The sequence below is a fragment of the Streptomyces sp. NPDC046925 genome, assembly GCF_040644915.1.
Classification (GTDB): domain Bacteria; phylum Actinomycetota; class Actinomycetes; order Streptomycetales; family Streptomycetaceae; genus Streptomyces.
In genome coordinates this window covers 1-222849 of sequence record NZ_JBEYWZ010000014.1, presented here as the reverse complement: position 1 = coordinate 222849, position 222849 = coordinate 1, and the positions used below count along the sequence as shown (strand labels likewise).

Sequence of the window (222849 nt, the reverse complement as noted above, 5' to 3'; positions counted from 1 at the left end):
ATCCCGACGGCGGTCGCCTACGCCCTGTACTTCGCGGGTGCGGCGGTCATCCGGTCCGCGACCGTCTCCGTGATCACGCTCCTCGAGCCGTTGAGCGCGGCGGTTATCGCCGTGCTGTTGCTGGGGGAGGTGCTGACTGCGTCGACCGTGGTGGGCACCTTGCTGATGCTGGCGGCGGTTGCTGGCCTTGCGGCCTCGGAGGTCGTACTTGCCGGGCGGGGTGCGGTGCGCGTGCCGTCCTGAGGCTGCGGGTGTGTGGGGGCTGGTCGCGCAGTTCCCCGCGCCCCTTACGGGGCCTGGCGGCGGCGTAGTTGGTTGGCGTGGGCCGAGGTGTCGCGGGGGCCTTTGCGGTGGGTCAGGCCCGCTGCGATCTGGTCCTGGATCTCCTGTGGCTTGTGGTTGGCGTACTTGAACTTGGCTCGTACGTCTGTCACTTCGAGGCTCAGGGCGCGGATGCCGGAGAGCATGCGGCCGAACGGGGGCTCGCCCGGTGCCGCGGGGGCCGAGCCGCCGTCCGGCTGGAAGTGGGCGACCTGGCGGTTGAGGAGCTCGGCTTTCTCCGCCGGGTCGTCCACGATGCGGGCGGTGCAGCGCAGTTGGACGGCGGCGTAGAAGCTGGTCGGCACGCCGTGCTCGGGCGGGGTGTCCGGGGGCGCCTGCCAGGGGCCCGGCACGTACACATAGTCGTCTACCACGCTGAGCAGCACTTCGGGATCTGCTTCGAGCGCGGGCCACAGCGGGTTGGGGCGCGCCAGGTGGGTGATCACCCGGCCGTGCGCGCCGTGGCCCGGCTCGTAGGCGAAGTGGGCGGGTTGTACGTGCGGGGGCTCGCCGGGCAGGCCGTTGACCGCGAGCTGCCCGAAGTCGTGTGTCGCGAGCCACTGCTGCCACTCGGCGTCGGAGTGCGGGGCGTCCCAGGGGTGGATCAGCATCAGAGTTCGACGAGGTAGTCGGGGGTCTCGATGCCCGGGGCCAGGTCGGCGGACGGGACGAGGGGATCGTGGCCCTTGCGCAGCGGGACGACGCCGGCCCAGTGGGGCAGGTCGAGGTCCTCGGGGTCGTCGTTCGGACCGCCGGTGCGCACCTTGGCGGAGACCGCGGCGAGGTCGAGGCTCAGTACGGCGGTGGCCGCGAGCTCCTTCGCGTTCGCGGGGCGGGAGTCGGCGGAGCGGCCCGGCACGACATGGTCCACGAGCGCGTCGAGGGCCGTGCGCTTCTCCTCGGGGTCCGTGACCTGGTGGGCCGTGCCGTGGATGACCACGGAGCGGTAGTTGATCGAGTGGTGGAAGGCCGACCTGGCCAGGACGAGGCCGTCGACGTGCGTGACGGTCAGACAGACCGCGAGGCCGGGGTCCTCCTCCTGCTGACGGGCGTCACCGGCCATCCGCAGTGGCCGGGAACCCGTCGAGCCGTGCACGTACAGACGCTCGCCCACCCGGCCGTACAGCGTCGGCAGGACGACGGGCGCTCCGTCGCGCACGAAGCCGAGGTGGCAGACGTAGGCCTCGTCGAGTATCGCGTGCACCAACTCCTGGTCGTACGCAACCCTGTCCCGCCCGCGTGTGGGGACGGTGAGGTCGGTCGGCGCGTACGCGGCGGTGTCGGCGGCGGTCTCGATGCCGGACTCGGATGCGACGCTCATTGCCTTCTCCATTGCACTAGTGCATAATCTGGTTTGTGCTAGGAGAGTATCGGATCGAAGGCCGGCGCGCAGCCGAGATCGCCGCCAGCGTGGAGTGCGCGGTGGGGGACGGTGACCTGGAGCCGGGCCAACTTCTTCCGCCCATGCGGGAGTTGGCCGTACAGCTCGGAGTGAATCCCAATACGGTGGCCGCCGCCTATCGCACGCTGCGGGAACGCGGAGTCATCGAGACCTCGGGGCGGCGCGGCAGTCGCGTACGCCCCAAGCCCGCCACGACGGCGCGCGAGCAGATCCGGGTGGACGTGCCCGCCGGTGTGCGGGACGTGTCGAACGGCAATCCGGACACGGCGCTGCTCCCCGCGCTCGCCGGGGCGTTCGCGGCGGCGGCCGCGGAGGGCGACCGGCATCCCGTGCTGTACGGGGAAGAGGCCGTCGACCCCGAAATGACCCGCCACGCGCGCGTGGCCCTCGACGAGGACGGCGTGCCGGACGGCCCGGTCGCCGTCACCTCCGGGTCCCTCGACGCCATCGAGCGGGTCCTGGCCGCGCATCTCAAGCCCGGCGACGCGGTGGCGGTGGAGGACCCCGGCTGGGGCAGCCTGCTCGCCCTGATGCCGGTGCTCGGACTGCGTACGGTGCCCGTGGGGGTCGACGACGACGGGCCGCTGCCCGCCGACGTCGAGCGGGCGCTGAGCGGCGGTGTCCGGGCGCTCGTCGTCACCGACCGCGCCCAGAACCCGACCGGCGCCGCGATCAGCGCCCCACGCGCGCGTGCCCTGCGCAAGGTGCTCTCCGCGCACAAGGACGTGCTGCTCGTCGAGGACGACCACGGCCACGCCATCGTCGATCTGCCGCTGCATCCCCTGGCCGGCGTGACCCGCAGCTGGGCCTTCGTCCGCTCCACGGCCAAGGCGTACGGCCCCGACCTGCGGCTCGCCCTGCTCACCGGGGACGCCGTGACCGTCGACCGCGTCCAGGGGCGTCAGCGGCTCGGCCCCGGCTGGGTGAGCCATCTGTCGCAGCGTGCCGTGGTGCGACTGTGGAAGGACGGCGCGGTCGACCCGGCCGAGGTGGCGGCGTCGTACGGCAAGCGGCGTGACGCCCTGATCGCGGCGCTCGCCGAGCGGGGCATCACCGCCCACGGGCGCAGCGGCATGAACGTATGGGTGCCGGTGCCGGACGAGACCGGCGCGGTCGCCAGGCTGCTGCACGCCGGGTGGGCGGTGGCTCCGGGTGCGCGTTTCCGGATCAGCGCGCGGCCGGGGGTGCGGATCACGGTGTCGACGCTGGGGGCCGGTGACATCGAGGCGGTGGCGGACGCCGTCGCCTCCGCCACCGGGCCCGCTCCGGCGCGGCGCTACGAGTGAGCGGGGCGTCCGCGGTCGCGTGGCCGGGACTGGGTGAGGGCCGCGCCCGCCAGGACGATCACCGCGCCGACCGGTGTCGACCAGCTCAGGGACTCGCCGAGCATGGCGACGCCCGCGGCGGTGGCGATGACCGGGACGAAGTAGGTGACCATCTGGGCCGTCGTCGGTCCGACCTCGGCGACGAGACCGTACTGGATGAGGAAGGCGAGCCCGGTGCCGACGGCACCCAGTGCCACGATCGCGAGGAGCGGCACGACCGGGAAGTGCGTGGGGAGGGAGGTGAACAGCGGGGTGACCACGGCCAGTTCGGCGGTCGCGACCAGCAGCTGGGCGCCGGTCAGCGAGAGGTTCGAGTGGCCCGAGCCGGCCAGAGTACGGCGTACGTAGATCCAGCCGATCGGGTAGCTCAGCGAGGCGAGGAGCGCAAGCGCCGTGCCGCCGAGGTCCACGCCGTTGAAGCCCTGCCAGGCGCCGAGCACCGTGAGCACTCCGATGAAGCCGATGCCGAGCCCCGCGACCCTGCGCCGCGTCGGCCGGTCCTCGGAGAGCGCGACCACGGAGAGCGCCATGCCCCACAGGGGCGAGGCCGCGTTGCAGATGCCGGCCAGCGTGGAGGGGATCGTCAGCTCCGCGTACGCGAACAGCGAGAACGGCAGGGCGTTGAGGAACAGCGCCGCGACCGCGAGATGCGCCCACGTCCGTGCCCCGCGCGGCAGCCGCTCGCGCTTGACCACGAGGACGGCCGCGACGACCGCGGTGCCGAACACCAGGCGGCCCAGGGTGACCTGGAACGGTGCGTAGCCCTCCGTGCCCACCTTGATCAGCAGGAAGCTGAAGCCCCAGATCAGCGAGAGGACGCCGAAGCGCAGACGCCAGCCGAGAGCGCGGCGCCCCTTCGGGTCGGCGGGGGCGGGCGAGGGTGCGTTCGCGGGTGCGGGCGAAGGGGCGGCGAGGGAGCCCTGAGGGGTGCGGGTGACGCTCATGTACGTCACCTTGGAGCAGAGCAACGTCGTAGAACAAGCAAATTAAACTGCCCAGTATCGCGTAGCATTGCTTACATGTTGAACCTGGAGCGGCTGCGCACCCTCGACGCACTGGCCCGGCACGGCTCGGTCAGCGGCGCGGCCGCCGGGCTGCACGTCACGACGTCGGCGGTCTCCCAGCAGATGACCAAGCTGGAGCGCGAGGTGGGCCAGCAGCTCCTCGCCAAGAACGGCAGGGGAGTGCGCCTCACCGATGCCGGACGGCTGCTCGCCGAGCACGCCGCGCGCATCCTCTCCCAGGTGGAGCTCGCGCAGTCGGACCTGGAGGAGCAGCGCGGCAAGGCTGTCGGCGAGCTGCGGATCTCCGCGTTCCCCACGGCGATGCGCGGCCTGCTGCCCGCCACGCTCGGCGCCCTGCGGACCGGGCACCCCGGACTGCGCGTCCGCTCCCAGGAGCTCGAGCCGCAGTCGGCGGTGGCCGCCGTGCTGCGCGGCGATCTCGACATGGCGGTCGTCCTCGACTGGTACAACAAGCCGCTGCCGATGCCCGAAGGACTCGTGAAAGCGCCCCTCCTCGACGACCCCGCCGACGTCGCCATGCCCGCGGCGCACCCCCTCGCCGACCGCGCCGAGGTGGACCTGGAGGAGTTCGCCGACGACGAGTGGATCACCTGGGCGGAGGGGGAGTTCTGCCACGAGTGGCTGATGTTCACGCTGCGCGCCAAGGGCATCGAGCCGCGGATCGCGCACCGCGCGGAGGAGCACCATACCCAGCTCGCCCTCGTGGCCGCGGGGCTCGGGGTGTGCGTGGCGCCCCAGTTGGGGCGTGATCCGATGCCGGCCGGGGTGCGGACGGTTCCGGTGCGGCATCGGGTGCACCGTCATGTGTACGTGGTGTGGCGCGCGGACGCGGACCGCCGGCCCTCGATCAGGGCGGTGGTCGAAGCGCTTCAGGAGGCGGGGGCGGGGCCGCGCCAGCTTTCGGGGAGCGGCCTGTGACTCGGGGTGCGTCTTCGGTTCAGGGGCGCGACTGCAGGTCCGCCAGCTTCCGGAAGTCCCAGGACGCGATCGCGTCGGGCGTGAGCCGGATCCACGCGTGCTTCCCGTCGTAGGGCATCGTGTCCATCCCGAAGTACTTCTGGGCGAAAAGCCGCTCAGGGGCTTCGAGTTCGGGGAAGGGCTCGCCCACGCGCGGCGACTCGGCGACGAACTCCGCCGTCCCGGACAGCTCCACGCCCCGCAGCTCGGTGTACTCGACGCCGGAGTCGATCACCACGGCCACCCGCTGGTCCTTCCGGAGGTCCGCCCAGCGCCTGCTGCGGGTGATCGAGAACAGCCACAGAGACGTGCCGTCCCAGGCGAACCAGAGGGCGCTGACGTGCGGGGCGCCGTCGCCGGACACGGTCGCGACCCGGCAGGTGCGCTCCGTGGCGAGGAACGCGTCGAGCTCGTCCGGCGACATCATGATCTTGCGGCCCCGGCGCTGTGTGACGGCCATCGGTCCTCCCGCGACATGTGGAAAAGATGGGCGCGCGCACTGATCTGACTAAGCGTCAGATCAGTGCGTCAGGAAAGCATGCGGTCTCTTCCGCCCTGACGCAATGGCCGCTAACCTCCGCGCATCCCGACTCGGACAGGGGGAGCCATGCCGTCGCACGAACAGCTCAGGGAACTCCTCGATCCCGCCACCACCGTACTGATGACCGTCGAGTGCCAGCAGGGCGTGGTGGGCACGGAGAGCGCGCTGCCCGAACTCGCCGACGTGGCACGCTCTTCGGGCTGCCTCGCCAATGTCGCGCGGCTCGTCTCCGCCGCCCACCAGGCCGGGGTGCAGGTCCTGCACGCCGTCGCCGAACGGCGGCCCGACGGGCGCGGCGCCAACCGCAACGCCCGCCTCTTCCGCGCCGCGGGCAAGCTGCCCGTGCAGCAGCTCTCCGGCACCAAGGCGGTGCGGATCGCGCCGCCCATCGAGGTGGCCGACGAGGACTTCGTCGTACGGCGGCTGCACGGGCTCTCGCCCCTCGCGGGCACCGACGTCGATCCGCTGCTGCGCAACTTCGGGTGCCGCACCCTGATCGTGACCGGTGTGTCGGCGAACGTGGCGATACCGAACGCCGTCTTCGACGCCGTGAACCTCGGCTACACCGCCGTCGTGCCGACGGACGCCATCGCGGGAGTCCCCTCCGACTATGCACCCGCGATGATCCGCAACACGCTCGCCCTGGTGGCCACCATCGCCACCACCGAGGACATCCTCGGCGGCTGGAAGCGCCCCCGGCCCATGTGAGCTAGGCCAGTTTGATCGAGTCCCCGTCCACGGTGATCTCGGCGGCGGGCAGCGGTTTCGGAGCCGGTGACGCCTTCACGCTCCCGTCGGCGATGGCGAACTTGCTGCCGTGACACGGGCAGTTGATGGTGCCGCCCTCGACGCTGGTCACCGGACACTGCTTATGGGTGCAGCGGTTCGAGAAGGCCTTGAACTCGCCCTCCGTCGGCTGCGTCACCACCACCCCCGCATCCTTGAAGATCTTGCCGCCGCCCACCGGGATCTCGGACGTCTTGGCGAGCACGGCCCCGGCGGCACCACCGCCTGCCTCCTCGGAGCCGCCGGTGTCGTCGGGCTTCTTCTGGTCCGCGGCCGGGTCGGAGCCGTAACCGTCGTCGCTCTCGCCGCCGCAGGCCACCAGGGCGGCGGCCAGACTGACGACGCCCGCCGCCGCGACGACCGAACGGCGGGACGGCGCGGGCAGATGTTCCTTCGAAATGGTCATGTCTGGTGGTACGAGGCCGCGCGCCGCTGTGTTCAAATGCTCAAGCACTTCTTGCGCGAGCCCCGTTCGCACCGGCATTAACCTGGGGCAATGCTCACCGAAGTCACCGCGGTCCGCTACGTCACGCCCTTGCGCGAGGGCGGATCGCTCCCCGGCCTCGTCGAGGCCGTCGACGGCCGGGGAACGTACGCGCCGTACGTCATGAAGTTCACCGGGGCCGGACAGGGCCGCAAGACGCTGGTGGCGGAGGTGATCTGCGGGCAGCTTGCGCGCGCCCTCGGATTCCGGATGCCGGGCCTGACGACGGTCGGGCTCGATCCTGTGCTCGGCCTCGGCGAGCCCGATCAGCAGGTGCAGGAACTGCTCAAGTCCAGCGGCGGGACCAATCTCGGCATGGAGTACCTCTCCGGGGCGCTCGGCTTCGACTCGCTCGCGTTCGACGTCGATCCGGCCGAGGCGGGCCGCATCGTGTGGTTCGACGCGCTGATCAACAACGTGGACCGCTCCTGGCGCAACCCGAACATGCTCGTCGCGGGCGGCGAGCTGTGGCTCATCGACCACGGCGCGAGCATGATCTGGCACCACAACTGGCGCACCGCCGAGACCGCCGCCGCCAAGCCGTACGACGCCTCCGACCACGCCCTCGCCCCGTTCGGCCCCGATGTCGCGTCGGCAGCCGCCGAGCTCGCCCCGCTCGTCACCGAGGATCTGCTCGCCGCCGCCGCGGCAGACGTGGCCGACGCGTGGCTCGTGGACGAACCGGGCTTCGAGAGCCCCGACGCCGTGCGCCGCGCCTATGTGGCGGCACTGCTGCCGCGGGCCAAGACCATCCATGAACGGATCCAGCTGCCCGAGCCGCAGCGGAAGGGCGCCGCCTCGTGACCGGGCAGTCGATCCAGCGGGACGTCTTCGAGTACGCCTTGGTGCGCGTCGTGCCGCGGGTGGAGCGCGGGGAGCAGTTCAACGCGGGCGTGGTGGTCTACTGCCGGGCCAAGTCCTTCGTGGCCGCGCGTACGCATCTGGACGTAGCCAAGCTGCGCGCGCTGGACCCCGAAGCCGACCTCGGGGGCATCAGGGCCGCGCTCGGCGCCGTCGAGCGGATCTGCGCGGGCGGCGAAGCCGCCGGTCAGGCCGAGCGGGACGATGCCGGGCGGCGCTTCCGGTGGCTGATCGCGCCGCGCTCGACCGTCGTACAGCCGGGGCCGGTGCATACGGGCCTCACAGCGGATCCTGCCGCAGAGGTGGACCGACTCCTCGACCTCCTGGTGAGGTAAAGAATCACAGCCCCCTGTACGCCGTTGACACCGGGTGCCAGGGCTTCTAGCGTCTCGTTCAGCTGAAGGTACTAAGCGGTCGCTCACCATCGGGGCGTACCGTAGAGCCGCATCCCAAGGGCGAGGAGAACCAGCATGTCCACCACTGAGCAGCGCGTCGCGGTCGTGACCGGAGCAGCGCGAGGCATCGGCGCGGCGACCGCCGTACGTCTGGCCGCCGAAGGCCGCGCCGTCGCGGTGATCGACCTCGACGAGGCCGCCTGCAAGGACACCGTCGCGCAGATCACCGCTGCCGGTGGCAAGGCGATCGCCGTCGGCTGCGACGTGTCCGACGAGGCTCAGGTCGAGGCGGCCATCGCCCGGATCGCCGATGAGCTCGGCGCGCCCACGATCCTCGTGAACAACGCCGGTGTGCTCCGCGACAACCTCCTCTTCAAGATGAGCGCGAGCGACTGGGACACGGTCATGAACGTCCACCTGCGCGGTGCGTTCCTGATGTCCCGCGCGATCCAGAAGCACATGGTGGACGCCAAGTTCGGCCGGATCGTCAACCTCTCCTCGTCCTCCGCGCTCGGCAACCGCGGCCAGGTCAACTACGCGGCGGCCAAGGCGGGCCTCCAGGGCTTCACCAAAACCCTGGCCAAGGAGCTCGGCAAGTTCGGCGTCACCGCCAACTCCGTGGCCCCCGGCTTCATCGTCACGGAGATGACCAAGGCCACCGCCGACCGCGTCGGCATGGGCTTCGAGGACTTCCAGGCCGCTGCCGCCACGCAGATCCCGGTGCAGCGGGTCGGACGCCCCGAGGACATCGCCAACGCCATCGCCTTCTTCACGGGCGACGCCGCGGGCTTCGTGTCCGGCCAGGTCATGTACGTGGCCGGCGGCCCGCTCAACTAGTTCTGTTCCCGGAGGGATGCGGAGATGACTGTGCAGGACAGCGGAAAGGCCGCGCTCGTCACGGGCGCGAGCCGGGGCATCGGCTACGGCGTCGCGGAGGCGCTCGTCGCCCGCGGTGACCGTGTGTGCATCACGGGACGCAACGAGGACGCGCTCAAGGAGGCCGTGGAGAAGCTCGGCTCCGACCGCGTCATCGGCGTCGCGGGCAAGGCCCACGACGAGGCCCACCAGGCGATCGCCGTCGAGCGCGCCATGGAGGCGTTCGGACGGGTCGACTTCTTGATCAACAATGCCGGCACGAACCCGGTGTTCGGGCCGATGGCGGAGCTCGACCTCAATGTGGCGCGCAAGGTCTTCGAGACGAACGTGATCTCGGCGCTCGGCTTCGCCCAGCAGACCTGGAAGGCCTGGCAGAGCGAGAACGGCGGTGCGATCGTGAACATCGCGTCCGTCGCGGGCGTCTCTCCCTCGCCGTTCATCGGCGCGTACGGCATGAGCAAGGCCGCCATGGTCAACCTCAGCCTGCAGCTCGCACACGAGTTCGCGCCCAAGGTGCGGGTCAACTCGATCGCCCCCGCCGTGGTCAAGACCCAGTTCGCCAAGGCGCTGTACGAGGGCCGCGAGGAGGAGGCCGCCGCCGCGTACCCCCTGGGGCGGCTCGGTGTGCCCGAGGACATCGGGGGCGCGGCCGCGTTCCTCACCTCCAGCCAGTCCGACTGGGTCACGGGCCAGACACTCGTGGTCGATGGCGGCATCTTCCTCAATGCGGGCGTCGGCTGACGAAGGCCCGGCAATCGCCAGGTACGCCCCTCAAAAGGGACGTACACCCGCATGAAGTGCCCCGTCGGCGCCGCAAGTTGGCTCGGCGGGGCATTGCGGTAGGGTCTGCCGACCCATGGCATGGCCGATCGAGGAGCGTGCGCGTGTTCAGTGAAGTTCGACTGGTGGCGGCGGCGGGTCTGCGTGGCCTGGCCGGGCTGCCCCGCCGGGGCCTGCGGCCGGCCGCGGCGCTGGTGTCGATTTCCCTCATCTCGGGATGTGGCGTCCTTTCGTCGGACGATTCCGACGAGGAGCAGCAGATCACCGTCGGCACGATGAGTGCTCCCAGTACTCTCGATCCGGCGGCCGCCTGGGACAGCTCCTGGGAGCTGTACCGCAACGTCTTCCAGACGCTCCTGAGCTTCCCCAGCGGGGCGGCCGAGCCGGAGCCCGACGCGGCCGAGTCCTGCAAGTTCACCGACGGGTCGAACCAGGTCTTCACCTGTGAGCTGCGCGAGGACCTGAAGTTCTCCGACGGCCACGAGATGAACGCGCAGGCGGTCAAGTACACCTTCGACCGGATGCGGCGCATCGACGTGAAGGGCGGTCCCGCGGGGCTGCTCGGATCGCTCGACTCGGTCGAGACCAAGGGCGACCGGACGGTTACGTTCCGCCTGAAGAAGCCGGACGCCACCTTCCCGTTCGTGCTCTCCACGCCCGCCATGTCGATCGTCGATCCCGGTGAGTACCCCGCGGACAAGCTCCGCGAGGGCTCCACGATCGCGGGCTCGGGGCCCTACGCCCTGAAGTCGTACCAGGCCGGCGAGCGGGCGGAGCTGGTCAAGAACACCAACTACAAGGGCGCGGCCGAGCGCAAGAACGACGCCGTCACCATCCGTTACTTCAAGAAGTCGACCGCCATGGTGGAGGCTCTGCGGGACAAGCAGATCGATGTCACCTTCCGCGGGCTCGCCTCCCAGGACGTCGTCGACATGCAGGCCAACAAGAACGCGCGCGAGGGCATCCAGCTCGTCGAAGGCGCGGGCACCGAGATCCGCTACCTGGTGTTCAACCCCGATGACCCCTGGGCCAGGAAGAAGCCGGTCCGCCAGGCGTTCGCCCAGGTCATCGACCGCCCCGCCATCGCGCACAAGATCTACCAGGACACGGTGGAACCGCTGTACTCGATGGTCCCCCAGGGGCTCACCGGGCACGGCACCGGCTTCTTCGACGACTACGGAAACCCCAGCGACTCCAAGGCCGCGGACATCCTGAAGCGCGCGGGCATCAACGAGCCGGTGCCGCTCACCCTCTGGTACACGACCGACCGCTACGGCTCGGCGACCGAGGGAGAGTTCAAGGAGATCAGGCGGCAGCTCGAGGCCTCGGGACTCTTCAAGATCACGATCAAGGGCCGTCCCTGGACCGAGTTCGACGCGGGCACCAAGAAGCGCGAGTACCCGGTCTTCGGCCGCGGCTGGTTCCCCGACTTCCCCGACGCGGAGAACTTCATCGCACCGTTCATCGGCGAGAAGAACGTGCTCAACACGCCTTACCCGTCGCGGGAGATCACCGACGAGGTGCTGCCGCGCTCGCGCCGTGAGGCCGACCGCGGAGCGGTGGCCGACGACTTCGAGCAGGCCCAGAAGGTCCTCGTCGACGACGCCAGGCTGCTGCCGCTGTGGCAGGGCAAGCAGTACATCATGGCGAGCGAGGAGATCGCGGGCGGCGAACGCGCCCTCGACCCGTCGGCGATCATGATGATGTGGGAGCTGGAGCGCAAGACCAGCTGGTAGCGGGAGACCGCGGGCAGCGGGGCTGATTGTCAGTGGCCGCCGGTAGGTTCAGTGGTGAGAAGTGACCGCACACCGGAGGTTGTTGACGTGACGGACCCCTTGAACGCAGCCATGCTGCCCGCGTCCTGGCGCGGAGTCCTCGGCGAGGAGCTGCAGAAGCCCTATTTCAAGGAGCTCACCGAGTTCGTCGAGGAAGAGCGGGAGAAGGGCCCCGTCTACCCTCCGCGTGACGAAGTGTTCGCCGCGCTCGACGCGACTCCGTACGACCAGGTCAAGGTCCTCGTCCTCGGCCAGGATCCGTACCACGGCGAGGGACAGGGCCACGGCCTGTGCTTCTCCGTGCGGCCCGGTGTGAAGACCCCGCCCTCCTTGCGCAACATCTACAAGGAGATGAAGGAGGAGCTCGGCCACCCCGTGCCGGACAACGGCTATCTGATGCCGTGGGCCCGGCAGGGCGTCCTGCTCCTGAACGCGGTGCTCACCGTCCGCGCCGGAGAGGCCAATTCCCACAAGGCCAAGGGCTGGGAGAAGTTCACGGACGCCGTGATCCGCGCCGTTGCCGACCGCCCTGACCCCGCCGTCTTCGTCCTGTGGGGCAATTACGCCCAGAAGAAGCTTCCGCTGATCGACGAGGAGCGGCACGCGGTCGTGAAGGGCGCGCACCCCTCGCCGCTCTCCGCGAAGAAGTTCTTCGGCTCGCGCCCCTTCACACAGATCGACGAAGCGGTGGCGGCGCAGGGGCACGAGCCGATCGACTGGCGCATCCCGGACCTCGGCTGAGCTCGGCCGGACGCGCCGCCGCGGTCCTCCGTGACGGCTGAGCCGTGCGGGCCGGCCCGGACTGTCACCGGGCTGGCCCAGCGGCGCGCGCGGGCGCCTCGCGGCCGATCGCGCCTGACTGTGATTGTCGGTGGGTGCGGCTAGCGTCGAGAGCGGTGGGCACGTTGGGCACGTTGGGCTTACGAGTGTGGAGGACCCGTGGCGGAGCAGCAGGAGCAGGCGGCGTCAGACGCCGTGATGACCCGGATCGGGCAGGCGGTCATGCTGCACCACGGGGGCGACCGCGAGGAGGCGCAGGGGCGCTTCCTCGGCCTGTGGTCGGAGATCGGCCAGGAGGGCGACCCGCTGCACCGCTGCACGCTCGCGCACTACATGGCGGACACCCAGGAGGATCCCTCGGACGAACTGGCCTGGGATCTGCGGGCGTTGTCGGCGGCGGACGAGCTCACGGACGAGCGCCTGCACGAACACCACGACTCGATCGCCGTCCGCGGCTTCTACCCCTCCCTGCACCTCAACCTCGCCGCGGACTACGCCAAGCTGAACCGCCCCGAGGCGGCCCGCAACCACCTCAGGCGGGCGCGTGAGGTGGTCGGGGCATTGGGCGACGACGGGTACGGCGACGGTATCCGGGCGGCCATCGCGCGGCTTGAGCTGCGGCTGGGGGAGGGCAGCGAGGTGGAGTGAGAGTGGAGTGAGAGTGGAGTGAGACGGGGGTCGGGGGGTCGGTCGGTCCGGGGGCGGCCGGCTCAGTGCCCGTAGGCGTTGTCGCAGATGACGGACTCGGGGCTGCCGGGCTGCCAGCCGCCGTACTGCTTGCCGAGGGCGCAGAGGTCCGCGTTCGTGGGCGCGGCGGTGGGGAGCGCGGGTGGTTCGGCGGCCACGGGCCGCTGACCGTGGCGGTGCGGGGGCGGGGTGGAGCGCTGCGGGGGTCTCGCCGTGCGGGACGGCACGGCGGAGATGCTCGGCGCGGTGCCGGTGGCGCGGGGGGCCGGGTCGCGGGGCGGTCCGATCAGTTCGAGCGCCTCGCGGGCGGGGGCTTCCACGACGCGCGGGCGGGAACTGCCGTCGGGGCGGGGTGCCGGGGGCGGGGCGCTCGCTGCGGACGGTCCCGGCGCGGGGTGCCGCTCGACGCTCACACAGCCGGAGAGGGCGGAGACCGCCACGGAGGCCAGGAGTGTGGCGGCGGTGGTCGTGGTTCGGTGCATTCGCGCAACTCTGAGGCCAGGAGGGTGCTTTCGGCGAGGGAACGGGAGGAAGTTGGTCCGCATGAGTGAGGGCGCCTCTGGCCGGCGGGGGAGCGGGGGGCTTGCTGTGCCGCCGTTTCGCGGCGGATTTTTCCCGCCCCTCCAGCGGACCTTTCCCGCCCACCCACCCGATCGCCCCGCGTTCACGTCTCGTCCAGCATCCCCCGCAGCAGTTCCCGGACTCCGGACCGCAGAGCCTTCTGGTCCGGGGGGCGTGTGTGGTGGGAGCCTGCCGCGCACGTGAACAGGAGGCCCTCGCACCATGCCACCAGGGACAGTGCGTGCCGTTCGGGTTCCGGTGAGCCCATGGCGTGCATCAGGGCCACCAGCGGCTCCCTGAACCGGGCTCCCGCCGCGTCGTAGACGGCGCGCAGCTCGGGCCTGCGGGTTGCCTCAAGGGCCAGTTCGTAGCGGGAGACCAGGAGCAGGCGGTGGTCGCCCGTGAGGTAGCGGTGCAGGGCCAGGGCGAGCGCGGTGATCACGGGCTCGCGGTTCTCCGGGCCTGCGGCCGGGAGGCCGCGCAGCTCGGCGGGGGCAAGCACCGCGCCCTCGCGCTCCGCCAGCCTGCTCACCGCCGCCTCCAGGAGGGCGAGCCGGGTACGCGCGTGGTTCGACGTAGAGCCCTGCGGGAGCCCCGCGGCCTCGTCCACGGCCCGGTGCGTCAGCCCCCGCATCCCGCGCTCGGCGAGCAGGGAGAGCGCCGCGTCGGCGATCAGTTCGCTGCGGGTCGGACCCGCGCTGAGTCTGCGTACGGACATGAGGGCCACCCTACCGCCATTCACTACAGGTGTAGTACGGTCGGCATGTCGCACTCACTACAGGTGTAGTGAACGAGCTCTAGGAGGAGTCATGGCGCACCCCCGCCAGGAGCACCGGCCGCAACAGGGCCCGGGCAGCCGAAAGCCCCGCGCCATCGTCATCGGCGGCGGCATCGGCGGGCTCACTTCCGCCATCGCCCTGCACCTCTCCGGCTGGCGGGTCACCGTCCTGGAGCGGGCCGCCACCCTGGAGCCCGTCGGCTCCGGCATCGGACTCGCCCCCAACTCCCAGCGCGCACTGGACGTCCTGGGCCTGGGCGACCGGGTCCGTTCGCTCGCGGCCTGGGAGGGCGACGGCGGTATGCGCGCCCAGAACGGACGCTGGCTCGTCCGGATGAGCGCGTCGGCGGCCGCGGCGGAGTTCGGCGGCTCGCTCGTGCTCCTGCACCGCGCGAACCTCGTCGACCTGCTCGTCTCCGCCCTGCCCGCCGACGCCCTGCGCACCGGCGTACGCGCCGAACTCGCCGATCCGGGAGCGGCCGACCGCAGGGCAGTGGTCCGTACCGACGACGGGGACATCGAGGCGGACCTCGTGGTCGGCGCCGACGGCATCAACTCGGCCGTGCGCTCGGCCCTGTTCCCCGCGCACCCGCAGCCGGCGTACACGGGATTCACGGCCTGGCGCCTGATCGTCCCGGCGCCCGACCGTCCCTTCGAACCCCACGAGACCTGGGGACGCGGCGGAGTCTGGGGCACCCATCCGCTCAAGGACGGCAGGATCTACGCGTACGCCACCGCCACCGTCCCCGCGGGCGGCCACAGCCCCGACGGGGAGAAGACCGAGCTTGAGCGCCGCTTCGCCGACTGGCACGACCCCATCCCCGCGATCATCGCCGCCGCACGCCCCGAGGACATCCTGCGCAACGACGTGCGCCACATGAGCACGCCGCTCACGCACTACCACCGGGGGCGGGTGGCACTCGTCGGTGATGCCGCGCACGCCATGGCGCCCACCCTGGCCCAGGGCGGCAACCAGGCCATCGAGGACGCCGTCGTCCTCGCCCACCACGCGGACCCGGCAGCCGATCTCGCCGCGGGCCTGGCCGGCTACAGCGCGGCGCGGGTGCCGCGCACGACGGCGATCGTCAGGCAGGCGGCGCGCGCGGCCCGCATGAACCACCTGACGAACGCCCCCCTCATCGCCGTACGCAACGAACTCATCGCGGCGGCGGCACGCCTCGGCCCGAACCTGATCCTGCGGAGCTTCGCCTCCATCGCCGACTGGCGCCCCCCGCAGCAGCCGTATGCTGCGGGAACAGAACTCGCTCGGCGGTAGAACACAGGAGACAGGGGACAGTGGTGAAGGTCGGCTGCATCGGACTCGGTGACATCGCACAGAAGGCGTATCTGCCCGTGCTCACCACCCTGCCGGGGGTCGAGCTGCACCTGCAGACGCGCACGCCCGCGACCCTCGCCCGCGTCGCGGGCGTCCACCACATCCCCGAGGAGCGCTGCCACACCGACCTGGAGGCGCTGCTCGCGCAGGGGATCGACGCGGCCTTCGTGCACGCCTCGACCTCCGCCCACCCGGAGATCGTGACGCGGCTGCTCGAAGCGGGTGTCGCCACCTACGTCGACAAGCCCCTGGCGTACGAACTCGCCGACTCCCAGCGGCTCGTGCGCCTCGCCGAGGAGCGCGCGACGAGCCTCGCCGTCGGCTTCAACCGCCGCTTCGCGCCCGGCTACGCCCAGTGCGCGGACCACCCGCGCGAACTGATCCTGATGCAGAAGAACCGCGTCGGTCTGCCCGAGGACGTGCGCACGCTCGTTCTCGACGACTTCATCCACGTCGTGGACACGCTGCGGTTCCTGGCGCCGGGACCGATCGACCACGTCAGCGTGCGATCCCGCATCCAGGACGGGCTCATGGAGCACGTCGTGCTCCAGCTCGGCGGTGACGGGTTCACCGCGCTCGGCATGATGAACCGGCTGAGCGGCTCCACCGAGGAGATCCTGGAGGTCTCCGGTCAGGACACCAAGCGGCAGGTGATCAACCTCGCCGAGGTCGTCGACCACAAGGGCCAGCCCAGCGTGCGGCGGCGCGGCGACTGGGTGCCGGTGGCCAGGCAGCGCGGCATCGAACAGGTGGTGCTCGCCTTCCTCGATGCCGTGCGCGCGGGCAAGGTGCTCAGCGCCCGCGATGCGCTGGCGACCCATGAGCTGTGCGAGCAGGTGGTCCGGGCCGCTCAGGAGCAGGACGCCTGAACCGCCCCTTCGCGGGTCCCCGCAGGGCACGCACGCCCTCTGCCGCGCACAGCACCGCCAGCACGGCGAGGGCCGCGTGCACGGGCCAGTCGCCGAGCCTGACGTACGGCGTGACGCCCTCGGCCAGCGGGATGTCGTACGTCGCCGTCGTGCTCGCCGAGGTGCCCAGCGGCGCCCCGACCCGCTCGCCGTCCGGGCCGTACACCGCGGAGACGCCGGTGAGCGTGGCGTGCACCATGGGGCGGCCCGTCTCGGCGGCCCGCACCGCCGCGAGCGAGGCGTGCTGCTCGGGCGCCCAACTCGACTGGAACGTCGAGGTGGACGACTGCGCGAGCAGCAACTGCGCTCCCTCGCGCGTCAGATGACGGCTCATGTCGGGGAACGCCGATTCGAAGCACACCAGCGGTCCGACCTTCAGGCCGTTGTCGACGTCCATGACGACCGGCCGCTCGCCGCGCCTGCGGTCCTCGCCCGCCGCCTTGCCCACGGATGTCGCCCAGCCGAGGAGCGAGCGGGCGGGGACGTACTCGCCGAAGGGGACGAGCCGCATCTTGTCGTAGCGGTCGCCGGTCGGGCCCTTCGGACCCACCAGGACCGAGCTCTTGAATATGCCCGGCTTATCGGAGCGGCGCGCGTCCACGTTCACCAGGATGTCGGCGCCGACCTCACGGGACAGCGCGGCGATCCGCCGCGCGACCTCAGGGCGCTCCGCGAGGTCGTAGCCGACGCTGCTCTCGCCCCAGACGACCAGGTCCAGGTCCCGCCCGGCCAGGCCGCGGGTCAGCGCCTCCTCGCGCGCGAACCGCTTCCCGGCACCGCCGACCCCGTCTATGACACCGGGCTGCACGACGGCCACGCGCATCCGGCCCGCCGGTTCGGGGCGCGGCGCCCACGCCCAGGCGGAGGCGGTCACGGCGGCCACCGCCACGAGCCCGGCGGTGGCGGGGACGAGCAGGGCGGCGGGCGGGCGTGAGAGTCTCGCGGGGCGGGCGGCCAGGGCGAGGACGAGTACCGCGATGCCGGTGTTCAGGACGACGATCAGGGCGCTGAGCAGCCACACCCCGCCGATCGACGCGACGCGCAGGGCGGGCCCCACCTGCCACTGACTGGACCCGAGCAGCCCCCAGGGGCCGCCGAGACCCTCCCAGGACCTGACCAGTTCGACCATCAGCCAGCCGGAGGGCAGCACGACCAGGGCGGCAGCGGTCTTCCGGGGCGACGCGACACCGCCCATCAGGCGCCGCACGAGCCAGCCCCACGGCGCCCACAGCAGGCCGAGCAGGGCGGCTATCAGGAGCGTGAACACATGCAGGCTCGGCAGCAGCCAGTGGTGCACCGCCACCATGAACCCGAGGCCGCCGAGCCAGCCGTCGAGCGCCGCCCTGCGCCCGGTGTCCGCCGAGCGCGCGAGCAGGATCCAGGGCACCAGGGCGACGTAGGCGAACCACCACAGCGACGGGGCGGGGAAGGCGAGGGCGGGCAGTGCTCCGGCGGCGACCGCCAGGACGGCACGCCATCGGGGCGAGGCGAGCAGCTTCCTCCCCTGCGCCGAGGCGGCCGCGAGGTGTGGCCGTCGCCGCCCCCGGTCGTCGCTGAGTTGATCCATGCAGCGCCTCCCTCGGCCCCGACGCCCGGTTGTTCGTCCAGTGTGCGCGCCGTGGACGATCTAGGACAGTGCGCCTGCCGTGCCTTTCTCAGCCGGGCTCGTGGTCCCTGGACCGCTCCTGCATCCGGCGCCACTTCTCCTGCACGGTCACCTGCCGCAGCCGCCAGCCCTGGTCCGTACGCAGCGCCGTGAAGGCGTAGCGGCCGCCGCAGACGAAGTCCGGAGCCGTCGATTCCGCCCCCGCGCCCGCCCCCGCGCCTGCGCCCGCCCCTGTGCTGCTTTCGGGTGACGTGAAGCGCATCGGATTCACGTAGTCGGCCTGCACCTGTGCGACGTCGCCGATGTCCTGGTCGAGCGTCCCGAACCGCAGCCTCCTGTTGACGATCAGATGCTGGCGCATCGGGAAGAGCTCCATCGTCCCGGCGAGCCAGCCGGCCACCTCGGCGGCGCTCGCTTCGATGCCGCCCGCCGAGCTGTAGTCGGCGCGTCCGTCCGGGGTGAAGAGCCGCTGGTAGGCGTCCCAGTCGCCGTCGTCGACGGTCACTGCGTACTCGGTGATCAGGGAGTCGATGGCCAACCGGTCCATCACTGCGGCGAGTTCCACGCGCTGCGTCATCGGGTCAGTGTTGGGCACGAGGGGTGCCGAGCCAAGAGGCATGCAGGAACGTGCCGGACAAGGATGCGGGCACGCGGCGCGCGAATTGCGGTCGGCTCGGGTCGCATCACGGCGAACTTCCATACGATACGGGGGAGTTGAGCCGTCATGCGACCGTTCACAGGAGCGGGCGCATCCCCGAGCTGGAGGCCCGGTGAAGAACGAGCAGCGCATCGCGGCATACGAACGGCAGGGCAACCGCAGGGAACTGACGGGACGGCAGAAGCGCCGCCTGGCGAAGAAGGCCCATCAGGGCAAGGGCTGACACCGCGGAGATCCGTCAGAAGGGCCTAGGCCGCCCGCACGATCTCTTCGCGCACGGCGGCGGCCCATTCCGTCACCAGTTTTTCGTACTCACGGCGCTGTTCGGCCGAGAGGCGGCCTCCCGTGCGCATCCACAGGCCGCGGATCCGCTCGTTCAGTTCTGCGGCGGACCGCGCGGAACCAGGGGTCTGAGGGTTTAAGGGCATGCGGTCAAGCCTAGGGGATGGCTACGACAATCGGAACTGTCAGCTACTGTGCGGATCCTCCAAGTGAGGATTCGCACAGCGACGGGCCCCCGCATGCGCCCGTCACGCCCGTCACCCGGACGGCCCATCATCGCGCCGTACCGGGCCGGGGCTCCTGATATCCAGGGTGGAGGGACGCGCCGGAAGCCGCGCGCCGTGGGGGATTCGCCGCCCTGACGCCGCACCGGCGCCCGGGGCCCATCGAGTGGAGGACCACTCATGTCCCAGCAGTACACAAGTCTCTCCGTGGACTTCACCCAGGGCCTCAACGACGCCTGGTCGAAGGTCGCCACGTTCGTGCCGAAACTCATCGGCTTCCTGGTCGTCCTGGTCATCGGCTGGTTCGTGTCGAAGATGATCGCCAAGGTCCTCGACCGGGTCCTGCGCAAGGTCGGCTCCGAGAAGCTCGCCGAGCGGGCGGGCGCCTCCCGGATGCTGGCGAACTCCAAGTACGACATGACGGGGATCGTCTGCAAGGTCGTGTACTACGCCCTGCTCCTGATCACCCTGCAGCTCGGCTTCGGTGTGTTCGGCAGCAACCCGGTCTCCAGCATGCTCGACAGCATCGTGGGCTGGATCCCGCGCGGCATCGTCGCCATCGTCCTGATGGTCGTCGCGATGGCGGTGGCCAACGTCGTACGCGACATCGTCACCAGCGCCCTCTCCTCGATGTCGTACGGCAAGACCCTCGGCACGATCGCCTGGAGCTTCATCGTCGCGCTCGGCGTGATCGCGGCCCTCGGCCAGGCGGGCATCGCCACGACGGTCACCCAGCCCGTCCTGTACGCGGCCCTCGCGGCCGGTGCGGGCATCCTCATCGTCGGTGTGGGCGGCGGTCTCATCGGCCCGATGCGCCAGCGCTGGGAGCGCTGGCTGGACACGGCCGAGCAGGAGACGGCCAAGGCCCGCGGCAGCGTCAGCGCCTACCAGGCGGGTCGTGCGGACGCGATGACCAACCAGCCCGTGCAGGAGCGTACGCGCGGCGCGATGGGCGGCACCGGCAGCCATATGCGCGACGACGACACGGGCGACGACATGCGGGGCGGCGGTATGCGCGACGGCATGTGACCCCGCAAGTCCCGGGACTCCGAAGGTCTCAGGACTCCGCGGACTCCGGCACCAGGTCGTGCCGCCTCACCAGCCAGGAGATGGCGGTGAGGCGGCACACCGCGTAGTCGTGGCCGACCGGCTCCCGCCACCCGTTCTCGGACAGGCCGTCCAGGAACCCCAGGGCGTAGTCCGCGAGGAGCTCCGGGTCCGGAGCCGGCGGCACGAGCCCGGCGCCGCACATCTCCAGACGCTCCCGCACCTCGGCGACGTGCTGGTCCACGGCAGCCGTGAATCCCGGTTCGAAGGCGAACTCGGCGAAGCGCGGCGCGTACGAGGCGCTGATGCGGGCGAGGGGCGACATCCCAACACCGTAGGCCGGGCCAAACCCCCTGAAGAGGGTCTTTCGGCATGCCTTTGGTCACAAGGGGCGGCCGGGGGCCGGGCCTCAGCCCGCCGACTCACCCGCGTGCGGGCTGAGCGCGCCCGCTCCCACCAGGGCGAACAGGACGATGCCGAGCAGGATGCGGTAGTACACGAACGGCATGAAGCTCTTGGTGGTGATGAACTTCATGAACCACGCGATGACCGCATATCCGACGACGAAGGCGATGATCGTCGCGAAGATCGTCGGCCCCCAGGACACATGCCCCTCGCCCGCGTCCTTGAGCTCGAAGGCGCCGGACGCGAGGACGGCCGGGATCGCGAGCAGGAACGAATAGCGGGCCGCCGCCTCGCGGGTGTACCCCATGAGCAGACCGCCGCTGATCGTGGCGCCGGAGCGGGAGACGCCGGGGATCAGGGCCATCGCCTGGCAGAAGCCGAAGATCAGGCCGTCGCGCACGCCCAGTTCCTTCAGGCTCTTGCGCTCCCTGATGGCGCGGTGCTTGCCGCCCGTCTCGTCGCGGGCCGCGAGGCGGTCGGCGATGCCGAGGACGATGCCCATCACGATCAGCGTCGTGGCGATGAGCCGCAGATCGCGGAACGGGCCCTCGATCTGGTCCTTGAACGTGACGCCGAGCACGCCGATCGGGATCGAGCCGACGATGACGAGCCAGCCCATCTGCGCGTCGTGGTCCGAGCGCGGCACCTTGCCGAAGAGGGAGCCGAACCAGGCGGAGATGATCCGCGCGATGTCCTTGCGGAAGTAGATCAGCACGGCGGCCTCGGTGCCGATCTGGGTGATCGCGGTGAACGCGGCCCCCGGATCGTGCCAGCCCGCGAACGCCGCGGTCAGCCGCAGATGCGCGCTGGACGAGATCGGGAGGAACTCGGTCAGTCCCTGGACGAGCCCGAGGATGAAGGATTCAAGCCAAGACATGGAAGCTGCGCCGTCCAAGTACGGATCATGGGCTGCGGGTGCGGTCATGTGAGGGGAGCACGGAAGATATGCGCGAGGGGTGATCACTCCCCTGCCGTGGGGCAGCGTAGCGCCACAAAGTTACGAGACCGCCCCTGGGCCGCGGCCCGCGAGCGGCGAACCGTCAGCGGCCCCGCATGTGGTGCCGCTTGCACCACGCGACCACCGCGCCCGCAAGACCCGTCACCGCGATGAAGCCCATGGCGACGAGGAAAGCGGGGGACGTCGGTGTCGAGGCGCGGGCGCCCGCGATGACGTACGCGGCGGTGTTCGGGATCGACCCGAGGCCGGTGGCGAGCAGGAACGGCAGCCACCCCATCCGGGACACCGCGGCGCAGTAGTTGGCCGCCGCGAACGGCACCCCCGGAAACAGCCGCGCCGCCAGCATCGACCGGAAGCCGTGCCTGCTCAGCTGCCCGTCGGCCGCCTTGAGCCAGCGACCGCGCAGCAGCGGGCGCAGCGCGTCCTGCCCCAGCATCCGCCCGAGACCGAAGGCTATTCCGGCGCCGAGGACCGTGCCCGCGAGCGCGGCGGCGAGCCCCGCCTGCGAGCCGAACAAAGCGCCCGCCGCGAGATTCAGCAGCGGGCGCGGCACGAACGCCGTGGTGCACAGGCCGTAGGCGACGGCGAACACCGTCACGGCGGCGGCACCGCCGAGTTGGCGAAGACCCCCGTCGGACAACAGCCGCTGCGGCTCGAAGAGCAGCACGCACGTTCCGGCGGCCGCGAGCAGCACGAGCAGCAGAGAAAGCCGCGACCACGGCGAGAGAAGCGCCCTGGTGCAGCGCACGGCGAAGCCCTGCGGACGGGCGGCGGCGGTGTCGAGCATCCGGGGAGACTAACCGACAAATGTGTGTGATCGCCGTATGGTGCGTCTCATGAGCGTCACAGTCCCGCGCAGCGACTTGGCGGACATCGTCATGGAACGCCTCACCACGGCCTACCCGCGGGCGGCCGATCCGGAGCGGGCCGCGCAGGCCCGGGCGTACATGAAGAACGTCGCTCCCTTCCTGGGCCTGCCCTCGCCGCTGCGCCGCCAGTTGTCCCGCGAAGTCCTCGCGGACACCCCGCGCCCGGACGAGGCCGACTGCACGGCGATCGCGCTCCGCTGCTGGCAGCTGCCGCAACGCGAGTACGCCTACTTCGCCGTCGACTATCTGCGCCGGCACCTGAAGCACTGCTCGTCCGGCTTCCTGCCGGTCGCCCGCCATCTCGTCACGACGGTCCCCTGGTGGGACACCGTCGACGCCCTCGCCTCGCACGTCGTGGGCGGCCTGGTCGCCGCCGACCCGAAGCTCAGGACAGAGATGGATGCCTGGATCGGCGACGAGGACCTGTGGGTGGCCCGCACCGCCCTCCTCCACCAGCTCCGCCACAAGGACGCCACCGACACCGAGCGCCTCTTCGCCTACTGCCTGCGCCAGTCGGCGCACCCGGACTTCTTCATCCGCAAGGCCATCGGCTGGTGTTTGCGCGAGTACGCCAAGACCGATCCCAAAGCCGTACGCGACTTCGTCGAGCGGGAGCGCGGGCGCCTTTCGCCCCTCTCCGTGCGCGAGGCCCTGAAGAACCTCTGAGCACACCGGACTTCACCGGCCACTCCCGTCCGGCACCCGGCGAAATTCATTCGACGTACCCCAGCCCGTCGGCAATGATCTGCGACATGTTCCGGTACGCCTTCCACGCAGCAACGCCCGCGGTCGCGGGCGCTGCGAAGGCTGCCGTCTTCCTCTGCGCCGCATTCCCCGTCGACGGCGCCCGACGCTGACCCTCCCCGGACACTCCGGCGGACCCCATAGGGGGAGGGTCGGTTCGGCCCCGGGGTCCCCGTCCCGAGCGCGCACGCGAGCCGTGCGCCAGGGACTTCAGCTTCGAGTTCCAAAGAAGGAACCGCCATGTCCAAGACGGCGTACATCCGTACCAAGCCGCACCTCAACATCGGCACGATGGGCCACGTCGACCACGGCAAGACCACCCTGACCGCCGCCATCACCAAAGTCCTCAGCGAGCGCGGCAGCGGCACGTTCGTGCCCTTCGACCGCATCGACCGCGCCCCCGAGGAGGCCCAGCGCGGCATCACCATCAACATCGCGCACGTCGAGTACGAGACCGACACCCGGCACTACGCCCACGTCGACATGCCGGGCCACGCCGACTACGTCAAGAACATGGTCACCGGCGCCGCGCAGCTCGACGGGGCGATCCTCGTCGTCTCCGCGCTGGAGGGGATCATGCCGCAGACCGCCGAGCACGTCCTGCTCGCCCGGCAGGTCGGCGTCGACCACATCGTCGTCGCGCTCAACAAGGCCGACGCGGGCGACGAGGAGCTCACCGACCTCGTCGAGCTGGAGGTGCGTGAGCTGCTCTCCGTGCACGGGTACGGGGGCGACACCGTCCCGGTCGTACGGGTCTCGGGGCTGAAGGCGCTGGAGGGCGACCCGCGGTGGGCCGCCGCCATCGAGGCGCTGCTCGACGCCGTGGACACCTATGTGCCCATGCCCGAGCGGTATGTCGACGCGCCCTTTCTGCTTCCGGTGGAGAACGTGCTCACCATCACCGGGCGCGGAACCGTCGTCACCGGGGCCGTCGAGCGCGGCACGGTGCGGGTCGGGGACCGGGTGGAGGTGCTCGGCGCCGAGACGGAGACCGTCGTCACCGGGCTCGAGACCTTCGGCAAGCCCATGGAGTCCGCGCAGGCGGGCGACAACGTGGCGCTGCTCCTGCGCGGGGTGCCACGCGACGCCGTACGACGCGGGCATGTCGTCGCGGAGCCGGGGAGCGTCAGTCCGAGCCGCCGCTTCACCGCGCAGGTGTACGTCCTCTCCACCAAGGAGGGCGGCAGGTCCACGCCGATCGCCACCGGCTACCGGCCGCAGTTCTACCTCCGCACCGCGGACGTCGTCGGCGACGTCGACCTCGGTGCGGCCGCCGTCGCCCGGCCCGGCGACACCGTCACCATGACGGTCGAGCTCGGCCGTGACATGCCCCTGGAGACGGGCCTCGGCTTCGCGATCCGCGAGGGCGGGCGCACCGTCGGCGCGGGCACGGTGACCGAGGTCGGCTGACGCCCGACGCCCGTCTCTCCCGGGGGATCCGCCCCGGGGGAGACGGGCACAATGGAGCGGTGACTGAGGAAGAACGCGCGGACGAGGCCATGGCGGTCATCCGAGACGTGGATCACGGCACCGCCAAGCTGATGCCGGACGTGGACCGGGCGCGCGCCTGGCTGCTCACGGTCGACGGGGCGCCGCAGTCGTACGTCGACCTGGACGCGCCCACGCACCTGGAGTTCGAGTACGCCCAGCGGCTCGCCCACGTCATCGACACCACCGACGACCCCGACCGCCCGCTGGACGTGATCCACCTTGGCGGCGGCGCGCTCACCCTGCCCCGCTATGTCGCGGCCACCCGGCCCGGCTCCCGGCAGGACGTGGTGGAGGCGGACCGCGGGCTCCTCGAACTGGTCGCCGAGCGGCTGCCGCTGCCCGCGGATTCCGGGATCACCGTGCACGGCGCGGACGCCCGGCAGTGGCTCGAAGCGGCGGCGCCCGACAGCGCCGATGTCCTGGTCGCCGACGTGTTCGGCGGCTCGCGGGTGCCCGCCCATCTGACGTCGGTGGCCTACGCGCGCGCCGCGGAGCGGGTCCTGCGGGCGGGCGGGATCTACGCGGCGAACCTCGCCGACGGGGCGCCGTTCGACTTCCTGCGCTCCCAGCTCGCCACCTTCGCCGAGGTGTTCGGGCAGGTCGCGCTGATAGCCGAACCGACCGTGCTGCGCGGCAGGCGCTTCGGCAACGCGGTGCTCGTCGCCTCGCACGAGGCGATCGAGGTCGATGCGCTCGCCCGGCGGGCGGCGGGCGACGTCTTCCCGGCGCGCGTCGAGTACGGGGCGGCGCTGCGCCTGTTCACCGGGGACGCGCGGCCGGTGCGGGACGAGGACGCGGTCGCGTCACCCGAGCCGCCCGACGGAGCCTTCGGCATCGGCTGAGGCCGAAGGCACGACCGAAGGTCCCACCGGGGGAGTGCCCGCCCCGGCGATGTCCTTGGCGACCTCCGTCGAGTCCGTGCGCCGCGTCAGATTGCGTACGTCGGGGACGAGCAGCACGAGCGCCGTCACCACGACCACCAGCGCCGCGCAGCCCCACAGCGAGGCCGAACGCCCGAAGGCGAGCTCCGCGGGGCCCGCGAGTGCCGTGGCGAGCGGAACCATCGCGATCGAGCCGAACCAGTCGTACGCGGCGACCCGCGACAGCTTCTCCTCGGGTATCTCCTGATGCATCGCCGTCATCCAGGAGACGCCGAACACCTCGATGGCGACGCCGCTGACGAACATCACCGCCGCCAGACCCCACACCGGCAACGGCACCGCGAGCGCCGCCGAGGGCGCGGCGAGCGGGAAGACGCACAGGGTGCCCGCGAGCAGCAGGCGCCGCGGCTTCCACCGCATCATGAGGAACGCGCCGCCGACCGTGCCCGCGCCGAACGCGCCGAGCGCCAGGCCCCAGGGCCCCGCGCCCCCCAGTTCGTCCCGCGCGACCAGGGGCCCGAAGACGGCCTCGGCCGCGCCGACCACCGCGACCACCACCGAGAACTGCGCGACGATCGACCACAGCCACGGGCGGCCGATGAACTCACGCCAGCCGTCCCGCAGATCGGAGACCAGCCCGCCGCCGGGCTTTCGTGCCGGTATGTGACTTACGTCCAGGAACGAGCGCAAGGCTCCGGCGGCCGCGAACGCCGCCGCGTCCACGGCGAGCACCCAGCCGGGGCCGATCGCGGCGACGAGCAGACCGCCCAGCGCCGCGCCGCCTAGCCCCGCGCCCTGCATCGCCATGCGGTACAGCGCGAAGGCGCGCCCCGCCTGTTCACCGCTGACGGTCGAAAGGAGCATGCCTTCGGCGGCCGGGCCGAAGAACGCCTGGCCGGTGCCGCCGAGCGCGGTGAGCAGCATCATCGACCACAGCGGGGGCGTGCCGGAGATGACGAGCACCGCGAAGACGGCCTGCGAGGCGCAGTTGAGCGCGTTGGCCGCGACCATCACGTGGTGGCGCGGAAGGCGGTCGGCGACGGCGCCGCCGATGAGCAGGAACAGCACGAGCGGCAGCGTGCGCGCCGCGGCCACCAGGCCCACGTCCCCGCCGTCGCCGCCGGAGTCGAGCACGGCGAACGCCGCCGCGATCAGGGCGCCGGCGCTGCCCAGATTGGTCACGACCGCGGCGGCGGTCAGCAGGCTGTAGTTACGCCCGGCCCAGGAGGGACGGCGCGCGGCGGCGGGAGTGGTCACCAGGGGACTATCGCCGCCGCGACACCGACTTGCCAAACCGATTCTTCGTGGGGCAGGGGCCCCGTCGGCGGCTCAGGAATCCTCGGGGTCGCCGTGCAGTCGTACGGTGCTGAGGATCTTCTTCACGGTCGCGTCGGGGATCTCGTCCTTGACGCCCTTGGCGCCGTAGAGCGACCAGGCGACGTACTCACCGTCGGCGTTCTTGAACGAGAAGGTCGTGGCCTTGCCGTCCGAGTCGCACTTGTCCTCCTTGGCGACACCGGAGGTCGTGGAGGTCGCGACGCTGCCCTTGACGCCCGACGCGGTGGTGTACGACTCCACCTTGCCGATCTTGATCTTCTTCTTGTCGGCCTTCTTCTGGCCCGTGTATCCGCCGAAGACCCACCACGCGGAGTCGTTGCGCGCGACGTCCTTGGTGTTCTTGGCGCCGTTCTGGCCCTTGGTGCCGACGGCGCCGAGGGCGGTGTCGTCCTTCGTGCCGTCCTTGTCGTCGTCGGAGGAGCACCACTTGGACTTGTAGTACGCGGGCGCGGACATGCCGATGAGCGCGCTGCCGTCACCCTTCTCGTTGTCCTCGAAGCCGATGAAGGTGTCGGCGGTCTGCACCTCCCAGTCGGCCGGGACGTCGAAGGCGGTGCCCCACTTGGGGTTCACGACGACCTGCCAGCCCTTGACCGTCGCCTTGGGCCCCTTGCCCGTGCCGCGCGCGCTGCCGCCGTCGTCGGACTTGGTGGGGCTCGGCTTCTGGGAGGCGGTCTTGGCCGGGGACTTCCCCGGCTTGTCGTTCGCCTCGTCGTCCTTGTCGCCGCCGAGCACCAGGAAGCCCGTGACACCGGCGGCCACCAGGACGGCGAGCGCCGCGACGATCGCGGTGATCTTCGTCTTGTTTCCGTCGCCTCCCTGACTGCCCTGACCGCCCTGCTGGGGCGGCATCGGCGGCGGAGTCGGCGCGGCCCACTGCGGCTGCTCCGGCTGCGAGTAGGCGCCCGACTGCGGCTGCTGCTGGTATCCCGGCTGCTGATACGGGTTCGGCTGCTGGTACCCCGGCTGCTGGTACGGATTGGGATTCTGGTCCTGCGGGTTCTGCTCGCCCCCGGGCGGCTGCTGTCCTGGCCACATGAGCAGTAACCATAGAGGGGCTTGTGGCCTGATGTCATCGCTGCCCCCGCGGGGACGGCGGCACATCGGGTCACAAGCCCCACCGGTGCAGGAAAGGTGTCAGGACTCCGTCGGGTCCCCGTGCAGACGCACCGTATTGAGGATCTTCATGACGGTGGCCTCCGGGATCTCGTCCTTGACGCCCTTGGCGCCGTAGAGGCTCCAGGCCACGTACTCGCCGTCGGAGTTCTTGAAGCCGAACGTGATCGCCTTGCCGTCCGAGTCGCACTTGCCGCTCTGCGGAGTGTTCGTCGAGTGGGCGCGCGCGATGCTGCCCTTGACGCCGGTCTTCGTGGTGAACGGCTCCGCCTTCTTGGTGAAGGTCAGGCTCTTCTTGTCCGGCTGCGTGTACCCGCCGAACACCCACCACGGCACCTGGTTGACCGCGACCTCGTCGGTGCTCTTCGCGCCGTTCGCGCCCTTGGTGCCGACGGCGCCGAGGGAGGTGTCGTCCTTGGTGCCGTCCTTGTCGTCGTCGGACGAGCACCACTTCGACTTGTAGATCGCCGGTGCCGACATGCCGATGAGGGTGGAGCCGTCACCCTTCTTGTTGTCCTCGAAGCCGATGAACGTGTCGGCGGTCTGCACCTCCCAGTCGGCCGGGACGTCGAACGCGGTGCCCCACTTGGGATTGACCACGACCTGCCAGCCCTTGACCACCGGCTTGGGCCCCTTGCCCGTGCCGCGCTCGGTGCCGCCGCCGTCGGTCGCCGCGTCCGAATCCGGCTTCTTGGACGCCGACTTGGCGGGGGACTTCGAAGGCTTCGCGTCCGCCTCGTCGTCCTTGTCGCCGCCGAGCACCAGGAATCCCGTGACACCGGCGGCCACCACGACCGCCGCCGCCGCGACGATGGCGACGATCTTGGTCTTGTTGCCGTTGCCGCCGCCCCCGTCACCACCGGGCTGCTGCGTCACGCCCATCGGGGCGGTCGGCGCGCTCCACTGTCCCTGCGGCTGGCCCGGCTGCCCCGGCCCCTGCTGCTGATAGGGGTTGGGCTGTTGGTATCCCGGCTGCTGGTACGGGTTCGGCTGCTGGTACCCCGGCTGCTGGTACGGATTGGGATTCTGGTCCTGCGGGTTCTGCTCGCCCCCGGGCGGCTGCTGTCCTGGCCACATGGCGCGAACGATACGGGGTCAGTACACCGGGTCGGCGCGGCAACCCCTGGTCGCGGGGCCTGCGGTGGGGGCGGTTGCTCAGGATTCGGAACCGTTGTCGTATTCGCGCACCGTGCTGAGCATCTTCTTGACCGTCGCGTCCGGAACCTCGCCGTCCACGCCCTTGGCCCCGAAGAACGACCACGACACGAACTTGCCCTTGGAGTCCTTGAATCCGAACGTGGTCGCCTTGCCGTCCGTCCGGCACTTGTCCGTCTTCTCGGCGCCGGAGGACGAGGACGTGGCCACGCTTCCCCGGATGCCGGACTCGGTGGTGTACGACTCGACGGGGCTGGTCGTGATGTTCTTCCGGTCGGGCTGGGTGTACTGGCCGTACACCCACGTCGAAGAGTTCTCCCTGGCGATCTCCTCGGTGCTCTTCGCGCCGCGGTTGCCCTTGCTGCCTGCCTCGGCGAGCGGCGTGTGGTCCTTGACGCCGTCCCGGTCCGGGTCGCTCGTGCACCACTGCTTCTTGAACACGGCGGGTGCCACCATCGCGATCAGGATGCTGTCCTCGTCGTCGGCCTCTCCGACGGCGTCCACCCAGTCGCGCGACTTGAGTTCCCACTGAGGGGGCGCGTCGAAGGCGATGCCGCGCTCGACGTTCACGACGGTCTTCCAGCCCGCGATCGTCGGCTTCGGCCCGCCGCCGACACCGCGTTCGGTGCCCGCGGACGTGGTCGGCTCAGGGGAGGCCGAGGACCGCGCGGGGTCCGGCTTCGCCTCGTCGTCCTTGTCGCCGCCCAGGATCAGGAAGCCGGTGACACCGGCGGCGGCCACGACCGCCACCGCGGCGACGACGGCGACGAGCCTGGTCCGGTTGCCGCCGCCGCTGCCCTGCGGATCCGGGGCCGCGCCGCCCGGCACGGTCGGGGCGTTCCACGGCGCGGGCTGCTGGTAGCCCGGCTGGTGGTACGGATTCGGCTGCTGGTCGGGCCCGCCCCCGGGCTGCTGCTCTCCTGGCCACATGGGCAGCAACCATAAGCGATCGCGATCCAGGCCCCGGGGCTCCTGGCCAAAGAACGCTACCCGTGGGTAACATCGCGCCATGAGCGCTGACCAGATGTCGATCGGCGAGATGCTCGCCGCCACCGTGCCGATGGCCCGGACCCTGAAACTCGAGTTCCGCGAGACCACGCCCGAGAAGGCCGTGGTCGCCCTGCCCGACCAGGCCGAGTACCACAACCACGTCGGCGGGCCGCACGCCGGAGCCATGTTCACGCTGGGGGAGTCGGCGAGCGGGGCGATCGTGCTCGCCGCGTTCGGGGACCAGCTCTCGCGGGCCGTGCCCCTCGCCGTCAGCGCCGACATCGCGTACAAGAAGCTCGCCATGGGCCAGGTGACCGCCACCGCGACCCTGGGCCGCCCGGCCGCCGAGGTCGTCGCCGAGCTGGACGCGGGGCAGCGGCCCGAGTTCCCGGTGGCGATCGCGATCCAGCGCGAGGACGGCGCCGTGACCGGCGAGATGACCGTCGTCTGGACGCTGCGCCCCAATAACTGAGTCGCGTGCGGGCGTTCGCTTCCGTACGTTCTTTGAACACGGCGGCGTCACGCCGGCCGGGCCACGGGGGGCCCGACCGGCGGGGCGCCGCTCTTTCGTTCAACTCATTGACACGAGTCAGTGACGGTCATAGTTTTCCCGCGGCCAGGGGTCGACGTCATCCGAGGAGTCGCCGTATGAGTCGCAGGAGAACCACGACAAGAACGCGGCGCACCGCGTCCGCCTTGGTCGTCATGGCCGCCGCCGCGGCCCTGCTCGCCCCGCACCCCGCCCAAGCCGCCCCCGGCAAGGGCACGCTCGTCCGTACGGACGCGGGCTGGGTGCGCGGTGAATCCACCGCCGAGGGGCGGCAGTTCCTCGGCATCCCCTACGCGCGGCAGCCCGTCGGCGACCTCCGCTGGAAGGAACCGCGGCCCGCCGAGCCGTGGCAGGGCGTGCGCGCCGCGACCTCCTTCGGCAACCGGTGCGTGCAGGGCGCCAGTTGGGATCCGGGGTACGAGAACCCCAGCCACACGGAGGACTGCCTCGATCTCAACGTCTACACACCCGGCGGGCAGCGCGAGCAGCGCCCCGTCCTGGTCTGGCTGCACGGCGGCGGGCTCACCGCGGGCGCGGGGGAGGACGTCGTGCCCGACGCCTTCGCCCGGCGCACCGGCACCGTGGTCGTGACCGTCAACTACCGCCTGGGAGCCATGGGTTTCCTCGCCGGGGACGGGCTCGACGGCGAGGCGTCCGACGGCGTCTCGGGCAACTACGGCATGCTCGACCAGCAGGCGGCCCTGCGCTGGGTGCGCGCCAACATCGGCTCGTTCGGCGGCGACCGGCGGCGCGTGACCATCGCGGGCGAGTCCGCGGGCGGCAGGTCCGTCTGTATGCAGCTCGCCTCGCCCGCCGCCAAGGGCCTCTACCGCGCGGGCATCGTGCAGAGCGGCGCCTACGGCGACTGCGCCGCCCGCGAGCGCAAGGACGCGCTCGGCCAGGGAGCGGCCTTCGCGAAGAAGGCGGGCTGTCCCGACCCGGCCACCGCCCTCGCCTGCCTGCGCGGGAAACCCGCCGAGGAGATCCTCGCCGCGCAGGGCGGGTTCGACTGGGGCCCGGTGGCGGGCGGCGCCTTCCTGCCGGTCCAGCCGGACGAGGCGTACAGGAACGGGAGCGCCTCGCGCGTGCCGGTCCTCAACGGCGCGAACAGCGACGAGGGACGGCTCTTCGCCTACGGGCAGTTCGACGGGCAGGGCAAGCCGCTCACCGCCGAGCAGTACCCCGCCGCGCTCACACAGGCATACGGCACCGAGCTCGGCGCCGAGGTCCTGAAGCGCTACCCGCTGTCCGGGCACGCCACGCCCACGCACGCGTACGCCGCCGCCCAGGGCGACCGGCTCTTCGCCTGCACGGCGCTGCGCATGGACAGGGCACTTGCGGGCCGCGGCCCCGTCTACGCCTACGAGTTCGCCGACCGCACCTCGCCGCCCTTCGCCTCGATCCGCGAGGCGGGCAGGACGTTCGACTTCGGGGCGACCCATGTCAACGAAGTGCAGTACCTGTTCAAGCACTTCGGGCTCCCGACGCCGCTCGACGCCGAACAGAAGGCCCTGGCGCGGCAGATGGTCCAGTACTGGGGCTCCTTCGTGCACGGCGGTGCGCCGCGCGCCGACGGCCAGCCCATCGCCCCCGACCAGCGGACACACCCCGGCCGCGTGCTCTCGCTGCGCACCGCGTCCGCGGGCGGGAACGAGCTGAGCACCGCTGTGGCCCGTGAGCACCGGTGCGACCTGTGGGACCGCGAGGACTCCGCCCCGGCCGACGCCGGGTGAGCGGGTAGGCTGCCCGGCGTGCGCGCTCCGGGGGGATCGCGCACGCCGGGTACACGCACATCAGCACAGGAGGAACCGGCGTTGCACGTCCAGGAATGGCTGGAGACCGTACCGGCCGTCAGTATCTACGCGCTGGTGGGCGTGGTCATCGGTCTGGAGAGCCTGGGCATTCCGCTGCCGGGTGAGATCGTCCTCGTCTCCGCCGCGCTGCTCTCCTCGCAGCACGGCGAGCTCAACCCCGTCATCCTGGGGATCTGCGCCACCGCGGGCGCCATCATCGGCGACTCCATCGGGTACGCGATCGGACGCAAGGGCGGCCGGCCGCTCCTTGCCTGGCTGGAACGGAAGTTCCCCAAGCACTTCAGCGCCGCGAACGTCGGCAGCGCCGAGCAGTCGTTCCAGAAGTGGGGCATGTGGGCGGTCTTCTTCGGCCGCTTCGTCGCCCTGCTGCGGATCTTCGCGGGCCCGCTCGCGGGCGTCCTGCGCATGCCGTACTGGAAGTTCCTCATCGCCAACGTCCTGGGCGGCATCGTCTGGGCGGGCGGCACGACCGCCGTCATCTACTACATCGGTGTGGTCGCCGAGGACTGGCTCAAGCGGTTCTCGTACTTCGGCCTCGCCATCGCCGTCCTGATCGGCGTCGGCTCCATGCTGCTGGTCAAGCGCCGCGCCAAGAAGGCGGCGGCCGCCCGCGAAGCCGAGAAGGGCGCGGAGCCGGCGGCCGAGCCGGTGCCCGTTACGGCCGCCGACTGAACCTCACCCGGCGTGGGCGTCCCGGTGGGCCTTGGCCAGTTCGACGTACATCGTGCCGTTGAGCGTGACGCCCGCGCGCTCCTCGTCGGTGAGCGGCCTGCGCACCTTGGCCGGTACGCCCGCGACGAGCGATCCGGGCGGCACGATCATTCCCTGCGGCACGAGGGCCTGCGCCGCGACCAGCGAACCGGCGCCGATCACCGCGCCGTTGAGGACCGTCGCCCCCATGCCGATCAGGCAGTCGTCCTCGACGGTGCAGCCGTGCAGGACGGCGTTGTGGCCCACCGAGACCCGCTCTCCGATCCTCATCGGGAAGCCGAGGTCGACGTGGAGACTGCAGTTGTCCTGGATGTTGCTGTCGGCGCCCACGACGATCGGCCCGCCGTCGGCGCGAAGCACGGCCCCGTACCAGGTGCTCGCACCGGCGTGCAGCGTCACCTCGCCGATGATGACCGAGGTGGGCGCGGTGAAGGCGTCCTGGTCGATCTTCGGGTTCTTGCCGCCGAACCCGGTGACGAGTGCCTCGTGGCCCATCGGATTTCTCCATTCGTACGTGTCTCGCGCCTGGCGGAACCGTACGGGACGCGGGCGGACGTGCGGCCCTGTGGGGTGAAGATCACAGGGGTCCGAGGGCACCGGGCCGCGCCGGGCTGAGTAACGTGAGCCCGTGCCGAAGAACAGGAACACGTTCTCATCCGCGGTCGTCGCCTTGCGGCGCCGCGCGACCCAGCGCGCCGTCCACGCGGGCTGGGCGTGGGTGCAGCGCACGGGTGCCGTCACCGCGCAGCGGCCGGGCCGGCTGCGGTTCGGCGCGCTCGGCGAGGGCACGAAGCTCGCCTTCCCGCAGGGGACCGTCTTCGGTGAGCCGTGGATCCGCATCGGCGACCACTGCATCATCGGCGAGCAGGTCACCCTCACCGCCGGGATGATGCCCGACCTCGACCTCGGTCCCGACCCGATCCTGCGCATCGGCAACGGCGTCGTGCTCGGCCGCGGCAGCCATGTCATCGCCGACACGACGGTGACGATCGGCGACGACTGCTACTTCGGGCCCACGGTGTACGTGACGTCCACGAACCACTCGTACGACGATCCGCATGTGCCCATCGGCAAGCAGTGGCCGCGGATGGAGCCCGTCGAGATCGGTCCCGGCTGCTGGATCGGCACCAACGCGGTGATTCTGCCGGGGGCGCGGATCGGGCGGAATGTCGTGGTGGCCGCGGGGGCGGTTGTGCGGGGTGACGTTCCTGACCATGCCGTGGTGGCCGGGGCGCCTGCCCGTGTCGTGCGGACGTGGGATGCGGAGGCCGGGTGGCAGCCGCCTTTGCGGACGCCCGCGCCTGTGCCTATTCCTGACGGGGTCACGCCGGAGCAGCTTCTTGCGCTGGGGGAGTTGGAGGGGTAGGGCGCCTCTTCCCTCGGCTGCGGGTTCGCGGGGGCTGGTCGCGCCCACGCGGCGGAGCCGCACATGTCACAGCCCCGCGCCCCTGGCGGGGCGCTTGTCTCAGCTCGCCAGTAGCACCGTGCCCACCAGCGCCAGGCCCGCCCCCGCCGCCTGGACCCCCCGCAGGCGTTCCTTCAGTACCGCTCGTGCTGCCAGTGCCGTGATCACCGGGTACGTCGAGGAGAGCACCGCGGCCAGGGTGATCGGGCCGTTCTGGGCCGCCACCGAATACGTGCCGTTGGCCGCGACGTCCGCCAGGCCCACGAAGGCGAGCGCCGGGAGTGCCGTCCAGAGCAGGCGCATGCCCGTGCCCTCGGGGAGTGCGACGCCGCCCCGCTTCACCGAGACGAGCAGCGCGGTACCGCCCGCGGCCACGTTTGTCACGCGCTGCACGAACAGGGCGAGGAACAGGCCGGTGAGGTTGCTCGACGCCTCGGAGATCAGGGCGAGGACCGCGCCGAAACCGAAGGCCGCGAGCAGGGTCAGGAGGATCGCCTGTCGCTGCACGGGAGCGCCGCGCAGTTCGGGGCCGCCCGCGAGCACGATGCCCACGATGGCGACGGTGAGCCCGGCGAACTGCGGGACGCCGGGGCGCTCGCCCAGGAAGAGACCGACGGCCACCGGGACGACGACGCCCACGGAGGCGAGCGGTGAGGCGACGCTCATCGGGCCGATGGCCAGGGCCTTGTAGAAGGCGAGCATCGCCACCGGTCCGAGCAGCCCCGCGGCCACCGCGAACCACAGCTGCGGGCCCCATTCGCTCCAGCCGCCCGTGGCGACCACGATCGCGCCGAGGACGACCACGGCGATGGTCTGTGAGGCGACGACCACGGTGAGGGCGGGGATACGCCGGGTCAGCAGTCCGCCGCCGAAGTCGGCCAGGCCGTACATCAGGCTGGTGGCCAGGGCGAACAGTGCTGTCATCGGGATTCCTCGCAGTACAGTGTTTTGAACCTTTAGGTGCACCACACCGTAGTTCAATATCTTTGACCTTGTCATCCAAAATAATGGACGGAATGTGTCGGACCTCGATCAACTCACCCAGTCGCTCGCCCGCAACCTCAAACGCTGGCGCTCGGAACGGGGCTTCACGCTCGACGCGCTCGCGGCCCGCGCGGGCGTCAGCCGCGGCATGATCATCCAGATCGAGCAGGCAAGGACCAACCCCAGCGTCGGCATCACGGTGAAGCTCGCCGACGCCCTGGGCGTCAGCATCACCACGCTCCTCGACTACGAACAGGGCTCGCACGTCCGCCTCGTGCCGCCGGAGCAGGCGGTGCGCATGTGGTCCACGGAGGCGGGCAGCAGCACGACGCTCCTGGTCGGGACCGAGGCGCGCGGCCCCTTCGAGCTGTGGGCGTGGAAGCTGATGCCCGGCGACGGCAGCGACTCCGACGCCCACCCGCCGGGGACCATGGAGCTGCTGCACGTCGCGGCGGGCGAGCTGACGCTCCTCGTGGACGGCGTGGAGCATCAGGTGCCCGCCGGGTCGGCGGCCTCGTTCGAGGCGAACGTGCCGCACGGCTATCACAACAAGGGTGCCGAGCCGGTCGAGATGACCATGTCGGTGTCCGTACCGCCGGCGCACGCCTCGTCGTACTGAGGTCTCAGGTCAGAGGTCCGGGCGCTGTGTCCCGGCGGGTTTGTTAGCGTGCGGCCATGCGTGCACCCATGGGAAATTTCGACGTCGTCCGCGCCGCGCCCGAGGCCCTCGATCTCCTGGTGGCGCCCGTCGCCGACGCCCTGCGCGGCTGGAGCGGAAGCGTCCCCGCCGAGCAGGTCCTCCACGTGGACACCGACCCGCAGTGGGCCGACACCGCCACCTTCGTGGAGCACTACGGCCGGGACATCCTGGAGCAGTCCGCGAACTGCGTGGTCGTCGCGGGCAAGCGCGGCGGCGAGACGTCGTTCGCCGGGTGCCTGGTCCTGTCCACGACCCGCGTCGACGTGAACGGCGTCGTGCGTCGCCAACTCGGCGCGCGCAAGGCCTCGTTCGCGCCGATGGACACGGCGACCGGCGAGAGCGGCATGGAGTACGGCGGCATCACCCCGATCGGCCTGCCCGCCGACTGGCCGCTGCTCGTGGACGCCGCCGTCGTCGACCTGCCCCACGTCCTGATCGGCAGCGGAAGCCGCCGGGGCAAGCTGATCGTGCCGGGCAAGGCGTTCGCCGAGCTGCCGAACGCCGTGGTGCTCGAAGGGCTCGGCGTCGCCTGACACGGGCAGGGTCTCTCCGGGGCGGGCGGGGATCAGGTCCCGCTCATCCGCAAATCCCCTCCTCGCGCAGCCGGTTGATGTCCTCCGGGTCCCGCCCCAGCTCCCGCAGGATCCGCTCGGTGTGCTCGCCCGCGGCCGGTACGGCATCCATCCGCGGGTCCACGCCGCTCAGATTCGCGGGCGGCAGCAGCGCCTGCACGGGCGATGAGCTGCCCGGAATCGCGACCTCCCGCCAGCGTTCCCGCTCGGTGAGCGCGGGGTGGCCCAGGAACTCGGCCACCGAATTGACGCCCGCGTTCGCGATGTTGGCCCGGTCGAGCAGGTCCATCGCCTCCTCGCTGCCGAGTTCGGCGAACCGCGCGGAGATGATCGCGTCGAGCTCGTCACGGTGCGCGACCCGGTCCGATCCCGTGGCGAACCGCGGGTCGGCGGTCAGCTCGGGCCGCCCGATGACCCGCTCGCACAGGGCGGCCCACTCGGGCTCGTTCTGCACGGAGAGCAGGACGTCCTTGCCGTCGGACGCGGTGAACGGGCCGTACGGCGCGACGGTCGCGTGCCGGGCGCCGACGCGCGGCGGCTGCGTGCCGCCGTAACGCGTGTAGTACGCGGGCTGGCTCATCCATTCGGCGAGCGCGTCAAAGAGGGACACGTCGACGGTCGGTGCGCGCCCTGTGGTCGCGCGGGTGAACAGGGCGGTGAGGACGCCGGTGTAGGCGTACATCCCGCCCGCGATGTCCGCGACCGAGATGCCGGCCCGCACCGCCTCGTCGGGGGTGCCGGTCAGCGAGAGCAGCCCGGTCTGGCACTGCACGAGCAGGTCGTACGCCTTGCGGTCCGCCCAGGAGCCGCTGATGCCGTAACCGCTGAGGGTGCAGGGGATCAACGAGGGGTAGCGGGCCTGGAGCGCGGCCGCGCCGAGGCCGAGGCGGTCGGCGGCGCCGGGCGCGAGGTTCTGCACGAACACGTCGGCGCCCGCGAGGAGTTCGTGCAAAATCCGCACGCCTTCATCGGACTTGAGGTCCAGCGTCAGGGACTCCTTGGAACGGTTGAGCCAGACGAAGTAGCTGGCCTGTCCGTGCACGGTGGTGTCGTAACGGCGGGCGAAATCGCCGCCGCCGGGCCGCTCGACCTTGATCACGCGCGCGCCGAGATCGGCGAGCTGCCGGGTGGCGAACGGCGCGGCGACGGCCTGTTCGAGGCTGACGACGGTGATGCCCTCCAGGGGGAGCCGGCCGGCCGGTTCGTGCTGCGGCGCCATGACTGCCTTTCGTTCGCGGGTGGTGTCCGGGTCGTTCAAGAATTTCCCACCAACGACTTGGACACGAGCCGCCCGTCGGCGAAGCAGAGGCGATAGCCGTCGCCCGACAGGAAACGCGTGCTGTAGTACGCGCAGTCCTGGCCGCGCGGCGTCGCGGGCGCGCCGTCCGGCGGGCCGTCCCTGGTGAAGTGCGGCAGCCGGGACTCCACTTCGTCACGCGGCTGCCCGGTGGTCAGGCCGTCGTACACCTCCCGGTCGAGGACCGAGAAGACGGAGCTGATCATGCTGAGGGGGAGCATGAGGAGCAGGATTCCGGCGAGGACCGCGACGGGGGCCAGGACCGCCTGGGTGAGCCGCCTTCTGATCTGCCGCCTGGCCTGTTCCAGTTCGCGGGCGGAGGTGGTCGGCCGGGGCGGCTCCACGGCACGCGGGGCGGCGCCCGCCGCGGGCAGCTCGGCGGTCACCTCGAAGCCGCCGTCGTCCGTGGGGTCCGCGCGCAGCGTGCCGCCCGCCAGGCGCACCCGCTCGTCGAGGCCGACGAGACCGCTGCCGCCCGATGCCACCCCGGCAAGGCGTCCCGCCGGGGCCGGGTCGTTCGCCACCGTCAGGCGCAGTGTGCCGCCGTCCCGCACGATCCGGACCCGGACCCTCGCGCCCGCCGCGTGCTTGGCGGCGTTCGTCAACGACTCCTGGAGCACGCGCTGCACGGCGAGAGCGACCATCGGCGGCAGGTCCCCCGTGGCCCCCGACCGTTCGAGCGTCACCTCGACCCCGGACGCCCGCGCGCGCTCGACCACGGTGTCGGGCCCCTCGTCCGACGGGGCCCGCGGCGGCACCTCGTCGTCGGCCCGCAGCACGCCGATGATCTCCCGCAGCCGTTCGGTCGCCGCTCCCGCCGCCTCGCGCAACTCGCCGACCGCCGCCTGCTGACGGGCGTCGAGCGTGGGGTCGACCTCCAGGACGCCCGCCTGGACCGCGATGAGCGTCAGGTCGTGGCCGAGCGAGTCGTGCATGTCACCCGCGATCCTGGCCCGTTCGCGGATCCGCGTACGGTCGGCGACCGCCTGCTGTTCGCGCTCCATGCGCTCGGCGAGCCGCCAGCCGGTGGACATCAGGTCCGCGTACTGGCGGCGGTAGCGGCCGAGCAGCCAGGGCAGCACCACGGCGATCAGCATCGTCAGGAGCATCGTGGGCCAGCCCCACAGATCGCTCGACACGGCCGTGCACAGCACGAGTCCGACCGCGGCGACCGCCCCGAAGAACCACAGCGCGGGGCGCACCGCCACCGTGCGGCTGCCGGCGAGGTACCCGAAGACGGCGAGCGCCGCCCAGTACGCGGGCGTCAGCATCTCCGGGTCGGTCATGAGGCTCAGCCCGACCGGCACGGCGAGGGCGGCGAGCGGCCACCGCCTGCCGCACGCAACGGCGCCCCCGAGCAGCGGGACGCCCGCGGCGGCCACGACGGCGTCGCGCCCGTCGAGACCGAAGACGCCCGAGACCGGTGGTGCGCACACCACGAGCCACAGCCCGATGTCGAGGAGCCGGGAGAACCAGCCGGGTACGCCGCGCATCCGCACAGCATCGCCGATCACGCCTGCCCGGCGCGCCCGACTAAAGTAGGGAATCGCTCACGTGCGCCCCGGGCCGTTCACTCCGCTCCGACGAGCCCCGCCTCGTACGCGAGGATCGCCGCCTGCACCCGGTTCTTGAAGCCGAGGCGGGCCAGGACCTGACTGACGTACGCCTTCACCGTGCCCTCGACGACATGCAGGCGCCCGGCGATCTCCGCGTTGGACAGACCGGCGCCGACCAGCGCGAGCACCTCGCGCTCGCGTGCCGTCAGTTCCCCGACGCGGGCCCGCGCGGTGGTCTGCTTTCCGAGCTGTCCCGCGCCGAGGTGCGAGATGACCCGCCGTGCGATCGACGGGGAGAGATACGCGCCGCCCTCGGCGACGGCCTGCACCCCGGCGATCAGCTCGCGCGGATTGCCTGACTTGAGGAGGAAACCGGCGGCGCCCGAGCCGAGCGCGCTCGCGATGTACTCGTCCTCGGAGAACGTGGTGAGCATCGCCACGGCCGTTTCGGGCGCGACCCGGCTCAGTTCGGCCGCCGCCCGGAGGCCGTCGAGGCGGGGCATCCGGATGTCGAGGAGGCAGACGTCGGGGCGGTGCGCGAGGGCGAGATCGATCGCCTCGCGTCCGTCGCCCGCCTCGGCGACGACCTCGATGCCGTCGGCGGCGCCGAGGATCGCCCGCACCCCGGCCCGGATCATCGCCTCGTCGTCGGCAAGCAGCACTCGGATCATGCGAGCACGCTACCCGGCCGCCCGTGAGCCGCGGCCCGTGACCTTACGAAAGTCCAGGGCTGGTGCTGACCAACGTCCCCTGCCCCGCGCCCCGAAGCTTCGTAGCGTCCCTGTCATCACCGCCCGCGCAGCCGAAAACGCGGGCACCGAGAAGGACTTGGGGAACGATGCTCACCCTGCGGAGTCTGACCAAGAGATACGGCGAGAAGACCGCCGTCGACGCGCTGTCCCTGGAGGTGGCGCCCGGGAAGATCACCGGCTTCCTCGGTCCGAACGGCGCGGGCAAGTCCACCACCATGCGCATGATCCTGGGCCTTGACCACCCCACGTCGGGCACCGCCCTCATCAAGGGCAGGCGGTACGCCGACCACACGCATCCCCTGCGGGAGGTCGGCGCGCTCCTGGACGCCAGAGCCGTGCACCCCCGGCGCAGCGCGTACAAGCACCTCCTGGCCATGGCCCGCAGCCACGGCATTCCCGCGCGTCGCGTGGACGAGGTGCTCGACGCCACCGGGCTCGCCGACGTGGCGGGAAAGCAGGCGGGCTCCTTCTCGCTGGGCATGGGGCAGCGCCTCGGCATCGCGGGGGCGCTGCTCGGCGACCCCGAGATCCTGATGCTCGACGAGCCGGTCAACGGGCTCGACCCCGACGGCGTGCTCTGGATCCGCGGCTTTCTGCGCTCGCTCGCCGCGCAGGGCAGGACGGTGTTCGTCTCCAGCCACTTGATGAGCGAGATGGAACTCACCGCCGACCGGCTGATCGTGATCGGCAGGGGACGGCTCATCGCGGACGCGCCGGTGGCGGACATCCTCGCGCGCAGTTCCCGCAACGCGGTCCGGGTGCGCGGGCCCGAGGCGCAGGGCCTGCACGCCCTGGCCGGACGGCTCGCGACGGAGGCGCACGACGTCCGGCGGGTGTCGGCGGGCGAACTCCTCGTGACGGGTCTGACGCCGGAGCGCGTCGGCGATCTGGCCCACGAGAGCCACGTACGACTGCACGAGCTGCGCGCCGTCGAGGCGTCACTGGAAGAGGCATACATGGAACTGACCGCAGGCAGCGTCGAATTCGGGGAGGCCCGGCTGTGAGCACGCAGATCTCCGAGCGGCAGCGCAGGGCGCAGGGCGCCCGCGGCGGGCTCCGCGGGGCCGTGGCCGCCGAGTGGACCAAGCTGTTCTCGCTCCGCTCGACCTGGTACTTCCTGCTCACCGCGGCCGCCGTGATGGGGGTGACGGCCGCGTGCGTCGGCGCGGTCACCCACGACGCGGGAGCGTCGCCCGCCGACCCCGCCACGCTCGCCACCGTCTACGGCGTCGAGTTCGTCGTCGCCGGTCTCGCCATGCTCTGCGTCACCGGCGAGTACGCCACCGGCAGCATCACCAACACCCTCCAGTGCGTGCCGGACCGCGTGCGCATGCTGATCTCCAAGAGCGTCGTGACGGCGGCGGTCGCGTTCGCCGCCGGGATCGCGCTCGCCGTGATCGGGACCGTGGCGGGCGCGGCGGCCATGGACGAGTCGGCATCCGACGTCGCTCAGGTGGCGGGCCAGGTGTTCGCCGTCGCCGTTCACCTGATGCTCATGAGTGTCCTGACCGTCGGCCTCGCGGTCATCGTGCGGAGTTCAGCCGGGACCATCACCGTGCTGTTCGTGCTGCTGCTCGTCGTGCCGACGATCCTCCAATCGACTCCCCTCGACTTCCTCACGAACCTGGCGCGGTTCCTGCCCCAGGCGGCGGGCACGCAGTTCCTCACGGGCGACGCGGATCTCTACGGTCCCGCCGCCGGACTCCTGCTCCTGGCCGCCTGGACGGCCGCCTCCCTGACCCTGGCCACGGCGATCCTCAGGCGTCGCGACGCCTGAGCCACCTCCGCGGCCCGGGCCGACCTCCCCGAACGGAGACCGGACCTGCCATGCCCTCGACATCCACCGCAGCCACCGCAGCCACCCCGGCCGCACCCGCTGCCCCCGCCGCATCCAGCCCCTACGTCACCTCCATCGCCGACTCCGAAGAGCAGATCCGGGCCGCGCAGCGACTGCGCCACCGCGTCTTCGGCGAGGAGATGGGCGCCAGGCTCCACACCTCCCTGCCCGGCCACGACATCGACCCCTACGACGAACTCGCCGACCACCTGATCGTCACCGAGACCGCCACCGGCGAGGTCGTCGGGACCTACCGCCTGCTCCCGCCGGGCCGGGCCGAACGGGGCTACTCGGACGGCGAGTTCGACCTGCTCGCACTGGAGGGGCTGCGCTCCTCCACGATCGAGGCGGGCCGCTCCTGCGTGCACCCCGACCACCGCTCCGGGGCCGTGATCAACCTGATGTGGTCGGCGCTCGCCCGCTACGTCCTGCTCTCCGGGCACCGCTATCTGGCGGGCTGCGCCTCGGTCCCGCTCGCCGACGGCGGCAAGGCGGCGTCCAGCGCCTGGCTCCTCGGCACGTCGAGGCACGCGTCGCCGCCCGACCTGCGCGTGCACCCGCGCCGCCCCTGGATGCCCGCCGAGCCGACGGTGGAGCGGCCCGCCTACACGGACCTGCCGCCGCTCCTGAGGGGCTACCTGCGCCTGGGCGCGTGGATGTGCGGGGCGCCCGCGCACGACCCCGAGTTCGACGTCGCCGACTTCTTCGTCCTCCTCGACATGGACCGGCTCGGCGACCGCTACCGCCGCTACTTCCTGGGGGAGACGCAATGAGCCACGCGGCTCTGTGCACCCCGGCCTGCGTCACGCGCTCGGCCTCGTCGGTGCCGCCCGCCGAAATGGTCCGCCGGTACGCGGCGCTGTCGTACGCGATGGGCCGGGGCGTGGCGCAGGGCGAGCGCCTCGCCGAGCCCGGCACGCTGCGGGCGCGGGCCGGGGCGATCCTGGGCGCCCTTGGCGTGGGCCTGGAGGAGGCGCCGCGGCGTCTGACGGTCAGCGGTGCGGGCCCCGGCACCCTGATCGTCGCCAACCACATCTCCTGGCTCGATGTCATCAGCCTGCTCGCCGTCGAGCCGGTGACGGTCCTCGCCAAGCGGGAGGTGGGCCAGTGGCCGGTCATCGGCGCGCTCGCCCGACGGGCCGGCACCCAGTTCATCGACCGCGACGGGCTGCGCCAACTGCCCCGCTCCGTGGCCGACCTCGCGGCCACGCTGCGCGCGGGCCGCTCCGTCCTGGTCTTCCCGCAGGCGACGACCTGGTGCTCTGTGCCCGGCGGCCGGTTCCGCCGGGCCACCTTCCAGGCGGCGGCCGACGCGGGCGCGCCCGTGCGTCCCGTGACCATCCGCTATTACCAGCACGGCGCCCGCAGCACCACGGCCGCCTTCCTCGGCGACGAGACCTTCGGGGCCTCACTGCACCGCGTGGCCCGCGCCCGCGGCCTGACCGTCCGTGTCACCGCCCACACCCCGCTGCACGGCACCGACCGCCGAAAACTGGCCGCCGAGGCCCAGGCGACCGTCGCCACCCACGAACTGCCCGCCCACGTCTGAGCCCTACCCCTCAAGAACCCTGGCGGCCGTCACCTCGCGGACATGCGCCACGACGTCGAACCAGCCGGCGAGGGAGCCGCCGGAGAGGTGATGCGACGCGTCCTCGCGCGCGTCGTAGAAGGGGCCGACCAGGCGGGTCGTCGCGGGGGCGCCGAGCCAGGCGTCGACCGGCTCGGGGTGCCGGGCGCGCAGGTCGGTGAAGTACGCGGGCAGGCCGACCGCGCCGAGCACCGTCTCGGCGAACTCCGCGGGCGGCACCGGATAGTCCGTGCCGTGGTGGAAGGTCAGCCCGATCGACGCGTAGCCGCCGCCGAAGTGCTCGCGCAGGTGGCCGCCCGCGTTGCGGTGGGTCTGGGGCTCGGGCGACGACACCGTACGGGGGTCGCCGACGGCCGTGTGGGCGATGCCGCCCCAGTAGACGGTCTTCAGCCGACTGTGCTCGTGCCACCGCAGGACGTCGTCGGCCAGCGCCCGCTCGATCTCGGCGAGTCCGGCACCGGGCGGCGGCGCCTGCGTGGGGAGCGCGGCAAGGCGGACGGGGTCGTGCGGATTGCGTTCGTTGTGGGCGCGCATCCAGAGCAGTACGTCGAGGATCTCGCCGGTACGCCAGAAGGCCCGGGCCTCCAGGAGCATCGCTCGTGGATCGCCGGCTCCGGTCAGGACGTACGTGTCGAGCCCGAGCCGTGCGGGATCGTCCCCTTCGAGGGCGAGCGCACGGAACCCCTGCTCCTCGACCAGGAAACGCAGCATCCGGTGCTGGAGGACGGACAGTTCACGCGTCGCGCGGGACCCCACGCCGAGCGCGACGATCTCGGCGTCGGCCACCGCGTCGGCCAGCGGACGCAGGTCGGCCGAATCGGCCTGTGCATCAGAGGTGTTGAGGGGGTGGGCGTGCCGGGTGAGCCAGTCGACTGCCGTTTCGGTCGTTGCTTCCGAGGTCCGGTTCATGGGCTCAGGCTCGTTCCTGAAGCTTGCTTGAGGTCAAGTGTGACGTGCGTCTCGGGAACTCCGGTCCGTTCGCGGCCGACTCCTGGACGGGTGCGGTGGTGACGGGACCGTGCCGTTGGCGTTTGCGAGTGTCAGGAGAGCGGCGATGAGCGATCGACCCCGGCTTGCCCCGCTCTGCGGGTTTCTCGTGCTGCTCGCGGTGGTCTTCGCGGTGTCGTACGGCGTGGGGGCGGCCGTCGGGCCGGACGAGGCGGATGATCCGGGCGTGCGGCGGCCGGGGGCCGTGACGGAAACCGGGACCGAGACGCACGACATGGGCGATATGCGGGACATGCACTCAGGCGGTCACGGATAAGTCCTGAAGCTGTTTGAGCGGACCGGGTTCATTTCGCGTACCACCCCGGGAAAGAAGTGGCGCGAATGCAAGGATGGCCCCGCCATGACTGCTGGGTGGTGTTCTCGCGCGGTACGGGCTGCGGTGTTCGCGGCCGTCTGTGTGCTGCTCGCTGCCCTGGGGCACGTCCTGATGTCGGGCGCCCCGGTGCCCGGATGGGTGCTGGGTGCCGGTGCCTTCGGGGTCGGCGGTACGGCGTGGGCGCTCGCCGGGCGCGAGCGGGGGCTGCCCCTGGTCGTTGCCGTGACGGTGGCCGCGCAGGCCGCGCTGCACTCGGGGTTCTCGCTGGCGCAGGCCGCCGCGCAGCCTTCGGGCGGCGTGCCGCTCGTACGGCGGTGGGTGCGGCACCTGCTCTGTGCGGGGCCGATGGGCGGCGGCGCGACCGGCGGCGGACAGGGCTCGGCCATGTCCGCGCCGATGCCCGGGTCCGGGACGGCGGTGGGGACGGTGTCCGCGCCGGTGCCCGGTGCGACGCCCATGCCCGCCATGCCTGACATGTCTGAGTTGTCGTCGATGGGCTCCATGGATCACATGGACCACATGGGCGGCGGCCACGACATGAGTGGCATGTCGCCGACCGGCATGCTCGCCGCCCACCTCCTTGCCGCTCTCCTCTGCGGCCTCTGGCTCGCGCACGGCGAACGCGCGGCCTTCCGTGTCGCGCGGGCCTTCGCCGGATGGCTCGTCGCCCCGCTGCGGGTGCCTCTCGCGCTGCCCGCGCCCGCCCACCGGCCCCGCGTCCGGCCCCGACGCCACCGTTCGGCGGGCCGGCCGCGGCAGTTGCTTCTCGTGCACGTCATCACTTCCCGGGGTCCGCCCGCAGGGACCGCTGTCGCCTGACAGCTGGTTCCCCGACGCCGTAAGCGCGCGCCATGCCGCGCGTGACCACGGCTCGGGCATCGGCCGTACGCGCTCCCGCGCGGCCGTACCCCCCCATCACCGGATCGCCGCACGCGTGGTCGCGCCGTCGACGAGACCTACCGACGCCCGTGCGTACGGCGTGTCCGGATCCCGGATTCCGAGAAGGACACCAGGTGATCATTCCTGCCCTGCCCACCTCACCCGACGAGTCGATAACGGCCTGGGCGCTCGCCGCCCGCGCCGGTGACCCCGAGGCCGTCGAGCACTTCGTCCGCGCCCTGCACCGGGACGTCCGCAGGTACGTGACGTACCTCGGCGGCGACCCGCAGGCCGCCGACGACCTGACACAGGACACGTTCCTGCGGGCCCTCGGCAGCCTGCACCGCTTCGAGGGGCGCTCGTCCGCCCGTACCTGGCTGCTCTCCATCGCCCGGCGCGCGGTGATCGACAGCCTGCGGCACGCCGCCGCCCGGCCCCGGCTCTGCGACACGGACGACTGGCAGTCCGCCGCCGAGAGGGCCCAGCCGAGAGGGCTGCCGGGTTTCGACGACGGCGTGGTCCTGGCCGATCTGCTGGCGACGCTGCCCGACGAGCGGCGTGAGGCCTTCGTCCTCACCCAACTCCTGGGGCTGCCTTACGCGGAGGCCGCGCTGCTCACCGGCTGCCCGGTGGGCACGGTCCGTTCGCGCGTGGCGCGGGCGCGCATCGTGCTGATGGAGCGGCTGCGCGACGCCGAGCGCCCCGCGCTCGTGGGTTCCGCGGCCTGACACCCGCCCCTGGACGGCCGCCCGGCTCCGCGCCGGGCGGCCGTCAGGACCCCGCCAGGGCGCCGAGCTGCTCAGGAGTGAGCCGGTCACGTCCGGCGCAGCGCAGGGCGTCGGCCACGCGATCCGGGGTCCAGCCCAGCGCGGCGGCCAGGCGGTCCTCCGCGAGAGCTGCCCCCGCGCCCGCGTGCCGCAGTGCGGCAAGGACGGTCAGTGCGTCGTCGACCGCGTCGTGTCCGCCGCCCATGTCGTCGCTGAGGGTTGCGAAGAACTGGCTCATCTGGGCGAGCCGGGCCCCCGCGGGCGTCGCCGCGTCAAGAACGTCGACCCCACGCTGTGCGGTCTGCGCCCACATGGCGTGCTTCTGGGCGCTCGTCGTCCACGCCCGGAGCCAGACGTCGTCGTCGATGACGTACTGCTCGCGCCGGTGGCCGGGCTCCCGTACACGGCGGATGACCTTGAGGTCCGCCAGATAGCCCACTGCCTTGGAGACCGACGCGGCGCTGACCCGCAGCCGCTGGACGAGGTCCGCGGCGGTGAGGCTGCCGGAGTCCTCGGTGATCAGGCGGGCGAGCACTCGCGCCGCCATGCGGGGCACGCCCGTCCTGACCATGAGCGCCGCGAGCTGCTCGGCGAAATCGCGTACGGCATCGGGGTGGCGTCCGTAGGCGTCGGCGGGTGTGGCCGGTTCGGGGCGCGGGATCTTCTTGCGGCGGCGGGCGCGTCGTTCGGTGGCGAGGTGGGCGTGGTCGACGCGGTAGCCGCCGGGCCCGCCGTTGCGGGTCACCTCACGGCTGACGGTCGACGTGGGCCTGCCGAGCTGCCGGGCGATCTCGGCGTATCCGAGTCCTCCGGCGAGGCCCGCGCCGATGTGCCGGCGGTCCTCGTGCGTCAGCCTGCCTCCCGGCATGGGCGGGAACCTCCTTGCGTTCATCGGCAAGTTCATTGCAATGAATCCCCGAAATCGCCTACTGGGTGGGGATACCCGGCCAGTAATTCATTGATGGCGTACTGAACGCAACGTAGCTTCGCCGTCATCTGAGGTACTACGGCGAGGAGTTGACGTGAGGGCGAGTGAGGGGGACGTCGTGCTCGATGTCGAGGGGCTGCGCATGCGCTACGGCACGGCCGACGTGCTGCGCGACGTGACATTCCGGGCACGGCACGGCGAGGTGCTTGCGCTGCTCGGGCCCAACGGGGCGGGCAAGACCACCACCATCGAGATCATGGAAGGGTTCCGGATGCGCTCGGCGGGCCGCGTCCAGGTGCTGGGCGCGGACCCGGCGTCCGGCACCGAGGCATGGCGTGCGCGCGTCGGAGTCGTCCTGCAGTCCTGGCGCGACCACGGCAAGTGGCGGGTGCGCGAACTGCTCGCGCATCTGGGGAGGTACTACGCCCCCTACTCCACCGCCGCGATCCGGCGGCCGTGGGACACCGACGCGCTCATGGCGGCGGTCGGCCTGACCGCGCACGCGGGCAAGAAGGTCAAGACGCTGTCCGGAGGGCAGCGGCGCAGGCTGGACGTGGCGATCGGCATCGTGGGCCGCCCGGAACTGCTGTTCCTCGACGAGCCCACCGCGGGCTTCGACCCGGAGGCCAGGCAGGAGTTCCATGAACTCGTCCACCGCCTCGCCGCCGACCACGAGACCACGATCCTGCTCACCACGCACGACCTGGACGAGGCGGACAGGCTCGCCGACCGCATTCTGATCCTGTCCGGGGGCCGGATCATCGCGGACGGTTCGGCGGACGACCTGGCGCGGCGGATCGCGGGCGACGACGAGGTGCGCTGGACGTGCGGCGGGCGGCACTTCGTGAAGTCGACGTCCGAATCGACGGCGTTCGTCCGCGGGCTGTTTCGTGAGTACGGCGACGCGGTGGGTGAACTGGAGGTCCGCCGGGCCTCGTTGCAGGACACCTATCTGGCGCTGGTACGGGACCGCGACGGCCGCGGGGCGGTGGCCCGGTGAACGGGACGGGCGCTGCGATGCGTGCGGGCTGGTCCCGCGGTCTGATCGAACTGCGGCAGTCGTTCACCAACGGCGGTGACCTGCTGTCGCATCTGCTCTGGCCGGTGCTGATGCTGGCCGTCATGTTCTTCATGCGGGACACGGCGTTCGGCACGAGCGGACTCCTGCTCGGCACCCTCGCCATGCCGAGCATCCTGGGCATGAACGCGGCGATGGGCATGGTCAGCATGAGCCAGGCGCTCACCGTCGAGCGCGAGGACGGCACCCTGCTGCGTGCCAAGGCCACGCCGAACGGCATGCCGGGCTACCTCGTCGGCAAGGTCGTCTCGGTGGCGGGCGGCCTGCTCGCCGACCTCGCGATCCTGCTGGTCCCCGGCGTCCTTGTCGTGGAGGGCCTCGCGACCGGCGGCCCCGGCTCCTGGCTGACGCTGGCCTGGGTCCTCGTCCTCGGCCTCGTCGCGACCCTGCCGGTCGGCGCGATCCTCGGCTCGGTGTTCACCAGCGCACGCAGCCAGGGCCTGATCCAGCTGCCGGTCCTCGGCATGATCGCGATCTCCGGCATCTTCTACCCGATCACCGCGCTGCCGGACTGGCTGCAGTGGATCGCCCAGGCGTTCCCCGTCTACTGGCTCGGCCTCGGCATGCGCTCGGCCCTGCTGCCGGACGGCGCGGCCGCCATCGAGATCGCCGGCTCCTGGCGGCACTGGGAGACGGCCGGTGTCCTCGGCGCGTGGGCCGCAATCGGCCTGCTCGTGGCCCCCGCCGTCCTGCGCCGCATGGCGCGCGGGGAGTCGGGTTCCGGCGTGGCGGAACGCCGGGAGAGGGCGCTGCGGCGGGTGGGGTAGCCGGCCGTGCCCGGCGCCGCGCAGCGCCCCATCGTGCTACCGCAACATGGGCAGTTCGATCGCCGGGCAACGGTCCATCACCATGTCGAGCCCTGCCGCCCGCGTCCGCTCGAACGCGGCTTCGTCGATGACGCCCAGCTGGAACCAGACCGCCTGCGCGCCGATCTCGACGGCTTCCTCCGCGGCCTGGCCCGCGAGGGCGCTGTTGAGGAAGACGTCGACGACGTCGATCTTGAAGGGCACGGCGGAGAGGGACGGATAGCCCTTCTCGCCGTGCACCGTCTCGGCCTTCGGGTGGATCGGGACGATGCGCTTTCCGTAGCGCTGCAGGACGCCGGCGACCCCGTACGCCGCTCGTTCCTCGTTCGTGGACAGGCCCACGACCGCCCAGGTGTCCCCGAGCTCCGTCAGGATCTTGCGCACTGTTGCCGGATCGCCGTACACGTCCCGCTCCCTTCGCCGCCGATGGTCGAGTGACTACGTCAAGCGACTGCGACAGCGACGACGTCAGACATTTACTCCGAAGTCCGACGCGATGCCGCGCAGTCCACTCGCATAACCCTGGCCGACCGCGCGGAATTTCCACTCCGCGCCGTGCCGGTAGAGCTCGCCGAAGACCATGGCGGTCTCGGTCGACGCGTCCTCGGAGAGGTCGTAGCGGGCGATCTCGGCGTTGTCGGCCTGGTTGACCACGCGGATGAAGGCGTTGCGGACCTGGCCGAAGCTCTGGCCGCGGTTCTCGGCGTCGTGGATGGACACCGGGAAGACGATCTTCGTGATGTTGGCGGGGACCGCGGCGAGGTTCACCTTCACGGCCTCGTCGTCGCCCTCGCCCTCACCGGTGAGGTTGTCGCCGGTGTGCTCGACGGAGCCGTCGGGGCTCTTGAGCTGGTTGTAGAAGATGAAGTGCTGGTCGTCGACGACCTTCCCCGAGTCGTCGCAGAGCAGCGCGCTCGCGTCCAGGTCATAGTCCGTGCCGGTGGTCGTGCGGACGTCCCAGCCCAGGCCCACCAGGACGGCGGTGAGGCCGGGGGCCTCCTTGCTGAGCGAGACGTTGCCGCCCTTGGCCAGGGAAACTCCCACGATGTCCTCCTGAAGTCCTGAGGTGATGTGCGTACCGGCCGTGGTCAGGGCCGGAACCTAAAATCTACAACACTGTAGAAGTTACCGGTGTGCCGCATCCCGCCACCGCTTTCTGCTACTGCGTCCCGTTACGATGTGGCGCTCATCGAGGGGCCGTCAAGAGGGAGGGGTGCGGGCGTGGAGCGGCACGAAGACGAAGCGCGGCAACCCCGCCTCCGGCGGCGCGCGCAGGGCGAGTTGGAGGCGCAGGTGCTCGCGGTGCTGCACGGAGCGCCGGGGCCGGTGAACGCGGCCTGGGTGCAGGAACGTATCGGCGGCGACCTCGCGTACACCACCGTGATGACGATCCTGACCCGGTTGCTCGCCAAGAACACCGTCACGCGTGAACGCGCGGGCCGGGCGTTCCTGTGGTGTTCGGCGGCGGACGGGGCGGGTCTTGCCGCGCTGCGGATGCGCGAGGTGCTCGACGGCGAACGTGACCGCGGGGCCGTGCTCGCCAGTTTCGTCACCACGCTCTCGCCCGACGACGAACGGATGCTGCGGGGGCTGCTGAGGTCGCCCACCGACGGGGCCTGAGTGACGGCAGGGTCTGGGCGACGGCAAAGGCCTGAGTGACGGCACGGGCCTGAGCGGCAGCAGGGGACGTGCGGCCGGATGCCGCAAGTCCCCTGCCGGTGAACCGCTTTACCGCTGCGGCGCTCTACCGGACCGGGTCGGTCAGAGGTCGAACTCGTGCGGCGGCAGGTCGAGCGCGAAGCACGCCTCCCGTACGACCGCACGCTCCGTCTGGTCGAAGTCGCCGTCCGCGCCGCCGATGACGATGCCGATCTGGATCACGGCACGCGCCTCGGCGGGCTTCTTCTTCGCCTTGGCGACCTCCTGCAACACGCTGACCTTGCCGAAGTCGAAGTCGGTGGTCAGCTTGTCGAGGTACGTGTCGAAGCGGCGCCGCAACTCGTCGGCGGGGAAGTTCTGCAGCACCTCGTTGGTGGCGATGAGCTGCGCCACGCGCTGGCGCTCGGACGGGTCGATGGTGCCGTCCGCGGCCGCCACGAGGGCGCACATCGCCATACTGGAATCACGGAAGGCGCCGCTCTTGAGGTCGTTCTTCTTCGCCATGAGCTGGGTCTGCATCGTCGATGCGGATTCCTTGACGCGGTCCCACAGGGCCATGAGAGCTCCGTATGTCGGTGTGTCGGTATGTCGAGGTTTTTGTTTCTACAGCAGTGTAGAAACTAGCAGGCGGGCCGGGAGGTCCGCCCGAGACAGGGAGAACAGGCGATGACCAGGACCGCACAGGAACTGCTCGACGCCGTGACGGCGGAACTCGCGCCGGACCCGGCGGCCAACCCGCTCGTGCCACGGGTCGCGGACGGCACCGCGAACCGTTCCGCGATCACCGCTCTCGCCCTGGAGCAGCGCTCCGTGATCCCCGCGGACCGGCGCTCGTTCCTGCATCTGGCCGCACGCTCGGCCGACGCGGGAGAAGTCGAGTGCGAGGCCTTCTTCCGCACCCTCGCCGAAGGGGAGACGCTCGCCTTCGACCGCCTCGACGCCCTGGTCGCGGCATGCGGGGTGGACAAGGCCGACGCCGACGCGTACGAACCGCGCGCGGGCTGCCAGGCCTATCCCGCGTACGTGGCCTGGCTCGCCCTGAACGGCGCCCCCGCCGACGTGGTCCTCGCCCTGACCGCCAACTTCGCCGCCTGGGGCGCCTACTGCGCCACCCTCGCCCGCGCGCTCCCCGAGCACTACGGCTTCAGGGAAGAGGACTGCGGGTTCTTCGCGTTCTTCGCCGAGCCCGCGCCCGACCTGGAGCGCCGGGCGCTCGCCGCGGTGGGCGCAGGCTTGGGCCGCGGCCTCGACACGACGGACGCGGCCCTGCGCTACGGCAAGCTCCTCCAGCGCTACGAGGCGATGTTCTGGGAGACCCTCGCCGACCCGGCGCGCGGCCTCTGACCGCCTGGGTGCCGCGCAGACGGAAGCTGCGGGTCCCGCGCTGCCGCTAGAACTGCGGTCCACGTGCCACCGGAAGCTACTGCCCGCGCAACTCCGCCAGTTGGGCCACGAGACCGCGGATCAGCGCGTCAAGGCCCGTGGCGAACGCCTCATCGGCCCGCCCCGCCTTGCTGCCGTCCGCGGCGCTCTCCAGCGCGGCCGCGAGGACGGGCACCCGCGGAGCGTGTCCGGCCGGGTCGATCATCAGAGGCGGCGCCACGAGGTCGAGCGCCGAGCCGAGGAGAAAGGATTCGACGCTGGTCATCGCCCCGATCAGCCGCTCCCGCGGCCATCCGCCACGGGCAAGGGCGGCCACGACCGCCTCGTACATGCTCAGGGTGGCCGGTGAGCTGATGGTCGTGGTGGCGAGGAGATCGATGGCGTGCGGGTGCCGGGCGAAGGCGTCGCGGTACGAACGGGCCCACGCGGCAAGGGCGTCGGGCCACGGCAGCGTCTCGAACGCGGAGACGTCCATCTCCTCGACGATCAGGCGCCGCACGCCCTCGATGACCTCGGCGCGGCCGTCCAGATGGTTATAGAGCGAGGCGGTCTTCACCCCGAGCCGCGCGGCCAGGCGGGGCAGGCTGAAGGCGTCGGCCCCCTCGGCGTCGATCAGCGCGAGGGCCTGGCGCGCTATCCGGTCCGCGCTGAGCACCGGTACGCGCGGCCTGCCTCTGCCCATGATCCCGTAACTCCCTTCTCCGGACGCGGTCTTCACAGCCGCCCGCGTGCAGAGTACGGTCCTGCCCGACCCGGACTAAAGGCTTTAGTTTTCGGGCCGCCCCACCACAGCCCCAGCCCGAGCCCTTCCCAGCAGGCCGGAGACCCGCGTGAGCGAACCCACCCCCCACGTCGACAAAGGTCTGAGCGGCGGTGCCGTCGGCACCGGTGACCTCGTCTTCTTCGTCGTGGCCGCCGCCGCGCCGCTGACCGTGATGGCCGGAGTGGCACCCCTGTCCATCGGCATGGCGGGCCGGGCGGCGCCGCTCGGCTATCTCCTCGCGGGGCTGCTGCTCGTCGTCTTCGCCGCCGGATTCACCGCGATGAGCCGCTTCGTGCGCAACGCGGGCGCCTTCTACGCCTACATCGGCCGAGGGCTCGGACGTCCGGCGGGAGCGGGCTCCGCGTACGTCGCGCTCTACTCGTACAACGCCATCGAGGTCGGACTGCTCGTCGCCTTCGGATGGTTCACCGAGTCCGGCTTCGAGGACCTGACCGGGGTCCGCGTGGCCTGGTGGATCTGGGCGGTCGCCGGACTCGTCGCCATCGGGGTGCTCGGCTATCTCAAGGTCACCTTCAGCGCCCGATTCCTCGGTGTCGCCCTGGTCCTCGAAGTCCTCGTGCTGCTTGTCTTCGAGGTCGGGCTGTTCGCGCACGGCGGCGGGCCGCAGGGCCTCGACCTCGGCACGCTCTCCCCGCACCACCTGGGCGGCGCGGGGGTGGGCGGCATGTTCGTGCTCGCCGTCGGCGCCTTCGTCGGGTTCGAGGCGACGGCCATCTACGCGGAGGAGGCACGGGAGCCGGAGCGTACGGTGCCGCGCGCGACCTGCGTCGCCGTGGCGTTCCTCGCGCTCTTCTACACCTTCACGGTGTGGATGATCATCAACGCGTACGGGTCCGACCGCGCGCAGGCCGTCGCCGAGGGAGAGGGCGGCGCCGACATGGTCTTCACGGCCACCGAGCGGTTCGCCGGGGCCTGGGCCGCCGACTCCATGCACGTACTGATCATCACCAGCGCCTTCGCCGCGACCCTCGCCTTCCACAACGGCGCCGCCCGCTACTTCTACGCTCTGGGCCGCGAAGGACTCCTCCCGCGACGCCTCGGCACCGTGTCCCCCAGGACGCGGGCCCCCGCCACGGCGGTCGTCACGCAGTCGGCGCTCGCCCTTGCCGTGATCGCGGTGACCGTGGCCGGCGGCGCGGATCCGTACACCGTCACCTTCCTGTGGAGCAACGGCTCCGGCATCCTCGGCGTGATGCTGATGCAGGCGCTCGCCGCGCTCGCGGTGTACGGATTCTTCCGGCGCGACCGCAGGGGCATGCCCGCCTGGCGGGTGATCGCGGCCCCGCTGACCGCCTGCGCGGGCCTCGCCGTACTGATCGCCCTGGTGTGTGCCAACCTCGATCTCCTGACGGGGGCTTCGAGCGGCGTCAACGCGGCCCTGATCGCGCCGCTGCCCGTGCTGTTCGCGGCCGGAGCGGCACGGGCCCTGCGGATCCGGCGGCGCGCACCGAAGGCGTACGAACGGCTGACGACAGTGGACGCGGAAAACGTGTGACAGAGGGGCGGAGCAGGATGGCGGACGGGACGGCGACCAGGGTCTTCCTGGGGCGGGTGCGCACGGGAAGCCCCGCGCACGGAGACACGACGGCACTCGCCGTACGGGGCGGACGCGTCGTCGCGCTGGGGGACGATGCCCGCGCGCTCGCCGAAGCGGCCCAAGAAGTCGTCGAGTTGGGGGACGGGCTGCTCATGCCCGCCTTCGGCGACGGCCACGCCCACCCCCTCTTCGGGGGTCTGGAGAGCTTCGGCCCGCAGATCAAGGACCTCACCTCGGTCGACGCGATCGTCGCGGAAGTCGGACGGTGGGCCGACGCGCACCCCGACGCGGAGTGGATCGTCGGCGCCTCCTACGACCCCGCGCTCGCGCCCGACGGCGAGTTCGACGCCCGGTGGCTCGACGCCGCCGTGGCGGACCGGCCCGTCGTACTGCGGGCCCACGATTACCACACGGTGTGGTGCAACACGCAGGCGCTGCGCCGTGCCGGAGTGCGCGACACGACGCCGGAGCCGCGCCTCGGCTGGATCGTCCGGCGCCCCGACGGCTCGCCCCTGGGCACCCTGCGCGAGTGGCACGCCTGCGACCTGGTGCTCGACCAGGTGCCGGCCCGCGAGGAGGCCGAACTCGTCGAAGCCGTACGCCGCGCGAGCCTGGCGTACGCGCGAGCGGGCATCACCTGGGTGCAGGACGCCTGGGTCGAGCCGGAGATGGCGGAGGCCTATCTCGCGGCGGCCCGGCACGACGCGCTGAGCGTCCGCGTCGACCTGGCCCAGCGCGCCGACCCCGACCGCTGGCGCGAACAGCGGGGGCCCTTCGACGCGATGCGCGCCCGGGTGACCGCCGAGGGCGGCCCGATGCTGTCCGCGCGCACGGTGAAGTACTTCAGCGACGGCGTGATCGAAGGCGGTACGGCCGCCCTGCTCGCCCCCTATACGGACGCGCCGCACAGCTGCGGCATGCCCGTGTGGGAGCCGCGCGCGCTCGCCGAAGCGGTGTGCGCGTTCGACGCCGACGGCTTCGAGACGCACATCCACGCCATCGGCGACGCGGGCGTACGGGCGGCCCTCGACGCGGTGGAGGCCGCGGTCCTCGCCAACCCCGCCAGGGACCGGCGGCCCGTGATCACCCACGTCCAGCTCGTCGACCCGGCGGACCTGCCGCGCTTCGCCGCGCTCGGCGTCATCGCCAACTTCGAGCCCCTGTGGGCGCAGCCCGACCCGCTCCAGACCGAACTGTCGATGCCGCGGATCGGCGGCGAACGCTCCGACCGGCAGTACCCGATGGGAGAACTCGCGCGCGACGGGGTGCGGCTCTCCTTCGGCAGCGACTGGCCCGTCAGCTCGTACGAACCCCTGGAGGGCATCCAGGTCGCGGTCACCCGGCGCACGTTCGACGGAGCCCCCGAGGGCGGCTGGCTCCCGCATCAGCGGCTCACCGTGGAGCAGGCGCTCGCCGCGGCCACCAGCGGAGTCGCCCACCAGGCCGGAGCCGACGACCGCCTCGCCCTGGTGCCCGGTGCGCCCGCCGACCTGGTCCGGCTCTCCGCCGACCCGCGCGCCGTGGACCCGATGGCCGTCCGGCACGTGAGGGTGCTCGGCACCTGGCTCGGCGGAACCCCTACCTACCGGGCGCCGGAGGCGTGAGCGGCAGGACGATGGCGGTGACGGCGATGCCGTCACGTATCAGCCAGGAACCCCCAAAACCCGTCAGCTCGCGCCCCCCGACCGTCGGACCGGGGACGAGCAGATCCGCGGTGAACGTGCCGTCCGGCGCCAGATCCACCCGGGCGTCCTCGAAACCGAGCCAGCGCCCGGTGAGCGGAAACCACGTCTTGTAGACGGACTCCTTGGCGCTGAAGACGAGCCGGTCCCAGGGAACGTCCGGATGCCGGACGCCGAGCTCGGCCAGGGCGGTGCGCTCCGTCTCGTCCGTGACCAGCTTCAGGACATCGGCGTCGGCGAGCGGAGCGGCCGGCTCCGCGTCGATGCCGACGGACGAGACCGCCGAGTCGCGGGCCACGACGGCGGCGCGGTAGCCCGTGCAGTGCGTCATGCTGCCCACGATGCCGTCCGGCCAGCGCGGCGCGCCCTTGGGGCCCGGCAGGATCGGCACGGGTTCCACGCCGAGCCCGGCCAGGGCGGTACGGGCACACTGGCGGACCGTCGCGAACTCGCGGCGCCGCTTGTCCACGGCCCGCGCGACGGCTTCCGACTCCTCGGGGAAGAGGAAGGGATCGGCCGGGTCCTCGCGGGTCTCCACGACCGTCACGGGTTCGGCGGCGAGCAGCGTCCCCAACACGTCCGTGCTCCGGGGGACTTGGCGTACGCGATTCTCGGGTGACGTCACAACGGATCACCGTACCGGGGCCGTGGCCTGCGCGGGGGCCTACTCTGGCGGGATGCACGACGAGTACCGCACAGTGGCCCGCGAGGCCGTGCACGAGACCGAGATCAACCGCTCGCGCTTCCTGTGCGCCCTCGCGCCCGCGGCCACCGAGGAGGAGGCGCAGGACTTCGTCGCCCGCATCCGCAAGGAGCACCCGTCCGCCTCGCACAACTGCTTCGCCTACGTCATCGGGGCCGACGCCGGGGTACAGAAGGCGAGCGACGACGGGGAGCCCGGCGGCACCGCGGGCGTGCCGATGCTCCAGATGCTCCTGCGCCGCGACATGCGCTACGTCGTCGCCGTCGTGACCCGCTACTACGGAGGGGTCAAACTCGGCGCCGGAGGACTGATCAGGGCCTACGGCGGAGCGGTCGGCGAGGCCCTCGACGCCGTGGGCACCCTGACCCGCAGGCGCTTCAGGCTCGCCACCGTCACCGTCGACCACCAGCGCGCGGGTAAGATCCAGAACGATCTGCGGTCGGCGGGGCGCGAGGTGCGCGACGTGCGGTACGGCGACGCGGTGACCATCGAGATCGGCCTGCCCGACGTCGAGGTCGAGGCCTTCACGGCCTGGCTCGCGGACGCCACCGCGGGCAGCGCGGTCTTCGAGCTCGGGGGAGAGGCGTACGGGGACGCCTGACGCCCGGCGGGATGTTCGCCGGTGGCGGACCGGGGTTCGTGAGGGGGCAGGGGCCGGCAGGCGCTAGCGTGGTGGGTGCTGTCCGCGAGGCCCGTACTGGGGCGGTCCTTGTTCCGGGGCACAGGAGGGGTTGAGCGAGCATGCGGGCCGGAGCGGCGTCTTGAGAATTCTGCACACGTCCGACTGGCATCTGGGCCGGTCGTTCCACCGCGTGAACATGCTCGGAGCCCAGGCGCAGTTCATCGGTCACCTCGTCGCCACGGCGCGTGAGCGCGAGGCGGACGTCGTGGTCGTCTCCGGTGACGTGTACGACAGGGCAGTGCCGCCGCTCGCCGCCGTCGAGCTGTTCGACGACGCGCTGCACCGGCTCGCGGACCTCGGCATCCCGACGGTGATGATCTCCGGCAACCACGACTCGGCGCGCCGCCTCGGTGTCGGCGCCGGGCTCATCGGCCGCGCGGGCATCCACCTGCGCACCGCGCCCGCCGCCTGCGGGGAGCCCGTGATCCTGGCCGACGACCACGGAGACGTGGCGTTCTACGGCCTGCCCTACCTCGAACCGGCGCTGGTCAAGGACGAGCTCGGGGTCAAGCGCGCGGGTCACGAGGCGGTGCTCGGGGCCGCCATGGAGCGGGTGCGCGCCGACCTGGCCGCACGGCCGCCCGGCACGCGTTCCGTCGTCCTCGCCCATGCCTTCGTCACCGGCGGCGAGGCCAGCGACAGCGAGCGGGACATCACCGTCGGCGGGGTGGCCGCCGTGCCCTCGGGTGTCTTCGACGGCGTCCACTACGTGGCGCTCGGACACCTGCACGGCAGCCAGGCCATCAGCGAGCGCGTGCGCTACTCCGGCTCCCCGCTGCCGTACTCGTTCTCCGAGTCAGCGCACCGCAAGAGCATGTGGCTCCTCGACCTCGGCCCGGCGGGGGAGATCGCCGCCGAGCGGATCGACTGCCCGGTGCCCCGCCCGCTCGCCCGCGTCAGGGGAGACATCGAGACGCTGCTCGCCGACCCGGACCTCGCCGCCCACGAGGACTCCTGGGTCGAGGCGACGCTCACCGACCCGGTGCGCCCCGACGACCCCATGGCCCGCCTCTGCGAGCGCTTCCCGCACACCCTCAGCCTCGTCTTCGACCCGGAACGCGCCCCCGAGGACCCGGACGTCTCGTACGCCCGGCGTCTGGAGGGCCGCACCGACCAGCAGATCGCGGAGGACTTCGTGACCCATGTGCGGGGCGCGGGACCCGACGAGCGGGAACAGGCCGTGCTGCGGGCGGCGTTCGACACCGTCCGCACCGACGAGACGCTGCGCGAGGTGGCCCGATGAGGCTGCACCGGCTCCGGATCACCGCGTTCGGCCCCTTCGGCACCACCCAGGACATCGACTTCGACGACCTCTCCGCCGCCGGGCTCTTCCTGCTGCACGGACCGACGGGCGCGGGCAAGACCTCCGTCCTGGACGCCGTCTGCTACGGCCTGTACGGCTCGGTGCCGGGCCCCCGGCAGGGCAGCGGCCAGGGTGTGACGCTGCGCAGCGACCACGCGGAGTCCGCCACGCGGACCGAGGTGTGCCTCGAACTCACCGTCGCCGGACGCCGGTTGGAGGTCACCCGGCAGCCGCCCTGGGAGCGCCCCAAGAAGCGCGGCACCGGCACCACCACGGAGAAGGCACAGAGCTGGCTGCGCGAGTACGAGGCCGGGGAAGCCGGGCAGCCCGGCGCGTGGAAGGACCTCAGCCGCTCCCACCAGGAGGTCGGCGAGGAGATCACGCAGCTGCTCGGCATGAGCAAGGAACAGTTCTGCCAGGTGGTGCTTCTGCCGCAGGGCGACTTCGCGCGCTTCCTGCGGGCCGACGCCGAGGCCCGCGGCAAACTGCTCGGGCGGCTCTTCGACACGCGCAGGTTCGCCGCCGTCGAGCAGCGGCTCGCCGAGCAGCGGCGCGAGGCCGAGGGCGCCGTACGGGAAGGCGACGGGGAGCTCCTCGCCGACGCGCACCGGATGCAGCAGGCCGCCGGGGACACGCTCGACGGCGCCCGGTCGCCGCTGCCGGATCTCTCGCCCGGCGATCCGGGGCTCGCCGACGCCGTCCTTGCCTGGGCCGCCGTCGCCCGCACCAGCGCCCGCGAACGCCATGCGATCGCCGGGTGCGCGCTCGACGCCGCCGAGTCCGTGCAGGCCGCCGCCGGGCGCCGGCTCGACGGCGTACGCGAACTCGACGGGTTGCAGCGGCGGTACGCCCTGGCGCGGGAGCGGGCCGGGCGGCTCCAGGAGCGCGCGGGCGAGCACCGGGAGCGGCAGACCCGGATGGAGCGGGCCCGCAAGGCCGAGACGGTCGCCCCCGCTCTCGGTCTGCGCCGGGCCACCGAGGAGGAGCACCGCCGCGCGAGCGACGAGGAGGCACGCGCGCGCGGACACCTGCCCGCCACGTTCGCGGACTCCGGCTCCTCGGGCCTCGCCGCCGCCGCGCGCAAGGCCGCCGAAGAGCTCGGCGGCCTCGAATCCGCCCGACGCGCCGAACAACGCCTGGCCGAACTCCGCACGGAGCGCGCCTCCCTGGAGCGCGAGGAGCGCGCCGACGACGAACAGCTGCGCGAGGCCGCGGGCTGGCTCGACGGCTGGGCGGCGAGCAAGGCCGCGCTCCAGGAGCGCGTCGATGCCGCCCAGGAGGCGGCCACGCGCGCGGAGCACCTCGCGGGCCGACTGGAACCCGCACAGAGCAGGCTGGACGCGGCGCACCGCCGCGACGGCCTCGCCCGGGAGGCCGCGACCGCGTACGAAAGCACGCTCACGGCCCGCGAGAGCAGCACCGCGGCCCACGAACACTGGCTGACCCTGAAGGAACAGCGCCTGACCGGCATCGCGGCGGAGCTGGCCGCGAGCCTGGCCGACGGCGCGCCCTGCGCGGTCTGCGGCGCCACCGAACACCCCGCGCCCGCTCCGAAGGACGCCGGTCACGTCGACCGCGCCACGGAGGAGTCGGCGCTCGCCGCCTATCGGCAGGCCGAAGAGCGGCGCACGCGGGACGAGCGGCATCTCGGCGAGGTGCGCGAGGCGCTTGCCGCGGCCCGGGCGGCCGCGCTGGGGTCGTCCGGCGGTGACTCCGCCGACGAGGAACCGGCGGACTCCGCGGAGGGGCCGTCCGTCGAGCGACTCGCCGCGACGGTCGAGAAGCTGAGGGTCGAACACGCCGAGGCCCGCGGCAGCGCATCCGCTCTGCACGCCGCCCGCGAAGCCCTCGCGCACGCCGAGCGCGAGCACGACCGCAGGGTCGCCGTGCAGCAGGAAGCCGCCGTACGAGCCGCGTCGCGTACCACCCTGCGGGACTCCCTCGACCGCGAACAGACGGCCCTGGAAGAGGAGTTGACCCGCGCGCGCGGAGCCAGCGGCAGTGTCGCGGCCCGCGCCTCCCAGCTGGAGCGGCAGGCCGCGCTCCTGACCGACGCGGCGGAGGCCGCACGCGTCGCCGACGACACCGCCCAGCGGCTCAAGGACGCCGACGCGCGACTCGCCGACGCCGCCTTCCGCGCCGGGTTCGACACGCCCGGGGACGCGGCCGAAGCCCTGCTCGACGATGCCCGCCACCGCGAACTCCAGCACCGTATCGACGAGTGGGTGGGCGAAGAGGCCGCCGTGCGCTCCCTGCTCGCCGAGCCGGACGCCGCCGCGGCGGCCGAGCAGCCCCCGGCCGACCTCCGGGCCGCACAGGAAGCCGCCGAGCACGCCGACAGGCGCACCCGCGCGGCCGCCTCCGCGCTCGACGCGGCCTCCCGGTGCTGCGCCGAACTCGACCGGCTCTCCGAGCGGTCGGCCGCCGGAGCCCGGCGGCTCGCGCCGCTGCGCGCCGAGTACGACCGCGTGGCGCGTCTCGCGGGCCTCGCAGCGGGCACGTCGGCGGACAACGAACGCAAGATGCGCCTGGAGTCCTACGTCCTTGCCGCCCGACTCGAACAGGTCGCGGCTGCGGCGACCGCACGGCTGCGGCGCATGTCGTCGGGCCGCTACACCCTCGTCCACTCCGACGACCGCACCGGGCGCGGGCGTTCGGGCCTCGGCCTGCACGTGGTCGACGCGTGGACGGGCCGCGAGCGCGACACCTCCACGCTCTCGGGCGGCGAGACCTTCTTCGCCTCGCTCGCTCTCGCGCTCGGCCTCGCCGACGTCGTCACGGACGAGGCGGGCGGCGTACGGCTCGACACGCTCTTCATCGACGAGGGCTTCGGCAGCCTCGACGACCAGACCCTGGACGAGGTCCTCGACGTCCTGGACTCGCTGCGTGAGCGGGACCGCAGCGTCGGCATCGTGAGCCACGTCGCCGACCTGCGACGCCGCGTCCACGCACAGCTGTGGGTCGAGAAGGGGCGTGCGGGATCGGTCGTACGCCGCCGGGGCGGGGTGTGAGGGGCGGCCGGGGTCAGTGGCCCAGCGGGCGCCTCGGCAGGGGAGAGGAGTAGACGATGCTCGTGGTCACCGAACCCAGTGCGCCGATCTTCCCGGCGACCTCCTCCAGGTGACTCATCGAGCGCGCCGCGACCTTGATCACGAAGCAGTCGTCACCGGTGACGTGATGCGCTTCGAGTATCTCGGGCGTCGCCTCCACCAAGTCGTGAAAAGGCTTGTAATTGCCGTTCGGATAGCGAAGCCGCACGAACGCCAGGATGGGCAGGCCGAGGCGCTCCGGGTCGACCACGGCCGCGTACCCCTGGATCACGCCCGCCTCCTCGAGACGGCGGACCCGTTCGGTGACGGCGCTCGGGGACATGGAGACGGCGCGCGCCAGTTCGGCGTAGCTGGCGCGGCCCTCGCGCTGGAGGACATCGAGGATGCGCCAGTCGGTGGCGTCCGTGGAATAACCGGTCATGCCTGAGAGGTAACAGGGGAATCCCCGGCCGATCAAGGGGTAGGCCGGTGATCGGCTCTTCTGGGGCGGCGTCTTCGCCCGTAGATTTCTGGCCATGAGCACAGCGACGAACACAGAGCCGACGACCGCCACGAGCACGGTGGCCGGTACCGCGGCGGCGACCGCGACCGCCCCGAACTCCGTCCTGCGGGTCGCGCCCGCCGCCCCGGTTGCCGCCGCCGCGTACTTCGGCGCGAGCCTCGCCTTCCACGCCGACGTGTCCGACGTCGCGTCCGCGCTCGCCGCAGGCGGCGACCCCGGCTTTGTCGTGCTCGACTCCCGCTCGACGGAGAGCTGGGACCAGGGGCACGTCCCCGGCGCGATCCACCTGCCCACCGCGCTCATCCCCGCGCAGGCCGAGCAGCTCCTCGACAAGTCCGTCCCCGTCGTCACCTACTGCTGGGGCCCCGGCTGCAACGGCGCGACCCGCGCCGCCCTCGCCCTCGCCCAGCTGGGCTTCCAGGTCAAGGAGATGCTGGGCGGCTTCGAGTACTGGGCCCGCGAGGGCTTCGCGTTCGAGACCTGGAAGGGCGGCGAGCGCCGCGCCCCCGACCCGCTGACGGCGCCGCTGGACGCGGACGACTGCGGCTGCTGAAGCCGGGACGGCGGGCGGGTTCGCGGGAGACGAGCGGGGTCCAGGGGAGACGGGCGGGTCCCGCGGGGTGGTGCGGGCCCGCCCCGTTCCCGACGCCCTCAGCCCTCAGAGTGCCGACAACTCGTCCACCAGGTCGTCGAGGCCCAGCGACCCTTGCGACAACGCGGCCATGTGCCACGCCTTCGCGTCGAACGCGTCCCCCCGGCGCCGCCGCGCGTTCTCGCGCCCGAGCAGCCAGGCCCGCTCGCCCAGCTTGTAGCCGATCGCCTGCCCCGGGATGGAGAGGTAGCGGGTCATCTCGCTCGCCACGTACTCCGTGGGACGGCTGCAGTGCGCGTCGTAGAACTCCTGCGCCAGGTCAGGGGTCCAGCGCTCGCCCGGCCGGAAGGGCGAGTCCGCCGGGATCTCCAGCTCCAGGTGCATGCCGATGTCGACGATGACGCGCAGCGCCCGCATCATCTGCGCGTCCAGATAGCCCAGCCTGCGCTCCGCGTCCGTGAGGTAACCGAGCTCGTCCATGAGCCGCTCCGCGTACAGAGCCCAGCCCTCCGCGTTGGCGCTGACGATGCCGATGGTCGCCTGGTAGCGGGAGAGGTTCTCCGCGACGTGCGCCCACTGCGCCAGCTGGAGGTGATGTCCCGGCACGCCCTCGTGGTACCAGGTCGAGACCAGGTCGTACACGGGAAAGCGGGTCTCGCCCATCGTCGGCAGCCACGTCCGGCCGGGGCGCGAGAAGTCCTCCGAGGGGCCCGTGTAATAGGGGGCCGCCGCGCCGCCCGGCGGGGCGATGCGGGACTCCACCTTCCGTACCCGCTCGGCGAGTTCGAAGTGGGTGCCGTCCAGGGCCCCGATCGCCTCGTCCATCAGCTCCTGGAGCCACACCCGCACCTCCTCCACGCCCTCGATGTGCGTGCCGTGCTCGTCGAGGTGGGCGAGCGCCACCCACGGCGTGGCCGCGCCGGGCAGGATCTTCTCGGCCTCGGCGCGCATCTCGCCGAGCAGCCGGTGGAATTCGGACCAGCCGTACGCGTACGCCTCGTCGAGGTCCAGATCGGCGCCGTTGAAGTAGCGGGACCAGCGGGCGTAGCGCTCGCGGCCCACCGTGTCGGGAGCGCCCTCGATCGCGGGCGCGTACACGTCCCGCATCCAGTCGCGCAGCGCCACGACCGACGCGGTGGCCGCGCGCGCGGCGGCGTCCAGGTCGGCGCGCAGGGAGTCAGGGCCCTGTGAGGCGAACTCCTCGAACCAGCCGCGGCCCTCGCCGTCGCCCGGCCCCGCCCACTCGCCGAGCTGCTCTATGAAGGTGGCCGTCGGGCGGGGCGGCGCGAACAGCTTGCGTTCCAGGCCGAGTTCGAGCGAGGCACGATATCCCTCGTACGCGGCCGGTACGGCCCGCAGCCGCTCGGCGATCGCCGCCCAGTCCTCGTCCGTCTCCGTCGGCGTCACGGTGAAGATCTCGCGCACCGCGTGCGGAATCGTGTGCAGATTGCCGACCGCGCGCAGCCCCTCGTCGGCCTCGTGCACGGCGAGTTCGGCGGTCAGCCGCTCGCGCAGGAGCCGCCCGCACCGGCGCTCGGCGTCACTGTCGGCACCCGGCCGGCGCTCCGCGTCGGCGAGCCGGGCGAGCGTCGTGCGGGCCAGCTCCGCGACGGCTTCCTGGCCCGCCGGAGAGGTGTCGGGAAGCTTGCTGTGGCTCGCCCTGACGCCGAGAAACGTACCGTTGATGGGATCGAGGGCGATGAGTTCGTCGACATACGCGTCGGCGACCTGGCGAGGCAGCGGCCCGCCGCTCTCGCTCGTGTTCGGACTCGGGATCTTCGTGTCTGACATGCGGACATACTCGTATGCGAAACGCCCCCGCGTCAGCAGGATTGGCCGGAGCTCTCCCCCGGGTCGTCGACCCCCGGGCCCGGCGGCAGGAGCGGTCCGCACTCCCACTGCTGGAAGATCAACCGCGTCTCCACGCGTGCCACTTCGCGCCGCGCGGTGAACTCGTCGAGGACGAGCCGCTGGAGGTCCGCCGTGTCGGCCACCGCCACATGCACCAGATAGTCGTCGGGCCCGGCGAGATGGAACACCGACCGGGACTCCGGCAGCGCCCTGATCCGATCCACGAACGGCCCGACCAGTTCCCGCCGGTGCGGGCGCACCTGCACGGAGAGCAGCGCCTCCAGGCCGCGCCCGAGCTTCGCCGGATCGAGCCGCAGCTGATGCCCGAGGATCACACCGGAGCGGCGAAGCCGGGAGATCCGGTCCAGACAGGTCGACGGCGCGACGCCGACCTGGGCCGCGAGATCGCGGTAGGTGATCCGGGCATCGTTCTGCAGCAGCCGCAGTATTCGCAGATCCACCGGGTCGAGTACGACAGATTCAGCCACTCGCCGAACGTAGCACGGGGTTCAACCACCTGACACCGGCCTTTGTTCAGGCTGTCCGCCATGGACACGAACACGGAATCCCGCGCCGGATCCGGCCACCCGGCCCCTGCCACGGCACCCGCTCCGCGCGCCCTGGCCACCGAGGCCGTGCACGCCGGACGCGAAGACCTCGCCGGACTCGGCCTGCACGCCGCGCCGATCGACCTGTCCACCACGTACCCCTCGTACGACACCCGCGGCGAGGCGGCACGCATCGACGCCTTCGCCGCGGACGGCGCCCTGGACGACGGGCCGCCCGTCTACGCCCGCCTCGCCAACCCCACCGTCGCGCGCTTCGAGACCGCCCTGGCCCGGCTCGAAGGCACCGAGAGCGCGGTCGCGTTCGCGAGCGGCATGGCGGCCCTGACCGCGGTCCTGCTGGTACGGGGAGCGGCAGGACTGCGTCATGTCGTCGCCGTCCGTCCGCTGTACGGATGCAGCGACCACCTGCTGACCGCGGGGCTGCTCGGCTCCGAGGTGACCTGGGTCGACCCCGCCGGGATCGCCGACGCCATCCGCCCCGACACCGGCCTGGTGCTCGTCGAGTCGCCCGCCAATCCGACCCTCGCCGAACTCGATCTGCGGGCCGTGGCCCACGCCTGCGGCACGGTGCCGCTCCTCGCCGACAACACCTTCGCGACGCCCGTGCTGCAGCGGCCGGCCGAGAGCGGGGCACGGCTCGTGCTGCACAGCGCCACCAAATACCTGGGCGGTCACGGCGACGTGCTCGGCGGAGTGGTCGCGTGCGACGAGGAGTTCGCCCGGCAGCTGCGGCAGGTCCGCTTCGCCACCGGCGGTGTGCTGCATCCGCTCGCCGGATACCTGCTCCTGCGGGGCCTTTCCACCCTGCCGGTGCGGGTGCGTGCCGCCTCCGCGAACGCGGCGGAGCTCGCGCGGCGCCTGGCGGCGGACCCGCGCGTGCGCCGCGTGCACTATCCGCGGCTCGGCGGCGCCATGGTCGCCTTCGAGGTGTGCGGCGATCCGCACGCGGTGACCGCCGGGGTGCGGCTGATCACCCCGGCGGTCAGCCTCGGCAGCGTCGACACGCTCATCCAGCATCCGGCGTCCATCAGCCACCGGGTGGTGGACGCGGCGGACCGGCACTCCTCGGGCGTGAGCGACAGCCTGCTGCGGCTCTCGGCCGGGCTCGAGGACGTCGAGGACCTGTGGCAGGACCTCGACCAGGCCCTCGGACCCGTCCCGGCCGCTTCGGCCTCGGCTCCCGCTAGTGCGTGCGCTCCTGCTGCGAGGGGTCGTACGGCAGGCGTGAGCTGACCGGCGTCGCTTCCAGGCGTGCGGTGATGACCAGGGTGCCCTCCTCGATCTGGTAGTCGAGGGGGAGACCCAGGCCGCGCATCGCGGCGACCATGCCCGTGTTGGACGCCTGCGTCACCGCGTACGCGCTCTCGCAGCCCGCCTCGACCGCCATCGTCACCAGACGGCCGAGCAGTTCGCTGCCGATGCCGCGGCGCTGCCAGTCGTCCTCGACGAGCAGGGCGATCTCGGTCTCGTCGCCGTCCCAGAGCAGATGGCCGAGACCGACGATGCGCCCGGAGGCGGTCTGCACCGCGAGGGTGCGGCCGAATCGCGGGCTGAGCAGGTGGTTCAGATAGCGGTCGGCGTCCCGCACGGGACCGTGGTAGCGCATGGAGAGCGTGCGCTGCGAGCAGCGCTCGTGCATGGCCTTGGCCGCCTCGACGTCCGCGGTGTCGGCCCGCCGCACGGTGATGGCGCTGCCTTCGGCGAGCGTCAGGACGTCCTGGTTGTGCGGGATGCGCGGGCCGAGCCGGGTGTCGAGCTCGACCAGGGCACGCGCCCTGGCGAACTCGGTGGGCGTGAACGGCAGGTACGGCCGCTCCACGGTGATCACTTCGCCTTCCGGCGCCTGCAGCCGCAACACCGTCCCTTCCCCTTCGAGTGCGCCCTCGACGGGCTGTTCCGCCTGTGGTCCTGACGATCCCTGTGTCTTCGCGGGCAGGGACCGGATGGTGCAGCGGCCCAGCAACTGCCGCAGGGCGAGCGGGAGTTCGGCGGCGTCCAGGGCGGTGCGGGTGGCCAGGCCCAGGATGCGGGTGGGGGCGTCCACCAGGTCGTGGGCGTCCGCCCGCTCGATCCAGGTGCCCGAGCCGCCCGCGTACGAGACGCCGCGGGTGATCTCGGCCGCGGGCAGGTCGGCGGGCGCGCGCAGCAGGAACTCGTCGACGGTGCCTTCGGCCAGCGGGTGCGCCTGGAGGCTCAGGATGTCGACCCTGCCGTGCGCGAGGGCCGTGCACAGGGCGGCGAGCGAGCCGGGCTCGTCCCGCACCGTGGTGCGCATCCGCCACAGCGTCGTCGCCCCCGCGGACGACTCCGCCGCGGCGGCTCCGGCCTGCTCCATGGCCGTCACGGGGCCTGCCGGCTGCTGGTCCAGGTGGTCCCGGTGGTCCTGCCGCCCGGCGGTGTGCGGCCGGGCGCCGGTATCGTCCGTAGCCGGGGGTGCGTGGTTGTGGCGGCGTGCCCACCATGTGTGGAACCCGACCGTGGCGAGCAGCGCCACGGCCGAGATCACGAGCAGGGCGGGACCGTCGGGCCCGTGCCCGATCATGTTCGCCACCGCGTCCGCCACGGCCACCGCCGTGAAGAGGGCGGCGAGTTCCACCAGATCCCGCCGCCAGTGGTGGACGGGGCGGCCGTGTTTGGTTCGGTTCACATCAGACATGTCAGCACTCATACAGCCACTGTGGAGGAAGGGTGTTGCGTGATCACGAACGTTCTGTGACTGATGAGTTAAGAGGCCTTCTGCCCGTTTGATTCCTCTTTGCTCGCTCTTGGTGTCCGAACCTGCCTCTTCGTTGTGCGTTCGGGGCCATGATCACCCCTGTCCCACCCGCCCCGGCTGCAGCACCCGGGTGAACAGCACCCCGCCGCCTTCCTGCCGCAGCCGCACGGTGAGCTCGCCGCTGTCGCCGTCGATGTCGATCTCGCCGAAGTACTGCGGGGTCTCCGCCGGTGAGGTGTTGGACCGGTTCGGCGCCTTGATGAAGCGCTGCTCGGGGCCGAACGTCCCGTCGAGCTTGAGCGCCTGGAAGCCGCCCGCGGCCAGCGGACCCGAGACGAACTCCCAGAACGGCGCGAAGTCCTTGAACGCGGCGCGCGAGGGGTCGTAGTGCTGGGCCGACGTGTAGTGCACGTCGGTGGTCAGCCACACCGTCCCGGTGACCTTGCGGTGCTTGATGTGCCGCAGGAGTTCGGCGATCTGCAGTTCGCGGCCGAGCGGCGCGCCCGGGTCGCCCTGCGCGACGGCCTCGAAGTTCGCCGAGCCGTCGGGCACCACGAGGCCGAGCGGCATGTCGGAGGCGATGACCTTCCAGGTGGCACGCGAGCGCGACAGCTCACGCTTGAGCCATTGCAGCTGCCGGGCGCCCAGGATGCCGGTCGTGTCGTCGGTCTGGCGGCCGGGGGAGTTCGCGTTGCGGTAGGAGCGCATGTCCAGGACGAACACGTCGAGGAGCGGTCCGTGCCGCAGCACGCGGTACACCCGTCCGTCCTCGTCGCCCGGCGGGAGCGTCGACACGGGGAAGTACTCGCTGAACGCCCGCAGGGAGCGCCCGGCCAGGACGTCCACGTTCTTCTCCGTGTAGCGGGCGTCGGTCAGGATCTGCCCCGGATACCAGTTGTTCTTCACCTCGTGGTCGTCCCACTGGACGATGGAGGGGACCTGGGCGTTGAAGCGCCGCAGGTTCTCGTCGAGCAGGTTGTAGCGGAAGGCGCCGCGGAACTCCGCGAGCGTCTCGGCGACCTTCGACTTCTCCTCCGTGGTGACGTTGCGCCACACGCTGCCGTCGGGGAGGGTCACGCTGGGCAGGATGGGGCCGTCGGCGTAGATGTTGTCGCCGCTGCACAGGAAGAAGTCCGGGTTCCTGCGGCGCATCTCCTCGAAGATGCGCCAGCCGCCGCGGTCCGGGTTGATGCCCCACCCCTGGCCCGCGATGTCGCCCGACCACAGGAAGCGCACGCCGTCCCTGCGGCCCTTCGGCGACGTACGGAATGTGCCGGTGACCGGCTCTCCGGTGCGCCGGGGGTCGTCGGGGTCGGCCAGAAGCACCCGGTAGTGGATCTGCTCGCCCGCGGGCAGCCCGCGCAGCCGTGTCGTCCCCGTGAAGTCGGTGTCCGGGCCGAGCAGAGGGCCCTTCCAGCGTGTGGGGTTGCGGAAGGACTCGGTGGCGGACGTCTCCACGATCATGCGGGCGGGACGGTCGGATCGCACCCACACCAGGCCCGCGTGCGCCGTCACGTCACCGGCCTGCACGCCCCACTCGGCCCGCGGGCGCCCCGACAGGGCGAGCGCCGGAGCGGCCCCGGAGAGGGACGGCACGGCCAGCGCCGCCGGTACGGCGAGCGAACCGCGCAGCACACTGCGGCGGCGCGGGGACGGGCTCGGTTGGGGGTGGGACATGAATGCGCCTCCAGTGACAGGTCAGACCAGTGTGCAGGGCCACAACTAGCGGTGCGCGGCGGCGCACACGCAAACCACAAGTGAACAACTGCCCAGGGGGTAAAGGGAACCGGTGTGCGAACACCGTGTCGGCGGCGGACCGGCGTGTCCTCTACATCCCCGGTCACCGGCCCGGAGATGTACGTCCGGGGACGCAGGTCCGCAGGCGTAGGGCCCGGCCGCGCGCCCGAGGCCGGACGCCCGATGCGCGCGGATCGCCCGCTGCCTACGCTCGGCGGCACAGGCGCGCGGGCACACCGCCGAGCGCGTCGGCGCATCCTTTCCACGCGCTGCCGGCCACGCACTACCAGGGGGAGTCCCATGCCCGTCAACGGCCAGAGCCACATCCGCATCGCCCGTCCGTCCCGCGACCTCGCCGCGGCCGAGCGCTTCTGGGTGACGGGCCTCGGTCTGGACGTCGTATGGCGCTCGGCGGGCGGCGACGCTCCCGGCGAGCACGACCTGCTCATGGCAGGCTGGCCGGACGCGTCCTGGCATCTCGAACTCGTCCACGAGGCCGACAAGCCGGTCCGGCCCCGCCCCACCGACGAGGACCTGCTCGTCATCTACCTCGACGAGCCCGTCCCCGACGACCTGGTGGCCCGCCTGGAGGCGCACGGCGGCACCCGCGTCCTGTCGCCCAACCCGTACTGGAACGAGTGGGGCGCCACTGTCGAGGACCCGGACGGCTACCGCCTGGTGCTCTGCACGCGCGCGTGGTCCAACTCCTGAGCCGCCCCGGCGACGAGCCGCATCCCCTCGGCGATCCGGGCGGGCGTCAGATGGGCGTAGCCGAGCACGAGGCACACTCCGGGGCCGGACGCCGAGCCGTAGTCGCTCAGCGGCCGCAGCGCGACCCCGGCCGCCGCGGCCCGCCGCAGAAAGGCCTCCTGCGGGCCCCACCGGCCGGGGAGCCGGGCGATGACGTGCAGACCCGCGGCGATGCCGGTCACCTCCGTGCCCGGAAAGTATGTGTCGAGCGCCGCGACCAGCGCGTCCCTGCGCTCGCGGTAGGCACGCTGGCAGCGGCGCAACTGCCGGTCGTAGTCGCCGCGTTCGACGAAGCGCGCGAGCAGCGCCTGGTCGAGTGCCGGATTTCCCAGGTCCATCATGCGCTTGCGGGCGACGACCTCGTCGGTCAGCGACTCCGGTACGAGCAGCCAGCCCAGGCGCAGCCCGGGAGCGAGCGACTTGCTGACCGAGCCCGTGTACGCGACGTGCTCGGGGTCGAGGCCCTGCAGCGCGCCCACCGGGGCGCGGTCGTAGCGGAAGTCCCCGTCGTAGTCGTCCTCGATGATCAGGCCGTCCACGGACCGCGCCCAGTCCAGGAGCCCGGCCCGCCGCCGGGCGGAGTAGCCGATGCCCAGCGGGAACTGATGGGCGGGCGTGGTGACGACCGCGCGCAGACCGTGCTCCCTCAGTACGCCGATGTCCGCCCCCTCGTCGTCGACGGGCACCGGCACCGTGGCCACGCCCGCCGACGCGAACAGTTCGCCGTGCTGCGGGCTTCCGGGGTCTTCGACGCCGACGGTGCGCACCCCGCGCGCGTGGAGCACGAACCCGAGCAGCGCCGTGGCCTGGGCCACTCCGGAGCAGACGACGATCGCCTCCGGGTCGGCGACCACGCCCCGGCGGCGTACGAGCAGTTCGGCGAGGGCCGTACGCAGCCGGGGCAGGCCCCTGGGATCCGGGTAGCCCAGTGCGTGGTGGGGCAGTTCGGCCAGGACACCGCGGTGCGCGGCCGCCCACGCGGCGCGCGGGAACAGGGACAGGTCGGGGGTTCCCGCGATGAAGTCCACGCGCGCGTGGACGGGCCGCGGCGCCAGATCACGTGCGCCCGGAGCGGCTTTCCGTACCGCGCCGCCCACCCAGGTTCCCGCACCCCGGTCGCTGCGCAGATACCCCTCGGCCGTCAACTGCTCGTACGCCTCCGTGACGAGCCCCCGCGAGACACCCAGGTCGGCGGCGAGCGCCCGGCTCGACGGCAGCCGCGTCCCCTGCGCCAACTGCCCGGCCCTGACCGCCTCGCGCAGCGCCGACTGCAGGCTGCGGCCGCGGCTGCGGGCGGGGGCGGACGCGGCGGGCAGCAGCAGCTCCCAGGCCGCGGTTCCGGGCTCCTGCCTCGATCCTGATGTCACCGGGACGCGCCTCCAGTATGTGGCGGATCTACGGGAGCCCGCGGAAAGTGGTCCCCGAACAGGCCCCGGAAGTGGACCTTAAACCGGTCCGCGTCCGTTCCTAACGTCAGGGGCATGAACACGAACCTCACGCGCGGGTCCCTGCTCGCGGCCCTCGCCTGCCTCCTCGTCGGCGGCTCCTTCACCGCCAACAGCCTCCTGGGCGACTACCCGTACGCGGGCGGCCAGTTCCTGCGCTACGGCCTGGCCTGTCTGCTCCTCCTGCCGCTGCTCGGGCGGGGCGGCACGGCGCCGCTCGCCCGCCTCACCCGGCGCCAGTGGGGGCGGCTCGCGGTCCTCGCCGCGGTCGGCATGGTCGGGTTCAACCTGGCGATCCTCGCCGCCGAACGCACCGCGGAACCTGCCGTACCGGGTGTCTTCGTAGGATGCGCCCCGGTCGTCGTGGCGGTCGTCGTGCCGCTCCTCGCGGGGCGGCAGCCGCAACGGGCCGTGATGTACGGGGCTCTGATCGTCGCGGCGGGCGCCTTCACCGTGCAGGGGTGGGGCCGTACGGACGCCGTCGGCATCGTCTTCTCCGTGTGCGCGCTCGCGGGCGAGGTCGGCTTCGCGGTCCTCGCCGTTCCCGTGCTGCGGCCGCTCGGCCCCAAGCTGCTGTCCGCCACGGTGTGCGGGATCGCCGCCGTCGAGTCCGCCCTCATCGGCGTCCTGGCCGACGGCGCGGACTTCCTGCGGATGCCCGGCACCACTGAGGCGGCGGCCCTGCTGTGGCAGGCGGCGATCGTCACCGTCATCGGGTTCGTCTGCTGGTACTCGGGCATCCAGCGCATCGGCGCCGAGCGCGCCACCCTCTTCTCCGGTCTGATTCCCGTGGCGGCGGCCTTCACCGCGCCCTTGGCCGGGACCGGCGCCTACGGCGTCCCGCAGGCCGTGGGGAGCGCGCTCGTCGGCGCCGGGGTGGCGCTCGGCTCCGGCGTGCTACGCGGCCGACGGGCGGCGGCAGGTGTCGAGGACGACGCGCGCGACGAGAGCCGGGTCGTCGTTCATCGGGACGTGCCCGCAGCCGGGAAGGCGCACCAGACGGGCATCGGGAACGGTGTGCTTGGCCCGGATCCCCTGGCGGCGCAGCAGGATGCGGTCGCGGGCGCCCCACGCGACGGTGACCGCGAGTCCGGGCACGTCGTCGCCGAAGAGCACGTCACGCCCGGCGGCCAGGGTCTGCTCGAACCCCTCGGCGTCGCGCAGCGCGAGCGTCTCGGCGACGACGGCCTCGGGTGACCGGCGGCCGGGGTGGGCGTAGATGGTGCTGGTGAGCGCCGCCCGCCCGGCGGCGCTGCGGGAGAGCCGCTCGATCAGCGGCAGCGGAAGCAGCCGCGCCCCGTGCCGCATCGCGAGCAGGGTGTTGAACGCGTAGCGCCGCTCGCCCGGCGTCCAGAAACCGGCGGGGGACAGGGCGGTGACCGAGCGCACGAGCTTCTCGCGGCCCAGTTCCAGGGCGAGCAGACCGCCCAGCGAGTTGCCCGCCACGTGCGGCCGCTCGATCCCCAGGGCCTCGCACAGCGCACCGAGCACGGACACCACCGTGGTGATGTCGTAGGGAAGACCGTCGGGGAGCGCGGCGGACTCCCCGAAGCCCGGCAGATCGACGGCTATCACGTCGTACTCGGCTGCCAGGATGCCGAACACCGGGTCCCACGCCTGGCGGTGGTGGCCGATGCCGTGCAGCAGGAGCAGCGGCTCACCCTCGCCGGCGCGTTCGTACGCGACGGACAGGGTCCGCGGGCCGCCGGGCGATTCGACGCTGAAAGACACCTCTGCGGCCATGACTGCTCCAGTCCCCGCCGCCCGGCGACGGTCCTCAGACACCTTAGACACGTTGTCAGCAACAATTACCGCTCAGTAGCCTCCAGTTCAAGAGGGCGGGCGGGGTGACCGCCGGACGGAGGGGGCGGGGTGACCGCCGGACCGGTGTGGGGCGCGCCGCACCCGCTTCGCCTGGACACCGGGTGGCCCGTCGGCTGGGATGGACGGGTGGCGACCGACACCGTGACCGACGTCTTCGAAGAGCACCGGCCCGTCCTGATGGGCGTGGCCTACCGCATGCTCGGCCGGGTGGCCGACGCGGAGGACGTCGTGCAGGAGTCCTGGCTGCGCTGGTCGGCGGCAGACCAGGCACAAGTGCGCGAACCGCGTGCCTACTTGGTGCGCGTCACCACCCGGCTCGCCATCGACCGGCTGCGCCACGTGCAGTCCCGGCGCGAGTCCTACGTGGGCCCGTGGCTGCCCGAACCGCTGGTCACCGACTACGGCCCCACCGCCCCGGACACCGCCGAGCGGGCCGTGCTCGCCGACTCCGTCTCCATCGCCGTCCTGGTCGTACTGGAATCCCTCTCGCCCCTGGAGCGCGCGGTGTTCGTGCTGCGGGAGGCCTTCGGGTTCCCGTTCTCCGAGATCGCCCTCACGCTGGACCGCGGCGAACCGGCCGTGCGGCAGCTCGCGGCGCGCGCCCGCAAGCACGTCGAGGAGGGAAAGCCGCGTTACACGGTGGATCCGGTCGAGCGCCGTGACCTGACCGAGCGGTTCCTCGCCGCGGCGACCGGCGGCGACCTCGACGGCCTGGTGTCCCTGCTCGCCCCCGACGTACGTCTGGTCGGCGACAGCGGCGGCAAGGCCAGGGCGCCGCTGCGCGTCATCGAGAGCGCCGACAAGGTCGGCCGTTTCCTCGACGGCGCGGCCCGCAAGGGCGTGCCGGGAGGGGCGGAGGTCGAGGCCCGGTTCCTGGAGCTCAACGGCGCCGATTCCGTGCTGATCCTGGTCGACGGCAAGCCGGACTCCGTGTTCCAACTGGACGTCGTCGACGGGCGGATCACCCATGTCTACATCATCCGCAACCCGGACAAGCTGATCGGTTTCGCCTCCTAGAGCGCACTGGACCGCGGGTGAACCGCAGGTCAGACCCCCGTCACCCGAGGCGGGGGTCTTTGTCTTGTTCGCAACGCGCGCGTGGACCGACACCAACAACGCGTGAATGCTCTGTGGCATCGTCCCTGTGCGCGCTGTAACGGATCGAGGATTGGTCTTGACCAAGGGTGGGTGCCGCTCTATCGTCGCCAGGGATAGTGCAGGAACCTTTAATAAACAAGGGCGCTAAAAAGCCGCCGGCACACGGCGATTGCGGAGGACAGGGTGGGGACCACGCAGCTGGAAACGGCTCCGGAGCCGAAGTACTGGCACCTCAAGACCGTGCTCAGCGAGGCACTCGACTCCGAGTTCGGCGTCGGCGAGATCCTGCCCAACGAGCGTGATCTCGCGGCCCGGTTCGGTGTCGCCCGCGCCACGCTGCGCCAGGCACTGGAACAGCTTGAGCTGGAAGGCAGGCTGCAGCGCCGCCGCGGGGTCGGCACGACCGTCGCCCCGCCGCGGGTGGGGGTGGCCGTCGGATCGGCGCAGGGCACCTGGCCGGGCGAGGTCGGCGACGCCTGGCAGCCCGCCGACTGCGCACCGGCGGTTCCGCCCGCCGACGTGGCCCGCATGCTCGAGACCCCCGGCGACGAGCAGGTGCACGTGGTGCGCCGCACCCGCGTCTCGCACGGCCAGCCCGTGGCCGCCGAGCTCCTCTACGTACCGACGTCGTCGGTCGACGAGCTCTCCGCCATCGACGCCCCCTCCGGGCCCTCACGCGCGCGTGGCGTGCTGCGCGAGCTGCACCGCCTCGGCCTCGAAGGACAGGACCGCGCCGTGGAGCTCGGCTCCGCCCGCGCGGACGACGCCAAGGCGCTCGACCGGCTCCCCGGAGCCCCGGTCCTCGTCGTGACGACCCGCTTCTTCGCCGAGGGGCGCACCGCCGCGGTGTCCGTGGCCACGTACCGCGCCGACACCTGCCGCCTCACGTTCGGCGACGAGGGCGGCGTCGAGATCCACCACGGCCCGGAGAGCCGGGCCTCCTGACACCGCCCCTCTAGTTCTTCGTGTGCACGGCGCGTCGCCTCAGCGGCGCGCCGTGACCGTTCCCTCCACCGCGAACAGCTCCTCCTCGACATGGTCGAGGGCCAGGCGCAGCGCGCCCGTCGCGATGGCGGCCTCGCCGAGCATCGACAGGGCCACCCGGGGCGGGCGCAGACAGTAACGGGCCAACTCGCGGCGCAGCGGCTCCAGGACACCGTCGAGACCGGCCGCCCAGCCGCCCACGACGACCAGTTCGGGATCCAGGGCCAGCACCAGCGCCGCCACGTCGTGCACCAGCCGCCGGATGTACCGCTCGACGGCCTGCTGTGCCCGCTCGTCGCCCTCGCGCGCGTCGGCGAACACCTTCGCCACCGCCTGCTCGTCGAGCGGATGCAGGGGCTCGTCCGTGGTCGAGAGCAGCGTCTCCGGGGTCACGTCGCGGCCCAGCAGATGCAGGGCGCCGATCTCCCCGGCGGCGCCGCCGTAGCCGCGGTGCAGCCGGCCGCCGATCAGCGCGCCCGCTCCGGGGCTGAGCCCCGCGAGGACGAACACCACGTCGTCGGACTCGGTCGCCGCGCCCTTCCAGTGCTCGGCGACGGCCGCCGTGTTCGCGTCGTTCTCCACCAGGACCGGGCACTTGAAGGACCTGCGCAGGCGCTCGCCCAGCGGGAGCCCCGTCCACTCCGGCAGCGCGGTGCCGAGCCGGACCGTGCCGTCCGCCTCCACGATGCCGGGGCTGCCGACGCCCACCGCGCGCAGGGAGCTGCGGGCGATCCCGCCCCGGCGCAGCAGGTCCGCGACCGCCGTACGAAGCCGCTCGATGCGCTCGTCCGCCGAAGCCGTCTCGTCCACGTCCCTGGCCGCCGTGCCCAGCACCCGGCCGTCCAGGTCCGACAGGACGGCGGCCACCCGGTGCGGGCCGATCTCCAGGCCGAGCAGATGCCCCGCCTCGGCCCGGAAGCGGAACCTCCGCGCGGGCCGTCCCTGGCGCCTTGCCGCGCCTTCCTCGGCGGCGGTCTCCACCACGAGCCCGGCCTCGATGAGCCCCTCGACCACGCCCTCGACGGTCGGCCTTGAAAGCCCGGTCACCCGGGTGACCTCGGTGAGTGTCGCGAAGTCCGCCGCACGCAGCGCGTGCAGCACCACCGCGGAGTTGATCCGCCGCAGCAGAGAGGGATCCCCGCCGGTCAGCCGCCCCAACGTCCGTCCTCCCAGCTCGTGCGCATGATGGGCGGATCGTACTCGCCGGGGGCGACCACTGCGAGTGCCGGGCCCTCCTGTGACACAGAGTGGCGACCGGTCGCGGCTATCCCGGCGCGACGAAACCGGACTCGTACGCGGTGATCACTGCCTGCGTGCGGTCGCGGGCTCCCAGTTTCGCGAGGACGGAACTCACATGGGACTTCACCGTCTCGGCGCCGACGATCAGCTCGCCCGCGATCTCCGCGTTCGACAGACCGCGCGTCATCAGGCGCAGCACGTCCGACTCCCGCTCGGTGAGCGCGGCCCGCTCGAGGGCGGCCCTGGCCGCCGTGTTGCCGGGCCGCTGCCCGTACTCGCCCGCCAGCTGCCGCACCGCCGACGGGAACAGCAGCGACTCGCCCTCGGCCACGAGCCGGACAGCGTTCACGATCTCGGCGGGACGGGCCCGCTTGAGCAGGAAACCGTCCGCGCCCGCGCGCAGCGCCTCGTACACGTACTCGTCGTTCTCGAAGGTCGTCACCACGAGGATCTTCGGCGGGTCCTGCACGGTGCGCAGAACCGCGCGCGTGGCCTCGATGCCGTCCAGGAGCGGCATCCGCACGTCCATGGCGACGACGTCGGGCCGCAGTTGCCGCACCAGAGGAATCACCGCGGCGCCGTCGGCCGCCTCGCCCACCACCTCGATGTCGGGCTGCGCCTCCAGGACGGCCCGCAGACCGGCGCGTACGAGGGGTTCGTCGTCGACGAGGAGGACAGTGACCGGCATCCGGTCAGCGTAGATCACCCGAGCGGCAGCTCGACGTGCACCTGCCATTCGCCGTCGCGGGGTCCCGTGGTGGCCCGGCCGCCGAGCAGCGTGGCCCGCTCCCGGATACCGCGCAGGCCGCTGCCGCCGCGGCCGGTGCTCTCTCCCGGCGCGGGCAGCGCGTTGCGTACGTCGATCTCCAGGGCGGTCTCGCGGACCGCAACCCGTACCTGGACCGGCACCGGCCCGGAGTGGCGCAGCACGTTCGTCAGGGCCTCCTGGAGCATGCGGTAGGCCTCGCGGGAGACGGGGCCCGGCAGGCGTTCCACGGGCCCCGACACCTCGGTGTCGACTTTCGCCCCCGAAGCCCGTGCGGATTCCAGTAGTTGGGCGGCGTCGGAGAGTGTGGGGCGCCGGCTCGCGGGCTGTTCGTCCTCCCGCAGGACGCGCAGGACACGCTCCAGGTCCTCCAGGGCCGCCCGGCCCGTCTCCTCGATCGCGCCGAGCGCCCGCTCGGTGAACCCGGCGTCGGCGGCGGCGCGTGCGGCTCCCGCCTGGACCACCGCGACGGTCAGCGCGTGGCCTATGGAATCGTGCAGTTCCCGTGCGATCCGGTTGCGTTCGAGGAGCTGTTCCGTGCGCTCCTCCAGGGCGGCGAGGCGCTCGGTGGGGGAGGGGCCGAGCAGATGCCGGGCCGCCGACGTCATCAGCCGGCCCCCGACCACCATCACCCCCAGGAGCCCCAGGATCGGGAGCGGTACGAGTAGCGCGTTCGCCGGGTTCGGCCCCGGCAGGGGAATGAGCAGCCCGGGCTCCTCGGCCTGGTCCGACGACGCCGCTCCCACCAGGGCCAGCGTGGTCCCCAGGAACTGCACCGTGAGGTAGCCCGCCAGGAAGCCGGCCTCCAGGCGCAGCACCATCCACAGCGCGGTCCTGCCGCGGTCTCGCCAGGACGCGGAGGGAGCAACGGAGATACCGGACTCCTCCTCGTCGCCCGGCACGCGCGCGTGCTGCCCCGGGAAGAGCATCAGCCGTGCCTGCAGACCCTCCGCCCTGCGCAGGAACGGCAGCAGCAGGGCGGCCGCCACCACCAGCGGGATCGGCTGCAGCGCGATCTGCACCCACTCGGCGGGCGAGGTACGGCTGAGTCCCGGCGTGATGAACGCGCCCATCAAGGGGATGGCCGAGCCGATGAGCAGATGCAGCCAGCGCGTATAGGTCACCGCGCTGGTGACCGGCCGGAAGAAGCGGGGCATCCCGTCATCGTGCCAGCCGCACACCCCCGCACGGCTCCCCCGTGAGGGGGAGACGAAGCCCCCGGCCGGGGGAAGCCCCCACCCCCGTACGGCCGCGAGTCTGGACCCATGACCAGCATCGACGTCCAAGACCTCACCAAGGAGTACGGCACCACCCGCGCGGTGGACGCACTGACCTTCACCGTCCGGCCGGGGAAGGTCACCGGGTTCCTCGGCCCCAACGGCGCCGGCAAGTCCACCACCATGCGTCTCGTCCTCGGCCTCGACCGGCCCACTTCGGGGACAGCGACCGTGGGCGGCCGCCCCTATGCGGACATCGAGGAACCCCTGCACCACGTGGGGGCCCTGCTCGACGCGCAGGCCGCGCACGGATCGCGTACCGCCCGCAATCACCTCCTCGCCCTCGCCGCGAGCAACCGCATCCCCGCACGCCGGGTGGCGGAGGTCCTCGAAGAGGCGGGTCTGGCCACCGTGGCGGGGCGCCGGATCAAGACGTTCTCGCTCGGCATGCGCCAGCGTCTGGGCATCGCGGCGGCGCTGCTCGGCGACCCGCGCGTCGTCATGCTGGACGAGCCGTCCAACGGCCTCGACCCCGAAGGGATCATCTGGATCCGCGAGCTGTTGCGGCGCCTGGCCAAAGAGGGCCGCACGGTCCTCGTCTCCAGCCATCTCATGAACGAGACGGCCACGTTCGCCGACCACCTGGTGGTCGGCGGCCGCGGCAGGCTGCTCGCCGACACCTCGATGCCCGACTTCATCGCGGCGCACAGCAGCCCGCGAGTGCGGCTGCGCACGCCGGAGAGCGAGCGGCTGCGCGGCCTCCTGACGGACAAGGGGTACGCGATGACCGCACAGGACGGCGGCCGCTGGACCGTGGAGGGCGCGAAGGCCGAGGAGATCGGGTCCATCGCCGCGGGCCACGGCATTCCCCTCCTCGAACTCTCCGACGAGCAGGCCTCACTGGAGCAGGCCTACCTCGCCCTCACGGCCGACGACACCGAGTTCGCCGCCACCGCCCCGACGCCCCGCCAGGAGGCCTGACCATGTCGACGACCGCCGTGCTCCGCTCGGAGTGGATCAAGATCAAGTCGGTGCGCGCCAGCCTCGGTTCGCTCGTCGCCGTCTTCGTGGCCACCCTGGCCGTCACCGTGCTCGCGTTCGCCACGATCGGCACGGTGGAGGCCGACAACGCCGACTACGAACCGCTCTTCGGCGCCTTCTACGCGCTCAACTTCGGCCAGATCGCCGCCATCAGCTTCGGTACGACGGCGATGTCCTCCGAGTATCTGAACGGCGCGCTGCGGATCTCGCTCTCCGCGGTGCCGCGCAGAGGACTCTTCTACGGGGCAAAGATCGCGGTGGTGGGTGCGCTCGCCCTCGGCACGGGCATCCTCACCAGCTTTGTCGCCTTCCTGTCCGGGCAGGCCTTCATGGAGGACTACGCCATCGGTCTCGGTCATGACGGTGCCGTCAGGGCCTGCGTCGGCGGCGGCATCTACCTCGCACTCATGGCGCTGCTCGCCGCGGGCCTGACCGTGGTGCTGCGCAGCGGGGTCGCGGTCCTGAGCATCCTCATCCCGTTCACGCTCATCGTGTCCTTCGTGGTCGGGGACGTCGCGAGCGGCGTCGCGGGCTTCCTGCCGGACCGGGCGGGCCAGCAGATACTCCACGAGAACCCGACGGGAACTCTCGGACCCTGGGCGGGACTTGCCGTCACGGCGGCGTGGGCGGCCGTCTCGCTCCTTGCGGGCTGGTGGGCGGTGCGGCGGCGCGACGCGTGAGCCGCGTGTCCGGATGGTGACGCCGGGGGACTGACGGGGGCCCAGTTGTCAGTGGCGGCCGCTTTACTGGATGGCATGAGTACCGCACAGCATCTCGCCGCGATCGACCTGCTGCGCTCACGGGAGTTCCCCGCGGAGCACGGCAGGTCGCAGGACGGCGACGGCGGTCCGGGGTATCGCATCGCCGAGTTGATGACGAGCGACGGCTTCTGGGAGGACGACGGCACGCGGTGGGAGGCGACCGCGGATCAGTACGAGGCCGAGCGCGACGGCCTCTCGGTCCTCCTCGCCGACCGCTGGGGAGCGCCGCAGATATTCCGCTTGGAGAGCCTCTTCGAGCGGACACTGAGCGGCGACGAGGACTGGTCGGGCGAAGACGGGTCGGACGAAGACGGGTCGGACGAAGACGGGTCGGGCGGGGACGGGTCGGGCGGGGACGCGGCAGGCGAAGAAGCGGCGGGCGAGGACATACCGGAGCCGTGGAGCTCGCTCAGCTCCTCGGTGCCGGACCTGCACCTCTGGCGGGCCGACGGGAGATGGATCGCCCTCGGCGTCTCCCAGTGGGACAGGGAACTGCCCTTCCAGCTCCTCGCCGTGGTCACGGAGATCGATCCCCCGTAGCGGGCGCGTCCAGGACATGGATGCGTATGGGGCGACCGCAGTGATGGTCGACGGCGCCCCGCTCCACGCGCATCCCGAGCTTGTTCATGACGCGTTCCGAGGCGTTGTTGCCCACCTGGACGATGCTGACGACCCGCTCGAGACCGGCCTCGGTGAAGGCGAAGTCCAGGGCGGCGCGTGCCGCCTCGGTGGCCAGGCCCTGCCCCCAGAAGGGAGGCCCGAACCGCCAGCCGATCTCCACCGCGGGCAGCACCTCGGGGAGGTAGTGCGGCACGGAGAGCCCGGTGAACCCGGCGAGTTCACCCGTGGCGCGGATCTCCACCGCGAAGAGCCCGAAGCCCTCGGTCTCCCACTCGTGCTCCCACATCGCGATGCGGTCCCGGGTCTGTTGCTGTCCCTCGTGGACGGATCCGTCGCCGATCCACCGCATCACCCGGGGATCGGAGTTGATGACGGTCATGGGTGCGACGTCCGTCTCGCGCCAGCGCCGGAGCAGCAGGCGGGGCGTCTGGATCAGGGGCACCGCGGTCAGCCCCGTCCGGGGGCCAGGCCGAGCTCGTCGCCTTCGCGCGGCCGGAAGTGGCGGTCCACGTCCGCGTCGGTCACCTGCGAGAGTTCGGCGGGGGACCAGTGCGGATCACGGTCCTTGTCGACGACCTGGGCGCGGATGCCCTCCACCATGTCCGGTGCGGTGATCGCCGTCGCCGAGACGCGGTACTCCTGGTCGAGCACCTCCTCCAGCGAGGCGAGGGCGCGCGCCCGGCGCAGGGCGGCGAGCGTGACCTTCAGGGAGGTCGGCGACTTGCCGAGGACGGTCTCCGCGGCCTCCTTCGCCGCGCGCTCGCCCGAGTCGTACAGCCGGTCCACGATCTCCTCCACGGAGTCGGCGCAGTAGCAGGCGTCGATCCACTCGCGATGGGCGGCGAGTTCACCGCCGGGCGCGGCAGTGGCGTACCGCGCGACCACCTCGCTCACGTCGGCGTCGGCCAGCGCGGCGGTGAACTCCGGCAGGCGCTCCGAGGGTACGTAGTGGTCGGCGAGGCCGCACAGCAGGGCGTCGCCCGCTCCGACCGCCGAACCGGTCAGGGCGAGGTGGGTGCCCAGTTCGCCGGGCGTGCGCGTCAGCAGATACGTACCGCCGACGTCCGGCACGAAGCCGATCCCGGTCTCCGGCATGGCGATTCTGGAGCGCTCGGTGACGATCCGCACGCTGCCGTGCGCCGAGACGCCGACTCCGCCGCCCATCACGATCCCGTCCATCACGGCGACGTACGGCTTCGGGAAGCGGGCGATACGGGCGTTGAGCCGGTACTCGTCGCGCCAGAAAGCCACGGACGCGGTGCCGCCGCCCGCGCGGATGTCGTCGTGGATGGACCGGATGTCGCCCCCGGCGCAGAGACCGCGGGTCCCGTTGCCGGTGAGGACGACGGTGCGGATGTCGTCCGCCCGCTCCCACGCGGACAGGGCCTCGTCCATCAGGCGGACCATGGCGTGGTTCAGGGCGTTGATCGCCCGGGGGCGGTTGAGGGTGATGTGGCCTGCGCGGCCCTCGACGTGCTGGAGGACGGGGGCTTCGTCGTTGGCTGCTGTGGTCATGGGGTCAATCTAGACCGCCGCTTCGCGGCGGATGTTTCCCGCCCACCCGACCGAGCACCCGGCATCACATCCCCACCGAAGGGCTAGTCACCCCCCTGAAACGCCCCCAGAATCCTCTCCGCCGCCAGCGTCGCCGTCAGGGTGCCCTCCCGTACCTGCTGCTCCAGGTCAGGGGCCAGTTCCCGTACCGCCTCATGCCCCCGCAGCCGGTCGAGGAGTTCGTCCCGCACCATCGTCCACGTCCAGTCGACCTGCTGGTCGCGTCGCTTGGCGGCGAGGCGGCCCGTGGAGTCCAGGAGCGAACGGTGCTGCTCCAGGCGGTCCCACACCTCGTCGAGGCCGCTGGATTCCCGGGCGCTGCAACTGAGCACCGGGGGAGTCCACGCCGCGTCCGCCGGATGCATGAGCCGCAGCGCGCCCGCCAGTTCACGCGCCGCCGAGCGCGCGTCACGCTCGTGCGGGCCGTCCGCCTTGTTGATGGCGAGGACGTCCGCGAGTTCGAGCACGCCCTTCTTGATGCCCTGCAACTGGTCGCCGGTGCGGGCCAGGGAGAGCAGCAGGAACGAGTCGACCATGTTCGCGACCGCCGTCTCCGACTGGCCCACGCCCACGGTCTCCACGAGCACGACGTCGTAGCCCGCCGCCTCCATCACCACGATGGACTCGCGCGTGGCCTTCGCGACCCCGCCGAGCGTCCCGGCGGTGGGCGAGGGGCGCACGAAGGCCGCCGGGTCCACCGCGAGGCGTTCCATCCGCGTCTTGTCGCCGAGGATCGAACCGCCCGTGCGGGTCGACGACGGGTCGACGGCGAGCACCGCGACCCGGTGCCCGAGCCCGGTCAGCATCGTGCCGAGCGCGTCGATGAACGTGGACTTGCCCACGCCGGGCACGCCGCTGATGCCGATCCGCCGCGCCCGCCCGCTGTGCGGAAGCAGCTGGGTCAGCAACTCCTGGGCGAGCGCCCGGTGTTGCGGCCGGGTCGACTCGACGAGCGTGATGGCGCGCGCGATCTGCGCCCGCTTCCCGTCGAGCACGCCCTTCACGTACGCGTCGATGTCGATCCGCGGCGCCGCCATGCTCACAGCTCGTGGCCGAGGTCGGCCGCCAGCCGCTTCACCAGGTCGTACGCGGCGTCCGGGATCACCGTGCCCGGCGGGAAGACGGCCGCCGCGCCCATCTCCAGCAAGGTCGGCACGTCCTGCGGCGGGATCACGCCGCCCACGACGATCATGATGTCCTCGCGTCCCTCGGCGGCCAGCTCCGCGCGCAGCGCCGGTACGAGCGTGAGGTGCCCGGCGGCGAGCGACGAGACGCCGACGATGTGCACGTCGGCCTCGACGGCCTGGCGCGCGACCTCGGCCGGAGTCTGGAACAGCGGGCCCACGTCCACGTCGAAGCCGAGGTCGGCGAAGGCGGTGGCGATGACCTTCTGGCCGCGGTCGTGGCCGTCCTGGCCCATCTTGGCGACCAGGATGCGCGGCCGGCGCCCCTCGGCCTCCTCGAAGGACCCGACGAGGGTGCGGGTGCGTTCCACGGACGGGGACGATCCTGCTTCGGTGCGGTACACACCGGAGATCGTACGGATCTGCCCCGCGTGCCGCCCGTACGAGGACTCCAGGGCGTCGGAGATCTCGCCGACCGTCGCCTTCGCGCGGGCCGCGTCGACCGCGAGCGCGAGGAGGTTGCCCTCCAGGCCCGGACCGGGGTCGCGCCCGGCCGCCGCGGTGAGCGCCCGCAGCGCGTCCTGGCAGGCCGCCTCGTCGCGCTCCTCGCGCAGCCGCTTCAGCTTGGCGATCTGCTGGGCGCGCACCGAGGAGTTGTCGACCTTCAGGACGTCGATCTGCTCGTCGGTCTCCACGCGGTACTTGTTGACGCCGATCACGGGCTGGCGCCCCGAGTCGATGCGGGCCTGCGTACGGGCCGCGGCCTCCTCGACGCGCAGCTTCGGGATGCCCGCGTCGATGGCCTGCGCCATGCCGCCCGCCGCCTCGACCTCCTCGATGTGCTGCCAGGCGCGCCGCGCCAGGTCGTGCGTCAGCTTCTCGACGTACGCGCTGCCGCCCCACGGGTCGATCGTCCGCGTGGTGCCCGACTCCTGCTGGATGAGCAGCTGGGTGTTGCGGGCGATGCGCGCGGAGAAGTCGGTGGGCAGGGCGAGCGCCTCGTCCAGGGCGTTCGTGTGCAGCGACTGGGTGTGGCCCTGCGTCGCGGCCATCGCCTCGACGCACGTACGCGTGACGTTGTTGAACACGTCCTGCGCGGTCAGCGACCAGCCCGATGTCTGCGAATGGGTGCGCAGCGAGAGCGACTTGGGGTTCTTCGGGTCGAACTGCTTGACCAGCTTCGCCCACAGCAGGCGCGCCGCGCGGAGCTTGGCGACCTCCATGAAGAAGTTCATGCCGATCGCCCAGAAGAAGGAGAGCCGCGGCGCGAACGCGTCGACGTCCAGGCCCGCTTCCTGCCCGGCCCGCAGATACTCCACGCCGTCGGCGAGGGTGTACGCGAGCTCCAGGTCGGCCGTCGCTCCGGCCTCCTGGATGTGATAGCCGGAGATCGAGATGGAGTTGTAGCGCGGCATCTTCTGCGAGGTGTACGCGAAGATGTCGGAGATGATCCGCATCGAGGGCTTGGGCGGATAGATGTAGGTGTTGCGGACCATGAACTCTTTGAGGATGTCGTTCTGGATGGTCCCGGCCAGCTTCTCGGGCGCCACGCCCTGCTCCTCGGCGGCCACGATGTAGAGCGCCAGTACGGGAAGCACGGCGCCGTTCATCGTCATCGACACCGTCATCTTGTCCAGCGGAATGCCGTCGAAGAGCTGACGCATGTCGTAGATCGAGTCGATCGCCACGCCCGCCATGCCGACGTCGCCCGTCACCCGCGGGTGGTCACTGTCGTAGCCGCGGTGGGTCGGCAGGTCGAAGGCGACCGAGAGGCCCTTCTGTCCGGCCGCGAGGTTGCGGCGGTAGAAGGCGTTGGACTCCTCGGCGGTGGAGAACCCCGCGTACTGCCGGATCGTCCAGGGCTGGTTGACGTACATCGTGGGGTAGGGGCCGCGCAGGTAGGGCGCGACACCCGGATACGTCTCCAGGAAGTCGAGGCCTTCGAGGTCGGCGCCCGTGTAGAGCGGCTTGACCGCGATGCCCTCCGGGGTCTCCCACAGGAGGTCGTCGTCGGCCTTGCCGGTGGACTCCTTGACGGCGCTGCGCCACTGGTCCTTGGAGACGGCGGAGGCCTCGGACGGGGCGTCCGGCGTCAGGCCGACACCGGAGAAGTCGGGGATCGCCATTACGCCACTCCCATGTGGTCGAGGGTGGAGGAGAGCACGGACACGGCGTCGCAGCCCGCGAAGACGTACGCGTCGACCGCCGTGTACTCGGCGGGGCGCCCCGCGAGGAACACCCGCCGGGCACCGGCCGCCTTGAGCGCTTCGGCGACCTCGGCGGCCTGCTCCTCGTAGAGCGCGTCGCTGGAGCACAGGCACGCCACCGTGGCACCGCTGGCCCTGAACGCGTCGGCTGCCGTCGTCGCGTCCACCGTCACCGGGTCGTGCACGGCTTCGATGCCGCCCGCCTGGAAGAGGTTGGAGGCGAAGGAGGCCCGTGCGCTGTGCGCGGCGGCCGAGCCGAGCGCGGCGAGGAACACCTTGGGGCGGGCTCCCGTCGCGGCGAGGTGGGCGTCCGAGCGCGAGCGCAGGGTCTCGTACGCCTCGTCGCGGCGCACGCGCGGCAGACCGCCCGTCGCTTCGGCGGGCGAGGCCACGCGCTCGACCGGACGCTCCGTCAGGTTCGGGAACTCGCTGACGCCGGTGATCGGTTCACGCCGCTTGGCCAGCTTCTCGCTGCGCTTCGCCCAGGTGGCGGCGAGGCGTTCGCCGATCAGGCCGGAGCGCAGGGCCGCCGCCTGACCGCCCGCGCGCTCGATCTCCTGGAAGAACTCCCAGCCCGCGTGGGCCAGTTCGTCCGTGAGCCGTTCCACGTACCAGGAGCCGCCCGCCGGGTCGATGACGCGGGCGAGGTGCGACTCCTCCAGGAGGATCGTCGAGGTGTTGCGGGCGATGCGGCGCGCGAACGCGTCCGGCAGGCCGAGCGAGTGGTCGAAGGGCAGGACGGTCACCGAGTCCGCGCCGCCGACGCCCGCACCGAGGCAGGCCACCGTCGTGCGCAGCATGTTCACCCACGGGTCGCGGCGCGACATCATCACCGGCGAGGTCACGGCGTGCTGGCGCTGCGCGCCCGCCTCCGGGGCGCCGCTGACCTCGGCCACGCGGGCCCAGAGCCGCCGCGCCGCGCGCAGCTTGGCGATGGTCAGGAACTGATCGGCGGTGGCCGCGTACCGGAACTCCAGCTGGGCGCAGGCCGCGTCGACCGTGAGCCCGGCTCCCGTCAGCTCGCGCAGGTAGGCGACCGCCGTGGCGAGCGAGGCGCCCAGCTCCTGAGCGGCCGAGCCGCCCGCCTCGTGGTACGGCAGGGCGTCGACGGTCAGCGCGCGCAGGTTCGGGTACTCCCGGCCGCACACCCCCGCCAGTTCGATCGCGACGGCCGGGTCAAGGCGCTCGCCGGTGCGGGCCTCGTGGCCGAGGGGGTCCGCGCCGAGGGTGCCGCGCGCCGCGTCCTTGGGGACGCCCCGCTCCTCGTAGAGCCGGAACAACTCACGCGCCGCGGGCCCCGCTTCGCCGCCCGCGTCCAGGGCGACGGGCGCCAGGTCGAGATAGACGCCGTCGAGGGCGCGCGCGACGCCGGACACCGGGAGTGCGCCGGGGCCGACGCCGAGCCACAGCGAGGTGACGCCGTTCTCCAGGTCCGCGAGCACGGTCTCGTTCGTAGCGGCCGGGTCCGTGGTCGCATGCCGCTGCCGTACGTCCCAGCCGGCCGCGGCACTGCCCGCGGCGGTGCCGCCCCTGACAAAGGGGGCGAAACCCGGATAGCCGGCGTCAGGCGCGGTTTCACGGGCGGTGTACAGCGGGCGGGTGCTGAGCCCGTCCTCGAGTGCGGTGGACAGCGCTTCCTCGGCGGCCGGCCCCGATACGTCCTTACCCGATTTGCGCAGCACGCCTTCCACCAGGCGCTGCCACTGCTCATGGGTCGCATCAGGGAACTCGGCGGCCAGGGAAAGCCCGTCGTCAGGCAGGACCGTCATGCGCATGATGCTAGGGCGCAACCCCTGGCACTGGGTGCCGTACAGGGCTGTGACCTTGGCCTCTTCCGAACACTATTGATCTCAAAAGAGCGGGCGGCTACGGCGGGGCGGGTCCCGGAGCGCTCCGCCGGAAGACGGCTAGGTCAGGCCCGTCAAGCCCTCGTCAACGCGGGACCCGCCACCGTCAACGTCCCGTCATGGAGGGCGGGTGGCACTCGGGGCCGGGCATAGCTTCGGTACAGGCCCCCTGGTTCCTCACCGGAGCCCCGGGGGACCACCGCTCACCGAGCAGGACGCCCAAGGAGGAACCCCATGGCAGAGATCCAGTGCGGCGAGGACCCCGAGCCCTGCGAACCCGGCCCGGCCGGACCGCTCTTCGTCCCCGTCCGGCCGGGACCCGCGGGCTGCGTCGCCCGCCTGTTCCGCACCCCCGTCGGCGCCCGTACCGCCGTCGCCTTCACCGCCCCCGAACGGCTGAGCGCGGCCCTCGGCGCCCGCCAGGCCTGGATCAGGCTCTCGGAGCCCGCGCTGCGGGCGCTCACCGAGCCGCTCGGCGTCCGCGAGGTCACCGTCGACCCCCGCCTCGCGGCCCACCCCGTCGCCGCACCCGAGCGGCGCGTCCCCGCCTGGCGCGAAGGGGACCGCGACGCGGTCGGCGCGCTGCGCGTGACCGGGGCCGCCGCGATGGTCGGGAGCCTGTCATGACCACCCTGCACGAACCCGTGGCCCCGGCCGCCACCGCCGACGACGACCTGTCCGTCTGGCCCGCGACCACCGCACGCCTGGCGCACGGCGACCTCGCCGTCGGCGGCGTACCGCTCACCGAGATCGCCGGGCGCTTCGGCACCCCGGCCTACCTCGTCGACGAGGACGACGTACGCACCCGCTGCCGCACCTACCTGCACGCCTTCCCCGGCGCCGAGGTGCACTACGCCGCCAAGGCCTTCCTCTGCCGCGCGATGGCCCACTGGGTCGCGCAGGAGGGGCTCGGGCTCGACGTCTGCTCGGCGGGCGAGCTCGAACTCGCGGTGACCACGGGCTTTCCCGCCGAGCGCATCGTGCTGCACGGCAACGCCAAGAGCCCGCACGACCTGCACGCCGCGCTACGGCTCGGCGTCGGGCGTATCGTCATCGACAGCGCGTCCGAGATCGCGCGGCTCGCGGCGGCCGTACCGCCGGGCAGCCGCCAGAAGGTGATGGTCCGGGTGGTGCCGGGCATCGCGGCGGGCGGCCACGCCAAGATCCGCACCGGCACCGACGACCAGAAGTTCGGCCTGTCGATCGCCGACGGCTCCGCACAGCACGCCATCGCCCGCATCATCGGCCAGCCCGGACTCGAACTGACCGGCCTGCACTGCCACTTGGGCTCGCAGATCACCACCGACAAGCCGTTCCTCGCCGCCGTGCGCCGCCTGGTCGGCCTGATGGCCCGCATCAAGGACCAGCGCGGCCTGACCCTGCCCGAACTGGACCTCGGCGGCGGCCACGGCATCGCCTACCGCCCCGGCGAGGCGGCCCTCGACATCACCGCACTCGCCCGCAAGGTGCGCGCCGAACTGACCCGGAGCTGCGCGGCGGCCGGACTCACCGTGCCCAAGCTGCTCATCGAACCGGGCCGCGCCATCGCGGGCCCCGCGGGAGTGGCCCTCTACCACGTGCTCGCCGTCAAGCGGACCGGCGGACGCACCTTCGTCGCCGTGGACGGCGGGATGAGCGACAACCCGCGTCCCGCGCTCTACGGCGTGCGGTACGCGCCGCGCCTGATCGGCAGGCACTCCACCACCCCGCCCGAGCCGGTGACCGTCGTCGGACGGCACTGCGAGGCAGGCGACGTGCTCGCATCCGACGTTCGACTGCCGGGCGACGTACGGCCGGGAGACATCCTGGGGGTGCCGGTGGCCGGTGCGTACCACCTCTCGATGGCGTCCGGCTACAACCTCGTCGGGCGCCCGCCGGTGGTGGCGGTCGCCGGCGGGCACGCGCGGCTCCTGGTGCGGCGCGAGTCCCTGGAGGACTTCCGCAGCAGGGACGTCGGCCTGTAGCTCCGGGGCTCCGTGCCCCTCAGGAGCCGAGATAGCGCAGGACGGCGAGCACCCGGCGGCTGTACCCGGTCGTCCCGGCCAGCTCCAGCTTGTCGAAGATCGCGGCGATGTACTTCTCGACGGCACTCTGCGAGACGTGCAACTGCCCGGCGATCGCCGCGTTCGTGTGCCCCTGCGCCATCTTGCCGAGCACCTCCCGCTCCCGCGGGGTAAGACGCTGGAGCGGGTCGGTGTGGCTGCTGAGGGTCAGGAGCTGCCGTACGACCTCCGGGTCGAAGGCCGTCTGACCCGAAGCGACCCGCTCCAGGGCGTCCAGGAACTCGTCGACCTGGACGACCCGGTCCTTGAGCAGATAGCCGACGCCCTCGGTGGCCGTGGTCAACAGCTCGGTGGCGTAACGGCGTTCGACGTACTGGGACAGGACGAGGACGCTCGTCTCCGGCCACTTCGCCCGGATTTCGAGTGCGGCCCGCAGCCCCTCGTCCGTGTGCGTGGGCGGCATGCGTACGTCGATCACGGCGGCGTCCGGCGGATCGTCCGCGACGGCGGCGAGCAGCGCCCGCGCGTCACCCACCGAGGCCGTGACGGTGTGCCCCTCGTCCGCGAGCAGCCGGGCCAGGCCCTCCCGCAGCAGCGTCGAGTCGTCGGCGAGCATTACGCGCATGGCAGCTCCGCGGTGATCAGGGTGGGCCCTCCGGCGGGGCTGGCCACGGTGAGGGTGCCGTCCAGGGCGGCCACGCGCCGGGCGAGCCCGAGCAGACCGCCGCCGGACGGATCGGCGCCGCCCCGCCCGTCGTCCTCGACCCGCAGACGCAGCGAGCCGTTCCGCTGCTCGGCACGGACGGTGACGAGGGTGGCGCCGGAGTGCTTGACGGCGTTGGTGACGGCTTCGGCCGCGACGAAGTACGCCACGGCCTGCGCGGTCGGCGGAGGGGTCGCACGCAGGTCGCAGTCGAGTCGTACGGGGATCGCCGCACGCTCGGCGACCGTCTCCAGGGCGGCCGCGAGCCCGCCTTCGTCGAGGGCGGCGGGGTAGATGCGCCAGGCGACGTCCCGCAGCTCTACCAGGGCCTGCTGTGTCTCCTCGTGCGCCTGCGCCAGGAGCCGGGCCGACTTCTGCGGATCGGCGGCGCGCCGGGCCCGGCCCAGGAGCATGCCGAGGGCGACGATCCGCTGCTGGACGCCGTCGTGCAGATCGCGTTCGACGCGGCGCCGCTCGTCGTGCACGGCCTCGACGACTCCGGCACGGCTCGCCACGAGCTCGCCGATCCTGCGCTCCATGAGCTGACCGTCGTTCGGGCCGAGGAAACGGCGCGCATGCCGCTCGTCCGCGAGCGCGACGCCGTACGTCCCCTGGACGCACAGATAGAACAGGAAGAGGCCGGCGATCGAGGAGAGGATCAGATTGCCGGGGGCGCGGATGTCGGCGACGAACCACACCCACACCGCCACCGAGGCATACCCCGCCCCCACCAGCGCGCAGGCCAGCACGACCCCGCCGAGCAGACCCAGGGACCAGCGCGACGCGATGTAGTTCACGGCGGGGCGCCCGGTCGGCGCCGCCGCTAGCTCGGTGCCGAAGAACGCGGCCATACGGCGCCGCTCCAGGTCGGCCAGCCTGCGGGCACCGGCCACGATGCGGGCCTGCGCACCGTGCTCCGTGCGCCGCCCGAGCGTGGCGAGCAGCCACAACCCTGCCACCAGGGCGAAGGCCAGCTCGACGACCGCGGTGAGGGCACCGGCGAGTACACCGACCGTCACCCGCAGCCAGCGCCGTAGATGCGTACGCATGATCGGTCACGCTAGCCCGGGGGCCGGGACGCGCGGACTGCGGAAAACCACAATGCTGCCCTGCGGTCCACCGCACACGACGTCTGTGGCCCCCCTCATACCGCCGCGCACCGCCGTTTCCTACCGTCGAGTGCATGATCCTCAACTCGGCGTACGAAGCCACCGCCGCAGGCGAAGCACCCACCGGCGGTATCGCGGGCTGGGCCACCGACCTCATGGACACGCTCGGTGCCGTCGGCGCCGGAGTGGCCATCGCCCTGGAGAACCTGTTCCCGCCGCTGCCCAGCGAGGTGATCCTGCCGCTCGCCGGATTCGCCGCGAGCCAGGGCAAGTTCGGCCTCGTCGCGGCGCTGTTCTGGACCACGGCGGGCTCCGTGATCGGCGCGCTCGCGCTCTACGCGGTCGGCGCGCTGCTCGGCCGGGAACGCACCCTCGCCCTCGCAGCCCGCATCCCGCTCGTGAAGCCGTCGGACATCCACCGCACGGAACAGTGGTTCGCCCGGCACGGCACCAAGGCGGTCTTCTTCGGCCGGATGATCCCGGTCTTCCGCAGCATGATCTCGGTCCCCGCGGGCGTGGAGCGGATGCGGCTGCCGGTCTTCCTCGCCCTGACGACCGCGGGCAGCCTCATCTGGAACGCCGTCTTCATCCTGATCGGCCACGCGCTGGGGCGGCGCTGGCACCAGGTCACCGATTTGGTGGGCCTGTACTCCAAGGGCGTGCTCGCCGTGGTGGCACTGGCGGTGCTCGCCTTCGTCGCGCTGCGCGTCCGCAGGGCGGGCAAGGGCGAGCACCGTTCGTCACGGTGACGGGCCGGGCGGGAACCTAGAGGATCGCGCCGGGGGTGTAGGCCGCGGCCTCGGGGTGCTCCTTGAGCAGCGCCTCGATCTGCGCGACGACGGCGGAGACCTGGTCGCCCGCCGCGCCCGTGAAGGACAGCTTGTCGGCCATGAGCTCGTCGAGCTCGGCGCGCTCCAGCGGGATACGGGAGTCGGCGGCGAGCTTGTCCAGGAGTTCGTTGCGCTCGGCGCCCTGCTCGCGCATGGCGAGCGCGGAGGCGACCGCGTTCTCCTTGATGGCCTCGTGGGCCTCCTCGCGGCCGACGCCCGCCCGCACCGAGGCCATCAGGACCTTGGTCGTGGCGAGGAAGGGGAGGTAGCGGTCCAGCTCACGCGCGACGACCGCGGGGAAGGCGCCGAACTCGTCGAGCACGGTCAGGAAGGTCTCCAGGAGCCCGTCGAGCGCGAAGAACGCGTCGGGCAGGGCGACACGGCGCACGACCGAGCAGGAGACGTCGCCCTCGTTCCACTGGTCGCCCGCGAGCTCGCCGGTCATCGAGGCGTAGCCGCGCAGGATGACGGTGAGGCCGTTGACGCGCTCGCAGGAGCGGGTGTTCATCTTGTGCGGCATCGCGGACGAGCCGACCTGGCCCGGCTTGAAGCCCTCGGTGACGAGCTCGTGCCCGGCCATCAGACGGATGGTCTTGGCCAGCGAGGAGGGGCCGGAGGCGAGCTGCACCAGCGCGGTGACGACCTCGTAGTCGAGGGAGCGGGGGTAGACCTGGCCGACCGAGGTGAAGGCGCGGTCGAAGCCGAGGTGCCCGGCGATCCGCTGCTCCAGGTCGGTGAGCTTGTCGGCGTCGCCGCCCAGCAGGTCGAGCATGTCCTGCGCGGTGCCGACGGGGCCCTTGATGCCGCGCAGCGGGTAGCGGCGCAGCAGGTCGTCGACGCGGCGGTAGGCGACGAGCAGCTCGTCGGCGGTCGTCGCGAAACGCTTGCCGAGCGTCGTCGCCTGCGCGGCGACGTTGTGCGAGCGGCCCGCCATGACCAGCTCGGCGTACTCGCCCGACAGCTTGCCCAGGCGCGCGAGGACCGCGACGGTGCGGTCGCGCACCAGCTCAAGGGAGAGCCGGACCTGCAGCTGCTCGACGTTCTCGGTCAGGTCGCGCGAGGTCATGCCCTTGTGGACCTGCTCGTGCCCGGCGAGCGCGTTGAACTCCTCGATGCGGGCCTTCACGTCGTGGCGCGTGACCTTCTCGCGCTCGGCGATCGACGCGAGGTCGACGTCGTCGATCACCCGCTCGTAGTCGGCGATGGCGGCGTCCGGAACCTCGATCCCCAGGTCCTTCTGCGCCCGCAGAACGGCGAGCCAGAGCTGACGCTCCAGCTTGACCTTCTGCTCGGGAGACCAGAGGGTGGCGAGCTCGACGGAGGCATAACGCCCGGCGAGGACGTTCGGGATACGGGGCTTTGCAGGCGCGGCAGTCACGTGCACGGAGTTTACCTGCCGTCCGACCTGGCCTTTGACCGTCCCTACAGTCCGCGGGGCCCGGGGCATTGGAGCATCGTCCAGGACCGGCTCGCGCGACCGCCCCGGCTGTGCCGCAACTCCTGGTGATCCACGTACGTCTAGGCTTCACCGCATGGAGCAGCGCGAGATCATCCAAAGAGTCGTCGGCATCCTGACCGAGGCGATCGAGATGCGCCGACAGGTACGGGAGAACCCGGACGGCGAAGTCGAACCCAGCGGCGCGGTGGGCACGATGCTCGAGGAGATGCTGCCGCGCATCGAAATCCCCGCGGACGCCTCGCCCATCGAGGTCGCCGAGGTGGTGGGCCGCGAACTGAGTCCCGTCATCGAGCAGATCACGTCGGCCTTCGCCTTTTCCTTCGCCCAGCTCGCCGAGGCCCACGACGAGGGGCGCACCGACGTGACGTCGGCCGACGTACTGCAGTCCATCGCCCTGCACTTCGAGGAAGAGGTGGACGAGTAGGCCCGCGCCCGGCCGACCTATGCTGTGACGCCTGATCCGGCGGGGGCAGGCGAGGGGGGGCCGAGGGATGGACCAAGGACTAGCGGCCATACTCGGCGCCGCCGTGGGGGCGATCGCCACGGGGGCGGCGGCGCTCGTCACGGCTGCGTCCGCGTCGCGTCTGAACAAGAGCAAGGCGCGGCAGGAAGCGTGCCTCGCCTACCTCACCCTGGTGGCACAGATCCGCATGGAGCTCGTCGACGCCGGCCGGCATCTGCGGCCGGATCCGACCGGCTTGTACGAGCCCCTCGACGCCGCGACCGCGCGGGCCCGCGCCGCCGACATCGACGCCCGGTACCGCGAGCTCGTCACGCGGCACGCGGTGCTGATGCTGGCCGGGCCGCGGCGGGTCTACCGGCAGGCGGTGCGGACGACGGACCTGGTGGCGGAGCCGCTGATGTTCGTCACGCGGTGGAGCGCGGGCCCGGGACCGTCCGCGGTCACCGCCGAGCAGGCGCAGGGCTTCGACCGCGGCATGGAAGCGCTCGCCCGGGGCCTCGCCCAGTTCGCCGACACGGCCAGGGAGAGTACGTAGAGCGGCGTACGGAGAGGGTGCCTACGCGCGCGGGTCCTCGTACTCGTACGGCAGCAGCTCCGGACGCTTGGCCGGGAGGCCGTCACCGGAGGAGCGGCCCGTGAGCCGGCGGCCTATCCACGGGACCAGGTGCTGCCGGGCGAAGCGGGCGTCGGCGACACGGCGCGCCGCCCAGTTCGGCGGGGTCGCGGCCGGGAGCAGGGAGTTCCAGTCGTCCTCGGGGTCGTAGCCGAGCGACTGCCACACCGCTTCGGCGACCCTGCGGTGGCCCTCGGCCGTCAGGTGCAGCCGGTCCACGTCCCACATGCGCTGGTCGCCGAGCACGGGCGATCCGTACAGGTCCACGACCGTGGCGCCATGCCGGGCCGCCAACTCGTCGATGTGCACGAAGAGTTCTTCCATGCGCGGGCGGAACCGCTGGAACACGGGCCCGTTGCGGCCGGGGCTGTGCATGAGGACCAGCTGCTTGCAGGCGGGGGCCAGACGCTCGACCGCCTGCTCCAGGAGGTCACGTACGCGGACCATGTCGCACTTGGGGCGCAGCGTGTCGTTGAGGCCGCCCACCAGGGTGATCACATCGGGCTGCATGGCGGCCGCGACGTCCACCTGCTCGTCGACGATCTGCTTGATGAGTTTCCCCCGCACCGCGAGGTTCGCGTAGCGGAAACCGGGGGAAACGGCAGCCATCCGGGCGGCGAGCAGATCGGCCCAGCCGCGGTAGCTGCCGTCGGGCAGCAGGTCGGACATGCCCTCGGTGAAGGAGTCGCCGACGGCGACGAGACTGGTGTAGTTGGCATTCATCTGCATGGCAAGGAGCGATCGTACATGGAGCTTCGACCCTTCGCCGTGGCGACGGACGCGGCCACCGTGGCGAGCTGGCCGGCCAACGCCGACGAGGTGGCCCTGTGGTGCGGGCTCGGGGACTTCCCCGTGCCGGCCCGGGTGGTCGCCGGGTGGCAGCTGGACGAGGACGTGCGAGGTCAGGTGCTTGTCGCGGAGGAGCGGCTGCTCGGCTACGGGGAGGTGTGGTGCGACGAGGAGGAGGACGAGGCGGAACTCGCCCGCGTCATCGTGCCGCCCGATGCCCGCGGCCGGGGCGTCGGGCGAAGGCTCGTGCGCAGCCTTTCCGGTCTCGCCCTGCGGGTCGGCTACACGGAGATCTTCATGCGCGTGCACCCGCGGAACGCCGCCGCCCTGCGCTGCTACCGCGGGGCCGGATTCCGGCCCGTCGATCCCGCTCTGGCCGCGGAGTGGAACGCCCCGCAGCCGATCAGCTATGTGTGGCTGCGGCATGCGGGGGAGTGAGGCGTCCTACTCGGCCGGAGAGCCGGCTTCCGTATCGGTCGTCGTGCGGCCGATCAGCCGTTCGTAGCGCTGCCGCGCCGCCTGCGGGGTGCCGAGGCCGAGACCGAAGGCGATCTCCGGCCAGGTCATGCCGCGACCGCGCGCCATCTTCAGCAGGGCGGCCTCCACGTCGTCCATGTCGGCGCGCGCCGTCGGTACGAGCGTCAGTGCCGCGGTGATGTCCGCCTGATCCACCTCCGGCTCGTCCGCCGCGCGGTCCGCGGCCCCGGTCATCAGGAACGTCACGAGCCGTACCGCCTCGTGGGGGAGCACGACCGTGGCGTGCACCTGCCGATGCCGCTGTTCGGGGGTGGGCGCGTGCCGTTCGGCGATGCGGAAGAGGGAGGCGGGGGCGCGGCCCGCGCGCACCTGGTCCGGGTGCGTGGGGCTGAAGGGGTCGGTCTCGTCGGGCTGCTGGTGCTGGTGCTGCGGAGTGGAGGACATGGGATCAGCATCAGCGGCACACGTCGTGTTGTCAATGGAGTGTTGTGAACAATTTGTTTGCATGCCGGGTGCTGGGTGTCGGGTGTCGGGTGCCGGGTTGCCGGACCCGGTCATCGGGTCCGGTCGCCGGGTGGGCCCCGGTATGGAAGCGTGGAAAACGTATGGAATGTCAGACATCGACCATTTGGTGAGAGGGGAATCCCATGTCATCGAAGCGACGCCGCAAGAAGAAGGCGCGCCGCAAGCACGCGGCCAACCACGGCAGCCGTCCCCAGTCCTGAGGGCCGGCCTCGGACCGGTTTCCGGGTGATCTCGTCAACAGCCTTGCCACCTGGGTCAACGGGTGAACAATGGTGCAATGTTGGAGTTGTTGCGAGAAGTCGGCGTGGAACTGCCGGGCGGCGCGGGACTGTTGAAGTTCGGGATGACGCCCCGCGAGATCCTTGAACTGCTGCCGCCCGACCGGGTCACGCACCACCGCCAGTGCATGGGGCTGACCCTGGGCCAGTACGCGGAGCTTCGGCACGCGCACGACGCCTGGCTCGGCGGCCTCCTCTTCGAACCGGAGTGGAGCTTCGACGCCGAGTTCGACGGCGTCGTCCTGGGGTTCGGCGGCGGCGGCCCCGGCGCCACGGAACGCCTGGCCCGCGTGGAGATCCAGGCGCGGGCCCGGACGGACGGGCCGGAGGCGATTCCGGTGGCCTGGGACGACATCGACCTCTTCGGCTACCCCGCGGCGGAGATCGTCGCCGTGCTGCCGGGGATCGCCGCGGCGCCCGACGCGCCGCCGCTCGCCGAGATGGCCGTCGACGAGCTGAGCCTGCGGCTCTCGCGGGCCAGGCCGACCGCGGAGCACTGGGAGCGGGTGACCCTCTTCGGGCCCGGTTCCGGCAGCTGGGGTGCCTGCTGCACGGGCGGACTCGTCTGCGCCGAGCAGGGCGACGGACTCGTGGGGATCATGTACTGAGCGGCCGCACCGACGGGGTCATCGGCTCGCGTCCTCCAGCGCCGCCAGGATCCAACTCCGCGACCGGGCAGGGTCGATGACCGCGTCGATCTCCAGCGCCGCCGCGGCGTTCACCGCCTTGCCGTGCTCGTACAGCTCGGCGACACGGGCGTCGAACACCCGCTGCCGTTCGGCGGGATCGGCGATCGCGGCCAGCTCCTTGCGGTAGCCCAGACGTACGGCGCCCTCGAGCCCCATCCCGCCGAACTCGCCGCTCGGCCACGCGGCCGTGGCCACGGGCGCGCGCGTGGAGCCGCCCATCATGGCCATCGCGCCGAGCCCGTACGCCTTGCGCAGGACCAGGCTCACCAGGGGGACACGGAGCTGGGCTCCGGTCACGAAGAGACGGGAGAAGTACCGTACGGTCGCGGTCCGTTCGGAGTCCGGGCCCACCATGAAACCCGGTGTGTCGCAGAGCGAGACCACGGGAAGCCCGAAGGCGTCGCACAGCCGCAGGAAACGGTCCGCCTTGTCCGCGGCGTCGCGGTCGATCGCCCCGCCCAGATGTCCGGGATTGTTGGCGAGCAGCCCCATCGGCCGCCCCTCGACGCGTACGAGCGCCGTGATGATGCCCGCGCCGAAGCCGCGCCGCAGTTCCAGGACCGAGTCCGTGTCGGCGATGCCCTCGATCGCGGTCCGCACGTCGTAGGCGCGGCGCCGGTTCTCCGGGACGACATGCCGCAGCAGCCGCGGGTCCGGCGCCTGCCAGCCGCCTTCCTCCCCGTGGTCGTACGAGAAGTAGGCGAGGTACCTGCGCGCCACCCGCACCGCTTCGGCCTCGTCGGCCACCGCGATGTCCACGACGCCGTTCGGCACCTGGACGGACAGCGGGCCCACCTCCTCGGGGCGGTACACGCCGAGGCCGCCGCCCTCGATCATCGCCGGGCCGCCCATCCCGATGCTCGCCTCCGGCGTCGCGATGACCACGTCGCAGCAGCCGAGCAGCGCGGCGTTGCCCGCGAAACAGCGCCCCGACGCGATGCCCACCAGCGGAACCTGCCCGCTCAGGCGGCCCATCTGCTGGAACGTCGTGACGTCGAGCCCGGCGACGGACGTCGTGTCGGTGTCTCCGGGGCGCCCGCCGCCGCCCTCCGCGAACAGCACGACCGGCATCCGCCGTTCCCCGGCCAGCTGGAGCATCCGGTCCGTCTTGCGATGGTTCTGCAGTCCCTGGGTGCCGGCGAGCACGGTGTAGTCGTACGACATCGCCACGCACCGCACGCCGTCGATCCGGCCCGTGCCGGTGACCATGCCGTCGGCGGGCGTCGAGGCGATCAGGTCGTCGAGGGAACGGCGGCGGCGCTGGGCGGCGATGGCGAGCGCCCCGTACTCCGTGAACGTGCCGTCGTCGCACAGGTCCCGGATGTTCTCGCGGGCGGTGCGGCGGCCGATGCGGTGGCGCTTGGCGACGGCTTCGGGGCGGTGCTCGTCCAGGCCGAACGCGTGCCGGGCCAGGGCTTCGGCCAGATCGGGGCGGACGGCGTCCGGGTCCACGGCCGTCTCCGTGTACGCCGTGGCGGCTTCGTCCGCCGTGGACGCGTCCACCGTCACCAAGGGGTGGCCCTCCGCCGTGGTGTCGCCCACGCGCGCGTGCAGGGCGGTCACGGTGCCGGAGGCGTCCGCGCGCAGGACGTGCTCCATCTTCATCGCTTCGAGCACCAGCAACTGCTGCCCCGCCGCGACCTGTTCGCCCACCGCGACGTCGACGGTGACGACCGTCCCGGTCATGGGGGCGGTGATCGTCGCGTCTCCCGGCAGTGGCTGCGGCAGCGCTTGTGGTGGTTGCGGCTCGTCGGGCAGCAGCTCCGCGATGTGCTCCGCCACGAACCCCGTGTGTGCGCCGCCCGCGGTGAAGCCCGGATGGGCGAGCAGCGCGCGCAGCAGGGGGATTCCCGTGTTCACGCCCTCGACGGTGAAGTCCGCGAGGGCGCGGGACGCACGCTCGCAGACCGCCGCGAAGTCCCCGTGGGGCGCGTGTGTGATGACCTTCGCGAGCAGCGAGTCGTAACGCGCCCCGATCCGCGAGCCGCCCCGTGCCGCGGTGTCCACCCGCACGCCGGGCCCCGTCGGCAGGTCGAAGCGGGTGAGCGTGCCCGTGGAGGGCAGTGCGGTGCCGTCGGGGGTCGGGGTCTCGGCGTTGACGCGCGCCTGGAGTGCGTAGCCGCGTGGCTCGGGCGGAGGGCCCGAGAGACCCAGTGAGGCGAGCGAATCGCCTGAGGCGAGGCGGAGTTGTGCCACCACCAGGTCGACGCCCGTCACCTCCTCGGTGACCGTGTGCTCCACCTGGAGCCGCGGGTTCGCCTCGATGAAGTGGAACTCCTCGTCCGTGACCAGGAATTCGAAGGTGCCGAGCCCTGTGTAGCCGCACTCGCGGGCCATGAGCAGCGCCGCGGAGACGAGCTTCTCCCGCATGGTGGTGGGCAGTCCGGGCGCCGGGGCGATCTCCACGAGCTTCTGGTGGCGGCGCTGGGCGCTGCAGTCCCGCTCCCAGAGGTGTGTGACCTCGCCGGTCGTGTCGCCCAGGATCTGGACCTCGATGTGCCGGGCGCCGACAAGCAGTTCCTCCACGTACAACTCGGCACGGCCGAAGCCCTGGAGCGCTTCCGAGCGGCAGCGCTCCCAGGCGTCCGCCAGATCGTCCGGGTGCAGCACGGGCCGTATGCCGCGCCCGCCGCCGCCCCCGACTGCCTTCACCATCACCGAGCCCGACGGGCCGAGGCCGGCCAGGAACTCCGCGGCGTCGGCGAGGCTCGTGGCCCCTTCGGTGCCCGCCAGGACGGGCACACCCAGGCGTACGGCGAGTTCACGCGCGCGTGCCTTGTCGCCGAACAGTCCGAGGACCTCGGGGGACGGTCCCACGAACCGCAGCCCGGCCTCCGTGCAGCGCGCCGCGAAGTCCGCGTCCTCGCTCAGGAAGCCGTAACCGGGGTGCACCAGTTCGCACCCCGAGCGCCGGGCCGCGGCGATCACCGCGTCCGCGTCCAGGTAGGCGGCAGGGCCTGTGCCGGTCAACGCCTGCGCCTCGTCGGCCAGTTGGACGTGCCGCGCGGCCGCGTCGTCCTCGGCGTACACCGCGACCGTACGCAGTCCGGCCTCCGCGGCGGCCTGCACGACGCGGACGGCTATCTCCCCGCGGTTGGCGACGAGCACGGCGGCGGAACCCATGAAGCCCTCCAGTAAGTCCTGCGAAGTCCGGCGCCGCCATGCTCATTGACATTGGCGTCAACGTCAATAAGCTCGCCGCGTGGCACGCAACCAACAGCCCTGGGCGACCCGCACCGCCCGCGACCGCAGCGACGCCCCGGCCCGCGGGCGGCTCCTGGACGCCGCCGAGACGGTGTTCGCCCGGCGCGGCTACGGCGCGACGACCATCGCCGACATCACGGCCGAGGCGGAGGTCTCGCGGGCCGGCTTCTACGTGTACTTCGCGTCCAAGGAGGAGATCTTCCGCGTCCTCGCGGTGCGTGTGCGGGACGCGTTCCTCGCCGCGCAGGACGTGCCGGGTGTCGACCGGGACGACGCGCGCGAGATCGTCAGGGCGTCTACCGCCGCCTTCATCGCCGCGTACGCCCGGCACCTGCCGCTTCTGCGCCTCCTGGAACAGCAGGCGCAGACCGACGACGACGTGCGGGCCCTGTGGGAGGAGACACAGCAGCGCCCGATCCACCGGTCGGCCCGCTACATCCGGCGGCTCGCGGCCGAGGGCGCGGCCGATCCCGTCGCCGATCCGCTCGCCGTGGCCCGCGCGGTCGGCGGCATGAGCATCCAGTTCGCCCGGCTCACGGCGGCCGACCCCCGGACGTACGACGCGGCCGTGCGTGACGTGACCGCGATGTTCCTGCACCTGCTCGGCGTCGCTCCCGCACGCTGACCTGGCCGCACGTCGGCTTCGCGGGGTGCGGCTACGCCCTCGGCAGCGCCGCCATATGGTCCCACGCGGCCTGCGCCGTGAACTCCGCCTGGCCGCCGCGCAGCAACAGGCCCGCCGAGGTGAAGGCCGGTGCGTCCGCGTGGGCGGTGACGTAGGGGATCGCGATGCAGTGCATGCCCGCAGCGTGTGCGGCCGTGGCTCCCGGAGCGGCGTCCTCCAGGACCACGCAGTCCGCCGGGTCCGCGCCGAGGAGGGCGGCCGCGGTCAGGAAGACGTCCGGCGCGGGCTTCCCGTGCGCGACTTCGTCGGCCGAGACGACCGTGGTCAGGAACGCGTCGAGGCCGGTGCCGGAGAGGATCGCGTCGATGGCGGCGCGGGACGACCCCGAGGCCACGGCCATCGGCACCCCGGCTTCGTGCAGCCGCTCCACGAGCTTGCGCATCTGCGGGAAGACGTGGGTGTCGGCGCGGGCCAGGGCGAGATAGCGCCGGTCGAGCTCGCCGAGCAGTTCGGCCACCGGTACGTCGATGCCGTACCGGTCCTTCCACGTGGCGAGGGTCTCCTGGGTGCCGATGCCGACGTACTTCTCGTTGTCGGCCCACGTGTACTCGATGCCGTGCTCGGCGAGCAGCTCGCGCGACGCCCCGTAGTAGTTCGGCTCGCTGTCCACGAGAGTGCCGTCGAGATCGAAGATGACGGAGATGCCGCCGAGGTCGCTCATGGCGTCAAGCATGCCAAAGCCGCAGATCACCGCTGCTGTGGGGCGGAGGCGGACCGGCCGATCGACTCGACGAGCGGAAGCAGGCGGTGCGGGACGCGCTCGCGCAGGGCCATCTCCGTACGGGTACGGACCACGCCCGGCATCTGGATCAGCTGCTGGACGACGTCTTCCAGATGGCCGTTGTCCCGGGCGACGACGCGGGTGAGCAGATCACCGCCACCGGTAATGGAAAAAGCCTCGATGATCTCCGGAACGGCGGCAAGCGCGTCACCCACCTCGTCCAGATGCCCCTGCGTGACCTCGATGTGCACGAACGCGAGCACCGGATGCCCGAGCGCGGCAGCCGAGAGGGACGGCCCGGTCCCGGTGATGACCCCGTCCCGCTCCAGCCGATCGAGCCGCGCCTGCAGAGTCCCGCGAGCGACCCCGAGCACCCGCGCATACTCCCGCACGCTGGTACGAGGCTGCTCCAGAAGGAGACGCAGAATACGCGTATCAAGCTCATCGACGGCCATACCGCAAGGCCTCCGGGGTGCGAGGACGGAACCTTGCGAATGTACCAATGGAACAGTGCGAGCGGCTTCAGAGGCGCTGCTGGACCGCCCGTACGGCGTTGATCAGGGCCGTGATGCCTTGTTCGGTTTTTGTGCGTGGGCAGCCCGTGTTCAGGCGTAGGTGGTTGGGGGAGCCGTAGGAGGTGCCGGGCATGATGGCTGTCTTTTGTGTTTCGATCAGTTCGCGTTGCAGGGGCTCGTCGTCCACGCCCAGGGGGCGTAGGTCGATCCAGGCGAGGTAGCCCGCGCGGGGCGGGGTCCAGTTCAGGGTCGGGAACGCCTCCGTCAGGCGGTCGGCGACCAGCTGGAGGTTGCCGCGCAGGTAGGTGCCCAGGGCGTCGAGCCAGGGGCCTCCCTCCCGGTAGGCCGCGATGTGGCCGACCAGGGAGAGCACCGCCGGGGACGACAGGCCGTCCGCTTCCTTGAGGTGACGCAGGTACGCGTCGCGGCTGGCGGGGTCGCCGATGATTCCGTAACTGCCCGTCAGCGCCGGGATGTTGAAGGACTTCGAGGCCGACGTGACGATCGCCCAGCGGCCGCCCTCGGCGCCGTGCAGGGACCAGGGGCGGTGGACGTACGGCGGGTGCGCGAGGTCCGAGTGGATCTCGTCGCTGATCACCGCGACGCCGTACCGCACGCACAGCTCCGCCATGCGGTCGAGCTCGGCCTCCGTCCACACGTGACCCGTGGGGTTGTGCGGCGAGCACAGGAGGAGGACCGACGTGGTGGGCAGGGCGAGCAGGCGTTCCAGTTCCGGCCAGTCGTCGAGCGCGCAGCCGAGCAGCCGCCGCTCGTTCGCCGCGATGGTCTTGGGGAAGGCGTCGTACGTCGGGGTGTGCACGACGACACCGTCGCCCGGCCGTGACCACAGGTGCAGGAGCCGGGCGATCTGATAGATCACGGACGGGCCGTAGACGATCGACTCCGGGTTCACCCCGGTCGCGTGGCGTGTGCCGTACCAGTCGACGATCGCGGAGAGGAAGTCGTCCTGGCGCCAGCGGGAGTAGCCGAGCACGCCGTGGTCGAGCCGGCCGCGGAGCGCCGCGAGGACCTCCGGGGCCGTCTCGAAGTCCATGTCCGAGATGGTGAAGGGCAGCAGGCCGGGAACGCCGAAGCGGTCCTCCACGTAGTCCCACTGCGTACACCAGGTGCCGTGCCGGTCCACGGGCGTGTCGAAGTCGTACGAGGGCGAGGGCGAGGGCGAGGGCGAGGGGGACGGGGAAGGAGAAGGGGAGTGCACTGGTCAGCTCACCTTGACCATCGGCGCGATCGCGTCCTTCACCGACTGCACCTGCGGCCCGATGATGACCTGGACATTGTGCGCGTCGAGCTTGATGACGCCGACCGCCCCGAGCTTCTTCAGACGTGCCTCGTCGACCCGCTCCGCGTCCGCGACCGTCATGCGCAGCCGCGTGATGCAGTTGTCCAGGGTCTGGATGTTCTCGGCGCCGCCGATCGCGTCCAGGATCGCCACCGCGTCGTACTTCCCGGCGACCAGCTCACGCGGAGCCCCGCCCGCGGCGGCCTCCTCGGACTCGTCGGACTCCCCGGCCTCCTCGGCGGGCTCGTCGCGCCCCGGCGTCTTGAGGTCGAAGCGGACGATGGCCCAGCGGAAGAGGAAGTAGTAGCCCGCGAACCACACCGCGGCGATGACGGGGATCAGGTACCACTTCGTGGTCGTGCCCTGGAGGACGCCGAAGACCAGCCAGTCGATGACATTGCCGTCGGTGTTGCCGATGAACACCCCGAGGACGGCGGCGGTCAGGAACCCGAGGCCGACCAGGACGGCGTGGATGAGATAGAGCCACGGCGCGATGAACAGGAACAGGAACTCGAGCGGTTCGGTGATGCCGCCGACGACACACGCGACGACGCCGGAGATCAACAGCGCCTTGATCTCGGGGCGCATCTTCTTGTTCGCGCAGTGGTACATCGCCAGGGCCGCGCCCGGAAGACCGCCGAGGTAGACCGCCATCTTGCCCTGGGAGAGGAAGTGGGTGGCGTTCGTGACCGATTCGCCGGGCTCGCCGGCGCAGTTGAGCTGCGCGTAGAAGAGGTTCAGGGCGCCGGAGACATGGTCGCCGCACACCGCGCCCGAGCCGCCGACATCCGTGAAGCGGAACATGGCGACCAGGATGTGGTGCAGGCCGATCGGCCGCAGCAGCACCTCGCCCATGCCGAAGAAGAAGGGCCCGAAGACACCCGCGTGACCGATCGCGCGCCCGAGATCCGTGATCCAGCCGTTGAACGTCGGCCACACCAGCGGAATCAGCAGACCGAGCACGCTCAGCGTGAGTGTGGAGATGATCGGAACGAACCGCAGACCGCCGAAGAAGGCCAGCGCGTCCGGCATCCGCTGCGTACGAAACCGCTGGTGAAGGATGCTGACAACGATGCCAACGGCTACGGCGCCGAGCAGTCCCGTATCGATGGACTGGATGCCGATCACGTCGGCGATGCCGTAGTGGGAGATGACCTTCTCGTCCTCGAGGTCCACGCCCTTGGCGGTGAGGTAGAAGTTCACCGCCAGGTTCATGGCGGCGAAGCCCACGAAACCGGAGAACGCCGCGACGCCCTTGTCCTCGCGGGCAAGGCCCAGCGGGATGGCTATCGCGAACATCACGGGCAGGAACTTGAAGGCGACGAGACCGGTGCTGGCCATCCACGTGAAGACGAGGTGGAAGCCCTCGCCCTGGAGGAAGGTCAGATTGTCCGTGACGGCCTCGCTGGAGAGCGAGGAGCCGATGCCCAGCATGATGCCGCAGAACGCGAGCAGGGCCACCGGGAGCATGAACGTCTTGCCGAGGCCCTGGAGGAACTCCCAGAGCGCGGACTTGGTCTTCTGCATGTGTGCGGGTCTTTCGGGCCTGGGCGGAGACGTGCGATGACCGGCGCACGGGCGCGCGGGCCAGGACGGTGGTGGCCGGTCACATGCCGCACGCGAGGATTGCCCGCCGACCGGCGTGAAAGGTCCACCGATCCACGCCTGAGGTCGATCGATCCGCCCGGACGGATGAGATCACAGCAGCTCGTGAGCTGTCCACGCCCGTTGCACATGTCGCACGTGGCCTCAGGAGTCCCGCATCCGCAGCACCGCCCCGCCCGCGAGCAGCGCCGCGACCGCGTACCCGGCGAGTACCCCCATCCCCGCCCACGGCCCGATCGGCAGCCGGTCCAGGTCGACGGTCGACTGGATCGCGAGCCCGGCCGTCGCGGGCGCCGCCCGCCGGGCGTACTCCTGCCAGTCGGGGTCGGCGAGCAGCCCGGCGAGCAGGGGGAAGGCGTAGAAGAGGCCGAGGACCGCGGTGACGGCGGTCGCCGTGTCGCGCAGCGCGCTGGCCGCGCCCAGACCGATCAGGGCGGCCAGCGTCAGATAGAGGACCGTGCCGACGGCCGCGCGCAGAGCCGGCCCTTCGGTGAGGCCGGGCATCACGAAGCCGTCGGCGGAGAGCAGCATCCGGCCCGCCAGGAGCGAGCCGATCACTCCGACGGCACTGGCCGCCGCCGTCAGGGCGCACAGTACGAGCGCCTTGGCGGCGAGCAGCCGTATGCGGCCCGGCTCGGTCGTCAGCGTCGTACGGATGGTGCCCGTGCCGTACTCGCCGCTCATCGTCAGGACCGCGAGGACGACGACCGCGCCCTGACCGAGCCAAACTCCCGTGAGGCTGAGCTTGACGGTGTCCTCGTGGCACTCGGCCGGGACCGGGCAGTCCCCTGCGGTCAGCGACGCGGCGGTGGCGGCGCCCGCGAGGACGGTCAGGGCCACCACGGCGAACAGAAGCCACCAAGTACTGGGCAGCGTACGGAGCTTGGTCCACTCGGCATGCACCGCCCCGAGCGCACGACCGTCCCGGACCCGGCCCCCGAAGACGCCCCGCCCCCGCCGTCCGAGGCCGTCCCGGACCCGGCCCGCGCGCCCGGCGTTCACGCGTCCCTCTTGCGGATGCGCCACACCGCGACGGCGAGCAGTACGACGGCGTACGCGGCCAGCGTCGCGAAGCCGGTCCACGCGCCCTGCGGATAGCAGCCGTCCTCCGGGAGGCACAGGCTCGCTACCTGGTCGTAGCGCGGAGTCGTCTCCTGGATCGCGAATCCGGCGACCGGCGTGAGCCGTTGCAGCCACTGCGACAGGCCGAGCGGCAGCACGCTGACCAGGATCAGCGGCAGGACGATCACCACGACGACGGTGGTGATCGCGGCGGCCGTGCTGCGCAGCAGCGCACCGAGCGCCAGGGCGAGTACGGCGATCAGGGCGAGCAGGGCCGCGGTGCCGAGGACGGCACGCAGCGCGGGACCGTCGGCCAGCGAGAATTCGGGGAACCGCGGAGGCTTGTGCCCGTTCGCCCGCAGCACGGGCATGCTGAGCAGGAACGAGGCGACGGACGCCACGAGCCCGGCGGCGAAGGCGACGGTGCCGACCACCACCGCCTTGGCGACCAGGACCCTGCCCCGCCGCGGACTGGCCGTGAACGTCGTGAGGATCATGCCCCGCCGGTACTCGGCGGTGATGAAGAGGACTCCGAGCGCGGCGATCAGGACGAGCCCCAGCTGAGAGCCGTTCAGGGCGGTCGCCACGAGGTCGGGCTGCATGGGGGCGCCGGGAGCGATGTCCCCGGAGCCGGTGATCGTGAACGTACCGCCGCCGGGGCCGGAACGGCGCAGCTCACCCTGGTCGCGGGAGGCCTGGTCGCCGCCTGCCTGCCCCACGGCGGTCCGCCGCCACTCCTCTCCGCCCTTCGCGCCCTTGACCGTCACCTTGTCGAAGCGCGCGGTGGAACGCGACGGACCGCCGCTGACCGACACATTGCCGAACTCGCGCTTCGTCGACTCCACGTCGGGCGACGCCACGAACAGACCGACCGGGACCGCGCCCGTCGACCTGTCGAGCCGGGAGGTGCCGATCCTCTCCCAGCCGCGCCCGTCGGACGACGTGTACGCCGTGACCGTGCCGCCCGTCCGCGTCAGCCGCAGCCAGCGCGGCTCGTCGGCGGACGCGGCGCCGCCCGCGGCATCGCGGGTGAAGTCGTGCTGGAAGCGCACCCCGTGGCCGGGGGTGACCATCAGCGCCGCGTAGTCGGACGTGCTCTCGGTGTTCTCCTTGACGATCACCCCGGCCTTGGCCCAGTCGGGCGCCCGGTCCGGACTCACGCCGGTGGGGCCCGTCACCCGTGCCGTGATGCTGCCGTCGGCCGGCAGCGTGCGGTGCACGAAGGTGAAGTCGTCGCGGACGGAGATGCCGCCGGGCCCGGTGGGCGCGGGCGAGCCGCCGCCCGCGATCTCGACGCCCGAACTGGAGGCGGAGAAGAGGGAGATGAGCACGGTCACCAGGACCCCGGCGAGCAGGGTGAGCCCCCAGCGGCGCACCGTGCGCAGCTTGGTCCACTCGGCGCGCAGCAGCTGCGGGAAGCCGTCGTGGCCGACCGTCACCGTGCCGGGACGGCGGGGCGGCGTCGCCGTGGTCGTCATCGTGATCCCTCCCCGACCGGGTGCTCGGCGGCGAACTCCACGTCGCCCCTGGTCAGTTCCATGTAGGCCTCTTCGAGCGTGGCCCGGTGCGCGGCGACCCCGGAGAAGGCGACGCCCGCGCCGCCGAGCAGTTCCACGACGCGTCCCGCTTCTAGACGGGAGACGGTCAGCGTGTCCCGTCCGGTGGCCGCGACACTGGCCCCGGCGCCCGCGAGGACGGTCATCGCCGTCGCCCGCTCGGTCGTCCGCACCTCGACGCGGTCGCCCGACGCCGCGGCAAGCAGCTCTCGTACGCTCGTGTCGGCGATGACGCGCCCGCGGCCGACCACGACCAAGTGGTCGGCTGTGTCCTCCAGTTCGCTCATCAGGTGACTGGAGACGAGCACGGCACGCCCTTCGGCGGCCAGTGACTTCAGGAAGCCGCGGATCCACCGGATGCCCTCCGGGTCGAGCCCGTTGACGGGTTCGTCGAAGAGCAGCACCGGCGGATCTCCGAGCAGCGCGGCGGCTATGCCCAGACGCTGCCGCATGCCCAGCGAGTAGCCGCCCGCCCTGCGCCGGGCGGCCTGCCCTAGCCCGACGAGTTCGAGGACTTCGTCGACGCGCCGCACCGGCAGCCGGTGCGAGTGCGCCATCCACAGGAGATGATCGCGTCCCCGGCGGCTGGGGTGCACGGCGGCGGCGTCGAGCAGACAGCCCACTTCGAGCAGAGGGGTGCGCAGCGCCCGGTAGGGGCGTCCGCCGATGAGGGCGGTGCCCTCGTCCGCGGAGTCCAGGCCGAGGACGATGCGCATGGTGGTCGACTTGCCCGCGCCGTTGGGGCCGACGAACCCGGTGACCTGGCCCGGCGCGACGGTGAAGGAGAGGCCGTCCACCGCGGTGACGGAACCGAACCGCTTGCGCAGTCCGCGCACTTCGATGGCCGCTTCGGCGCCATCGGTTGTTGCTGTGATGCCATCCATGGGAAGCGAGGCTAGAGACGCCGGGCCCGCGGGTCGTCACGCGGTGGAGCCGTCTTCGTATCCCTCACGTGAGGGACTCCGGCGGGCCCCTGGACGGTGACAATGACCGTGTGAGGGCGAAATCTTCCAGAGCGGGATTCGGTGCAGGCTTCGGGGCGGGGCCCAGAGCGGGATTCGGGGCGGGGCCCAGAGCGGGCTTCGGAGCGATATTCGGGGCGGGATTCGGGCGCAGCCGCCTCGCCCGCCGGCCGGAGACCCCGGTCGCGGCCGCGACGCTGCTGGCGGTCGGCGCCGTGAGCGAAGTACTGCTGCGCGCGGACGGAGAGGTTCCGCTGCCGCTCGCCCTGTCGCTCGCGCTGGGCACGACGCTGCCGGTCGCGGTGCTCGCGGGCGGGAGAGCGGCGTCGGCCGGCCTCTTCGCCGCCGCGGCCGTCGTCGCCGGTGCGGCGGGCATGCTCTCCCTCGCGCCGTTCCACGTGCTCACGGGCGCCGGTCTGTGCGCGCTGCTCGTCTCGCTCCACCAGACCGGACGCAGGGGCCTGAAGTACCTGGCCGCCCTGCTTCTCCTGCCCTTCGTCGCGTACGCGGCCTCCGGGGCGGGCGAGGGGACGCTCGCCGTCCTCACGGCGGTGTGCGCCGCCGTCGCCGCCGGTATCGGCCTCGCGGGGAGCGCGCGGGACACCGCCCTCGTGAACAGCGCGGCCGAACAGGCCATCGCGGACACGCTCCTTGAGCACGCCGCGCGCGGCGAACGGGCACGGATAGCGCGGGAGTTGCACGATGTCGTCGCCCATCACATCTCCATGATCGCGGTGCAGGCGGAGACCGCCCGGCTGACCACTCCGGGCCTGCCCGCCGTCGGCGCCGAGCGCTTCCTGGCCATCGGCGACACCGCCCGCACCGCGCTCACCGAGATGCGCAGACTGCTCGGCGTGCTGCGCGAGGACGCGGGGGACAGCGCCCCGGACCGCAGGCCCCAGCCGGGCCTTGAACAGCTCGGCGAACTCGTCGACGAGGCGCGCGACGCGTCGGCCGCCGCCGTGCGCCTCATCGTCGAGGGCCCGGTACGCCCGCTGGATCCCGGGCTCGAACTCACCGCGTACCGCATCGTCCAGGAAGCCCTCACCAATACCCGGCGCCATGCGCCGGGCGCCGCCGTGGACGTCGAACTCCGCTACAGCGTCGACGCGTTGCGGCTGCGCGTGCGCGACAACGGGCCGAGCCCGCACCTGCCGACCGGCCTCGGCGAGGGGCACGGCCTCGTCGGCATGCGGGAGCGCGCCGCAATGGTCGGCGGCGCGCTGCGTGCGGGCCCCGCGCGGCGCGGCGGCTTCCTGATCGAGGCGACGTTCCCGGCACCGGTGAGGGAGCATGCCGCATGAGCACCCCCGGCACTTCAGGCATGCCCAGCACTTCAGGCACGCCCAGCACTCCCGATACCCCAGGCACTCCCGATACCCCAGGCGCCCCCAGTACCCCTAGCACCCCCGGCACCCCCAACGCCTCACCCCTGCGCCTGGTCATAGCCGACGACCACGAAGTCGTACGCGCCGGATACGCCGGACTCCTCGCCACCCAGCCCGACTTCACCGTCGTCGGCACGGCCGCCGACGGCGCGCAGGCGGTCGACCTCTGCCGCAAACTCCTTCCCGACCTGGTCCTGATGGACGTACGCATGCCGGTGATGGACGGCATCGAGGCGACCGGGCGGCTCGCCGGGACCGGTACGCGCGTGCTGATCCTCACCACCTTCGACCTGGACGAGCACGTGTACGACGCGCTGAGCGCGGGCGCCGCCGGTTTTCTGCTCAAGGACGTCACGGCCGAGCGCCTCTTCGACGCGGTGCGCGTGGTGGCCGCGGGCGAGGGGCTGCTCGCCCCCACGGTGACCCGCCGCCTCATCGCGGAGTTCGCCCGCCTCAGGCCGGGTCCGCCCGCGGGGCCCGCGGCCCGCCTTGACGCGCTCACCCCGCGCGAGACCGAGGTGCTGCGGCTGATCGCGGAGGGTCTGTCCAACCCCGAGATCGCCGGTCGGCTGCACGTGAGCGAGGAGACCGTGAAGACCCACGTGAGCCGGGTGCTCGGCAAACTCGGGCTGCGGGACCGCACCCAGGCGGTGGTCGCGGCGTACGAGTCGGGCCTCGTGGTGCCGCGGGCGGGGGCCTGAAGGGTGCCGCGGGGCCCGGCGGCCTCGCGGTTGTCAGCCCAGCGGCACGTCGAGGCGCGCCTTGCGGTGGCTGAACGTGGCGATGGAGTGCGGGCCGTGGTAGTTGCCGACGCCGCTCTCCCCGACTCCGCCGAACGGCAGGTCGGGGACGCGGAGATGCGCCATCGGAAGGCCGAAGCCGAGGCCGCCCGAGGACGTCTCCGCGGCCAGGCGCCGCCGCGTCGTCTCGTTCTCGGTGAAGCCGTAGAGGGCGAGCGGCTTGTCGCGGTCGTTGATGAACGCGATGGCCTCGTCGAGACCGTCGACGTTCACGATCGGCAGTACGGGACCGAAGATCTCCTCCTGCATCACCGGCTCGTCGGGCTTCACGTCGGTGAGCACGGTCGGCGCGATGTACACGTCGTCGCGGTCGCTCTGCCCGCCGAACGCCGTCGTCCCGGAGCGAAGGAGCGCGGACACCCGGTCGAAGTGCCGCTCGTTGACGATGCGCCCGTACGTTGTCGAGGACTTGGGGTCCGCGCCGAACACCCGCTCCACGGCCGTGCGCAGCTCCTTGGCGAGCGCGGGTGCGGTCTCCGGGTCGGTGAGGACGTAGTCGGGGGCGACGCATGTCTGTCCCGCGTTGCGGAACTTCGCCTCGGCCAGGCGCGTGGCGACGGCGGCCACGTCGACGTCACGGTCCACGAACACCGGTGATTTGCCGCCGAGTTCGAGGGTGACCGGGGTGAGGTGCTCCGCGGCGGCGCGCATCACGATGCGGCCGACGGTGCCGTTGCCGGTGTAGAAGATGTGGCCGTACCGCTGGGCGAGCAGCGCGGTGGTCTCCGGTACCCCGCCCTCGACGACGGCGACCGCGTCCGTGTCCAGGTACTCGGGGATGAGCCGGGCGATCAACTCCGAGGTGGCCGGGGTGACTTCGCTGGGCTTCAGGACGACGGTGTTGCCCGCGGCGAGCGCGCCCACGAGGGGCACGAGCAGCAGCTGCACGGGGTAGTTCCACGGCGCGATGATCAGGACGGTGCCGAGCGGTTCGTACTGCGTACCGGCGGTCGAGCCCTCCGGAAGCCCCGCGAGCGCCCCGGACGCGAGCGGCTGGGGGCTCAGCCACTGCTCCAGATGGGCCAGCGTGTGGTCGATCTCCCGTACGGGGAAGTCGACTTCGGTGGAGTACGCCTCGGTGCGCGGCTTGCGCAGATCGGCGTACAGGGCGTCCGCGATGTCCTCGCGGTGCTCCGTGAACAGGGAGCGCAGCTGGGTGAGCTGCTGCTCGCGCCAGGCCAGGGGCCGGGTGCGGCCGGAGGCGAAGGTGGCCCCGAGCCTGGCGACGAGCGCCTCGGAATCGAGTGCTTCGGGGGCGGACGCTTCGGGGGCGGAGGCCTCGGAGGCGGCGGGCGCTTCGGGGTGGTGCATGAGGGGTCTCCTCGGGAGAGCTGTGCGGGGGGTGGGGAGAGAGGGAGGTCCGGCGGGGGAGGGGAGGGAGTCCGGTCAGCCGGTCGCCGTGCTGACCGGTATGCCGAGAAGCCCGGTCAGGAGCGCGTCCGTGGCGGGGGCGAACAGGTCGCGGCCGTCCGGGACGGACTCGAGGCCTATGACCAGGGCGATGCAGATGTCGGCCGCCTCGGCGGGTTCCACGGCGGCCGGGGTCCCCGCTTCGGCGAACAGATCGATGAGTATCCGCCGCAGCGAGCCGGTGAAGCCGTGGCAGATGTCGCCGAAGGGGCGGGCCTTCTCGTCGAGGAGTTCGGCGGAGTGCGGGGAGTCCCCGGCCAGGCGCAGGACCAGGTCGAGCTTGGCGCCCAGGACGCCCCGGATGCGCTCGGCACTCGGGGCGTCCACGGCCGCCGCCTGCCGGGCACGCGCGAGCGCCTCGGAGTGCAGGCGCTCGGCGAGCTTGCGGAAGGCGTCGTCCTTGTTGCGTACGTACTGGTAGACCGCTGACCGGGACACGCCCATCGTGGAGGCGATGTCGTCCATCGTCGTGCGCCGTACGCCATACCGGGTGAGGGAGTCGTAGGTGGCGTCGAGGACCTCGTCGAGCCGGTCGGTCGGCATAGGGGTCAGGCCAGCTTCTTGACGAGCTCGTCCGCCAGCGGGGCCGCGGACGCCGGGTTCTGACCGGTGATCAGGTTACGGTCGACGACCACCTTGGGGGCCCACGGCGTGCCTTCCTGGAAGTCGACGCCCGCCGCGACCAGCCGGTCCTGGAGCAGCCACTTGGCCTTCTCGGCGAAGCCCGCCTGGGTCTCCTCGGCGTTGGTGAAGCCGGTCAGCTCGTACCCCGCGAACGCGTTGGAGCCGTCCTGCCTGGTGGCGGCGAGCAGGGCCGCGGGGCCGTGGCAGACGACGCCGAGCGGCATGCCGATCTCCAGGGCGGTGGCCAGGAGCCTGCCGGATTCCGCGTCGACGGCGAGGTCTTCCATGGGGCCGTGGCCGCCGGGGTAGAACACGGCGGCGTAGTCGGCGAGGTCGACCTCCGCCAGCTTGAGCGGCTCGAGGAACTCGCTGCTCTCCGCGAGGGTCGCGGCGATCTTGTCGGCGGCCTCCTGGCCGCCGTTGACCTCGGGCGCCAGGCTCGCCTGGTCGACGGTCGGCACGACGCCGCCCGGCGTCGCGACCACGATCTCGTGTCCGGCGGCCTTGAACGCCTCGTACGGCGCGACGGCCTCCTCGGCCCAGAAGCCGGTGGGGTGCTGGGTGCCGTCGGCCAGCGTCCAGTGGTCGGCGCCGGTCACGACGAACAGAATCTTGGACATGGTGTCTCTCCGAGGCTGTGATTTCTGACGTTCTGTGCTCAGAGCGTCAGGTGGTGCTGTCCTCGAAGGTAGGCGGGTGTGCCCAACGAAATCCAATAGGCTGACCCATATGGAAGATAGGAATTCCGATGGGTCGGCGGGAATGGCGCCAGAGGCTTCCGCGGGTCCGCCGGACCTGAATCTGCTGCGTACGTTCCTGGCCGTCTACCGGTCGGGTTCCTTCACCGCCGCGGCCCGCCTGCTCGGCCTCTCGCAGCCCACCGTCACCACGCAGATCCGGGCCCTGGAGCGGCAGGTCGGCAGGGAGCTGTTCGAGCGGCTGCCGCGCGGTGTCGCTCCCGCGCCGTTCGCGGACGCGCTCGCCGCGCGTGTCGTCGATCCGCTCGACGCCCTGGCCGCGGTCACCGGGCACGGCGGCCCCCTGGACGGCGCCCCCGCGGAGCCCGTCCATCTGGCGGGCCCGGCGGAGATGCTCTGCCACTGCGCGCTGCCCGCCCTCGCGCCGCTGGTCGAGAAGGGGGTCCGGCTGCGCGTGACGACGGGCCTGACGGACCGGCTCCTGGACGAGCTGCGGGCAGGTCGGCACGATCTGGTGATCGCCACGGCCCGCCCCCGCGGACGCTCCCTGAGTGCGGTGCCCCTCGCGGACGAGGAGTTCGTCCTGGTCGCGGCGCCCTCGTGGGCCGAGCGCATCGGCGGCGCCGCGCGGATCGACGCCGACGGGCCCGCCGTGTTGCAGGGCGTGCCCCTCGTGACGTACGCCGAGGATCTGCCGATCGCCCGCCGCTACTGGCGGCACGTCTTCGGCAAGCGGCTGACCTGTGAGGCCTCCGTGACGGTCCCCGATCTGCGCGGCGTCCTCTCGGCCGTCGTCGCGGGCGCCGGTTTCTCCGTGCTGCCCCGCTATCTCTGCCGCGACGCGCTGGCCGCCGGCGCCCTGACCCTCCTGCACGACCCGCAGGACGCCCCGATCAACACCGGCTTCCTGGTGCAGCGCCCCGGTTCCGCGGACAACCCCCACGTCGCCCTCGTGCGCGACCACCTCGTCCAGTCGGCCCGCGCCTGGTAGCCGGGCGCGCCGCGAGAGCCTAGGCGCCCGCCGCGTCCCGGGTGATCTGGTCCCACTGGGCGCCCATGGCCGCGGCGAGCGCCTGCGCCGCCGACAGGGGACGGACCATCACCGTGAACTCGTCGATCAGTCCGTCCTCGTCGAGGTGGAGGAAGTCGCAGCCGGTGATCTGCCGGTCGCCGACCCTGGCCTCGAAGACGAGCGCGAAATCGCGCCCCGAGGCGTCGTTGATCTCGCGTACGTACCGGAAGTCCTCGAAGACGCGCGTGACGCCGCGCAGGATCGCGGAGGTCGTCGCCTTGCCGGGGTAGGGCCGGAACACGACCGGACTGGTGAAGACGACGTCCTCGGCCAGAAGGGCCTCCATCGCCGCGTGGTCGTTGGCCTCTACGGCCTTGCGGAACGCCTGCATGCCCACACCTCGGTCTTCATCGATAGTCAATTAGTTGAGTAGGTGCGATGGAGAGTAATCACATCGGTGTACGGTGTCCAGATGTCTCTCAAGTACGCGGTGCTCGCGGCGCTCCTGGAGGGCGAGTCGTCCGGCTACGACCTGGCGAAGATCTTCGACGTGTCCGTGTCGAACTTCTGGTCCGCGACTCCCCAGCAGCTCTACCGCGAACTGGAGCGCCTTGCGGGGGACGGCCTGATCGACGCGCGCGTGGTGCAGCAGGAACGCAGGCCGAACAAGCGGATGTTCACGCTCACCGAGGCAGGGCTGCGCGATCTGCACGCCTTCGCCGCCGAGCCGCCACGGCCCATCGCCATCCGGGACGAACTCATGGTCAAGGTGCAGGCCATGGACGGCGCCGACCCCGCCGCCACCCGCGCGCTGATCGAGGAGCGCATGGAGTGGTCGCGCGGCAAACTCGCCCGGTACGAACGACTGCGGCGCCACCTCCTGGGCGGCCGCGACGAGACGGAGTACCTGCGCGACGCCGAGCGCATCGGCCCCTACCTCACACTGATGGCGGGCCGCTCCCTCGAGGAGTCGAACCTGCGCTGGGGCGAGCAGGTCCTGGACATCCTGGACCGACGATTCGACTACGCGGACCGAAGCGGGAACTGAGGAAGCGGGAACTGAGGAGGAAGACGTGGACGGCAAGACGGCACTCGACGCGGCGTCCGAGGCCGCGGAGGCGGGCACGGAAGCGGCGCCGCCGCGTGCGGTGCTCACCGACTTCGGGGGTGTGCTGACCACCAGCGTGCTCGACTCGTTCCGCTCGTACTCCGCGCGAGTGAGCGAGGATCCGCTGCTGATCGAGCGGCTGTTCCGGGAGGACACGGAGGCGTCGGCGCTGCTCGTGGAGCACGAGTGCGGGCGGATGGGCGAGGCCGACTTCGAGCGGGGCATCGCGGGACGGCTGCGCGAGAAGGGCGTGGAGGTGGAGCCGGCGGGCCTGGTCGCCGCCATCGGGGCGGGGCTGCGGCCGGACGAGACGATGCTCGCGGCGCTCGCCGGACTGCGCGCCAAGGGCATCCCGGTGGCGATCGTGTCGAACGCACTCGGTGACGACTGCTACCAGGGATACGACATGGAGGCGCTCGCGGACGTCGTCGTGATCTCCAGCGAGATCGGCTCCCGCAAGCCGGGCCGCCGCATTTATCGGACGGCCTGCGACCGCCTGGGCGTCGAACCGTCCGACTGCGTCATGATCGACGACCTGGAACACAACCTGAGCGGAGCGGCCCGCCTCGGCATCCGCGGCCTGCACCACGTCGACAGCGCCGAAACGGTCCGCGCTCTGGGGGAGTTGTTCGGCGTCGGTCCGCTCAGCCGGTAGCCGCCCGGCCAGTGGTCGTCCGCCCGGTAGCCGCCCGCCCAGTAGGCGCTCGTCCGGCAGCCGCTCGCACGCCGGGCCGGGCGTGCGAGCGGCTAGGGGCGGCTCGGGGCGGCTATCCGGCCGCGTACACGTCCTCGACGTAACGCCCCTGAGCGGTCAGCTCGTTCAGCCACGCCTCGGAGTCCGCCGCCGTCGCACCCGGCGTGCGGTCCCGGTGGAGCGTGCGCAGGGCTTCGCGTACGCCCGGTGCCATGCGTGAGCCGTCGCCGCACACGTACACCCTGGCTCCTGCGGCCAGCAGGTCCCACACCTCGTCGCCCTCCGCCGCGATGCGGTGCTGCACGAAGGCCACCCCGTCGACGGGCGACGCGCTGAAGGCGGGGCGCAACGAGACCGCGCCGGCGGCTTCCGCGGCGCGCAGCTCATCGGCGTGCAGGAAGTCGGCGTCCGGGGCGTCGCACCCGAAGTAGCAGACAGCGGGAGCGAGTTCGGCCCCCTCGGCCGCCAGTTCCACGCGGTCCGCGATCGTGCCGCGGAACGGCGCGAGGCCCGTACCCGCGGCGATCATGATGACGGGCGCCGCGTCGGCGTGGTCGATGCGGAAGGCCTCGCGGCAGGGCTGGACCCTGGCCAGGACGGTGTCACCCGGACGCACCCCGCCCAGGTGGCCGGAGCCCGTGCCGCGATACAGCGCCCCGCTGCCCGAGCGCGCCGGGGCCTCCAGGAGGGACACCATCAGGTCGGCGTGACCGGGGCGCACCGCAGGCGAGGACGACACCGAGTAGTGGCGGGGCCGCAGAGGCGTGAGCACGTCGAGCAGACGCGGCCACTCCAGGGCGCCGCGCAGCGCCGGGCAGGCCTCGACCACTTCGAGCAGCGTCCGCCCGTCGGCCGCGCGGGCGGCCTCGTCCTCGGCCAGGGCGCCGAGAACCGCGCGCTCGGGCGGGCAGGGATTGGCGGCGGCGAGCACGGCCAGCTGCTCAGCGGCTGGACGGCCCTGCAACTCCACATGCATGGAGAGGAGTTGGCGCACCGTCAGTGGACGGTCCACGGCGAGGCCGTCCCGTCGGGGGCGGCCCGCACGGATGTCGAGAACCGTCTCCGGGTCAACGCCGAATGCCGCGGCGGCCCGGTCGACCAGCGCCGGGTCGTTGACGGGCAGCACGGTGAGATGGTCGCCGGTGCGATAGGTGACACCGTCGGGCAGGGCGAGGCGCACGAAGCGCTTCCTGCGGGGGTAGCCGGGCGCGGTCAGGTCGTAGGCCTCGTCGACCGTCATCGGGACGAGCCCGTGCCGCGCGGCGAGCGCGTCCAGGGGGCCGCCGGTCAGCTCACGCACCTCGTACGTGTCCGGGGGAGCGGCGGCGTCAGGTGCGTCCTGTGCGTCGGGGTCGCCGTACCGCTCAAGGAGAGCCGTACGCAGCCGGGCCGCGAACTCCCTTACCGTACCGCCGAGATCGCCCGACGCGTCGGCCGCCGTGCGCTCAAGGAGCCGGTCGCCGCCCAGCTCCGCGAGCCGATCGTCGAAGCGCGTCGGGACGTGCTGGTAGGTGGCGGCCCAGTTGCGGTCGCCCACGCCAAGGACCGCGTACGTGACGTTCTCGGCGGCGGCCGCGGGGGCACCGTCCAGCCAGGAGGCGAACACGGTGGCGTCATCGGTGGGGCGGCCGTTGTACGAGGCGGCGGTGATGACGACCGGGCGGTCGGCGGGCAGCGCGCCGGCGTACGCGTCGAGGGGCGCGACCTCGGTCTCGCAGCCCACCGAAGCGGCCTCGTCGGCGAGCCGGGCGGCGAAGTCCCGGCAGGTCCCGTAGTTGCTGCCGTGCAGGAAGAGCGCGCGGGTGCCGGGCGTGACACGCGCGGGTAGCCCGGCGGCTTCGGGTGCCGCTGCCGCCGACTGGGTCGCTGTGCCCGGCAGCCGCCCGTGCACGCGGTCGGCGGCGGTGCGCGGAGTCAGCGTGAGCGTGAAGCCGTCGGGCTTGAGGGTGAGCGTCTCCTTGACCGTGAGCCGGTAGTCGGCGTGGTCGTGCAGCCGGTAGCGGTGCACCAGCATTCCGAGCAGCATCGTCGCCTCGTGCAGCGCGAACTGCCGCCCGATGCAGGCCCGTTCGCCGGTGCCGAACGGCTTGAACGCATGCGGGGAGCGGGCGGCCTCCGCCTCGGCGGTGAAGCGCGCCGGGTCGAACAGCTCCGGGTTGTCGCCCCACACCGGCTGCCGGTGCAGCATCGGCGTCAGGACGGTGACGCCCTGCCCGGCCCGCAGCGGGATGCGTCCGCCGAGGAGCGTGTCCTCGCGGGCGTGCCGGCCGAACGCGGCGGCCGTCGGCCACAGCCGCAGCGCCTCGTTGAGCACCTGCCGGGTGTACGTGAGCCGCCCGACGTCGTCGAAGGTCGGCTCGGGATCGGCGGCGTCGCCCCACAGGGCGTCCACCTCGCGCCGCACGAGGTCGAGCACGGCGGGATGCTTGGCGAGGTAGTACAGCGCGAACGACATCGCGCCGGACGTCGTCTCGTGCCCCGCGATCAGGAAGGTGATCACCTGGTTGCGGATGTTGGCGGTGTCCAGCTTGGAGCCGTCGCCCGGATGTGCGGCGCTGAGCATGAGGCCCAGCAGATCCTCGGCCGGTCCGGCGCCGGGCGTGCCGTCGGCCCGCGCGGAGATGACCTCGTCGACCACCTGCGCCAGATAGTCGGCATCGGCCCGGAAGGCCGCGTCGGCCGCCGAGTGGTCGCTGCCCGGCGTACGGCTCAGGCGCGTCATGCTCCACTCCAGGCAGCGGACCATGGACTCGATGAAGGGATGCGGCTCGGCCCGCTCGAACGAACCGAAGTCGTAGCCGAACCCGGCGAGCCCGATCGTGTCCAGGGTCATCCGGGTCATGTCGCCCGGTACGTCCACGGGGTGCCCGTCCCGCGCGCCCCGGTCCCAGGACTCGATCAGCCGGTGGGCGACGCGCAGCATCATCGGGTGGTACGTCCGCATCGAACCGAGCGCGAACGCGGGCATCAGGATGTCGTGCGCGCGGGCCCAGTTGGGCTCGTCGTTGTACGCGGTGAACAGTCCGTCGGCGGTGAACTCCCGCACGTTCTGGAGGGCGGGTCCCACATGCTTGGCGAAGCGGCTCTCGTCGGCGAGCTCCGTCACGAGATCGAGATCGCTCACGAACAGCGCGTCGCGGCCGTGCAGCCGCCTGCGCAGCACGGGTCCGTGCCGGCGGATCAGCTCCATGGCCTGCTGCAACGGGGCGGGCCCGGGGCCGGTGGCGGAAATGTCGATCAGCGGCACGCCGTCGAAGTCGGAGCCGGCGTCCCGGGGGAGCGGTGCGGTGGTGGTGGGGGGCATGGCGTGACAACTGCCTTTCGCCGTACGGAAGTCACTGCTCCCCAACCTTCGTCGCCGGTCCCCGGCGGATTGCGCCGTCCCACTACATGATTGTGTAGTGACGAACGACGCCCTGCTCTTGACTGTCCCTGGCTGGAAGGAGTCGCCCCGTGGACTCCGCGCACTCCGTGGACCCGGGGTCCCCCGTGGACTCCGCGGATCCCGACCCCGTGCTGTGGCGCAACCGCGCCATGCTCCTCTTCAACCGCATCCCGATGCCGGTCGCGGTGTGCGACGCGAGCGGGGCGATCATCCTCGCCAACCCGGCGATGACGGCGGAGTGGGGTGAGACCTCCGGCAGCCTGCGGGGCCGCAACGTACTGGAACTGTTCCGCCCCGAGGAGAAGACACAGGTCCTGCGGATCGCCGAGGCGCTGCGGCTGCGGCACCGCTCGCGCTATCCGGTCGCCGTGCACTGGCAGGCCCCCGACGGGGTGCGGCGGCACGGGGAGCTGACGGCGGAGCCGGTGAGCGACACGGTCGACGAGGTGCCGGGGCTCCTTGTGCTGCTCAGGGTTCTGGGCGAGGACCCTGCTCCCGCCGAGACGCCCGCCGCGGCCGCCGCCTCCCCGGCCGAGGCCCGCATCCTGGCTCTCCTCGCCGGCGGTGCGAGTACCGCCGGGGCGGCCCGTGAGACGGGCCTCACCCCGGACGGCGTCACCTATCACCTGCGCCGGCTCACCGAGCGCTGGGGCGCGGCCAACCGGACGGAACTGGTGGCGCGGGCTTACGTGCTGGGGGTGCTCACTCCGGGGGTGTGGCCGCCGGCCGTCTGAAGGGGGCGCCGCCGGGTCAGCTCGGCGTGTCGCCCGCCGTGTCCGCGGCCCTGCGGTACTCGGCGTTGATGCGCTGTGCCTCTGCGAGCTGGTCCTCGAGGATCACGATGCGGCAGGCCGCCTCGACGGGGGTGCCCTGGTCCACCAGCTCGCGGGCGCGCGCGGCGATCCGCAGCTGGTAGCGGGAGTAGCGCCGGTGCCCGCCCTCCGAGCGGAGGGGCGTGATCAGGCGGGCCTCACCGAGGGCCCGCAAAAAGCCTGGTGTGGTGCCGAGCATCTCGGCGGCCCGCCCCATGGTGTAGGCGGGATAGTCGTCGTCGTCCAGACGACCACTGAGCGGGGTTTCCGCAGTCATGTCACCTCTTTATGCCATGCGTAGAGGGGCCCTGGTGCCGTACGGCACCAGGGCCCCGAAGGAAATTCAACACCATCTGTCGGCCGTGTCGTAGCGCCGACTTATTGTTTCCGCCGTCCGGCCCGAGAACAGGGCGGGAAGCGGGGATCGCTGATGCGTGACCGAGGACCACCTTCCAATCCGAGGTCTTGCGGCACCCGACCGAAACGCTCTGGGCCGGGCGATCCTGATGGCGTCTGCTCCTCCGTTCTCCCTCTTGCTTGGTCTACAGCTACGAGAGAAACCCTAACGATGTGACCGCCCAATGTCTACGCTGACGAGCATAGATTTTGTGCACCGCTGCTCGACGTTTGTACAGAGGTGCGGACGGAGTCACGCAGAGAGGGCCTTGTCCCGGCACGCACGTGCCGGGACAAGGCCCTCTCGGGATCTGCTCTGCTACCGGGGGACGGGGGTGCCGAGCAGCGCGGATGCCGTCTCCAGCGGGGTGAGGCCGCGCGGCGCCGCGTTCTCCTCGGCAGGGGTGCGGCAGGTGAAGCCCAGGAGAGTCATGGCGCGGGTGACTTCCCCGGCGCTGAAGTCGCGGCGGTCCTGCCGCGTGACGACCGCGCCCACCTGCTTGATGGGGTACTGGCGGCGGCCGACGATGACGGAGTCACCCGTGACGGGCTCGGGCTTCACCCCCTTCATGGCGTCGAGCACTCCCTCTTTGGTGAGGTCGAAGGGGAAACGGGCGATGACGCAGCGCATGGTGCCTCGCAGGTGAGGAGGGAGAAGGCCGGTGACGGAAGGGGGCCGTGCGGGCCGGGCTTTCGCGGACGGCCGCAGGAGCGGGCGGGCCTGGTGGTGGTGAAGTCTCAGGCCGCTTGACTGGGGGTGGACGGTCCCTGAGCGGAGCGGCGCGGAGCCCGGTCGGTGCGCCGGTCCTGTGCGCTGCGGCTGCGGCGCCCCCGCGCGGAGGAGGAGCCGCCGCGACGGGGACGCTCCGCGGTCGGCGCCGCGATGGTGACCGGGACGCCCGAAGGGGCCTGTGCGCCGGTGATGCGGCGCAACTCCTCGTCGCCGGAGCGCACTTGGGCGATCTGCGGGGTGATGCCCGCGGCCGTCATGAGGCGGCTCATGTCGCGCCGCTGGTTGGGCGTCACCAGGGTGACGACGCTGCCGGACTCACCGGCGCGGGCCGTACGGCCGCCGCGGTGGAGGTAGTCCTTGTGGTCGGTGGGCGGGTCGACGTTCACGACCAGGTCGAGGTTGTCGACGTGAATGCCGCGTGCGGCGACGTTGGTCGCCACCAGGACCGTCACATGACCGGTCTTGAACTGGGTCAGGGTCCGCGTCCGCTGCGGCTGGGACTTCCCGCCGTGCAGGGCCGCGGCGCGGACGCCGCTGCTCAGGAGGTGCTCGGTCAGCCGGTCGACGCCGTGCTTGGTGTCCAGGAACATGATCACCCGGCCTTCGCGGGCCGCGATCTCGGTGGTCGTCCGGTGCTTGTCCGCGCCGTGCACGTGCAGCACATGGTGCTCCATCGTGGTGACCGCTCCCTTGGAGGGATCGACCGAGTGGACCACCGGGTCGCAGAGATAGCGGCGGACCAGGAGGTCGACGTTGCGGTCGAGCGTGGCGGAGAACAGCATCCGCTGGCCGTCGGGGCGCACCTGGTCGAGCAGCGCGGTGACCTGCGGCATGAAGCCCATGTCGGCCATCTGGTCGGCCTCGTCGAGGACCGTGACGGCGACCTCGTCCAGCCGGCAGTCGCCGCGGTCGATGAGGTCCTTCAGCCGGCCGGGGGTGGCGACGACGACTTCCGCGCCGGTCCGCAGCGCCCCGGCCTGCTTGCCGATCGACATGCCGCCGACCACCGTGGCGAGCCTGAGGCGCAGGGCCCGGGCGTACGGCGTGAGGGCGTCGCTGACCTGCTGGGCCAGTTCGCGGGTGGGGACGAGGACCAGGGCGAGCGGTCGGCGCGGCTCGGCGCGCCGACCGTCCGTGCGGGCGAGGAGGGCGAGGCCGAAGGCGAGGGTCTTGCCCGAACCGGTGCGGCCACGGCCCAGTACGTCGCGGCCCGCGAGGGAGTTGGGCAGCGTCGCCCCCTGGATCGGGAACGGCACGGTCATGCCCTCGCGGCCGAGCGCGGCGAGCAGCGGCGCCGGCATCGCGAGGTCGGCGAACGCCTCGACGGGCGGGAGCGCGGGGGTGACCGTGACCGGCAGGGCGAACTCGCCCTGCGGCGCGGACGGCCGGCGGCCGTGGCCGCCGCCCTGACGGCCCGGGGCGCCGGAGCGCCCGCGGGACGGCGCGCCGTGGCGGGCGCGCGAGGAGTGATCGGTCGTACGTGTGCGGTTCATGCGGAACCTTCCTCGATGCGGCACGTACCAAGGAATTCCGCAGCGGGAGCGCGCGAGCGCAGCACGGGGAATCGCGAGAACGAGTGCCGTTCCGGACAGGGGCTCGGAGGCGAAATCAATCCGATGGCGCGATCGGCAGGTGGCGCGATCAGCAGACGGTGCGATCGGTAGGCGTGCGATCGGCAGATGGCGCGATCAAGATGTTCGCGCGGAAATCCGTGGCCCCGGATAATGAGGTAAATGCACGAGCTGGGGCCCGCACCCCAAGGTGCGGGCCCCAGCCGTGAAGTACGCGTGAGCGTCAGGCGGAAACGATGTTCTCGGCCGTCGGGCCCTTCTGGCCCTGGGCGATGTCGAAGTTCACCTTCTGGCCTTCCTGGAGCTCACGGAAGCCCTGGGCGGCGATGTTCGAGTAGTGGGCGAAGACGTCGGGGCCGCCGCCGTCCTGCTCGATGAAGCCGAAGCCCTTTTCCGAGTTGAACCACTTCACGGTGCCGTTTGCCATGTCTGAATCTCCTTCGGGGAAATGCCCGGAGCCCGCGCCGTGCGAACTCCGTGTCGCGGCGATGATCACCCCGCCGGAAAAGACCGGAAATACAAAAGTGCTCCCACCTGCCGGTAAAGGAGGCGAGGGCACTTGGAGTTTTTGGGAACCACAACTGCAACTGAAAAGGACAGTAGCACGCCGAGGTCGGCACCGTGTGGTAAATAATTCCGTTCCGGGCGTCGCACGAGAAACCCTCAGAGCGCCTCGCGTCTATTTCTCATACGGCCGTCACATATATTGACTTCCCGCGGACTGCGGGGTGATCCGGCCGTCGGACTGCGGGGTGATCCGGCCGTGAATCCGGAACCTGCCGACGGCGTCCTCCCCGGCCGACCGCAGGCTGACCGCGACGGGCCCCGCGAACGTGTAGCCCTGCTCGGCGGCGTGACGGTGCACCTGGTTGGCGAGGTAGTGACCCAACTCCGTGCTGGTGGAGCTCAATCGGCGGTGACTCTCGGGCGGTAGCTCGACGACGAACGAGTTGGGGACGAGGACGCGCTCGCGTCCGAGGATCAACGCACTGTCGTCGCACTGCCGGCGCAGTATGTCGACTACCTCCCCGTGCCGGTGCACGGGCGGAACCAGCTGTGTCCACAAGGCAGTTGTCCAGCGCTCCATGGTGTGTTCGATCCGGTTGATGAGTTGCATGGCGCTTCCGCTGCCCGGTCCGCGCGGGCACATGCTCACCCGATGGGGTGGCCGAACCGAGAGACGGGTTCAGCGGGCGGGCGGCGGTCCGGCGGCGAGGACCAGTGCGTAGGGGCCGATGCCGATCAGGTGGCTGCCGGGTGTCGGGGTCTGGTCGCGGCCGATGTAGAGGTCGCCGACCGCGCCGGTGTCCGGGTCGAAGGTGACTTCGGTGAGCATGCCGATGTCCTCGCCGTACTCGGTCAGGACCCGCTTGCCGAGCAGCCGCTTGTGCGCCCGGGAGTGCGGGCTGCTCCGGCCCGCCTCGCCCGCGGCGGTGTCGATGATCGCCGCGTCCGGCCCCATCCCGCGCACCCGCGCCCACGGCACGCTGTCGCCGCTCTTGGCGTTCTTGAGATAGAGCTCCGTGATCCGGCAGGTCCGCGGGTCGATGCCGAGACCGGCCACCTCCCCGGCGGGGAGCGCGTCCTCGGCGCTGACGACGGAGAGTCCCAGGGCCTGGCTGAGCAGCATCATCGGTCGTCCTCCTTGCGCAGGTGCGCCGCACGCGACTCCGTCCCCCGGAGCCCCGGCTCACCCGCTGCCCGGGTCCGGTCCCATGCCGCGGCCAGCGCGTCGAGGTCGTCCACCGCCTGCTCGGCCAGCCGCGCCGGGATCACCAACGTGTCGCCGGTCATGGCCAGTCGGCCGTACGCCGGCAGGAACGCCCGGCGTTCGTGCCGCCCCATCGCCTCGGTGGTGTCGACGTGGAAACCGGCCACCCGGCCACTGGTGCCGCCCTCGACCACCGCGTCGAGGACGGTGCCCAACTCGAGGCCCGCGTCGCTCAGCACACGGGCGCCCCGCACCTGCCCGGATCCGGCCTCGCCCCTGTCCACCACCGCGTCCCTGGCCTGCAGTACCTCGACGGCCGGGATCATCACCGCGTCGGGGCCGAGGGCATGGACGCCGGTCCAGGGCAGGCTCTGCTTGAGCGGGCCGGAGAGCAACCCGCGGCCCGCCAGCGTGAATCCGGTGATCTGCCCGCCCGACGCGTCGAAGACGGTGTCCTTGATCTGCGCCACCGCTTCCCCGCCGAGGGTGACCACGGGCCGCTTGGTCAGTTCGGCGGCGAGCATCAGCGCGGTCATCGCGTGCTCCCGCGTCCCCCGCGACGCCCCCGGCGGACCACGATCGCGCCGCCGCCACGGCGCCTGGCCTGCGTCCCCAGGACCGCACCTGCCAGCAGGAGCAGCGCCACCAGCACTGCGGTCAGCCACATCCACCAGATCACAGCCGTCCACCTCCCTGTCATCCCGCGGGGTGACCGAGTGCCCCGAAAAAGGCATTCCATACGGAAAGTCAAGTCACGGGAATGTAACGGGAGATGGTGGGTAGGGGCCCGTGCACGGCGCGCTCTCACCCCCGAGAGCGCCTTGTGCTCCGGGAGTGACGATGGTGGCCTCGACGACCAGCAGTCAAGGATCGACAGGGTCGGTCGCCGAGCGACATACCGTCGGTTCCGACACGGTCGGCCCCGAGACCGCCGCGGCCCCGCCGACGGCCGCCGAGCGCCCCTTTCCGCCCACCGGCGGACGCCGCATGGCGGAGGTGAAGGCCCTGTCCAAGGCGCTCTTCGCCCGCCTCGACGCCGTGGAGGAAGGGACTCCCGAACACGCCTACGTACGCAACACGCTGGTCGAACTGAACCTCAACCTCGTGCAGTACGCGGCCCATCGGATGCGCCCGCGCGACGAATCGTACGAAGACGTCGTCCAGGTGGGCACGATCGGCCTGATCAAGGCGATCAACCGCTTCGACCTCCAGCGGGGCGTGGAGTTCCCCACCTTCGCGCTGCCGACCATCATGGGCGAGATCAAGCGCTTCTTCCGCGACACCACCTGGGCCGTACGCGTTCCCCGCAGGTTGCAGGAGCTCCGTCTCGACCTGGTGAAGGCCACCACGGATCTCGAACAGACGAACGGGCACCCCCCGACCACGGCCGAACTCGCCGAGCACCTCGACCTGGACGAGGCCGAGGTCAGCGAGGGCCTGACCGCCGCCAACGGCTACACCACGGCCTCCCTGGACTACCCGGCCGACGGCGTCGACTCCGACGACACGCTCGCCGACCACGTGGGCTACCGCGATCCGGAGCTGGACAAGGTCGAGGACCTGCACACCCTGAAGCCGCTCATCGCCGCGCTCCCGGAGCGCGACCGCAAGATCCTCGCGATGCGCTTCGCCGCCGACATGACACAGAGCGAGATCGGTGCGGAGCTGGGTATCTCCCAGATGCACGTCTCGCGCATCCTGACCCGGATCCTGGGGCGGCTGCGGGTCAAGCTCCTCGACAGGAGGTAGCCGAGGGGCGCGCGCCGGACTGTTCCGGGAGAGGCTTCTGGGCCGTCTCGGTACGATGGGTCATGGGGGTGCGATGTCCACTGAGACCCATCGCCTGACCATCACCGAGCTCGCGAGTTGCTCCGACTCCGCGGTGCTGCGGGTCAGCGGCGAGCTCGACCAGTCCTGCGAGGAGTTCTTCCTGCGTACCCTCGGCGCCAGTGTCGAGGCCGGGCACCGGCATCTGGTCCTGGACGTGACGGCGCTGATGTTCTGCGACTCGCGCGGGCTCAACTGTCTGCTCGCCGTGCGCTGGCTGCTCGAACGCCGCGAGGGCAAGCTGCTCCTCGCGGGGGCGGGTCGCCGCCTCACGGAAATGCTGACGCTGACCGGCAGCACGGAACTGCTCCCCGCCCACCGCACGGTCGGCCAGGCCCTGCAGACCCTGCCGGCCGACCAGCGCCCCCAGTGGCCGCCGACCGAGCCCTAGGACCCCGGCCCCGCGGTTCACTCCGTGCGCAGTGCCGTGGCCGTACGGGCCCTGGCCGCCCACCCTGCCGGGAGCAGCGCGCCCAGGAGCGCGATGACGACCCCGGCGAGGCCGAGCAGGACCAGGTGCGAAGGCGTGTACACGTCGAGGACCGACGGCGGCAGGCCGGTGCCCGCGGCGCGCCCCATCACCGGCAGGACGAAGCCGTGCAGCGCGTACCCGGCAGGCACGCCCACCAGGCCGCCGACCACCCCGACCCCCGCCACCGAGGCCAGGACGAGCCCCACGGTCTGCCGCGGTGACATGCCGAGCGCCTTGCAGACGCCGAGGTCGTGGACGCGCTCGCGGGTGTCGAGGACGACGGAGTTGAGCACGCCGAGGCCCGCCACGGAGACCAGCAGCAGCGTGAGCAGCACCGCCATCGTGTTCAGCAGGAGGACCATGCCCTCCTGCCCGGACCGTGAGTTGGCCATGGCGTCGCCGCCCAGCGGTTCAAGGGCCGCGGCCAGCTTCTCGGCGTACGCGGCGGGGGAGACGCCCGGCTTCACCTCGACGAGGAACGTCTGGGGCTCGGCCGCCGGGAACGAGGCGAGGTCCGCGTGCAGGTGCAGGCCGTCGTCCGAGGTGTCGAAGGCCTCGCCGACGATCCGCAGGGTCCGCGTCTGCGCCTCCACCGTCACCCGCACGGTGTCGCCGATCCCGGCGCCGGTGCGCTCCAGGAAGCGCGTGGACACCACGAGCTGGCCCGCGCCGCTGATCCAGTGCCCGGCGATCATCTCGTAGCTGCCCGAACCCGTGTCGCCCTGGTAGAGGCTGGTCTGCACCCGGCCGGAGACCCCGCCCACCACGGCCTCGGTCCGGGCCAGGCCGTAGTACGAGGCGGTGCCCGCCTGGGCGTCGACGGCGGCGCGCACCTTCGCCGGATCGGCGGCGCGGGGCTGCGCGCGGGCCGCCGGGGCGCCGGGTTTTCCGGGGCCCTCGGACGGGCCCGCCGTCGGCCGGCCGCTGAACACGGTGACGGCGGCCCGCTCCTCGGGATCCGACGCCTCACCGACCGCGGCGAGCGACGCGGTGAGCCCGACCGCGAAGGTCGCCGCGACGGTGCCGAAGGCCACCGCGAGCAGCATCGCGAGCGCACGGACCGGGTGCGCGAAGGGACTCGCGAGGCCGTAGGTGACCGCCCGCGGCAGCCGCAGGCGGCCCGCCGCCCGGTGCGCCCACCGGCCGCGGCCCGTGCGCGGCGCCCGGCCGACCGCGATGGCCTCGACCGTACGGAGCCGCCCGGCCCGCAGCGCGGGAATCAGGGCCGCGACGCCGACGACCAGCAGCGCGGCGGCCGCCACCACGACATCCACCCACCAGGCCACCGACAGCGAGGCGGTGCCGTACACCTCCTCGGTGTCGGCCAGGAGCGGGACGGCGAGCAGGTTCCCGAGGACGACACCCAGCGCGATGCCGGCGCCCGCGGGAATCAGGGCCTGGGCCACGTACGCGCGCACCACCTCGCGCGGCGTGAAGCCGATGGCCTTGAGGATGCCGATCCTGCGCAGGCTCATGCCGACCGCGCCGCTGACCACACTGCCGACGATGATCACGGACATGGCGATGCCGAGCACGCCGAACGCGATCAGGAACGGAATGGTCGGTGCCGCGCCCTCGTCGGCGGCGCGCTTGGTGTCCAGATATGACTGGGTGCCCAGCAGCGCACCGGAGGGCACCGCGGCCGCGAGCCTCTTCCGGGCTCCGGCGATCTCGCTCTGCGTGCCCGCGGAGTCGAAGCGGTAGAGCATCTGGCTCGTGACGGGGCTCTCTCCGGACGCCAGCGCCCTGACCTGCGCGGGCGTCGCCCACGCATCCGCGGTCTTGCTGACCGACACGGCGAAGCCGACGACCGTGAGGGTCCCGGCGCCCGCGGCGTCCGACGTGCGCAGAGCGGACCCGGGCTCGAACGCGGGCCCGGCGAACGATTCGGACAGGACGACCTCGCCCGGCTTCTTCGCCCACCGGCCCGACTTCAGATCCAGGTCGTCCACGGAGCCGTGCGGGTCCGGGCGACCCGCCAGCGTCAGTCCGGGCACATGGCCGCCGCCCGGGTCCGCCAGGTGGATGGTCGTGAGCGGGTACGGGCCCGCGCTCGCCGTGACGCCTTCGAGGCGGCCGGTGGCCTCGATCTCGGCCGTGCTCGCCCCGGCCGGATCGAACTGCGCGGTGACATGCGCCCCGTGCTGCCGCGCGAAGGCGTGGTCGAAGGGGGCGTCGGCGGCGACCAGGAGGGACCCGGCGACCACGGCCGACGCCACCGCCATCATCGTGGCCACGGCGATCACCACGGTCTGCACCCGCCGCCTGCCCACCCCGGAGCGCACCACGCGGCCGAGCGCGCCGCTGCCGACGCGCCTCACCGGAGCACCTGCGCACGGGTGTCGAGGGCGAGCCGGCCGTCGACCAGATGGATCGTGCGGCTCGCGCAGGCCTCCGCGAGCGCCAGATCATGCGTGACGAGGACGATCGTCTGCCCGCCGCGGTGCAGATCCACGAGGAGCTCACGGACGTCGTGGCCCGACGCGGTGTCGAGCGCGCCGGTCGGCTCGTCCGCGAGGAGCAGGGCGGGGCGGTTGACCAGGGCCCGCGCCACGGCGACGCGCTGGCGTTCGCCGCCGGACAGACGGCCCGGATAGGCGCGGGCGTGCCGCTGGATGCCGAGGATCTCCATGAGCTCGACGGTGCGGGCCGCGGCCTTCTTGCGTGCCGTTCCCGTGAGTTGGGCGGGCAGCCGGATGTTGTCCTCGACCGTGAGGTCGTCGAGCAGGTTGAAGAACTGGAAGACCATGCCCACCTGTTCGCGGCGGAAGCGGGCGAGCGCGTGCTCGCTCAGCCGGTCGATGCGCCGGCCCGCCACGGTGACCGTGCCCTCCGTGGGCTTGTCCAGGCCCGCGACGAGATGAAGGAGCGTGGACTTGCCGCTGCCGGACGGGCCGGTCACGGCAAGGGCCTCACCGGGGGCGACGCCGAGGTCGAGCGGCCCGAGCGCGGGCGCGCCCGCACCGTCGTAGCGCTTGGCCACGCCCGACAGTTCGATCACGTGAGTCATGGGAGGGTCCGTCCTTGGGGTCGATGGCCCGCGACCGCCGGATGCCGGGGGCGGTCGGGGCTCGTGCGTTGCCGGCCCGGTGAACGTAGGAGCGCGGGCCGTCCGGGCGCGTCGGCCGAGGCACCGACATCCGGTCCTCCCGCCGGACGACCCTGCCGGGCCGTCATCACAGCGACGTACTCCTGTGGGACAGCAGCCCGGCCGCACAGGCTGATGCGGGCCGTGCCGGGCGGGTCGCACAATGAGCCGGTGGACACGGACGACCGGCGCGGATGGCGTCAGCAACTGCGCGACGCCTTCCGCCCGGAGGAGCGGCCCGCCCCGCTCTCGCGCCGGGCGGTGCGCATCGACGCGGCCCTCGCGGTCCTGCTGACGGTCATCGCCCTGATCGTGGCGGCGCGTTACCCCGACAGCGGTCCTGCCGCGATCGGGCAGGACGTCCCGGCCGGGCCTTCCGCGCCGCCCCCGCTGCCCGAGCCGCCGCCCGTGGGGCCGGGGACCCCGCCGGACCAGGAGATCTACGCGGCGCCCTGGCCGCTCGTCGTCCTCTCGGCGCTGCCGCTCGCGGTCCGGCGCCGTTATCCGCTGGCCGCGTTCACGGCGGTGCTGGTCGTGGCGCTGGCCGTCGGAGAGGACAGGACCTCCTGGATCAACGTCCTGACCTGCGTCATCGGCGCCTACAGCGCCGTCATGTACAGCCGGTACCGGATGCGGGCGATGGTCGTGCTGCTCGGCGCCGCGGTCCTGGCCGGTATCGCGTTCCGGGACTCGGAAGCCATCCTTCCGAGCTGGTCGAGCCCGGCGGTCGTGCTGTTCCTCGCGGGGGTCCTCGCCGGCCTCGTCCGGTTGTGGCGGCGGCAGTTGACGGCGAGCCGGGACCGGTACGCGCAGCTGCAACAGGCGCAGGGCGAGGCCATGCGCCGGGCGGTGGACGAGGAGAGATCCCGTATCGCCGCCGAGTTGCACGACGTCGTCACGCACAATGTGAGCGTGATGGTGATCCAGGCGGGGGCGGCACGCAAGGTGATGGACACGGCGCCGGAACGGTCCAAGGAAGCACTCCTCGCCGTCGAGGCCGGGGGACGGGCCGCCATGGCCGAACTGCGCCATGTGATGGGCCTGTTGGCCGCCGCGGACACCGGCCGTCCCGACAGTCCGGCGGACGGCCTCGAGCCGCAGCCCGGCCTCGGCCAGCTCGACGCCCTGATAGCCCGCGTACGGGCCGCGGGGACACCGGTCGGCGTCACGGTGGACCTGCCGCCGCAGCCCCTGTCGCCCGGCACGGACCTCGCGGCGTACCGCGTCGTCCAGGAGGCGCTGACCAACACGATCAAGCACGCGCCCGGCGCCGAAGCCTCCGTCACCATCGGCCGCACCGACGACTGCCTGGAGATCGAGGTCGTCGACACCGGAGCCGCGCGGGAGGCCCCGCGGGCGGACGGCAACGGCCGCGGTCTCATCGGACTGCGCGAGCGCCTCGCGGTCTACGGCGGCGAACTCACCGCGGGGCCGACCCTCACCGGCGGCTACCGCATCGGGGCCCGCATCCCCTGGCGGACCTCATGAGCCGACTCCCGCTGCGCCTGGTCATCGCCGACGACCAGGCCCTCGTACGGACCGGCTTCGGGATGATCCTGGCCGCCGACGGCATCGAGGTGACGGCCGAGGCCGCGGACGGGGCCGAGGCGGTCGCCGCCGTCCGGCGCACCCGGCCCGACGTCGTCCTCATGGACATCCGCATGCCGCAGATGGACGGCATCGAGGCCACCCGGCGGATCCTGGGCGGGGAAGGCCCGCACGAGACGCGGGTCATCATCCTCACCACGTACGACCTGGACCACTACGTCTACGCGGCGCTCACCGCCGGGGCGAGCGGCTTCCTGCTCAAGGACGTCACCCCCGAGCATCTGGTGGCCGCCGTACGTCTCGTGCAGTCCGGTGACGCCCTGCTCGCGCCCGCCATCACCCGCCGCCTCATCGAACGCTTCGCCACCCGCGAGGAGGCCGAGCAGGCACCCCCGCACCGCGACCTCTCCGGTCTGACGCCCCGCGAGCTCGAAGTGCTCCGGCTGCTCGCGACGGGTCTGAGCAACGCGGAGCTCGCCGACCGGCTCTTCCTCAGCCCGACCACGGTCAAGACGCATGTGGGCCGCATCCTGTCCAAACTGGACCTGCGCGACCGCGTCCAGGCCGTCGTGCTCGCCTACGAGACCGGCCTGATCTCGCCCGGCGGGCGCGACGCGGTCACCTGAGGGTTTTTCGCGCGGCTCAGTGGCGTCCGCGGAACTTGCCGAGCATCCGCCTGGCCTGGGCCCGCTTTCTGGGGTCGGCCGAGGCGCGGCGGGCCTCGCGGATCGCGCGCTGTCCCTGAGGACTCCGGACGAACTGCTTGATGCGGCTGATGACTCCGGGCATACCGACTCTCCTAAGCGCTGACGTCGAGAGCGCACGCTTACCCCGCCCGGCACCCCCGAAACGGGAGCGGGCCGCGGCGACCGGCGACGTGGTCCGTTGGCCCTCCTGTGGCTCGGAACGATCGTACAAGAGTGAGCCAATGGCCCAGTGAAACCTGTGCCTGTTGAGCCAGCAGGACTCCGGATGGTCTGATGTGTCTGTCGATGGCGCTGCGGATTCCCGCGGCGCCTTTTTCATGCCGGTTCATGCGGGCGGTGCGAAATTCTGGCGGGCAGTTCGACGGAGCTGACCGCGAAAGGGGCGGGGAAGCTGTGCTGAAGAGCGTGTTCACGGCGCCGGATCCGGGGCGGATGCGGCTGCGGTTCGCCGCGCGGGCCGTCATCGGCATCGCCCTCGCGGTGGCCGTGTGCGGTCTGGCCGGGCACTCGCTCGCCGCGGCGATCACCGGCGGGCTCGCGGCGCTTCTCGCGCTCTTCACCGTGGGTGACGCGACGGTGAGGGGACAGGCCGTCACGACGGCCCTGCTGCCCGCCGTCGGGTTCCCCGTGCTCGCCCTCGCGGCCGTGCTGCACGACGTGCCCGTGGCGCGGGACGCCGCCTTCCTCGCCGTGATGGGCGCGGGCGTGTACGCGCGGCGGTGGGGGCCGCGCGGGCACTCGCTCGGCGTGTTCGCCTTCATGATGTTCTTCGCGACGCAGTTCCTGCACACGGGGCCCGGCCAGCTGCCCGAACTGTTCGCCGCCCTCCTGCTCTCGCTGTGCGCCTCGTCGGCCGTGCGGTTCGGCCTCTGGTGCTACGAACGCCGCGTGCCGCCCGCCGCCGTACCCGCGCCGCCGGCAGGACGGGGCCTCGCGAGGACGACCACCCGGCAGGCGGTCCAGGCGACGCTCGGCGGCGCCTTCGCGCTCGCGGCCGGGCAGGTGCTCTCCGACCAGCGGTGGTACTGGGCCGTGGGCGCCACCTGGTGGGTGTTCGTGAACACCGCGTCGAGCGGGGAGACCCTGGTGCGCAGCTTCAGGCGGGTGCTCGGCACGGTCATCGGCATCGGCGCGGGCTTCGTCCTCGCGGTCCCGCTGCACGGAGCGCCGGTGCCCTCGGCGATCATCGTCGCCGTCAGCGTCTTCGGGATCTTCTACACGGCCGCGGTCTCCTACACATGGATGATGCTCGCGGTCACCGTGATGGCCGGCGTGCTCTACGGCCTCCTCGGGGTCCTGAACCCGGGGCTGCTCGCCCTGCGGGTCGCGGAGACCGGCGTGGGCGCGCTCGGTGCCGTGCTCGCCGTGCTCCTCGTGCTGCCCGTCACCACGCATGCCACCACCAACGCCTGGATCGAGCGCGCCCTGCGCTGCGTGCACGCCTGCACCGCGGAAGCCGCCGCCCGGCTCGCCGGATCCGCGAGCGCCGACCCGGCGCCGCGCGTGGCCGAGCTTGAGCAGCTGCTGGGGAAGGTGCGGTTCTCGCTGGCTCCGCTGGTGCACCCGTTCAGCCCGCTGCGGGCCCGCAAGGAACGCGCCCGCCAGGTGCTCGCGCTGCTCGACGCCTGCGCCCGCGAGGTGCGCGGGCTCGCCTCGATCGCCGCGGACCCCGAGGCCTCGCACGACGACCGGCTCGCCGCCGCCTGCTGGCGCGTGGAGTCCGCCGTGGAGGCACTCACCGCGCCGGAGCCGGAACACGGACCGGCCGCCGATGCCGCCGCCGTGCCGCAACCGGTCGCCGCCGAGCCGGTCTTCGCCCATCTGCACGGCCTGGAGAAGGCACTCGTCGAACTGGCCGTGCCGCTGCGCACCCCGACCCGTACGCCGCTGATCGGGGCCTGACCAGGCACGATCCGGCCGCTGCCCTCAGCACGACCCGGCCGCTGCCCTCAACCGGACGGGTGACGTGGATGTATGGCACCGAACGGCCAGACATGAGGTGGCCGATCGCGTGGTAGACGGACTTCCGCTCCTCCGGGTGACGGGCCCAGCCGCGCGCCTCCGCCCGGAAGAGGCAGGCGGACCGTGAGGCGCGCGACGGAGAGGGATATCGACCATGCCGGAGATGCTGGAGGAATCACCGTCGATCGTGCACGACGTGTCGGTCGCCGCAGCTGTCGGGCGACACGCGCTGCCCAACCGGCTCTGTACCGCCTTCACCCAGTCCCTGGGCGCGCAGCGAGCAGCCCTGTCCTGGCTGCCCCGGCTCGAACACTGGCAGCTCCTGCACGCCACCGACGAACCCGCCCTGCAGGCCGAGGCCGCCCAGTTCACCCGCGCCGACGGCCCCTCGGTCAGCGCGGCCCTGGGGATGCAGCCCGTCTTCGTGCCGGACCTGCGCGACTACCCCTGCCGCACCGGACCGCCCCTGAGCGATGAACTGCCGGGCACCCGGCGGGTTCTCGCGCTCCCGCTGCACGACGGCCGCACACCGGTCGGCGTCCTGTGTCTCTACTACACCGAGCGCACCGACGTGACCTCCACCCACATCACCCACGCGCAGCGCGCCGCCGCCCTCGCCCTCGACGCCCTGATGCGCTGGCGGCCCGTGCACGCGGGCCACGGAAGCGGCCGTCCGGTGTGGACCACCAGCACGCGCGCGGCGCGCTGGGAGCGAATCCACCAGGCGGCCGAGCATGTCGCGGCGCGCCAGGACTGCGCCGTCGCCGAAGGGTTGGCGTGGCTGCAGGAAGTCAGCGCGAGCGACGGTCACTCGCTGCTCGACGTCGCCGACTCCGTCCTGCAGCCGTCCCGCGCCCATCACACCGACGAGCCCGAAGAAAGGAGCGGCCGTGAACGAGCCCGTGGAAGTGCTGCTTGACCGCGTCCAGGAACGCGGAGGCTATGTGGTCCGCCAAGAAGCCGCAGGAGCGGTGCAGAGCGTCCTCGAAGTCCTGGGCGAGCACCTGGTGGGCGACGACCGCACCGACCTGGCCCGGCTGCTGCCCCGCCAGTGCGGCCCGCTGCTCAACGAGGGCTCACCGGCCAGCGAACCCCTGACGCCCGCCGCCTTCGTCGCGGAGGTGGGCGCGCGCGTCGACGTCGACGCGGGTCAGGCCCGCCGCGCCGTCACCGCGGTGCTCGCCACGGTCGCGGAGGTCGCCGACGACGCGCTGCTGCGCCGCATCCTCACCCAGCTCCCGCCGGGGCACGCCGGTCTGTTCGGCCGTACGGACCCCGTCTGACGTCAGCGCTCCACCCCCACTGCCTGAATGGAGGCTCGTGATGGCACGGACAGTTCCACAGGGCAAGACCGTGGAGGAATCAGGGGGCGCAAGGGCCCCCGGTGCGCCCCCGCTCGCCGGATGGGCGCGCGCGATGGCCATGCTGGCGGCCTTCGCGGGGACGGTGGTGTTCGCCGTGCTCCTGGCCCGGCTGACCCTCGAACCCTCGGCCGCCTCCGAATCCCTGACGCACAGCAACCTGCGCCCCGGCGATTCGATCCGCGACTACCTCGGACAACCCGCGTTCCGCGACACCGTCAAACAGCTCGGCGGCAACATCGTCCTGGGGCTGCCGTTCGGCATGCTCCTGCCGGTGCTCGTGCCCCGCGCCCGCGGGCTCATCCGCGTCATAGCCCTGACGGCCGTGGTGATGCTGCTCGTCGAGCTGGCCCAGGGCATGCTCGTCACCGGACGCGCCTTCGACGTCGACGACGTCCTGCTCAACACGACGGGCGCCGTCCTCGGCTATCTGCTGGTCGGCCGCAGGCTGGGCCGTGCGGTACATCCCCGGCGGCGGCACTGGTGGCACCGCTTCACGAAGCGCTCGACCCCCGCCCGTTAGCGGCCGGGAGCGCGCGCGGTCACAAGACCGCACGCGCGGCCGCAGGTCATACGGTCAGTCGGCCGATGGCCTGCGGGTCGAGGCCGGTCAGCCGGGCGATGCGCGGCGCGGGAACACCCGCGGCGAGCGCCCGGTGGACCAAGGCCTCCCAGTCCCTGGTCGTGTCCCGGAACTCCAGGAGCTCGCTCTCCATGTCCGTGACGGACTGGGGCGCACACTCCTGCTGGACCCGCAGCGCCTCTTCCTCGCTCAACGGAATGGGCAGGCGCTCGGCGTCCTCGGGGATGAAGGCTTCGGCATCGGCAGGCAGGATCCGCACCAGCTCGGACGAGGCGGAAGCGTCGTGCGCCTGCAGCCAGCCGTGGACGGCGGGGCTCTCCGCGCAGTCCAGGGTGCCGACGGCAGCCAGCGCCGCCCCGAGGCGGGGGTGCCGGTCAGGAAGAAGGAAGAGATAAGCGTCGTCGGCCATTGCGGGGGATTCGCCTTCTGGTTCGGACATCAGCGGGGGCACTGATGCTAGCGCCCCCGCGGGCGGCCCGGATCCCTCTTCACCCCGCGGTACCGCGCCCGCGCGCGTCAGCGGGTGGTGAGCATTCCCGCGCGCAGGCGGGTCAGAGTGCGGGTCAGAAGGCGCGAGACGTGCATCTGGGAGACGCCCAGACGTTCGCCGATCTGCGACTGGGTGAGTTCGTCGACGAACCGCAGGCGCAGGATCTGCCGGTCGCGCTCGCTGAGTTGGGCGAGCAGCGGCGCCAGGGCGTGGAAGTCCTCCACGAGCTCCATGGCGGGGTCCTCCTCGCCGATGAAGTCGGCGAGAGCGGTCTCGCTGTCGTCGCGGTCGCCGTGCACCGCGGCGTCCAGGGAGGTGGAGTTGTAGCCGTTGGCGGCCTGGCGGGCCTCGATGACCTCTTCCTGCGTGAGGTCCATCAGCTCGGCCAGTTCGGCGACCTTCGGGGCGCGGCCCAGACGGGTGCTGAGCTCGTCGGTGGCCTTGGCCAGTTCGACGCGGGCCTCCTGGAGGCGGCGCGGAACGTGCACGGCCCATGAGGTGTCGCGGAAGAACCGCTTGATCTCACCTACGATGTACGGCACGGCGAACGTGGCGAACTGGACCTCGCGGGAGAGCTCGAAGCGGTCGATGGCCTTGATCAGACCGATCGTGCCGACCTGGACGATGTCCTCCATGTCGTCGCTGCGGTGACGGAACCGCCCGGCCGCGTACCGCACGAGGGACATGTTCATCTCGACGAGGGTGTTGCGGGCGTACTGGTACTCGGCAGTGCCCTCCTCCAGCGTGGCGAGCCTGGTGAAGAACAGCTTCGACAGCTCACGGGCGTCCTTCGGCTCGACGCCCTGGGGCGAGACGATCTCCGGCAGCGTCTCGATGCCGGTGTCCGTCGATGTCCCGGTGATCACTGTCATGATTTCCCTCCCAGTTCGCCGGCCCTCTGTCGTTCCCCGACCGGCCGGTGAAGCGCACGTACCCGGGCATCGGTGCTTCATGCGCCCCATGGTGCAACAAGATCCGTCGGGCATCCGGGGGTTATAGGTTCCGTATTGCCGGGCAAGTGTGCATCTCGGACAGCGGCCACCCCATATTCGGACAGAGGCCACCCCATACGAGGAGGGCTCATGAGGACGCACGGGATGCAACTGGACACCGGACCGATGGAGCAGGAGGTCTTCGACAAGACTCCTGAAGCCGTCGCCCACGCACGGGACTTCGCCCGCGCCTTCGTCGGCAGGCTCCGACCCGCGGTGGATTCCCAGGACGCCGCGAGCGTGGAACTCGCGGTCTCCGAACTCGTCACCAACGTCGTACGGCACGCCCGCGGGACCTCGTGCTCCCTGCGTCTGGAGGCACAGCCGGACGGCATCGCGGTACTGGTCGGCGACGACGATCCGCGACCGCCGAAGGAACGCGCGCCCGACCTTGCGGGCGGCACCGGCGGATTCGGCTGGCCCATGGTGCGGCACATGGCCGATTCGGTCACCGTGACCAGGGATCCGCACGGCAAGACCATCCGGGCCGTGCTGCCCCGATGAGGCGCCCCCGGCGCCGTGCGACGCCTGCCGTGGCCTGACGCGGACGGCATGAGAGCGCGCCGGCCGGGCAGGAGAGGCCAATGGACGACCTGTCTCAGCTACTCCAGCAGACCATGCGTCGACGCCATTTGACGCCGCAGGCGATCGCCGACAAGACGGGGATCCGCACCCCGCGTATCCGGGCGTTCGCCGAGGACGGCGCCGAGGGGCCCGTCCGCCCGACCGACGAGGAACTGGCGGAACTGGCCGGCGCCCTCGCACTGCCCGCCATCAAGGCCACCGCGCGGCCCACCGCCGCCGCGAGTTCACCCTGACCGCGAACCCCGCACCGACCTGGCGTTCCGGGTCGCGGCATGGACACACCGCCCGCGTCTGAGGCATGTTCACCGGGCACATACAGGGTGGATCACCCCGCAGGAGGGGTAACTCCGCGGCTGACGGACGTGCGGGCCGCGCGGGAGCGGTTCGCGCCACGGCGCCGCCTCCCGGGGGTGCACCATGCGCAATGTCCCGCGCAGGGCCGGACACGGAACCCCTGCGGACAGCGGCACGCGGGCAAGCGGAACCGCGGACCGGGCAGCCACCCACCGGCGCGCCGCGGACGCCGCCCGGGACGGGCCCGCACTGCGCCGGGCGGCCGCCGAGTTCATCCGCCTGCACCACGACGAGGCCCGCCGGGGTGACCCCGCCCCGCGGATCGCCGGGGTGTTCGCCGAGATCGACGGGACGGGCACCTACCGCCATACGCACGACGAGCTCGTCTTCGGCGCACGGCTCGCCTGGCGCAACGCCGCCCGCTGCATCGGGCGCCTCTACTGGCGCTCCCTGCACGTCCTGGACCGCAGGGAGCTGACCGCCGCAGGGGACATCGCCGCCGCGTCGGCGGAGCACCTGCGGCAGGCCGTCCGGGGCGGGCGGCGGATCAGGCCCCTGATCACCGTCTTCGCCCCCGACGCGCCCGGCCGCCCGGGGCCCCGCATCTGGAACGAACAGCTCATCCGGTACGCCGGGTACGAGAGTCCCGACGGCCGGATCGTCGGCGACCCGCGCAACGCCGGGATCACCGCGTTCGCCCGCGGCCTGGGCTGGCCGGGCGGCCCAGGCACACCCTTCGACGTACTGCCCCTGGTGGTCCAGGGGACCGGCGACGACCGGCCCCGCTGGTTTTGGCTGCCGCCCGACGCCGTGCTCGAAGTGCCGATCGAACACCCCGATCACGCCTGGTGGGCGGGGCTCGGGCTGCGCTGGCACGCGGTGCCCGCGCTGGCCTGCATGTGCCTGGAGATCGGCGGCGTCTGCTATCCCGCCGCGCCGTTCAACGGCTGGTACATGGGCACCGAGATCGGCGCCCGCAACCTCGCCGACAGCGACCGCTACGACCTGCTGCCGCGCGTCGCCCGGGGGCTCGGGCTCGACACGGCGAGCGACCGTTCCCTGTGGAAGGACCGCGCCCTGGTCGAGCTCAACCGGGCGGTGCTCCACTCCTTCGACCGGGCCGGGATCACCATGACCGACCACCACACCGAGTCCCGGCGCTTCCTGGCCCACGTCGGCCGCGAGGAGAGCAAGGGCCGCACCGTCGGCGCCGACTGGTCCTGGATCGTGCCGCCGCTCTCCGGCAGCACGACACCCGTCTTCCACCGCACGTACGACACGGTGGAGCGGCACCCCGCCTACGTCCACCACCCCGAGGCCCTGGCCAGGACGCGCGGCGAAAGCGGCCGGGCGTTGGTCTAGACCGCCTGCTAGCGTCTGCCGCACGAGCGCCCCCTGGACGCGGCGCTCGGTCGAGAGTCGAGAGGGGAACGCAGTGGTCGGCAGGCAGGGCGAGAGCGGGCGGGCGTACATCGGATCCTTCACCGCGGCAGGCGGGTCCGGGATCATCGCCGCCGCGGTCGACGCGGACAGCGGTGCGCTGACCGTCCTGGGCACCACGGACACGGTCGCCGACCCCTCGTACCTCGCCCTGTCGCCAGCGGGCGACATTCTCTACGCCGTCAGCGAGACATCGGACGGTGCCGTCGCCGCGTACCGCGTCGACGGCGACAAGCTGCGGCAGGCCGGGCCGCCGGTCCCGGTCGGCGGGGCGGCGCCCACGCATCTCGCCGTGCACGCCGGACACGTCCTGACCGCCAACTACGGCTCCGGCAGCGTCACCGCCGTGCCGGTGCGCCCCGACGGCGGCCTGGACCGCACCCCTTCCGGCATCCTGCAGCACACCGGCACCGGGCCCCACCCGCAGCGCCAGCAGGGACCGCACGCCCACCAGGTCCTGCCCGACCCGAGCGGCCGCTGGGCGGTGAGCGTCGACCTCGGCACCGACTCCGTACGCGTCTGCGAGCTCACGGCGGCGGGCGAGCCGGTGCTGCACCGCGAGGTCGCGCTGCGGCCGGGCTCAGGGCCGCGGCACCTGGTGTTCCATCCGCGCGGCGATCGCGCGTACGTCCTGAACGAGCTCGCCCCCACCCTGACGATCTGCGCCTGGGACGCCGCCGACGGAGCCCTCAAGCCGCTCGGCGAGGCGGCCGTCCTGCCGGGGCCCGTGGAGGGGGACGGCGAGGCCTACCCCTCCGAGGTCGTCGTCGCGCCCGACGGCCGCTTCCTGTGGACCGCCACCCGCGGCCAGGACGTCATCTCGGTGCTCGCGCTGGACGAGGCGGGGGACAGGCCGCGGCTGGCCGCCACCGTGCCGTGCGGCGGGCGCTGGCCGCGTGACCTGGCCATCGACCCGTCCGGACGGTTCCTGTACGCGGCCAATGAGCGCTCCGGCGACGTGACGTGGTTCGCCGTCGACCCCGGGACGGGCATCCCGCGCCGTGCCGGTTCGATCGAGGCCCCGGCCGCCTCCTGCGTGATCTTCGGCTGAATCACCGCGCCTGCCCCTACGCCGATGGGCCCGCCCCCTGCGTGAGGGGGCGGGCCCATCGGCGTAACGGCATCAGGTCTGCCGGCGCGGTGCGGTCAGTGGACCGGCGCGCCCGACGGCTGCTGCGGGGCGATCCCGAGCGCCGTCGCGTACTTGGAGAGGGCGAGCTTGCCGATCGCGGGGTAGGCGCCCAGCGACTCGGCGACCGAGCAGCCGGCCTCCTTGGCCGCCGCGTCGAGCAGGCCCGCGTCGATCTCCGGACCGATCAGGTACGGGGCGAGCGCCAGCTGGGTGGAGCCGGAGCCGCGCAGTTCCTCGGCCATGTTCGCGATGGCGCCCTCCTGGTCGAGAGCGGCGGCCATCACCGGGACCGCGAGACGGGCGGCGAGCAGCATGCCGGTGATCCCGGCGGCCTGCACGGCCTCCTCGCCGCCGACCGTGGCCAGGACGATGCCGTCCGCCGCGGTGGCCACCGTGAACAGGCGCGCGCGGTCCGCGCGGGCCAGACCGGCCTCGGAGAGACGCACGTGCAGCGCCTCGGCGAGCAGCGGGTGCGGGCCGAGCACGTCCGTCAGCTCGGCGGGGGCGCGGCTGTCGTTCACGGCCTGCCGCACGCGCCGCATCAGCGCGTTGTCGGGGCCCGCGAGGAGCGGCACCACGACGGCGACGGGCCCGTCGGGCTCGGCGACCTCCGCGCCCGCGGCACGCGCCTGCTCGAAGCGCGCGGTGCGCTCGGCGGCGGCGTGCGCGAGCACGGACTGCAGCGAGGGGAACTCCGGGAACGAGGTGGTCGTGGCGTCCTCGGTCCCGTCGAGGTACCCGATGCGGGCGTCGAGGCCGGGCAGCTCGGAGCGGGCGATGCTCACGACCTCTTCGGCGAGGCTGCGCGTGGCGGTGCTGGGTACGCCCGGTACGGCGAGAACGAGCGCGGGCGCGTTCTCGGGAGCCGCCACGGGCTCCGGGCGGCGGTGCCGACCGGGCTGGCGGGGTCGCGGCATTCGTACGGGCAGGCCTGATGCGGGCCCGGTGGGGGAGCTCATGGCCCCGCATGCTACTGGTCTTCGGGGCTTCACTGTTCGGGGAGGGTACAGGCGGGCGGTATAAGTCCACTTTTGTCTTGTGAGTTCCGAAGAGGTCAACTGTCACATTACGGAGTGGTCAACTGCCGCCCCGCATGTGCGCGCCTCACCGGGCGTGCACGGCTCACTGGACGTGCACGGCTCACTGGATGTGCACGGTGAGCATGCGCGGGTCCAGCGGCAGCCGCAGCCGGTCCGCGGCGACATCGGCGGCTATCCGTACCGCGCCGTCCAGGGGATCACCGGCCGCCGGAACGAGCCGTACGTGCCGCAGGCGGTCTGCGAGCTCCGCCTCCACCGGGCGCAGCAGCGCGTCACCCATCTTGAACAGGCCGCCGGTCAGGGCCACTTCGGGGTGCTCGCCCCGGCCGACCCGGTCCGGCGCCGGGCAGACGGCGGCCGCGGCATCGGCGATGTGCCGGGCGGCCTCGCGCAGGATCGCGGCGGCCGCGGGGTCGTCGGGGGCGCAGCGCGCCACCTCGGGCGCGAAGGAGGCGAGCATCGCGGGCCGGTCCGTACGCGGATAGAGCTGTCCGGGCAGTTGCTGCACGGGGCCGAACAGCTCCTCGGCGCGGGCGAGCAGCGCCTTCGAACCGCCCTGCCTCCCGTCGAACGCCCGCATCGCCGCTTCGAGGCCCGCGCGGCCGATCCACGCGCCGCCCCCGCAGTCGCCGAGCAGATGCCCCCAGCCGTCGGCGCGGTGCCACGCGGTCAGGTCCGTGCCGATCGCGATCATGCCGGTGCCCGCGGCGACGACTGCGCCGGGACGGTCGCCGAGCGCGCCCGCATAGGCGGTGACGGCGTCCGCGGCGAGCGCCAGGTGCCGTACGCCCAGGGCGTCCCGGAGCGCGGCGGGCAGTTGCGCGCGCAGGTCGGCGCCGAGGGTCGCCATGCCCGCGGCCCCGATGGCCACGGCGGTGATCCGCCCGCCGCCCGCCTGGTCCAGCAACTCCCGCGCCAGCGGCTCCAGTTGCTCCATGAAGTGCTCGGCGTCTATGCCCAGCGCACCGGTGCGCACCGGCTCCTTGGAGCTGACGGGGGCGGGGCGGGCGAGGCCGTCGAGCCGGTCCATGGCGACCCGGAGGCCGGAGCCGCCCGAGTCGACCCCGAGGACACACACGGCGTCCGTCACGGAAGCCGCCAGTCCACCGGCTGCCCGCCCTGCTGGACGAGCAGGTCGTTGGCGCGGCTGAAGGGGCGCGAGCCGAAGAAGCCGCGGTCCGCCGACATGGGCGAGGGGTGCGACGACTCGACGGACGGCAGCGGGCCGAGCAGCGGCCGCAGGTTGCGGGCGTCGCGCCCCCACAGGATGGAGACCAGGGGGCGCCCGCGTGCGGCGAGCGCCCTGATGGCCTGCTCGGTCACCTCTTCCCAGCCCTTGCCCCGGTGTGCGGCGGGCTGCCGCGGAGCCGTGGTGAGCGCCTTGTTGAGCAGCAGGACGCCCTGCTGGGTCCAGGGCGTCAGATCGCCGTTCGACGGCTGCGGGAGGCCCAGGTCGGAGCCCAGCTCGCGGTAGATGTTGATGAGGCTGCCGGGCAGCGGGCGCACCTCGGGCGCGACCGAGAACGACAGACCCACCGCGTGCCCCGGGGTCGGGTAGGGGTCCTGGCCGACGATGAGCACCCGCACCTCGTCGAAAGGCTGCTGGAACGCGCGCAGGACGTTCGGCCCGGACGGGAGATAGGTGCGTCCCGCCGCGATCTCCGCGCGCAGGAAGTCGCCCATCTCGGTGATCTTCCCGGCGACGGGTTCGAGGGCCTTCGCCCAGCCCGCTTCGACGATTTCATGCAAGGGTCGTGATGCCACGGCGTCACCCTACTGCCGTAACGGGGGCGCCGATCAACCGATGGCCGCCGCCCTGACGCACAGTACGTCGGGCAGGTGGGAGGCCAACTCCTGCCAGCTGTCGCCGTCGTCCGCCGACGCGAACACCTCGCCGTTGCGATTGCCGAAGTAGATGCCCGCCGGGTCCTGGCCGTCGCTGCACATCGCGTCGCGCAGCACCGTGCCGTAGTGATCGTCGGTCGGGAGGCCCGCGCTGAGCGGCTCCCAGCTCTTGCCGGCGTCACCCGTGCGGTACACCCGGCAGCGGTGGTCGGCGGGGACGCGGTCCGCGTCGGCGTTGATGGGGAAGACGTAGGCGGTGTCCGCGCGGTGCGGGTGGGCGACGACCGCGAAGCCGAAGTCGGAGGGCAGGCCCTCGCCGATGTCCGTCCAGTGCGCGCCCGCGTCGTCGCTTCGATACACGCCCCAGTGGTTCTGCAGATACAGGCGGTCCGGATCGACGGCGTCGCGCGCGACCTTGTGCACGCACTGGCCGAACTCCGGGTTCGGGTCCGGCAGGAAGGCCGCGGAGACGCCGCTGTTCGACGGGGCCCAGTTCTTGCCGCCGTCCCGGGTGCGGAATACCCCGGCGGTGGAGACGGCGACCGTCACCGCGTCCGGGTCGCGGGAGTCAGTGAGCACGGTGTGCAGGCCTTCGCCGCCGCCTCCCGGCACCCACCGGTCACGCGTGGGGTGCTCCCAGAGCGGGCGAACGAGCTCGAAGGTCTCGCCGCGGTCCTGCGATTTGTACAGCGCGGCCGGTTCCGTGCCCGCGTACACCACATCCGGTTCGGCGGCTGCGGGGTGCAGTTGCCAGACACGCTCCAACGAGGCGTCGGTGTCCTTGGGGAACTTGACGGCCGCCTTGGCCGGCTCCGTCCAGGTCCTGCCGAGGTCGTCCGAGTGGAAGACGGACGGGCCGTAATGGGAGCTGTCGCCGCCCGCCAGGAGACGGGGCGTGTCCCCGCGGGTGTCGATGGCGACCGAGTAGATCGCCTGGGCGTTGAAGTACGGACTTTCGTCGAACTGCCAGGTGCTCGTGCCGCTGGGTTTGCGGCCGATGAAGAGGCCTTTGCGGGTGCCTACGGTCAGGATGATCTCAGCCATGGGAGCCACCTCCGGGACGCCGTTGTCTCAGGTACGGCTCAGTCTGCACCCCGGCACTGACAGTCACCTTCGGACAGGGCGTTTTCGCAGGTCGTGGCGGGTGTGACGGAAACGCGGCGCCCTCTCCGCCAGCTCACTGCGGCCGGTCGGACGCGGACAGCTCCGCCGCCACCCGGGAGATCGTTTCCGGCCCCACCCGGCAGCACCCCCCGATCAGCCGCGCCCCCGCGTCCCGCCAGCCCGTGACCCGGCCCGCACCGAAGCGCCGGGGCCCCCGCCACGCCCTGGCCGCCGCGTCCCACCTCTCGCCGCTGTTCGGGTAGGCGACCACCGGCTTTCCCGTGATCCGCGCGGCGAGACGCACCGCCGCGTCCGCGTCCCCGGGGTCGCAGCAGTTGATGCCGACCGCCAGGACCTCCTCGGCGTCGGCGGCCAGGGCGAAGGCCTCCGCCAGGGGCTGACCCGCCCGTGTGTAGCCGCCGGAGACGCTGTACGAGAGCCAGGCGGGAACGCCCAGGCCGCGCACCGCCCGCAGCAGCGCCCGCGCCTCGTCCGTGTCCGGGACCGTCTCCAGGGCGAACACGTCCGGCTCCGCGGCGGCCAGGACCTCCAGGCGCGGACGGTGGAAGCGTTCGAGCTCGGCGACCGTCAGGCCGTACCTGCCCCGGTACTCGGAGCCGTCCGCGAGCATCGCGCCGTACGGTCCCGCGGACGCGGCCACCCACACGTCGCGCCCCGCGTCCGCTCCCGCCTCGCGCGCCAACTCCACGCTCAGGCGCAGCAGTTCGGCGGTGCTCACGGCGTCGATGCCGTGCCGGGCGAAGCCCTCGAACGTGGCCTGGTAGCTCGCCGTGGTGGCGATGTCCGCGCCCGCCGCGTAGTACGCGCGGTGCGCCGCCGCGACGGTCTGCGGCGCGTCGGCGAGGAGCCTCGCCGACCACAGGGCGTCGCCCAGGTCGTGCCCGGCGGCCTCCAGCTGGTTGGAGAGGCCGCCGTCGAGCACGAGCGGGCGGCGGGTCAGGGCATCCGCGAGTTTCACACTGGCCGCTTTCACACCGTCGACGCTAGCCGAGGCGCGGACAGCGGGAAGTGGCACGCGACCTGATGTCCCGCGCCGTTCGGGGTCGACACCAGAGGCTCCGTGGTGGCGCACACCTCCTGTGCCAGGGGGCACCGGGTGCGGAAACGACAGCCCGACGGTGGCTTCGCGGCCGACGGTGTCTCGCCCTCCAGGGGTGTGCGGTCCATGCCGTCCGCCGCCTGCGGGTCCGGCAGGTTGACCGTGTCGAGCAGCCCGCGCGTATAGGGGTGCAGCGGATGCGCGTACACCTGCTCGGCCGGGCCCGACTCGACCAGCTTGCCCAGGTACATCACGCCGACCGTGTCCGCGAGGTGGCGCACCACCGCCAGGTCGTGCGAGATGAACAGATACGTCAGGCCGCGCTCCCGCTGAAGCTCCCGCATCAGGTTCAGGATCTGCGCCTGTACGGAGACGTCGAGCGCGGAGACCGGCTCGTCCGCCACCACCAGATCGGGCGACAGCGTCAACGCCCGCGCAAGCCCCAGGCGTTGACGCTGGCCGCCGGAGAACTCGTGCGGATAGCGGTGCACGGCGCCGCGCGGCAGGCCGACCGCGTCCAGGAGCTCCGCGATCAGCTTCTCCTGGTCGGCGCGGCTGCCGACACCCTGGATCACGAGGGGCTCCCGCAGGATCTCGCCCACGCGCATCCGCGGGTCCATGGCGGCCGTGGAGTCCTGGAACATCAGCTGCACGCGCCGCCGGTGCGCCCGCCGCTCGGTCCGCGACATCCGCGCCGGGTCGTGCCCCTCGAAGCGCACCTGCCCGGCCGTCGGCTCTTCGAGGCCCGCGACGATCCGGCCCAGCGTGGTCTTGCCGCAGCCGGACTCGCCGACCATCCCGAACGTCTCGCCCTTGCGGATCTCCAGACTGACCCCGCCCACCGCGCTGACCGTGCCCCGACGGCGCGAGAAGGCACCGCCCTTGAGGGGAAAGTCCTTGACCAGGGAGTCGAGTGCGACGAGCACGTCGCCCGGTGCGCGCGGCGCGGGCACGGTCGGCGGGATCACGACCTCCGCCTCCGTGGCGTCGTCCGGCACCGGGTGGAAGCAGGCGAACCGGTGCGCGGCGCCGCGCACGTCGTCGTCCGCGAGTTGCGGCTCCCGCTCACGGCACTCGTCCGTGGCGAAGGTGCAGCGCGGTGCGAACCGGCATCCGGTCGGGCGCACCGCCAGGTTCGGCGGAAGGCCGGGAATGGTGTGGAGCGCCGAGCCGCTGTCCGCGGCCCGCTCGGGGAGCGAGGCGAACAGCGCCTCGGTGTAGCGGTGCCGGGGCCGGGTGAACAGGTCGCGTACGTCGGACTGTTCGGCGACCGTGCCCGCGTACATCACGGCCACCCGGTCGACCCGGTTGGCGATGACGCCCAGGTCGTGCGTGACCAGGATCATCGCCATGCCGAGCCGCTCGCGCAGGCCGTCGATCAGCTCCAGGATCTGGTGCTGCGTCGTCACGTCGAGGGCGGTGGTCGGCTCGTCGGCGATGAGCAGCTTCGGCTCGCAGACCAGGGCCATGGCGATCGCCACGCGCTGGCGCATGCCGCCCGACAGCTGGTGCGGGTAGGCCTTCATGCGCTCGGCGGGCTGCGGCATGCCGACCAGGCGCAGCATCTCCTCGGCCCGCGCCCACGCCTCTTTGCGGCTCAGTTCGGGGCGGTGCAGGACGAGCGGTTCGGCCACCTGCGCGCCGATCGTCATCGTCGGGTTCAGCGAGGTCAGCGGGTCCTGGAAGACCATGCCGATGGTGTTGCCCCGTACGTCCTGGAGGACGGGTGCGGGGGCCGCGGCCAGGTCGTGGCCGTCGAACAGGATGCGTCCGCCGGTGACGGCGCCGCCGGGCGGAAGGAGGCCCAGGACGCTGAGCGCGGTCATCGTCTTGCCGCAGCCCGACTCGCCGACGATGCCCAGGGCCTCGCCCGGGGCGAGTTCGAGGGAGATGCCGTCGAGGGCGTGGACGGTGCGCTCGCGCGAGGCGATGTCGACGCGCAGGTCTTCGATTCTGAGCAGCGGCCCGGTGGTCGGCCGTGGCTCGGTCGTGAGCAGTGGCTCGGTCATCTCGTCGGTTCTCCCTTACTTCCGCAGCCGGACTTCGAACGCGTCGCGCAGGCCGTCACCGATGAAGTTGAACGCGGCGACGACGAGGACGATCGCGATGCCCGGCGGGAAGATCAGCCACCAGTAGCCGTTCTGTGTGTAGGTGATGCCGGCCGAGAGCATCGAGCCCCAGTCGGCGGAGGGCGGCGGAATGCTCAGGCCCAGGAAGGCCAGGTAGCTGACGTAGAGGATGGCGTCGGCGATCTGGAAGGTGCAGTTGACGATGACCGTGCCGATCGCGTTCGGCACGATGTGCTTGAACACCGCCCGCGCACCGCCGCCGCCCATCATCCGCATCGCCTGGACGTACTCGCGGTCGCGCAGCGAGAGCGCCTCGCCGCGCACCAGGCGGGCGGGGGAGAGCCAGGCGACCGAGGCGATGATGACGATGAGGACGCCCTTGCTCGGCGTGATGATCGCGGCGACGACGACGAGCAGGAACATCGCCGGGATCGCGAGCGCGGCGTCCGTGATCCGCATCATGGCCGCGTCCACCCAGCCGCCGAAGTACCCCGCGACCGCCCCGTACACCGTCCCGAAGAGGGTGGCGAGGAGACCCGCAGCCAGGCCGATCTCAAGCGACGTCTGCCCGGCGACCATCAGCCGCCCGACCATGTCGTAGCCGAGGTCGGTGGTGCCCAGGAGGTGGCCGGAGCTGCCCGGCGCGAGGTTGGCCTGCGACAGGTCGGTGTGCACCTGTTCGGTCGAGTAGAGCAGCGGCCCGAGGTAGCTGAAGGCCAGGAGCAGGACCAGGACCACCACGCCCGTCAGGGCGAGCTTGTTGCCGGTGAAGACCTGGAGCGTCCGGCGGGCGAGCGAGGGCGTGGCCTGCGCCGCCGCCTCGTTGCCCGGAGCGGCCCCGGGGGTGACGTCTGCGGTCGCGGTACTCATGCCACGCTCCGGATCCGGGGGTCGAGGACGGCGTAGAGGATGTCGGTGAGCAGCGAGCCGACGACGGTGGCGACACCGACGACGAGGGTCACGCCGAGCAGCACCGGGAAGTCGGAGCCCTGCGCCGCGTTCCAGAACAGCAGCCCCATGCCGGGGTAGTTGAACATCGACTCGACGACGAGGGCGCCGCTGAAGAGCGTCGGCAGGTAGAGGCCGAGCAGCGTCGCGAGGGGGATCAGCGCGTTGCGCAGGACGTGCCGGACCATGATGCGGCGGCTCGACTGGCCCTTGGCCATCGCCGTACGGACGTACTCCTCGGTGAGGTTGTCCAGGACCGCCGAGCGCATGTAGCGGCTGAACATCGCCACGATGCCGAAGGCCATGGTGACGACCGGCAGGACCAACCCCGTGAAGTCGCCCAGGAGTTTGCGCACGCTCTCGCCCTGCGGTGCCTCCGCAGGCAGGATCGGCATCACCTGCGCGAACAGGATGATCATGATGAGGCCGAGGAAGAACACCGGCGTCGCGTAGAGCAGGAAGGCCAGCCCCGTCAGCGCGTAGTCGGACGCCTTGCCGCGCCGCACGGCCTGCAGCAGGCCCAGTGGGACCGCGATGACCACGGCGAGGGCGGTGGAGAGCACCGTCAGGAGCAGGGTCTTCGGCAGCCGCTGCTTGAGCAGGTCGAAGACCGGCGAGTTGAGCTTGAAGGACTCGCCGAGGTCACCCGTGAAGAGCCGCTTCAGGTACATCACGTACTGCTGGGGCAGCGAACGGTCGTACCCCTGCTGGTGGTTGAAGTGCTCGATCTGCTGCGGGGTGCCCTTGGGGCCGAGGATGGCGCGTGCCGGGCCGCCGGGCAGCATGTGGAGCAGGGTGAAGACGATGATCGAGACCAGGAACAGTACGACCAGCGCCTGAAGGAAGCGCTTGACCAGAAAGCCGGTCACTTGTCGGCTCCCTTCTTCTTGACGTAGTACCAGTCCTGCGGCGCGAAGGTGACCGTCGGGTTCTGGCTGACGCCCCGCAGGTCGTTGCGGATCACCGAGACCTGGTAGGCGGGGTTGGGCATCCACATCACGGGCAGCTGCTCGGCGAGGTATTCGCCGTACGCGTGCACGGCCTTCATGTCGGGCGAGTACTGCACCGCGCGGATGATCCGGTCGGCCTTCTTGTCGCTGTAGTTGCCGAAGTTGGCGGAGGCCCCGGTGGAGAAGAGCTGCTCACCGCTGGGGTTGAGCGGGTAGTACCAGCTGCCGGCCGTCCCGAAGAACGACATGTCCCAGTCGCAGCCGGGGTCCTTCGCCTTGCAGGGCACGGAGTTGCCGAGCACGGAGTTCAGCGGCTGCTGGCGCACGGTGAGGTCGATCCCGGCCCGGGAGAGCGAGGACTTGAGCTCCTGCATCATGTTCGTCGTCTCGGTGGAGCCGGACTGGGAGAGCAGGGTGAGTTCCAGCGGGGCGTTCTTCGGGATGCCCTTGCCGCACGCGTCGGCTCCCGTGCCGGGGCGCACACAGCGTGCGGTGCCGTCCACCGTCTTCCAGCCGTGCGCGGTGAGAAGCCGCCGGGCCTTCCGCACGTCGAAGGGGTATTGGTTCTTCTCCATCGCGTCGGAGAGGTACTGGCTCTTGGGCGTCACCGGCACCGGGCCGAGCGTCGGCGTCGCGCTGCCCTGCCAGACGACATCGCTCATCGCCTTCTGGTCGACGAGGTGCTGCATGGCCCGGCGGATGTAGAGCTGGTCCATCATCGGGCCCGCGTGCGTGGAGTTGAAGTTGTAGACGATGTACGTCGCCGCCCAGCCCTCCCACGGATCGACGCGGTAGCCCTTGTCCTGGAACTTCTCCTTCTGCGCCATCACCGACGGCGGGATGTAGCCGTAGTCGACGCCTCCCGAACGCAGGACGTTGTACTCGGAGTCGGCCGTGGTGAAGGGCTTGAAGACCACCTTGTCCAGGTGCGGGCGCTGCGACTTCGGGCCGGTGTACTTCTCGTTCGGAACGATGGTGACCTGCCCGCTGTCACGCCAGCCCGCCAGCTTCCAGGGCCCGTTGACCGTCTTCCAGAGGGGGTCCGAGCCGTACGATCCGAGGCTCTTGGCGTGCCGGGTGAGGCGTGCGAAGACGGTCTTGGCGCCGGCCTTCGTGCGGTCCCAGTCACCGATCTTGCCGCCGTCCGTCTTGGCGTCCCAGGCGTGCTGGGGCAGGGCCCGCATGAGGGTGAGCTGGTTGGCGGTGAACCAGTCGGGGTTGTAGGCGCGGCTCAGGTGCAGGCGCACGGTGTGGTCGTCGACGGTCTCGAAGCGCTTGACGTTGTCGGGCATCGTGCCGACCGAGTAGTTGCCCCAGCTCGCCTTGTTGGCCTTGACGAGGTTGAACCAGAACTCGATGTCGCGTGCCGTGACGGGCTTTCCGTCGGACCATGTCACGCCCTCGCGCAGCGGCACCGTCACGGTCTTGTTGCCGTCGCTGAACTCCGGCTCCGAGCCGAGCGTGCTCGGGCCGTGCGTGGTCAGCTCGCCCTTGTCCTGCACGGCGTCGTACACCGGCATGAAGAGCAGCGACTGGATGCCGTAGTTGTACGAGGCGCCGTAGCCGGGCGCGCCGATCGGGAAGATCCAGTTCGGGGTCGCGGCGGGCGGCAGGGCCATCGTGGCGGTGCCGCCCTCGACCGGTGTGCCGCCGGTGGGGCCCATGTCGATGCGGCCGCCCTCCTGCGTGCAGCCGGTGACCGCCGTGAGGGCGAGCGCGGCGGCGGATGCCGCGACGGCTATGAGAGCGCGACGCCGCGCGCGGGGACGTGATCGCCTTGAGCGCATGGCGAAGGGCCTCCAGGGATGCGAGAGCCGGACCGTGCCGGAGATCGACGGGCGGCGCCTGAACGCTAGATCTGGCGACAAAATCAAGTCAAGAGCTTCGTTCGGCAAGAAGTCCTAAAGTCGAAGGCCCTGGCCAACTTGGTTCGAAGAGACTTAGTGTTCCTCCTGATGTCGAACGAACCGATCGAAGCAACTGGGCACGGCATGACAACTGGGGGCGGCATGGCCGGAACACCGCACGGCGAACCGGGGTCGGCGCAGCACATCCTGCAGCTGGTCTCCTCGGGCGCCGCCTCCTCCCGGGCCGATCTCGTACGGGAACTGGGGCTCGCCCCCTCCACCGTGTCGCTGCGCGTGCAGGAACTCGTCAACGCCGGTGTGCTGACCGAATCCGGCGAGGGAGCATCCCGCGGAGGCCGCCGCCCCCGGCTGCTCCGCGTCCGCGCGCAGGGCGGCGTCGCCCTCGCCGCCGACCTCGGCAGCCACCACGCGCGCATCGGCGTCGTCGACCTCGGCGGCACGGTCCTGGACGCCGTCGACCTGCCGCACGACATCACCGCCGGGCCCGAGTCCGCCGTCGACTGGCTCTGCGGGCAGGTCGCCGAGCTCGGCGAACGCCAGCGCGAGGCGGGCCGCACCGTCCGCGCCCTCGGCGTCGCCTTCCCCGGGCCCGTACAGCCCGCCGAGGGCCGCGTCCTGAGCCCCTCGCGCATGCCAGGCTGGCACCGCTACCCGCTGCGGGACGTCCTCGCCGAGCGCCTGGGCATCCCCGTCACCGTCGACAACGACGCCACGATGATGGCCGTCGGGGAGCACCGCACCGCGCGCCCCGGCCTCGACCACATGGTCGTCGTCAAGGCGGGCCGCGGCATCGGCAGCGGCGTCATCGTCGCGGGCCGCCCGCACGACGGCGCCAACGGCTCCGCGGGCGACATCAGCCACGTACGCATAGAGGCGGCGGGCGAGAGGCCGTGCAGCTGCGGGAACATCGGCTGCCTGGAGACCGTGGCCAGCGGCGCCGCCCTCATCCGCGAACTCGCCGCACAGGGCGTGAAGGTGGCGGACACCACCGAACTCCTGCGGCTCGTCGCCGACGGCGACCCGCAGGCCACCACCCTGGTCCGCACCGCCGGACGGCACATCGGCACCGTCCTGTCCGTCGTCGTGAACTTCTTCAACCCCCGGGCCGTCGCCCTCGGCGGGGTCCTCGCCACCGCCGAACCGCTCGTCGCCGCCGTGCGCGGTGTCCTCTACGAGCGCTGCCTGCCCCTGGCCACCGCGGACCTGGAGATCACCACCACCGTGACGGGCCGCGACGCGGGCCTCCTCGGCGCCGGACTCACCGCCCTGCGCCAGCACCTCCCCATCTCCCCGGCATCACAGGACCCGTCATCCCAGGAAGAGAGCGTCCAAGCATGACCACCCCCGCAACGAACCAGCGTCGCCTCCGTATCGGCATCGGCGGCATCGGCATCGAGTCCTCCACCTTCTGCCCGCACCGCTCCACCACGGACGACTTCCGCCAGACCCGCGGCCAGGACCTCCTGGACCGCTACACCTGGACCCGGCCGGACTCCGACCTCGCCCCCGAGGTCGAGTGGGTGCCGCTCCTGCACGCGACCTCGCTGCCCGGCGGTCCCGTGGAGGCGGAGTCGTATCTGATCCTCAAGGACGAACTGGTCACGCGCATACGGGAAGCGGGCCCGCTGGACGGCCTCGTGTACGACATCCACGGCGCGATGAGCGTCATCGGCCTGACCGACGCCGAGGCCGACCTGACCGAAGCGGTCCGTGCCGCTCTCGACGCGGTGGGCACCCCCGACGGCGGACGTCCGATGATGTCGACCGCCATGGACCTGCACGGCAACGTCTCGCGCCGGTTCGCCGAGCCGATCGATCTGCTCACCGCCCACCGCCTCGCCCCGCACGAGGACGCCTGGGAGACCCGCGAGCGCGCCGCCCGCAACCTCGTGCGCTGCCTGCGCGAGGGAGTACGGCCGCACCGCGCCTGGGTGCAGGTGCCGGTACTGCTTCCCGGCGAGAAGACCAGCACCCGCCTGGAGCCCGCCAAGTCCCTCTACGCCTCGCTCGCCGAGATCGAGAAGCTGCCCGGCATCCTCGACGCCGCGATGTGGGTCGGCTACGCCTGGGCGGACGAGCCGCGCTGCAAGGCCGCGATCGTCGTCACCGGCGACGACTCCGCGCTGGCCGCAGCCGAGGCCGAGAAGCTGGCCCGCCGCTACTGGGACGCCCGGCGTGACTTTGTCTTCGTCGGGCCCACCGGCGGCGCCGACGAGTGCATCGCACAGGCGGTCGCCTCGGACAAGCGGCCCTTCCTGATCAGCGACTCCGGCGACAACCCCACGGCGGGCGGCGCCGGCGACCTGGCGTACATGCTGGGCAGGCTCCTGGAGAACGACGCGATCCGCTCCGGGAAGGTCACCGCGGTGCACCCCGGCATCACCGACCCCGTCGCCGTCGCCCGCTGCTTCGAGGCCGGCGTGGGCGCCGAGGTCACATTGAGCGTCGGCGGCAAGGTCGACGCGAACCACGGCGGCCCGTACGAACTCACCGGCACCGTCGTGGCGTTGCAGCGCGCCGCCGACCAGAAGGACCGGGCGGAGGGCGGCGCGTACGACCGGGGTGTCGACATGGCCGCGGTGCGGACCGGCGGCGTGACCGTCATCCTCGTCGAGCGCCGCAAGCCCTTCCACACCCTCGCGGACTTCACGGGCCCCGCGGACGGCGGCCTCGGCATCGACCCGCGCACCTTCGACCTGGTCGTCGTCAAGATCGGCTACCTGGAGCCCGAGCTCTACGACATGGCCGCCGACTGGCTCCTCGCCCTCACCCCCGGCGGCGTCGACCAGGACCTCCTCCGGCTCGGTCACCACCGGGTGGAGCGCCCGCTGTACCCGTTCGACGAGGACGCGTACGACACCGGGGACGGCCCCGCCCTCACGGCGGCCCAACTGACGCCGCTCGCCTGATGAGAAGGGGCTTCACCTGCCATAACGCTTCTGCGAGGGTGATCCCTCCGAGCCGCGAAACCCCGTACGGAGGAGCCCCATGAAGCGCGCCGCCACGCTGTCAGCCCTGGTCTGCCTGCTCGCCGTCACCGCCGCCGCGCCCGCGTCACCCGACACCGGGCGCGGCAACGGCGGCCACGGAAGCCGCCACGGCAGTCTCCTGGACTCCGTGCCCAAGGCGGGCGTCCTGAAGGTGTGCACCACCGGCGACTACCGCCCCTTCACGCACCTCGACCCCAAGGGCAAGACGTACAGCGGCATCGACATCAAGATGGCCGAGGACCTGGCGGAAAGCCTGGACGCCAAGCCGAAATACGTGGCCACGACCTGGGCGAACCTGACCAAGGACGTCGCGGCGGGCCGCTGCGACATCGCGGTCGGCGGCGTCTCGATCACCCTCCCGCGCGCCCGCCAGGTCTACTTCAGCGAACCGACCCGCGAGGACGGCAAGACGCCGATCGTGCGCTGCGCCGACAAGGAGAAGTTCGGCGAGGGCACCCTTGCGGACATCGACAAGGCGGGCACCACCGTCATCGTGAACCCCGGCGGCACGAACGAGCAGTTCGCCCGCGCCCACATCAAGCAGGCCACCATCAAGCAGCACCCCGAGAACACCACGATCTTCCAGGAGATCATCGAGGGCCGCGCGGACGTGATGATGACCGACGCCAGCGAGACCCGCTACCAGGCCAAGATCCACCCCGAGCTCTGCTCCCTGCACCCCGACAAGCCCTTCACCTTCTCCGAGAAGGCCTACGCCCTGCCGCGCGGGGACGAGGAGTTCAAGGAGTACGTCGACCAGTTCACGCACCTGGCGACCCACGACGGGACGTACGCGGGCTACGAGGCCGAGTGGATGGGTGCCCCCTCGGGTTCCTAGTCCGCCGGGCCCCGCGGGCTCAGGGGTTATCCCTGAGCCCGCCCCCGATGCCGGGCCGGCGGGGCGGTTCTACCGTCCGGGGCATGGCTTCCTTCCGTGATCGGTGCATCCACAGCAGGCAGGGCGGTCGGCTCGCCTCGACCACCACCGCCGACATCGACTCGCTCGTGGCCGGGCTCAAGGACCGGCCGCGTGTCGTGCTGCACTTCCACGGGGGGCTCATCGACGACACCCTGGGCTTCGCCACCGCACAGCGGCTCGCGCCCGTGTACGAGGCGGCGGGCGTCGATCCCGTCTTCTTCGTGTGGAGCAGCGGGCTGCTCGAAACGCTGCGCAGCAACCTGCCGCGCATCCTGAACGAGAGCGTCTTCCGCACGCTCCTCAACAGGGTCACCCGCTACGCCACCGGTGCCGTCTTCGGGCAGCCGGGGCAGCGCGCACTCGGCACGGCACCCACCCCGAGCACGCGGGCGGTGGCGGCCGAACTGGCCCGGGTGCGGTCGGGCCAGGAGCCCTACGCGCGCATGATCGTGCCGCCGGACGTGCCGCCGCTGACCGAGCCCGAGCAGACGGCGATCGCCGCGGAGCTCTCGGCGGACACCGAACTGGCCGAGCGGACACGGGAGATCGTGAACTCGGTCCTCGACGAGGACAAGACGCAGACCAATGAGCCGGCCGTCGCGGCGCGAGAGGTCATCGGGGGGCGTGCCGCGGCGGTCACACTGATGTCGCCGGACGTCGTGGCCGCCCTCGCGGGCAGGGCGGGCACGGGGGAACGCGCCCTGGTGAGCACCGCGTTGGTCGTGCGCAAGACCGTGCGGGTCGTGGCCGCCGTCGTCGGCCGCTTCCGGCAGCGCACCGACCACGGGCTCTACCCGACGGTCGTCGAGGAGATACTGCGCGAGTTCTACCTCGCCCACGCGGGCGCCGCGATCTGGGACGCGATGAAACGGCAGACCGCCGACACCTTCACCGCGCCGGACGACGAGATCCGCGCGGGACGCTACTTCCTCGACCGGTTCGCCGAGCTCCTCGCCGCCGGAACCCGCCCGCAGGTGACCGTGGTCGGCCACAGCGCGGGCGCCGTGTTCATCGGCAACCTCCTCGACGACCTCGTGCGCAGGCGCGCCGCCGTCGACGATCCGCTGCCCGCCGACTTCCGGCTGCGGGACGTGGTGCTCCTCGCGCCCGCCTGTACGGTGGCGCAGCTCGCGCCCGTGGTCCGCCGCCAGAGCGAACTCTTCGACCGCTTCCGGATGTTCACCATGACTGACCCGGCGGAGCGCGCCGACCATCTCGTGCCGTTCCTCTACCCGAGGTCGCTGCTCTACTTCATCTCCGGAGTCCTGGAGCGCGGACCCGTGGGACAGTCCGCCGTCACGCCGATCGCGGGAATGCAGCACTGGTATCTCGACGCCGCCGCGGTGGGGCCCGACTCGCGGGACGTGCGCGGATTCCTGCGCGCCGACCCCGAACGCACCGTGTGGTCGCCCGGCGACGGCGGCCCCGGACTGAGCGCGGGGGCGCGCAGCCACGTCGCGTTCGACAACGACCCGCAGGTCCTCGCGAGCGTCGCCGCCATGCTCGCGGACTGACGGGGCGATGAGCCACCGAGGGGGAGAGCCCGATGAACGACCTGCACTACGCCGTGGTCGTCGGCATCAACCGCTACCCGGCCATCGGCGACCTGCAGGGGGCCAGGGGGGACGCGGCGCGGTTCCGTGACTGGCTCGTCGACCCGGCGGGCGGCGATGTGCCCGCGGCCAACGTGAAGCTGGTGACCGCCTCCGCGGAGCAAGAGCTCGTCGCCGACTTCATGTGCGCCATCCCGACCAGGGAGAACGTCAACCAAGCGCTCTACCGCGCCAATCTCGCGGTCAGGCGAGCGGTGGAGAGCCACCCCGAGGAGGAACGGCACGCCGCGCGGCAGCGGACCCGGCTCTACCTCTTCCTCGCGGGACACGGATTCAGGCTGGGCGACACGAACACCGCGCTCCTGATGGCCAACGCCGCGATCGACCTGCTCGGCAACCACGTCGCCGTCCGCCCGTACCTGGACTGGTACGAGTCGGCCGCCCCCTTCCGGGAGGTCGTCTGCTTCGCCGACTGCTGCCGCACCGGCAGCAGTGTCGGCGCCCTGTCCTTCGGGCCGCCCTTCACCGCGGCCGAGACGCGCGAGGAGGTCGACTGCTTCATCGGGTACGCCACGTCGAGCGGCGACCCCGCCTACGAGGAGCAGAACGCACAGCCCGACCTCGCGCGCGGGCACTTCACGACCGCGCTCCTGGACGGACTGCGCGGCGGCGGCGCCACCCCCAAGGGCCTGATCACCTCCGACAGCCTCGCCGACTACGTCGTACGGCACGTCGAGGACCGCACCCGCACGCTGCTGGTGCCGCAACAGCCCAGGTTCATCAAGGGCAACGACCCGATGATCTTCGCGCGGGGGCTCGAAGGGGAGACGTACCCGGTCAAGCTCTGCTTCCCCGACGGGTTCCGCGGCTGGGTGCAGCTGCGCGGCGGAGACCCCGGCGAGCCGCCGCTGCGGCTGTACGTCGAAGAGGCGGAGAGCGTCGAGAAGCTCGCGCCGGGTCTGTACCGCTGCACGCCGGAAAGCTGGAACGCGGCCGACTTCAACAACGGTGGATTCTTCGAGGTAATGACAGGCGGTGGAAATGGTGTCCAGCTCTGAAGACCGGCGGCGCCCCGTGAGGGCCGCCGCGGAACACGTGCCGTTCGTCGTCATACCGGACACCCCGTCGGTCCTCGTCACCGTCACGGACTCCGCGTTCCGCGAGGTGGCCCACGCGATGGGCACCATCGACACCGTGCTGCCTGCCGGTATCTACCGCATCGAGCAGCGGTTCGGCGGAGCGGTGGAGAGCCGCTTCGTCGAGGTCGGCCCGGAACCGTTCACCGAACGGCTCCCGCTGCCCGGCATGCCCACGCCCACCCCCGTCGAGGGCACCCCCACGACCCGCGGGGACCACCGCGCGGCGGCGGTGCGCTGGAGCACCCGGACCACGTACGGCGAAGGCGCGCCGACCCTGATGGTGCTGATCCGCAATCTGCGCCGCGGCTGGCAACTCGACCCGTACGCACTGGAGATCGCCGGCCCGGACGGCAGGCCCGTCGACGGCGGAGCCGGCGGGTGGGAGCCGTCCGGCGGCGAGGAATGGTCGGCATGGAGCTGCGAACTGCCGCCCGGCGGCTACCGGTTGCGCACGCGCAGGATGCCGGCCGACGGACTGCCCCTCGCCCAGGCCCTGCACGTGCTCGAAGGCTGGACCACCCTGGTGTTCGTGAGCAACGGCCCGCAGGGCCCGCAACCGCAGTTCGCCTCGGTCCAGATGGTGCGTCACGGCACCGGCTGGACGCCCGCGGACCGTGCGTTCGACCTGTCCCTGGAGGCCGCGCTCTCCGGGCTGCGGCAGGGCATCGACCTGGTGCCGACCCGGCACCTCCTCGAACTGGTCCGCTCGGGTAACGACAACCCGTTCCTGGGCATCGTCGGCGCCCACGCACTGCTCCTGCACCCCGATCCCGACCTGCGGGAGATCCGCGGGGTCCTGCAGAACCTCGTCCATCTCGCGGACGGCCATCCGGACATCGCCGCGCTGTGCACCCTGATCGGCGAACCGGTGCGGCCCGTCGTCTCGCCGCCCATGCTCGCCGCCTCCTGCCGTCTGCTGGTCCGGGCCGACACGGCCGACCCCGGGGTCCTGCGGGACGGCTCGGCGGCCGAGAGCGTGGCCGCGCATCTCGTCGGGCGCGGAGTGTGGACGACCTGGCTGGAGCAGGAGCGGCTGCCCGAAGCCGGTGCGCGGGGTGCCGCGCCGCGCACCGGCCTCGACCCGGCGGCGCCGGGGGACGCCGCCGGGGCGGGGCGCGCGAAGGCCCTCGACCCGGTCGACCGGGTCCAGCGCTATGTACGGGAGGTCGCGGGCGTCGAGGGCCGAAGCGTCGACGACGTACTGAGCAGCATGCGGCCGAAGGACCTCTGCCGCCGGACCGGCATGCCGCACAGGGCCGTCGACCGGGCCATCGAGGAACTCAAGGGCCCGCAGGGGGAGTGACCGGGGAACGGCGACGGCCGGGAGGCACTGCCTCCCGGCCGTCGCCGTGTCCGACGCCTTCCCCCGTCACCGCGCGCGGCACCCCCGTGTCCGTGCGTGGCGGAGCGTCGGCAGGGCCTGCCGGCCGCGTCCCTCGACACGGCCGGCAGGTGTGGGCGGGACGACCTGCGGCCCGTGCGCCCCCGAGCGCGCACGGACGGACAGGCCGACGGTGACGACGTGGTGGCGCGTCACCCGTGTGTGCGGTGCTCCCGATGCGGGCGCCCGTTCAGGCCAGCGCATGGCGCACCATCGTGCGGAACTGTTCCGAGGGTTCGATGCCGAGCTCCGTGCGGAGCAGTCCGCGGAACGCCTTGAAGTGGCGCACCGCCTCCGCGAGGTTGTTCTCGGCGAGGTGCACCGTCACGACCGCCCGGTGCGCGCTCTCGCGCAGCGGATCGATCCGGGTGCTCTCCAGCGCGGCCTCCAGGGCGGGGGCGTACTGCTCCTGCACGACGAGCCGCGCCGAAAGGGCCTCCAGCGCGTGCAGCCGCAGCTGGTGCAGCCGCTCGCGCTCGAACACCACCCAGTCCTGGTACCAGCCGGGCAGCAGTTCGCCCATGCCCATCAGCGAGGCGCACGCGGCCCCGATCCCCTCTGCCGGGGCCGTCAGTATGTGGTGCGCCGTGGCGGTGAAGTCCTGGATGTCCATCCGGACCTGCCCGCTGAGCCCGAGCACCCCGGGCCGGGGGTCGGTGACGGCCGAACCCGCGGTGTTCAGGCGCCAGATGGCCGTGCGCAGACAGGCCCGCGCACGTTCCTCGGCGACGTCGGGCCACAGCGTCCCCGCGAGCACCGAACGCGTCGCGGGGCCGCGCAGCCCGAGCAGGGCCAGCAACTGCTGCCCGCTGGCGGACACGTCGACCTGAGAGCCGCCGTGCCCCTCGCCGCGGCTGAGGTGGAATCCGCCCAGGAGCCGCAGCCGCAGGGCCGGTGGCGCGTCCCCGCGCACCCCCGGACAGTCCGTGACAGCCATCTGCGCACCCCCAGTCGTGCATCCCGTCCCCTGACCAGCCACGACGTTACGCCGGGCGGCGGCAAGGGTGCCTCAGGGAACCGCTCAGGGATAACCCCGGTCTGTCCGTCAGGGCTCCGGCCAGGGGGCAAGGTCAGGACGACGTACGCCGGTCCCGGGGGGCGAAGTGATGCACGAGCCCCATGCGCGAGGTGATCCCGAGCTTCGTGTACGTGTGGCCCAGGTGGTATTCGATGGTCTTGACGCTCAGGGCCAGGGCCGTGGCGATCTGCCGGTTGGTGAAGCCCTGCGACGCCAGGCGCGCGACGGCCAGCTCCTGCGGGGTGAGCCCCTCGGCCGCGGTGTCGGAGCCGGCGGCCGCCGGGTCGTGCGCGGGCCGCGAGGGCGCCGCGCGACCGCAGGCGTCCAACTCCCTCTCGCACCGCGCTAGATAGGGCGCGGCGCCCAGTTCGCTCATCGTCGTGTACGCGGCCTGGAGCTGGGTCACGGCGACCGAGCGGCGGCCGATCCTGCGCAGGAACGCCCCGTGGTCGAGCTCGACGCGGGCGCGGCCGAACGGCGAGGGGATCTGCGCGGCCTGGTCGTGCGCCCGCAGGAACGCCGCCTGCGCGCGGTCCGTCTCCCGGCGCGCCGCGTGCAGATTGCCGCGCACCCGTGCCGCCGCGGACAGCGCCGCGTGCTGCCCGCGCTCCGAGGCCCGCTCCTCGTAGGGCACGAGCACCGCTTCCGCCTCGTCGAGCTCGCCGAGCTGGACGAGCGCGTCGACCAGGAGTTCGCGCCAGGACACCACGCCCGGTTCGTTCACCCCGTCGTGCGTGGCGAAGCCGAGCAGCGGCCGCAGCGCCTCGACGACCCGCTCGGGCTCGGCGCGCGCCTCGACGAACGCCCCGTGCGCCGAGGCCGCGTACGCGTAGGCGAGGGCGCTCTCGTCGCAGCCCGGTGCGTCCAGGGCGAGCCGCAGATGGGCCGAGGCCCGGTCCCAGTTGCCGCGTGCCGAGAGGATCCAGCTGGCGATGGCGTGCGTGACGGGCTTCAGCCACGACTGCTCGGTGTCGTCGGCGATCGACGCGGACGCCTCGGCGTGGATCAGCGCCTCGTCCCAGTCGCCGAGCCGGTGCAGGGTCTGCGCGAGCGCGGACGCCGAGAGCAGACGCAGCGGCACGGTCCCCCTGCGGCAGTTGGCCACGGCCCCGAGCAGGTCGGCACGGGCGCCCGGCAGATCGTCCGACCAGAGCCTCAACTGGCCGCGGGCGAGCAGCAGATCGATGTTCGCGGGCGGGACGAGGAGCGGATCGGGAAGATCACCGGCAAGTTCGATGCCCTTCTTGGCGAACCCGCTCAGGCCGAGGGCGAGCAGGTGGTTGAAGCGCAGCATCCGGCTCGGCCCCTGGAGGGTGGAGAGCCGCTGGGCACGCTCCGCCCACTGGGCGGCGTCGGCGGAGCGTCCCCGCATCACGGCGGCGTAGCTCAGCTGCTCGGCCGCCCGCGCGGCCAGGGACGGATCGCTCTCGTGGTCGCACTGGTTCCAGGCGTCGAGCAGCAGCGTCTGCGCCTGCTCCATGCGCCCCTGTACGCGGGCCACATAGCCGCGTACATAGCCGCGCAGCGCCGGATCGGCGCCGGCCGGAAGTCCGGCCGCGAGCTCCGCCGACTCGTGCACCCGGCCGTCGAGGAGCAGCGCCTCGACGGCCTCGACGGCGAGCCGGTCGCGTTCCATGTCGGTCGTCGCCACGCGTGACGCGTGCCGCAGGTGGGTGCCGGCGACCGCCCACTGTCCGGTGGCCGCCTCGCGCCGGGCGCACGCGGCGAGGGCGGCGGCCAGATGCTCGTCAGGGCCCGTGGCGGCGAGCACCCGGTGGCGCAGGCTCGCGTAGTCGTCGTCGACCAGGGCGGCGGCCCGCGTGTGCAGGTCCGCGCGGTGCGCGGGGCCGATGTCCTGGTAGACCGCGGCGTGCACGAGCGGATGCGGGAAGGCGATCTCGGGCACGGCCCCCGGCTGGGTCTCCTTCAGGAGCCCTGCCTTGACGGCCCGTTCGAGCGCGGGCAGGGGAGCGGTGACCCGGGCGAGCGAGGCGGCCGTGCCCAGCGGGCAGGAGAGCCCGAGGACGCTGACCGCCTGGACGAGCCGCAGCGCCTGGGGCCCGCACTCCGCGAGGTTGGCGAGCACCAGCATGGCGTACGACCGCGGGGCGGGCAGCGGCGTGGTGACATCCCGCAGGACGTGCGAGGGCACCTGGTCCAGGAGCGCGCGGGCGTGCAGCGGGTTGCCGTGCGTGTGGTCGTGCAGGCGTACGGACGCGGAGTGCGGAAGGCGGTCGTGCCACAACTGGGCTCCCAGGGAGGCCAGTTCGTCCGGACTGAGTCCGTGCAGCGGGATGCGCCGGGTGCGGACGTCGGCGAGCAGCCGGCGGATGCCGTCCGGCAGCTGGGGGGCCTGCGGGTCCCGCGCCGTCACGATCGCGAGGACCTTGTCGACGCGCAGGCGCCGCAGCGCGAACGTCAGGGCGTTCAGGGACGCGGAGTCGGCCCAGTGGGCGTCGTCGAGCACCAGGACGACCGGCCCCTTGTCCTGCAACTCGCTCAGCAGGTCGAGCAGTCCGAATCCGGCCGCGAGCGGCGGCAGGGTGCCGGGTGCCGAGCGGGGTGTGCGCACCAGCGAGCCCAGGCAGTCCGGGATCGGGATCGGGCTCTGCCCGACGAACTGGGCGAGCACTCCGCAGGGCAGCGCGCTCTCGTTCTCCTCGCCGCTTGCCTGCAGCACGCAGGCGTCGCCCGCGGTGTCCAGGAACCTGCGCACCAGCGCGCTCTTGCCGATGCCGCCGGGCCCGTCGACCAGGACGAGGCGCGGCGTGCCTTCGCAGGCGCGCGCGAACTCCTCCTGGAGCGCCGCGAGTTCGTGCGTACGACCGGAGAACGCCTCATGGGACTCCGGTGTCCGGGCGTGGCCGTACAGTGTGTCGCCGGACGTCATCACCGCCCCCACATGTCGGCACCCGGTACGAGCGCCGGGACGGTGACGGCGACGCGTGCCGGGCGCATGGCCCTGAACGTCCACGATGATGCCGGGACCGGCCCGGATACAAGCACATTCCGCGCTCCCGGAGACGTGTTTGCCGTGCCGTGGGATCAGGCGCCACAGGAGTCGCCATCCGTCGCGGAGGCCGGTTCTCCGCTCTCCGCGGAGACGGCGTCCGGCGGTTCGAGCAGCGAGAGCAGTTCGAGCCAGCCGTGAAACGGCGTGCGGTGGCCCGCGTCCCCTTCCTCGTCGCTCTCGTCCACCACGTTCCCGTGGACGCCCCCCGGCGAGCGGAACACCTCGATGACGTAGCGCACAACGCCCTCCCGAGGGCCGGTACGGGCCCCGAACCGTGACACATCGCGACGGAGCCACGGTACGAACCCCGGCCCGCACGCCGCTTCGGGGAGTCACCTAGGGATGTCCCCGGGGCCCGACCCTTGGCCAAGGCCATGACGCCCCGAACACCCCCTGAAATAACGTACGTTCCGCTGCTTGATGTCACTCTCTGTGGCATCCTTGCCCTCCACACGCATCAGTTGTACGCAGGGGGGTGTCACATGACTGCGCCGACGGAGCGCGCCCCCGAGGGCGGCGGGACACACGGCGGGACACGTCCACCGCAAGCGGGGGAGAAGAACTTCCTCGGGCAGCAGTTCACCCTTCATCTCGTGGCGATGCTCGTCCTGGTCGCCGTCGCGGTCTGGGGCGGTACGGCCGCGGCGGTGACCGCGGCCACCCTCTTCATCGCGTACGCCTCGACCATGACGGGGCGCGCGGCGAAGAGCGAACGGCCCGAGGCGGCCCAGCATCTGCGGGCCTTCCTCGGCGCGATGTTCGTGGCGCTGCTCGTCGGCGCGGTCGCCTGGGGCATCCGCTCCTCGGTGCTCGCGGCGCGGCCGGTCGACGTGACGCCCGAGGCGCGGCTGACGGGCGCCACCCTCGACGCCGACGGAACGGCGCGCCTGACCGTGAAGGCCGATCCGGGCGACAGCGGCGAACTGCGGGTGACCTTCGCGGCGTCGGACGGGGTGTTCGGGGGCTCTCCCTGCCTGGCCCTGAGCAGCCTGCGGTTCCAGGGTCCCGACATAGACGCCAAGGGTCCGGTCGGCTTGAAGCGCACGCTCACCACCACGCTGGATCTGGTGGACGGCACGGGACCCGAGGTCTCGGCCGACATCCGGCTAGACGACGGCGACGACTGCCGGGTCAGCCTCACGCTCGAGAAGGCGGAGTACCGCCGGTAGCCCAAGGGAGACTCCATGTCCTTCACCGCGTGGCACCCGCGGCTCGCCGCCGCCGCATGCCTCCTGGCCCTCAGCCTGACCGCCGCGTGCGGCGGCGGTTCCGGGGACCGCTCCGACGACGCGAAGCCGTCCGGGGACTCCGTCACGAAGAGTGAGTCGCCGCAATCGATGTTCCAGGAGGGGGCGACGCTCAACGTCGCGGTGAAGAAGGGGCAGCCGGGCTTCAGCACGCGCAGCGAGGAGGAGGACGACTTCGCGGGCTTCGAGGCGCAGCTGGTGGAATTCCTCAGCTCGAAGCTTCACTTCGATGCCGAGGACTGGGACGTCCAGTCACGCGACCGCGAGAACGTGCTGCGCAACGGCAGCATGGACCTGGTGGTGGCCACCTACTCCATCACCGATCCGCGGGACAAGGAGGTCGACTTCACCGCCCCGTACTTCAAGACGTACCAAGGGGTGCTGATCCGGAAGGGATACACGGGCATCAAGACGCTCGCGGACGTCGACGGCAAACGGGTGTGCAGCGTGCGCGGCTCCACCGGCGACCCGGACAGCGAACAGGACGACAAGGCGAAGCGGGCCATCCGCGCCGCGCTGGGCCAGGAAGTGGTGGCCGAGCTGCGCAACAGCTACAAGACCTGCGTCAAGGAGCTCGTCAACGGCAACTTCGAGGCCGTCTGGACGGACAAGATCATCCTTGAGGGCTTCGCCCATGACCCGCGCTACGCCGACAAGGTCGAGGTGGCGCGGAGCATCACGGTCAAGAACCGGCAGTTCTACGGCATCGGCCTGCGCGAAGGCCAGCGGGCGGACTGCCGTCGCCTGAACGACGTCCTGGAGGACTTCCTCCAGACCCGCTGGTCCCTGGCCTTCCAGACGTACTTCCCCGAGGTCACCGCCCGCACGAGCGCCTTCGAGCAGGACCACAAGCCCACCGACTCCGAGTTCAGGAAGCTCAAACAGACCTCGTGCGGCGCCAAGTAGCCCTGCGCGACGGCTCGTCGCCCGAAGGGGGGCTCAGACCATCCGGTGGTACTGCTGCGGGGTTGCGACCTCGGCGCCGAGGTCGTTCGCGGCGTGGCGGGCCCACGAGGGGTTGCGCAGCAGTTCGCGGCCCAGGAGCACCGCGTCCGCCTCGCCGTTGGCGAGGATCTTCTCGGCCTGCTCCGGGTCCGTGATCAGGCCGACGGCCGCCACGGGGAGCGACGTCTCCGCCTTCACGCGGGCCGCGAAGGGAACCTGGTAGCCGGGGCCCGTCGCGATGCGCGCCTTGGGGGCGTTGCCTCCGCTGGAGACGTCCAGGAGGTCCACGCCGTGGGCGTGCAGTTCCTTGGCCAGGCGGACCGTGTCGTCGGCCGTCCAGCCCTCGCGCTCGTCCTCGGGGTTCTCCGTCAGCCAGTCCGTCGCGGAGATCCGGAAGAAGAGGGGCAGCTCCTCGGGCCATACGGCGCGGACGGCGTCGACGACTTCGAGGGCGAGCCGGGAGCGGTTCTCGAAGGAGCCGCCGTACTCGTCCGTGCGATGGTTGCTGAACGGCGAGAGGAACTCACCGATGAGGTAGCCGTGGGCGCCGTGGATCTCGACCACCTCGAAGCCGGCGTCCAGTGCGCGCCGCGCCGCGTCCGCGAACTGGCCGACGACGTCACGGATCTCCTCCGCGGTCAGCTCGTGCGGCAGCAGGTGGCCCTCGTCGAAGGGGAGCGCGCTGGGCGCCACCGGCTGCCAGCCGTGCTCCTCCTGGCCGAGGGGTCCGCCGCCCTTCCAGGGGCGGTCGGTCGAGGCCTTGCGGCCCGCGTGGGCGATCTGGATGCCCGGAGTCGTGCCGTGGGCCTTCAGGAAGCCGGTGATGCGGCGGAACGCCTCGACCTGCGTGTCGTTCCATATCCCGAGGTCCGCGGGGCTGATGCGCCCTTCCGGGCTCACGGCCGACGCCTCCACGAGGATCAGGCCGGTGCCGCCCGCGGCGCGTGCGGCGTAGTGGGCGAAGTGCCAGTCGTTGGCCACACCCGCGTTGGGCCCGAACACCTCGGCCGAGTACTGGCACATCGGCGCCATCCATACGCGGTTGGGCACGGTCAGCGATCGCAGGGTGTAGGGCTCGAACAGCGCGCTCACGGCGGACTCCATTCGTCACGGACGTCGGGACTGCTCGTACGATAGACCTCGTAGTACGGCAGATGTCAAACTACGATGACTCTCGTACTATGGAGGCCTTCGAGAAGACGTGAAGCCCCGACGAAGTGGAGCCGTCATGAGCACCGCCGCACCGACCAGCGCCCGCGCGCTCGACCACCCGACGCGCGCGGAGATCCGGCTGGAGGGCGTGCTCCACGCGCTGTCGGACCCGATGCGGCTGCGGGTGGTGCGGCAACTGGCCAGGGACGAGGCCGGGCCCTACGGGCTCTCCTGTTCGCAGATCGACCTGCCCGTCACGAAGTCCACGAGCACCCATCACTTCAGGGTGCTGCGCGAGAGCGGCGTGATCCAGCAGATCTACCGCGGCACGGCGAAACTGAACGGCTTGCGCCGGGAGGACCTGGAGGAGCTGTTCCCGGGATTGCTCGACAGCGTCCTTGCGGCGGCGACGGCACAGGAGGGGCGCGCAAGGGCCCTTTAGGGGCTCGGGGAACTGCGCGCCAAGCCCCCACGAACCCGCAGCTCAATGGCAGGCCCCGGCTACTGCTGCAAGCCCCCCGCAGCGGCCCGCAACCCCGCCCAGTCCGGAATCTTCACCGGCCCGCGCCCCAGCGACCGCCCCAGCGCGGCCTCCGCCCGCTCGATCGAAAGCCAGCCCTGCCACTCCACGGGACGCAGCCCCACCGCACGCAGAGAGGCCAGCGGATCCTCCGGAACCCCTCTCCGCACCAGAGCGGGCGCATCGTCGAGCAGGGAAAGCACCGTCTCCTTGGCGCACGGACGGTTGGTGCCGATGACGCCCGTGGGCCCGCGCTTGATCCACCCCGCCACATACTCGCCGGGAGACGCGGCGCCCGCCCGCAGCACCCGCCCCGCCGCATGCGGCACTGTGCCGGGGCCGGGGTCGAACGGCAGCCCGTCGATCGGCACCCCGCGGTAGCCGACCGAGCGCAGGACCAGCTGCCCCGCGATGTCCTCGTACCGCCCGGAACCCGTCACCCCGCCGCGCCCGTCCGGCAGCGTCCGCTCGAACCGCACCCCGCCGACCCGCCCCGCCGCCTCCGTCACGGCCACCGGACGCAGGAAGAAGCGGAGCCGGATGCTGCGCGGTAGCTGCCGCGCCGGGCGCTCGGCCCAGGCGCGCATCACCTCGATGTTGCGGCGGCCCGCAGCGGGCAGCCCCGAGGGGTCCGTGTACGCGGGATCCAGCGCCAACTCGGCGGGATCCACGATCACTTCGGTGTCCGGGAGCGCGCCGAGCTCGCGCAGTTCCTTGGTGGTGAAGCGCGCCTGCGAAGGGCCGCGCCGCCCCACCATGTGGACCTCGCGCACCCGGCTCCCGGCGAGCACGCCGAGCGCCGCCTGCGGCATGTCGGTGGGCCGCAGCTCCGCCACGCCACGCGCCAGCATCCGGGCGACGTCCACCGCGACGTTCCCCACGCCGATGACGACGGCGGACTCGACGCCTCCCACGAAACCGTCGGCCGTCGCGTCCGGATGCGCGCTGTACCAGGACACGAAGTCCGTGGCCGAATGGCTCCCCGGCAGCTCTTCGCCCGGCACGCCCAGCTTGCGGTCCGCCGCAGCGCCCACGCAGTAGACCACCGCGTGGTAGTGGTCGAGCAGCCGCGCGGCGGGCAGACCGCCGGGGCCGATCTCGATGCCGCCGAGGAAGCGGACGCGGTCGTGTTCCAGGACCGAACGCAGGTTGTTCTGCAGGGACTTGATTTTCTCGTGGTCCGGCGCGACACCGTAACGGACGAGGCCGTAGGGGCAGGGCAGCCGGTCGATGACGTCGACACGCACCCCCGGCACGCGGTCCTGCTGGATGAGGGACTGCGCGGTGTAGACCCCGCTCGGGCCCGATCCGACGACGGCGACCTGCAGCACGGCGGTGCTCCTTCCGCGAGGCGGCCTCGGGGGATGGTTTCAGCATCGCACCCCCGTGCGCCGAGGGGGAGATGCGGTGCGGGGCGCGTTGATCCGGGTGCCCCGCGCCGCGGCCGGCCGGCACGCTCCGGGACCGGCCGCCGCGTCGTCCAGGGTGGCCGAGCGGGCTTGTGCGCCGCCTGCGCGCCGCCTGTACGTCGCCTGCGTGCGGCCTGCGTGCCGTTCGTGACCTAATGCGATCGCACGGCTACCTTTTGATTGTGCTTGAGAGCTCCTTTCTTGGCGTTTCTGATCACTATCGACCAAATGCTGCTGAATCGCCCTCATCTCCACCCCCGCTTCCGCCCGCGCCTGCTTTCCACGTACGGCTGACCTTCGGCGACGGAGCCGCCGTCGACGCACGGGCCGTGGTGTCGCAGGGGCGGATCACCCTGGAGGGCCTGCACGCCCACCCGCCGGCCCCGGCTGCCGACGACCCCGTCCCTCCTCCGGTCCGTGGCGAGGTGGTCCATCCCCCGGTTCGCGGAGATGTCGTACGTCTGCACGAGCCCCCCGCCGTACGCCGAGCCCGCCCGTCATGGCCGCGCGGGCGCGAGGGACGGCTGAGGGCGGCCAGGGAGTACCGCACGGCGCAGGCCGAGGGGCGGGACCCGGTGCTCGCGGTGATGCACGCGAGCGGACGCAGCCGCCGCAGGGCCCTCAAGCTCATCGCCGCCGCACGGGACGCGGGCGCCCTGCCCGCACGCCACAACCGCCGGTAGGACCCGGCCGTCACCGCGCCCAGGACGGCGTCCACGTCGCGGCGCCGGGGTGAGCGGGCCGCAGGGCGTCCAGGTGATCGCGCAGGGCGGTCAGCGCGGGGTGCGGGTTGTCGCGGTGCCAGATCAGCGAGTGCGGATAGACCGGCATCGGATCGCGCACCGCGAGGCGGCGCAGATCGTCCTCGGCGGGCCAGACGAGGCGGGTCAGCTCGCCGACGAAGGTCGCGAGATCCGGGGAGCCCGCGATCGTGTCCAGGAGCGGCTCGGTGCCGTAGGCGGGGCCCGTCGCCTCGACGGTGAACCCGAACGCGGCGGCGAGATCCTCGTAGTAGGCGGCCCACTCGGTCCCGGCGACCAGGCCCGGCATCCAGATCCTGCGCCCGGCCAGCCGCGCGGGCGGCACCGCGCGGTCGGCGGCGAGCGGGTGGGCGGGACCGGTGAGGAGCTGGACGGGCTCGTCGAACACCCTGGTGGCCTCGATGCCGTCGGGCAGCTGCCCCGCGGGCAGGGTGAGGGCGCGGAACGACGCGTCGATGCTGCCCGAGCGGACGGCGGCGAGCGCCGCGTCGGCGTCGAAGAGCGTCACGACGTCGAGATCGGTGCCGGGATGCGCCCGGGCGAAACCGCTCAGGAGCCCCGCGGGCGCGAGCCGCCGCCCGATCACGTCGACCCGCAGCGCCCGGCGGCCGGGCCGCACCGACGCGGCCGCCCGCTGCTCGGCCCGCAGGAGCTCACGGGCGTGGGGCAGGAACGACTGCCCGTCGACCGTGAGCCTGGCCCCGCGCGCGGTACGGGTGAACAGCCGCACCCCGAGGTCCTTCTCCAGCGCGGCGATCCGCTTGGAGACGGCCTGCTGGGTCACCCCGAGCGCGGCGGCGGCCTCCTGGAACTGTCCGGCGTCCGTGACGGCGACGAAGGTGCGCACGGCTTGAAGATCCACGCCGGTCATCCTAGAAGTACAACCGATGGTTGTGCGCCCCGGTTGATGCGGTTGTTTGACCTCCGGGACCCTCGCCGGTTTGGATGCCGCAGGTCAGCGGGAGACCGGGCGGGCGAAACGACGAGGAGCGGCACCGGCATGGAAGCCAGGAGGCCCCTCGGGCGGCAGTTCGGATGGCTGTGGGCGGCCTACACGGTCAGTGTGTTCGGCACGCGGCTCGCGTTCGACGCGTTCCCTCTCATCGCGATCCTCGCCCTGGACGCGGGCCCGGCACAGGTCTCGGCCCTCGCGGCGGCGGGGGTCGCGGTGGGTGCCGTCGTCGCGGTGCCGCTCGGGCCGTGGGTGGAGTTCCGCCGCAAACGGGCGGTGATGATCGCGACGGACCTGATCCGGTGCGCGGCGCTGCTCAGCATCCCCGCCGCGTACGCCCTCGGTCTGCTCGGCTTCGGGCAGCTCCTGGTGGTGGCCGTCGTCGTGGGCGCGGCCGACATCACCTTCACCGCCGCGAGCGGCGCCTGCCTCAAGGCGCTCGTACGGCCGCAGGACCTGCTCGTCGCGAACGGCCGCCTGGAGTCCACGAACTGGACCGCGCTGGTGCTCGGGCCGCCCCTCGGCGGGGCCGCGATCGGGCTCTTCGGCCCGGTGGTGACCGTGCTGGCCGACGCCGTCAGCTATCTGCTCTCGGCCCTGGGAATCCGCGCGATCGGCGGCAAGGAACCGCACCCCGGGCGCGCCGGGACGGGGGCCCGGTTCAGGGCGGGCGACCTGCTCGACGGCTGGCGCCACATCCTGGCGGGCCCGGTGCTGCGCCCGCTGTTCTTCAACACGCTCCTCAACAACGGTCTGATCATGGCGACGTCGCCGCTCCTGATCGTCCTGATGGTCGGTGAACTCGGCTTCGCGCCCTGGCAGTACGGCCTGGCCTTCGCCGCGCCCTGCATCGGCGGCCTGATCGGCTCGCGGCTGGCCCGGCCGCTCGTCGAACGGTACGGCCGGCACCGGGTCCTGCTCACCGCGGGGACGCTGCGGGCGTGCTGGCTGTTCGGCCTGGCCTTCGTCGGTCCCGGCGCCGCCGGGCTCGTCCTTGTCGTGGTCGTCGAGTTCGGCCTGATCACCTGCTCGGGCGTGTTCAACCCGGTGTTCGCCACCGTCCGGCTCGACCACACCCCGGCGGACCGCGCCGCCCGTACCCTCTCCGCGTGGTCGGTCACCGGCAAGCTCAGCATCGCCGCCATGACCGGGCTCTGGGGTCTGCTGGCCGCCGCCACGGGACCGCGCACCGCCATCGGGATCGCCGGAGTCCTCCTCCTCGCCTCACCGCTGCTGCTGCCACGCCGCGACCACGCGCCGCTCGACGAGCGGGACACCGCGGCCCCGAGCCGCGGCTGAGGTCTCGTACCGGCGCCCGCGCCTCACATCTTGCGCATCCGGGAGATCTCCGCCGTCTGCTGCGCGACCACGTCGTTCGCCATCTCCTCGACCTGGATGTTGTTCCCGTCGGAGAGCAGATCGGTGGCCATCGTGATCGCGCCGTTGTGGTGCGTGATCATCAGCTTCAGGAAGAGTTCGTCGAAGGTCTTCCCCTTCGCGGCCCGCAACTGCTTCAGCTGCCCGTCCGTCGCCATGCCCGGCATCGTCCCGTGGTCGTGCCCGGGCTGCTTCTTCGCGCCGCCGTGGCTCTTCAACCAGCCCTTCATGGCGCCGATCTCCGGGCGCTGCGAGGCCGCGATGCGGTCGGCGAGGCGCTTGACCTTGGTCGACTCGGCTCGTTTCGGGGCGAGTTCGGTCATGGTCAGGGCCTGGCCGTGGTGCTCGATCATCATCTGGGTGTAGGTGAAGTCCGCCGAGTTGGGGGAGTCGTCGTCGGCTCTCTTCTTGGCCGCGTCCTCCGCGGACATGGTCGCCGCCGTCTCGCCCGGTTTGCCCGGAGCGATGACCGAGGGGCCCGGTGCGGCCTTCTTGCCCGGCTCCGAACCGGAGTCGGAACCTCCTGAATCGCAGGCTCCGAGCGCCAGAACGGCGGCCGTGAGGAACACGGCGACGGCGGGCGTACGACGGTGGTGCACGGCTGCCTCCTGTGGCGCGGGGGAGAGTTGAGGACCGTCCTAGCACGCTTACGAGCGTGAGTGATCAAAAACTTTCATTACAGCTGCGTTGCCATCTGTTGATATGTGCATGAGGAGCACGATACTGCGGGGTGTCCGTGACCCGTTCAACTACGAACGGCGACAAGGGAGGACGCAGTGACCCTGTTGAACAACCCCCGAACACGGCGCAGACGCTTCGGCGTCGGCGCGGCCGCGCTCGGTCTCATCGCCGCGCTGTTCAGTGCGGCGCCCGCCGGAGCGACGCCCGACCCGGGCGACTCTCCCGCCGCGCCCAAGAGCGTGTCGAAGAGCGATGCCGCCGACGCGAAGGCGGCCGTCAGGAGCGGGGAGATACCCGCGCCCGACGAGATCGTCCACTCGGACAACATCAAACATCTCGCCAACATCCCCAAGGACGCGCTGCCGGGGTTCAACACCGACCTCGCCTTCCAGGGGAAGTACGCCTTCGCGGGCAATTACGACGGCTTCCGCATCTACGACATCAGCAACCCGAAGAAGCCCCGGACCGTGTCCCAGGTCCTGTGCCCCGGTTCGCAGAACGACATCTCCGTCTCGGGGAACCTGCTCTTCCTCTCCACCGACTCCTCGCGCAGCGACGACTCCTGCAACAGCACCACGCAGCCCGCGACCGAGAAGTCCTCGTGGGAGGGCATGAAGGTCTTCGACATCAGCGACAAGGCCAACCCGAAGTACGTCTCCGCCGTCGAGACCGCCTGCGGCTCGCACACGCACACCCTGGTGCCGGAGAAGAAGAACGTCTACGTATACGTCTCCTCGTACTCCCCGAGCGCCACGTTCCCGGACTGCCAGCCGCCGCACGACGGCATCTCCGTCATCAAGGTGCCCCGCAAGGCCCCGCAGAAGGCGGCGGTCGTCGACTTCCCCGTGCTGTTCCCGGGTGAGGGCCCCGACGGCGGCGGCAACCCCGGCGGTCCCACCAACCCGGGCGTCTCCAAGACCACGGGCTGCCACGACATCACCGTGCTGCCCTCCGAGGACCTCGCGGCCGGTGCCTGCATGGGCGACGGCATCCTCTTCTCCATCAAGAACCCCGAGAAGCCCAAGGTCATCGACCAGGTCCAGGACAACAAGAACTTCGCGTTCTGGCATTCGGCGACCTTCAACCAGAAGGCGGACAAGGTCGTCTTCACCGACGAGCTCGGCGGCGGCGGCGGCGCCACCTGCGACGCGGCCACCGGCCCGGAGCGCGGTGCCAACGGCATCTACGAGGTCAGGGGCAAGGGCGAGCGCAGCAAGCTCGTCTTCAAGAGTTACTACAAGATCCCGCGCCACCAGGCCGCGACCGAGAACTGCGTCGCCCACAACGGCTCGCTGATCCCCGTCAAGGGCAAGGACCTGATGGTCCAGGCGTGGTACCAGGGCGGCGTCTCCGTCTGGGACTTCACCAACTCCTCGAAGCCCAAGGAGATCGCCTACTTCGAGCGCGGTCCGCTCAGCACGGACGCGATCCAGGTGGGCGGCTCGTGGTCGGCGTACTACTACAACGGTTACATCTACTCGAACGACATCGCCAAGGGCTTCGACGTCCTGAAGATCGACGACAAGCGGACGGATCCCGCCGAGCGGGTCCGCGTCCGTGAGCTCAACGTCCAGACCCAGCCGGACTACTTCGACTGACCGGACCACTTCGGGCGGGTGGGCCGCCGCGTGGACCGCGTCTCCTGCGCGGCCTGGTCGTCCACCCGCTCGTGCGTCCCGCCGGGCGGCTCGTCGCCCGGCGGGACCCCCAGCTCCCACGCGAGCCCGTACCGCTGGAACAGCTCGGCCCGCAGCGCGCCCGGCGGCATCGGCGCCCCCGGCAGGAGCACCGCGAAGACCGCGCCCATGAGCAGCGCGCGCAGCAGCGGATAGTCGGTGTCCACATCGAGCGAGCCGTGCCGTACGACGGTGTCGCGGAGCAGTTCGGCCAGGTGCTGCTGCTCCGGGCAGCGCACGAACCCGTCCGCCTGGAGAATCCCCGCCATGTGCGTGCGCATGAGCAGGGGTTGGTCCCTTGCCAGGCCCAGGATCGCGTCGATGGCACGGGCCAGGCGCTCCTCGCCGTCGCCGGTGCACGGCTCCCGGTCGAGGGCGGTCTCCAGCGTCCTGTGCATCAGGCGGTGCACGGCCGATTGCAGGAGCTGGCGCTTGCCGGGGAAGTAGTACGAGACGAGGCCGCGGGCCGAGCCCGCGCGGTCGGCGATGTCGCCGAGCGTCGTCGCCTCATAGCCGCGCTCGCTCACCAATTCGACCGTGGCCTGCAGGAGTCGTTCCCTGGAACGCCTTCGCAACTCTTCATTGACCGATGCGCTACGCGGGGACATCCTGTAACTCCTGCGTTGACTGGCTCGCAGCCAGTATACTCAGCGTGTCGCCGACCAAGACCCTCCGTGGGCAGTTGGTCCGGTGCGACCCGGGGCAGGCAACACCGCGGGGGAGTGTTGCCTGCTCACGGGTGCCGATCGGCCGAACCCTCCTTACAGTGGGCCGGGGGGCCGAGGAGGCGTACTGAGATGGATCAAGAGCAGATTCTGTCCCGGATCGCGTCGATGGTCGACGACGAGCGGACGCTGCGGGAATCCCTGGCGTCGGGCGCGATCGACGTGGCGACGGAGCGGGCGAGGCTCGGCGCGATCGAACGTGAGCTTGACCGCTGCTGGGACCTGCTGCGGCAGCGGCGCGCGAAGGCCGAGTTCGGCGAGAACCCCGATGAGGCACGGGTGCGTCCGGTCGCCGAGGTCGAGGGCTACCGGTCGTAGCCCCGCCCGTCCGGCGCGGCCCGGCACCCCGGACGCACCGCGCCCCGTCTCAGCTCTTGTCGACGAGGCCTAGGACGGGGCGCAGGGCGTCCGGCCTGCGGTCGACGGGCAGGTGGTCCACGAAGTGCACGGCGCAGCCGAGCGCGGCCGCCCCGGCGTCCGCGCGCCGGTCGTCGCCGACCATCAGCGCGTCCGCCGGATCGACGCCGAGTTCCTCGCAGGCGCGGGCGAACAGGCGCGGGTCCGGCTTCTGGATCTCGTGCTCGTACGACAGGGTGTAGGCGTCGATGTACGGGTCGAGGCCGTGGATGCGGAAGACGGGGCGCAGATCCCACCCGATGTTGCTGATCACGGCGATGCGGACGCCCCGCTCGCGGAGCCCGGCGAGGACCTCTGCCGCGTCGGCGTAGGGGCGCCAGGCCGCGGGCTGCATGTGGCGTTCGTACAGGGCGTCGTGCAGGCGCGGATCGGGCAGTGTGACCTCGCGCGAGAGGCCGGTGTAGGCGGCGCGGTGCTGTGCGGCGCTGCGGTCGCGCTGGGCCCACACCCCGGCGAGCCGGTCGGGTACGGAGGTGGGGTGCGCCCCGCCCGGCAGCGCTCCCGCCCGCTCCAGGGCGGACGCCAGGCGCTCGAACTCCGCGTCGGGGAGCGGAACCCCGGCCTCCTGGAGCACCGCGCGCAGCCAGTCAGCGGTGGACTCGATGCCGAACAGGGTCCCGGAGAAGTCGAAGAGCACACCCTTGATCGTCATGCCCCGGATCCTCCGGGACGGACTCGGGGGCGGTCAAGGGTGCCCGGGCGCGGTGTGGTTACGCGGGGTGGGCCGCCGCCGGCGCGCCGAGCAGCCAGCCGCCCGCGACCGTCCGATGGCCGGGTCCTGCGGGGCCGGCTCGGGGGTGGTCAAGGGTGCCTGGGCGTGGTCCGGTTAGGGGCGGTCGGTCGCCGTGCGTATGCCGGGTCGGGAGGTGTGCGTGGCGTCGCCAGGGTCACCGCGAGCGTCGAGCAGCCAACCGCCCGCGACCGTCCGACGGACGGGTCCCCGGGGCGGGCTCGGGGGTGGCCGAGGGTGTCCGGGCGCGCGGTTACGCGGGGTGGGCCGCCGTGCGTGTGTCTGGTCGGGAGGTGTACGTGGCGTCGCCAGGGTCACCGCGAGCGCGCCGAGCAGCCGGTCGCCCATGACCGTCCGGCGGCCGGATCCTCCGGGGCGGCTCGCGGGTGGGGTCAAGGGTGCCTGGGCGTGGTCCGGTTAGGGGCGGTCGGTCGCCGTGCGTGTGCCTGGTCGGGAGGTGTACGTGGTGATTGCCAGGGTTACCGCGAGTGCGCCGAGCAGCCAGCCGCCCATGACGTCCGACGGCCAGTGCACGCCGTTCCAGATCCGGGTCACGCCGACCCCGACGACGGAGACCACGGCGAGCGTCACCCCCGTGCGCCACACGGCGGGCCCCGCGCCGTACAGGCGCAGGAGCCACAGGATCAGCCCGCAGACGACCGTCGCCGTCATGGCGTGCCCCGAGGGGAAGGCCGCGAAGTGCGCGGAGTCCACCGGGTCCGGCCACGCGGGGCGCGGCTTGTCGACCGCCGCCTTCAGTCCCTGCTGCACCAGGGTCCCCGCCGCGCAGGTGACCGCGAGCCACAGCGCGAGCCGGTAGGCGCCGCGGAAGGCGACCCAGAGCACGGCCACGGTGATCAGCGCGCGCATCGTCCAGGGGTCCCACACCCAGTCGGTCAGGACGCGACTGGTCTGGGTGAGTCCGTCGTGCGCGACGGCCCAGCCGTGCGTGGTGTGCGCGATGTCGCCGTCGAGGCTGCGCAGCGGACGCCACTCCAGTGCGACCAGGAGGATCAGCAGGAGCGAGGCGACGCCCAGGAGCGTGGCGGCGCGCGGGGCGCGGGACTTCTCCGGGCGTGGCGGGCTTGGCGGCGAGTCGAGCGGTGCGGCGGAGTGCATACAGTGATCCTCGCCGACGGACGGCGACGGAAACCATCCCGGTGCCTGATCCGGCGGGGGCGAATCCTGCCGCCCCCGGCCTGAAGCCGCTAGCCCAGCGCGCGAAGCCCCGGCACGAACGTCACCAGGAGCGGGATCACCGGCACCAGTGCCGCCGCTGCCGTCAGGCGCAGGCGGCGGGCCGCGGTGAGGCGCGGGCGCGCGGACAGCAGGCGGTGCACCCGCTGCGGCACGTGTGCCTGCGGGGTGGGGCAGGGCCCGAACACGCCCCGGTCTTCGTTGAGCTCGATCAGCGCGAGGGCGATCGTCAGGCGCCCGAAGCGGCGCGAGGCCACGTCGTCCGCGGCCAGCTCGACCAGGCGGTGCATCTCGTCCCGGAACGCGGCGAACACCGGCACCTGCGGGAACCCCGTGGCCAGCGCGCCCGAACAGTGCAGGAGCCAGTCGTGCCGCGCCTGGGCGTGCCCCTGCTCGTGGGCGAGCACCGCATCCAGCTGACGGCCCTTCAGGCGGCGCAACGCGGCGGTGGTGATGACCAGTTGGGGCGCCGTGCCCGGCAGCCACCAGGCGTCGGGGCGCTCGCCCTCAAGGACCACGAGACGGTCGGCGCCGGGCTCCTCGCCGGGCAACAGCGGTGCGCGCAGCAGGAGTTCGGCCCGCCGCTTGCGGCGCCTCGCCCGCGCCCTGACGATCTCGCGCGTCAGCATCGCCGCGGTCCACACACCGCCAAGCGCCAGGGCCACGGCGGTCGCGGGCGCCCAGGAGCCGCCCGCACCCAGTGCGTACGCGTCGACCACGTCGTGCGGCGCGGGGGCGAAGACGTGGCCGCGCACGGCCTGCCACGCGGCGGCGGCGCTCAGGGTCATCGACAGGGCGCAGCACATCAGCACACCCGCCACGACGCACTGCCATGCCCACAGCGCGACCACCGGTTCGCGCTCCGGCCAGTCGGCGCGCGCGATGAGGCGCGGGGCGACGACGGCGGTGAGGGCGCCCAGCAGCAACAGCGCAACGGGGAGCAACATGTGTCAAGACTATGAGAGCGGCGCTCTCGGAGGGTATGGCCTATCGCCTCAAGTGACGCACGCCACGGCCGATCACCGGGATATCACCCGTTACGGCACCGTGAGGGCCGGGTTCCGGTTTGTCTGCACCCTCCTGCGGCGCCCTACAGCGTGAGGAGCATCGCGATCATGGCGATGCCCATGGACAGCCGGCAGGCCATCGCCAGCTCCGTACGGTCGCCCCAGCCCGTGACCGTGCCGCCGCCACCTCCCTCCGCCGCCGCGAGCGTCGGCGTCGGTACGGGCAGGAGGCGGACCCCGGACCACAGCACGTACCCGGCGAAGTACAGCAGCAGCGCTCCGGTCAGCGCCGGTGTGCCACCGCCGCCGTGGCCCGCGTGCGCGGCGGGGGTCGCGGTCATGGCCGCCGCCATGTAGACCATGGCGCACGCGCCGACCAGGTGATGCAGGTGATGGCGATGGCGCCGGGCCGCCCACAGGGCGCGCAGCGCCGCCGCGCCGAACACGACCGCGTACCCGAGCCAGGCCCATCGCGGCGGGGTGAGGACGGCCGCGGGCAGGGCCATCACGGCCATGCCGAAGCCCATGACCGCCTCGCCGCCGGCCGCCCGGCGCTGTTCCTCGACCCTGCTGCGCATCCGCAGCAGACAGTAGGACCCGGTCGCCGCGCACAGCGCGACGAGCAGCCAGCCGGCCTGCGCCGGTCCGTGCACCGCGCACCTCCCCGATCGACGGTGTCGTCGGGTCGATGCCCCCGCACGGAGCGTCGTATGCGAGCGCACGGGTGTACGCGGGGAGCGCGGAGGGAGCGGACGCGGCGTGACGGAGGAGACTTCCGAGGTAAATCGTTTTCGAGTAAAACACTTGCTAATGTTCTTGGTATGAGCAGTGCGCCACCGTCTTCGCCCCGCCCCTCCGGCCCCTCCCGTGCCCGTCGGCTCCCGCTCGCCGGTGTGCTGCGTCCGGGCAGACCGTCCGACATCTGGTTCAAGCCCGCGTCGAGCGTGGTCGTCGCCACCGCGATACCGAATCTGACGCTTCTGGCGCTCGGCCGCCTCGATCTCGTCATGTACACGATGGCCGGATCGTTCTGCGCGCTCTACACCCACAACCTCCCCTACGCCGCACGGGCCCGCGCCCTCGCCGGGGTCGTCGCGGGCATGCTGGCGAGCGTGGGCATCGCCATGGTCGCCGCCTCGCTCACCACATCGGCCGTGGTGCTCGTGGCCGTCGGAGCGCTGCTCGCCGCCGCCCAGAAGACGCTCTGCGACGCGACCCGCATCGGCCCGCCCGGCCACCTCATCTTCACCTTCATCAGCTCCGCCACCCTCTTCGCGCCGCAGTCCATCGGACAGGTCCCCGGCCACCTCGCCCTCACGCTCGGCGCGGGCGCCATCGCCTGGCTGGTCGGCATGGCCCCCGCCCTGGTGCGCCCGCACGGCCCCGAGCGCCGCGCCACCGCACGCGCCCTGCACGCGGCCGCCGCGTACGCCGGGGCCGCGGGGACCGACCGCGAGCGCGCCCGCCCCGCCGCGGCGGCGGCCGTCCACGCGGCCTGGCAGTCACTGCTCGCCACCGGAGGCCGCACGGCGGCCCGCCGAGCCCTGGAGCGCCTGGTGATCCGCGCCGAGGACGCCCTGGCGGCCCCTTCAGCGGCCGACCCCGCGCAGCTGCGCTCCCTGGCGGCGGGACTGCGCGGCACGGGCGCGGTGCCGCGCCCCGCCGACGTACGGCCCGGCGAGGACGACGAACTCCTCGGAGTGGAGGCGGAGCTGGCGGCCCGTTCCGCGAAGGGCGCCCTGTGGCGGCGCATCGGCCGCGGATCGCCGCTGCTGCCCATCGCGCTGCGGACGGCCGTCGGCTGCGCGCTCGCGGGGTACGCGTCCCTCGCGCTCGGCGTCGGCCGCCCCTACTGGGCCCTGGTCACCGCCGCCTCGCTCTACCAGGCCAACGTCACGCTCACCTGGAACAGGGGAGTGCAGCGCGTGGTCGGCAACCTCGTCGGCGTGCTCGCCTTCGCCGCCATCGCCCCGCTGGCCCACCTCAGCCACGCCGCGCTCATCGTCTGCTGTCTATCGCTCGCCTTCGGCGCGGAGGCGCTGATCGGCCGGAACTACTGGCTCGGCAGCGTGTGCGTCACGCCGATGGCCCTCCTCGTCACCGAGTTCGCGCGGATCCAGCAGCCCGGCGACCTCATCCTCGACCGGGTCGTGGACACGTTCGTGGGCGCGCTGCTCGGCATCGTCGCGGCGATCGCCGTCACCAACCGGCGCGCCGCCGACCACATCGAGCTGGCCATCGACGCCACGGACCGGGCCCGCGCCCGCGCCGAACAGGCCCTGGCGGCCCCGCTCCCCACGGCCGCCACCCTGCGCCCGGCGCGCCGGAGCCTGACCGCCGCCCTCGTCGATCTGCGCACCGCCCACGACGCGGCGGCCGGCGAATGGTGGCAGCGCGCCCTGCCGGACCAGCGGGTGATGGCCGCCGAGCAGGCAGGACACCGTACGCTCGCGGCGACGGTACGCGGCATGCGGCACGGCGAGCGCGTACGGGCGTGACCGGCCGGGCAACGCGGAAGGGCGAGGACAGGGGCACATGAGGAACGGGAGCGAACGGGACACGGCGGCGGAAGCCGCGGCCCGTGCGGGAGACGGTGCCGCGAGTGGTTCCGCGGACGCGGACGCGGCGGGCGGCGTTCACGGCGCCGTGCCCCGCGACACCGTCGCCGCCGTCGTGCGGCAGTGGCAGACGGTGCGGCCGGACATCGACACGGGACCGATGGAGGTCATCGGCCGCATCAACCGCTGCGCGGCCCTCCTGCAACAGGCCGAGGACGCCCCGCTGCGCCGCGTCGGCCTGACCCGCCCCGAGTTCGACCTGCTCGGCGCGCTGCGCCGTACCGGCCACGAGCTGACCCCCGGCGAACTGGCCCGCGAGACCTTCTCGTCGGGGGCCGCCGTCACCAAGCGGCTCAAGCAGCTCCAGGAGCGCGACCTGGTCGCCCGGCGCGCCGACACCCGTGACCGCCGTGTCTCGCACGTCGGTCTGACCGACACCGGCCGCGATCTGGTCGACTCGCTCCTGCCCGACCAGCTCGCCTACGAGACCGTGGTCCTCGCCGGGCTCGACGCGGACGGACAGGGGCAACTCAGCGCACTGCTCCGGGAGTTGCTGCAACAGCTGGAGGGGCGGCTCGGTCTCTCGCCGGGGTTCAGGGGCTGACGCCCGTCACGGACCGTCAGTGGTCCTCGACCGAAACCGCCAGCATCCGCCGTGTCTCCGGCTCCACGTGCGGGGCGTAGTACTCGTGCAGCGCCGTGCGGCCCAGGCGGGCGGCCAGGGGCCCGTCGCCCGCGGTGATCGCCGCAAGGACCTCGCGGTGATGGGCTATGGAGCGCTCCATCCAGGCCGTGGTGTCCGTGACGCCCGCGATCTTCTTCTCGATGACCTCCACCACCGCCTCGTGCACGGCGCGTGCGCACAGGCCGAGGAGGGAATTGCCGCTGGCCTCGGCGATCGCCCGGTGGAAGAGCGCGTCGGCCTCGCTGAACGCGTGCAGGGCCGCCGGGCCGCCGTCGCCGCTGAGCGCTTCCATGCGGGTGATCTGCTCACGCATCCTGGCGAGGTCGTCCGCGCCGTGCAGACGCGCCGCCAGACGGTTGCTCTCGGCGTCCAGGACCATGCGGAACTGCACCAGTTCGCCGAGCGTCGCCACGCTGGAGCGGGTGAGACGGCCCAGGGCCTGGCTGAGATTGTCCGGGGAGACACCGAGCACCTCCGCGCCAAGGGGATCGCCGGGGCGCGAGCGGATCAGGCCCGCCGACTGGAGCACGCGCAGCGCCTCGCGGACCGTGGAGCGGCCCACGCCGAAGCGGTTGACCAGTTCGCGCTCGGCGGGCAGCCGCGCACCGGGCGGCAGATCACCGCTGAGGATGCGCTCCTCGATCTGCTCCGCCACCCGCTGATAGGCGCGGACCGGTGTGACCGGCCGGAACAGGTCGCTGTCGTCGGCGGCCATCGGCCCGCCCCCTCCACCGTACGTAGCTGACACGCGGTGCCGGCGGGCACCGACGCGGGATATCGACGCGAAAACCGGCGCGGGAAAACCAAGATCTGGTGGTTGACCCGGCCATGAACGTGGAGGCAGAGTACGGGAACTCAACTGGTCTGACCAGTCGACTGGCCTCGTGGTCGGCCGACTTGGAGGTTGCATGCACACCGGCTCACGTCACACCAGCTCACGCCCGCCCGCCGCCGATCTGCCCGTCGACCCGGCCGCCGTCGTCTCCTTCACCCGCGACCTGGTCCGGCTGCGTACCGTCAACGCGGCCGGAGCCACCGTGGTCGAACAGCCCGCCGCCGATCTCGTCGCCCGGCTCTTCACGGAATTCGGCTGGACGTACGACGTGGCGGAGGTCGCGCCGGGACGGCCCAACACCGTCGCGGTCATCGAGGGCGGAGGCGGCGACGGTCCGACCCTGATGTTCGAAGGGCACATCGACGTCGTCACGGAGGGGAATCCGCAGGACTGGAGCGTCGACCCCTACGGCGCCGAGATCAGGGACGGCAAGCTGTGGGGGCGCGGCTCCGCCGACATGAAGTCCGGCGTCGCCGCGATGATCTACGCGGTGCGGGCCCTGCAACTCGCGGGCCCCTTCCCCGGCCGCGTCGTCCTCGGCGTGCTGTGCGACGAGGAAGGACTGATGCTCGGCGCGAAGGCGTTCGCCGCCACGCCGCTCGCGCGTGAGGTGGACGGGGTCATCGTCTGCGAGCCCGAGGGGTACGAGCTGTGCACCTCCGCCCGTGGCGGCATCCGGCTCCGGCTCGATCTCGACGGGGTGATGGCCCACGGCGCCATGCCGCAGGAGGCCAGGAGCCCGATCGTCGCCGGGGCACGCATCGTGGAAGCGCTCGGCCGCGTGCAGGACTGGGCCCTGAAGCGGTACGGCACCCATCCGCACGCCGGACGCGTGACGGTCACGCCGACCGTCCTGCACGGAGGCGACCCGGACCAGCTCAACGTCATCCCCGCGCACGGCCTCGTCGGCGTCGACGTCCGCACGATTCCCGGCACCGATCACACCGAACTCATCGACAAGATAGAGGAGTTCGCGGTCGGGGCGGCCGGGAGCGAGGGCGTGGGCGTCCGGCTCACCGTCGTCGACGACCGGCCCGCCGTCGAGATCGCGCAGGACCACCCGGTGGTCACCGCCCTCGTCGACGGTCACCGCCAAGTGCACGGCGCTCCACCGCCGTTCGGAGCCGTACCCGGCACCACGGACGGCACGATCCTCACCCGCGACGCCGGTCTGCCGACCGTCGTCTACGGCCCCGGCGGGAAGTGGATCGCCCACCAGAAGGACGAGTTCGTCGAGGTGAACGAGATCGTCGAGTACACGCGCGTCTACGCCGCAGCGGCCCGCGCGTTCCTGACCGGCGCCGGAGGTGCGCGATGACCTGCCCCGAAGGCCTGCCCGTAGGAGACGGCTGGGTGACCGCCCCCGCCCGCCGGCCGGTCCATTTCCCGTACGACGGCACCGAGATCGCGGCGGCGCCGGTCGGTGACGAGGACCTCGCGGAGCGGGCCGTCGAGCAGGCCGCCGCGATCCGCGTGGAGGTCGGCAGACTGAGCGCGGGAGTACGGAGGCAGGTGCTCGCCGGGGTCGCGGCGACACTCGCCGAAGCGGCGGGCGACCTCGTGGACCTGCTCGTCCTGGAGACCGGGAAGCCGCGGGTCGACTGCGGGGTCGAGATGCAGCGGGCCGTGGCCACCTGGCAGGCGGCCGCGGACGAGGTGGCCCATCTGCACGGGGAGACCGTGCCGCTGGACCTGCAACCGTCCGGGGAGGGCCTCTTCGGCTTCTGGACCCGGCGGCCCGTCGGCGTCGTGGTCGGCATCGCGGGCTTCAACTACCCGGTCCTTCTCGCCTCCCACAAGATCGCACCGGCGCTCGCCGCGGGCTGCCCGGTGATCGTCAAGCCCGCCCCCGCGACCCCGCTCGCCACTCTGCGCCTCGTCCATCTCGTGCGCGAGCAACTCGTGGCCGCGGGTGCGCCCGCCGCAGCGGTACAGCTCGTCACGGGCGACGCGGACGTCGGCCGTACGCTCACCACGCATCCGGCGGTCGCGGCGGTCTCCTTCACCGGGTCCGCGGGCATCGGCCACCGCATCGCGCGGGACGCGGCACCCCGCAAGGTGGTCCTCGAACTCGGCTCCAACGCGGCGCTCGTCGTGGCCGCGGACGCCGATCTCGACGCGGCGGCCGACGCGGTGGTGCGGGGCGGGTTCTACGCGTCGGGCCAGGCCTGCATCTCCGTACAGCGGGTCGTCGTGGTGGACGCGGTCGCGGAGGAGTTCGAGAAACGGCTCACGCGGCGGCTGCCGGACGTGGTGGTCGGCGACCCCCGCGACCCGGGGACCCGCGTCTCGGCGCTCATCGACGAGGCGGCGACGGAGCGGGTGCTCGACTGGGTGGAACGGGCGCGGGCCGCCGGTGCGCGCCTCGTGGCGGGAGGAGAACGCGACGCGGGCGGCCGGTGCATCGCCCCGACCCTGCTCGCGGAGGTCCCCGACGGCGAACCCGCCTGGGACGAGGAGATCTTCGGGCCGGTCGTCTGCCTGCGCACGGTGCCGGATCTGGACACCGCGTACGACGTGGTCAACGCGAGCCGCTACGGCCTGCACGCGGCCGTCTACACCAACGGCCTGCGGGCCGCGCTCGATGCCGTGGACCGCCTGGAGGCCGGCGGCGTGGTGGTCAACGAAGTCCCCGGCTACCGCAGCGACATCGCCCCGTACGGCGGCGTCAAGGACTCCGGCATCGGCCGCGAGGGCCCCAGGTTCGCCATCGAGGAACTGACGGTGACCCGGATGGCGGTCATCAGGCCCTAGGGCCCGCCGCCAGACGTATCCACCGCCCGTCCGGCACCACCCCGCAGGAGAGGCAGCACACCATGGACTACGGCAATCTGTTCCGGCTCGACGGGCGCCGCGTCGCGGTCGTCGGGGGTGCGAGCGGCATCGGGCGTGAGGCAGCCCGCGCGCTGGCCGCCCAGGGCGCGCACGTCATCGTCGCCGACCGGGACCCGGAAGGGGCCGCCGAGACGGTGGCGCTCGCGGCGGGGGAGGGCCGCACGGCGGCCCCGGGCACCGGTACGGCAGTCGGCCACACCCTGGACGTCCTGGACCCCGAGGCCGTCCGGGCCGCCGTCGCCGCATGGGGGGCGCTCGACGGGCTCGTCGTCACCGTCGGGGCCAACGTCCGCAAGCGCATCGCCGACTACGGCCTCGACGAGTTCGACCGCGTCATCGCGCTGAACCTGCGCTCCTACCTCACGCTCATCCAGGCCGTCGCCCCCGGCATGGCCGAGCGCGGCCGGGGAAGCGTGGTCGGCTTCGCCTCCATGCGGGCCTTCCAGGTGGAGCCGGGGCAGGGGCCGTACGCCGCGTCCAAGGCGGGCCTCGTCCAGTTGCTGCGGACCGCCGCCGCGGAATGGGGGCCGCAGGGCGTGCGGTTCAACGCGGTCGCGCCCGGCGTCGTCCGTACCCCGCTCACCGATCAGATCGCCGCCGACCCCGAGTGGTTCGACGCCTATGCCCGGGCCTCCGCACTGAAGCGGTGGGCGCGCGCCGACGAACTCGCCGGTGCCGTCGCCTATCTAGTGTCGGACGCGTCCACCTTCGTCACCGGCACCGTGCTGAGCGTCGACGGCGGCTGGACCGCGGTCGACGGCCGGTACGACCCCTCCGTCTGAACGGCCACGCCCCCTCCGCGCGATCCGCCACGCCCCTCCGTGTCACCCCCTCCCGCCCCCAAGGAGCCCCGCCCCATGCCCCCCACAGCCGACGACAGCGGCGAGCAGAGTCCACCGGACCCCGCCGCCTCGCCCCTGGACGGCCTCCCCACCCTCCGAGGCGCGGCCCGCCCCTCCCTCTGGCTGCTCCTCGTCCCCGTCCTGCTCTACGGCGCCGCCCCGTTCGTGGCCAACCGCATCGAGCCGCGCGTCCTGGGCGTCCCCTTCCTGCTCGCCTGGGTCATCGCCGCCACGGTGATCAGCCCCCTGGTCATCTGGCTCGCCGCCCGGCTCGACCCGGCCTACCGCACGAACGCCGTCGAGCCCATCCCGGCGGACGACCTCGCCGACGACCTGCCGGGCGCCGACACCGAAGGAGGCCGCCGATGAACGGCTCAGCAGCCGTCGCGACCACCATCTTCGGGCTCGCGATGGTCGCCACCATCGGCATCGGCCTGTGGAGCGCCCGCGGCCGGTCCAAGGGCCTGGCCGAATGGTCCGTGTCCAGCCGCGGACTCGGCGTCCTGTTCATCTGGCTGCTCATGGCGGGCGAGACGTACACGAGCTTCTCGTTCCTCGGCACCGCGGGCTGGTCCTACTCCTTCGGCGCGCCGATCCTCTACCTGGTCGCCTACCTGACCGTCGGCTTCGCCGTCGCGTACGTCGTCGGCCCCGCCCTGTGGACGTACGCGAGCCGGCACAGCCTCATCTCCATCGCGGACATCGCCGAATTCCGCTTCCGTTCACGCCCGGTGGGGATTCTCGTGGCCGTCGTCGCGACGGTCTTCATCGTCCCCTACATCCAGGTGCAGATTCAGGGCATGGGCGTCGTCGTGAACGCGATGACGTACGGCAGCGTCGATCTCAAGGTCGCCGCCGTCATCTCCTTCGTCGTGGCCGAGGTGTTCATCCTCGTCTCCGGTCTTCGCGGTTCGGCGTGGGTGAGCGCGCTCAAGGACATGCTGGTGATCGTCGCCGTGGTGTTCCTCGCGGTCTATATCCCGGCGCACTACCTCGGCGGTGTCAGCGACTTCATGCAGCGCATGGTGACCGAGAAGCCCGAGTGGCTGACCTTCCCCGGCCATGAGTCCGGCGGGCGCAACGCCATGTGGTTCCTGAGCACCGTGGTGCTCAACGCCGTGACGATCACCATCTTCCCGACCACTGTCGCCGGCTACCTCAGCGCGAAGAGCCCCAACGCGCTGCGCCGCAACGCGCTGCTCCTGCCCTGGTACCAACTGCTCCTGTTCGTCCCGATGGTGGTCGGCGCGACGGCGCTGTTCGTGATGCCGACCCTGGGCAACCCCGACCTGGCCCTCTTCAGCCTCGTCACCGACTCGCTGCCCTCACCCGTCGTCGCGCTGATCGGCGTCGCGGGCGCGCTTTCGGCGATCGTGCCGATGAGCGTCTTCATGCTCTCCATCGGCACGCTGTGGGGCCGCACGATTCTCGGCGGCGGCAACGGCGCCGATCCGCGGGCGCGCAGCCGTGTGCCGGGGAAGGGGAAGCCGGGCGACGCCGACGACATGCGCACCAAGCGGCTCTCCCAACTGGTCTGCGTCATCGCCGGGTTGATCGCCCTCGGAGGCAGCCTCTTCTACCCCAACACCCTCGTGGAGCTCTCCGTCCTGTCGTACGAGGGCCTGGCGCAACTCGTGCCCGTCGTGCTGCTCGCCCTGTTCTGGCGGCGGCTGACCGCGCGGGCCGCCGTCGCGGGCATGCTCACCGGGCTCGCGGTGATGACCGCGCTGTGGGCCACCGACAACGACCCGTACCACGGGGTGAACGGCGGCATCATCGCGCTCGCCGCCAACCTCGTCGTGCTGCTGGCGGTCGTCGCTCTCGCGCCGGGTCCCGGACCGGCCGTACCCCGCGAGGACGCGGCACGAGCCGCTGCGAAGGAGACCCGATGACAGGCAGCGACGTCTTCGAGGTGCCGGGCCTGCGGGAACCGGTGGAGATCCGCGTCGACCGGTGGGGCGTCCCGCATCTGTACGCGGCGTCGCAGGACGACCTCTTCCTGGCCCAGGGCTTCAACGCCGCCCGCGACCGCCTCTTCCAGCTGGATCTCTGGCGGCGCCGCGGCCTCGGCCTGCTCGCCGAGGTGCTGGGGGAGCGGTACGCCGAACACGACCGCGCGGCACGGCTGTTCCTCTACCGCGGGGACATGGCCGAGGAGTGGCGCGCGTACGGCGACGACACGGAACGCGTGACGACGGCGTTCGTCCACGGCATCAACGCGTACGTGAAGCTGTGCCGCGCGGACGCGACGCGGCTCCCGCCCGAATTCGCCCTCCTTGCGTACGAGCCCTCGTACTGGCAGCCCTCCGACGTGGCCCGCATCCGCAGCCACGGCCTGCAGTACAACCTCCGTGACGAGGTCGCGCGCGCCCTCACCCTGCGCGAGCACGGCCCGGACGCGGAGGACCTGCGCCGCCGCCGCGAGCCCGCCCCGCACCGCCTTCGCGTCCCCGAGGGGCTCGACCTGTGCGTCATCCCGTCCGACGTCCTGCGCGTGTACGAGATGGCCACCACGCCCCCGTGGGCGGCGGGCGAGGCGCCCCGCCAGGGCCTGGACGGCTCCAACAACTGGGTCATCGCCCCGTCCCGTACGGCCACGGGGCGCCCGCTCCTGGCCAACGACCCGCACCGCGGGATCGCCCTGCCCGCGCTGCGCTACCTCGCGCACCTCTCGGCGCCGGGCATCGACGTCATCGGAGCGGGCGAACCGGCCCTGCCCGGCATCTCCATCGGCCACAACGGCCGCGTCGCCTTCGGCCTGACGATCTTCCCGATCGACCAGGAGGACCTGTACGTCTACCGCACGAACCCGGCGAACCCGCACGAGTACTGGTACGAGAACCGCTGGGAGCCGATGACGCGCGTCACGGAGTCGATCCCGGTGCGCGGCGGCGAGGCGGTCCGGGCGGACCTGTGGTTCACGCGCCACGGCCCGGTGATCCGCGAACTGCCCGACCGGAACGCCGCGTTCGCGGTCCGCGCGGCCTGGCTCGGCCCCGGTATGGCCCCCTACCTGGGCAGCATGGACTACATGCGGGCGGCGGACCCCGACGCGTTCGTCACGGCGATGCGCCGCTGGGGAGCACCCGGCGAGAACCAGGTCTACGCGTCCCCCGACGGCACGATCGGCTGGCGCCCCGCCGGCCGCGTCCCCGTGCGCCCCGGCTGGGACGGCACCCTGCCCGTACCGGGCGACGGGCGTTACGAATGGGACGGCTTCCTGGACGTGGAAGAACTCCCCTCGGTGCGCGACCCGTCCGAGGGATGGTTCGCCACGGCCAACCAACTGAACCTGCCGCCCGCGTACCCGAACGCGCAAAAGACCGTCACGTACGACTGGTACGCGCCCACCCGCCACGAACGCATCACGGAGGAGCTTGGCGCCCGCACGGACTGGACGGTCGAGGACTGCGTCCGCCTGCAGACGGACTACGTGAGCCTGCCGGGACGGCGGGTGCAGCGGCTCCTTGCCGGCCTTGAGGGGCAGGGTGCGAGTGCCACCGCCCTCGCTCTCCTCCGTGACTGGGACGCCCGTCTCACCCCCGACTCTCCGGCCGCCGCGCTCTTCGAGGTCTGGTACCGGCGCCACCTGCGGCCCGCCCTGCTGGCGCGCGCCCTCGAGGGGATCGTGGGGGAGGGGCAGCGGGACCTGGCCCTGGCACGGGTCCTTCCCGTGGAGGACGCGGCGGCGGACGCCCGCGTCGACCTGGAGCTCCTTGAGGGCGACCCGGATCCCGCGCTGCTGCTCGGGACGCTCGAAGCGGCCGTCGGCGAGCTCACCGGGCTCCTGGGAGCCGACCCGGCCGCCTGGTCCTGGGGCGCCCTGCACCACGCCCGCCCGCACCACCCCATCGCCGCCCTGCTCGACGGACCCGCCCCGGAATGGGCCTCCGTGGGCCCCGCCCCGCGCGGCGGCAGCGGGGACACCGTGGGCGCCGCCGCCTACGGACCGGGGTTCCGGCAGACCGCGGGGGCCACCTTCCGGATCGTGGTGGACGTCGGCTCCTGGGACGACTCCGTGGCGATGAACTCACCGGGACAGTCCGGCGTTCCGGGCAGCCCGCACTACGACGACCTGTTCGCGAGCTGGGCCGCCGACGGTTCCTTCCCGCTCCTCTACTCCCGTGACGCGGTGGAGAAGCACACGCGGCGGACGATCACTCTGCGACCGCCCGCCGCGGCGCGGGATCACGGGTCCGCAGAGCCGAAGGGCAGATAGTCCACCTCGTACCCGAAGCAGCGGGGACCGGCGAGCGCGAGCCCGGCCGGGGTGATCCAGCGCGGATCGCAGCGGGCGGCGAAGACGCTCACGCGCAGCCCGTAGCGCAGCCCCTCCGTGGTCACCGGGTCACCGGTCTCGCTGTCCAGGACACAGATCAGGTCGGGCGTGGTCGCGACGGTCACCCCGTCGCGGGTGGCGAGCAAGTGCTCGTTCTGGAAGCCGAGTTCGACCGCCCGGCCCGCGTCGTCCTGCGTCCCCTCGATGCGGGCGCGCCCGCGCGCGAAGCCGCCCTCCGTGCGGCGGACCACGTCGACCACCTTGCCCGTCAGGAGCGGGATGCCCCGGAGCATGTCGCGCGCCGCCGCCACCGGATCGCCGTGCGCGGCGCGCGCCTCGCGCACCGCCGCGCCGAGCCGCCCGGCGAGCGTCAGCGTCGCGGGCACCAGACCGTCGGCGAGCTGGTCGCCGCGCAGCACGGTGTCCGCGCAACTGATCTGGCAGCCCAGCTCCACGCACACCGCGCGCGCGATCCGCTCGGCCGCGTGGTTGTCGACGGCCTCGACGACGACCGTGTTGCCCTTGTCGTCGGCAAGCGCCATCGGCGAGATGGTGATCCCGGCGAGGCCCGGCAGCACCATCTGCGCCTCGGGGAACGCCCGCCCCATCGCGTCCCCGTCCACGAGAGGAAGCCCGGTCCGCGCGGCGCACGCGATCGGCAGCATCGAGTTGACCCCGCCGACCTCAAGCGGTGTCAGATGCGTGGCGCGGCGCCCGATGTGTCTCTCCAGGGCCCGCAGCGCCGCCAGATCCTCCCGGCCGTTGGGCACGCGTTCCAGGAGGACGGTGGGCGCGCCCATGCCCGATACGGGGACGACGGTCGCGTCGGCGCCGACCTCGTCGATGCGGACGAGCCGTACGGGCCCGTGCGCGCGGATCGCCTCACGGGCGAGCAGTTTGCCGATGTACGGATCGCCGCCGCCGCCCGTGCCGAGGATGCCCGAGCCGCGGGCGATGTCGTCGAGATTGCCGAGGGTGATCTCACGCATCGCCGACCGCCACGGCCCCGCGCCAGGAGGTGCCGGAGCGGCCCGCGACGCGCTCCAGGTCGAGATCCCCCACCGCCTTGACGCGGATGCGTGTCGCACCGCCGGGCAGATAGGCGAGCGGCACCTCCTCGACGTCCACGACGCGGACGCTGCCGGGGAGCGCCCCGGCGTCCAGGGCACGCCCGACGGCCTCGTCACGGGCCCCGGCGAGCACCGTGTCCCTGCGCCCGTCGGGGACGCGGAAGACCCGGTCGACCTCCCCGCCGACCTGAGCGATCGCCGCGCCCACCGCGTTGGCCACGTCGAAGTGCGCGGGCCTTCGCACATCGGCGAAGCCGGGTAAGGGCTCGGGCACCAGGACGGAGCCGCCGCCGACCGCGACCACCGGAAGGGCCGCCGCCGAGGTCCGCATCCGGTCCACGCCCTCGGCAAGACGCACGGCGACACGCTCCAGGGCCCGCTCGGTGAACTCCGCGTCCAGATGGGCGACACGGGCGCTGTCGCCGATGTCCGCCCGGCCCGCAGCCACCGCCAGATCCGTCGCCGTCAACCGTGTGCCGCCGAAGACGAGAGCATCCCGGGTGAGCCGGTGGCCGACCGACCGCGGGCCCGTACCGCCGCCGCCCGACACCAGGGACCCGCCGCCGATGCCGAGCGAAAGCACGTCGGGCGTACGGAAGTTGACCCGGATGCCCGCGGCCTGGCTCTCGCCCGCCGCCTCGCGCGGAAACCCCCCGGCGAGGATGCCGATGTCGGAGGTGGTGCCGCCCACGTCGAGGACCGCGCAGTCCCCGAGCCCGGAGAGCAGGGCCGCGCCGCGCATCGAGTTGGTGGACCCCGAGGCGAACGTCGCGACGGGGCACGTACGCGCGAAGTCGACGTCCATCAGCGTCCCGTCGTTCTGCGAGAGGAAGAACGGCGCCGTGAGCGACATCTCGGCCAGCGCCTTCCCGAACGACTCGACGATGACGGTGGCCAGATCCCGCAGCGAGGCGTTGATGATCGTGGCGTTCTCGCGCGCGAGAAGACCGACCCGGCCGAGATCGTGCGAGAGCGAGAGGTGCACGCCCTCACCGAGCTCGGCCCGCAGTATCTCCGCGGCGAGCCGTTCGTCGGTCTCCGCGACCGGCGAGAACACCGACGACACGGCGACCGACGTGAGCCCGCGCGCGGTGATGTCGGCCGCCGTGCGCTTGAGCTCCTCCGGGTCGAGCGGCGAGAGCGGCCGCCCGTCGAACTCGCGCCCGCCGTGGCAGAGATAGCCGTGCCCGGCGACGGCGGCCCGCTGCCGGGCGGGCCAGTCCGCCATGGGCGGCAGGGCGGCGGTGGCGGGAAGGCCGAGACGTACGGCTGCCACGGGGGTCAGCCGGGCGCCCTCGACGAGGGCGTTGAGGAAGTGGGTGGTGCCGATCATCACCGCGGTGACGGATTCGACCGGCGGGTCCAGGGACCGGACCGCGGCGGTGATGCCGGAGGTGATGTCGGGCGTGGTCGGTGACTTGGCGGCCGCGAGCACGCGGTCGTCGTACCCGATCAGGACGGCGTCGGTGTTGGTGCCCCCGACGTCGATGCCGATACGCATGGTGGTGGAGCCCTTCGTGTGGCGACGGGTGATGCGTAGTACGGAGGTGACGCACGCCGCGATCAACCAGGCGGCGGACGGCGCCTTTGGAGGGCGTCCCCCGGCCTTCCGACGGCGGCATCGACCATTCAGACCTGCCGGAAGCCGAAGAGGCGCCAGTTTTCGCCACTGCCTCCGCCGGCCCGTCACGACCGGCAGCCCGTACCAGGGTGGCTCAGGCCACCCCGATGCGGGCTGCTCGGTCGTTCCTTCTTGCCGGTGTCAGGGGAACAGCGGCTTCTCCGGCGCCATCGACCGCTTCGCCACCTCGGTCGTCACCCGCGCCTGGATCTCCTCGGGCGAGAGATAGACGTCCGTCATCTCGAAGTCCCTCAGTGTGGCGGGCCGTTGCGACTGGAACCCGGTCCGTACGTAGTCGTCGCCGGCGAGCGCGTTGAGCCCCCAGTTGGCGGCCGTGCGGAAACGCGCGGTGACGGTGCGCAGCGCCCCCAGGTGGTAGCCCCGCGCGACGATCTGCGCGGGCAGGCCGCTCAGCTGCACGCCCATCGGCTTCGACACGGCCTCGATGCCGCCGAGGTCGACGACCAGGCCCATGTCCTTGTGCCGGTAGTCGCGCAGGGGCGTGCCCCGCAGGGCCGCGGTGACGTTCTTCGCGGCGGCCCAGCCCTGCCGCATCGCGTGCTGCGCGGTCGGCGGGCACATCGCGTCTCCGCCCTTGACGAGGTCGGGGACGGCCGCCGCGTCGCCGAGCGCGAACACCCCGTCCAGGCCCGGCACCGTCAGATCCGGCCGCACGACCAGGCGGCCCTTGTTGGTCTCGGCGCCCAGCGTCGCGATGAGCGGGCTCGGCGCGACACCGGCGGTCCAGATCAGCGTCCGGCAGGGCAGCGTGCGCCCGTCGGTGAGGGTGACGGTGTCCTCGGTGGCCTTCTCCACCGTGACCCCGAGCGACACATGGATCCCGCGCCGTCGCACGATGTCCAGGGCCTTCTCGCCGAGCCGGTCGCCCAGCTCGGGCATCAGCTTCGGCGCGACATCGACGAGATGCCAGTTGATCTGCGAAGGGTCGAGCCCCGGATACCGCTTGGTGGCGGCACTCGTCAGGCGGTGCAGATACGCCGCCGTCTCCGTACCCGCGTAGCCGCCTCCGACGACCACGAACTGCAGCCGGGACTCCCGCTCGGCCCGGTCGGAGCTGGCCGCCGCCAGGCTCAGCTGCGAGATCACGTGGTCACGGATCCAGGCGGCCTCGGCCAGCGTCTTGACGCCCACGGCGTACCGGTCGACGCCGGGGATGTCGAACTGCCGGGTCACGCTGCCCGGGGTCAGGACCAGGTAGTCGTAGCGCTCCACGACCTCCTCGCCGTTGATCTTCCGTACGATCACGACCTTCGCGTGCGGATCCACCCCGATGGCCCCGCCCGGCACGATCGCCGTCCGGCGCAGCATGCGCCGCAGCGGCACCGCGACCGACTGCGGGGTGAGCACGCCGGACGCGACATGGGGCAGCAGCGGCAGATACAGCTGATGGTCCGTCGGGCTGATCAGCCGCAATTCGGCGTCCTGCGCCTTGAGCGTCCGCTCCAGCTTGTGCGCGCACTCCATACCGGCGAAGCCACCGCCGATGATCAGAATCCGGGGACGTTGCATAAGAGATCGCTCCAGGGTTGGGCTCGCCCGAGCCAGGCGAGCGTGGCGACGACGAAGGCCCGGACACGCGGGTCCTCCTGGGCGAAGGGTCCGGTTCATCCTCCGACGGCGGGCGGCCCGGCGCACCTCGGATGCGCCGGGCGGGGAACCCGGGTACCCCCGATCCGCCGAGTCAGCCGCCGTGGTCCCGGTGCGTCCCTCCGGCGGTGCTCTCAGATGCCGGGCCGGTAGCGGATGGGGTGGTCCTCCGGCACCTCGACGATGACGATCTTGACGCCGTCCGGGTCGGCGATCCACATCTCGATCAGGCCCCAGGGCTCCTTCAGCGGCTCCCGCACCACCTCCACGCCTCGCGCCACGAGGTCCGCGTGCGCCGCCCGCGCGTCCGCCACCTGGAGCCACAGCTGGAGGCCGGGCGAGGGGGGAGTGTCCGAGCGGCCGGAGACCTCCAGGAAGCCGCCGCCGAGGAAGTAGACCGTGCCGCGTTCGGGGCCCGTGCCGAACTCCCGGTAGACGCCGAGCCCCAGTGCCTCGCCGTAGAACGCGCGGGAGCGCTCGGGGTCGGTGGGACGGAGAAGGATCCTGCCGCTCAGTACATGCACCATGCAGCCGCACCTTAGTGGGGGGATACGCTCGGCGGTGCCCCGCCCACGCCGCGCCGGACAGCGGCGGGCCAGAGAGATCGGAGACCCCGCCCCATGGACACCGCACCGCGCCTCGGCGCGAACGACGTGACCTTCCGTTCCGCCACCGAAGCGGACGTCGACGTGCTCGTCCCGCTCATCGAGTCGGCGTACCGCGGCGACTCCAGCCGGGCGGGATGGACCACGGAGGCGGACATTCTCCAGGGGCAGCGGACCGACCCGCGGGGTGTGCTCGACGTCATCGAGTCGCCGGTCAGCAAGCTGCTCACGGTCGAGCGGGCCGGTGAGATCGTCGCCTGCTGCCAGCTCGAACACCGTGGCGAGCACGCCTACTTCGGGATGTTCGCGGTGAGCCCGGCGCTCCAGGGCGCGGGCCTGGGCAAGGTGATCATGGCCGAGGCCGAGCGGACCGCCCGGGAGGCGTGGGGCGTGCGGGAGATGCACATGACCGTGATCTCCGTACGGGAGGACCTCATCGCCTGGTACGAGCGGCGCGGCTACCGCCGTACGGGAAAGATGACGCCCTTCCCGTACGGCGACGAGCGCTTCGGTATTCCGCAGCGGGACGACCTGCAGTTCGAGCTGCTCGTCAAGACCCTCGGCTGAGCGCGGCGGCGACAGACGGAGTCGACGGACGGAGGCGGCGAGCGGTCAGGCCGTGAAGCGGCCCGTCCGCTTGATCTCCGGGTAGTCCGTGGTCGCCCCGTCCAGTTGCAGCGCGCGCACGAGGCGCAGATCGTCCTGCGAGTTCACGACCCAGCCGATGATCCGCAGGTCGGCCTTCTTGGCACGCTCGACGATCTCCTGGGTCAGCCGCCGGATGTTCAGCACGAGGGTGGTGGCGCCGACCGCCGTGGCGCGCTCCACGACGTCGGTGCCGTAGCGGCTCGCGACGAGCGCGGTGCGCACGCCGGGGACGAGGCGGGAGATCTCCGCGATCGCCTCGTCGTGGAAGGAGATCACCTCGACCCGGCCGACCAGATCGCGCCGGTGCATCACCTCGGCGAGGGCACGGGCGGCGGCCACGTCCTTGATCTCGGCCTGAAGGGGTGCCTGCACGGCGTCGAGGACCTCTTCGAACACGGGGATCCGCTCGCCGCGCCCCGCGTCGAGCTCCCGCAGCTCGGCCAGGGTCTTCTCGGCGATCGGTCCTTTGCCGTCGGTCGTACGGGACACGTCGGCATCGTGCATGACGACCAGGGCGCCGTCCTTGCTCAGATGCAGATCGAGCTCGATGAGATCGAGGCCCGCGGCTTGCGCGGCGATGAAGGACCGGAGGGTGTTCTCGGGTTCGACACCCATGACCCCGCGGTGACCGATGGTGAGGAAGTTCAAGGTTCACTCGCTTCCGTCGACGGCGGCTCGGTGGCCGCGGGGCGAGGACAGGGGTGCCACGCGGCAATGTCGCAGCCTAACGGCCCGCTTCCGCGAAGGAACCGTCCGTACGCGGGTGCCAGGAAGAATCGGAGTCGTCCGCTCTGGTCCCCACGATGCCGAGCAGAAGCCCGGTGATGACGGCGGCGGCAAGGACGGCACGGGTGCTCACAGGGGCACTGCTCCATACGGCGGGGTCGGCTGACCCCGCCCGTCCTACCGTTGAGCGGCCCCGCACCGCGAGCCACGTCACCCGTGGGTGGGCGAGTCCCCGGGAGGTTGACCGGGGGGTTGAGCGGGGGATGCCGAGCCGGTGGTTCCGGCGTGGTCGCCGTCCGTCCGCGCCGCCGGTTCCGCGAGCTCCGCGAGGTCGGCGAGCATCGCCTCGGCCAGTTCGATCTCCGCTTCGAGACGCCGTCGGCTCCAGCGCAGGGCGATCTGGGGATGCGTCCACGCCTCCTGGCCGTCCGCGCGGGCGAGCGCGTCGTGAATCTCCTTCAGTTCGCCCCGCGTGTGCGCGATGTGCTCGGTCACCAGGGCCCGCAGATGGCCGGGCGCCGCGAGATGCCCCAGCCAGACCCGCAGGAGCAGCGGGTGCTTCAGGACGGGCGGGCCCGCGTCCCGGACGCCCGCCGCCCATCCGACGAGCGCGGCACGGCCGTCGGCGGTGATGGCGTACGACCGTTTCGCGCGGGGCTCCTCGGGTCCCGAGCGCCGTGACGTGGCGTACCCGAGCGCTTCGAGGCGGCGCAGTTCGGCGTAGATCTGGCTGATGGCGGGCGACCAGTAGAAGTGGCGGAGCGACGCGTCCGCCCACTTCTTCAGCTCGTACCCGGTGCGTTCGCCGGGAAAGGAGAGCAGGCCGAGCACCGCCCACGCCGTCGGCGGCAGTTCGGCCGAGCGCTGCGGCGGGACGGGATGCCTGGGCGAGGTGGGGTCGGGAGCTGCCATATGACTGATTGAAGTGAACGTCACAGTGCCGGCGCAAGATGTGTGCGATGCGGACGGCATGCGGGGGTATAGGGGCTTCATGAGTGATCTCCAGGACCAGGGACCGCACATCCGCAAGCTGCTCGGTGCCACCGACCGCCTCGCGTTCCACCGCGTGGCCGTCCGCTCCTGGCCGGCCGCGGAGCCGGTCCTGCCGCGGCTGAGCCGCAGCGCCGACCACGGCCTGCTGTGGTTCGGCATCGCCGCGGGCATGTGGGCGTTCGGCGGTGCGCGCGGCAGGCGTGCGGCGGTGCGCGGCATCGCGTCCCTGGCGCTCGCCTCGGGCACGGTCAACACCCTGGGCAAGAGGGCGGTGCGCCGCTCGCGGCCGGTCCTCGACGCGGTGCCGGTGATACGGCATCTCTCCCACCAGCCCATCACCAGCTCCTTCCCCTCGGGGCACGCGGCTTCGGCGGCGGCCTTCGCCACGGGAGTCGCCCTGGAGTCGCGGGGGATGGGCGCGGCCGTGGCCCCGGTCGCGGCGTCGGTCGCCTTCTCCCGCGTGTACACCGGCGTGCACTACCCCAGCGATGTCCTGGTCGGCGCCGCCCTCGGCGCGGGCGCCGCCTACGCGGTGCGCGGCCTGGTGCCCTCCAGGGCGCAGCTGCCACCGCCCGCACGCCCCCGCACGGACGCGCCCGCGCTGCCCGACGGCGAGGGCCTTGTCGTGGTCGTCAACCCCTCCTCCGGGGCGCAGCCGCAAATCATCGACCCCGTCCGGCAGTTGAAGACCGCCCTGCCCCGCGCGGAGGTGATCCTCTACGAGCAGGAGGCGGGGCCGCTGCCCAAGGTCCTGGAGGAAGCGGCCAGGGACGCGGCCCGGCGCGGCGGCGTCTTCGGCGTGTGCGGGGGAGACGGCACGGTGAACGCCGCCGTGACACCGGCCCTGAAGTTCGATGTGCCGCTGATGGTGCTGCCCGGCGGGACGTTCAACCACTTCGCCGCCGACCTCGGCGTCGACACGGTCGCGGACGCCTGCGTCGCCCTCGCCACCGGCAGCGCCGTACGGGCCGACGTCGGCCGGGTGAAGCCGCTCGCCGGGATCGGCCCGGACGGACGGACGTACTCCGAGCCGGTGTACTTCCTGAACACGTTCAGCCTCGGCGCCTACCCCGAACTCGTCCGCATCAGGGAGGAGTGGTCCCCGAAGATCGGCGGACCGCCCGCCGCCCTGCTCGGCGTCGCCCAGATCCTGCACACCGGCAAGCCGCTGCGCGCGGTGGTGAACGGCAAGGCCAGGGACATGTGGCTGCTCTTCGCGGGCAACGGCGCCTATCGCAGCACCGGCATCGCCCCGGTGCGCAGGCACGACCTGGCCGACGGGCTGCTCGACGTCCGTATCGCGAGCGGGGGCAAGTTCGCGCGCAGCCGCCTGCTCGCCGCGGCCCTTGCCGGACAGCTGGCCAAGACCCGGCTCTACGCGTCGGCCAAGGCGCAGCGCCTGGTCATCTCGGGCCTGCCGGAGGGCACCCAGATGGCATACGACGGCGAACTCGCCCCCGCGCCCGCCTCGCTGCTCCTGGACAAGCTCCCCGAGGCGCTCACGGTGTACCGGCCGACCCTCGACTGACCCGGCGGCCCGGGGCCCGGGCACGGAGGGTGTACGCGGGGTGTTACGCCAAGCGGAGCATTCGGCGTGCGCGTCCGGGCCGTCGCCACTGTGCTGGCCCTCATGGGCCACGACATAGACAGCCCGCGTGAAGCGGGCACCACACGACGTGACGTGCTGAGCGTCGCCGCGGGTCTCATGGCAGGCGGCGCCCTCACGGTGGCGGGACCCGCGGCGCACGCCGCCGCGGAGTCCGACGGCGGCTGCGGCGTCGGCTACGACGCGGAGTTCGAGGAAGCCCTCGCCGAGGGGGACGAGGCAGTTCCGGAGAGCCGCGCGCTCGCCCCGGAGAAGCCCCGCCGAAGATTCACCCTTCCGCTGCGCAAGCGCTACCGCGTGAGCGCCCGCTACGGCGTACGCGGCGACTGGGCCGCCGGGCACCACACCGGCATCGACCTCGCCGTCCCCAAGGGCACCGCGGTGCACGCCGTCGGCGCGGGCACCGTCGTCCTCGCGCGGTGGTCGGGGGCGTACGGCAAGGCGGTGACGGTGCGGATGCGGGACGGGCACTACGCCGTGTACGCGCACCTCTCCCGTATCTCGGTGCGCCGGGGGGCGCGCATAGGCACCGGCGACCGGCTCGGCAGGAGCGGGGCCACGGGCCGTGCCACGGGGCCCCATCTCCACCTGGAGATCCGGTCCCGGCGCGGCTACGGGTCCGACATCAACCCGGTCCGCTACCTCGCCAAGCGCGGGGCCCGGCTGCTGTGAGGCCGGGGGGCACGGGGCCCCGGTGACTCTGTACTTACTGTCGAGTAAGGTCGGGCCTCCGTCATCACTCGAGGAGGCAGCATGTCGCTGGTGCCCCGTTCGCCCCTGCTCCTGGCCGGTCTGCTGGCCGGGGCGGGCGTCGCTCATCTCGCGGCCCCGAAGCCGTTCGACGCCACCGTGCCGCGCTTCCTGCCGGGATCGCAGCGCAGCTGGACGTACGGCAGCGCCGTGGTGGAGTTCGCGCTCGCGGCCGGAGTGGCGCTGCCCCGTACCCGGCGCCCCGCCGCCCTCGCCACGGCCGCCTTCTTCGTGGGCGTGTTCCCCGCCAACGTGAAGATGGCGGTGGACTGGCGCGGCCGCCCCGCCCCGCTCAGGGCCGCGGCGATGGGCCGCCTCCCGCTCCAGGTCCCGCTCGTGCTGTGGGCCAGGAACGTGGCGGGGGCGGCCCGTCGCGAAGCCCCCTAGCCCTGGCTCACCTTGCCGCGGCCCGCGACCGTCGTGGAGGTCGTCGTGGTGTGCGTCAGGCGCGCGGTCCGGGTCGGGACGTCGACCGTGTAGGCGTCCACGGTCATGGCACGTCCGGAGGCCTTGAGCACCATGAACCCCACGTCGGAGAAGTTCTGCCAGGCGGCGGGGTGGTCGAAGTGGGCCTTGCCGTCACCCGACTTGGCGGCGGCCCCGCAGACGATCTGGCGGGTGCCCGCCGTGCGGGTCGTGGGCTCGAGGACCTGGAGGGTGTGGTCGTGCCCGGACAGGATCAGATCGGCCCGGCCGCACACCACCTGCTCGTACAGCTCCTTGAGGTGGATCCCGCTCGTGTAGTGGCCGATGACGAATCCGTCGTACGACCCCGCGCTGCCGTGCTTCCCGTTGTTCAGGTAGGGATGGTGGCCCAGGACCACCTTCCAGCGGGCGCGGGACGCGGAGAGCGCCGTGTCCAGCCACTGCCGCTGGGCGCGCATGTAGGGGCCGTCCCAGCGGTAGTGGGGCGAGATCTGGGCGACCGTCGAGGCGACCGGGTTGGTGTCGAGGGCGAAGAACTCCACCACGGGGTCGTCCGAACCGTCGCCCGACGGCAGCGCGACGTTGTAGTAGCGGCTCGGCATGTACCAGCGCGGCGAGGAGGCCGCGTAGGAGACCTCGCGGTCACCGCGCGCCGGGTCGCCGCCGCTGCCCGGGATCAGGCCCGAGCAGTCGTGGTTGCCCAGGACCATGAGCCAGGGGACGTCGATGCCGGTGTTGGGCGTCTCGAACTTGTCCCGGAACTCGGAGTCGTGGTCGGACTCGGGTCCGTTCTCGTAGATGTTGTCGCCCAGACCGACGGCCAGCGAGATCCCCTCGTCGCGGCACACGCGCCGGGCTGCCTCGGTCACGGCCAGCTGTTCCTCGCCGCCGGTGCCCGCGTCCCCGGTCACCAGGACGGCGAACTCCCCCCGCCGGTTCGGCCCGTCGGGGAAGGGGAACTTCGCGACGCCCTGTGACGCCGCGGCCCGGGGCGCGCCGGACGGCAGCACGGCGAGCGCGGCACCGGCCGCCGCACCGCCCAGCAGCGTACGGCGAGGCAAGGTGAGGGCCTGCGGGCCCCACGTGGCGGCGAGGTCAGCGGCGAGCGGGGCGTCGGCCCGCAGCCACTGCTGCTCGGTCAAGTCCGCCCGCGGCGGTATCAGTTCGTCATCGCACATCAGAGCGTTCTCCCACATCGACCCGGACAGGGGAAGACGATCAGACGAATTGCCGGTGGCGGTCCGGCCACCGGGCCGGTGTCGGCGCCGTATCGTCACCGGCGTGGAGCTCAGACACCTGTCCGGATTTGTCGCCGTCGCCGAGGAACTGCACTTCGGCCGCGCCGCCGACCGCCTGCACATCGCCCAGTCGCCCCTGAGCCAGCAGATCAAGCTCCTCGAACGGGACCTCGGGGTGAAACTGTTCGACCGCACCACCCGTACCGTCAGCCTCACCCCCGCCGGGCAGGCGCTCCTGGAGCCCGCCCGAAGGCTGCTCGCCGACGCCTCGGCGGTGCGGCGCACGGTGCGGGCCGCGCATCTGGGCGAGGTCGGCCGGGTCAGCGTCGGCTTCGCCGGGGCCAGCAGCTACTCCGCGCTGCCCCTGCTCACCCGCGCCGTCAACACCCGGCTGCCGGGCATCGAGCTGGTCCTCGAAGGCCAGACGTACACCGGCGAGGCGCTGCGGCGGGTCGCCGACGGGACGCTGGACATCGGCTTCGTGGCGCTTCCCGTGCGGCGCGGCATCACGGCCCGCGTGGTGCGCATGGAGCGGCTCGTGCTCGCCCTGCCCGACAGTCATCCGCTGGCCGCGCGCTCCGAGATCCCGGTGAGCGAACTGGCGGGCGAGCCGCTGGTGACGTTCCCGCTGTCGCGCGAGTCCGCCGTGCGCGAGGCCATGGTGCAGGCCTGCCACGAGGCCGGGTTCGCGCCGCGGATCGTGCAGGAGGCGCCGGACTCGTACAACATGCTGGCCCTGGTGGGGGCGGGCGTCGGTCTCGCGGTCGTGGTGGCGTCGGCCCGCAACATCCATCTGGAGCACGTCGTGTTCCGGCCGCTCGCCGGGAACGACGTGCCGGTGCTGCCCATCGCGCTCGGCTGGCGCACCGGCAACCGCTCCGCGGCGCTGCACGCGGTGCTCCGCGTGGCCGACGAGGTCCTGCCGGTGCCTGCCGACGCCCCCGATTCCGGCGGCTGATTCCGCCGGCCGATTGTGCTCGATGACGTCTCGGTGCGGCCCGTTATTGGTCTTGGACACCTCCTAATGCCGGAAGGCAGAGTGATCCACGTCTCGCGACGGAGCGAGGACCGGCAGCCCGCCGCTCGGCCGCCCTCCCCACCTCGTCGCCCTCCGCCGCGGGATCTGCCGCCACGAGAGGACGCTCGTCATGCAGCAAGACGCCCCGCTCCCCGGGGAACCGAACCAGGCCCCGGCCCCGGGGGCTCCCGAGGCACCCGATCCCCGACTCGCCCGCGAGGCGCGCCGCGCGGGCGTCACCGCGTTCGTCGGCACCACCATCGAATGGTTCGACTTCTACATCTACGGGTCCGCATCCGCCCTGGTCCTCGGCAAGATCTTCTTCGCCGACGCCTCACCCGCCGTGGGCACCCTCGCGGCCTTCGCCACCTTCTGGGTCGGCTTCCTCGCCCGCCCCCTCGGCGGCCTGATATTCGGGCACTTCGGCGACAAGTACGGCCGCAAGAAGGCCCTGGTCACCACCCTCACGATGATGGGCGGCGCGACGTTCTGCGTGGGGCTCCTGCCGGGGTACGCGCAGATCGGTGCCGCCGCGCCGGTCCTCCTCGTCCTGCTGCGGATGATCCAGGGCGTGGCGATGGGCGGCGAGTGGGGCGGCGCCGTCCTCATCGCCACCGAGTACGCCCCGCCGGGCCGCAAGCTGCTCTACGGCTCCTTCGCCCAGCAGGGCTCCCCGGTGGGCAACCTCCTGGCGACGCTCGCCTTCCTCGGCATGGCCCAACTCCCGGACGCCGCCTTCGAATCGTGGGGCTGGCGCGTGCCGTTCCTGTTCTCGGCGGTCCTCGTCGCCGTCGGCCTGTTCATCCGGCTCAGGCTCGCCGAGACCCCCGAGATGCAGGCCGCGCTCGCCCGCAACAAGACCATCAAGCTGCCGATCAAGGAAGTGCTCACGCGCTCCCCGCTGCTCGTGTTCCTCGGCGTGCTCGCCGGCACGGCAGGCGTCGCGATCACCTACGTCAAGACGACGTTCGCCCTGTCCTGGGCCACCGCCGACCTGGACTTCGACCGCACGACGTTCCTCACGGTCATCTCGCTGGCCCTCGTCGTGCAGGTGATCGTGCAGCCCTTCGGCGCCGTCCTCGCCACCAAGTGGCCCGTGCGCAAGGCCGTGTTGTGGATGCTCCTTCCGGAGTTCGTGCTGCTGCCGCTGATGTTCGTCCTCGTCGGCACCGGCGACTTCTGGCTCGCCGTCCTCGGCATGGGCCTCGCGACCTTCCCGCACGCCATGTACTACGCCGCGCTCGCCGGGATCCTCGCCCGCGTCTTCCCCGTCGAGGTCCGCTACACCGGCATGTCCCTGTCGTACCAGCTGTGCACGACCCTGTTCGCCGGGACCGCACCGATCGTCTCGCAGTACCTCCTGACGGCCTTCGGCTCGATCTGGCCCGTCGTCGCCCTGGGCCTCGTCTACACCGCGCTCACCCTCGCCGGTGTGCTGCCCCTGCTCGCCCGCACCGGCGAACCGGAAGCCGCCGGTGCCGCCGACTCCCGTACCGCACAACCCGCCTGACCTGGAGCCACCTGTGTCCTCGCCGTCCCCCGTGAACTTCGCCGACCGCGACCCCGCCCTGCGCCCCCTCCTCGACCGCCTCCTGTCCGCCGACGACCGAATCCGCGTCGAGCCCCTGCTCGCGGAACTCGGCGAGCTCGCCGCGGGCGACCTCGACCGGCAGGCCGCACTCGCCGACGCCCACCCGCCGCGCCTGATCCCCTACGCCCCGGACGGCACCCGCGTCGACGCGATCGAGTACCACCCGGCCCACGACCGCGCCGCCGCCCTCGCCTACGAACGCTTCGGCCTCGCCGCGATGTCCCACAGGCCCGGCGTCCACGGCTGGCCCGGCAAAACCCCGCACACCGTCAAATACGCCCTGTCCTACCTCTACGTACAGTCTGAGTTCGGCATGGCCTGCCCGCTGTCGATGACCGACTCGGCCGCCCGCATCCTGCGCCTGTTCGACCCCGACCGGTACGCCGCCGAGATCGCCGCGCTCTCCTCCACCGACCCCGAAATCCGGGCCACCGGCGCGATGTTCATGACGGAGCGGCAGGGCGGCACGGACGTCGGCCTGACCCAGACCCTCGCCACCGACCAAGGCACCCACTGGACCCTCACCGGCAAGAAGTGGTTCGCGTCCAACCCCGCCGCCGACGTGATCCTGACCCTCGCCCGCGTCCCCGGACAGGGCGAGGGCACCCGCGGCCTCGGCATGTTCCTCGTACCGCGGCTGCGGCCCGACGGAACCCGCAACGCCGTCCGCATCGACCGCCTCAAGGACAAGCTCGGCTCCCGGTCCATCGCCAGCGGCGAGGTCACCCTGGAGGAGGCCTACGCGACCCCCGTCGGCCAACTCACCCACGGCTTCCGGCAGATGGCCGAGATGCTGAACGTCTCCCGGCTCTCCAACGCCATGCGCGCCACCGCCCTGATGCGCCGCGCGGTCCGCGAGTCCGTCGACCACACCCGCGCCCGTCACGTCTTCGGCAAGCCCCTCTTCGACCAGCCCCTGATGCGGGCCACGCTCCTGCCGATGATCCTCGACACCGAAGCCGCGCTCGGCCTCGTCCTGGAAGCCGCGGCCCGCCTCACGGCCGCCGACGACGGGGACGAACGGGCCAAGGCGCTGGTCCGTGTCCTCTCCCCGCTCGCCAAGCACACCCTGTGCAAGCGCGCCCGCACCGTCACCGGCGAGGCCATGGAGATCCGGGGCGGCAACGGCTACATCGAGGACTGGGTCAACCCGCGGCTCGTGCGCGACGCCCACCTCGGCTCCATCTGGGAGGGCTCGTCGAACGTCATCGCGCTCGACGTGCTGCGCTGCATGCGCCGCGCCGCCGCCCACCGCACCCTCGCCGGCACCTACGGCGACCGCGACCCGGTGAGGCACCGCTGGGAGCTCCTTCGCAAGCAGGGCGACGCCCTCCTCGAACTCCCCGAGGACGAGCAGGAGGCGAGGGCCGGGCGGTACGCCGACAAGCTCACGCACGCCGTCATGGCGACGCTCCTGTACGACCAGGCCGACCACGAGCGGCGGACGACCGGCGACGGCCGCGCGCTCCTGGTCGCCCGCACCTACGCGGCGCTCCTCGACGACCCCGACACCCTGCCCCGAACGGCCCTGGACCACCTGGCCGAACTGGCCGAGGGTGGACAGGTCCCGATCGCCACGGCCGAGGAGGCCCCCGCACATGCCTGACGAGCCCCGCCCCGCGTCCCCCCTGGCCGGAATGAAGGTCGTGGACCTCTCCAAGATCCTCGCGGGGCCCTACGTCACCATGTCCCTCGCCGACCTCGGCGCGGACGTCATCAAGGTCGAGCACCCCCGGGGCGGCGACCCGACCCGCGCCTGGGGCCCGCCCTTCAACGGCCCGGACGCCACGTACTACCTGGCGGCCAACCGCAACAAGCGCTCGGTGACCCTGGACCTGAAGTCCCCCGAGGGGCAGGAGGCCGTGCACCGGATGCTCGCCGACGCGGACGTCCTGGTGGAGAACTTCCGCCCCGGCAGCTCCCTCGCCGACGTCTTCGACTACCGCACCCTCAGCGCGCGCTACCCGCGCCTGGTCCTGCTGCACATCTCGGCGTTCGGCGATTCCGGGCCGCTTCGCGACGAGCCGGGGTACGACATGGTCGCGCAGGCCAGCGCCGGACTGATGTCCCTCACCGGAGAGCCCGACGGGCCGCCCGTCAAGGCCGGTTACGCGATGGGTGACCTGGGCGCCGCGCTCTTCGGCCTCATCGGCGTCACCTCGGCCCTCGTCGAGCGCGAGCGCACGGGACGCGGCCAGTACGTCACGACGTCCCTGTACGAGTCCCAGCTCGCCCTGCACATCAACTGGGCCACCGGCTACTTCGCCACCGGGGAGCGGCCCGCCCGCCTCGGCTCGGGCCATCCGAGCCTCGTCCCCTACCAGGCCTATCCCGCGTCCGACGGCCACTTCGTCATCGCCGTCGGCAGCGACGGACTCTTCCGCCGCCTCAGCCAGGCCCTCGGCCACCCGGAGTGGGCCGACGACCCGCGCTTCGCCACCAACCGCGCCCGCGTCACCCACCGGGGCGCCCTCAACGCCAAGCTGGAAGCGGTCCTCGTCGACGACACCGTGGCCCACTGGTGCGCGCTGCTCAAGCCGCGCGGCGTCCCCGTCGCCCCCATCCGCACCCTCGACGAGGTCTACGACTGCCCGCAGACCGAGGCGCTGGGCATGGTCCAGAAGGTCGACCACCCGGACGTGGGCCCGCTCCAGCAGGTCGCCTTCCCCGTCAGCTTCCGCGGCGAACGCCCCGCCGTACGCACCGCCCCGCCCACCCTCGGCCTGCACAGCAGGGACGTACTCGCCGAACTCGGCTACGCGGAGGCGGACATCGACCGACTGCTCGCCCACCCGCCACACCACCCCGGGCACCCGCAACACCACCCCGAGCACCCGCACCACTCGCAAGGAGCATGATCATGCCGTTCCCCGCTCTCGACGCCGTCGACCCGCTCAACCTGGAGGCACTGTTCACCGACGAGGAGCGCGCCGTGCGCGACACGGTCCGGCAGTACCTCGACGCCAGGGTGGAACCGCACATCGCGGACTGGTTCGAGTCCGGCGAGCTGCCCCAGCTGCCCGAACTCGCCCGCGAATTCGGCAAGATGGGCCTGCTCGGCATGCACCTGGAGGGCTACGGCTGCGCGGGGATGTCGGCCCGCGCGTACGGCATCGCCTGCCGCGAACTGGAGGCGACCGACTCGGGGCTGCGCTCCTTCGTCTCCGTACAGGGGTCCCTCGCGATGTTCGCGATCCACCGCTTCGGCTCCGAGGAGCAGAAGCAGGAGTGGCTGCCGCGCATGGCGGAAGGTTCGGCCATCGGCTGCTTCGGCCTGACCGAACCCGACCACGGCTCCGACCCGGCGTCCATGACGACCCGCGCGCGCCGTGACGGCGACGACTGGATCCTGGACGGCCGCAAGATGTGGATCACGAACGGTTCGGTGGCGGCCGTCGCCGTCGTCTGGGCGCAGACGGAGGACGGGGTGCGCGGCTTCGTCGTGCCCACCGGCACCCGCGGCTTCTCCGCTCCCGTCATCAAGCACAAGATGTCGCTGCGCGCCTCCGTCACCAGTGAACTCGTCCTGGACGGCGTCCGGTTGCCCGCGTCCGCGCTGCTCCCGGAGGCGCGCGGTGTCGGCGCCCCGCTCACCTGCCTGAACGAGGCGCGCTACGGCATCGTCTGGGGCGTCACGGGCGCGGCCCGCTCCGCCTGGCGGTCGGCGCGTGACTACGCCGTGCAGCGCGAGCAGTTCGGCAGGCCGATCGCGGGCTTCCAGCTGACCCAGCAGAAGCTGGTGGACATGGCCCTGGAACTGCACAAGGCGACCCTGACCGCCCTGCACCTGTCCGCGCTCAAGGACTCGCCCGCCGGGGTCCACCCGGCACAGATCAGCTTCGGCAAGCTGAACAACGTGCGCGAGGCCATCGAGATCTGCCGCACCGCGCGCACGATCCTCGGCGCGAACGGCATCTCGCTGGAGTACCCGGTGATCCGGCACGCCAACAACCTCGAATCCGTGCTGACCTACGAGGGCACGAGCGAGATGCACACGCTTGCCCTCGGCCAGGCCCTCACCGGCCACGCGGCCTTCCGCTGACCGGCCGGGGCCTACGCGCAGAGCTTGTGCAGCGCCGCCCCCACCAGCGTCTGGGCGCCCGGCAGCAGGACCGAGAGATCGGGGGCGAACAGCGGACTGTGGTTGGCCGGCACGCCGGTGAACTTCTCGGCGAGTTCCTTGCCCGGCGCCGCCTGCCAGGTGGCGTGCGCCGTCGAGGGCACGAACCAGAAGTCGTAGGGCACACCGGCGGGCACGAGGACGGAGAAGTCCTCGCTGCCCATCGCGGGCCCGAAGTCGAACACGGTGTCCTTGCCGAACAGTTCGCGGTGCACGGCGGCGATCTCCGCGTCGAGCGCGGCGTCGTTGACGGTGGCGGGGAAGCTGGCGCCGACGGTCACCTCGGGCGGCGCGGGGCACCCGGCGGCCAGGCACTCGCCTTCGACGATGCGGCGGACGGCGGCCAGGACCCGCTCGCGCACCGCCTCGTCCTGCGTGCGCAGATTGAGGCCGAGCCGGGCCTCCGCCGGAATGATGTTGGGGCGCTGTCCCGCGTGGAACTGGCCGGTGGTGAGCACCACCGCGTCCGACGCGGACACCTCGCGGGAGACCACGGTCTGCAGCCGGGTGACGATGTACGCGGCCGTGACCACCGGGTCGACGGCGGCCTCCGGGCGTGAGCCGTGGCCGCCGACGCCGTGCACCACGATCTCCACGTTGTCGGCGGCTGACATGATCAGCCCCGGCGTGTGGGCGACGAAGCCCGCCGGGCCGGGAGCGACATGCTGGCCGAAGACGGCGTCGGGGCGGGGGAAGCGTTCCTGGAGCCCGTCGGCGACCATCGCGCTCGCCCCGCCGCCCGCTTCCTCGGCGGGCTGCCCGATTACTACGAGCGTGCCCGCCCAGGTCTCGCGGGCCGCGGCGAGCGCGTCGGCCGCGAACGTCAGCCAGGTCACGTGCGTGTCGTGGCCGCAGGCGTGCATGACGCCGTCGACCGTGGAGGCGTACGCGAGGCCCGTGGTCTCCTTCACCGGCAGCGCGTCCATGTCGCCGCGCAGCCACACCACGGGCCCGTCGCCGTTCTCCAGGACGCCCACGACACCCGTGCCGCCCACGCCGGTGGTCACCGCGTACCCGGCGTCGCGCAACCGCCCGGCGAGGATCTGGGCCGTGCGGTGCTCCTGGAAGGAGAGCTCGGGGTGGCGGTGCAGGTCCTGGTAGTAGGCCTCGAGGTCACTGGCCCGCAGCCCCGAGGTCACGTCCAGGGCCAGGCTCGCTGCGGTGGCTGCCATCGGTATGCGGCTCCTTGCGTTCGAGACGTACGAGGCGTCGAGGCGTGGGAGGTACGGGATCACCCTCGCACAAGCAGTGCCGCCTCGCGCCGGGCGTGCAGTTCCCGCTGGACGCGGGCGACGTCATCGGCGTACGGGCGGTAGAGCAGGGTCAGGAACACGCCGTTGACCAGCATGAGGAGCACGAGGACCCACAGGAAGACCGTGCGCAGTCCGACGGCGTCGCCGAGGAACCCCGCGCCGAGGCTGAAGCCCGCCCAGGCGATCGCCTCGAAGACCGAGACATAGACCGCGAAGGCCGCTCCGCGCAGCTCGGGCGGCGTGATCGCCATGACCATGGGCCGGTTGACGCTCGGGTTGACCCCCTGGGCCGCGCCCATGAGGGCGAAGAAGACACCGAACAGGGCGATGCCGCCGTAGTCGAACTGCGTACCGAAGTACGCCACGAGAGCGAAGACGAACTGGGCCGTCTGCAGGACCGCCACCAGGCCGTGGCGCGGGCTGCGCCGATGGGCCCAGTCGGCCGCGGCGCCGCCCAGGAGCGTGCCGAGGAAGTAGCCGACGCCGAAGGGCAGCAGCACGATCGAGGCCTTCTGGGTGCTGAAGCCGTACACGTCCACCAGGAAGACCACGCCGAACGTGCCCACCAGGAGATGGCCCGACATCAGCCGCGAGATCAGCAGGAGCACCAGGCTGCGGATCCTCAGCAGCGAGAGCGCCTTGTCCCGGGTGAGCTTCGAGTGGGCGTCGCGCGTGGCGGGGTCGAGGTCGGCGAGCTGTTCCTCGGCCGCGCCGCGGCCCGGATCGCGGAACCAGATCCACAGCCCGATGCCGAGCAGGATGTTGAAGGCACCGATGCCCCACAGGCCCCAGCGCCAGCCGTCGTCGACGCCCGCGAGCCGGCCCTTGAGCGGGCCGATCCCGGCACTGACCAGGGACACCGCGCCGTAGACCACGCCGACCGCACGACCGCGGGACGATCCGCCGAAGAGATCGCCGATCAGCTCGGTGATGATGGGGTGCGCGGCCGCGTAGCCCGCCGCCAGGACGGTGTAGAGGACCAGGAGCTGGCCGAAGGTCTGCGAGAAGCCCGCGGCCACGCCCCACACGCCCCAGAGCCCGGTGGCCACGACCAGGACGCTCTTGCGCGACCAGCGCTGCGCGGCCCACACCCACAGGGGCCCGGTGAACGCGCCCGCGACCTTGCCCGCGGCGGTCAGGACGCCGAGGGCACCGAGCGAGACCCCCAGGGACTGCCGGATCAGCGGGAACAGGCTGCTGACCAGGCTCGCCTCGGTGCTGTCGACGAGCATGGTGCCGCCGAGCAGGGACAGCTGCCGCCAGCGCCCCTTCACCTTGACCTCGGACGGGGGCATGACGGTGCGCTGACTAAGCTCGGGCATCGCGCCCTCTCTTTTCTCTGCGATTTTCTTGGCGGGAGATCTGCGGGGAGGCGGAGGGCGATCGCCGGTGACGGGGCTGCAACCCCGTCACCGGCTCAAGCGGCCCTGGAAGAATCAGAGTTGTGCGAGTTCCTCGGCGACGAGGCGAAGACCCGGCGCAGGGAACAGCGCTCCCGCCATCGCGGCGACGTCGATGAGCGGGGTGGCGCCCAGCATCTGCAGGAGCTCGGAGTCGACGACTCCGGGCAGATGCCTGCGCAGCACCTCGACGGCGACCGGATCGGAGAGCAGCGCCTTCAGGGGCGTACGCAGCGAGAGACGGCCCTCGGGGTAGTCCTCGGCGCGGGGGAGCGGCTGTACGGCCCGTCGCGCCTGCTCGCGCTGGGACCGGACCAGCAGATGCTGCTCGGTCACCGGCCCCTCGGCGGGCAGCCCGAGCCGTTCGTACTGGCTGGGCGGCGCGTCTTCGGCCCGCATCAGCTCCACCATCAAGGTCGCCATGCGCAGTTCGGCCGCGTCGTCGACCAGGGGCGAGGTCTGCTCCGGATCGGTCTCCAGGTCGAAGAGAAGCGTGCCGTGGTGGTGGGGGTTGACCAGGGTGCGGCCCGGCACGCGCAGGGTGCGCACGCCCTTGGTGAAGTCGAACGGCTCGGCAAGTTCCAGGTCGGCCAGCTCGGCGGGGGAGAAGCGGCCCCGCATGTGCGTCGGCATCAGGGTGTGTTCGTACAGGGGCGCGTTGTCGGGTGACGCGGGCGCCCGCATGTAGACGTGACGGCCGTCGGTGACGTTGACGTGCCCGCCGTGCATGCCGAACAGACCGGCCTCGCGTACGGGAACGTCCTCGGCGACGGGCAGCGGCCTGCCCCGCATGTCCCCGGGGCGTTCGACCCCGAAGAACTCCAGGAACGTCGGGGCCAGATCGACGGTCTGCACCAGGGCCCCGTGCCGCGCGCCGGCGTTCGCCGAGCGCGGATCCCACGCGAACAGCGGCAGATGGACGAGTTCGTTGAACCAGGGCTGGACGCTCTTGCCCCACCAGCCCTTCTCGCCGAGCAGCAGACCGTGATCCGTGCAGACGATCAGCAGGGTGTCGTCCCACATCCGAAGCTCGTCCATGGTGTCGAGGACGCGCCCCAGCGAGTGGTCGCACATCGACAGGAGCGCCGCGTACTCGAACCGGCCGTGCTCGACCTGATCGGGGCTCTCCACGACCCGCTTGTAGTCGGGCCAGTCGAAGTGCGGCCCTTCGTAGTCGTGCGGATAGAGGTCCTTGTACGTCTGGTGGCTGAAGAACGGCTCGTGCGGATCGAAGGTCTCGATCTGCACGAACCACCGGTCGGCGTCCTGATTGGTGCGGACGAACTCCAGGCCCGCGTCGAAGGTGAGGGTCTGCGGGTGCCGGTCCTCGGTCGCCATGTGCGGGCGGTTGACCCAGTCCTGGCGGTAGACGCCGAAGCGCATCCGCTTCAGGTCCTCCGGTATCCCGGGGTCGGCGACCTGCCCCTTCCACGGGTCGCCCTCCTGGCCGCGGAAGAACTCCCAGGTGTTGTAGCGGCCGTGGTAGGTGGCGCCGCCGTCCTCCCAGTAGTGCGGGTGGTCGCTGACGAGGTGGGTGTAGACGCCGTTCTGTTTCAGCAGCTCGGGCATGGAGTCGTCGAACGGTTCGAGCGGGCCCCAGCCGCGGTGCAGGAAGTTGTGCCGTCCGGTGTGGATCTCGCGGCGGGCCGGCATGCAGGGCATCGAACCCGCGTACGCGTTGTCGAAGGTGACGGCCCGTTCGGCGAGGCGGGCGAAGTTCGGTGCGTGGGTCCAGTCGCCTCCGTAGGGCGGCAGCATGTGCCGGTTGAGGCTGTCGAACATCACCATGATGGCCTTCATCGGAGGGGCCTTCCTTCCGTCAGGCTCTGCCGGGTCTCTTCCAGCCAGGCGACCCAGCGGTCCATGGCCGCCGCGCCGAGTGCGTGCAGGACGCCGTGGATCTGCAGATCGAGCTCCTGGTCGAGACCGGGGGCCGGATCCTCGTAGCGCAAGGTGCGGTCGCGGCCCCGGTTCTTCGCGATCTGCGCGCGCCGGTAGCCGAGTTCGGTCTCCACCAGGCGGATCGCCGCCGCCCGGTCGAGCGGCCCGGTGATGCTGAACCGGGCGATGAAGTCGATCTCCTGGAAGCGGCTCGGCGGTTCGTAGGGCGAGCGCACCCACTCCAGGAGGACCTCGTGGCCGAGGGGCGTGAGCCGGTACACCTTGGCGTCCGGCCGGCCCTCGCGCGCGTCGATCTCGTGCCGCACCCAGCCGTCGGCCTCCATCTGCGCGAGCTTGCGGTAGATCTGGCTGTGGTGCGCCCGCGCCCACAGGAACTGCCCCTCGGTCTCCAGCCACTTGCGCAGGTCGTAGCCGCTGTAGGGGCGCCGGGTCAGCAGACCAAGCAGGACGTACTCGAACTTCACGGGCGCGGGCTCCTCTGCGTGACACCTATGTGCGACTTCACCTATGTGAGGCTTCATATATGCACGCAGGGAAAGCGACGTCAATGGGATGGCACGCATCAGGTGTCGGTTGAGGGACTTCCAGAAGCCGTACCGGCGCCACGGCCGGACTGCCCGCCCCGGTCAGAGGCTGAAGACCCGCCGGGCGTTGCCGGAGAGGAACAGCTCCGTCGTCTCCTCGTCCAGGCCGAGTTCCGCGAGGTGCTCCAGGGCCCTGCCCGGCGTGATCATCGGGTAGTTCGAGCCGAACAGGACCTTCCCGCGGCCCCGGCCGCTCAGGTAGTCGACCAGTTCGGGCGGGTAGCGGCGGGCGGTGTAGGCGCTGGTGTCGATGAAGACATTGGCGTGCTTGTCGGCCACCGCGATCATCTCCGTGGTCCACGGATAACCGATGTGGCCGCACACGACGGTCAGTTCGGGGAAGTCGAGCGCGACCTGGTCGATGTACGGGATGGGCCGGCCCGTCTCCGAGGGACGCAGCGGGCCGGTGTGCCCGACCTGGGTGCAGAACGGAACGCCGAGTTCCGCGCAAGCGGCGTACAGGGGGTAGTACAGCCGGTCCGTGGGCGGCAGCTGCCACAGCCAGGGCACGATCCGCAGGGCCACGAAGCCGAGTTCCTCCACCGCTCGGCGCAGTTCCTGTACCGCCCTGACCGGCCGGGTGAGGTCCACGCCGGCCACTCCGCGCAGCCGCCCGTCGGACCGGGCGACGAAGTCGGCGACCTCGTCGTTGCTGATCAGCGGGCCCTGCGGCCCGTACCAGGCCGACGAAAGACCGAACTCGACGTCCGCCGCGGCCAGCGCCGCCAAGGTGGCCTCGACCGGCAACGGCTCGTCGAGGACCGCGAGCCCCGTCCACCGGCGCAGCGACTCGAACATCTCGTGGTTGGAGTGGCGGAGCGTGGGGTGCTGCATCCACGCATCGATGACCGGCACGGACTCCCTGCCTCTCTCCGGGGGGCCCGCACGGAGCCCCGTACGGGGCCGCCGACGCTACTGCACCCGCCGGAAGTGCACCAAGTGACGCTCTGTGCAGCAAAGTTGATGTATTCGTGAGCCGTGCTCAAGTACGCTCCGTGCGACGTAGAGCGACACTGACCGACATGGACCACCCGCCGCACAGCGGCCACGTCAGGCACGGGGGTGCGCGGATGAGCCGGGAACTGGGGTTCGAGGGCCTCATCGAGGACGAAGGTTTCTTTCCCAGGCTCCTCGGCCGCAACGCCAGGGGCCGCGACGAGAAGCTGCTCTACGGGCCCGACCTGCCCGTCGTCCTGCTCACCGGCGGCCCCGGCATGGGCAAACAGCGCCTCCTCGAACTGCTGCGGGACCGGTTCGGGCGCAAGGTGCCGGTCGCGTACGTGGACTGCGCGGACCCGCGGTACGCGGCGGAGGCCGGGCGCAGGCCCTCCTGCCGCTCGGACGCCACGGAGACCATGTACGACGTCGCCCTGCGGATGAGCGAGTGGGAGGGGCCGGGCGGAGCGCTGCCCACCCCCCGCTTCTTCGCCGGAATGGCGGCGATCGCCGCGGGCGCGCGGCTGCGGCGGCGCGAGCTCGAACAGGAACTGGAGCGCTACCGCTCGCTGCTGCGGCCACGCAGGGCGCTCGGCCGGTTCATGCGCAATCTGGTGACCGGCTATCTCTCCGCGCTCGCCGGGGTGGTCGCCCCCGCGGCGGCGCCACTGGTGGGCGCCGGACTCACGGAATTCCTGGAGAAGCTGGCCAGCACCGGCGCCGAACCGGTGCGGGCCACCTACGGCGACTATCCCGGCGCGGCCGGCAGCGCGGGCACCGGGCTGCGGCTGCTCGCCCACGACTTCCAGGAGGGCGGCGACGACCGGAAGTTCGCGGAGGGCTTCCTCTTCCGCGCCCTGCGCGAGGACCTGGACGCCGCCTACAGCGGGCTCGGCGCCGCACTCAACCGCGTGGGCCGCCCCGCCGTGCTCCTCCAGCACGCCAACTGGCCGGTGGGCCGCCGACTCCTCGCCGCCGCGCTCGCCGACCGGGCCGACGGCCACCGCGAACGCACGGTCCTCGTGGCCGGCGAACGGGTGGGGGAACCACTGTTCCTGGCCGACGAGCCGCGCACCGAGGAACGCGCCACCTACCGGCCCGACCAGGAGGAGCCGCCCGGCTGGCAGCGGCTGCCCGCCCGCGGCCGCCTCGGCCAGGGCGTCCTGATGCTGCGGATGCCGCTGCTCACCACCGAGCACATCCACAAGGAGCTCCAGCAGCACACCGGCGGCGCACCCGAAGCGGCACGCCTCCGCCGGGCGCAAAGCGCGGTGCACCGCCTCTCGGGCCGCCGCCCGCGAATGGTGCAGCGCCTGGTCGAAGCGGCCGGAGAGCTGCCGGAGCTCGACAACGACCGGGAGCTGCTCGACCAGCCCGCGGGGCTCGACGGAGCGCCCCTCGCCGTACGGGACGTGCTGCTCGCCGAGTTGGTGCTCAGGCAGCTGCCCGAGCGGCTCCCCGTCGAGCACACCGACCGCTGGCTGGACCTGCTGACCCAGCTGTCGGTGGCGCACACCGGCGACTGCGCCCGCGCCCTGCTGCGCAGCCCCGAGCTGGAACAACTGGCGGGCGGGCTCACCGCGGACGAGGTGGGAAGGTTCCTGCACGAGAGCGGCTGGCCCGCCTGCGAGCGGCACTTCATCGGGGACTTCGGCCTGCGGCAGCTCCTGATGAGCAGGCTGCACGGGCCGCCGGACGCGGGCACCGACTGGCGCCGCAACCACAGCCTGCTGCACACGCACTACCGCAGCCGGGCCGAGTCCCCCGACCGCGCCTTCGGCACCACCGCGGCCCACGGCCTCAACCACGACCTGGTCGCCAACGGCCCCGACCGCGCCGTGCACCACCTCGCCGCCAGGTTCCCCGCGAACGGCGTGGGCGCCGACGAGTGGTGCGACCAACTGCTCGCCCTCGCCCAGGCCCCCTCGCCCGGCGGCCTCGACGAACGGCACGCCCGGATGAGGGTGGCCCGCGTCGACGGCACCAGGCTGGAGCGCCAGCTGGACGAGCTGCTGCACGCCGTGTGGCTCTGCGAGGAGCGCACCCGGCCGCCGGACATCGCCGCGGCGGACCGGATGGCGCAACTCCTCGGCGAGCTGGCCCGTGAGTACGCGGGGGCCGCGCCCGTGATCACCGCACGGGCCGGACGGTGGGACCGCCGCGCCCGCAACCGGCAGCCGCTGCAGTCCTGTTCCTGCACGGCCCACATCGGAGAGGGGAGCTGAGGGGATGTTCCAGACCGCCGCCGACTGGCTGCACGAGCACCTGTGGAACACGCTGCTGAAGAAGATCATCACGTGTGTTCTCGCCGCCCTCCTCGCCGTCGGGGCCTACGGCCTCGTGTCGCGGATCACCGAGCACGCGGACGACTGCGCCGAAGGCGTCACCGAGTCCGGCGGCGAGTGCGTCGGCGTCAACGGCTCCGGCTACGACTTCGGTGAGCCCGGCATAGCCCCGGTCGCGGCCCGGATAGCCGAGGAGAACCGCCGCATCGACAAGAAGCCGCACGTCACCGTGGCGATGATGCTCCCGCTGCAACCGGATTCGAAGGCCGAACGGCGGCAACTGCTCAGCGAACTGCAGGGCGCTTTCCTCGCGCAGTACATCGCCAACCGGGAGCCGGGCAAGCCGGTGGTGCGTCTGGTGCTCGCCAACCCCGGCAAGGACTACCTCCGGCAGGACGAGGTGGTGCCGGACCTGGTGCGGATGGCGCACTCCGGGAAGGACAACCTCCGCGCGGTGACCGGGTTCAACCTCTCCCTGGACGCCACCAAGGAGGCGGTGCGCAGCCTCACCGAGCAACAGGTGCCGGTGCTCGTGGCGCGGGCGTCGGCGAGCACCCTCGCCAACCGCGAGAGCAAGGACGGAACGTACGACTTCAAGGGGCTCGCCCGGATCATCCCCACCAACGAGCAGCAGGCCAGGGCCCTTGCCGCCTACAACGGCAGCCGCAAGGACCGGCAGACCGTCCTGGTCCGCGACACCCGCCCCGACCCGTATGTGCGCTCCCTCGCCGGCGCCTTCCAGGGACTTCCGGAGGACGGCCCCGCGGGCCCCGACGACATGACCTTCACGTCGCCCGGGGTCGCCGATCCCGGCGACGTCGACAACCAGTTCCGGCCGACGGTCAACACGATCTGCAACTCGGGCGCGGACACGGTGTACTTCGCGGGCCGCTCGACGCATCTGCGGCTCTTCCTGAAGCGGCTCGCCAAGGAGGCCTGCGCGGAACGGAAGTTCACCGTCGTGTCCGGCTCGGACGCGGCCTCGCTGAACAACCGGATGACCGACCGGGACTGGGCCGAACTCCGGGACAGCTCCGGCAAGCCGCGCCTGACCGTGCAGTACGCCGCACCGGCCCACCCCGACGCCTGGGACGCCGAGGTACGGCAATGGCAGAAGAAGGCGGAGGACCGCACCGGCAAGAAGCCGCCCGCGTCGCAGGCCCCCGCCTCGCTGCGCGACCCGATGGCCGCCCTCGAAGAACTGAAGGGCACGGTCACCGCCCTGAAGTCCGGGGGCCGCGACATCGGCGACGTGGAACTGGGCGACTCCCGCACCATGATGGTGCACGACGGGGTACGCACCGCGGTCGAGGCGATCCGCGGCGCCAAGCCCACCGGAGAGGCGGCGCCCACCGCCGAGCAGGTGGGCAACCGCTGGGCCACGATGCAGTCGAAGAACCGCGTGAACGGCACCAGCGGCCGCATCTGCCTCACCAAGGCGGGCAACCCGTACGACAAGCCCCTGGCCGTGGTCAGGCTGCAGCCCGGCGCCAAGGCGGGCCCGGGGACGCTGGCCTTCGTGGGCCTGGCCTGGCCGACCGGAAAGCCGCAGCCGGAGGACTGTGTCGTACGGAGCGGTTAGGCGCCTCAGCCCTTGACGGCCCGTGCGATCTGCTCGGCCGCCAGGGCGGGCGTGAGGTGCGTGGTGTCGACGACCTCGGCCTCGTCGTGCAGCCAGGTACGGGCCGCCTCGGCGTAGGGCTCCAGGTACTTGAACCGGAACTCGGAGGGACCCATGACGGTGTCCCCCTCGATGCGGCCCCGGAGGGTCGCCTGATCGGCGTGGAGGACGAAGTGCCGTACGGGAATGGCGTACTGCTCCAGGCCCGCGCTGATCTCGCGCCAGTACTCCTCCACCAGGACGGTCATGGGCATCACGAGGGTGCCGCCGGTGTAGTCGAGCACACGGCGTGCCGTCTCCACGACGAGCGGTCGCCAGGGCGGCCAGTGCTGGAAGTTGTCCGTACCGGGCAGCCCCGGCGTGATGTCCATGAGCGTCTCGCCGACCTTCTCGGCGTCGAACACCCGTGAATCCGGGAGGAGTTGCTGAACGAGCGCGCTGGTGGTCGTCTTGCCCGCGCCATGAGTGCCGTTGAGCCATACGATCATGTCCGCAGGCTAGCCTGCGCGGGCGCCGCGCCGTCCGGGAAGCGTCAGTGGACGACGTCGAAGACGTTCTTCTGCAACCCGTTGGCGTACGCCTCGTGCTCGACGAGCCGCAGCTTCTGGGCGTCCTTGTCCGTGTCGCTGAACAGCCGCTTGCCCGCGCCGAGGAGGAGCGGGAAGACGAGCAGGTGGTAGCGGTCGATCAGACCGGCGTCGGAGAGGTTCCGGTTCAGGGTGGCACTGCCGTGCACGATGATCGGACCGCCCTCGGACTTCTTCAGCTCGGCCACCTCGTCGAGCGAGCGCAGGATCGTGGTCGGCCCCCAGTCCGGCACCAGGGCGTCCTCGGCGAGGTTGGTGGAGACCACGTACTTGGGCATCGGCTTGTACTGGGCGAAGTCCTCCATGCCGGGCCAGACCGGGCTGAACGCCTCGTAGCTGATCCGGCCCATCATCATCGCCGCGGCCTCCTGCTGCTCCCGGCCCTTGATCTCGAACGCCTCCGGCAGGAACTCGATGTCCTTGAAGGTCCAGCCGGCGTTGCGGTAGCCGGCCTCGCCGCCCGGAGCCTCCACGACGCCGTCGAGCGAGACGAAGGCGGTGCTGATCAACGTACGCATCTCAAGATCTCCTAGGTGATTCGTCTCTGGTGGCCGCTTGCCTTCCGGCCTCATCCTCGCGGCTACGGGGGCTATGACCGAGGCGCGCGCCAAAACTAATCGGCGGCCTTCCGGTCGGCGACCGGCGGAGCATGGTCATCTCGGAGTCCGGAAAGGCGTTGTCCGCCCCGGCCCGCTCGCTCTACCCTTGCGCCGAGGCCTGCCCCCAGTCCCCGGAACGGCCCGACCGCGCCGCCCACGCTCCAACACCGGGCGGAAAGCATGTCGGTGACTCAAGGCCGCCGGGTCCGTACCTCCTTGCAGCGGACGCACGGACACCGGCCTGTCCCACCGGTCGGCACATCAGGGGGCCACTCCCGCGGCTCCTCGGTCACCGACCGGTGCGGACACCCGCTCCCGGTGCGCCAGGGGGAGCCTGCGCCCGGGAGCGCCGCGGCCGTCCGGCGACGGCACCAACGACGCGCCCGCGCTGGCCCAGGCGGACGTGGGCGTGGCCATGAACACCGGCACCTCGGCCGCCAAGGAGG

At 72.1% G+C, this 222849-nt stretch carries 217 protein-coding genes and 1 pseudogene (1 of these 218 only partly in view); 106 read left to right on the top strand and 112 right to left on the bottom strand.

Annotation, left to right across the window (positions count from 1 at the left end):
* On the top strand, positions 1-243 hold the 3' portion of the coding sequence (locus ABZ906_RS38595; RefSeq protein WP_361195373.1) for a DMT family transporter. Its footprint begins 732 nt before the window's first position; only the last 243 of its 975 coding nucleotides appear in the window; its start codon lies beyond the left edge, outside the window; it ends in the stop codon at positions 241-243.
* A gap of 44 nt (positions 244-287) precedes the next feature.
* Here ABZ906_RS38595 and ABZ906_RS38590 read toward each other — a convergent pair whose 3' ends face one another.
* Positions 288-932, bottom strand: coding sequence for an FMN-binding negative transcriptional regulator (locus ABZ906_RS38590; RefSeq protein WP_361195375.1), 645 nt, complete (start codon positions 930-932; stop codon positions 288-290).
* A complete protein-coding gene (locus ABZ906_RS38585) occupies positions 932-1642 on the bottom strand; it encodes a pyridoxamine 5'-phosphate oxidase family protein (RefSeq protein ID WP_361390710.1) in 711 nt (236 codons plus the stop codon). The genes ABZ906_RS38590 and ABZ906_RS38585 overlap by 1 nt, the downstream gene beginning before the upstream one ends.
* 35 nt (positions 1643-1677) lie before the next feature.
* Between ABZ906_RS38585 and ABZ906_RS38580 the strand changes: the two genes are divergently transcribed.
* Positions 1678-3009, top strand: coding sequence for an aminotransferase class I/II-fold pyridoxal phosphate-dependent enzyme (locus ABZ906_RS38580; protein ID WP_361390708.1), 1332 nt, complete (start codon positions 1678-1680; stop codon positions 3007-3009).
* Here ABZ906_RS38580 and ABZ906_RS38575 read toward each other — a convergent pair.
* Entirely contained in the window at positions 3000-3992 is a 993-nt protein-coding gene (locus tag ABZ906_RS38575) for a DMT family transporter (RefSeq protein ID WP_361390706.1), read from the bottom strand. The two genes, ABZ906_RS38580 and ABZ906_RS38575, sit on opposite strands and share 10 nt — an antisense overlap.
* A gap of 75 nt (positions 3993-4067) precedes the next feature.
* Between ABZ906_RS38575 and ABZ906_RS38570 the strand changes: the two genes are divergently transcribed.
* Positions 4068-4991, top strand: coding sequence for a LysR family transcriptional regulator (locus tag ABZ906_RS38570; protein ID WP_361390703.1), 924 nt, complete (start codon positions 4068-4070; stop codon positions 4989-4991).
* 19 nt (positions 4992-5010) lie between these two features.
* Here ABZ906_RS38570 and ABZ906_RS38565 read toward each other — a convergent pair whose 3' ends face one another.
* Entirely contained in the window at positions 5011-5490 is a 480-nt protein-coding gene (locus tag ABZ906_RS38565; RefSeq protein ID WP_361390701.1) for a pyridoxamine 5'-phosphate oxidase family protein, read from the bottom strand.
* A 147-nt stretch (positions 5491-5637) separates the two neighbouring features.
* On the opposite strand from ABZ906_RS38565, the gene ABZ906_RS38560 reads away from it, so the two are divergent.
* A complete protein-coding gene (locus tag ABZ906_RS38560) occupies positions 5638-6279 on the top strand; it encodes a cysteine hydrolase (protein ID WP_361390699.1) in 642 nt (213 codons plus the stop codon).
* Between the two features lies 1 nt (position 6280).
* On the opposite strand, the gene ABZ906_RS38555 is transcribed toward ABZ906_RS38560, so the two are convergent.
* Positions 6281-6763, bottom strand: coding sequence for a Rieske (2Fe-2S) protein (locus ABZ906_RS38555; protein WP_361195389.1), 483 nt, complete (start codon positions 6761-6763; stop codon positions 6281-6283).
* Positions 6764-6853: 90 nt separating this feature from the next.
* On the opposite strand from ABZ906_RS38555, the gene ABZ906_RS38550 reads away from it, so the two are divergent.
* The 7 genes from ABZ906_RS38550 (at position 6854) to ABZ906_RS38520 (ending at position 12956) form a co-directional block, all read left to right on the top strand.
* Complete coding sequence (locus ABZ906_RS38550) at positions 6854-7645, top strand: HipA family kinase (RefSeq protein WP_361390697.1); 792 nt, start codon at positions 6854-6856, stop codon at positions 7643-7645.
* A complete protein-coding gene (locus tag ABZ906_RS38545) occupies positions 7642-8037 on the top strand; it encodes a DUF3037 domain-containing protein (protein ID WP_361195393.1) in 396 nt (131 codons plus the stop codon). The genes ABZ906_RS38550 and ABZ906_RS38545 overlap by 4 nt, the downstream gene beginning before the upstream one ends.
* A 135-nt stretch (positions 8038-8172) precedes the next feature.
* The gene (gene fabG / locus ABZ906_RS38540) at positions 8173-8934 is read left to right on the top strand and encodes a 3-oxoacyl-ACP reductase FabG (RefSeq protein WP_361195395.1); all 762 of its coding nucleotides are present in this window, start codon (positions 8173-8175) and stop codon (positions 8932-8934) included.
* A 24-nt stretch (positions 8935-8958) separates the two neighbouring features.
* Entirely contained in the window at positions 8959-9714 is a 756-nt protein-coding gene (locus ABZ906_RS38535; RefSeq protein WP_361195397.1) for an SDR family oxidoreductase, read from the top strand.
* Between the two features lie 188 nt (positions 9715-9902).
* Entirely contained in the window at positions 9903-11489 is a 1587-nt protein-coding gene (locus ABZ906_RS38530) for an ABC transporter substrate-binding protein (protein ID WP_361390752.1), read from the top strand.
* Positions 11490-11600: 111 nt separating this feature from the next.
* Positions 11601-12269 carry a uracil-DNA glycosylase gene (gene ung, locus ABZ906_RS38525; protein ID WP_361195656.1) on the top strand — a complete coding sequence of 223 codons (669 nt, stop codon included), beginning with the start codon at positions 11601-11603 and terminating at the stop codon, positions 12267-12269.
* A gap of 198 nt (positions 12270-12467) precedes the next feature.
* The gene (locus tag ABZ906_RS38520) at positions 12468-12956 is read left to right on the top strand and encodes a hypothetical protein (RefSeq protein ID WP_361390695.1); all 489 of its coding nucleotides are present in this window, start codon (positions 12468-12470) and stop codon (positions 12954-12956) included.
* A 62-nt stretch (positions 12957-13018) separates the two neighbouring features.
* On the opposite strand, the gene ABZ906_RS38515 is transcribed toward ABZ906_RS38520, so the two are convergent.
* Complete coding sequence (locus ABZ906_RS38515; RefSeq protein WP_361195401.1) at positions 13019-13477, bottom strand: hypothetical protein; 459 nt, start codon at positions 13475-13477, stop codon at positions 13019-13021.
* Positions 13478-13659: 182 nt separating this feature from the next.
* The gene (locus ABZ906_RS38510; RefSeq protein ID WP_361390693.1) at positions 13660-14274 is read right to left on the bottom strand and encodes a TetR family transcriptional regulator; all 615 of its coding nucleotides are present in this window, start codon (positions 14272-14274) and stop codon (positions 13660-13662) included.
* A 91-nt stretch (positions 14275-14365) separates the two neighbouring features.
* On the opposite strand from ABZ906_RS38510, the gene ABZ906_RS38505 reads away from it, so the two are divergent.
* Both ABZ906_RS38505 and ABZ906_RS38500 read left to right on the top strand, forming a co-directional pair.
* Entirely contained in the window at positions 14366-15610 is a 1245-nt protein-coding gene (locus tag ABZ906_RS38505; protein WP_361390691.1) for an FAD-dependent monooxygenase, read from the top strand.
* A 23-nt stretch (positions 15611-15633) separates the two neighbouring features.
* Positions 15634-16539 carry a Gfo/Idh/MocA family oxidoreductase gene (locus ABZ906_RS38500; RefSeq protein WP_361390750.1) on the top strand — a complete coding sequence of 302 codons (906 nt, stop codon included), beginning with the start codon at positions 15634-15636 and terminating at the stop codon, positions 16537-16539.
* Here ABZ906_RS38500 and lnt read toward each other — a convergent pair.
* The 3 genes from lnt to ABZ906_RS38485 form a co-directional block, all read right to left on the bottom strand.
* Entirely contained in the window at positions 16463-18145 is a 1683-nt protein-coding gene (gene lnt, locus ABZ906_RS38495) for an apolipoprotein N-acyltransferase (protein WP_361390689.1), read from the bottom strand. The genes ABZ906_RS38500 and lnt overlap by 77 nt on opposite strands.
* Before the next feature lie 88 nt (positions 18146-18233).
* Positions 18234-18761 carry a nuclear transport factor 2 family protein gene (locus ABZ906_RS38490; RefSeq protein ID WP_361390687.1) on the bottom strand — a complete coding sequence of 176 codons (528 nt, stop codon included), beginning with the start codon at positions 18759-18761 and terminating at the stop codon, positions 18234-18236.
* 329 nt (positions 18762-19090) lie between these two features.
* Positions 19091-19270: a hypothetical protein gene (locus ABZ906_RS38485; RefSeq protein ID WP_361195411.1), complete on the bottom strand. Its 180-nt coding sequence runs from the start codon at positions 19268-19270 to the stop codon at positions 19091-19093.
* Between the two features lie 258 nt (positions 19271-19528).
* Here ABZ906_RS38485 and ABZ906_RS38480 point away from each other — a divergent pair, with 258 nt between their 5' ends.
* Positions 19529-20377, top strand: a complete 849-nt coding sequence (locus tag ABZ906_RS38480) for a hypothetical protein (protein ID WP_361195413.1) — start codon at positions 19529-19531, stop codon at positions 20375-20377.
* Positions 20378-20405: 28 nt separating this feature from the next.
* Here ABZ906_RS38480 and ABZ906_RS38475 read toward each other — a convergent pair whose 3' ends face one another.
* The 3 genes from ABZ906_RS38475 to ABZ906_RS38465 form a co-directional block, all read right to left on the bottom strand.
* Positions 20406-20720, bottom strand: coding sequence for a DUF6401 family natural product biosynthesis protein (locus tag ABZ906_RS38475; protein WP_361195415.1), 315 nt, complete (start codon positions 20718-20720; stop codon positions 20406-20408).
* An 84-nt stretch (positions 20721-20804) separates the two neighbouring features.
* The gene (locus ABZ906_RS38470) at positions 20805-21677 is read right to left on the bottom strand and encodes an undecaprenyl-diphosphate phosphatase (protein WP_361195417.1); all 873 of its coding nucleotides are present in this window, start codon (positions 21675-21677) and stop codon (positions 20805-20807) included.
* A 163-nt stretch (positions 21678-21840) separates the two neighbouring features.
* Entirely contained in the window at positions 21841-22545 is a 705-nt protein-coding gene (locus tag ABZ906_RS38465; protein WP_361195419.1) for a VTT domain-containing protein, read from the bottom strand.
* A gap of 49 nt (positions 22546-22594) precedes the next feature.
* On the opposite strand from ABZ906_RS38465, the gene ABZ906_RS38460 reads away from it, so the two are divergent.
* The 3 genes from ABZ906_RS38460 (at position 22595) to ABZ906_RS38450 (ending at position 25704) form a co-directional block, all read left to right on the top strand.
* Positions 22595-23293, top strand: coding sequence for a DNA alkylation repair protein (locus ABZ906_RS38460; protein WP_361390685.1), 699 nt, complete (start codon positions 22595-22597; stop codon positions 23291-23293).
* Positions 23294-23611: 318 nt separating this feature from the next.
* Positions 23612-24781, top strand: coding sequence for an elongation factor Tu (gene tuf / locus ABZ906_RS38455; protein WP_361390683.1), 1170 nt, complete (start codon positions 23612-23614; stop codon positions 24779-24781).
* Positions 24782-24870: 89 nt separating this feature from the next.
* Complete coding sequence (locus ABZ906_RS38450) at positions 24871-25704, top strand: fused MFS/spermidine synthase (protein ID WP_361390748.1); 834 nt, start codon at positions 24871-24873, stop codon at positions 25702-25704.
* Here ABZ906_RS38450 and ABZ906_RS38445 read toward each other — a convergent pair.
* From ABZ906_RS38445 to ABZ906_RS38430, 4 genes are all read right to left on the bottom strand, one after another.
* Entirely contained in the window at positions 25666-27003 is a 1338-nt protein-coding gene (locus ABZ906_RS38445; protein WP_361390746.1) for an MFS transporter, read from the bottom strand. The genes ABZ906_RS38450 and ABZ906_RS38445 overlap by 39 nt on opposite strands.
* Before the next feature lie 69 nt (positions 27004-27072).
* Positions 27073-28119, bottom strand: a complete 1047-nt coding sequence (locus ABZ906_RS38440; protein ID WP_361390681.1) for a hypothetical protein — start codon at positions 28117-28119, stop codon at positions 27073-27075.
* A gap of 99 nt (positions 28120-28218) precedes the next feature.
* On the bottom strand, positions 28219-29274 hold the full coding sequence (locus tag ABZ906_RS38435; RefSeq protein ID WP_361195427.1) for a hypothetical protein: 1056 nt from the start codon (positions 29272-29274) through the stop codon (positions 28219-28221).
* Between the two features lie 78 nt (positions 29275-29352).
* Entirely contained in the window at positions 29353-30282 is a 930-nt protein-coding gene (locus ABZ906_RS38430; RefSeq protein ID WP_361390679.1) for a hypothetical protein, read from the bottom strand.
* A 79-nt stretch (positions 30283-30361) separates the two neighbouring features.
* On the opposite strand from ABZ906_RS38430, the gene ABZ906_RS38425 reads away from it, so the two are divergent.
* The 3 genes from ABZ906_RS38425 (at position 30362) to ABZ906_RS38415 (ending at position 33378) form a co-directional block, all read left to right on the top strand.
* Positions 30362-30814, top strand: a complete 453-nt coding sequence (locus tag ABZ906_RS38425) for a DUF4442 domain-containing protein (RefSeq protein WP_361195431.1) — start codon at positions 30362-30364, stop codon at positions 30812-30814.
* A gap of 176 nt (positions 30815-30990) precedes the next feature.
* Positions 30991-32625, top strand: coding sequence for a carboxylesterase family protein (locus tag ABZ906_RS38420; protein ID WP_361390677.1), 1635 nt, complete (start codon positions 30991-30993; stop codon positions 32623-32625).
* A gap of 81 nt (positions 32626-32706) precedes the next feature.
* Positions 32707-33378: a DedA family protein gene (locus ABZ906_RS38415; protein ID WP_361390675.1), complete on the top strand. Its 672-nt coding sequence runs from the start codon at positions 32707-32709 to the stop codon at positions 33376-33378.
* A gap of 3 nt (positions 33379-33381) precedes the next feature.
* Here the strand turns inward: ABZ906_RS38415 and ABZ906_RS38410 are convergent, their stop codons facing one another.
* Positions 33382-33912: a gamma carbonic anhydrase family protein gene (locus ABZ906_RS38410; RefSeq protein ID WP_361195437.1), complete on the bottom strand. Its 531-nt coding sequence runs from the start codon at positions 33910-33912 to the stop codon at positions 33382-33384.
* Positions 33913-34045: 133 nt separating this feature from the next.
* Between ABZ906_RS38410 and ABZ906_RS38405 the strand changes: the two genes are divergently transcribed.
* Positions 34046-34783, top strand: coding sequence for an acyltransferase (locus ABZ906_RS38405; RefSeq protein WP_361390673.1), 738 nt, complete (start codon positions 34046-34048; stop codon positions 34781-34783).
* A gap of 99 nt (positions 34784-34882) precedes the next feature.
* Here the strand turns inward: ABZ906_RS38405 and ABZ906_RS38400 are convergent, their stop codons facing one another.
* On the bottom strand, positions 34883-35746 hold the full coding sequence (locus tag ABZ906_RS38400; protein ID WP_361390671.1) for a DMT family transporter: 864 nt from the start codon (positions 35744-35746) through the stop codon (positions 34883-34885).
* Between the two features lie 94 nt (positions 35747-35840).
* Here ABZ906_RS38400 and ABZ906_RS38395 point away from each other — a divergent pair, with 94 nt between their 5' ends.
* Both ABZ906_RS38395 and ABZ906_RS38390 read left to right on the top strand, forming a co-directional pair.
* Positions 35841-36425, top strand: a complete 585-nt coding sequence (locus ABZ906_RS38395) for an XRE family transcriptional regulator (RefSeq protein ID WP_190084212.1) — start codon at positions 35841-35843, stop codon at positions 36423-36425.
* Positions 36426-36481: 56 nt separating this feature from the next.
* Positions 36482-37039 (top strand): YbaK/EbsC family protein, encoded by a 558-nt coding sequence (locus ABZ906_RS38390; RefSeq protein ID WP_361195443.1) that lies wholly within the window; start codon positions 36482-36484, stop codon positions 37037-37039.
* A 43-nt stretch (positions 37040-37082) separates the two neighbouring features.
* Here ABZ906_RS38390 and ABZ906_RS38385 read toward each other — a convergent pair whose 3' ends face one another.
* The 3 genes from ABZ906_RS38385 to ABZ906_RS38375 form a co-directional block, all read right to left on the bottom strand.
* Positions 37083-38297 (bottom strand): CaiB/BaiF CoA-transferase family protein, encoded by a 1215-nt coding sequence (locus tag ABZ906_RS38385; RefSeq protein ID WP_361390669.1) that lies wholly within the window; start codon positions 38295-38297, stop codon positions 37083-37085.
* 35 nt (positions 38298-38332) lie between these two features.
* Entirely contained in the window at positions 38333-39868 is a 1536-nt protein-coding gene (locus tag ABZ906_RS38380; RefSeq protein ID WP_361390667.1) for a histidine kinase, read from the bottom strand.
* Positions 39869-39945: 77 nt separating this feature from the next.
* Positions 39946-40602: a response regulator transcription factor gene (locus ABZ906_RS38375; protein ID WP_361390665.1), complete on the bottom strand. Its 657-nt coding sequence runs from the start codon at positions 40600-40602 to the stop codon at positions 39946-39948.
* 167 nt (positions 40603-40769) lie between these two features.
* Between ABZ906_RS38375 and ABZ906_RS38370 the strand changes: the two genes are divergently transcribed.
* Genes ABZ906_RS38370 through ABZ906_RS38355 form a run of 4 tightly spaced genes read left to right on the top strand, consistent with a single transcriptional unit; the run spans position 40770 to position 44069 of the window.
* On the top strand, positions 40770-41687 hold the full coding sequence (locus tag ABZ906_RS38370) for an ABC transporter ATP-binding protein (RefSeq protein WP_361390663.1): 918 nt from the start codon (positions 40770-40772) through the stop codon (positions 41685-41687).
* Positions 41684-42460, top strand: a complete 777-nt coding sequence (locus ABZ906_RS38365; RefSeq protein WP_361390661.1) for an ABC transporter permease — start codon at positions 41684-41686, stop codon at positions 42458-42460. The genes ABZ906_RS38370 and ABZ906_RS38365 overlap by 4 nt, the downstream gene beginning before the upstream one ends.
* Positions 42461-42510: 50 nt before the next feature.
* A complete protein-coding gene (locus ABZ906_RS38360; protein ID WP_361390659.1) occupies positions 42511-43293 on the top strand; it encodes a GNAT family N-acyltransferase in 783 nt (260 codons plus the stop codon).
* Complete coding sequence (locus ABZ906_RS38355; RefSeq protein WP_361390657.1) at positions 43290-44069, top strand: lysophospholipid acyltransferase family protein; 780 nt, start codon at positions 43290-43292, stop codon at positions 44067-44069. Before ABZ906_RS38360 ends, ABZ906_RS38355 begins: the two co-directional genes overlap by 4 nt.
* Positions 44070-44072: 3 nt before the next feature.
* On the opposite strand, the gene ABZ906_RS38350 is transcribed toward ABZ906_RS38355, so the two are convergent.
* Entirely contained in the window at positions 44073-45017 is a 945-nt protein-coding gene (locus ABZ906_RS38350; RefSeq protein WP_361390655.1) for an erythromycin esterase family protein, read from the bottom strand.
* 145 nt (positions 45018-45162) lie between these two features.
* On the opposite strand from ABZ906_RS38350, the gene ABZ906_RS38345 reads away from it, so the two are divergent.
* From ABZ906_RS38345 to ABZ906_RS38335, 3 genes are all read left to right on the top strand, one after another.
* The gene (locus tag ABZ906_RS38345) at positions 45163-45372 is read left to right on the top strand and encodes a hypothetical protein (RefSeq protein ID WP_361390653.1); all 210 of its coding nucleotides are present in this window, start codon (positions 45163-45165) and stop codon (positions 45370-45372) included.
* Positions 45373-45456: 84 nt separating this feature from the next.
* The gene (locus ABZ906_RS38340) at positions 45457-46251 is read left to right on the top strand and encodes a hypothetical protein (RefSeq protein ID WP_361390651.1); all 795 of its coding nucleotides are present in this window, start codon (positions 45457-45459) and stop codon (positions 46249-46251) included.
* A 194-nt stretch (positions 46252-46445) separates the two neighbouring features.
* Positions 46446-47039, top strand: a complete 594-nt coding sequence (locus ABZ906_RS38335; RefSeq protein ID WP_361390649.1) for a sigma-70 family RNA polymerase sigma factor — start codon at positions 46446-46448, stop codon at positions 47037-47039.
* A gap of 43 nt (positions 47040-47082) precedes the next feature.
* Here the strand turns inward: ABZ906_RS38335 and ABZ906_RS38330 are convergent, their stop codons facing one another.
* Positions 47083-47946 (bottom strand): MarR family transcriptional regulator, encoded by an 864-nt coding sequence (locus ABZ906_RS38330; protein ID WP_361390647.1) that lies wholly within the window; start codon positions 47944-47946, stop codon positions 47083-47085.
* Between the two features lie 202 nt (positions 47947-48148).
* Here ABZ906_RS38330 and ABZ906_RS38325 point away from each other — a divergent pair, with 202 nt between their 5' ends.
* Positions 48149-49006 (top strand): ABC transporter ATP-binding protein, encoded by an 858-nt coding sequence (locus ABZ906_RS38325; RefSeq protein WP_361390744.1) that lies wholly within the window; start codon positions 48149-48151, stop codon positions 49004-49006.
* Between the two features lie 17 nt (positions 49007-49023).
* Positions 49024-49851: an ABC transporter permease gene (locus tag ABZ906_RS38320; RefSeq protein ID WP_361390742.1), complete on the top strand. Its 828-nt coding sequence runs from the start codon at positions 49024-49026 to the stop codon at positions 49849-49851.
* A 36-nt stretch (positions 49852-49887) separates the two neighbouring features.
* Here ABZ906_RS38320 and ABZ906_RS38315 read toward each other — a convergent pair whose 3' ends face one another.
* Together ABZ906_RS38315 and ABZ906_RS38310 are read right to left on the bottom strand one after the other, a co-directional pair.
* Complete coding sequence (locus ABZ906_RS38315; protein WP_361195470.1) at positions 49888-50295, bottom strand: CoA-binding protein; 408 nt, start codon at positions 50293-50295, stop codon at positions 49888-49890.
* Between the two features lie 63 nt (positions 50296-50358).
* Positions 50359-50934, bottom strand: a complete 576-nt coding sequence (locus ABZ906_RS38310; protein ID WP_361195471.1) for a TerD family protein — start codon at positions 50932-50934, stop codon at positions 50359-50361.
* A gap of 177 nt (positions 50935-51111) precedes the next feature.
* Between ABZ906_RS38310 and ABZ906_RS38305 the strand changes: the two genes are divergently transcribed.
* A complete protein-coding gene (locus tag ABZ906_RS38305) occupies positions 51112-51510 on the top strand; it encodes a BlaI/MecI/CopY family transcriptional regulator (RefSeq protein WP_361390645.1) in 399 nt (132 codons plus the stop codon).
* A gap of 141 nt (positions 51511-51651) precedes the next feature.
* Here the strand turns inward: ABZ906_RS38305 and ABZ906_RS38300 are convergent, their stop codons facing one another.
* Positions 51652-52107, bottom strand: coding sequence for a TerB family tellurite resistance protein (locus tag ABZ906_RS38300; RefSeq protein WP_361195474.1), 456 nt, complete (start codon positions 52105-52107; stop codon positions 51652-51654).
* A gap of 108 nt (positions 52108-52215) precedes the next feature.
* Here ABZ906_RS38300 and ABZ906_RS38295 point away from each other — a divergent pair, with 108 nt between their 5' ends.
* Positions 52216-52893, top strand: a complete 678-nt coding sequence (locus ABZ906_RS38295) for a transcriptional regulator (RefSeq protein ID WP_361390643.1) — start codon at positions 52216-52218, stop codon at positions 52891-52893.
* A 76-nt stretch (positions 52894-52969) separates the two neighbouring features.
* Here ABZ906_RS38295 and ABZ906_RS38290 read toward each other — a convergent pair whose 3' ends face one another.
* Complete coding sequence (locus ABZ906_RS38290; RefSeq protein WP_361390642.1) at positions 52970-53614, bottom strand: TetR/AcrR family transcriptional regulator C-terminal domain-containing protein; 645 nt, start codon at positions 53612-53614, stop codon at positions 52970-52972.
* 148 nt (positions 53615-53762) lie between these two features.
* Between ABZ906_RS38290 and ABZ906_RS38285 the strand changes: the two genes are divergently transcribed.
* Both ABZ906_RS38285 and ABZ906_RS38280 read left to right on the top strand, forming a co-directional pair.
* The gene (locus ABZ906_RS38285; RefSeq protein WP_361390640.1) at positions 53763-55211 is read left to right on the top strand and encodes an APC family permease; all 1449 of its coding nucleotides are present in this window, start codon (positions 53763-53765) and stop codon (positions 55209-55211) included.
* A gap of 17 nt (positions 55212-55228) precedes the next feature.
* On the top strand, positions 55229-56857 hold the full coding sequence (locus tag ABZ906_RS38280) for an amidohydrolase (protein ID WP_361390638.1): 1629 nt from the start codon (positions 55229-55231) through the stop codon (positions 56855-56857).
* Here the strand turns inward: ABZ906_RS38280 and ABZ906_RS38275 are convergent.
* Positions 56832-57560: a 4'-phosphopantetheinyl transferase superfamily protein gene (locus ABZ906_RS38275; protein ID WP_361390636.1), complete on the bottom strand. Its 729-nt coding sequence runs from the start codon at positions 57558-57560 to the stop codon at positions 56832-56834. The genes ABZ906_RS38280 and ABZ906_RS38275 overlap by 26 nt on opposite strands.
* 52 nt (positions 57561-57612) lie before the next feature.
* Here ABZ906_RS38275 and ABZ906_RS38270 point away from each other — a divergent pair, with 52 nt between their 5' ends.
* The 3 genes from ABZ906_RS38270 (at position 57613) to ABZ906_RS38260 (ending at position 62634) form a co-directional block, all read left to right on the top strand.
* A complete protein-coding gene (locus ABZ906_RS38270) occupies positions 57613-58239 on the top strand; it encodes a YigZ family protein (RefSeq protein WP_361390634.1) in 627 nt (208 codons plus the stop codon).
* A gap of 160 nt (positions 58240-58399) precedes the next feature.
* Positions 58400-59563 carry an exonuclease SbcCD subunit D gene (locus tag ABZ906_RS38265; RefSeq protein ID WP_361390632.1) on the top strand — a complete coding sequence of 388 codons (1164 nt, stop codon included), beginning with the start codon at positions 58400-58402 and terminating at the stop codon, positions 59561-59563.
* Entirely contained in the window at positions 59560-62634 is a 3075-nt protein-coding gene (locus tag ABZ906_RS38260; protein ID WP_361390630.1) for an SMC family ATPase, read from the top strand. The genes ABZ906_RS38265 and ABZ906_RS38260 overlap by 4 nt, the downstream gene beginning before the upstream one ends.
* 13 nt (positions 62635-62647) lie before the next feature.
* Here ABZ906_RS38260 and ABZ906_RS38255 read toward each other — a convergent pair whose 3' ends face one another.
* Positions 62648-63094, bottom strand: coding sequence for an Lrp/AsnC family transcriptional regulator (locus ABZ906_RS38255; RefSeq protein WP_361195491.1), 447 nt, complete (start codon positions 63092-63094; stop codon positions 62648-62650).
* 94 nt (positions 63095-63188) lie between these two features.
* Here ABZ906_RS38255 and ABZ906_RS38250 point away from each other — a divergent pair, with 94 nt between their 5' ends.
* Positions 63189-63728, top strand: a complete 540-nt coding sequence (locus tag ABZ906_RS38250) for a rhodanese-like domain-containing protein (protein ID WP_361390628.1) — start codon at positions 63189-63191, stop codon at positions 63726-63728.
* Between the two features lie 105 nt (positions 63729-63833).
* Here the strand turns inward: ABZ906_RS38250 and ABZ906_RS38245 are convergent, their stop codons facing one another.
* The gene (locus tag ABZ906_RS38245; protein WP_361390626.1) at positions 63834-65558 is read right to left on the bottom strand and encodes a DUF885 domain-containing protein; all 1725 of its coding nucleotides are present in this window, start codon (positions 65556-65558) and stop codon (positions 63834-63836) included.
* A 32-nt stretch (positions 65559-65590) separates the two neighbouring features.
* A complete protein-coding gene (locus tag ABZ906_RS38240) occupies positions 65591-66106 on the bottom strand; it encodes an Lrp/AsnC family transcriptional regulator (protein WP_361195497.1) in 516 nt (171 codons plus the stop codon).
* A gap of 60 nt (positions 66107-66166) precedes the next feature.
* On the opposite strand from ABZ906_RS38240, the gene ABZ906_RS38235 reads away from it, so the two are divergent.
* A complete protein-coding gene (locus tag ABZ906_RS38235) occupies positions 66167-67420 on the top strand; it encodes a PLP-dependent transferase (RefSeq protein WP_361390624.1) in 1254 nt (417 codons plus the stop codon).
* On the opposite strand, the gene ABZ906_RS38230 is transcribed toward ABZ906_RS38235, so the two are convergent.
* Positions 67371-68843 (bottom strand): GNAT family N-acetyltransferase, encoded by a 1473-nt coding sequence (locus ABZ906_RS38230; protein ID WP_361390622.1) that lies wholly within the window; start codon positions 68841-68843, stop codon positions 67371-67373. The two genes, ABZ906_RS38235 and ABZ906_RS38230, sit on opposite strands and share 50 nt — an antisense overlap.
* A 153-nt stretch (positions 68844-68996) precedes the next feature.
* Entirely contained in the window at positions 68997-70580 is a 1584-nt protein-coding gene (locus ABZ906_RS38225; RefSeq protein ID WP_361390620.1) for an alkaline phosphatase D family protein, read from the bottom strand.
* 360 nt (positions 70581-70940) lie between these two features.
* Between ABZ906_RS38225 and ABZ906_RS38220 the strand changes: the two genes are divergently transcribed.
* Entirely contained in the window at positions 70941-71351 is a 411-nt protein-coding gene (locus ABZ906_RS38220; RefSeq protein ID WP_361390618.1) for a VOC family protein, read from the top strand.
* On the opposite strand, the gene ABZ906_RS38215 is transcribed toward ABZ906_RS38220, so the two are convergent.
* A complete protein-coding gene (locus ABZ906_RS38215; RefSeq protein WP_361390616.1) occupies positions 71309-72757 on the bottom strand; it encodes a PLP-dependent aminotransferase family protein in 1449 nt (482 codons plus the stop codon). The genes ABZ906_RS38220 and ABZ906_RS38215 overlap by 43 nt on opposite strands.
* A 114-nt stretch (positions 72758-72871) precedes the next feature.
* On the opposite strand from ABZ906_RS38215, the pseudogene ABZ906_RS38210 reads away from it, so the two are divergent.
* Positions 72872-73708, top strand: a pseudogene (locus ABZ906_RS38210) (EamA family transporter); the annotation flags it as partial.
* A 24-nt stretch (positions 73709-73732) separates the two neighbouring features.
* Here the strand turns inward: ABZ906_RS38210 and ABZ906_RS38205 are convergent.
* Complete coding sequence (locus ABZ906_RS38205) at positions 73733-74578, bottom strand: alpha/beta fold hydrolase (protein ID WP_361195508.1); 846 nt, start codon at positions 74576-74578, stop codon at positions 73733-73735.
* A 207-nt stretch (positions 74579-74785) separates the two neighbouring features.
* Here ABZ906_RS38205 and sigJ point away from each other — a divergent pair, with 207 nt between their 5' ends.
* Positions 74786-75676 (top strand): RNA polymerase sigma factor SigJ, encoded by an 891-nt coding sequence (gene sigJ / locus ABZ906_RS38200; protein ID WP_361195666.1) that lies wholly within the window; start codon positions 74786-74788, stop codon positions 75674-75676.
* Positions 75677-75940: 264 nt separating this feature from the next.
* The gene (locus ABZ906_RS38195) at positions 75941-76702 is read left to right on the top strand and encodes a GntR family transcriptional regulator (RefSeq protein WP_361390614.1); all 762 of its coding nucleotides are present in this window, start codon (positions 75941-75943) and stop codon (positions 76700-76702) included.
* Between the two features lie 39 nt (positions 76703-76741).
* On the opposite strand, the gene ABZ906_RS38190 is transcribed toward ABZ906_RS38195, so the two are convergent.
* The 3 genes from ABZ906_RS38190 to ABZ906_RS38180 all read right to left on the bottom strand — a co-directional run bounded on the left by ABZ906_RS38190 (position 76742) and on the right by ABZ906_RS38180 (position 79903).
* Complete coding sequence (locus ABZ906_RS38190; RefSeq protein WP_361195512.1) at positions 76742-77899, bottom strand: ROK family transcriptional regulator; 1158 nt, start codon at positions 77897-77899, stop codon at positions 76742-76744.
* A gap of 106 nt (positions 77900-78005) precedes the next feature.
* On the bottom strand, positions 78006-78668 hold the full coding sequence (locus ABZ906_RS38185; protein ID WP_361390612.1) for a response regulator transcription factor: 663 nt from the start codon (positions 78666-78668) through the stop codon (positions 78006-78008).
* 14 nt (positions 78669-78682) lie between these two features.
* The gene (locus ABZ906_RS38180) at positions 78683-79903 is read right to left on the bottom strand and encodes a histidine kinase (protein WP_361195516.1); all 1221 of its coding nucleotides are present in this window, start codon (positions 79901-79903) and stop codon (positions 78683-78685) included.
* Between the two features lie 108 nt (positions 79904-80011).
* On the opposite strand from ABZ906_RS38180, the gene ABZ906_RS38175 reads away from it, so the two are divergent.
* The 3 genes from ABZ906_RS38175 to ABZ906_RS38165 all read left to right on the top strand — a co-directional run bounded on the left by ABZ906_RS38175 (position 80012) and on the right by ABZ906_RS38165 (position 82305).
* Positions 80012-80944 (top strand): ATP-binding cassette domain-containing protein, encoded by a 933-nt coding sequence (locus ABZ906_RS38175; protein WP_361390610.1) that lies wholly within the window; start codon positions 80012-80014, stop codon positions 80942-80944.
* A gap of 2 nt (positions 80945-80946) precedes the next feature.
* Positions 80947-81684 (top strand): ABC transporter permease, encoded by a 738-nt coding sequence (locus tag ABZ906_RS38170; RefSeq protein ID WP_361390608.1) that lies wholly within the window; start codon positions 80947-80949, stop codon positions 81682-81684.
* A gap of 75 nt (positions 81685-81759) precedes the next feature.
* Positions 81760-82305: a hypothetical protein gene (locus tag ABZ906_RS38165; RefSeq protein WP_361390606.1), complete on the top strand. Its 546-nt coding sequence runs from the start codon at positions 81760-81762 to the stop codon at positions 82303-82305.
* Here the strand turns inward: ABZ906_RS38165 and ABZ906_RS38160 are convergent.
* From ABZ906_RS38160 to mutA, 5 genes are all read right to left on the bottom strand, one after another.
* Positions 82283-82828: a GNAT family N-acetyltransferase gene (locus ABZ906_RS38160; RefSeq protein ID WP_361195523.1), complete on the bottom strand. Its 546-nt coding sequence runs from the start codon at positions 82826-82828 to the stop codon at positions 82283-82285. The genes ABZ906_RS38165 and ABZ906_RS38160 overlap by 23 nt on opposite strands.
* Positions 82829-82833: 5 nt before the next feature.
* Positions 82834-83901, bottom strand: a complete 1068-nt coding sequence (locus ABZ906_RS38155; protein ID WP_361390604.1) for an enoyl-CoA hydratase/isomerase family protein — start codon at positions 83899-83901, stop codon at positions 82834-82836.
* An 83-nt stretch (positions 83902-83984) separates the two neighbouring features.
* Entirely contained in the window at positions 83985-84977 is a 993-nt protein-coding gene (gene meaB, locus ABZ906_RS38150) for a methylmalonyl Co-A mutase-associated GTPase MeaB (protein ID WP_361390602.1), read from the bottom strand.
* A gap of 2 nt (positions 84978-84979) precedes the next feature.
* Positions 84980-87190: a methylmalonyl-CoA mutase gene (scpA, locus tag ABZ906_RS38145; RefSeq protein ID WP_361390600.1), complete on the bottom strand. Its 2211-nt coding sequence runs from the start codon at positions 87188-87190 to the stop codon at positions 84980-84982.
* On the bottom strand, positions 87190-89040 hold the full coding sequence (gene mutA, locus ABZ906_RS38140; protein WP_361390598.1) for a methylmalonyl-CoA mutase small subunit: 1851 nt from the start codon (positions 89038-89040) through the stop codon (positions 87190-87192). The genes scpA and mutA overlap by 1 nt, the downstream gene beginning before the upstream one ends.
* Before the next feature lie 312 nt (positions 89041-89352).
* Here mutA and ABZ906_RS38135 point away from each other — a divergent pair, with 312 nt between their 5' ends.
* Together ABZ906_RS38135 and lysA are read left to right on the top strand one after the other, a co-directional pair.
* Positions 89353-89745 (top strand): SAV_915 family protein, encoded by a 393-nt coding sequence (locus ABZ906_RS38135; RefSeq protein WP_361390596.1) that lies wholly within the window; start codon positions 89353-89355, stop codon positions 89743-89745.
* Complete coding sequence (lysA, locus tag ABZ906_RS38130; protein WP_361390594.1) at positions 89742-91082, top strand: diaminopimelate decarboxylase; 1341 nt, start codon at positions 89742-89744, stop codon at positions 91080-91082. Before ABZ906_RS38135 ends, lysA begins: the two co-directional genes overlap by 4 nt.
* Before the next feature lie 19 nt (positions 91083-91101).
* Here the strand turns inward: lysA and ABZ906_RS38125 are convergent, their stop codons facing one another.
* Together ABZ906_RS38125 and ABZ906_RS38120 are read right to left on the bottom strand one after the other, a co-directional pair.
* Positions 91102-91737, bottom strand: a complete 636-nt coding sequence (locus ABZ906_RS38125; protein WP_361390740.1) for a response regulator transcription factor — start codon at positions 91735-91737, stop codon at positions 91102-91104.
* A complete protein-coding gene (locus tag ABZ906_RS38120) occupies positions 91737-92873 on the bottom strand; it encodes a sensor histidine kinase (protein ID WP_361390592.1) in 1137 nt (378 codons plus the stop codon). The genes ABZ906_RS38125 and ABZ906_RS38120 overlap by 1 nt, the downstream gene beginning before the upstream one ends.
* Positions 92874-93007: 134 nt before the next feature.
* Here ABZ906_RS38120 and ABZ906_RS38115 point away from each other — a divergent pair, with 134 nt between their 5' ends.
* Positions 93008-93682 carry a DedA family protein gene (locus ABZ906_RS38115; RefSeq protein WP_361390590.1) on the top strand — a complete coding sequence of 225 codons (675 nt, stop codon included), beginning with the start codon at positions 93008-93010 and terminating at the stop codon, positions 93680-93682.
* Positions 93683-93698: 16 nt separating this feature from the next.
* Here ABZ906_RS38115 and purB read toward each other — a convergent pair whose 3' ends face one another.
* Entirely contained in the window at positions 93699-95141 is a 1443-nt protein-coding gene (gene purB, locus ABZ906_RS38110; RefSeq protein ID WP_361390588.1) for an adenylosuccinate lyase, read from the bottom strand.
* 154 nt (positions 95142-95295) lie between these two features.
* On the opposite strand from purB, the gene ABZ906_RS38105 reads away from it, so the two are divergent.
* Together ABZ906_RS38105 and ABZ906_RS38100 are read left to right on the top strand one after the other, a co-directional pair.
* Positions 95296-95646 (top strand): hypothetical protein, encoded by a 351-nt coding sequence (locus ABZ906_RS38105; RefSeq protein ID WP_361195539.1) that lies wholly within the window; start codon positions 95296-95298, stop codon positions 95644-95646.
* Between the two features lie 67 nt (positions 95647-95713).
* The gene (locus tag ABZ906_RS38100) at positions 95714-96220 is read left to right on the top strand and encodes a hypothetical protein (RefSeq protein ID WP_361390586.1); all 507 of its coding nucleotides are present in this window, start codon (positions 95714-95716) and stop codon (positions 96218-96220) included.
* Between the two features lie 21 nt (positions 96221-96241).
* Here ABZ906_RS38100 and ABZ906_RS38095 read toward each other — a convergent pair whose 3' ends face one another.
* A complete protein-coding gene (locus ABZ906_RS38095) occupies positions 96242-97027 on the bottom strand; it encodes an SGNH/GDSL hydrolase family protein (RefSeq protein WP_361390584.1) in 786 nt (261 codons plus the stop codon).
* Between the two features lie 18 nt (positions 97028-97045).
* Between ABZ906_RS38095 and ABZ906_RS38090 the strand changes: the two genes are divergently transcribed.
* On the top strand, positions 97046-97525 hold the full coding sequence (locus ABZ906_RS38090) for a GNAT family N-acetyltransferase (protein ID WP_361390582.1): 480 nt from the start codon (positions 97046-97048) through the stop codon (positions 97523-97525).
* A 6-nt stretch (positions 97526-97531) separates the two neighbouring features.
* Here ABZ906_RS38090 and ABZ906_RS38085 read toward each other — a convergent pair whose 3' ends face one another.
* Positions 97532-98008: a DNA-binding protein gene (locus ABZ906_RS38085; RefSeq protein WP_361195547.1), complete on the bottom strand. Its 477-nt coding sequence runs from the start codon at positions 98006-98008 to the stop codon at positions 97532-97534.
* Between the two features lie 358 nt (positions 98009-98366).
* On the opposite strand from ABZ906_RS38085, the gene ABZ906_RS38080 reads away from it, so the two are divergent.
* Positions 98367-98975, top strand: coding sequence for a hypothetical protein (locus ABZ906_RS38080; RefSeq protein WP_361195548.1), 609 nt, complete (start codon positions 98367-98369; stop codon positions 98973-98975).
* Between the two features lie 18 nt (positions 98976-98993).
* Here ABZ906_RS38080 and ABZ906_RS38075 read toward each other — a convergent pair whose 3' ends face one another.
* A complete protein-coding gene (locus ABZ906_RS38075; RefSeq protein ID WP_361390580.1) occupies positions 98994-102179 on the bottom strand; it encodes a carboxyl transferase domain-containing protein in 3186 nt (1061 codons plus the stop codon).
* A 79-nt stretch (positions 102180-102258) separates the two neighbouring features.
* Between ABZ906_RS38075 and ABZ906_RS38070 the strand changes: the two genes are divergently transcribed.
* Positions 102259-102885, top strand: coding sequence for a TetR/AcrR family transcriptional regulator (locus tag ABZ906_RS38070; protein WP_361390578.1), 627 nt, complete (start codon positions 102259-102261; stop codon positions 102883-102885).
* Between the two features lie 31 nt (positions 102886-102916).
* On the opposite strand, the gene ABZ906_RS38065 is transcribed toward ABZ906_RS38070, so the two are convergent.
* The 7 genes from ABZ906_RS38065 to ABZ906_RS38035 all read right to left on the bottom strand — a co-directional run bounded on the left by ABZ906_RS38065 (position 102917) and on the right by ABZ906_RS38035 (position 110588).
* On the bottom strand, positions 102917-103606 hold the full coding sequence (locus ABZ906_RS38065) for an HAD family phosphatase (RefSeq protein WP_361390576.1): 690 nt from the start codon (positions 103604-103606) through the stop codon (positions 102917-102919).
* A 26-nt stretch (positions 103607-103632) separates the two neighbouring features.
* Positions 103633-104121 (bottom strand): Lrp/AsnC family transcriptional regulator, encoded by a 489-nt coding sequence (locus ABZ906_RS38060; RefSeq protein WP_361390574.1) that lies wholly within the window; start codon positions 104119-104121, stop codon positions 103633-103635.
* Positions 104122-104188: 67 nt separating this feature from the next.
* Positions 104189-105400, bottom strand: coding sequence for a MalY/PatB family protein (locus ABZ906_RS38055; protein WP_361390572.1), 1212 nt, complete (start codon positions 105398-105400; stop codon positions 104189-104191).
* Positions 105401-105403: 3 nt separating this feature from the next.
* Positions 105404-107008, bottom strand: a complete 1605-nt coding sequence (gene malX / locus ABZ906_RS38050) for a maltose/glucose-specific PTS transporter subunit IIBC (RefSeq protein ID WP_361390570.1) — start codon at positions 107006-107008, stop codon at positions 105404-105406.
* Positions 107009-107230: 222 nt separating this feature from the next.
* Positions 107231-108088: an ABC transporter permease gene (locus ABZ906_RS38045; RefSeq protein ID WP_361390568.1), complete on the bottom strand. Its 858-nt coding sequence runs from the start codon at positions 108086-108088 to the stop codon at positions 107231-107233.
* Positions 108085-109626, bottom strand: a complete 1542-nt coding sequence (locus tag ABZ906_RS38040) for a DUF1349 domain-containing protein (protein WP_361390566.1) — start codon at positions 109624-109626, stop codon at positions 108085-108087. Before ABZ906_RS38040 ends, ABZ906_RS38045 begins: the two co-directional genes overlap by 4 nt.
* On the bottom strand, positions 109623-110588 hold the full coding sequence (locus tag ABZ906_RS38035) for an ATP-binding cassette domain-containing protein (protein ID WP_361390564.1): 966 nt from the start codon (positions 110586-110588) through the stop codon (positions 109623-109625). Before ABZ906_RS38035 ends, ABZ906_RS38040 begins: the two co-directional genes overlap by 4 nt.
* A gap of 293 nt (positions 110589-110881) precedes the next feature.
* Here ABZ906_RS38035 and ABZ906_RS38030 point away from each other — a divergent pair, with 293 nt between their 5' ends.
* Positions 110882-111970, top strand: a complete 1089-nt coding sequence (locus ABZ906_RS38030; RefSeq protein WP_361390562.1) for a histidine kinase — start codon at positions 110882-110884, stop codon at positions 111968-111970.
* Between the two features lie 20 nt (positions 111971-111990).
* On the top strand, positions 111991-112755 hold the full coding sequence (locus ABZ906_RS38025; protein ID WP_361390560.1) for a response regulator transcription factor: 765 nt from the start codon (positions 111991-111993) through the stop codon (positions 112753-112755).
* Between the two features lie 33 nt (positions 112756-112788).
* Here the strand turns inward: ABZ906_RS38025 and ABZ906_RS38020 are convergent, their stop codons facing one another.
* From ABZ906_RS38020 to ABZ906_RS38010, 3 genes are all read right to left on the bottom strand, one after another.
* Positions 112789-114165: an aldehyde dehydrogenase family protein gene (locus tag ABZ906_RS38020; protein ID WP_361390558.1), complete on the bottom strand. Its 1377-nt coding sequence runs from the start codon at positions 114163-114165 to the stop codon at positions 112789-112791.
* Between the two features lie 75 nt (positions 114166-114240).
* Positions 114241-114807 (bottom strand): TetR/AcrR family transcriptional regulator, encoded by a 567-nt coding sequence (locus ABZ906_RS38015; protein ID WP_361390556.1) that lies wholly within the window; start codon positions 114805-114807, stop codon positions 114241-114243.
* A gap of 5 nt (positions 114808-114812) precedes the next feature.
* Positions 114813-115508 (bottom strand): type 1 glutamine amidotransferase domain-containing protein, encoded by a 696-nt coding sequence (locus ABZ906_RS38010; protein ID WP_361195570.1) that lies wholly within the window; start codon positions 115506-115508, stop codon positions 114813-114815.
* 142 nt (positions 115509-115650) lie between these two features.
* Between ABZ906_RS38010 and ABZ906_RS38005 the strand changes: the two genes are divergently transcribed.
* On the top strand, positions 115651-116577 hold the full coding sequence (locus ABZ906_RS38005) for a LysR family transcriptional regulator (protein WP_361390554.1): 927 nt from the start codon (positions 115651-115653) through the stop codon (positions 116575-116577).
* A 19-nt stretch (positions 116578-116596) separates the two neighbouring features.
* Here the strand turns inward: ABZ906_RS38005 and ABZ906_RS38000 are convergent, their stop codons facing one another.
* Complete coding sequence (locus ABZ906_RS38000) at positions 116597-116989, bottom strand: nuclear transport factor 2 family protein (protein WP_361195573.1); 393 nt, start codon at positions 116987-116989, stop codon at positions 116597-116599.
* Between the two features lie 81 nt (positions 116990-117070).
* Between ABZ906_RS38000 and ABZ906_RS37995 the strand changes: the two genes are divergently transcribed.
* Entirely contained in the window at positions 117071-117646 is a 576-nt protein-coding gene (locus ABZ906_RS37995) for a PadR family transcriptional regulator (RefSeq protein WP_361195575.1), read from the top strand.
* Positions 117647-117671: 25 nt separating this feature from the next.
* Positions 117672-118361 (top strand): HAD family phosphatase, encoded by a 690-nt coding sequence (locus ABZ906_RS37990; protein ID WP_361390552.1) that lies wholly within the window; start codon positions 117672-117674, stop codon positions 118359-118361.
* A gap of 112 nt (positions 118362-118473) precedes the next feature.
* Here the strand turns inward: ABZ906_RS37990 and ABZ906_RS37985 are convergent, their stop codons facing one another.
* The gene (locus ABZ906_RS37985; protein ID WP_361390550.1) at positions 118474-121704 is read right to left on the bottom strand and encodes a cytochrome P450; all 3231 of its coding nucleotides are present in this window, start codon (positions 121702-121704) and stop codon (positions 118474-118476) included.
* Positions 121705-121934: 230 nt separating this feature from the next.
* Between ABZ906_RS37985 and ABZ906_RS37980 the strand changes: the two genes are divergently transcribed.
* Positions 121935-122519: a PAS domain-containing protein gene (locus ABZ906_RS37980; RefSeq protein ID WP_361390738.1), complete on the top strand. Its 585-nt coding sequence runs from the start codon at positions 121935-121937 to the stop codon at positions 122517-122519.
* Between the two features lie 16 nt (positions 122520-122535).
* Here ABZ906_RS37980 and ABZ906_RS37975 read toward each other — a convergent pair whose 3' ends face one another.
* The 7 genes from ABZ906_RS37975 to ABZ906_RS37945 form a co-directional block, all read right to left on the bottom strand.
* The gene (locus ABZ906_RS37975; protein ID WP_361195581.1) at positions 122536-122874 is read right to left on the bottom strand and encodes a MerR family transcriptional regulator; all 339 of its coding nucleotides are present in this window, start codon (positions 122872-122874) and stop codon (positions 122536-122538) included.
* Positions 122875-123312: 438 nt separating this feature from the next.
* Entirely contained in the window at positions 123313-123624 is a 312-nt protein-coding gene (locus tag ABZ906_RS37970) for an SCO5918 family protein (RefSeq protein WP_361390548.1), read from the bottom strand.
* 107 nt (positions 123625-123731) lie between these two features.
* A complete protein-coding gene (locus tag ABZ906_RS37965; RefSeq protein ID WP_361390546.1) occupies positions 123732-125219 on the bottom strand; it encodes a DEAD/DEAH box helicase in 1488 nt (495 codons plus the stop codon).
* A 301-nt stretch (positions 125220-125520) separates the two neighbouring features.
* A complete protein-coding gene (locus tag ABZ906_RS37960) occupies positions 125521-125724 on the bottom strand; it encodes a cold-shock protein (RefSeq protein ID WP_361195586.1) in 204 nt (67 codons plus the stop codon).
* Between the two features lie 270 nt (positions 125725-125994).
* Positions 125995-126414 carry a DUF3662 domain-containing protein gene (locus ABZ906_RS37955; RefSeq protein WP_361390544.1) on the bottom strand — a complete coding sequence of 140 codons (420 nt, stop codon included), beginning with the start codon at positions 126412-126414 and terminating at the stop codon, positions 125995-125997.
* A gap of 69 nt (positions 126415-126483) precedes the next feature.
* Positions 126484-126930, bottom strand: coding sequence for a PRC-barrel domain-containing protein (locus tag ABZ906_RS37950; protein WP_361390542.1), 447 nt, complete (start codon positions 126928-126930; stop codon positions 126484-126486).
* Positions 126927-127544, bottom strand: coding sequence for a PRC-barrel domain-containing protein (locus tag ABZ906_RS37945; protein WP_361390540.1), 618 nt, complete (start codon positions 127542-127544; stop codon positions 126927-126929). Before ABZ906_RS37945 ends, ABZ906_RS37950 begins: the two co-directional genes overlap by 4 nt.
* Before the next feature lie 304 nt (positions 127545-127848).
* Between ABZ906_RS37945 and ABZ906_RS37940 the strand changes: the two genes are divergently transcribed.
* Together ABZ906_RS37940 and ABZ906_RS37935 are read left to right on the top strand one after the other, a co-directional pair.
* Positions 127849-128757, top strand: coding sequence for an RNA polymerase sigma factor SigF (locus ABZ906_RS37940; protein WP_361390538.1), 909 nt, complete (start codon positions 127849-127851; stop codon positions 128755-128757).
* Between the two features lie 73 nt (positions 128758-128830).
* A complete protein-coding gene (locus ABZ906_RS37935) occupies positions 128831-129226 on the top strand; it encodes an STAS domain-containing protein (protein ID WP_361195596.1) in 396 nt (131 codons plus the stop codon).
* A gap of 17 nt (positions 129227-129243) precedes the next feature.
* Here ABZ906_RS37935 and ABZ906_RS37930 read toward each other — a convergent pair whose 3' ends face one another.
* Together ABZ906_RS37930 and ABZ906_RS37925 are read right to left on the bottom strand one after the other, a co-directional pair.
* Complete coding sequence (locus ABZ906_RS37930; protein WP_361390536.1) at positions 129244-131628, bottom strand: ABC transporter permease; 2385 nt, start codon at positions 131626-131628, stop codon at positions 129244-129246.
* Positions 131625-132317, bottom strand: a complete 693-nt coding sequence (locus ABZ906_RS37925) for an ABC transporter ATP-binding protein (protein ID WP_361195599.1) — start codon at positions 132315-132317, stop codon at positions 131625-131627. Before ABZ906_RS37925 ends, ABZ906_RS37930 begins: the two co-directional genes overlap by 4 nt.
* A gap of 249 nt (positions 132318-132566) precedes the next feature.
* Here ABZ906_RS37925 and ABZ906_RS37920 point away from each other — a divergent pair, with 249 nt between their 5' ends.
* Together ABZ906_RS37920 and ABZ906_RS37915 are read left to right on the top strand one after the other, a co-directional pair.
* On the top strand, positions 132567-133883 hold the full coding sequence (locus tag ABZ906_RS37920; protein ID WP_361390534.1) for a histidine kinase: 1317 nt from the start codon (positions 132567-132569) through the stop codon (positions 133881-133883).
* Positions 133880-134569 carry a response regulator transcription factor gene (locus tag ABZ906_RS37915; protein ID WP_361195603.1) on the top strand — a complete coding sequence of 230 codons (690 nt, stop codon included), beginning with the start codon at positions 133880-133882 and terminating at the stop codon, positions 134567-134569. The genes ABZ906_RS37920 and ABZ906_RS37915 overlap by 4 nt, the downstream gene beginning before the upstream one ends.
* 16 nt (positions 134570-134585) lie before the next feature.
* On the opposite strand, the gene ABZ906_RS37910 is transcribed toward ABZ906_RS37915, so the two are convergent.
* Positions 134586-134732, bottom strand: a complete 147-nt coding sequence (locus ABZ906_RS37910; protein WP_361195605.1) for a hypothetical protein — start codon at positions 134730-134732, stop codon at positions 134586-134588.
* A 311-nt stretch (positions 134733-135043) separates the two neighbouring features.
* Between ABZ906_RS37910 and ABZ906_RS37905 the strand changes: the two genes are divergently transcribed.
* The 4 genes from ABZ906_RS37905 (at position 135044) to ABZ906_RS37890 (ending at position 138496) form a co-directional block, all read left to right on the top strand.
* Positions 135044-136552: an FUSC family protein gene (locus tag ABZ906_RS37905; protein WP_361195607.1), complete on the top strand. Its 1509-nt coding sequence runs from the start codon at positions 135044-135046 to the stop codon at positions 136550-136552.
* A 214-nt stretch (positions 136553-136766) separates the two neighbouring features.
* Positions 136767-137531: a GAF domain-containing protein gene (locus tag ABZ906_RS37900; protein WP_361390532.1), complete on the top strand. Its 765-nt coding sequence runs from the start codon at positions 136767-136769 to the stop codon at positions 137529-137531.
* On the top strand, positions 137503-137895 hold the full coding sequence (locus ABZ906_RS37895; RefSeq protein ID WP_361195611.1) for a DUF2267 domain-containing protein: 393 nt from the start codon (positions 137503-137505) through the stop codon (positions 137893-137895). Before ABZ906_RS37900 ends, ABZ906_RS37895 begins: the two co-directional genes overlap by 29 nt.
* 40 nt (positions 137896-137935) lie before the next feature.
* Positions 137936-138496: a VanZ family protein gene (locus ABZ906_RS37890; protein WP_361195613.1), complete on the top strand. Its 561-nt coding sequence runs from the start codon at positions 137936-137938 to the stop codon at positions 138494-138496.
* A 46-nt stretch (positions 138497-138542) separates the two neighbouring features.
* Here ABZ906_RS37890 and ABZ906_RS37885 read toward each other — a convergent pair whose 3' ends face one another.
* Together ABZ906_RS37885 and ABZ906_RS37880 are read right to left on the bottom strand one after the other, a co-directional pair.
* A complete protein-coding gene (locus ABZ906_RS37885) occupies positions 138543-138965 on the bottom strand; it encodes a DUF6003 family protein (RefSeq protein ID WP_361390530.1) in 423 nt (140 codons plus the stop codon).
* Positions 138966-139072: 107 nt separating this feature from the next.
* The gene (locus ABZ906_RS37880; protein ID WP_361390528.1) at positions 139073-139918 is read right to left on the bottom strand and encodes an RNA polymerase sigma factor SigF; all 846 of its coding nucleotides are present in this window, start codon (positions 139916-139918) and stop codon (positions 139073-139075) included.
* A 210-nt stretch (positions 139919-140128) separates the two neighbouring features.
* On the opposite strand from ABZ906_RS37880, the gene ABZ906_RS37875 reads away from it, so the two are divergent.
* The 4 genes from ABZ906_RS37875 to ABZ906_RS37860 all read left to right on the top strand — a co-directional run bounded on the left by ABZ906_RS37875 (position 140129) and on the right by ABZ906_RS37860 (position 143408).
* Positions 140129-140542: an ATP-binding protein gene (locus ABZ906_RS37875; protein ID WP_361195619.1), complete on the top strand. Its 414-nt coding sequence runs from the start codon at positions 140129-140131 to the stop codon at positions 140540-140542.
* 80 nt (positions 140543-140622) lie between these two features.
* Entirely contained in the window at positions 140623-140856 is a 234-nt protein-coding gene (locus tag ABZ906_RS37870) for an XRE family transcriptional regulator (protein ID WP_361390526.1), read from the top strand.
* Positions 140857-141040: 184 nt separating this feature from the next.
* The gene (locus tag ABZ906_RS37865; RefSeq protein WP_361390524.1) at positions 141041-142279 is read left to right on the top strand and encodes a nitric oxide synthase oxygenase; all 1239 of its coding nucleotides are present in this window, start codon (positions 141041-141043) and stop codon (positions 142277-142279) included.
* A 73-nt stretch (positions 142280-142352) separates the two neighbouring features.
* Positions 142353-143408, top strand: coding sequence for a lactonase family protein (locus ABZ906_RS37860; protein WP_361390522.1), 1056 nt, complete (start codon positions 142353-142355; stop codon positions 143406-143408).
* Between the two features lie 95 nt (positions 143409-143503).
* Here ABZ906_RS37860 and ABZ906_RS37855 read toward each other — a convergent pair whose 3' ends face one another.
* From ABZ906_RS37855 to ABZ906_RS37815, 9 genes are all read right to left on the bottom strand, one after another.
* Entirely contained in the window at positions 143504-144448 is a 945-nt protein-coding gene (locus ABZ906_RS37855; protein WP_361195627.1) for a hypothetical protein, read from the bottom strand.
* 181 nt (positions 144449-144629) lie between these two features.
* Positions 144630-145619 (bottom strand): BadF/BadG/BcrA/BcrD ATPase family protein, encoded by a 990-nt coding sequence (locus ABZ906_RS37850; RefSeq protein WP_361390520.1) that lies wholly within the window; start codon positions 145617-145619, stop codon positions 144630-144632.
* Complete coding sequence (locus ABZ906_RS37845) at positions 145616-146293, bottom strand: uracil-DNA glycosylase (RefSeq protein ID WP_361195631.1); 678 nt, start codon at positions 146291-146293, stop codon at positions 145616-145618. The genes ABZ906_RS37850 and ABZ906_RS37845 overlap by 4 nt, the downstream gene beginning before the upstream one ends.
* A gap of 33 nt (positions 146294-146326) precedes the next feature.
* Positions 146327-147418, bottom strand: coding sequence for an exo-alpha-sialidase (locus ABZ906_RS37840; RefSeq protein WP_361390518.1), 1092 nt, complete (start codon positions 147416-147418; stop codon positions 146327-146329).
* A gap of 133 nt (positions 147419-147551) precedes the next feature.
* Positions 147552-148472 carry a homocysteine S-methyltransferase gene (gene mmuM, locus ABZ906_RS37835; protein ID WP_361390516.1) on the bottom strand — a complete coding sequence of 307 codons (921 nt, stop codon included), beginning with the start codon at positions 148470-148472 and terminating at the stop codon, positions 147552-147554.
* Positions 148469-150547, bottom strand: a complete 2079-nt coding sequence (locus tag ABZ906_RS37830; protein ID WP_361390514.1) for an ABC transporter ATP-binding protein — start codon at positions 150545-150547, stop codon at positions 148469-148471. Before ABZ906_RS37830 ends, mmuM begins: the two co-directional genes overlap by 4 nt.
* 15 nt (positions 150548-150562) lie before the next feature.
* A complete protein-coding gene (locus tag ABZ906_RS37825; protein WP_361195638.1) occupies positions 150563-151477 on the bottom strand; it encodes an ABC transporter permease in 915 nt (304 codons plus the stop codon).
* Positions 151474-152424: an ABC transporter permease gene (locus ABZ906_RS37820; protein WP_361390512.1), complete on the bottom strand. Its 951-nt coding sequence runs from the start codon at positions 152422-152424 to the stop codon at positions 151474-151476. The genes ABZ906_RS37825 and ABZ906_RS37820 overlap by 4 nt, the downstream gene beginning before the upstream one ends.
* The gene (locus tag ABZ906_RS37815) at positions 152421-154292 is read right to left on the bottom strand and encodes a peptide ABC transporter substrate-binding protein (RefSeq protein WP_361390510.1); all 1872 of its coding nucleotides are present in this window, start codon (positions 154290-154292) and stop codon (positions 152421-152423) included. Before ABZ906_RS37815 ends, ABZ906_RS37820 begins: the two co-directional genes overlap by 4 nt.
* Before the next feature lie 168 nt (positions 154293-154460).
* On the opposite strand from ABZ906_RS37815, the gene ABZ906_RS37810 reads away from it, so the two are divergent.
* From ABZ906_RS37810 to ABZ906_RS37785, 6 genes are all read left to right on the top strand, one after another.
* Complete coding sequence (locus tag ABZ906_RS37810) at positions 154461-155711, top strand: ROK family transcriptional regulator (protein ID WP_361195643.1); 1251 nt, start codon at positions 154461-154463, stop codon at positions 155709-155711.
* A complete protein-coding gene (locus ABZ906_RS37805; protein WP_361390508.1) occupies positions 155708-157282 on the top strand; it encodes a M81 family metallopeptidase in 1575 nt (524 codons plus the stop codon). The genes ABZ906_RS37810 and ABZ906_RS37805 overlap by 4 nt, the downstream gene beginning before the upstream one ends.
* Positions 157283-157361: 79 nt before the next feature.
* Positions 157362-158201 (top strand): transporter substrate-binding domain-containing protein, encoded by an 840-nt coding sequence (locus ABZ906_RS37800; protein ID WP_361390506.1) that lies wholly within the window; start codon positions 157362-157364, stop codon positions 158199-158201.
* Between the two features lie 83 nt (positions 158202-158284).
* Positions 158285-159796, top strand: a complete 1512-nt coding sequence (locus ABZ906_RS37795; RefSeq protein ID WP_361390504.1) for a hypothetical protein — start codon at positions 158285-158287, stop codon at positions 159794-159796.
* Positions 159797-159828: 32 nt separating this feature from the next.
* Entirely contained in the window at positions 159829-160893 is a 1065-nt protein-coding gene (locus ABZ906_RS37790; RefSeq protein ID WP_361390502.1) for a hypothetical protein, read from the top strand.
* Entirely contained in the window at positions 160880-162277 is a 1398-nt protein-coding gene (locus ABZ906_RS37785; RefSeq protein ID WP_361390500.1) for a hypothetical protein, read from the top strand. Before ABZ906_RS37790 ends, ABZ906_RS37785 begins: the two co-directional genes overlap by 14 nt.
* 268 nt (positions 162278-162545) lie before the next feature.
* On the opposite strand, the gene ABZ906_RS37780 is transcribed toward ABZ906_RS37785, so the two are convergent.
* The 3 genes from ABZ906_RS37780 to ABZ906_RS37770 all read right to left on the bottom strand — a co-directional run bounded on the left by ABZ906_RS37780 (position 162546) and on the right by ABZ906_RS37770 (position 166625).
* Positions 162546-163292: a BTAD domain-containing putative transcriptional regulator gene (locus ABZ906_RS37780; RefSeq protein ID WP_361199843.1), complete on the bottom strand. Its 747-nt coding sequence runs from the start codon at positions 163290-163292 to the stop codon at positions 162546-162548.
* Between the two features lie 133 nt (positions 163293-163425).
* Positions 163426-166263, bottom strand: a complete 2838-nt coding sequence (locus ABZ906_RS37775; RefSeq protein WP_361390498.1) for an AAA family ATPase — start codon at positions 166261-166263, stop codon at positions 163426-163428.
* Positions 166264-166418: 155 nt separating this feature from the next.
* Entirely contained in the window at positions 166419-166625 is a 207-nt protein-coding gene (locus tag ABZ906_RS37770; RefSeq protein ID WP_361199849.1) for a hypothetical protein, read from the bottom strand.
* Between the two features lie 243 nt (positions 166626-166868).
* Between ABZ906_RS37770 and ABZ906_RS37765 the strand changes: the two genes are divergently transcribed.
* A complete protein-coding gene (locus tag ABZ906_RS37765; RefSeq protein ID WP_361390496.1) occupies positions 166869-167555 on the top strand; it encodes a hypothetical protein in 687 nt (228 codons plus the stop codon).
* Positions 167556-167570: 15 nt separating this feature from the next.
* Positions 167571-168539, top strand: a complete 969-nt coding sequence (locus ABZ906_RS37760; RefSeq protein WP_361199855.1) for a transporter substrate-binding domain-containing protein — start codon at positions 167571-167573, stop codon at positions 168537-168539.
* Between the two features lie 33 nt (positions 168540-168572).
* Here ABZ906_RS37760 and ABZ906_RS37755 read toward each other — a convergent pair whose 3' ends face one another.
* A complete protein-coding gene (locus tag ABZ906_RS37755) occupies positions 168573-169670 on the bottom strand; it encodes an NADH:flavin oxidoreductase/NADH oxidase (protein WP_361390494.1) in 1098 nt (365 codons plus the stop codon).
* A 136-nt stretch (positions 169671-169806) separates the two neighbouring features.
* Between ABZ906_RS37755 and ABZ906_RS37750 the strand changes: the two genes are divergently transcribed.
* Positions 169807-170172 carry a helix-turn-helix domain-containing protein gene (locus ABZ906_RS37750; RefSeq protein WP_361390492.1) on the top strand — a complete coding sequence of 122 codons (366 nt, stop codon included), beginning with the start codon at positions 169807-169809 and terminating at the stop codon, positions 170170-170172.
* Between the two features lie 59 nt (positions 170173-170231).
* Here ABZ906_RS37750 and ABZ906_RS37745 read toward each other — a convergent pair whose 3' ends face one another.
* Positions 170232-171581: an FAD-dependent oxidoreductase gene (locus tag ABZ906_RS37745; RefSeq protein ID WP_361390490.1), complete on the bottom strand. Its 1350-nt coding sequence runs from the start codon at positions 171579-171581 to the stop codon at positions 170232-170234.
* A 233-nt stretch (positions 171582-171814) separates the two neighbouring features.
* Between ABZ906_RS37745 and ABZ906_RS37740 the strand changes: the two genes are divergently transcribed.
* Entirely contained in the window at positions 171815-172342 is a 528-nt protein-coding gene (locus ABZ906_RS37740; RefSeq protein WP_361390488.1) for a DUF6214 family protein, read from the top strand.
* Positions 172343-172352: 10 nt separating this feature from the next.
* Here ABZ906_RS37740 and ABZ906_RS37735 read toward each other — a convergent pair whose 3' ends face one another.
* Positions 172353-173282 (bottom strand): LysR family transcriptional regulator, encoded by a 930-nt coding sequence (locus ABZ906_RS37735; RefSeq protein ID WP_361390486.1) that lies wholly within the window; start codon positions 173280-173282, stop codon positions 172353-172355.
* Positions 173283-173420: 138 nt separating this feature from the next.
* Between ABZ906_RS37735 and ABZ906_RS37730 the strand changes: the two genes are divergently transcribed.
* Entirely contained in the window at positions 173421-174671 is a 1251-nt protein-coding gene (locus ABZ906_RS37730) for an MFS transporter (protein ID WP_361390484.1), read from the top strand.
* Positions 174672-174694: 23 nt separating this feature from the next.
* Here the strand turns inward: ABZ906_RS37730 and ABZ906_RS37725 are convergent, their stop codons facing one another.
* Positions 174695-175348 (bottom strand): DUF305 domain-containing protein, encoded by a 654-nt coding sequence (locus ABZ906_RS37725; RefSeq protein ID WP_361390482.1) that lies wholly within the window; start codon positions 175346-175348, stop codon positions 174695-174697.
* Positions 175349-175525: 177 nt separating this feature from the next.
* Between ABZ906_RS37725 and ABZ906_RS37720 the strand changes: the two genes are divergently transcribed.
* On the top strand, positions 175526-177028 hold the full coding sequence (locus ABZ906_RS37720) for a hypothetical protein (RefSeq protein ID WP_361199878.1): 1503 nt from the start codon (positions 175526-175528) through the stop codon (positions 177026-177028).
* Here ABZ906_RS37720 and ABZ906_RS37715 read toward each other — a convergent pair.
* Positions 177016-177714 carry a helix-turn-helix domain-containing protein gene (locus ABZ906_RS37715; protein ID WP_361199880.1) on the bottom strand — a complete coding sequence of 233 codons (699 nt, stop codon included), beginning with the start codon at positions 177712-177714 and terminating at the stop codon, positions 177016-177018. The two genes, ABZ906_RS37720 and ABZ906_RS37715, sit on opposite strands and share 13 nt — an antisense overlap.
* 189 nt (positions 177715-177903) lie before the next feature.
* Between ABZ906_RS37715 and ABZ906_RS37710 the strand changes: the two genes are divergently transcribed.
* Positions 177904-178149: a DUF2630 family protein gene (locus ABZ906_RS37710; RefSeq protein WP_361390480.1), complete on the top strand. Its 246-nt coding sequence runs from the start codon at positions 177904-177906 to the stop codon at positions 178147-178149.
* 49 nt (positions 178150-178198) lie between these two features.
* On the opposite strand, the gene ABZ906_RS37705 is transcribed toward ABZ906_RS37710, so the two are convergent.
* The 4 genes from ABZ906_RS37705 to ABZ906_RS37690 form a co-directional block, all read right to left on the bottom strand.
* A complete protein-coding gene (locus tag ABZ906_RS37705) occupies positions 178199-178900 on the bottom strand; it encodes an HAD-IA family hydrolase (RefSeq protein WP_361390478.1) in 702 nt (233 codons plus the stop codon).
* 495 nt (positions 178901-179395) lie between these two features.
* Positions 179396-180097, bottom strand: coding sequence for a phosphatase PAP2 family protein (locus tag ABZ906_RS37700; RefSeq protein ID WP_361390476.1), 702 nt, complete (start codon positions 180095-180097; stop codon positions 179396-179398).
* Between the two features lie 89 nt (positions 180098-180186).
* Complete coding sequence (locus tag ABZ906_RS37695; RefSeq protein ID WP_361199892.1) at positions 180187-181122, bottom strand: M56 family metallopeptidase; 936 nt, start codon at positions 181120-181122, stop codon at positions 180187-180189.
* Between the two features lie 143 nt (positions 181123-181265).
* On the bottom strand, positions 181266-181835 hold the full coding sequence (locus ABZ906_RS37690) for a DUF5134 domain-containing protein (protein WP_361390474.1): 570 nt from the start codon (positions 181833-181835) through the stop codon (positions 181266-181268).
* Positions 181836-182003: 168 nt separating this feature from the next.
* Between ABZ906_RS37690 and ABZ906_RS37685 the strand changes: the two genes are divergently transcribed.
* Complete coding sequence (locus ABZ906_RS37685; protein WP_361390472.1) at positions 182004-183680, top strand: FUSC family protein; 1677 nt, start codon at positions 182004-182006, stop codon at positions 183678-183680.
* Positions 183681-183717: 37 nt separating this feature from the next.
* Positions 183718-184344: a MarR family transcriptional regulator gene (locus ABZ906_RS37680; protein ID WP_361390470.1), complete on the top strand. Its 627-nt coding sequence runs from the start codon at positions 183718-183720 to the stop codon at positions 184342-184344.
* Positions 184345-184360: 16 nt separating this feature from the next.
* Here the strand turns inward: ABZ906_RS37680 and ABZ906_RS37675 are convergent, their stop codons facing one another.
* Positions 184361-185140, bottom strand: a complete 780-nt coding sequence (locus ABZ906_RS37675) for a FadR/GntR family transcriptional regulator (protein WP_361199903.1) — start codon at positions 185138-185140, stop codon at positions 184361-184363.
* 193 nt (positions 185141-185333) lie between these two features.
* On the opposite strand from ABZ906_RS37675, the gene ABZ906_RS37670 reads away from it, so the two are divergent.
* The 6 genes from ABZ906_RS37670 to ABZ906_RS37645 all read left to right on the top strand — a co-directional run bounded on the left by ABZ906_RS37670 (position 185334) and on the right by ABZ906_RS37645 (position 193156).
* Positions 185334-186578 (top strand): M20 family metallopeptidase, encoded by a 1245-nt coding sequence (locus ABZ906_RS37670; protein ID WP_361390468.1) that lies wholly within the window; start codon positions 185334-185336, stop codon positions 186576-186578.
* Positions 186575-188014 (top strand): aldehyde dehydrogenase family protein, encoded by a 1440-nt coding sequence (locus tag ABZ906_RS37665; RefSeq protein ID WP_361390466.1) that lies wholly within the window; start codon positions 186575-186577, stop codon positions 188012-188014. The genes ABZ906_RS37670 and ABZ906_RS37665 overlap by 4 nt, the downstream gene beginning before the upstream one ends.
* 62 nt (positions 188015-188076) lie before the next feature.
* Complete coding sequence (locus ABZ906_RS37660) at positions 188077-188877, top strand: SDR family oxidoreductase (protein ID WP_361390464.1); 801 nt, start codon at positions 188077-188079, stop codon at positions 188875-188877.
* A 75-nt stretch (positions 188878-188952) separates the two neighbouring features.
* Entirely contained in the window at positions 188953-189306 is a 354-nt protein-coding gene (locus ABZ906_RS37655; protein WP_361390462.1) for a DUF3311 domain-containing protein, read from the top strand.
* Positions 189303-190829, top strand: coding sequence for a sodium:solute symporter family protein (locus ABZ906_RS37650; protein WP_361390460.1), 1527 nt, complete (start codon positions 189303-189305; stop codon positions 190827-190829). Before ABZ906_RS37655 ends, ABZ906_RS37650 begins: the two co-directional genes overlap by 4 nt.
* On the top strand, positions 190826-193156 hold the full coding sequence (locus ABZ906_RS37645; RefSeq protein WP_361390458.1) for a penicillin acylase family protein: 2331 nt from the start codon (positions 190826-190828) through the stop codon (positions 193154-193156). Before ABZ906_RS37650 ends, ABZ906_RS37645 begins: the two co-directional genes overlap by 4 nt.
* On the opposite strand, the gene ABZ906_RS37640 is transcribed toward ABZ906_RS37645, so the two are convergent.
* From ABZ906_RS37640 to ABZ906_RS37625, 4 genes are all read right to left on the bottom strand, one after another.
* On the bottom strand, positions 193126-194205 hold the full coding sequence (locus ABZ906_RS37640) for a DUF917 domain-containing protein (RefSeq protein WP_361390456.1): 1080 nt from the start codon (positions 194203-194205) through the stop codon (positions 193126-193128). The genes ABZ906_RS37645 and ABZ906_RS37640 overlap by 31 nt on opposite strands.
* Positions 194198-195787 (bottom strand): hydantoinase/oxoprolinase family protein, encoded by a 1590-nt coding sequence (locus ABZ906_RS37635; RefSeq protein WP_361390454.1) that lies wholly within the window; start codon positions 195785-195787, stop codon positions 194198-194200. The genes ABZ906_RS37640 and ABZ906_RS37635 overlap by 8 nt, the downstream gene beginning before the upstream one ends.
* Before the next feature lie 261 nt (positions 195788-196048).
* Positions 196049-197437, bottom strand: a complete 1389-nt coding sequence (locus ABZ906_RS37630) for an NAD(P)/FAD-dependent oxidoreductase (RefSeq protein ID WP_361199929.1) — start codon at positions 197435-197437, stop codon at positions 196049-196051.
* 212 nt (positions 197438-197649) lie between these two features.
* Positions 197650-198042, bottom strand: coding sequence for a VOC family protein (locus ABZ906_RS37625; protein WP_361199932.1), 393 nt, complete (start codon positions 198040-198042; stop codon positions 197650-197652).
* A gap of 93 nt (positions 198043-198135) precedes the next feature.
* Between ABZ906_RS37625 and ABZ906_RS37620 the strand changes: the two genes are divergently transcribed.
* Positions 198136-198687: a GNAT family N-acetyltransferase gene (locus tag ABZ906_RS37620; RefSeq protein ID WP_361390452.1), complete on the top strand. Its 552-nt coding sequence runs from the start codon at positions 198136-198138 to the stop codon at positions 198685-198687.
* A gap of 45 nt (positions 198688-198732) precedes the next feature.
* Here ABZ906_RS37620 and ABZ906_RS37615 read toward each other — a convergent pair whose 3' ends face one another.
* The 3 genes from ABZ906_RS37615 to ABZ906_RS37605 all read right to left on the bottom strand — a co-directional run bounded on the left by ABZ906_RS37615 (position 198733) and on the right by ABZ906_RS37605 (position 200406).
* Positions 198733-199416, bottom strand: a complete 684-nt coding sequence (locus ABZ906_RS37615) for a glycerophosphodiester phosphodiesterase family protein (protein ID WP_361199937.1) — start codon at positions 199414-199416, stop codon at positions 198733-198735.
* 76 nt (positions 199417-199492) lie between these two features.
* Positions 199493-199627 (bottom strand): hypothetical protein, encoded by a 135-nt coding sequence (locus ABZ906_RS37610; protein WP_361199940.1) that lies wholly within the window; start codon positions 199625-199627, stop codon positions 199493-199495.
* A 77-nt stretch (positions 199628-199704) separates the two neighbouring features.
* On the bottom strand, positions 199705-200406 hold the full coding sequence (locus tag ABZ906_RS37605; protein WP_361390450.1) for a PadR family transcriptional regulator: 702 nt from the start codon (positions 200404-200406) through the stop codon (positions 199705-199707).
* A gap of 79 nt (positions 200407-200485) precedes the next feature.
* Between ABZ906_RS37605 and ABZ906_RS37600 the strand changes: the two genes are divergently transcribed.
* The 3 genes from ABZ906_RS37600 (at position 200486) to ABZ906_RS37590 (ending at position 203230) form a co-directional block, all read left to right on the top strand.
* Positions 200486-202015 carry a phosphatase PAP2 family protein gene (locus ABZ906_RS37600; protein ID WP_361390448.1) on the top strand — a complete coding sequence of 510 codons (1530 nt, stop codon included), beginning with the start codon at positions 200486-200488 and terminating at the stop codon, positions 202013-202015.
* 66 nt (positions 202016-202081) lie between these two features.
* Positions 202082-202765: a M23 family metallopeptidase gene (locus ABZ906_RS37595; RefSeq protein WP_361199948.1), complete on the top strand. Its 684-nt coding sequence runs from the start codon at positions 202082-202084 to the stop codon at positions 202763-202765.
* Positions 202766-202846: 81 nt separating this feature from the next.
* Positions 202847-203230, top strand: a complete 384-nt coding sequence (locus ABZ906_RS37590) for a hypothetical protein (RefSeq protein ID WP_361199951.1) — start codon at positions 202847-202849, stop codon at positions 203228-203230.
* Here ABZ906_RS37590 and ABZ906_RS37585 read toward each other — a convergent pair.
* On the bottom strand, positions 203227-204447 hold the full coding sequence (locus tag ABZ906_RS37585) for a metallophosphoesterase (protein WP_361390446.1): 1221 nt from the start codon (positions 204445-204447) through the stop codon (positions 203227-203229). The genes ABZ906_RS37590 and ABZ906_RS37585 overlap by 4 nt on opposite strands.
* A 103-nt stretch (positions 204448-204550) precedes the next feature.
* Here ABZ906_RS37585 and ABZ906_RS37580 point away from each other — a divergent pair, with 103 nt between their 5' ends.
* From ABZ906_RS37580 to ABZ906_RS37560, 5 genes are all read left to right on the top strand, one after another.
* A complete protein-coding gene (locus ABZ906_RS37580) occupies positions 204551-205465 on the top strand; it encodes a LysR family transcriptional regulator (protein ID WP_361390444.1) in 915 nt (304 codons plus the stop codon).
* 190 nt (positions 205466-205655) lie between these two features.
* Positions 205656-207035 (top strand): MFS transporter, encoded by a 1380-nt coding sequence (locus ABZ906_RS37575; protein WP_361390442.1) that lies wholly within the window; start codon positions 205656-205658, stop codon positions 207033-207035.
* 13 nt (positions 207036-207048) lie between these two features.
* Entirely contained in the window at positions 207049-208722 is a 1674-nt protein-coding gene (locus ABZ906_RS37570; RefSeq protein ID WP_361390440.1) for an acyl-CoA dehydrogenase family protein, read from the top strand.
* On the top strand, positions 208715-209974 hold the full coding sequence (locus ABZ906_RS37565) for a CoA transferase (RefSeq protein WP_361390438.1): 1260 nt from the start codon (positions 208715-208717) through the stop codon (positions 209972-209974). The genes ABZ906_RS37570 and ABZ906_RS37565 overlap by 8 nt, the downstream gene beginning before the upstream one ends.
* 2 nt (positions 209975-209976) lie before the next feature.
* A complete protein-coding gene (locus ABZ906_RS37560; protein WP_361390436.1) occupies positions 209977-211158 on the top strand; it encodes an acyl-CoA dehydrogenase family protein in 1182 nt (393 codons plus the stop codon).
* An 11-nt stretch (positions 211159-211169) separates the two neighbouring features.
* On the opposite strand, the gene ABZ906_RS37555 is transcribed toward ABZ906_RS37560, so the two are convergent.
* The 5 genes from ABZ906_RS37555 to ABZ906_RS37535 all read right to left on the bottom strand — a co-directional run bounded on the left by ABZ906_RS37555 (position 211170) and on the right by ABZ906_RS37535 (position 217230).
* On the bottom strand, positions 211170-212408 hold the full coding sequence (locus ABZ906_RS37555; RefSeq protein WP_361390434.1) for an amidohydrolase: 1239 nt from the start codon (positions 212406-212408) through the stop codon (positions 211170-211172).
* Between the two features lie 59 nt (positions 212409-212467).
* Entirely contained in the window at positions 212468-213811 is a 1344-nt protein-coding gene (locus tag ABZ906_RS37550) for an MFS transporter (protein WP_361390432.1), read from the bottom strand.
* A gap of 114 nt (positions 213812-213925) precedes the next feature.
* Entirely contained in the window at positions 213926-215689 is a 1764-nt protein-coding gene (locus tag ABZ906_RS37545; RefSeq protein WP_361390430.1) for a sulfatase, read from the bottom strand.
* Positions 215686-216255 carry a PadR family transcriptional regulator gene (locus ABZ906_RS37540; RefSeq protein WP_361390428.1) on the bottom strand — a complete coding sequence of 190 codons (570 nt, stop codon included), beginning with the start codon at positions 216253-216255 and terminating at the stop codon, positions 215686-215688. Before ABZ906_RS37540 ends, ABZ906_RS37545 begins: the two co-directional genes overlap by 4 nt.
* A gap of 162 nt (positions 216256-216417) precedes the next feature.
* The gene (locus tag ABZ906_RS37535) at positions 216418-217230 is read right to left on the bottom strand and encodes an amidohydrolase family protein (protein WP_361390426.1); all 813 of its coding nucleotides are present in this window, start codon (positions 217228-217230) and stop codon (positions 216418-216420) included.
* A 167-nt stretch (positions 217231-217397) separates the two neighbouring features.
* Between ABZ906_RS37535 and ABZ906_RS37530 the strand changes: the two genes are divergently transcribed.
* Both ABZ906_RS37530 and ABZ906_RS37525 read left to right on the top strand, forming a co-directional pair.
* Positions 217398-219536 carry a hypothetical protein gene (locus ABZ906_RS37530; protein ID WP_361390424.1) on the top strand — a complete coding sequence of 713 codons (2139 nt, stop codon included), beginning with the start codon at positions 217398-217400 and terminating at the stop codon, positions 219534-219536.
* A gap of 4 nt (positions 219537-219540) precedes the next feature.
* Entirely contained in the window at positions 219541-221178 is a 1638-nt protein-coding gene (locus ABZ906_RS37525; protein WP_361390422.1) for an amino acid ABC transporter substrate-binding protein, read from the top strand.
* Positions 221179-221183: 5 nt separating this feature from the next.
* On the opposite strand, the gene ABZ906_RS37520 is transcribed toward ABZ906_RS37525, so the two are convergent.
* From ABZ906_RS37520 to ABZ906_RS37510, 3 genes are all read right to left on the bottom strand, one after another.
* Entirely contained in the window at positions 221184-221705 is a 522-nt protein-coding gene (locus ABZ906_RS37520) for an AAA family ATPase (protein WP_361390420.1), read from the bottom strand.
* Positions 221706-221749: 44 nt separating this feature from the next.
* Positions 221750-222322 carry a dihydrofolate reductase family protein gene (locus ABZ906_RS37515; protein WP_361390418.1) on the bottom strand — a complete coding sequence of 191 codons (573 nt, stop codon included), beginning with the start codon at positions 222320-222322 and terminating at the stop codon, positions 221750-221752.
* Positions 222323-222664: 342 nt separating this feature from the next.
* Positions 222665-222849, bottom strand: a 185-nt coding sequence (locus tag ABZ906_RS37510; protein WP_361390416.1) for a hypothetical protein, incomplete at its 5' end; no start/stop codon positions are given.

Bases quoted from the DNA above. Each gene is read 5' to 3' on its own strand.
- ABZ906_RS38590 (WP_361195375.1), bottom strand. From the start codon at position 932: ATGCTGATCCACCCCTGGGACGCCCCGCACTCCGACGCCGAGTGGCAG.
- ABZ906_RS38585 (WP_361390710.1), bottom strand. From the start codon at position 1,642: ATGAGCGTCGCATCCGAGTCCGGCATCGAGACCGCCGCCGACACCGCC.
- ABZ906_RS38575 (WP_361390706.1), bottom strand. From the start codon at position 3,992: ATGAGCGTCACCCGCACCCCTCAGGGCTCCCTCGCCGCCCCTTCGCCC.
- ABZ906_RS38570 (WP_361390703.1), top strand. From the start codon at position 4,068: ATGTTGAACCTGGAGCGGCTGCGCACCCTCGACGCACTGGCCCGGCAC.
- ABZ906_RS38565 (WP_361390701.1), bottom strand. From the start codon at position 5,490: ATGGCCGTCACACAGCGCCGGGGCCGCAAGATCATGATGTCGCCGGAC.
- ABZ906_RS38560 (WP_361390699.1), top strand. From the start codon at position 5,638: ATGCCGTCGCACGAACAGCTCAGGGAACTCCTCGATCCCGCCACCACC.
- ABZ906_RS38555 (WP_361195389.1), bottom strand. From the start codon at position 6,763: ATGACCATTTCGAAGGAACATCTGCCCGCGCCGTCCCGCCGTTCGGTC.
- ABZ906_RS38550 (WP_361390697.1), top strand. From the start codon at position 6,854: ATGCTCACCGAAGTCACCGCGGTCCGCTACGTCACGCCCTTGCGCGAG.
- fabG (WP_361195395.1), top strand. From the start codon at position 8,173: ATGTCCACCACTGAGCAGCGCGTCGCGGTCGTGACCGGAGCAGCGCGA.
- ABZ906_RS38535 (WP_361195397.1), top strand. From the start codon at position 8,959: ATGACTGTGCAGGACAGCGGAAAGGCCGCGCTCGTCACGGGCGCGAGC.
- ung (WP_361195656.1), top strand. From the start codon at position 11,601: ATGCTGCCCGCGTCCTGGCGCGGAGTCCTCGGCGAGGAGCTGCAGAAG.
- ABZ906_RS38515 (WP_361195401.1), bottom strand. From the start codon at position 13,477: ATGCACCGAACCACGACCACCGCCGCCACACTCCTGGCCTCCGTGGCG.
- ABZ906_RS38510 (WP_361390693.1), bottom strand. From the start codon at position 14,274: ATGTCCGTACGCAGACTCAGCGCGGGTCCGACCCGCAGCGAACTGATC.
- ABZ906_RS38505 (WP_361390691.1), top strand. From the start codon at position 14,366: ATGGCGCACCCCCGCCAGGAGCACCGGCCGCAACAGGGCCCGGGCAGC.
- lnt (WP_361390689.1), bottom strand. From the start codon at position 18,145: ATGGATCAACTCAGCGACGACCGGGGGCGGCGACGGCCACACCTCGCG.
- ABZ906_RS38490 (WP_361390687.1), bottom strand. From the start codon at position 18,761: ATGACGCAGCGCGTGGAACTCGCCGCAGTGATGGACCGGTTGGCCATC.
- ABZ906_RS38485 (WP_361195411.1), bottom strand. From the start codon at position 19,270: ATGCCCTTAAACCCTCAGACCCCTGGTTCCGCGCGGTCCGCCGCAGAA.
- ABZ906_RS38480 (WP_361195413.1), top strand. From the start codon at position 19,529: ATGTCCCAGCAGTACACAAGTCTCTCCGTGGACTTCACCCAGGGCCTC.
- ABZ906_RS38475 (WP_361195415.1), bottom strand. From the start codon at position 20,720: ATGTCGCCCCTCGCCCGCATCAGCGCCTCGTACGCGCCGCGCTTCGCC.
- ABZ906_RS38470 (WP_361195417.1), bottom strand. From the start codon at position 21,677: ATGTCTTGGCTTGAATCCTTCATCCTCGGGCTCGTCCAGGGACTGACC.
- ABZ906_RS38465 (WP_361195419.1), bottom strand. From the start codon at position 22,545: ATGCTCGACACCGCCGCCGCCCGTCCGCAGGGCTTCGCCGTGCGCTGC.
- ABZ906_RS38460 (WP_361390685.1), top strand. From the start codon at position 22,595: ATGAGCGTCACAGTCCCGCGCAGCGACTTGGCGGACATCGTCATGGAA.
- tuf (WP_361390683.1), top strand. From the start codon at position 23,612: ATGTCCAAGACGGCGTACATCCGTACCAAGCCGCACCTCAACATCGGC.
- ABZ906_RS38450 (WP_361390748.1), top strand. From the start codon at position 24,871: ATGGCGGTCATCCGAGACGTGGATCACGGCACCGCCAAGCTGATGCCG.
- ABZ906_RS38440 (WP_361390681.1), bottom strand. From the start codon at position 28,119: ATGTGGCCAGGACAGCAGCCGCCCGGGGGCGAGCAGAACCCGCAGGAC.
- ABZ906_RS38435 (WP_361195427.1), bottom strand. From the start codon at position 29,274: ATGTGGCCAGGACAGCAGCCGCCCGGGGGCGAGCAGAACCCGCAGGAC.
- ABZ906_RS38430 (WP_361390679.1), bottom strand. From the start codon at position 30,282: ATGTGGCCAGGAGAGCAGCAGCCCGGGGGCGGGCCCGACCAGCAGCCG.
- ABZ906_RS38425 (WP_361195431.1), top strand. From the start codon at position 30,362: ATGAGCGCTGACCAGATGTCGATCGGCGAGATGCTCGCCGCCACCGTG.
- ABZ906_RS38420 (WP_361390677.1), top strand. From the start codon at position 30,991: ATGAGTCGCAGGAGAACCACGACAAGAACGCGGCGCACCGCGTCCGCC.
- ABZ906_RS38410 (WP_361195437.1), bottom strand. From the start codon at position 33,912: ATGGGCCACGAGGCACTCGTCACCGGGTTCGGCGGCAAGAACCCGAAG.
- ABZ906_RS38400 (WP_361390671.1), bottom strand. From the start codon at position 35,746: ATGACAGCACTGTTCGCCCTGGCCACCAGCCTGATGTACGGCCTGGCC.
- ABZ906_RS38390 (WP_361195443.1), top strand. From the start codon at position 36,482: ATGCGTGCACCCATGGGAAATTTCGACGTCGTCCGCGCCGCGCCCGAG.
- ABZ906_RS38385 (WP_361390669.1), bottom strand. From the start codon at position 38,297: ATGGCGCCGCAGCACGAACCGGCCGGCCGGCTCCCCCTGGAGGGCATC.
- ABZ906_RS38380 (WP_361390667.1), bottom strand. From the start codon at position 39,868: ATGCGCGGCGTACCCGGCTGGTTCTCCCGGCTCCTCGACATCGGGCTG.
- ABZ906_RS38375 (WP_361390665.1), bottom strand. From the start codon at position 40,602: ATGATCCGAGTGCTGCTTGCCGACGACGAGGCGATGATCCGGGCCGGG.
- ABZ906_RS38370 (WP_361390663.1), top strand. From the start codon at position 40,770: ATGCTCACCCTGCGGAGTCTGACCAAGAGATACGGCGAGAAGACCGCC.
- ABZ906_RS38360 (WP_361390659.1), top strand. From the start codon at position 42,511: ATGCCCTCGACATCCACCGCAGCCACCGCAGCCACCCCGGCCGCACCC.
- ABZ906_RS38355 (WP_361390657.1), top strand. From the start codon at position 43,290: ATGAGCCACGCGGCTCTGTGCACCCCGGCCTGCGTCACGCGCTCGGCC.
- ABZ906_RS38350 (WP_361390655.1), bottom strand. From the start codon at position 45,017: ATGAACCGGACCTCGGAAGCAACGACCGAAACGGCAGTCGACTGGCTC.
- ABZ906_RS38345 (WP_361390653.1), top strand. From the start codon at position 45,163: ATGAGCGATCGACCCCGGCTTGCCCCGCTCTGCGGGTTTCTCGTGCTG.
- ABZ906_RS38340 (WP_361390651.1), top strand. From the start codon at position 45,457: ATGACTGCTGGGTGGTGTTCTCGCGCGGTACGGGCTGCGGTGTTCGCG.
- ABZ906_RS38330 (WP_361390647.1), bottom strand. From the start codon at position 47,946: ATGCCGGGAGGCAGGCTGACGCACGAGGACCGCCGGCACATCGGCGCG.
- ABZ906_RS38325 (WP_361390744.1), top strand. From the start codon at position 48,149: ATGCGCTACGGCACGGCCGACGTGCTGCGCGACGTGACATTCCGGGCA.
- ABZ906_RS38320 (WP_361390742.1), top strand. From the start codon at position 49,024: ATGCGTGCGGGCTGGTCCCGCGGTCTGATCGAACTGCGGCAGTCGTTC.
- ABZ906_RS38300 (WP_361195474.1), bottom strand. From the start codon at position 52,107: ATGGCCCTGTGGGACCGCGTCAAGGAATCCGCATCGACGATGCAGACC.
- ABZ906_RS38295 (WP_361390643.1), top strand. From the start codon at position 52,216: ATGACCAGGACCGCACAGGAACTGCTCGACGCCGTGACGGCGGAACTC.
- ABZ906_RS38290 (WP_361390642.1), bottom strand. From the start codon at position 53,614: ATGGGCAGAGGCAGGCCGCGCGTACCGGTGCTCAGCGCGGACCGGATA.
- ABZ906_RS38280 (WP_361390638.1), top strand. From the start codon at position 55,229: ATGGCGGACGGGACGGCGACCAGGGTCTTCCTGGGGCGGGTGCGCACG.
- ABZ906_RS38270 (WP_361390634.1), top strand. From the start codon at position 57,613: ATGCACGACGAGTACCGCACAGTGGCCCGCGAGGCCGTGCACGAGACC.
- ABZ906_RS38260 (WP_361390630.1), top strand. From the start codon at position 59,560: ATGAGGCTGCACCGGCTCCGGATCACCGCGTTCGGCCCCTTCGGCACC.
- ABZ906_RS38255 (WP_361195491.1), bottom strand. From the start codon at position 63,094: ATGACCGGTTATTCCACGGACGCCACCGACTGGCGCATCCTCGATGTC.
- ABZ906_RS38250 (WP_361390628.1), top strand. From the start codon at position 63,189: ATGAGCACAGCGACGAACACAGAGCCGACGACCGCCACGAGCACGGTG.
- ABZ906_RS38245 (WP_361390626.1), bottom strand. From the start codon at position 65,558: ATGTCAGACACGAAGATCCCGAGTCCGAACACGAGCGAGAGCGGCGGG.
- ABZ906_RS38235 (WP_361390624.1), top strand. From the start codon at position 66,167: ATGGACACGAACACGGAATCCCGCGCCGGATCCGGCCACCCGGCCCCT.
- ABZ906_RS38230 (WP_361390622.1), bottom strand. From the start codon at position 68,843: ATGTCTGATGTGAACCGAACCAAACACGGCCGCCCCGTCCACCACTGG.
- ABZ906_RS38225 (WP_361390620.1), bottom strand. From the start codon at position 70,580: ATGTCCCACCCCCAACCGAGCCCGTCCCCGCGCCGCCGCAGTGTGCTG.
- ABZ906_RS38220 (WP_361390618.1), top strand. From the start codon at position 70,941: ATGCCCGTCAACGGCCAGAGCCACATCCGCATCGCCCGTCCGTCCCGC.
- ABZ906_RS38205 (WP_361195508.1), bottom strand. From the start codon at position 74,578: ATGGCCGCAGAGGTGTCTTTCAGCGTCGAATCGCCCGGCGGCCCGCGG.
- ABZ906_RS38185 (WP_361390612.1), bottom strand. From the start codon at position 78,668: ATGCCGGTCACTGTCCTCCTCGTCGACGACGAACCCCTCGTACGCGCC.
- ABZ906_RS38180 (WP_361195516.1), bottom strand. From the start codon at position 79,903: ATGCCCCGCTTCTTCCGGCCGGTCACCAGCGCGGTGACCTATACGCGC.
- ABZ906_RS38175 (WP_361390610.1), top strand. From the start codon at position 80,012: ATGACCAGCATCGACGTCCAAGACCTCACCAAGGAGTACGGCACCACC.
- ABZ906_RS38170 (WP_361390608.1), top strand. From the start codon at position 80,947: ATGTCGACGACCGCCGTGCTCCGCTCGGAGTGGATCAAGATCAAGTCG.
- ABZ906_RS38165 (WP_361390606.1), top strand. From the start codon at position 81,760: ATGAGTACCGCACAGCATCTCGCCGCGATCGACCTGCTGCGCTCACGG.
- ABZ906_RS38155 (WP_361390604.1), bottom strand. From the start codon at position 83,901: ATGACCACAGCAGCCAACGACGAAGCCCCCGTCCTCCAGCACGTCGAG.
- meaB (WP_361390602.1), bottom strand. From the start codon at position 84,977: ATGGCGGCGCCGCGGATCGACATCGACGCGTACGTGAAGGGCGTGCTC.
- scpA (WP_361390600.1), bottom strand. From the start codon at position 87,190: ATGGCGATCCCCGACTTCTCCGGTGTCGGCCTGACGCCGGACGCCCCG.
- mutA (WP_361390598.1), bottom strand. From the start codon at position 89,040: ATGACGGTCCTGCCTGACGACGGGCTTTCCCTGGCCGCCGAGTTCCCT.
- ABZ906_RS38135 (WP_361390596.1), top strand. From the start codon at position 89,353: ATGGCAGAGATCCAGTGCGGCGAGGACCCCGAGCCCTGCGAACCCGGC.
- lysA (WP_361390594.1), top strand. From the start codon at position 89,742: ATGACCACCCTGCACGAACCCGTGGCCCCGGCCGCCACCGCCGACGAC.
- ABZ906_RS38125 (WP_361390740.1), bottom strand. From the start codon at position 91,737: ATGCTCGCCGACGACTCGACGCTGCTGCGGGAGGGCCTGGCCCGGCTG.
- ABZ906_RS38120 (WP_361390592.1), bottom strand. From the start codon at position 92,873: ATGCGTACGCATCTACGGCGCTGGCTGCGGGTGACGGTCGGTGTACTC.
- ABZ906_RS38115 (WP_361390590.1), top strand. From the start codon at position 93,008: ATGATCCTCAACTCGGCGTACGAAGCCACCGCCGCAGGCGAAGCACCC.
- ABZ906_RS38105 (WP_361195539.1), top strand. From the start codon at position 95,296: ATGGAGCAGCGCGAGATCATCCAAAGAGTCGTCGGCATCCTGACCGAG.
- ABZ906_RS38100 (WP_361390586.1), top strand. From the start codon at position 95,714: ATGGACCAAGGACTAGCGGCCATACTCGGCGCCGCCGTGGGGGCGATC.
- ABZ906_RS38095 (WP_361390584.1), bottom strand. From the start codon at position 97,027: ATGCAGATGAATGCCAACTACACCAGTCTCGTCGCCGTCGGCGACTCC.
- ABZ906_RS38090 (WP_361390582.1), top strand. From the start codon at position 97,046: ATGGAGCTTCGACCCTTCGCCGTGGCGACGGACGCGGCCACCGTGGCG.
- ABZ906_RS38085 (WP_361195547.1), bottom strand. From the start codon at position 98,008: ATGTCCTCCACTCCGCAGCACCAGCACCAGCAGCCCGACGAGACCGAC.
- ABZ906_RS38080 (WP_361195548.1), top strand. From the start codon at position 98,367: ATGTTGGAGTTGTTGCGAGAAGTCGGCGTGGAACTGCCGGGCGGCGCG.
- ABZ906_RS38075 (WP_361390580.1), bottom strand. From the start codon at position 102,179: ATGGGTTCCGCCGCCGTGCTCGTCGCCAACCGCGGGGAGATAGCCGTC.
- ABZ906_RS38065 (WP_361390576.1), bottom strand. From the start codon at position 103,606: ATGAGCGACCTCGGCGGCATCTCCGTCATCTTCGATCTCGACGGCACT.
- ABZ906_RS38060 (WP_361390574.1), bottom strand. From the start codon at position 104,121: ATGGCCGTCGATGAGCTTGATACGCGTATTCTGCGTCTCCTTCTGGAG.
- malX (WP_361390570.1), bottom strand. From the start codon at position 107,008: ATGCAGAAGACCAAGTCCGCGCTCTGGGAGTTCCTCCAGGGCCTCGGC.
- ABZ906_RS38040 (WP_361390566.1), bottom strand. From the start codon at position 109,626: ATGACGACCACGGCGACGCCGCCCCGCCGTCCCGGCACGGTGACGGTC.
- ABZ906_RS38035 (WP_361390564.1), bottom strand. From the start codon at position 110,588: ATGGATGGCATCACAGCAACAACCGATGGCGCCGAAGCGGCCATCGAA.
- ABZ906_RS38025 (WP_361390560.1), top strand. From the start codon at position 111,991: ATGCCCAGCACTTCAGGCACGCCCAGCACTCCCGATACCCCAGGCACT.
- ABZ906_RS38020 (WP_361390558.1), bottom strand. From the start codon at position 114,165: ATGCACCACCCCGAAGCGCCCGCCGCCTCCGAGGCCTCCGCCCCCGAA.
- ABZ906_RS38015 (WP_361390556.1), bottom strand. From the start codon at position 114,807: ATGCCGACCGACCGGCTCGACGAGGTCCTCGACGCCACCTACGACTCC.
- ABZ906_RS38010 (WP_361195570.1), bottom strand. From the start codon at position 115,508: ATGTCCAAGATTCTGTTCGTCGTGACCGGCGCCGACCACTGGACGCTG.
- ABZ906_RS38005 (WP_361390554.1), top strand. From the start codon at position 115,651: ATGGCGCCAGAGGCTTCCGCGGGTCCGCCGGACCTGAATCTGCTGCGT.
- ABZ906_RS38000 (WP_361195573.1), bottom strand. From the start codon at position 116,989: ATGCAGGCGTTCCGCAAGGCCGTAGAGGCCAACGACCACGCGGCGATG.
- ABZ906_RS37995 (WP_361195575.1), top strand. From the start codon at position 117,071: ATGTCTCTCAAGTACGCGGTGCTCGCGGCGCTCCTGGAGGGCGAGTCG.
- ABZ906_RS37985 (WP_361390550.1), bottom strand. From the start codon at position 121,704: ATGCCCCCCACCACCACCGCACCGCTCCCCCGGGACGCCGGCTCCGAC.
- ABZ906_RS37980 (WP_361390738.1), top strand. From the start codon at position 121,935: ATGCTCCTCTTCAACCGCATCCCGATGCCGGTCGCGGTGTGCGACGCG.
- ABZ906_RS37975 (WP_361195581.1), bottom strand. From the start codon at position 122,874: ATGACTGCGGAAACCCCGCTCAGTGGTCGTCTGGACGACGACGACTAT.
- ABZ906_RS37970 (WP_361390548.1), bottom strand. From the start codon at position 123,624: ATGCGCTGCGTCATCGCCCGTTTCCCCTTCGACCTCACCAAAGAGGGA.
- ABZ906_RS37965 (WP_361390546.1), bottom strand. From the start codon at position 125,219: ATGAACCGCACACGTACGACCGATCACTCCTCGCGCGCCCGCCACGGC.
- ABZ906_RS37960 (WP_361195586.1), bottom strand. From the start codon at position 125,724: ATGGCAAACGGCACCGTGAAGTGGTTCAACTCGGAAAAGGGCTTCGGC.
- ABZ906_RS37955 (WP_361390544.1), bottom strand. From the start codon at position 126,414: ATGCAACTCATCAACCGGATCGAACACACCATGGAGCGCTGGACAACT.
- ABZ906_RS37950 (WP_361390542.1), bottom strand. From the start codon at position 126,930: ATGATGCTGCTCAGCCAGGCCCTGGGACTCTCCGTCGTCAGCGCCGAG.
- ABZ906_RS37945 (WP_361390540.1), bottom strand. From the start codon at position 127,544: ATGACCGCGCTGATGCTCGCCGCCGAACTGACCAAGCGGCCCGTGGTC.
- ABZ906_RS37940 (WP_361390538.1), top strand. From the start codon at position 127,849: ATGGTGGCCTCGACGACCAGCAGTCAAGGATCGACAGGGTCGGTCGCC.
- ABZ906_RS37935 (WP_361195596.1), top strand. From the start codon at position 128,831: ATGTCCACTGAGACCCATCGCCTGACCATCACCGAGCTCGCGAGTTGC.
- ABZ906_RS37925 (WP_361195599.1), bottom strand. From the start codon at position 132,317: ATGACTCACGTGATCGAACTGTCGGGCGTGGCCAAGCGCTACGACGGT.
- ABZ906_RS37915 (WP_361195603.1), top strand. From the start codon at position 133,880: ATGAGCCGACTCCCGCTGCGCCTGGTCATCGCCGACGACCAGGCCCTC.
- ABZ906_RS37910 (WP_361195605.1), bottom strand. From the start codon at position 134,732: ATGCCCGGAGTCATCAGCCGCATCAAGCAGTTCGTCCGGAGTCCTCAG.
- ABZ906_RS37900 (WP_361390532.1), top strand. From the start codon at position 136,767: ATGCCGGAGATGCTGGAGGAATCACCGTCGATCGTGCACGACGTGTCG.
- ABZ906_RS37890 (WP_361195613.1), top strand. From the start codon at position 137,936: ATGGCACGGACAGTTCCACAGGGCAAGACCGTGGAGGAATCAGGGGGC.
- ABZ906_RS37885 (WP_361390530.1), bottom strand. From the start codon at position 138,965: ATGGCCGACGACGCTTATCTCTTCCTTCTTCCTGACCGGCACCCCCGC.
- ABZ906_RS37880 (WP_361390528.1), bottom strand. From the start codon at position 139,918: ATGACAGTGATCACCGGGACATCGACGGACACCGGCATCGAGACGCTG.
- ABZ906_RS37875 (WP_361195619.1), top strand. From the start codon at position 140,129: ATGAGGACGCACGGGATGCAACTGGACACCGGACCGATGGAGCAGGAG.
- ABZ906_RS37870 (WP_361390526.1), top strand. From the start codon at position 140,623: ATGGACGACCTGTCTCAGCTACTCCAGCAGACCATGCGTCGACGCCAT.
- ABZ906_RS37865 (WP_361390524.1), top strand. From the start codon at position 141,041: ATGCGCAATGTCCCGCGCAGGGCCGGACACGGAACCCCTGCGGACAGC.
- ABZ906_RS37855 (WP_361195627.1), bottom strand. From the start codon at position 144,448: ATGAGCTCCCCCACCGGGCCCGCATCAGGCCTGCCCGTACGAATGCCG.
- ABZ906_RS37840 (WP_361390518.1), bottom strand. From the start codon at position 147,418: ATGGCTGAGATCATCCTGACCGTAGGCACCCGCAAAGGCCTCTTCATC.
- ABZ906_RS37830 (WP_361390514.1), bottom strand. From the start codon at position 150,547: ATGACCGAGCCACTGCTCACGACCGAGCCACGGCCGACCACCGGGCCG.
- ABZ906_RS37825 (WP_361195638.1), bottom strand. From the start codon at position 151,477: ATGAGTACCGCGACCGCAGACGTCACCCCCGGGGCCGCTCCGGGCAAC.
- ABZ906_RS37815 (WP_361390510.1), bottom strand. From the start codon at position 154,292: ATGCGCTCAAGGCGATCACGTCCCCGCGCGCGGCGTCGCGCTCTCATA.
- ABZ906_RS37810 (WP_361195643.1), top strand. From the start codon at position 154,461: ATGTCGAACGAACCGATCGAAGCAACTGGGCACGGCATGACAACTGGG.
- ABZ906_RS37805 (WP_361390508.1), top strand. From the start codon at position 155,708: ATGACCACCCCCGCAACGAACCAGCGTCGCCTCCGTATCGGCATCGGC.
- ABZ906_RS37800 (WP_361390506.1), top strand. From the start codon at position 157,362: ATGAAGCGCGCCGCCACGCTGTCAGCCCTGGTCTGCCTGCTCGCCGTC.
- ABZ906_RS37795 (WP_361390504.1), top strand. From the start codon at position 158,285: ATGGCTTCCTTCCGTGATCGGTGCATCCACAGCAGGCAGGGCGGTCGG.
- ABZ906_RS37790 (WP_361390502.1), top strand. From the start codon at position 159,829: ATGAACGACCTGCACTACGCCGTGGTCGTCGGCATCAACCGCTACCCG.
- ABZ906_RS37780 (WP_361199843.1), bottom strand. From the start codon at position 163,292: ATGGCTGTCACGGACTGTCCGGGGGTGCGCGGGGACGCGCCACCGGCC.
- ABZ906_RS37775 (WP_361390498.1), bottom strand. From the start codon at position 166,263: ATGACGTCCGGCGACACACTGTACGGCCACGCCCGGACACCGGAGTCC.
- ABZ906_RS37765 (WP_361390496.1), top strand. From the start codon at position 166,869: ATGACTGCGCCGACGGAGCGCGCCCCCGAGGGCGGCGGGACACACGGC.
- ABZ906_RS37760 (WP_361199855.1), top strand. From the start codon at position 167,571: ATGTCCTTCACCGCGTGGCACCCGCGGCTCGCCGCCGCCGCATGCCTC.
- ABZ906_RS37750 (WP_361390492.1), top strand. From the start codon at position 169,807: ATGAGCACCGCCGCACCGACCAGCGCCCGCGCGCTCGACCACCCGACG.
- ABZ906_RS37740 (WP_361390488.1), top strand. From the start codon at position 171,815: ATGCGATCGCACGGCTACCTTTTGATTGTGCTTGAGAGCTCCTTTCTT.
- ABZ906_RS37730 (WP_361390484.1), top strand. From the start codon at position 173,421: ATGGAAGCCAGGAGGCCCCTCGGGCGGCAGTTCGGATGGCTGTGGGCG.
- ABZ906_RS37715 (WP_361199880.1), bottom strand. From the start codon at position 177,714: ATGTCCCCGCGTAGCGCATCGGTCAATGAAGAGTTGCGAAGGCGTTCC.
- ABZ906_RS37710 (WP_361390480.1), top strand. From the start codon at position 177,904: ATGGATCAAGAGCAGATTCTGTCCCGGATCGCGTCGATGGTCGACGAC.
- ABZ906_RS37705 (WP_361390478.1), bottom strand. From the start codon at position 178,900: ATGACGATCAAGGGTGTGCTCTTCGACTTCTCCGGGACCCTGTTCGGC.
- ABZ906_RS37700 (WP_361390476.1), bottom strand. From the start codon at position 180,097: ATGCACTCCGCCGCACCGCTCGACTCGCCGCCAAGCCCGCCACGCCCG.
- ABZ906_RS37695 (WP_361199892.1), bottom strand. From the start codon at position 181,122: ATGTTGCTCCCCGTTGCGCTGTTGCTGCTGGGCGCCCTCACCGCCGTC.
- ABZ906_RS37685 (WP_361390472.1), top strand. From the start codon at position 182,004: ATGAGCAGTGCGCCACCGTCTTCGCCCCGCCCCTCCGGCCCCTCCCGT.
- ABZ906_RS37680 (WP_361390470.1), top strand. From the start codon at position 183,718: ATGAGGAACGGGAGCGAACGGGACACGGCGGCGGAAGCCGCGGCCCGT.
- ABZ906_RS37675 (WP_361199903.1), bottom strand. From the start codon at position 185,140: ATGGCCGCCGACGACAGCGACCTGTTCCGGCCGGTCACACCGGTCCGC.
- ABZ906_RS37670 (WP_361390468.1), top strand. From the start codon at position 185,334: ATGCACACCGGCTCACGTCACACCAGCTCACGCCCGCCCGCCGCCGAT.
- ABZ906_RS37665 (WP_361390466.1), top strand. From the start codon at position 186,575: ATGACCTGCCCCGAAGGCCTGCCCGTAGGAGACGGCTGGGTGACCGCC.
- ABZ906_RS37660 (WP_361390464.1), top strand. From the start codon at position 188,077: ATGGACTACGGCAATCTGTTCCGGCTCGACGGGCGCCGCGTCGCGGTC.
- ABZ906_RS37655 (WP_361390462.1), top strand. From the start codon at position 188,953: ATGCCCCCCACAGCCGACGACAGCGGCGAGCAGAGTCCACCGGACCCC.
- ABZ906_RS37650 (WP_361390460.1), top strand. From the start codon at position 189,303: ATGAACGGCTCAGCAGCCGTCGCGACCACCATCTTCGGGCTCGCGATG.
- ABZ906_RS37645 (WP_361390458.1), top strand. From the start codon at position 190,826: ATGACAGGCAGCGACGTCTTCGAGGTGCCGGGCCTGCGGGAACCGGTG.
- ABZ906_RS37640 (WP_361390456.1), bottom strand. From the start codon at position 194,205: ATGCGTGAGATCACCCTCGGCAATCTCGACGACATCGCCCGCGGCTCG.
- ABZ906_RS37635 (WP_361390454.1), bottom strand. From the start codon at position 195,787: ATGCGTATCGGCATCGACGTCGGGGGCACCAACACCGACGCCGTCCTG.
- ABZ906_RS37630 (WP_361199929.1), bottom strand. From the start codon at position 197,437: ATGCAACGTCCCCGGATTCTGATCATCGGCGGTGGCTTCGCCGGTATG.
- ABZ906_RS37625 (WP_361199932.1), bottom strand. From the start codon at position 198,042: ATGGTGCATGTACTGAGCGGCAGGATCCTTCTCCGTCCCACCGACCCC.
- ABZ906_RS37620 (WP_361390452.1), top strand. From the start codon at position 198,136: ATGGACACCGCACCGCGCCTCGGCGCGAACGACGTGACCTTCCGTTCC.
- ABZ906_RS37605 (WP_361390450.1), bottom strand. From the start codon at position 200,406: ATGGCAGCTCCCGACCCCACCTCGCCCAGGCATCCCGTCCCGCCGCAG.
- ABZ906_RS37600 (WP_361390448.1), top strand. From the start codon at position 200,486: ATGAGTGATCTCCAGGACCAGGGACCGCACATCCGCAAGCTGCTCGGT.
- ABZ906_RS37590 (WP_361199951.1), top strand. From the start codon at position 202,847: ATGTCGCTGGTGCCCCGTTCGCCCCTGCTCCTGGCCGGTCTGCTGGCC.
- ABZ906_RS37585 (WP_361390446.1), bottom strand. From the start codon at position 204,447: ATGTGCGATGACGAACTGATACCGCCGCGGGCGGACTTGACCGAGCAG.
- ABZ906_RS37575 (WP_361390442.1), top strand. From the start codon at position 205,656: ATGCAGCAAGACGCCCCGCTCCCCGGGGAACCGAACCAGGCCCCGGCC.
- ABZ906_RS37565 (WP_361390438.1), top strand. From the start codon at position 208,715: ATGCCTGACGAGCCCCGCCCCGCGTCCCCCCTGGCCGGAATGAAGGTC.
- ABZ906_RS37560 (WP_361390436.1), top strand. From the start codon at position 209,977: ATGCCGTTCCCCGCTCTCGACGCCGTCGACCCGCTCAACCTGGAGGCA.
- ABZ906_RS37555 (WP_361390434.1), bottom strand. From the start codon at position 212,408: ATGGCAGCCACCGCAGCGAGCCTGGCCCTGGACGTGACCTCGGGGCTG.
- ABZ906_RS37550 (WP_361390432.1), bottom strand. From the start codon at position 213,811: ATGCCCGAGCTTAGTCAGCGCACCGTCATGCCCCCGTCCGAGGTCAAG.
- ABZ906_RS37545 (WP_361390430.1), bottom strand. From the start codon at position 215,689: ATGAAGGCCATCATGGTGATGTTCGACAGCCTCAACCGGCACATGCTG.
- ABZ906_RS37530 (WP_361390424.1), top strand. From the start codon at position 217,398: ATGGACCACCCGCCGCACAGCGGCCACGTCAGGCACGGGGGTGCGCGG.
- ABZ906_RS37525 (WP_361390422.1), top strand. From the start codon at position 219,541: ATGTTCCAGACCGCCGCCGACTGGCTGCACGAGCACCTGTGGAACACG.
- ABZ906_RS37520 (WP_361390420.1), bottom strand. From the start codon at position 221,705: ATGATCGTATGGCTCAACGGCACTCATGGCGCGGGCAAGACGACCACC.
- ABZ906_RS37515 (WP_361390418.1), bottom strand. From the start codon at position 222,322: ATGCGTACGTTGATCAGCACCGCCTTCGTCTCGCTCGACGGCGTCGTG.